Origin of the sequence: Chryseobacterium sp. 22543 (assembly GCF_052044565.1) — a bacterium.
Lineage (GTDB): Bacteria > Bacteroidota > Bacteroidia > Flavobacteriales > Weeksellaceae > Chryseobacterium.
Window position 1 is genome coordinate 113,497 of the sequence record NZ_JBQENH010000001.1, and the last position, 230,686, is coordinate 344,182.

Annotated in this window: 168 protein-coding genes and 1 tRNA gene (2 of these 169 running past the window's edge); 53 read left to right on the top strand and 116 right to left on the bottom strand. The window is 36.4% G+C overall.

Features of this window, described 5'->3' with window-relative positions; genetic code table 11:
• The 20 genes from ACTJIP_RS00600 to ACTJIP_RS00695 all read right to left on the bottom strand — a co-directional run.
• Nucleotides 1-536 carry the 5' portion of a hypothetical protein gene (locus tag ACTJIP_RS00600; protein WP_077416371.1) on the bottom strand. The gene continues 427 nt to the left of window position 1, outside the view, so only the first 536 of its 963 coding nucleotides appear in the window; the start codon lies at nucleotides 534-536; its stop codon lies beyond the left edge, outside the window.
• Nucleotides 537-628: 92 nt separating this feature from the next.
• The gene (locus ACTJIP_RS00605) at nucleotides 629-1,651 is read right to left on the bottom strand and encodes a glutaminyl-peptide cyclotransferase (RefSeq protein ID WP_180564024.1); all 1,023 of its coding nucleotides are present in this window, start codon (nucleotides 1,649-1,651) and stop codon (nucleotides 629-631) included.
• A 35-nt stretch (nucleotides 1,652-1,686) separates the two neighbouring features.
• The gene (locus tag ACTJIP_RS00610; RefSeq protein ID WP_077416367.1) at nucleotides 1,687-2,070 is read right to left on the bottom strand and encodes a VOC family protein; all 384 of its coding nucleotides are present in this window, start codon (nucleotides 2,068-2,070) and stop codon (nucleotides 1,687-1,689) included.
• The gene (locus ACTJIP_RS00615) at nucleotides 2,067-2,573 is read right to left on the bottom strand and encodes a GNAT family N-acetyltransferase (RefSeq protein WP_077416365.1); all 507 of its coding nucleotides are present in this window, start codon (nucleotides 2,571-2,573) and stop codon (nucleotides 2,067-2,069) included. Before ACTJIP_RS00615 ends, ACTJIP_RS00610 begins: the two co-directional genes overlap by 4 nt.
• A gap of 3 nt (nucleotides 2,574-2,576) precedes the next feature.
• Nucleotides 2,577-3,002: an SRPBCC family protein gene (locus ACTJIP_RS00620; RefSeq protein WP_180564026.1), complete on the bottom strand. Its 426-nt coding sequence runs from the start codon at nucleotides 3,000-3,002 to the stop codon at nucleotides 2,577-2,579.
• Between the two features lie 200 nt (nucleotides 3,003-3,202).
• Nucleotides 3,203-4,813 (bottom strand): Na+/H+ antiporter, encoded by a 1,611-nt coding sequence (locus ACTJIP_RS00625; protein WP_440703955.1) that lies wholly within the window; start codon nucleotides 4,811-4,813, stop codon nucleotides 3,203-3,205.
• A gap of 89 nt (nucleotides 4,814-4,902) precedes the next feature.
• Nucleotides 4,903-5,907 carry a bestrophin family protein gene (locus ACTJIP_RS00630; protein ID WP_426482422.1) on the bottom strand — a complete coding sequence of 335 codons (1,005 nt, stop codon included), beginning with the start codon at nucleotides 5,905-5,907 and terminating at the stop codon, nucleotides 4,903-4,905.
• Nucleotides 5,908-5,983: 76 nt separating this feature from the next.
• Complete coding sequence (locus ACTJIP_RS00635) at nucleotides 5,984-6,661, bottom strand: DUF2490 domain-containing protein (protein ID WP_077416357.1); 678 nt, start codon at nucleotides 6,659-6,661, stop codon at nucleotides 5,984-5,986.
• Nucleotides 6,662-6,790: 129 nt separating this feature from the next.
• Nucleotides 6,791-7,183, bottom strand: coding sequence for a DUF1398 domain-containing protein (locus ACTJIP_RS00640; protein ID WP_440703956.1), 393 nt, complete (start codon nucleotides 7,181-7,183; stop codon nucleotides 6,791-6,793).
• Nucleotides 7,184-7,352: 169 nt separating this feature from the next.
• Nucleotides 7,353-7,802, bottom strand: coding sequence for a VOC family protein (locus tag ACTJIP_RS00645; RefSeq protein ID WP_077416353.1), 450 nt, complete (start codon nucleotides 7,800-7,802; stop codon nucleotides 7,353-7,355).
• Nucleotides 7,803-7,844: 42 nt separating this feature from the next.
• Complete coding sequence (locus ACTJIP_RS00650; RefSeq protein WP_232538973.1) at nucleotides 7,845-8,390, bottom strand: SRPBCC family protein; 546 nt, start codon at nucleotides 8,388-8,390, stop codon at nucleotides 7,845-7,847.
• Nucleotides 8,391-8,405: 15 nt separating this feature from the next.
• Nucleotides 8,406-8,777, bottom strand: coding sequence for a VOC family protein (locus tag ACTJIP_RS00655; protein WP_077416349.1), 372 nt, complete (start codon nucleotides 8,775-8,777; stop codon nucleotides 8,406-8,408).
• Nucleotides 8,774-9,178: a hypothetical protein gene (locus tag ACTJIP_RS00660; RefSeq protein WP_077416347.1), complete on the bottom strand. Its 405-nt coding sequence runs from the start codon at nucleotides 9,176-9,178 to the stop codon at nucleotides 8,774-8,776. The genes ACTJIP_RS00655 and ACTJIP_RS00660 overlap by 4 nt, the downstream gene beginning before the upstream one ends.
• Nucleotides 9,179-9,180: 2 nt before the next feature.
• Complete coding sequence (locus tag ACTJIP_RS00665; protein ID WP_180564029.1) at nucleotides 9,181-9,651, bottom strand: hypothetical protein; 471 nt, start codon at nucleotides 9,649-9,651, stop codon at nucleotides 9,181-9,183.
• 10 nt (nucleotides 9,652-9,661) lie between these two features.
• Nucleotides 9,662-10,117 carry a DUF1569 domain-containing protein gene (locus ACTJIP_RS00670; RefSeq protein ID WP_047388398.1) on the bottom strand — a complete coding sequence of 152 codons (456 nt, stop codon included), beginning with the start codon at nucleotides 10,115-10,117 and terminating at the stop codon, nucleotides 9,662-9,664.
• Between the two features lie 449 nt (nucleotides 10,118-10,566).
• A complete protein-coding gene (locus ACTJIP_RS00675) occupies nucleotides 10,567-11,775 on the bottom strand; it encodes an ABC transporter permease (RefSeq protein WP_426482416.1) in 1,209 nt (402 codons plus the stop codon).
• 66 nt (nucleotides 11,776-11,841) lie between these two features.
• Nucleotides 11,842-12,798, bottom strand: coding sequence for an HlyD family secretion protein (locus tag ACTJIP_RS00680; protein WP_180564030.1), 957 nt, complete (start codon nucleotides 12,796-12,798; stop codon nucleotides 11,842-11,844).
• Between the two features lie 11 nt (nucleotides 12,799-12,809).
• A complete protein-coding gene (locus ACTJIP_RS00685; RefSeq protein WP_428168104.1) occupies nucleotides 12,810-14,228 on the bottom strand; it encodes a TolC family protein in 1,419 nt (472 codons plus the stop codon).
• A gap of 751 nt (nucleotides 14,229-14,979) precedes the next feature.
• Nucleotides 14,980-15,468 (bottom strand): serine protease inhibitor ecotin, encoded by a 489-nt coding sequence (eco, locus tag ACTJIP_RS00690; protein WP_077416337.1) that lies wholly within the window; start codon nucleotides 15,466-15,468, stop codon nucleotides 14,980-14,982.
• A gap of 147 nt (nucleotides 15,469-15,615) precedes the next feature.
• The gene (locus ACTJIP_RS00695) at nucleotides 15,616-21,522 is read right to left on the bottom strand and encodes an alpha-2-macroglobulin family protein (protein WP_440703957.1); all 5,907 of its coding nucleotides are present in this window, start codon (nucleotides 21,520-21,522) and stop codon (nucleotides 15,616-15,618) included.
• An 18-nt stretch (nucleotides 21,523-21,540) separates the two neighbouring features.
• Here ACTJIP_RS00695 and ACTJIP_RS00700 point away from each other — a divergent pair, with 18 nt between their 5' ends.
• The 3 genes from ACTJIP_RS00700 to ACTJIP_RS00710 all read left to right on the top strand — a co-directional run bounded on the left by ACTJIP_RS00700 (nucleotide 21,541) and on the right by ACTJIP_RS00710 (nucleotide 23,825).
• Nucleotides 21,541-22,296 carry a hypothetical protein gene (locus ACTJIP_RS00700; protein WP_440703958.1) on the top strand — a complete coding sequence of 252 codons (756 nt, stop codon included), beginning with the start codon at nucleotides 21,541-21,543 and terminating at the stop codon, nucleotides 22,294-22,296.
• Between the two features lie 3 nt (nucleotides 22,297-22,299).
• Entirely contained in the window at nucleotides 22,300-23,379 is a 1,080-nt protein-coding gene (recF, locus tag ACTJIP_RS00705) for a DNA replication/repair protein RecF (protein WP_077416331.1), read from the top strand.
• A gap of 149 nt (nucleotides 23,380-23,528) precedes the next feature.
• A complete protein-coding gene (locus ACTJIP_RS00710; RefSeq protein ID WP_077418007.1) occupies nucleotides 23,529-23,825 on the top strand; it encodes a hypothetical protein in 297 nt (98 codons plus the stop codon).
• A gap of 59 nt (nucleotides 23,826-23,884) precedes the next feature.
• On the opposite strand, the gene ACTJIP_RS00715 is transcribed toward ACTJIP_RS00710, so the two are convergent.
• From ACTJIP_RS00715 to ACTJIP_RS00725, 3 genes are read right to left on the bottom strand one after another with little or no spacing between them, the layout of a single operon-like run.
• The gene (locus ACTJIP_RS00715; RefSeq protein WP_077416329.1) at nucleotides 23,885-25,915 is read right to left on the bottom strand and encodes a recombinase; all 2,031 of its coding nucleotides are present in this window, start codon (nucleotides 25,913-25,915) and stop codon (nucleotides 23,885-23,887) included.
• A gap of 13 nt (nucleotides 25,916-25,928) precedes the next feature.
• Complete coding sequence (mtgA, locus tag ACTJIP_RS00720; RefSeq protein ID WP_440703959.1) at nucleotides 25,929-26,573, bottom strand: monofunctional biosynthetic peptidoglycan transglycosylase; 645 nt, start codon at nucleotides 26,571-26,573, stop codon at nucleotides 25,929-25,931.
• Between the two features lie 43 nt (nucleotides 26,574-26,616).
• Entirely contained in the window at nucleotides 26,617-27,663 is a 1,047-nt protein-coding gene (locus ACTJIP_RS00725; RefSeq protein WP_440703960.1) for an ABC transporter substrate-binding protein, read from the bottom strand.
• 60 nt (nucleotides 27,664-27,723) lie between these two features.
• Between ACTJIP_RS00725 and ACTJIP_RS00730 the strand changes: the two genes are divergently transcribed.
• Nucleotides 27,724-27,800: transfer RNA gene (locus tag ACTJIP_RS00730), tRNA-Arg, on the top strand.
• Between the two features lie 378 nt (nucleotides 27,801-28,178).
• Here the strand turns inward: ACTJIP_RS00730 and ACTJIP_RS00735 are convergent.
• Nucleotides 28,179-28,994 carry a hypothetical protein gene (locus ACTJIP_RS00735; RefSeq protein WP_077416325.1) on the bottom strand — a complete coding sequence of 272 codons (816 nt, stop codon included), beginning with the start codon at nucleotides 28,992-28,994 and terminating at the stop codon, nucleotides 28,179-28,181.
• Nucleotides 28,995-29,457: 463 nt separating this feature from the next.
• On the opposite strand from ACTJIP_RS00735, the gene ACTJIP_RS00740 reads away from it, so the two are divergent.
• The 3 genes from ACTJIP_RS00740 (at nucleotide 29,458) to ACTJIP_RS00750 (ending at nucleotide 31,794) form a co-directional block, all read left to right on the top strand.
• Nucleotides 29,458-30,210, top strand: a complete 753-nt coding sequence (locus tag ACTJIP_RS00740) for an SDR family oxidoreductase (protein ID WP_440703961.1) — start codon at nucleotides 29,458-29,460, stop codon at nucleotides 30,208-30,210.
• Nucleotides 30,211-30,312: 102 nt separating this feature from the next.
• Nucleotides 30,313-31,326 (top strand): bestrophin family protein, encoded by a 1,014-nt coding sequence (locus ACTJIP_RS00745; RefSeq protein WP_440703962.1) that lies wholly within the window; start codon nucleotides 30,313-30,315, stop codon nucleotides 31,324-31,326.
• A 12-nt stretch (nucleotides 31,327-31,338) separates the two neighbouring features.
• Nucleotides 31,339-31,794 (top strand): hypothetical protein, encoded by a 456-nt coding sequence (locus tag ACTJIP_RS00750; RefSeq protein WP_198424128.1) that lies wholly within the window; start codon nucleotides 31,339-31,341, stop codon nucleotides 31,792-31,794.
• A gap of 198 nt (nucleotides 31,795-31,992) precedes the next feature.
• Here ACTJIP_RS00750 and ACTJIP_RS00755 read toward each other — a convergent pair whose 3' ends face one another.
• Entirely contained in the window at nucleotides 31,993-32,343 is a 351-nt protein-coding gene (locus tag ACTJIP_RS00755; RefSeq protein WP_077418005.1) for a winged helix-turn-helix transcriptional regulator, read from the bottom strand.
• A 105-nt stretch (nucleotides 32,344-32,448) separates the two neighbouring features.
• On the opposite strand from ACTJIP_RS00755, the gene ACTJIP_RS00760 reads away from it, so the two are divergent.
• The 7 genes from ACTJIP_RS00760 to ACTJIP_RS00790 all read left to right on the top strand — a co-directional run bounded on the left by ACTJIP_RS00760 (nucleotide 32,449) and on the right by ACTJIP_RS00790 (nucleotide 44,271).
• The gene (locus ACTJIP_RS00760; RefSeq protein ID WP_440703963.1) at nucleotides 32,449-33,315 is read left to right on the top strand and encodes an SDR family NAD(P)-dependent oxidoreductase; all 867 of its coding nucleotides are present in this window, start codon (nucleotides 32,449-32,451) and stop codon (nucleotides 33,313-33,315) included.
• A gap of 765 nt (nucleotides 33,316-34,080) precedes the next feature.
• On the top strand, nucleotides 34,081-35,484 hold the full coding sequence (locus ACTJIP_RS00765; protein ID WP_440703964.1) for a glycoside hydrolase family 28 protein: 1,404 nt from the start codon (nucleotides 34,081-34,083) through the stop codon (nucleotides 35,482-35,484).
• A 1-nt stretch (nucleotide 35,485) separates the two neighbouring features.
• Entirely contained in the window at nucleotides 35,486-39,049 is a 3,564-nt protein-coding gene (locus ACTJIP_RS00770; protein ID WP_440703965.1) for a DUF4450 domain-containing protein, read from the top strand.
• Between the two features lie 6 nt (nucleotides 39,050-39,055).
• The gene (locus ACTJIP_RS00775; RefSeq protein ID WP_440703966.1) at nucleotides 39,056-41,194 is read left to right on the top strand and encodes a hypothetical protein; all 2,139 of its coding nucleotides are present in this window, start codon (nucleotides 39,056-39,058) and stop codon (nucleotides 41,192-41,194) included.
• Between the two features lie 185 nt (nucleotides 41,195-41,379).
• Nucleotides 41,380-42,468, top strand: coding sequence for a twin-arginine translocation signal domain-containing protein (locus ACTJIP_RS00780; RefSeq protein WP_440703967.1), 1,089 nt, complete (start codon nucleotides 41,380-41,382; stop codon nucleotides 42,466-42,468).
• A 224-nt stretch (nucleotides 42,469-42,692) separates the two neighbouring features.
• Nucleotides 42,693-43,739: a GntR family transcriptional regulator gene (locus ACTJIP_RS00785; protein ID WP_077416308.1), complete on the top strand. Its 1,047-nt coding sequence runs from the start codon at nucleotides 42,693-42,695 to the stop codon at nucleotides 43,737-43,739.
• Nucleotides 43,740-43,827: 88 nt separating this feature from the next.
• Complete coding sequence (locus ACTJIP_RS00790) at nucleotides 43,828-44,271, top strand: nuclear transport factor 2 family protein (RefSeq protein ID WP_077416306.1); 444 nt, start codon at nucleotides 43,828-43,830, stop codon at nucleotides 44,269-44,271.
• Nucleotides 44,272-44,356: 85 nt separating this feature from the next.
• On the opposite strand, the gene ACTJIP_RS00795 is transcribed toward ACTJIP_RS00790, so the two are convergent.
• The 12 genes from ACTJIP_RS00795 to ACTJIP_RS00850 all read right to left on the bottom strand — a co-directional run bounded on the left by ACTJIP_RS00795 (nucleotide 44,357) and on the right by ACTJIP_RS00850 (nucleotide 66,760).
• Complete coding sequence (locus ACTJIP_RS00795; RefSeq protein ID WP_077416305.1) at nucleotides 44,357-45,505, bottom strand: alpha-hydroxy acid oxidase; 1,149 nt, start codon at nucleotides 45,503-45,505, stop codon at nucleotides 44,357-44,359.
• Nucleotides 45,506-45,508: 3 nt separating this feature from the next.
• Entirely contained in the window at nucleotides 45,509-46,894 is a 1,386-nt protein-coding gene (locus tag ACTJIP_RS00800) for an FGGY-family carbohydrate kinase (RefSeq protein ID WP_428168098.1), read from the bottom strand.
• A 342-nt stretch (nucleotides 46,895-47,236) separates the two neighbouring features.
• Nucleotides 47,237-48,517: a sugar isomerase gene (locus ACTJIP_RS00805; protein WP_077416301.1), complete on the bottom strand. Its 1,281-nt coding sequence runs from the start codon at nucleotides 48,515-48,517 to the stop codon at nucleotides 47,237-47,239.
• A gap of 193 nt (nucleotides 48,518-48,710) precedes the next feature.
• Complete coding sequence (locus ACTJIP_RS00810) at nucleotides 48,711-50,813, bottom strand: bifunctional aldolase/short-chain dehydrogenase (protein WP_077416299.1); 2,103 nt, start codon at nucleotides 50,811-50,813, stop codon at nucleotides 48,711-48,713.
• Nucleotides 50,814-51,088: 275 nt separating this feature from the next.
• Entirely contained in the window at nucleotides 51,089-53,167 is a 2,079-nt protein-coding gene (locus ACTJIP_RS00815; RefSeq protein WP_440703968.1) for a RagB/SusD family nutrient uptake outer membrane protein, read from the bottom strand.
• A 19-nt stretch (nucleotides 53,168-53,186) separates the two neighbouring features.
• Nucleotides 53,187-56,225: a SusC/RagA family TonB-linked outer membrane protein gene (locus ACTJIP_RS00820; RefSeq protein WP_440703969.1), complete on the bottom strand. Its 3,039-nt coding sequence runs from the start codon at nucleotides 56,223-56,225 to the stop codon at nucleotides 53,187-53,189.
• A 326-nt stretch (nucleotides 56,226-56,551) separates the two neighbouring features.
• Nucleotides 56,552-57,640, bottom strand: coding sequence for an L-rhamnose/proton symporter RhaT (gene rhaT / locus ACTJIP_RS00825; RefSeq protein ID WP_428168096.1), 1,089 nt, complete (start codon nucleotides 57,638-57,640; stop codon nucleotides 56,552-56,554).
• Between the two features lie 327 nt (nucleotides 57,641-57,967).
• On the bottom strand, nucleotides 57,968-59,131 hold the full coding sequence (locus ACTJIP_RS00830) for a glycoside hydrolase family 88/105 protein (RefSeq protein ID WP_219072536.1): 1,164 nt from the start codon (nucleotides 59,129-59,131) through the stop codon (nucleotides 57,968-57,970).
• Nucleotides 59,132-59,159: 28 nt separating this feature from the next.
• Nucleotides 59,160-61,034 (bottom strand): rhamnogalacturonan lyase, encoded by a 1,875-nt coding sequence (locus ACTJIP_RS00835; RefSeq protein ID WP_428168095.1) that lies wholly within the window; start codon nucleotides 61,032-61,034, stop codon nucleotides 59,160-59,162.
• Nucleotides 61,035-61,109: 75 nt separating this feature from the next.
• On the bottom strand, nucleotides 61,110-63,887 hold the full coding sequence (locus tag ACTJIP_RS00840; RefSeq protein WP_440703970.1) for a glycosyl hydrolase: 2,778 nt from the start codon (nucleotides 63,885-63,887) through the stop codon (nucleotides 61,110-61,112).
• Between the two features lie 12 nt (nucleotides 63,888-63,899).
• Nucleotides 63,900-65,222, bottom strand: a complete 1,323-nt coding sequence (locus ACTJIP_RS00845; RefSeq protein WP_440703971.1) for a rhamnogalacturonan acetylesterase — start codon at nucleotides 65,220-65,222, stop codon at nucleotides 63,900-63,902.
• A gap of 158 nt (nucleotides 65,223-65,380) precedes the next feature.
• Complete coding sequence (locus ACTJIP_RS00850; RefSeq protein WP_440703972.1) at nucleotides 65,381-66,760, bottom strand: rhamnogalacturonidase; 1,380 nt, start codon at nucleotides 66,758-66,760, stop codon at nucleotides 65,381-65,383.
• Nucleotides 66,761-67,274: 514 nt separating this feature from the next.
• On the opposite strand from ACTJIP_RS00850, the gene ACTJIP_RS00855 reads away from it, so the two are divergent.
• From ACTJIP_RS00855 to ACTJIP_RS00880, 6 genes are all read left to right on the top strand, one after another.
• Nucleotides 67,275-68,762, top strand: coding sequence for a xylulokinase (locus ACTJIP_RS00855; protein WP_219072533.1), 1,488 nt, complete (start codon nucleotides 67,275-67,277; stop codon nucleotides 68,760-68,762).
• A 67-nt stretch (nucleotides 68,763-68,829) separates the two neighbouring features.
• Entirely contained in the window at nucleotides 68,830-70,158 is a 1,329-nt protein-coding gene (gene xylA, locus ACTJIP_RS00860; RefSeq protein ID WP_180564044.1) for a xylose isomerase, read from the top strand.
• Nucleotides 70,159-70,217: 59 nt separating this feature from the next.
• Nucleotides 70,218-71,639 carry a D-xylose transporter XylE gene (gene xylE / locus ACTJIP_RS00865; RefSeq protein WP_077416283.1) on the top strand — a complete coding sequence of 474 codons (1,422 nt, stop codon included), beginning with the start codon at nucleotides 70,218-70,220 and terminating at the stop codon, nucleotides 71,637-71,639.
• Nucleotides 71,640-71,969: 330 nt separating this feature from the next.
• Nucleotides 71,970-72,998 (top strand): LacI family DNA-binding transcriptional regulator, encoded by a 1,029-nt coding sequence (locus tag ACTJIP_RS00870; RefSeq protein ID WP_077417997.1) that lies wholly within the window; start codon nucleotides 71,970-71,972, stop codon nucleotides 72,996-72,998.
• Nucleotides 72,999-73,025: 27 nt separating this feature from the next.
• On the top strand, nucleotides 73,026-73,424 hold the full coding sequence (locus ACTJIP_RS00875) for a hypothetical protein (RefSeq protein WP_077416281.1): 399 nt from the start codon (nucleotides 73,026-73,028) through the stop codon (nucleotides 73,422-73,424).
• Between the two features lie 33 nt (nucleotides 73,425-73,457).
• A complete protein-coding gene (locus tag ACTJIP_RS00880; protein ID WP_440703973.1) occupies nucleotides 73,458-73,640 on the top strand; it encodes a hypothetical protein in 183 nt (60 codons plus the stop codon).
• A gap of 98 nt (nucleotides 73,641-73,738) precedes the next feature.
• Here ACTJIP_RS00880 and ACTJIP_RS00885 read toward each other — a convergent pair whose 3' ends face one another.
• From ACTJIP_RS00885 to kduI, 8 genes are all read right to left on the bottom strand, one after another.
• A complete protein-coding gene (locus ACTJIP_RS00885; RefSeq protein ID WP_440703974.1) occupies nucleotides 73,739-75,352 on the bottom strand; it encodes a UxaA family hydrolase in 1,614 nt (537 codons plus the stop codon).
• 5 nt (nucleotides 75,353-75,357) lie between these two features.
• Entirely contained in the window at nucleotides 75,358-76,821 is a 1,464-nt protein-coding gene (locus ACTJIP_RS00890) for a tagaturonate reductase (RefSeq protein ID WP_440703975.1), read from the bottom strand.
• A gap of 110 nt (nucleotides 76,822-76,931) precedes the next feature.
• Nucleotides 76,932-78,464 (bottom strand): MFS transporter, encoded by a 1,533-nt coding sequence (locus ACTJIP_RS00895; protein ID WP_440703976.1) that lies wholly within the window; start codon nucleotides 78,462-78,464, stop codon nucleotides 76,932-76,934.
• Nucleotides 78,465-78,570: 106 nt separating this feature from the next.
• Nucleotides 78,571-79,230 (bottom strand): bifunctional 4-hydroxy-2-oxoglutarate aldolase/2-dehydro-3-deoxy-phosphogluconate aldolase, encoded by a 660-nt coding sequence (locus tag ACTJIP_RS00900; protein WP_440703977.1) that lies wholly within the window; start codon nucleotides 79,228-79,230, stop codon nucleotides 78,571-78,573.
• A gap of 229 nt (nucleotides 79,231-79,459) precedes the next feature.
• Nucleotides 79,460-80,467, bottom strand: coding sequence for a sugar kinase (locus ACTJIP_RS00905; RefSeq protein WP_180564049.1), 1,008 nt, complete (start codon nucleotides 80,465-80,467; stop codon nucleotides 79,460-79,462).
• Nucleotides 80,468-80,701: 234 nt separating this feature from the next.
• Nucleotides 80,702-82,099 (bottom strand): glucuronate isomerase, encoded by a 1,398-nt coding sequence (gene uxaC, locus ACTJIP_RS00910; protein WP_440703978.1) that lies wholly within the window; start codon nucleotides 82,097-82,099, stop codon nucleotides 80,702-80,704.
• An 18-nt stretch (nucleotides 82,100-82,117) separates the two neighbouring features.
• Complete coding sequence (locus tag ACTJIP_RS00915; RefSeq protein WP_077416268.1) at nucleotides 82,118-82,900, bottom strand: gluconate 5-dehydrogenase; 783 nt, start codon at nucleotides 82,898-82,900, stop codon at nucleotides 82,118-82,120.
• An 8-nt stretch (nucleotides 82,901-82,908) separates the two neighbouring features.
• On the bottom strand, nucleotides 82,909-83,745 hold the full coding sequence (kduI, locus tag ACTJIP_RS00920) for a 5-dehydro-4-deoxy-D-glucuronate isomerase (RefSeq protein ID WP_077416267.1): 837 nt from the start codon (nucleotides 83,743-83,745) through the stop codon (nucleotides 82,909-82,911).
• Between the two features lie 877 nt (nucleotides 83,746-84,622).
• On the opposite strand from kduI, the gene ACTJIP_RS00925 reads away from it, so the two are divergent.
• From ACTJIP_RS00925 to ACTJIP_RS01000, 16 genes are all read left to right on the top strand, one after another.
• Nucleotides 84,623-87,643 carry a SusC/RagA family TonB-linked outer membrane protein gene (locus tag ACTJIP_RS00925; RefSeq protein WP_440703979.1) on the top strand — a complete coding sequence of 1,007 codons (3,021 nt, stop codon included), beginning with the start codon at nucleotides 84,623-84,625 and terminating at the stop codon, nucleotides 87,641-87,643.
• 12 nt (nucleotides 87,644-87,655) lie between these two features.
• The gene (locus ACTJIP_RS00930) at nucleotides 87,656-89,470 is read left to right on the top strand and encodes a RagB/SusD family nutrient uptake outer membrane protein (RefSeq protein ID WP_077416261.1); all 1,815 of its coding nucleotides are present in this window, start codon (nucleotides 87,656-87,658) and stop codon (nucleotides 89,468-89,470) included.
• An 83-nt stretch (nucleotides 89,471-89,553) separates the two neighbouring features.
• Nucleotides 89,554-90,576 (top strand): pectinesterase family protein, encoded by a 1,023-nt coding sequence (locus tag ACTJIP_RS00935; protein WP_440703980.1) that lies wholly within the window; start codon nucleotides 89,554-89,556, stop codon nucleotides 90,574-90,576.
• Nucleotides 90,577-90,615: 39 nt separating this feature from the next.
• Nucleotides 90,616-92,031: a pectate lyase family protein gene (locus ACTJIP_RS00940; RefSeq protein WP_440703981.1), complete on the top strand. Its 1,416-nt coding sequence runs from the start codon at nucleotides 90,616-90,618 to the stop codon at nucleotides 92,029-92,031.
• 50 nt (nucleotides 92,032-92,081) lie between these two features.
• Nucleotides 92,082-93,080, top strand: coding sequence for a DUF4861 family protein (locus ACTJIP_RS00945; RefSeq protein ID WP_077416255.1), 999 nt, complete (start codon nucleotides 92,082-92,084; stop codon nucleotides 93,078-93,080).
• Between the two features lie 9 nt (nucleotides 93,081-93,089).
• Nucleotides 93,090-94,349, top strand: a complete 1,260-nt coding sequence (locus tag ACTJIP_RS00950) for a glycoside hydrolase family 88/105 protein (RefSeq protein WP_180564056.1) — start codon at nucleotides 93,090-93,092, stop codon at nucleotides 94,347-94,349.
• Between the two features lie 50 nt (nucleotides 94,350-94,399).
• Entirely contained in the window at nucleotides 94,400-96,040 is a 1,641-nt protein-coding gene (locus ACTJIP_RS00955) for a glycoside hydrolase family 43 protein (RefSeq protein ID WP_180564057.1), read from the top strand.
• Nucleotides 96,041-96,224: 184 nt separating this feature from the next.
• A complete protein-coding gene (locus tag ACTJIP_RS00960) occupies nucleotides 96,225-97,067 on the top strand; it encodes a rhamnogalacturonan acetylesterase (protein WP_440703982.1) in 843 nt (280 codons plus the stop codon).
• 1 nt (nucleotide 97,068) lies between these two features.
• The gene (locus tag ACTJIP_RS00965) at nucleotides 97,069-98,736 is read left to right on the top strand and encodes a glycoside hydrolase family 28 protein (RefSeq protein ID WP_180564059.1); all 1,668 of its coding nucleotides are present in this window, start codon (nucleotides 97,069-97,071) and stop codon (nucleotides 98,734-98,736) included.
• A 162-nt stretch (nucleotides 98,737-98,898) separates the two neighbouring features.
• Complete coding sequence (locus tag ACTJIP_RS00970) at nucleotides 98,899-99,810, top strand: alpha/beta hydrolase (RefSeq protein ID WP_440703983.1); 912 nt, start codon at nucleotides 98,899-98,901, stop codon at nucleotides 99,808-99,810.
• Between the two features lie 179 nt (nucleotides 99,811-99,989).
• Nucleotides 99,990-100,967: a pectinesterase family protein gene (locus tag ACTJIP_RS00975; protein WP_440703984.1), complete on the top strand. Its 978-nt coding sequence runs from the start codon at nucleotides 99,990-99,992 to the stop codon at nucleotides 100,965-100,967.
• Nucleotides 100,968-101,236: 269 nt separating this feature from the next.
• Entirely contained in the window at nucleotides 101,237-101,974 is a 738-nt protein-coding gene (locus tag ACTJIP_RS00980) for a rhamnogalacturonan acetylesterase (RefSeq protein WP_077416242.1), read from the top strand.
• Nucleotides 101,975-102,134: 160 nt separating this feature from the next.
• Entirely contained in the window at nucleotides 102,135-102,476 is a 342-nt protein-coding gene (locus ACTJIP_RS00985) for a cupin domain-containing protein (protein WP_180564062.1), read from the top strand.
• Between the two features lie 55 nt (nucleotides 102,477-102,531).
• Nucleotides 102,532-103,434, top strand: a complete 903-nt coding sequence (locus ACTJIP_RS00990; RefSeq protein WP_077416238.1) for an alpha/beta hydrolase — start codon at nucleotides 102,532-102,534, stop codon at nucleotides 103,432-103,434.
• 48 nt (nucleotides 103,435-103,482) lie between these two features.
• Nucleotides 103,483-105,957, top strand: a complete 2,475-nt coding sequence (locus ACTJIP_RS00995; protein WP_440703985.1) for a glycoside hydrolase family 95 protein — start codon at nucleotides 103,483-103,485, stop codon at nucleotides 105,955-105,957.
• 262 nt (nucleotides 105,958-106,219) lie between these two features.
• Entirely contained in the window at nucleotides 106,220-107,332 is a 1,113-nt protein-coding gene (locus ACTJIP_RS01000; protein ID WP_077418732.1) for a pectate lyase family protein, read from the top strand.
• Between the two features lie 304 nt (nucleotides 107,333-107,636).
• On the opposite strand, the gene pelA is transcribed toward ACTJIP_RS01000, so the two are convergent.
• The 18 genes from pelA to ACTJIP_RS01090 all read right to left on the bottom strand — a co-directional run bounded on the left by pelA (nucleotide 107,637) and on the right by ACTJIP_RS01090 (nucleotide 134,999).
• A complete protein-coding gene (gene pelA / locus ACTJIP_RS01005; RefSeq protein WP_440703986.1) occupies nucleotides 107,637-108,656 on the bottom strand; it encodes a pectate lyase in 1,020 nt (339 codons plus the stop codon).
• 2 nt (nucleotides 108,657-108,658) lie between these two features.
• Nucleotides 108,659-109,840: a DUF4861 domain-containing protein gene (locus ACTJIP_RS01010; protein ID WP_440703987.1), complete on the bottom strand. Its 1,182-nt coding sequence runs from the start codon at nucleotides 109,838-109,840 to the stop codon at nucleotides 108,659-108,661.
• Nucleotides 109,841-110,067: 227 nt separating this feature from the next.
• Nucleotides 110,068-113,073 carry a LamG-like jellyroll fold domain-containing protein gene (locus ACTJIP_RS01015; RefSeq protein WP_440703988.1) on the bottom strand — a complete coding sequence of 1,002 codons (3,006 nt, stop codon included), beginning with the start codon at nucleotides 113,071-113,073 and terminating at the stop codon, nucleotides 110,068-110,070.
• Nucleotides 113,074-113,771: 698 nt separating this feature from the next.
• Complete coding sequence (locus ACTJIP_RS01020) at nucleotides 113,772-114,164, bottom strand: hypothetical protein (protein ID WP_077418727.1); 393 nt, start codon at nucleotides 114,162-114,164, stop codon at nucleotides 113,772-113,774.
• A gap of 557 nt (nucleotides 114,165-114,721) precedes the next feature.
• Nucleotides 114,722-115,402, bottom strand: a complete 681-nt coding sequence (locus ACTJIP_RS01025; protein ID WP_440703989.1) for an RHS repeat domain-containing protein — start codon at nucleotides 115,400-115,402, stop codon at nucleotides 114,722-114,724.
• A 14-nt stretch (nucleotides 115,403-115,416) separates the two neighbouring features.
• A complete protein-coding gene (locus ACTJIP_RS01030; RefSeq protein ID WP_440703990.1) occupies nucleotides 115,417-116,325 on the bottom strand; it encodes a carbohydrate kinase family protein in 909 nt (302 codons plus the stop codon).
• Between the two features lie 3 nt (nucleotides 116,326-116,328).
• On the bottom strand, nucleotides 116,329-117,870 hold the full coding sequence (locus ACTJIP_RS01035; protein WP_440703991.1) for a glycoside hydrolase domain-containing protein: 1,542 nt from the start codon (nucleotides 117,868-117,870) through the stop codon (nucleotides 116,329-116,331).
• 11 nt (nucleotides 117,871-117,881) lie between these two features.
• Nucleotides 117,882-119,276, bottom strand: a complete 1,395-nt coding sequence (locus tag ACTJIP_RS01040) for a DUF4960 domain-containing protein (protein ID WP_440703992.1) — start codon at nucleotides 119,274-119,276, stop codon at nucleotides 117,882-117,884.
• Nucleotides 119,277-119,288: 12 nt separating this feature from the next.
• Nucleotides 119,289-120,986, bottom strand: a complete 1,698-nt coding sequence (locus ACTJIP_RS01045; RefSeq protein WP_440703993.1) for a RagB/SusD family nutrient uptake outer membrane protein — start codon at nucleotides 120,984-120,986, stop codon at nucleotides 119,289-119,291.
• A gap of 17 nt (nucleotides 120,987-121,003) precedes the next feature.
• On the bottom strand, nucleotides 121,004-124,105 hold the full coding sequence (locus tag ACTJIP_RS01050) for a SusC/RagA family TonB-linked outer membrane protein (RefSeq protein ID WP_180564076.1): 3,102 nt from the start codon (nucleotides 124,103-124,105) through the stop codon (nucleotides 121,004-121,006).
• A gap of 10 nt (nucleotides 124,106-124,115) precedes the next feature.
• On the bottom strand, nucleotides 124,116-125,678 hold the full coding sequence (locus tag ACTJIP_RS01055; protein ID WP_077418720.1) for a glycoside hydrolase family 32 protein: 1,563 nt from the start codon (nucleotides 125,676-125,678) through the stop codon (nucleotides 124,116-124,118).
• An 81-nt stretch (nucleotides 125,679-125,759) separates the two neighbouring features.
• Nucleotides 125,760-127,070 carry a sugar porter family MFS transporter gene (locus tag ACTJIP_RS01060; RefSeq protein ID WP_077418719.1) on the bottom strand — a complete coding sequence of 437 codons (1,311 nt, stop codon included), beginning with the start codon at nucleotides 127,068-127,070 and terminating at the stop codon, nucleotides 125,760-125,762.
• Nucleotides 127,071-127,586: 516 nt separating this feature from the next.
• Entirely contained in the window at nucleotides 127,587-130,355 is a 2,769-nt protein-coding gene (locus tag ACTJIP_RS01065) for a substrate-binding domain-containing protein (RefSeq protein ID WP_180564079.1), read from the bottom strand.
• A gap of 385 nt (nucleotides 130,356-130,740) precedes the next feature.
• Nucleotides 130,741-131,805 (bottom strand): carboxymuconolactone decarboxylase family protein, encoded by a 1,065-nt coding sequence (locus ACTJIP_RS01070; protein ID WP_180564080.1) that lies wholly within the window; start codon nucleotides 131,803-131,805, stop codon nucleotides 130,741-130,743.
• Between the two features lie 6 nt (nucleotides 131,806-131,811).
• Entirely contained in the window at nucleotides 131,812-132,321 is a 510-nt protein-coding gene (locus tag ACTJIP_RS01075) for a cupin domain-containing protein (protein WP_180564081.1), read from the bottom strand.
• A gap of 15 nt (nucleotides 132,322-132,336) precedes the next feature.
• Nucleotides 132,337-132,900: a DapH/DapD/GlmU-related protein gene (locus tag ACTJIP_RS01080; protein ID WP_180564082.1), complete on the bottom strand. Its 564-nt coding sequence runs from the start codon at nucleotides 132,898-132,900 to the stop codon at nucleotides 132,337-132,339.
• Nucleotides 132,901-132,974: 74 nt separating this feature from the next.
• On the bottom strand, nucleotides 132,975-134,030 hold the full coding sequence (locus tag ACTJIP_RS01085; protein WP_219072919.1) for an alpha/beta hydrolase: 1,056 nt from the start codon (nucleotides 134,028-134,030) through the stop codon (nucleotides 132,975-132,977).
• A 90-nt stretch (nucleotides 134,031-134,120) separates the two neighbouring features.
• Nucleotides 134,121-134,999 (bottom strand): helix-turn-helix domain-containing protein, encoded by an 879-nt coding sequence (locus ACTJIP_RS01090; protein WP_077418713.1) that lies wholly within the window; start codon nucleotides 134,997-134,999, stop codon nucleotides 134,121-134,123.
• Between the two features lie 222 nt (nucleotides 135,000-135,221).
• Between ACTJIP_RS01090 and ACTJIP_RS01095 the strand changes: the two genes are divergently transcribed.
• Nucleotides 135,222-135,428 carry a hypothetical protein gene (locus tag ACTJIP_RS01095; RefSeq protein ID WP_077418712.1) on the top strand — a complete coding sequence of 69 codons (207 nt, stop codon included), beginning with the start codon at nucleotides 135,222-135,224 and terminating at the stop codon, nucleotides 135,426-135,428.
• A gap of 748 nt (nucleotides 135,429-136,176) precedes the next feature.
• On the opposite strand, the gene ACTJIP_RS01100 is transcribed toward ACTJIP_RS01095, so the two are convergent.
• From ACTJIP_RS01100 to ACTJIP_RS01115, 4 genes are read right to left on the bottom strand one after another with little or no spacing between them, the layout of a single operon-like run.
• Nucleotides 136,177-136,539, bottom strand: coding sequence for a hypothetical protein (locus ACTJIP_RS01100; protein ID WP_077418711.1), 363 nt, complete (start codon nucleotides 136,537-136,539; stop codon nucleotides 136,177-136,179).
• On the bottom strand, nucleotides 136,521-140,123 hold the full coding sequence (locus ACTJIP_RS01105; protein ID WP_440703994.1) for a DUF6443 domain-containing protein: 3,603 nt from the start codon (nucleotides 140,121-140,123) through the stop codon (nucleotides 136,521-136,523). The genes ACTJIP_RS01100 and ACTJIP_RS01105 overlap by 19 nt, the downstream gene beginning before the upstream one ends.
• A gap of 6 nt (nucleotides 140,124-140,129) precedes the next feature.
• Complete coding sequence (locus ACTJIP_RS01110; protein ID WP_440703995.1) at nucleotides 140,130-144,056, bottom strand: DUF5977 domain-containing protein; 3,927 nt, start codon at nucleotides 144,054-144,056, stop codon at nucleotides 140,130-140,132.
• Nucleotides 144,057-144,058: 2 nt separating this feature from the next.
• A complete protein-coding gene (locus ACTJIP_RS01115; protein WP_180564086.1) occupies nucleotides 144,059-145,681 on the bottom strand; it encodes a T9SS type A sorting domain-containing protein in 1,623 nt (540 codons plus the stop codon).
• Nucleotides 145,682-145,924: 243 nt separating this feature from the next.
• Here ACTJIP_RS01115 and ACTJIP_RS01120 point away from each other — a divergent pair, with 243 nt between their 5' ends.
• Both ACTJIP_RS01120 and ACTJIP_RS01125 read left to right on the top strand, forming a co-directional pair.
• A complete protein-coding gene (locus ACTJIP_RS01120; protein ID WP_440703996.1) occupies nucleotides 145,925-146,095 on the top strand; it encodes a hypothetical protein in 171 nt (56 codons plus the stop codon).
• 488 nt (nucleotides 146,096-146,583) lie between these two features.
• Entirely contained in the window at nucleotides 146,584-147,402 is an 819-nt protein-coding gene (locus ACTJIP_RS01125; protein WP_180564087.1) for a class I SAM-dependent methyltransferase, read from the top strand.
• Nucleotides 147,403-147,522: 120 nt separating this feature from the next.
• Here ACTJIP_RS01125 and ACTJIP_RS01130 read toward each other — a convergent pair whose 3' ends face one another.
• The 6 genes from ACTJIP_RS01130 to ACTJIP_RS01155 form a co-directional block, all read right to left on the bottom strand.
• On the bottom strand, nucleotides 147,523-148,554 hold the full coding sequence (locus ACTJIP_RS01130; protein WP_219072922.1) for a ligand-binding sensor domain-containing protein: 1,032 nt from the start codon (nucleotides 148,552-148,554) through the stop codon (nucleotides 147,523-147,525).
• A gap of 147 nt (nucleotides 148,555-148,701) precedes the next feature.
• On the bottom strand, nucleotides 148,702-150,000 hold the full coding sequence (locus ACTJIP_RS01135; protein ID WP_077418705.1) for a serine hydrolase domain-containing protein: 1,299 nt from the start codon (nucleotides 149,998-150,000) through the stop codon (nucleotides 148,702-148,704).
• 76 nt (nucleotides 150,001-150,076) lie between these two features.
• Nucleotides 150,077-150,901 carry a helix-turn-helix domain-containing protein gene (locus tag ACTJIP_RS01140; RefSeq protein ID WP_077418704.1) on the bottom strand — a complete coding sequence of 275 codons (825 nt, stop codon included), beginning with the start codon at nucleotides 150,899-150,901 and terminating at the stop codon, nucleotides 150,077-150,079.
• A gap of 460 nt (nucleotides 150,902-151,361) precedes the next feature.
• Entirely contained in the window at nucleotides 151,362-153,953 is a 2,592-nt protein-coding gene (locus ACTJIP_RS01145; protein WP_180564090.1) for a pyocin knob domain-containing protein, read from the bottom strand.
• Between the two features lies 1 nt (nucleotide 153,954).
• On the bottom strand, nucleotides 153,955-155,373 hold the full coding sequence (locus ACTJIP_RS01150; RefSeq protein ID WP_180564091.1) for a hypothetical protein: 1,419 nt from the start codon (nucleotides 155,371-155,373) through the stop codon (nucleotides 153,955-153,957).
• Between the two features lie 2 nt (nucleotides 155,374-155,375).
• Nucleotides 155,376-156,227 (bottom strand): hypothetical protein, encoded by an 852-nt coding sequence (locus ACTJIP_RS01155; protein ID WP_077418701.1) that lies wholly within the window; start codon nucleotides 156,225-156,227, stop codon nucleotides 155,376-155,378.
• Nucleotides 156,228-156,925: 698 nt separating this feature from the next.
• On the opposite strand from ACTJIP_RS01155, the gene ACTJIP_RS01160 reads away from it, so the two are divergent.
• Nucleotides 156,926-157,375, top strand: a complete 450-nt coding sequence (locus ACTJIP_RS01160) for a hypothetical protein (protein ID WP_077418700.1) — start codon at nucleotides 156,926-156,928, stop codon at nucleotides 157,373-157,375.
• A 161-nt stretch (nucleotides 157,376-157,536) separates the two neighbouring features.
• Here ACTJIP_RS01160 and ACTJIP_RS01165 read toward each other — a convergent pair whose 3' ends face one another.
• The 18 genes from ACTJIP_RS01165 to ACTJIP_RS01250 form a co-directional block, all read right to left on the bottom strand.
• Nucleotides 157,537-162,027 (bottom strand): hypothetical protein, encoded by a 4,491-nt coding sequence (locus tag ACTJIP_RS01165; RefSeq protein ID WP_219072925.1) that lies wholly within the window; start codon nucleotides 162,025-162,027, stop codon nucleotides 157,537-157,539.
• Nucleotides 162,027-163,046: a hypothetical protein gene (locus ACTJIP_RS01170; protein WP_440703997.1), complete on the bottom strand. Its 1,020-nt coding sequence runs from the start codon at nucleotides 163,044-163,046 to the stop codon at nucleotides 162,027-162,029. The genes ACTJIP_RS01165 and ACTJIP_RS01170 overlap by 1 nt, the downstream gene beginning before the upstream one ends.
• Nucleotides 163,047-163,059: 13 nt before the next feature.
• Nucleotides 163,060-163,902, bottom strand: coding sequence for a hypothetical protein (locus ACTJIP_RS01175; RefSeq protein WP_440703998.1), 843 nt, complete (start codon nucleotides 163,900-163,902; stop codon nucleotides 163,060-163,062).
• 251 nt (nucleotides 163,903-164,153) lie between these two features.
• The gene (locus tag ACTJIP_RS01180) at nucleotides 164,154-164,594 is read right to left on the bottom strand and encodes a lysozyme (protein ID WP_077418696.1); all 441 of its coding nucleotides are present in this window, start codon (nucleotides 164,592-164,594) and stop codon (nucleotides 164,154-164,156) included.
• A complete protein-coding gene (locus ACTJIP_RS01185) occupies nucleotides 164,591-165,154 on the bottom strand; it encodes a hypothetical protein (RefSeq protein WP_440703999.1) in 564 nt (187 codons plus the stop codon). The genes ACTJIP_RS01180 and ACTJIP_RS01185 overlap by 4 nt, the downstream gene beginning before the upstream one ends.
• 87 nt (nucleotides 165,155-165,241) lie before the next feature.
• Nucleotides 165,242-166,576 carry an ATP-binding protein gene (locus ACTJIP_RS01190; RefSeq protein ID WP_440704000.1) on the bottom strand — a complete coding sequence of 445 codons (1,335 nt, stop codon included), beginning with the start codon at nucleotides 166,574-166,576 and terminating at the stop codon, nucleotides 165,242-165,244.
• A gap of 158 nt (nucleotides 166,577-166,734) precedes the next feature.
• Nucleotides 166,735-166,857, bottom strand: coding sequence for a hypothetical protein (locus tag ACTJIP_RS01195; protein WP_440704001.1), 123 nt, complete (start codon nucleotides 166,855-166,857; stop codon nucleotides 166,735-166,737).
• A 365-nt stretch (nucleotides 166,858-167,222) separates the two neighbouring features.
• The gene (locus ACTJIP_RS01200) at nucleotides 167,223-167,960 is read right to left on the bottom strand and encodes a hypothetical protein (RefSeq protein ID WP_440704002.1); all 738 of its coding nucleotides are present in this window, start codon (nucleotides 167,958-167,960) and stop codon (nucleotides 167,223-167,225) included.
• 745 nt (nucleotides 167,961-168,705) lie between these two features.
• A complete protein-coding gene (locus ACTJIP_RS01205) occupies nucleotides 168,706-169,596 on the bottom strand; it encodes a hypothetical protein (protein WP_077418692.1) in 891 nt (296 codons plus the stop codon).
• Nucleotides 169,597-169,884: 288 nt separating this feature from the next.
• A complete protein-coding gene (locus ACTJIP_RS01210) occupies nucleotides 169,885-170,742 on the bottom strand; it encodes a hypothetical protein (protein WP_077418691.1) in 858 nt (285 codons plus the stop codon).
• Between the two features lie 404 nt (nucleotides 170,743-171,146).
• Entirely contained in the window at nucleotides 171,147-171,557 is a 411-nt protein-coding gene (locus ACTJIP_RS01215) for a 5-fold beta-flower protein (protein WP_077418690.1), read from the bottom strand.
• Nucleotides 171,558-171,912: 355 nt separating this feature from the next.
• A complete protein-coding gene (locus tag ACTJIP_RS01220) occupies nucleotides 171,913-172,548 on the bottom strand; it encodes a hypothetical protein (protein ID WP_440704003.1) in 636 nt (211 codons plus the stop codon).
• A 101-nt stretch (nucleotides 172,549-172,649) separates the two neighbouring features.
• The gene (locus ACTJIP_RS01225; protein WP_077418688.1) at nucleotides 172,650-173,105 is read right to left on the bottom strand and encodes a hypothetical protein; all 456 of its coding nucleotides are present in this window, start codon (nucleotides 173,103-173,105) and stop codon (nucleotides 172,650-172,652) included.
• Between the two features lie 157 nt (nucleotides 173,106-173,262).
• Nucleotides 173,263-173,892, bottom strand: a complete 630-nt coding sequence (locus ACTJIP_RS01230; RefSeq protein WP_077418687.1) for a hypothetical protein — start codon at nucleotides 173,890-173,892, stop codon at nucleotides 173,263-173,265.
• A 7-nt stretch (nucleotides 173,893-173,899) separates the two neighbouring features.
• Complete coding sequence (locus ACTJIP_RS01235; RefSeq protein ID WP_440704004.1) at nucleotides 173,900-178,096, bottom strand: hypothetical protein; 4,197 nt, start codon at nucleotides 178,094-178,096, stop codon at nucleotides 173,900-173,902.
• Between the two features lie 307 nt (nucleotides 178,097-178,403).
• Nucleotides 178,404-178,778, bottom strand: a complete 375-nt coding sequence (locus ACTJIP_RS01240; protein ID WP_139348578.1) for a hypothetical protein — start codon at nucleotides 178,776-178,778, stop codon at nucleotides 178,404-178,406.
• Between the two features lie 60 nt (nucleotides 178,779-178,838).
• Nucleotides 178,839-179,018 (bottom strand): hypothetical protein, encoded by a 180-nt coding sequence (locus tag ACTJIP_RS01245; RefSeq protein WP_077418684.1) that lies wholly within the window; start codon nucleotides 179,016-179,018, stop codon nucleotides 178,839-178,841.
• A 379-nt stretch (nucleotides 179,019-179,397) separates the two neighbouring features.
• Entirely contained in the window at nucleotides 179,398-179,556 is a 159-nt protein-coding gene (locus tag ACTJIP_RS01250; protein ID WP_156106583.1) for a hypothetical protein, read from the bottom strand.
• Between the two features lie 769 nt (nucleotides 179,557-180,325).
• Here ACTJIP_RS01250 and ACTJIP_RS01255 point away from each other — a divergent pair.
• Nucleotides 180,326-180,988, top strand: coding sequence for a S24 family peptidase (locus ACTJIP_RS01255; RefSeq protein ID WP_047421519.1), 663 nt, complete (start codon nucleotides 180,326-180,328; stop codon nucleotides 180,986-180,988).
• A 76-nt stretch (nucleotides 180,989-181,064) separates the two neighbouring features.
• Here ACTJIP_RS01255 and ACTJIP_RS01260 read toward each other — a convergent pair whose 3' ends face one another.
• The 17 genes from ACTJIP_RS01260 to ACTJIP_RS01340 form a co-directional block, all read right to left on the bottom strand.
• Nucleotides 181,065-181,979 carry a hypothetical protein gene (locus tag ACTJIP_RS01260; RefSeq protein WP_077418683.1) on the bottom strand — a complete coding sequence of 305 codons (915 nt, stop codon included), beginning with the start codon at nucleotides 181,977-181,979 and terminating at the stop codon, nucleotides 181,065-181,067.
• Nucleotides 181,980-182,093: 114 nt separating this feature from the next.
• Nucleotides 182,094-185,621 (bottom strand): PKD domain-containing protein, encoded by a 3,528-nt coding sequence (locus ACTJIP_RS01265; protein WP_440704005.1) that lies wholly within the window; start codon nucleotides 185,619-185,621, stop codon nucleotides 182,094-182,096.
• 85 nt (nucleotides 185,622-185,706) lie between these two features.
• Nucleotides 185,707-188,712: a PKD domain-containing protein gene (locus ACTJIP_RS01270; RefSeq protein WP_440704006.1), complete on the bottom strand. Its 3,006-nt coding sequence runs from the start codon at nucleotides 188,710-188,712 to the stop codon at nucleotides 185,707-185,709.
• Nucleotides 188,712-191,561 (bottom strand): hypothetical protein, encoded by a 2,850-nt coding sequence (locus tag ACTJIP_RS01275; protein ID WP_440704007.1) that lies wholly within the window; start codon nucleotides 191,559-191,561, stop codon nucleotides 188,712-188,714. The genes ACTJIP_RS01270 and ACTJIP_RS01275 overlap by 1 nt, the downstream gene beginning before the upstream one ends.
• Nucleotides 191,562-191,585: 24 nt before the next feature.
• Nucleotides 191,586-194,636, bottom strand: coding sequence for a baseplate J/gp47 family protein (locus ACTJIP_RS01280; RefSeq protein WP_440704008.1), 3,051 nt, complete (start codon nucleotides 194,634-194,636; stop codon nucleotides 191,586-191,588).
• Between the two features lie 89 nt (nucleotides 194,637-194,725).
• Complete coding sequence (locus ACTJIP_RS01285) at nucleotides 194,726-195,136, bottom strand: GPW/gp25 family protein (protein WP_077418678.1); 411 nt, start codon at nucleotides 195,134-195,136, stop codon at nucleotides 194,726-194,728.
• A 156-nt stretch (nucleotides 195,137-195,292) separates the two neighbouring features.
• Nucleotides 195,293-195,583, bottom strand: coding sequence for a PAAR domain-containing protein (locus ACTJIP_RS01290; RefSeq protein ID WP_077418677.1), 291 nt, complete (start codon nucleotides 195,581-195,583; stop codon nucleotides 195,293-195,295).
• A gap of 5 nt (nucleotides 195,584-195,588) precedes the next feature.
• The gene (gene vgrG, locus ACTJIP_RS01295; protein ID WP_077418676.1) at nucleotides 195,589-197,334 is read right to left on the bottom strand and encodes a type VI secretion system tip protein VgrG; all 1,746 of its coding nucleotides are present in this window, start codon (nucleotides 197,332-197,334) and stop codon (nucleotides 195,589-195,591) included.
• 1 nt (nucleotide 197,335) lies between these two features.
• Nucleotides 197,336-198,055 carry a CIS tube protein gene (locus ACTJIP_RS01300; protein ID WP_077418675.1) on the bottom strand — a complete coding sequence of 240 codons (720 nt, stop codon included), beginning with the start codon at nucleotides 198,053-198,055 and terminating at the stop codon, nucleotides 197,336-197,338.
• Nucleotides 198,055-198,216, bottom strand: a complete 162-nt coding sequence (locus ACTJIP_RS01305) for a DUF5908 family protein (protein ID WP_175627276.1) — start codon at nucleotides 198,214-198,216, stop codon at nucleotides 198,055-198,057. Before ACTJIP_RS01305 ends, ACTJIP_RS01300 begins: the two co-directional genes overlap by 1 nt.
• Nucleotides 198,217-198,418: 202 nt before the next feature.
• The gene (locus ACTJIP_RS01310) at nucleotides 198,419-198,886 is read right to left on the bottom strand and encodes a phage tail protein (protein ID WP_047388278.1); all 468 of its coding nucleotides are present in this window, start codon (nucleotides 198,884-198,886) and stop codon (nucleotides 198,419-198,421) included.
• A 2-nt stretch (nucleotides 198,887-198,888) separates the two neighbouring features.
• A complete protein-coding gene (locus tag ACTJIP_RS01315; protein WP_047378138.1) occupies nucleotides 198,889-199,320 on the bottom strand; it encodes a phage tail protein in 432 nt (143 codons plus the stop codon).
• A gap of 34 nt (nucleotides 199,321-199,354) precedes the next feature.
• Nucleotides 199,355-200,728 carry a phage tail sheath family protein gene (locus tag ACTJIP_RS01320; RefSeq protein ID WP_077418674.1) on the bottom strand — a complete coding sequence of 458 codons (1,374 nt, stop codon included), beginning with the start codon at nucleotides 200,726-200,728 and terminating at the stop codon, nucleotides 199,355-199,357.
• A 23-nt stretch (nucleotides 200,729-200,751) separates the two neighbouring features.
• Nucleotides 200,752-201,183: a phage tail protein gene (locus ACTJIP_RS01325; RefSeq protein ID WP_047378138.1), complete on the bottom strand. Its 432-nt coding sequence runs from the start codon at nucleotides 201,181-201,183 to the stop codon at nucleotides 200,752-200,754.
• 34 nt (nucleotides 201,184-201,217) lie between these two features.
• Nucleotides 201,218-202,939, bottom strand: a complete 1,722-nt coding sequence (locus tag ACTJIP_RS01330) for a phage tail sheath family protein (RefSeq protein WP_440704009.1) — start codon at nucleotides 202,937-202,939, stop codon at nucleotides 201,218-201,220.
• Nucleotides 202,940-203,024: 85 nt separating this feature from the next.
• A complete protein-coding gene (locus ACTJIP_RS01335; protein WP_440704010.1) occupies nucleotides 203,025-204,743 on the bottom strand; it encodes a phage tail sheath family protein in 1,719 nt (572 codons plus the stop codon).
• Nucleotides 204,744-204,789: 46 nt separating this feature from the next.
• On the bottom strand, nucleotides 204,790-205,374 hold the full coding sequence (locus ACTJIP_RS01340) for a DUF4255 domain-containing protein (protein WP_077418670.1): 585 nt from the start codon (nucleotides 205,372-205,374) through the stop codon (nucleotides 204,790-204,792).
• Between the two features lie 549 nt (nucleotides 205,375-205,923).
• Here ACTJIP_RS01340 and ACTJIP_RS01345 point away from each other — a divergent pair.
• The 7 genes from ACTJIP_RS01345 to ACTJIP_RS01375 all read left to right on the top strand — a co-directional run bounded on the left by ACTJIP_RS01345 (nucleotide 205,924) and on the right by ACTJIP_RS01375 (nucleotide 213,904).
• Nucleotides 205,924-206,244 carry a hypothetical protein gene (locus ACTJIP_RS01345; protein WP_077418669.1) on the top strand — a complete coding sequence of 107 codons (321 nt, stop codon included), beginning with the start codon at nucleotides 205,924-205,926 and terminating at the stop codon, nucleotides 206,242-206,244.
• A gap of 45 nt (nucleotides 206,245-206,289) precedes the next feature.
• The gene (locus ACTJIP_RS01350) at nucleotides 206,290-207,732 is read left to right on the top strand and encodes a contractile injection system tape measure protein (RefSeq protein WP_077418668.1); all 1,443 of its coding nucleotides are present in this window, start codon (nucleotides 206,290-206,292) and stop codon (nucleotides 207,730-207,732) included.
• A gap of 104 nt (nucleotides 207,733-207,836) precedes the next feature.
• Nucleotides 207,837-209,288, top strand: coding sequence for an ATP-binding protein (locus ACTJIP_RS01355; RefSeq protein ID WP_440704011.1), 1,452 nt, complete (start codon nucleotides 207,837-207,839; stop codon nucleotides 209,286-209,288).
• A gap of 36 nt (nucleotides 209,289-209,324) precedes the next feature.
• Nucleotides 209,325-212,477, top strand: coding sequence for a peptidoglycan-binding domain-containing protein (locus ACTJIP_RS01360; protein ID WP_440704012.1), 3,153 nt, complete (start codon nucleotides 209,325-209,327; stop codon nucleotides 212,475-212,477).
• 11 nt (nucleotides 212,478-212,488) lie between these two features.
• The gene (locus tag ACTJIP_RS01365; RefSeq protein ID WP_077418665.1) at nucleotides 212,489-212,941 is read left to right on the top strand and encodes a hypothetical protein; all 453 of its coding nucleotides are present in this window, start codon (nucleotides 212,489-212,491) and stop codon (nucleotides 212,939-212,941) included.
• A gap of 190 nt (nucleotides 212,942-213,131) precedes the next feature.
• Entirely contained in the window at nucleotides 213,132-213,389 is a 258-nt protein-coding gene (locus ACTJIP_RS01370; RefSeq protein ID WP_219072939.1) for a hypothetical protein, read from the top strand.
• Nucleotides 213,386-213,904: an HD domain-containing protein gene (locus ACTJIP_RS01375; RefSeq protein WP_180564111.1), complete on the top strand. Its 519-nt coding sequence runs from the start codon at nucleotides 213,386-213,388 to the stop codon at nucleotides 213,902-213,904. The genes ACTJIP_RS01370 and ACTJIP_RS01375 overlap by 4 nt, the downstream gene beginning before the upstream one ends.
• Before the next feature lie 200 nt (nucleotides 213,905-214,104).
• Here ACTJIP_RS01375 and ACTJIP_RS01380 read toward each other — a convergent pair whose 3' ends face one another.
• The 6 genes from ACTJIP_RS01380 to egtD all read right to left on the bottom strand — a co-directional run bounded on the left by ACTJIP_RS01380 (nucleotide 214,105) and on the right by egtD (nucleotide 222,366).
• A complete protein-coding gene (locus ACTJIP_RS01380) occupies nucleotides 214,105-216,012 on the bottom strand; it encodes an amidohydrolase (RefSeq protein WP_219072940.1) in 1,908 nt (635 codons plus the stop codon).
• A gap of 506 nt (nucleotides 216,013-216,518) precedes the next feature.
• Nucleotides 216,519-217,676: a MalY/PatB family protein gene (locus ACTJIP_RS01385; RefSeq protein WP_219072941.1), complete on the bottom strand. Its 1,158-nt coding sequence runs from the start codon at nucleotides 217,674-217,676 to the stop codon at nucleotides 216,519-216,521.
• 11 nt (nucleotides 217,677-217,687) lie between these two features.
• The gene (locus ACTJIP_RS01390) at nucleotides 217,688-219,253 is read right to left on the bottom strand and encodes an ABC transporter permease/substrate-binding protein (RefSeq protein ID WP_440704013.1); all 1,566 of its coding nucleotides are present in this window, start codon (nucleotides 219,251-219,253) and stop codon (nucleotides 217,688-217,690) included.
• The gene (locus ACTJIP_RS01395; RefSeq protein WP_180564115.1) at nucleotides 219,250-220,170 is read right to left on the bottom strand and encodes an ABC transporter ATP-binding protein; all 921 of its coding nucleotides are present in this window, start codon (nucleotides 220,168-220,170) and stop codon (nucleotides 219,250-219,252) included. Before ACTJIP_RS01395 ends, ACTJIP_RS01390 begins: the two co-directional genes overlap by 4 nt.
• A gap of 8 nt (nucleotides 220,171-220,178) precedes the next feature.
• The gene (gene egtB, locus ACTJIP_RS01400; RefSeq protein WP_440704014.1) at nucleotides 220,179-221,369 is read right to left on the bottom strand and encodes an ergothioneine biosynthesis protein EgtB; all 1,191 of its coding nucleotides are present in this window, start codon (nucleotides 221,367-221,369) and stop codon (nucleotides 220,179-220,181) included.
• 16 nt (nucleotides 221,370-221,385) lie between these two features.
• Complete coding sequence (egtD, locus tag ACTJIP_RS01405; protein WP_180564117.1) at nucleotides 221,386-222,366, bottom strand: L-histidine N(alpha)-methyltransferase; 981 nt, start codon at nucleotides 222,364-222,366, stop codon at nucleotides 221,386-221,388.
• Between the two features lie 354 nt (nucleotides 222,367-222,720).
• Between egtD and ACTJIP_RS01410 the strand changes: the two genes are divergently transcribed.
• On the top strand, nucleotides 222,721-225,114 hold the full coding sequence (locus tag ACTJIP_RS01410; RefSeq protein ID WP_440704015.1) for a hypothetical protein: 2,394 nt from the start codon (nucleotides 222,721-222,723) through the stop codon (nucleotides 225,112-225,114).
• Between the two features lie 516 nt (nucleotides 225,115-225,630).
• Entirely contained in the window at nucleotides 225,631-226,689 is a 1,059-nt protein-coding gene (locus ACTJIP_RS01415) for a serine hydrolase domain-containing protein (RefSeq protein ID WP_440704016.1), read from the top strand.
• A 67-nt stretch (nucleotides 226,690-226,756) separates the two neighbouring features.
• Here ACTJIP_RS01415 and ACTJIP_RS01420 read toward each other — a convergent pair whose 3' ends face one another.
• A complete protein-coding gene (locus ACTJIP_RS01420; protein ID WP_440704017.1) occupies nucleotides 226,757-227,899 on the bottom strand; it encodes a serine hydrolase domain-containing protein in 1,143 nt (380 codons plus the stop codon).
• A 235-nt stretch (nucleotides 227,900-228,134) separates the two neighbouring features.
• Nucleotides 228,135-228,656 carry a hypothetical protein gene (locus tag ACTJIP_RS01425; protein ID WP_440704018.1) on the bottom strand — a complete coding sequence of 174 codons (522 nt, stop codon included), beginning with the start codon at nucleotides 228,654-228,656 and terminating at the stop codon, nucleotides 228,135-228,137.
• 92 nt (nucleotides 228,657-228,748) lie between these two features.
• Between ACTJIP_RS01425 and ACTJIP_RS01430 the strand changes: the two genes are divergently transcribed.
• The 3 genes from ACTJIP_RS01430 to ACTJIP_RS01440 form a co-directional block, all read left to right on the top strand.
• Nucleotides 228,749-229,030, top strand: coding sequence for a helix-turn-helix domain-containing protein (locus tag ACTJIP_RS01430; RefSeq protein ID WP_105700717.1), 282 nt, complete (start codon nucleotides 228,749-228,751; stop codon nucleotides 229,028-229,030).
• Nucleotides 229,031-229,267: 237 nt separating this feature from the next.
• Nucleotides 229,268-230,491 (top strand): DNA cytosine methyltransferase, encoded by a 1,224-nt coding sequence (locus tag ACTJIP_RS01435; protein WP_440704019.1) that lies wholly within the window; start codon nucleotides 229,268-229,270, stop codon nucleotides 230,489-230,491.
• On the top strand, nucleotides 230,484-230,686 hold the 5' end (the start) of the coding sequence (locus tag ACTJIP_RS01440; protein ID WP_440704020.1) for an ATP-binding protein. Its footprint extends 2,341 nt past the window's final position; only the first 203 of its 2,544 coding nucleotides appear in the window; its start codon is at nucleotides 230,484-230,486; its stop codon lies beyond the right edge, outside the window. The genes ACTJIP_RS01435 and ACTJIP_RS01440 overlap by 8 nt, the downstream gene beginning before the upstream one ends.

A 230,686-nucleotide genomic window follows, 5' to 3' on the forward strand; every position in this document is an offset into this window, starting at 1 on the left:
TAAATTCTGATATGTTTTCTTGTTAAAATATAGACCTTATTTTCATAGACCAACATATCCGTCATATCTTCAAAACTGATATCAAACGGATAGGAATTGATCGTGGTATCGTTCCTGAAATTATACTGTATCAACCGTTTTGTGCTGTCATCCAAAAGCCACAGCTGCTGCAGATCTTCGGCATAAGCCATTCTGATGAAACCAAATTTCTGCTTAAAATCAAGCCTTTGAATTTCATTCATATTCTGATCTATAAACTTCATTTCCTGAGCATTTTCAGAAAATAAAGGCACATTCAGTGGATTTTGTACGTTCTGCACCTTATAAGGAACAGTAAGCATCATTTTCCCGATCTGTTTTCCTAAAGAATCATATTTAGTAAAACTAAAATCTTTATTTTTATAGATATACAGATTTCCGTAATCATCGGCAAGCATGTCTTTAGCTTCCTTCAATTTTAAAGTATCTAATGGGATAATATTCTGCGCAGAAAATGTGCAGAAAGCAAAAGTTAATATCAGATATAGTAATCTCAAAATTCTTTTTTACTAAAGATAGCGCTCCCTATGGAACGCTACCAATTTACATACTTTATTTTATTCAGATAGAAATTGTTATTAAACTTTTGTTATTTAATGACAACTTCATAAATCTTCGGCCAGTTCTTCCCTGTTACCAACATATTCTCACCTTTAAAAGCAATTCCGTTCAACACATCATCACTTCCTTTTGTGTTCTGTTTGGCAATTTCTGTGAAATCAAAAGTTCCCACTACTTCACCGTTGGCTGGGTTAATTTTTAAAATAATTGGTTTCTGCCATACATTGGCATAGATAAATCCGTTGTGGTATTCCAGCTCGTTCAGTTGATCATAAGCCTGAGCACTACCGGCAACAGCGATATATTTAATCAGTTTTGAAGGGTTATTGACATCAAGGAAATACAACAGTTTACTTCCGTCAGAAGCAATCAGACTTTTCCCGTCATACGTCAGTCCCCAGCCCTCACCCAATACATTTGGATAAGCAAATTCTGAAAGCAGCTTTAAAGAGCTTTTATCATAAATATATCCTTTTTTGCTCTGCCATGTCAGCTGATATACTTTATCTCCTACAATGGTACTTCCTTCAGAAAAATCTTCCTGAGCCTGTTTGGTAGAAGCAAGCGGAGTTGTAGTTCCCAATGTATATTTTAAAATCTGGGAAGCTCCGTTCTGTCCGTCACTTTCATAAATGGTATTTCCTTCCACCTGGAAACCTTGTACAAAGTTTTTAGGATCGTGAGGATATTCTGCTACAATCTGGTAAGGAATATTTTTTTCAGGATTTTTTGCAAATACATTAATGGTTGCATCCTGATTCAATACTTCTCCTCCTTTTGTTTTAACGTTGAATGTCACAGCATTATCACCTAATGTGAAAAACTTAGGATCAACGGTTAAATCTGTTGTTTCTTTATCTCCAAAGCTGATGGTTACACTTTCTGCATTTTCCGTCACCTCTTTCGGAAGCTCAAGCTTATCTCCGAAATGGTATCCTTTTGCCTCCATTGAATTATTATAAGTATTCAGTGTATCAAGAATTTCTTTATTCTTGTTACAAGATGCCAGTAATAAAATCGCTGCGAAACCCGCTATTATATTTTTTTTCATTGAATTTCTAAATATTTCCCCAAAAATAGCAAATTTTATTCCGTATTGCCAATATTATCTATGGGTTCACCAAATTGCAGTATATAACCATTGTTGTCATAGATCGCAAATTCTCTCATTCCCCACTCAAAAGATTCAATCTCATAGCAGACTTTGGCCTTTATTTTAAGGTCTTCCCAAAGCTCATCCACCTTATTTACATTGAAATAAAAAGAGCCGGAAAAACCAATTGAAGTATTTTTTTCATGCTGGTTAGGCTGAGAAAGCATGAGGTATATTTCATCTTTACGAAGGGAAGCCCATTGCCAATCATCATTTCTATCCATCAATGTAAAACCGAGAACACGCATATAAAATCCTATGGTCTCATCAATATTTTCTGTCCAGAGAATAGGACGAAGTGCTGTAAACTGTGTCATGATTCCTGTAATTCAAAGGTATTTTTATGGATTTTCATATTCAGGGAAACCCAGGTTTCTGTATCAATCTTCGCTTCGCTTTTTACTTCAGGGTCAAAGGCAAACCCTACTTTCCGGTAACATTCAATAGCTCCGGTATTCCAGTCGTAAACATTCAGTTCTGCCGTTTCTTTATCAAAATGACTAAACCCATATTTCAGAAGTTCCTGCATTACTTTTTTACCATAGCCTTTTCCTCTGTTGTTCTCGTCCCAGATCAGAATTCTGCCCAGCAGGAATGTCTTTTCCTTTAAAAAAATCTGAGCGTGACCAATGGTAGTTTCTGTGTGATCCGCAATGGTAAACAAGGTTCTGTTTTCATCAGACAAATCGGTTTCCAGCTGTTCTGTAGTAAGTGGGAAACGATATGCGGGTCCGGCAAACTGAAGAAGCATTCTTTCATCTTCTATCTTTGAAATCAGCAAAGGTGCATCTTGAATCGTAAAAGGTTTTAATGTAATCATGGTCTATTTTTCTACATATTCTTTTAAGCTTTGTCCCAAAATAGTTTTCCAGCCTTCTGTAAAGTTTTCTCTTGAAAAACCATCTCCTAAATCTTTGAAGTTTTCAATATCATCGTGAGTCAGCTTTACTAAAGTCTGTCCGTCCTCGGGTTGCAATTCCCAGGTTACAATGGTCTTCAGTTCTGAAAAATCAGGATATGACCATGTATGTTTCAATTTCTGATCAGGTATTATTTCTAAAACTTCACCGTGATGATGGTATTTATTGGCTCCTCCCGGCTCATAGAAATTAAATTCCGCACCTGATTCCAATACAAAATCCTGGATATCAAAATACCAGGATTTCATTTCATTTTTATCGGTCAATGCTTTCCAGACTTTTTCTGCCGGAGCATTTATTTTATACTGAACAGTGATGGGTGTGCTCATATTATAGATTTAATATGTCTAAAATTAAACATTTTGTCTAAAATATTTAACCACAAAAGTCATAAAAGTTTTAACCTGAATTTGTTTAAAATTAAATTTCAAATAAAGAAAAATACATTTAAGCTTTGAAAAATCTGAGATTCTTCATTTTGTGACTTTTTTATAACTCAAGCTTATCTTTTGTGGTTTCCTTTTAATGATCAATGTGAAAATCCGGTGATCTTTGCTTCATCAAAATCCAGCTGCATTTCAATGACTCTCATCACATGGTCATCAAATATCTTTTCTCTTTTCATTCTGTGCAGTTCGTTTCTCTGCGCCTGAATAACCTGCCGCAAGACGTCTTTATTTTCATTGATTGCCGATACATAGTCTCCTGTAGAAGCCATACATTGGGCTTTGTCAGCCATCAGCATCATTTCATTTTCCAGCTTGTGTTTTTGATGACGTACCAGACTGTTTGTGACTGCCAGTTCAGAAAAATCATTATCCAGTTTGTGCAGTGCTGTTTCTTTCAGCTTGCGCATCAGAATCACTTCCTGCTTTTCTTCAGGTAATTCACTTCCGGCATCCTGAATATTCAATAATTTCAGGATCGGGCTCAGCAATAATCCTTGTCCTACCAGTGTAATCAATATGATAACGAAGGTTACAAATAAAATAATGTTCCGGTGTGGAAATGCATCTCCGTTTGGTAAAAAGGCAGGAATCGACAAGGCTGCAGCCAGTGAAACCACACCCCTCATTGCTGCAAAACTGATAATGAAAGGTTCTCTCCAATCCGGTTTCGGAACTTTTAATCTTAATTCTTTGGAACAAACTCTTGGGAAATACATCAATGCATAGCTGTAAAGAATTCTTGTCCCGATGATAGCTCCCCCAATCACTACACTGTAGAAAATACCTTCAGAAATGGTATATTCTTTCATTCCTTCCACTACAATGGGAAGTTCAAGGCCAATCAGAATGAAAATAATTGTATTCATCAGGAATATCAATACACTCCACACGTTCCCGGACTGTATCCTTGAAGTGTGGCTCAGATAACAGTGTGAGTTATAAGACATCAGTAATCCCCCGGCCACTACTGCCAGTACTCCTGAAAAATGGAAATGCTCTGCTCCCACATACATAATGTACGGCACAATAAGGGTAATAATGGTATCTATATTGGAATTGGTAGGAATAATTCTGAGCAATGCTCCAAATAAAAAGCCGGTCGCCACTCCCACAGCAATTCCTCCAATAGCCATCGTAAAGAAATCCTGAACAGCATCTCTCCAGATAAACTGTCCTGAAATAACCGCTGCAAGGGCAAACTTAAATACAATTAAACTGGACGCATCATTGATAAGGCTCTCACCTTCCAGGATATTGGTGATTTTTTTAGGAATTTTCATATGCTTCAGTACCGAAGTGGCCGCTACCGCATCCGGTGGAGAATTTACACCTCCCAGCAAAAATCCCATTGCTAAAGTAAGTCCTGGAATAATGGAAGACGAAAGATAAGCCACAACGATGGATGTTAAAAATACCAATCCGAAAGCCATTGAAAATATTTGTTTTCTCCATTTATGAAAGTCCTGCCATGAAGTAAACCAAGCTGCTTCAAACAGAATAGGCGGCAGGAAAATAAGGAAAACAAGATCAGGTTCTATTTCTATACGCGGCATTCCCGGCACAAAGCTTATCAGCAATCCTGCAATCACAAGAAAAATCGGGTAAGCGACTTTTAATTTCTGGCCGATCATTACCAATATCATCACAGACAGCAGTACTGCAATGGATATTATAACATAGCTGTGAATCATTTTAAGTTGTTTTTTTAAGTGTTATTTTTTGTTTTGATCAATACACTTTCTGCTTTTTACAGAGAATATCTAATCTTTTAATTTTCAAATTAGAGTACAATATTGTTCTTTGGAGTGATGGCTGGCGGAAGGTCAGATTCATCCAGCATATCTCTCATATCAATCTCTATGGTACGGCTGATCTGAGTGATTGGAACGTCATTGGGACTTCCTTCAAATGGGTTTACAGAAGCTTCTCCAACACTGTCTAAGGTATGAAAACACCATGTCACTAATAAAGAAAACGGAATATTAAACCATACTGTCCAGCCTTCTACTACTGTTCCGTCTCCTAATTTATCAAGCTCTTTCAGTAATCCGAAAGGCACAAAAACAATGAACAACAATAAAAGATAAGTCGTGATTGAAGAGAAGTTTCTGGGATACGGAAAGTTTTTAATTCTTTCGGCTTTTCCCTGATCGTCCGTAAACTTCACCAATTGCTGATTGATCTGCGTCCATTGAAAATCGTTGAGTTCTCCTTTTTCATAGGCTTCAGACAAGGCTTTACTCTGTTTTGCCATCAATTGTGTTGCTCTGTTCTTTTTGCTTAAAATATACTGAAGCTCCGGTTCGGACAGGTATTTTTTCAATTCCTCGTCCAGTTTGGAAAGTCTCTCTGGAATGTCATATTTTTTAGAATATTCATCATACTGCTCTGTCCCCATGTTTTCCCATGCTCTTGGTTCACGAAGCTGAAACCTCAATGCGGTAAGCCATGCATAATGACGGAGAAACATTTCTTTTACCTTACCTGCATCTTTGGAAAGCAGTGCATCTCTAAGAATATATCCAAAGCTGCGGCTGTCATTGATAATGGCTCCATAGATCTGTCTTGCCTCCCAAAGTCTGCTGTAGCTGGCATTGTTTTTAAATCCGACGATAAAAGCAACTGCAGTTCCCATGATAGCAATGGGCTGCCACGGAAGTGAGAGAAATTTCAATCCTAGGAAGTACAGAACTGTAGGAATAGCTGATAATACGATCAGAGCATAAATACTCCGTCTGGTCCAGATAATGAACTCACGGGCTCCAAATCTTTTTCCTGAATGCATAGGTGTTTATTTTTTGTGTTTATTATTTTAATTTTTCAAATAATGGCTTTCATTAAGCATTCAGCAGCGGTGATGATCAGTTTTTGGTAAATGGAATATTATTATAAAAACCAATCTGAATCTGTCCGCGGTTTCTGTTCTCCTGAATCTGGTTCATATAACCGGCTTCAATCCTCATGTTTTTATTAATAACATATCCTAAAGCGCCATAGACTCTGTTTCTGTCAAAAACCGGACTATTGAAATGCAGGAAAATCTCATTGTATACTGATGCATAAAGGGTTTTCGGCAACATCTCTTTTTGAGTAATCGGAATATTCACTCCCAGCATATAACGGAACCTCATCCTGAAATCATCTTCCAGAAAACGTTCTTCCAAACGGTAACGGTGCTGAAGATAAAAACGTCCAAATTTCTGCTTGGTAATATACTGCTGGAAAATTCTGTGCTCTATATTTTCTTTTTTCTCGCCGTTTACATACGGCTGGCTCAGAATAAAACCGTATCCCAATAAAACATTGTTATTATTTTCTGTAAGATCATATCCAATCCCGGTACGGATAAGTAACTGTTCCAGATCTCCAACCGCATCAAAATTACGGTATTGAATTTCATTATGCCAGTTCAGCTTCTTGCTGATCTTGTTATTTCCAAAATACATATACCATGCTCCCAGCTCATTTTTTTGGGCAAATGTCAATATGGACCCAAAACCTAATACTGTGAATGCCAACTTCGTAAAAACCTTTCTCATGCTTACTAATTACTATTATCTATCGTTTTTAACAAAATTAATAATTTAAATCAATAACAGCAAATACTATTTCAAAACGATTTAAAGAAAGTTGGATACCATAATTTGCATACGGTTTTCTCTAAAAGACTATCCTGGAACCTGTTCTGTCAGCACATCAGTTTCATTTTTGTCAAAATAAGTACAGGTCATCGCATGAAGATCCATCTTCCAGCCTTTGACACCGTTTTCTGCACAGTCATTACAGAAAGTCATATAATCTGTTCCTCCCTGTTGGTGAAGTCTGAGTCTTAGTTTAAAGTTTTCAAGATTTAGGTTTCCTGAAACAGTAAGCGGATGATACTTGCTTCTGGTCTGAACAGATTGATTTTCCTGGTCAAAATATTCGGTATTTCCATCTGAGACATAGGTTGTATAATGAGAAACTCCTAACTTTTTTACAACCTGAATATAAGCCGGGAAATCGGCTCCGCTTTTCACTTTCTGATGCTCTGTTTTAATGTCTTCAATTGTAAATTTCATCTTTTCTATTTTTTGTGTTAAGTATAAAATATTCTATCATTTTATGAGTCTGATATACTCCTTCCATCAAATTTAAAAATTTTTGGGATGCAAATATAATATCAAATAAAAAACCGGCAATTGCATTGCCGGTATGTTCTAACTATATTTCAAATACAAAATATTAATGTTATGGATGCTGCTGCATTTTAGCAGGATCATCATAGTTTACCATCCAGTTGATCCCGAATTTATCACTAAACATTCCGAAATAAGCTCCCCAGAAAGTATCTGCCATTGGCATTGTTACCTGTCCTCCTGCAGAAAGACCGCCGAATAATTTGTCTGCTTCTTCTTTAGATTCTGCATTTATAGAAATGGAGAAATTGTTTCCTGCTTTGAAATTGGAAGACCACTCTCCTCCTGTATCGCTTCCCATCAATATTGTTTCTTTAGAAATCGGAAGTGAAACGTGCATGATCTTGTCTTTGTCTTCCTCAGAAGTTTCTTTTCCTTCCATTGGAGGCATTTCTCCAAATGTTCCGATATAAGGATATTCTCCTCCGAAAACAGATTTATAGAAATCGAATGCTTCTTTGCAATTTCCATTGAATGTAAGGTAGACGTTTACTGTTGCCATAATTGTTTTGTTTTTTTAAGTTTAGTTTTAATTTGTATTTTATTAAGGTTTTTCAGATAAAGCTTTTAATCCTGAAAGCCCTTTCTGATAGTCTTTTCCAATAGCATCCTCCATATTCATAAATAGTTTCATCAAAGTAAACGGATAAGGAATCTGTGATGTAAATCCCCATGTTGCCTTGCTTCCGTTTCCTTCCGGAGCTACTGTTACATAAGCGTTTGCTTCACTTTCATATGGAGTAAGAAATTTGATTTCAGTATCTATTCTTTTACCTGCCTCATCTACCTTTTTCAATTCCTGACAACCCTTTCCAGCATTTTCATTTTTACTGTCCCAGCACACTTTTTCTCCGGGCTGCCCCGTTGTGCCTGTCCAGTCTTTTCTCATAGCAGGATCAAGGTCATTCCATGGGCTCCATTGATCCATTGCTTTTAAAGTATTTGTATTTTGCCATACTTTATCTACAGGTGCATTGATAGAGATTGTTTTTTCATATTTGCAGTCTCCCGAGATAAAAGCTGCCACCACTAACAAAATGATTAGTAATGCGGCTAAAAATAAAATAATTCTCTTAAATATTCTCATCATGAATGTGTTTTATTGTTATCTGTGCTGATCTATAAGAATCATATTTCCATCGGGATCTTTAAGGTAAATATGCTCAGGTCCTGAGGTTGTTTCATCGGCTTCTTTACCGATCTCAACTCCACTTTCTTTTAATCTTTTCTGAATTTCACGCACATCTTCAAAAGATTCAAGATTCTGTGCATTTTCATCCCATCCCGGATTGAAAGTAAGCATATTTCCATCAAACATTGCCTGAAAAAGGCCTATCAAGGTAGAACCGTTTTTCATGATCAGGTAGTTACTTTCTGTAGCTCCTGCCATAGTTGTAAAGCCAAGTTTCTCATAAAAATCTTTGGATTTCTGAAGATCTTTTACACTTAAGCTGATTGAAAATGCTCCTAGTTTCATATTTTTTTTGTTTTTAAAGCAAGTTTATGTCCTGCGAAAACCAATCCCCAAACAAGGATTCCTACAATCCAGAACCAGATTGGAGTAGGTAAAGAGGTCATCATATAGATGGTTATCAGTAGAAAAATGATTCCACAGATTACAGCTGCTGTAGATTTTCCGTTATTTGAGATTTTTGAGGCTGTAAATCCGGAAACAACTGCTGCTAAGGCATATGCTAGAATGATAAAAAACAGAGCCATAAAAGGAGCATCATTAATATATACCTTCAGTGCCTCCATATCTCCGGCGGCCGCTTCTGCGGGAGGAGGATACAGATAATGTCCTATTTTTTCTATGACTGTAATACAAATGGAGCCTACAAGAAGCCCCACCACTACAGCTAATATTCTTCTCAGCATGGTTACTGGTTTTTTAAATGAGTTTTAAACGCTATAGTTCCATCATAGCTTTTCCAGTCTCCTATAAGCTCAATATATTGCCCTTCAATTTTTTCTGTTTTCTTATTCCACTTAAAATTGTAGACAAATCTTCCCTTAAAAAGTCCTGAATGTTTTCCTTTATTCTCTTCTGCCAGTTCATATTCCCCAAACACGGTTCCCTGCTTCCTGGAATCTTTATATTTTGAAATGGTAATCTTACCTTCAAATTTTGTGTAGTTGGTATCCACAAGGGAATATCCTGAAACAAAATACTCCTGGTCATTCTTTTTATTCTGTTCAGAAATATTGATCTTAAGTTTCAGTTCCTGGCCTTTGTTTCCAATAGTTCCAAGATAAGGTTTGCTGTTGTTCAGCCAGGTATTTGAAATATCCGGCATCTGCCCCCATACAAAATTGGCCGCCAGAAGGAAGAGTAATAAAAGTTTTTTCATGCTGTGTGTTTTAAACGCCAAATTGTGACAGATGGTGGTTCAGATGTTTAGCAAACATATTGTTCCACTCCTGAGCTTTTAATTTTCCGAAAGAAAAAGATTCTTTCCCATCAAAAGCGTCTGCCCCCAATTGCTGTGTCTTCTGAATAAAACCAATCAGTCTTGTTTTTTCTTCGTGAAAGTTTTTTCTGGTAGTCACCAAAAACTGTGGAGCCGTAGGAGAATCTCTTGGATATGCTTTCTCTCCTACGACTTTAGATTTCACGAAGGTTTTTAATATAAATTTTGCAATAGATCCCGGTTTTTTATGTTTTTCCGGCTCATAAATCATCTCATAGGTTATACAGCAGTGTGCCAACATCTGGTCTACCGTCATTTTTCCCCATAAACCATGGGTGTCTTCTACCAATTTGTTTATCCTATCAATATAATTTTGAGCATCTTTTGCATCAAATACATTTTCCATATAATTTCTATTTTACTATGGACAAATATATCAGTTTTTTTGTTTGATTTTATCGTTGGTTGAAAAAAGGAAAGAAGAAATTATTGCAATTACTCATTAGAGGACTTACACAGTACTGAGCATTTGAAATACAAGACAAGAAACTGCTTACCAAATGATTATTGGTTATTAATTAACCTGAATTCCAATGAAGAAAATAATCTGATTTTTTTAACGCAAGAGTCGCAAAATATTTTTTTAGTTTGAAAATAATTTTGTTCGCAATGGCATTACATTCAGCGGAAACTATAATCAAACCTTGTTAAACGGAGTGCCTTTGTGATCGGAAAATTAAAAGATATTCTTCAATATAACTTTGCAAACATTAAAGATAATATTGTATAAAATCATGACAAACAATCTTATTTCTAATTAAGGTTAATTGATATCGGCGATTAGTCCCTCTACGACTACTCAACATCCTCCGGAGAAGTGTTCTCAACTGCAATTTCCTGTGGTGCCGCTTTTCTGAAAATAAACCAAAGTTTGATCTTTAAAGCAATCCAGCCAATAATGGCGTATACCACTAAAAGGACACTTAAATGTTTCAGGTAAGGAAATGTAAGTTCTACGGATCCTTTTTGAATTAATAAGATTTTGAAAGCCTGCAAGAAAGGGGTTAATGGAATAATATTGGCGATGAACTGAACGAAAGCAGGCATCGCATTCAATGGCCATGTAAAACCACTGATAATGAAAGCCGGTGAGGCAATCACCATCAAAATCTGTGTTGCTTTCAATGCATCGGGAATCAGAATACTGATAAATACTCCCAAAAATGAAACTGATCCTACAAAGACCGCTGTCAGGAGAATAAAATTAAATATTCCTTCAGGCATCGGAACATGGAAAATCATGTGCATAAAGTAATAAATACCTACAATGAGAATAGAAAATACCCAGATAGGGATCACTTTTATCAGCATGGTTGGGAAGGCCCATTTTTTCATTTTCAGGTATTCTTTCACGAAAGAACCTCTTTCAAATTCGGCGGCAAAACTTACGGCCATAGCTAATAAGATCACCTGCTGCAATACTACTGCCAGCATTGCCGGCCACATGAAGATCAGGTAGTTTCCGGTAGTATTGAAAAGAGTAATGTAATTGGCTTTGAAAGGCTCATATTGTGTTGCTGCCTTTGCTGCAGGCATTCCTGCCTTTTGAAGTCCTTTGATGGATGCTCCGGCAGAGAATGTTCCTATGGTCAGCTGAAGAGCTTTGGAGGCAAAATTTGCCGTTAAAACATTTCCTGTATTGATATAAACATTCAGTTCGGGATATTTTTTCTGAAGCATGTCTCCTTCAAATCTTGAGGGAATAATCACTACAGCGGCAGCTTCATGTCTGATCACCTCATCTTTGATACTCAGAGGTTCCTGCAGATATCTGATAATCCTGATGCTTTTATTATCATCCAGCATTTCCGTCAACTGGTTAGACAGCGGAGTATTATCCCTGTCGACCACCAATACGGGAGTATTTTCAACTTTTCCGCTTTTGTAGACAAACCCCAGCAAGGTTGCATAAAAAACCGGTGCCAAAAAGAACACGGTTCTTAAGGTAGAATTGCCGATAAAAAGTTTGAACTCACGTTTTAAAAGACGGAAAAATTCTTTCATCTGTAGATTTTTATATGTTAAAGAACAACATGAAATTCAATAGAAGTTTCATCCGTTCTTTTCAATTTATTTCAGGATTACATTAGCATTGACTAAAATACTTTTAGCCTTATTCATGTCTTTAGGTTTTACTTTGATCTCATAGATCGCATCCTGCAACTGATAATCAGGGTAAGCCGTTGTAATATCCGCATACTTTGTAAGCTGTTTGATGTATACAATGTTTCCTGTAAGATTTTCTTTATTATAAACGATCTGCATCGTAACCTCCTGCCCTTTTTTATATTTTGAAATAGCACTTTCCGGGATCGTAAATCTGAAATAGGTACTTTCCGGAATATATCCGTTAAACAAGGCAAAACCAGCTGTTGCCAGCTCTCCTGTATTTAAACTGATGGTTTCTATTTCCATGTCGTTGGTGGCAATGATGTATCTTTCGGAATAGGCTACATTGGCTTCCTGCAAAGCTCCTTTGGCCTGTGATGCCTGTCCTGCTGCCATCTCTATTTTCTCAAAACGGGTTCCTCTGTTTACGTCATCCAGCTCTGCTACAACCGCATCATATTGTGCTTTTGCACCCTGCAGTTTTGCATAGATTTCGTCATGAGCCTGCGGAGACATTAAACTGTCACGGAACATATTGTTTGCTCTTTTGTAAGATTTCTGAGCAAATTCATATTGCTCTTTCAAACCTTTATATTTGGCCTGAAGCTGTCTCAACTGATCGGATGTCGCTCCATTTTTTGCCATTTGCTCCTGGGCTGAAGCAGCGTTTACTGCGCCCTGTGCCTGTGCTATTTTTGCAGACACTTCAGGTACGTCAAGCTGAGCCAAAGTATCTCCTTTTTTCACCGTCTGACCTTCGGAAACGTATATTTTTAAGATCCTTCCGGTAACTTTTGGGGCAAAAGAGATCACATCCTTCTTGGTTTTTCCTTCAGGTTCTTTGGTCTTTTCATTTTTTTTGTCACAGCTCCCCAACAAAAACAGAGCAGCGAAGAGTATAGATATATTTTTATGCATCATTTAAATTTTTAAGGGATTAAATAAAATTTGGTGATATCCAGTTCCTGGGTAGATCTCATCAGTTCTATTCCCGCTCTTCTCTGGTTGAAAATGGCATTCTGATATTCAAGTTCAACAGCTTCAAGATCGTTTTCTGCATCAATAAGCTGAGAAGATTTGCTCATTCCGTACCTGAATTCTTTTTCTGCCTGTACGAGTGCATTTTTTGCCAGTTCTTTTTCTTTGGCTTTTAAGGTAATCTGAGCGGAAGCTATATCATAATTGGTTTTATTATTAGCCAGATTCAATGTCAGTTTTTTCAGTGCATCTTCTTTCTGGTTCTGTAATACTTCTTTTCCTACCTTAGCTGTTTCTTCAGCGTGTTTTCCTTCTTTACCATCAAAAATTTCCCACTTAAACCCTACTCCTGCTGTAATTAATGGAAATACGTTGATATTATTGGGTCTCCAGTCCAGTTTTTTTCCTTCATAACCAAGTAGTGGAACTGCCGGGATTACATTTTCTGAAGATTTGATCCTGTTTCCGTACAAGCCGATATAATATGCGGAAGCCATCAGCTGTACTTTAGGAATCATCCATGTTCTTTCAGCCTTTATTTTATAGTCTGCTGCACTTATCCCATGTTCCAATGCACGGATTTCAGCTCTCTGCTCTATTCCTTTTTCTGCCGCAAGCAATTCTACAGGAGATAATACCGGATCAATCATTCTGAGCCTTTCTCTGCTGATTCCTGTTAAAATATAAAGCTGGGTAAGAAGCAGTTCTTTCTTCCCTTCATATTCTACCATTTTTGCATCTAAGGTGGCCTGAGCCAGTTCGATTTTCTTATGGTCATAAGGAGTAATCAAACCGTAGCCAAGCGCTTTATCGGCAGTTTTTCTGTTGATATCTAGTCTTTTTTTGCTTTCATCCAGCACTTTTTTAGACTGATGAATCAAGGCTAGCTGATCATATGCTCTGGAAATACCGGCAATCACTTCATCTTTTGTTTTCTCCAGCAGAATATCTTCAGATTTCTTCTTTTCTTCAACCGCTTTTTTCATGTACTTTACCTTCCCTCCGGAATACAACAGCATTTTGGCATCTGCCTTGGCAATACCCGAAAATCCTGATACATTGAAATTATTGTTAAAAGCTCCTTCCGGAATATTGATAAAGGGAGCGAGATTGATTTCCGGTGACGTAAGTCTTGCTGTTCCGTTAAGATAGCCGGCTTTACCACTCAATTCCAGGGTAGGAAGAAAGATGTCTTTCAGTTTGTGTTCGTCAAGATCGGTAAGTTTGTTTTGGGTAACCTGCATTTTGAGGTTCGAATCCCGAACCATAGCACTATCCAGAAGTTCTTTAAAATCCGGCGCAGACTGTGCCCAGCCAAAAGCGGGGAAAGCAAAAAAACTAAACGTAAAAATCAATAAATTGTTTTTCATGGTTTATGTTTATAACAAATATAATGCAAAAAAAGATAAAATCCTTTAAGATAATTCTACAATATGGTGAATTTAAAGTAAGTTTAAAATGTGTTTAAATTTAACACCTTATAAAATAAAGTTTTGGGCGAATCGTTTAAATGTTAATTAAAAACTAAAAAACTTTGAAAAAAAAATTTAACTCTACTTTTTTTACAATAATTCTAAAGTAATTTTATTAAGAAATAAAAGGATTTTAAAGTACTCGACCGGAAAAACAAGCTTTAGTATTTTATTCTGAATTTTGAGATTTAGATTCCTGCGGAATGACAAACTTGGATGGGGAGACATCGAAAATTAGAATCTTTTCAATTAGCAAAATTTGCGAGAAACAATATTCAATAGGAACGGACTATCATCCTGAGCGGAGACGAAGGGAGTCCGTTTGATAAAAGATCAAATTTCTATCGGCTTTAGCCAAAAAATATATTACAACGCCATGTCCGCAAATACATTATGCATCGGTTTAAGCTTGTTCGCAAAGGTGTTTCACTTGGCTAAGATAATGGAAGAATCAATTAATAGGAATTTGGTTTTACCAAAACTTATAGTTAATCATAACAATATAAATAAAAATTGATTCTGAATTTTGGAAGCTGGATTCTTGCGGAATGACAAACGAGACGTTGAATTATTCAATCTGATACTGTATAAAAACGAAAACTCCCCACATCGCTGTGAGGAGTTTTCTGTATAATTATAATAAGCTGATTTATCTTTGAACTGCTTTTTTCATGCCAGCATCCGGACGTAAAATTCTGTAACGAACTTCAATATCTTTCGGTACATAAAATACCAATGGAAGTTTACTGTTGTATCTTACAGTTTCAGGCTTTAGGGTAACAAACTTTTTAGTCTGTTTCTGCCCTGGACATCCCATAAGAGTTCCTGCTGTTTCTCCTTTAGACTCTACTTCATAATAATTGTAGCCCCATCCCTGAAGATCCTGAGTTTTCATTTCTCCCATCAGGAAATAATTGTTACAATCTAACATTTTTTCAGCACCTACAAAAAGTTCAACTTTTAAATCGTTTTCGTTTTTTGCTACGGGAAGCTGAATATATACTTGTTTATATCCTTCTTTAGCTTTGGGGAACATTTCAATCTGTAGTTTTTCAAACTTTTCTGCTTTCTTTTGCGCGAAAGCATTTACTCCAGCCATCAATACCAATCCAGTAATTAAAGTTTTAGAAAATTTCATCTTTATAATTTTTTTAATTTCTACTAACCTAACTCCAAAAACCATTCCAGAATTAAACAATTGTTTGATTTTTCGATTTAATTCTATTTTTTTTTGAAATCTTTAAACAAAAACTGCAGTAAAAAATTACTGCAGTTTTTTTATACATTATTCTGATATTGTCACATTACTTCCTTTTGTGTGAGCATTCATCTGTGGTGCATAGTAATTCTGCATGGTTGTAATTCCGTTGGAGAACTTCCCTGATGCATTGGAAACCACATCATATTCAAAAACATATTTTCCTTTTGGCATGTACTGAATATAGAAGTTGGTAGAAGCATCTTTGGTGGACTGGTAGTATCCAAGATTATTTTTCCACTGATATCCGGATAATACATCTACAGGTTCAAATCCTGCCGCACGCATATCTTTAATGTGGATAAACTCCATCGCTCTGTCTGTATTCAGAATCATTCTTACGGTTACTTTATCTCCTACTTTCAATGGGGTTTCTGCTGAGATTTTCTGAAGTTCTTCACCGTTTACGGTTTTCACTTTTTTATAGAGTTCTTTCGTTACGGAAATATAATTCTCAGAAGATTTGATTTTATCGAGATCTTCATAATACTGCCAGAACAATCCTCCCTGCACAATTCCTGGACCAGGTTTTGTAATAGTTACTGTCGCTAAGTTTTTATCTACGGCTTCTGGTTTTAAAGTTGACTTCACATAACCCGTGGCTTGTGTCTGAGGAGCTAATTCTTTTCCTCCCCAAACGACAGCAGCTTTATCACTTTCTGCTCCTGTCCATGATTTTCCTGAATTTAAAATAGTAAAAATCACTTCAGCTGTCCCTCTTGAGCTTCCCCATGAGTTCACTTCCTTCTGAGTTACCAGCCAGATTTTCATATCTTCAATAAAGCTTTGGTCATTAGATTTTAACTTGTTGAATGCTTCCAGTGCACCAGCATGGTTGACCACCTTTGAACCAAACCATCCCCAGTCATTAAGATTCTGCTTCCAGTAAACGCCTTGTGTTTTTGTATCCGTTGACGTTTCTTTAAGGTAAGTCATCAATTTATCAGATACATCTTTCAGACCATAATCATTCATTAACAATGCTGCACGGTGAAGTCCGAAGAATGTGAAATCTGTAATCTTAGCTGTTTTTGCTTTTTGTTTAACTAACGTTTTCAGAGTAGCACCTTTTCCTTTCAACGGATATTGTTTTTCCCAATAGTTTCTGGTATCAAGATAATCCATAGCCCAGTTATTCCAAACGTTTCCTTTTTTTACATCAAAATACTTGTTGACCTCATTGTCTACATACTGAACCAGTTTAGCTGTCATAGCATTCTGGTCGGCACTTTGATAGTCTTTTACATTTTCTTTTAACCAAGAGTTGATCTTTCCTAAGTTTTTAAGAATATACAATGAGGTACCGTAAGAACTTGGATAACCAGGATACCATGAGAATCCACCATCCGGATTTTGCAGTTTTTTGAACTCATCCCAATCCTGACTGATAGAATTTTTCATCGTATTGGCATCAAATAGTAATGCCAGTTTCTGCATCTGCTCCCCTTCATTTTTACTTTCCAGTACCCAAGGTGTTTCTTCCAGCAACAGTTGTTTCAGCTCCTGATTTTTTTCAAGATTTGAATTTAATAATCCTTTATTCTGATATTCTTCAAAAACCGTTTTCATTTTCGGATTAGCTTTGAATATTTCTGAAGCCAGCACATCTGCGAACCATTTATTGAAGATCACATCTGCTGAATTATTCTGATCATTTTTCAGACTTGGAAGGGCAAACATGATTTCCCAGATCGGATTGGTTGTCAGTTCTAACGTATTGGAAACATTAGAAGCTGTTGTGGATGCATTATTTTTAAGATTGTCCAACACAAATGTTTTGGTTTCTCCTTCTTTCACAAAAACCGGAACAGCATCCGTCACCAGCATTCTGTTGGGCAATACGGCAATGGCTTGCTGCTCACCGTCAGAATACTGACCAGCTTTAGCAACCACTTTAAAAATAACAGAGGAAACATTTTCCGGAACCTTTAATTTCCATGTTAATGCACTGCTTCCATTTTCATTTAAACTAAAGTTTTGTACTCCTGAATTTATTCCAAATTTTGAAGAAATATTTTCATTGGTAAAGGCATCCAGAATTTGTAACTCTGCAGAACCATCCAGTTTTTTATCTGTAAGGTTAGATAACTTCGACTGCAGATTCAGTTCATCTCCTTCTCTCAGGAATCTTGGATAATTTGGAGTTACTGAGAATTCTTTTTGTGTTACCACTTCTTTTTCCAATGTAGCAGCTCTTGCATCTTTTGTGTGGGCAAGGAACATCAGTTTCCATTTTGTCAATGCTTCCGGAGAAGTGAATTCAAAACTTACGTTTCCTTCGGCATCTGTTTTAAGATCCGGATAGAAGAATGCTGTTTCGTTCAGGTTTTGGCGAACGGCCACTTTATCCAGTGCTTTTTCTTGATCATCTTTATCTAAAACACCATCTGCATTAGATGCCATTGCGTCTACCGCTTCGTTCATTACAACTTCTTTTGCTACGGATGCTCTTGCAGTTTTAAATTTTGCGCCAGCAATTGGTGATGGTGGTGGTGCATAAGCCGGGGATTTAACTCCTTCCTGAATTACAACTCCTGCAACATTCCCCTGTAATGAATATAAAAAGTCACCATCAAACCAGTTAAACTGTGGAACCTGTACATATTTGTCTTCAAAATATCTCAGTCTTTTCTGATAGTTCTGCTGTTGCAGATAATTGTTGATTCCGTAAGAAGTAACAATCACAAATGGCGTGTACAATTTTCTCCAACTAAAGCTGTTTGCAGCAAACTGATCCAAAGACATATCGTACATATTGGCCAAGACCTCAGCATTAATCTTTTCTTTATCGTTTCCGGTTACTTTTACCGTCCATTTTTCCTTAGAGTTCGGTTCTAGTTTATCTCTGAAGGTTACTGTTTCAATTTTTAAAGGTTTTTCTGTGTCTTTTATGTTTAAAGCTACAGATTCTGTTCTCACATCATTAAATGCAACCAGCTGGAACTGCAGATTCAGTGTGGACACACTTTTGTCTTTAGGAATTTCAACGGTATATTCCAATATTCCTTTTTTGAGCTGATGAACTTCTGAAACTGTTTTCCCGGAACCATCCTGTACAAAAACATTCACTAATGCATCAGGAATTGCTGAGAATACATACACTTTAGCTTTTTCTCCTCTTGACAATTCTTCCTTCGGAGCAATCACCGTAAGGAAAGTTTTTTGAGCCGGTTTTAAAGATGCTTTATCCCAAACACTGAAATTCTGTGCTGTTTTTATAGTATCTTTCCCTTCGAAATTGAAAAGTTCCAGCTGGTAATCTCCTGCTTCAAGCTTTCCTAAATCAAGATTCGTTGAAAGCTGCGCATTGTCAGCAGATGGCTGCTGCTGTCTTTCTACCAGTACTTTTTCGGTTTTCCAATTCTTGATCTCATCATTTTTATCAAAAAGATCGTGTGGGAATTTGCTGATAAATTCTTCTTTTGAATATTTCGGCAGATTCTGAACATCAGACTTGAAATTATCTCTGAAAATCCTGTCCGGAGCGATCAGTTTTGATAACTTAACCTGATAGGGCTTCTTAAGATTCTGATCATTATAGTTCTTGGTTTCCACTTTTACTTTTACATTTTCATCTGCAAAAGTATTGTTGATATTTTCTGCCTGAATATAATGAGAGACCGAAGCTACTTTCAATTGCGTATTGGCGGTCTGTGTTTCCCCATTGATGTCTGTAACAGAAGCATTGATGGCATAGTTATCAATTTGTATCCCTTCCAGTTTTTCATCTTTTTTAAGTTCCAGACGAATCGTAAACTCACCTTTTTCATTGGTCTTTGCCTCACCCAGAATTGAGTTTTCATTATCATTTTCCTGTGGATACCAGCTGAAATATCTCCATCTGATATTCTGCTTTTTGATTTCATAATTTACTGTAGAATTATTCAGCGGAACACCGGAGAACATGACTGCTTTTCCTTTCAATTCTATGGTTTGTCCGTATTTGTATTCCTCTTTTACCGGATCAAAGGTGACTTCAAACTTCGGTCTTTTGTATTCTTCTACTCTGAAATTTTTATATCCCTGGCTTTCACCGTCTATTCTCAGATAAAAATTACCGTTCAGTTTTCCTTTAGGAAGAATGAAGCTTCCGTGGTAAGAACCAAACTCATTGGCAGTAAATTCCTGGGAAGAAACCTCTTCGCTATTGGTATTAAATAAAGTAATTTTTTGTTTTATTCCTGAAAGAACAGATTCAACTTCTTTATTGATTCTGGTATTAATCACCTTGAAATAAACAGTCTGTCCAGGACGGTAAATACCTCTGTCTATGAAAATCTGGGCAGTTGAACGGGTTTCTTTGTTAGGATTATAATCGTCAGCATTTCCTCTGTTTCCATAGACCTGCATGATCTGGAAATCATTGGTCTTAGGCTGTTGGATCAGGAAAGTTCTGTAATAGTCTTTGTTTTCAGAAGAAGGGAACTTAAATACTCCGCTTGCATTCGTTGTTCCATCAATTTTAGTTAACGTTTTATTGGAAACAAATTCATAAAATTTAAGACCTTCATATGTTAGAGGTTTCCCATTTTCACTGTTAACCAATTTCAATTCATCTGCAAGAGGTTTTCTGTCAGTTTTAGACTGGTAGATGATCTTGTTTCCGGACACCAGAAAGTAAAAATTCTGTCTGGAGTCTGAGTCTTTCATGTCGGCTCCGGCAACCGTGAATTCTGCGACATACACTCCTGAAGGAAGCGGTTTCACTTCCAGTGAAGTTCTATGATTCTGATAATCCTTAGGATCAGGAAGTTGGAATGTTTCTTTCCTTACCAGATTCTTCTTTAATTTTCCGAAAGTATCGGAATAAGAATTCTGAACGTATTGGAATAGTGATGTAAAATCATCTTTTACTTCATAAATATTCAGGGTAAATTCTGATACATTCTGATATTGTGCAACAAAATGAATCGGCAGATTATTCTGAGTCTGGGCTTCATATTTTAAAGTCAGATATGGATTTACAATCTGAGCTTCCTTACTTTTGATATTCTCAATGAATGGAGATTTCGGATATTCATTTTTAGCCTGGGCAGCCAACGCAATAGCTTCTTTAGGTTTCTTCTTGCCCACAAGTTCATCCATGATTTCTCCCATGATTACCACTTTATAATCTCCTTCTACATTAGATTTTAAAAGATTCTGAAGCTGTTCAAGTTTATCTTTGCAGTGATTGAAATTACAATTCTCTGTAATCTTTTCTTTCATGAAATACAGCTTTGCATTTCCTGTATTCTGAGCAATCAGCTCATCATAAATCGCATTGATCGTTGTACGGTTTGCTGTCAGTTCATTTTTTGTGAAAATATTGTTTTCAGATAAAAACTCTACTTTCTTTATTGCATACCAATCAGACAAGGTTGGAAAATAGGCTGTGTCACCCGTTCCGGAAAATATATTCTTATACTTTTCCAGAGAAATCTTTTTCATTTCAGGCTTTTCCTGATCAATTTCCTGAAAGCTTTTTGTCAAATAATTTTTAAAATCAAGCTTACTCCAGGTCTCAATTTGTGAAACATCCTGAGAATTGATATTGGTTCTTCCGTTTATTTTCCATGAGTTCTGGTTGTAATAATCCATGAAAAAACCATTCAGTAAAACTTTGTATACCAATTTACTTTCCCCGCTCATCTTGCCTTCTGCATCTTTAAGCTTTTTAAAAAATTGGGAAGCGGAATCGTTCTGGTCATCATCCACCGTTTGGTTTACAATACTGAACTCCGCTTTCAGAGAACGGATCAGTTCAAAGGCATTATTTTCTTTCATCGCTTGTTTTTGTATGTCTAAAATAATGGGAAGATTAGATTTATAAGCTCCTTTCGTACTGTTTTCAGCAATTTTTTTCCATTGGGTATCGTAATATTTCTGTGCGGATACCGTTGAAAAGCTTAGCATTACAAGCAAAAGCATAAAAATCTTGGAAAATCTTTTCATATATATTAATTTTGATAAATGAACATTTTAAAAATACTGAAAAAAACTGTCATAGACAGCCAACTTTATGTCTCTCTTATGGGAACTCTTTTTGCAGTATTTTTCATGAAAGAGCAAAACACATTCCGTTTCCCTACCTTTGCATTAATTTTCATCACTTATTTCAGTGGTTATCTGTATACTAAATACCAATACACCAAACATTTTTTTAAAATAGTAATTGTAAATGCAATAGCCGGAGTCACATGTGCTTTTTTGATCATTCACAATCACAATGAAATAAGGCTTTTGAAATGGTTCATTATTGTCGTATTGGGACTGCTGTACAACAGCTTTTTTCTTGATGTTTATATCCGGAAAATCCCCTTACTCAAAGTTTTTTATGTCGGATTAGTTTGGGCATTGGTCAACTGCTGGCTCACCCTACCAGAATTCAGTGTTCCTATCTTCCTGATCAGCTTTTCCTTTATCACTGCTCTTGTGCTTCCTTTTGATATCCGGGATATGAATAGTGACACCGTAAAGACCTTTCCTATGCTGATAGGGGTTCAGAATACCAAATACATTGCCTATGCACTTGTTTTCATCAGCAGCATACTCTCAATTTTCTACCTTGAATTAGCATATGCACTAGCTTTTTTTATGTCAAGCATCATAACTTATATTTTCATCTATTTCTCTGAAAACAAAAGAGATGACACTTATTATTCATTCGGGGTGGAAACTTGTTCGGCACTTCCTTTTTTATTTTTACTAATAATGGAGTATTTTTGACGAATGATTATCAAGAAGCTTTCCCTCTACAATTTCAAAAACCACTCTGAGAAAAAATTTGAATTTTCCCCGCAAATCAATTGTTTTGTAGGAAATAACGGTGTGGGAAAGACCAATATTCTGGATGCTTTGCATTATTTATCCGTAGGAAAAAGTTTCCTGGGAAATACAGATGCCAATAATATTAAAAGAGAGGAAGATTTCTTTACTCTTGATGCTGAAATTCAAAATGAAGACAGCGAAGATATCATCAGAATCACTCAGCCTAAGGAAGCTAAAAAGGTCATCAAAAAGAATGATAAGAGCTATGACAGGCTTGCGGACCATATCGGCTACCTTCCGAGTGTTATGATTTCACCTTATGATTCCAATCTTATTTCGGATTCCGGGGAAAGCAGGCGTAAGTTTCTGGATTCTATGATTTCTCAGACGGATTCAGAGTATCTTTTTGACCTTATCCAATATCAGAAGACCATTCAACAGCGAAATGCTTTGCTGAAATATTTCGCCAAAAACAGAACTTGGGACAAGGATTCGCTGGAAATTTATGATGACCCTATTACCCGATTCGGGACTAAAATTTTTAAGAAAAGAAAGGAATTTGTAGAACAGCTCAATCCAATTGTTCAGAATTTCTATCAGATTATTTCCGGTGGGAAAGAAACTGTATCTGTTATTTATGAATCTCATTTGCTGGAAAATTCTTTTGAAAATCTTTTAAAAGAAAGCATCGAAAGAGACCGTATGCTCACCTATACTTCAAAAGGAATTCATAAGGATGATCTTCTTTTTGAAATGGACCATGTTTTAATCAAAAAAATAGGATCTCAGGGCCAGCAAAAGTCATTTCTTATTTCTTTAAAACTGGCTCAGATGAGTCTTGTGAAAGAACTTACCAAAAAAACACCTATTCTTTTACTGGATGATATTTTTGATAAGCTTGATGATATGAGAGTTTCACAATTGATTGAACTGGTCAACAAAGAAAGCTTTGGACAGATATTCATTACGGATACTCATCGGGAAAGAACTGAAAATGTAGTTAAGAAAATTAATGAGGAAAGTATAATTTTTGAAGTTTAGTGCCTGACAATACAGAAATACCCGGTTATAATTTAAAAAACAAAATATTAAATTTATTTATCCATACTGTAGTATTTTTTATCTTAACTTATCATCCAAAACAAATTCCGAAACTCCAAAACACAAATCACGCACCCCGAAACCCGACTATGAAGAAGAAGAAAAAACGTGAATATCAATCCTCCGAACTGGTAAAATCTTTTGCCAGAATCTACGGTTTTGAACATAAACTTATTGCATTTGACATTAAAGATTTCCTTGAAGATTATCTTGATGAAAGCCTTTTTAATGAAATTAGAAGTGTCAATATAGAAAACAAATGTGTTATTATTAAAATTGATTCTCCTTTACTGAAACATGATTTTAAAATGCGTAAAAACTTTTATCTCAAAAAGTTCCAGGATAAATTTGGGACAGAAAAATTTAATGACCTTCAGATTTTATAAGGACAAAAGATATTCTATAGAAAAATGCTACCTGAAGATAGCATTTTTTATTTTAATTATTAATGTTCTTCTGATTTATTAGAAATAGTACTGCTCATCAGGTCATCTGCTTTTTTATCCAATCTTGAACTTAATGGCAGGAAGAATTTCAGCGGATGCTTTGTAAAATATCTGAAAATTTCTTTATAGATATCACTTACCTGTCCAAAATTCATTTTTCTCGATCTGAATGCCAGGAACATGGATAAACTGAAACTTACCAGGAAGTTGAAGAAACCAATAAGGAAAACTGTTACAAAAGACATCCAGAATGTATAGGAATCTACTGAAAAATCTTTCCCATACAATCCCAACGCAAAGTTACCCGCTGCAAAGGTGATGTGTCTGATATCCAGATCCAGCCCGAAAAACATTCCTACCGGAGCTGTTGCTCCAAGGAACACCCCGAACCAAAAGTTGGAAACAATCCCAGGCCAGTTTTTAGCGTAATATTTTGAAAGTCCTTTTGCGAATTTCTTTCCGAAAAAGCTTCTGATTGAAAGGTTTTTGGCAATTCTTTCCGGAATCTGGTAAAACACAGAATTGTTCCCGATATTTCCTGAAATAATTCCTGAAATAAAAAGATAAAACCCTGCAATACTTGCATGCAGAATCGCTTTTGATTTAAAAGGATCAAGGTCTTTTAATAGTTTATCAGATCTGTCTACTGCCAGATTTTGTGAGAAAAATACATCGAGTCCGTAAATAATGGCAAGCGCCACCGGAAAAGCGAGTAATACATTTCCTACAAAGGCAATAAACTGACTTCGGAACAGTTTGGATACCAAATGGGCAAATTCAGTATTGTTTCTTTGGGCCTTTCCTTCTTCAGACAATACTTTTGTCATGGTAGCAGCAGTCATAGCCGGCTGTTTTGTAGCAAGAGTAAAGCCCATCAGATAGATCATCACGAATCCCATTGCATAATTCATCGAATACAGAAAAGCGTGTGAAAAGTCACTCCCCGGAATATACCCGTACAGCATTTTCAAAACACAAAGTGCTCCTACAATGATTCCACCACCACTCGCCTTGTAGAACATCGTCATATATTCCTTTCGGGTAGAAGTGATGTAATGCGTTCCGGCTTCTGCGGTATGATTGGTAATAAGGTGGGAAATCAGCCTTGTACTATCGTTAATCAGATCAGAAATATTGTTTTTATGAGATTTATAGCTCAGAATATTAAAGACCAACTGTTTAGATTTTATCAGAGCATCTTCATCGGTATCAATGACCAATAACTGTACGATATCATAAATTCGTTCAGTCTGCTGGCGAATCTTAAGCAGGGATTGGTTAATCTTTCCGGAAATACCATATTTAGCGGAATTTTTAAAAGCAATATTTACAAATTCCTGACATTGCTCTGCGTAGATTTTTATCTGTTTATATCTGCTGTCTTTAGAGTGAAGCTGAAGTTCGGGTTCTTTTACCAGATCATCTGCTAATGTTTCCAGCTCATTCTGAAGGGCAAGAAAAGGATTGTCCAGATTTCTGTACTGTGGGGCCATTCTCACCACTTCCACCTCCATAGCCATCCCAGTAACCCTCCAGGAAAGAATATTCATAGAGAAAATGAGTTCTTTTTTCACATTGGGTTTCAGAATAAAATCTGATGCCCCCAGCATGTTTAAAAATTCATCAATCTCATTTTCGGGAAGGTTATGCAGGTATCTCAGATCTTTCTTAGGTCTCAGACTCACATTATCAATCATAAACCACACTGTCTTTTCGTTTTCAACGGGTGGTAAAACCTTGTTCAGGATTCTTTTTTTAAGCTCCGGAAAGAAGGCATTCTCTGAAAGAATATTAGCTTCCGTCAACGAAAGATTGAAAGGTCGTCCTTTAAAAATATTGTGGATGTAATATTTAAAGTTCTCAGCAAAATTAGGATTGCTTCTGAAAAAATTGAGCACATCTGTAAAGTCTACCTCTTTGATGGTCTCTAAAAACTCTGCAAAGGGTTCTAAAGAAAGGGTTTCATTCTTAAAAGAAAAATATTTTTTAAGAACTGACTCAAAGTTTGTGCTGGAATTAAAGAATTTCATTAGTACAAAGATACTATTTCAAACTCACATTCCTCATCTGTCTCATAATCCAATTATGTTTCTTTCTTAAATAGGGAGATGGATTTTTAGGGTCGTATTTTTTTGGATTAGGCAATACAGCGGCGATCCAGGCTGCATCTGAAGCACTTAGGTCTTTGGATGGTTTTCCAAAATAATATTGTGCAGCAGCTTCCACTCCAAATACACCCTGCCCCATTTCAATGGAATTCAGGTATCTTTCAAGGATAATATCTTTACTCCATACTTTTTCAATGATAAAAGTATAGACTGCTTCCAGCCCTTTTCTCACCCAGCTTCTGCCCTGCCAAAGAAATATATTTTTTGCGGTCTGCTGGGAAATGGTACTTCCTCCTCTTATTTTTTTGCCTTTCTCATTATATTTCATCGCTTTTTCGATTGCTGTATAATCGAAACCATCATGATCAAAGAATTTCTGGTCTTCAGAAGCAATTACGGCTTTTTTCACATTGCTTCCCATTTCGTCATAGGAAATATAATCTCTGTGTAGTTTTCCATATTCAAAAAGCCCTCCTATCTGGGTAAGGGTAATCGGGGGATTAAAAAATCTGCCCCAGATAATAAAAACTACATTCAGAACAAGAATGATGAAAATAAGCTGTTTAATTTTTTTCCACATAATTTTATAAAAAGGAAAGGCAAAAATAAGCAAATAGTACGAGTTACTGCAATTCTTTCATGTAAGTAAGCTGATAATCCGGTAAAAGTTCCGGATGAAAGATTTTAATATAATCTTTCAGGATCAAATCTGCTCTTACCACCCCACTTTCAAAGAAATCATTGGCTTTCAGTTTTTCTTTTCCTGCTATGGTGTAAATTTTTCCTTTATTGAATACATCCAGTTTTCCGTAGAAAGGATTCATCCCCAACATTTCTTTTTTTGAGGTATGACTTCCTGCATTCACCCAATACTGAACACCTCCAGCTTTGGCATATACTTCTTCAAAACTCATCGTCAATGCCTTTTCATCTTTATTGTCCTTCATGATATAATTGGCATTGGCATCCGAAATATAATGGGCAACAGAGGTATTTCCACCTGGAAGATACCATACATCCCCGTAAATTTCATTAGCCAGTACCACAGGTTTTTCTTTGGCCTTTGATGCAAGCTGTTTCAGATCGTTATAATTTTTTTCAACTTCCTGATATTTCGTTTCTGCTTCTTTTTCTTTTCCTAAAAACTCTCCGAAAAGTTTAATATAGGCCGTTTTTTCCAAAGGCTTCTGCTCCATGTATTCATCCAGAAATATCACCTGAATACCATTGTTTTTTAGCAGTTCGTAAGTATTGTCAAAGCTGGCAATATGATTGGTAAAAATAGCATCCGGCTTCATGGAGATAATCTTCTCTACATCATATTTCTGCTCGCTTCCTACGTTCTGGATTTTTCCTTCTTTAAGCATATTCTGAATTTTTTCTGAATAAATATATTCCGGGCTGGAAACTCCTATGATTAGATTTTCTGCTCCAAGCTCTGAAATATACCCTGCCATACTTGCATTCAGCAGAATTATTTTCTTAAATGGAGTTTGATTTTGTTTAAAATGATAAGTGAAATTCCCCGATTTTAGCTCGAGGGTACCTTCGTGTTCTTTAAATTGGGTACGGGCAGATATATTTGTCCAGTCTGAGGACGAAATTTTTGATTCTCTTTTACAAGCTGTTAGCGCAAAAACCGTAAATAAAAGTAAAATTCTTTGTTTCATCTTTCAAAGAACGGAAAAAAGTGCTATATTTGCAAACCTTTAAACAACAAGGTAACACAAGGCCTCGTGGCGCAACTGAATAGCGCATCTGATTACGGCTCAGAAGGTTACAGGTTTGAATCCTGTCGAGGTCACCAAAAGCCAAATGGCTCCATTTTAATCTAGATGGAGCCATTTTTTTTGTTTTTTATGGCACAATAAGCCAGAATAATATTTTTTAAACCTCTAACAAAATCTACTCAAACATTCATTCTTTATTGATCGTTTCATTAATTATTCTTCGCTTGTCCATAACTAGCTCAATTTGAGATTCCCGGGACAAATTATTAAAATCGTAATATGAAATAGACATATGATCAGTTGCGGCAAAACATCTGCCTGTCCGCAAAACTGTAGGTATAACTATTTTATAAAATCACAACTTTCCATTTCGAGATTAATTTTAGTTTTAAGATTTGAAAGCAGATCGTTTATTGGTTTTAAAGGGAAAATTTTTAAATCAGTTTGATAGATTATCAATCATTAGATGATGAGTTTAATGCTTCAACTAAATTATTTATAAATTGATTTCGTTTCTCTTCAGGCAACAATTCGATTGAAAGAAAAGGATTCAGGTCTTCAAGTTCAACTAACAAAAGTGTATCGTTTTTAAGACGGCAAGCATCGACCCTTGTAATTCCGCGTTCTATATTATTCCATTCTATAAATTTTTTCGCAAATTCCAAATCTTTTTCTGTTGGTTTATATTCTACCAATTCCCAGCGTTTGTTTTTGTCAGGAGCATAAAGGGCATATTGAAATTGGTCATTTAAATAATAGAATGAAACTTCGTATTCAAAATCAATTAATGGTTGAATTAATTTTCCTTGAGGATTTGAATTAAGCAATTTCTCATGGGTCAAAATTTCCATCCCTATCGAATCTGCTCCATTTTTTAATTTAACGATATATTTTTCGTGGATTCCGATTTTATCAAGTTCCCCTAAACTTTCGATAGTAGGAATTACCGGATACGACAGATTCGTCAAATCTATCAAATATTGTTTTCCTAAAATATCTGCTTTCCCGTCGAATGAATTAAATGTCAGACTGTTCTTTTCTTTAACTTCTGTCAAAAACTGCTGAAAATATTCTTGATAACCGAGTATTGAGCCTGTATTTCTAAAAACCACCAGATCAGCTTTTTCAAGATTTAAAATTGCTTGATGTGGATGTCCGATAAGAAGATTAAAGTGATTTTTTAATTTTGAAGTGATGTATAGATCTTCCTCATAATACTTTCTTCCTTTTGCCTTATAATAGAGATCTGTTAAATATAATAATGTCTTCATTTTAATTTTTTGATATATTACTAAAAATCAATGTTCCCGAAAAAATACAAAATTTGACTTCGGCAAAAAACGGCTTTTGCTAGCAAAAACGAATTTATGAAAATTCAACTTCCTAAAACCTCAATTTCATAATGATATATTTTATGATTGTTAAAATTAATTTAGCAGAATCAACTCCTTAAAACTAAAATACATCAACTTTAATAGATTTCTTTCGATCCTGAAATTGTTTTAACTTCCTTCTGGTACTGCATATTTTCTGATCATTATTTAATATAACAAGCCTTGCAACTTAATGTTGCAGGGCCTGTGCTTGAATTGATTTTCTACAGTTCGGTAGCCTCAATGGCTATTACAGTACAAAGATGAATATAGTGCCTTTGTAAAAACTTAAACCAGTTTAAGTTTTAATGTTTTTTTTATTTTCAATTTTGTTGCATTAACAATTATAAACAAAATCAGAATGAAAATTGTAATCATTGGAGGTACCGGACTTATTGGCAGCCAGGTAGTAAACATCCTAAAGAAGGAGCATGAAGTAATCGTTGCATCACCTAATACAGGTGTAAACACTATTACCGGAGAGGGCCTTGAAGACGTTCTTGAAAATGCAAGTGTAGTTATTGATGTTTCCAACTCACCATCATTTGATGATGAACCAGTAATGAATTTCTTCAAAACTTCAAATCAAAATTTACTTCCGGCGGAGAAGATAGCCGGTGTACAACATCACATTGCTTTGTCAGTTGTTGGAACTGATAAGTTACAGGAAAGTGGATATTTTCGTGCCAAGCAAGTTCAAGAGAACTTAATTAAAGAATCCAGCGTCCCTTTTACAATTGTACACGCTACTCAATTTTTTGAGTTTGCTGGTGGTATTGTAGCAACAAGTACATCAGAAGAAAAGGTAAAACTTTCGGATGCATTTATTCAACCTATTGCGAGTGCCGATGTTGCCACATTTCTTGCTAAAATAGCAACAGAAAAACCTGCCAATAAAATTCTTGAAATAGGCGGACCTGAACGATTCCAAATAGATGAGTGGATAAAACAATATATCCTGTCAACTCAAAAGTCTTTAGAAGTTGAGACAGATATTAATGCTCCCTATTCAGGCGCCATATTAAAAAAGACAACACTTACTCCTGAGAATCCCGTTTATTTGGGAACTACCGAGTATATGACATGGATTGCTAAACCTGAAAACAAACGTTGATATGGGCTATAAATAAAAATGTCTTTTGTATCAATTTAAAAAGTAACAATTAAAGTCGTAGGTTATTTAAACCTACGATTTTAGCAAATACTAATAGAAATAATGTATATAGGAAAATCCTACAACCTCTTTGAATTTGTGATATGGACTAAAGGAAGAATTTATACCCTGCTCCTGTTAGGTTTTATTCCAATATGTCTGTATCATATATTAGGAATAAAATGGGTCGCAATTCCCTGGTCTGTCATTGCAATGCTGGGAACTGCTACCGCGTTTATTTTAGGGTTCAAAAATAACCTAAGTTATAATCGGTCTATAGAAGCCCAGGATGTATGGACTTCTATTTTATCAAATAGCCGTTCCTGGGGTTTAGTAAGCAAAGATTATTTACAGAATAATAGTGAAACCTCAACAACCCTTATTTATAATCATATGGCTTGGGTCACTGCCTTACGTTATAGTATGAGAGAAACCAAAAGCTGGGAATCAACAAATAAAAAACATAATATAAAATATCGTAAACACTTTAAAATTCCTGAACAACAAACACCCCTTGAAGAAGAACTGGCTAAATACCTGGTTGCTGAGGAACTACAGAATATTTATAAAGTAAAAAATATTTCAACTTACATTTTAAGCCTGCAAAGTAAAACGCTGAAATATCTATACGAAAAACAGGAAATCAATGTGACACAATTTGTTGATATGGAAAAATCAATAAAAGAGTTTTACAATTTGCAGGGGAAAAGTGAACACATTAAACAGTCACCATTTCCACGCCAGTATAATATTATTAATAATCTTCTCATTCAATCGTTTTCATTTCTACTACCATATGGATTGCTGGCAGATTTTAACAGTCTAAATGAAAGTGTTTGCGGATTTATGAAAGGAAATATGATTTGGTTGATCCTTCCTTTCAGTTGCTTAATTTCTTGGTTATATTCTTCCATAGCGCAGGTAGGTGAAAATACTGAAAATCCTTTTGAAGGAGGTGCCAATGATGTTCCAATATCTCAAATTAGTTTTCAATTAGAAGCAGAATTGATGGATATGTTGGGAGAAGTAAATTTCAGGGACTTTGATATAGACCAAAACAATATTATCATATTATAAAAACTTATCACTATGTTTAAAAGCTCAATAAGCAGGAAAATCCTAATGGCATTAAGTGGCTTATTCCTAATCAGTTTTCTTATTGTACATGCTTCGGTAAATGCACTTATTTTCTATAATGACAAAGGTAAGACATTTACTATTGGGGCACATTTTATGGCTACAAATCCTATAATCCGATCTATTGAAATTATTCTAATTTTTGGCTTTATAATTCATATAATTCAAGGACTTGTTCTTTGGAGAAAGAACAGAAAAGCCCGGCCGATTCAATATTTTTATAAAGACAATACACCAGGTGTCACATGGTATAGCAAAAGCATGACTTTATTTGGTACTTTGATCCTGCTATTCTTAATTATCCATACACAAAATTTTTGGATTCCCAATCGAGTTCATCAGTTTCAATATGGGGAAGAACTTCCTTTATATGAAATGCTTATTGAAAAATTTCAAAAATCCGGTTGAGGTAGCGATTTATCTGATAGGATGCTTCTCCCTTGGTTGGCATTTGTTGCATGGCTTTCAAAGCGCATTCCGTTCTATAGGGAAATACGATACCCTGATTCTGAAATTATCATATGGTTTTGCAATAATAATACCTTCAACTCTAGCAATAATGCCGGTTTCTATTTATTCAGGATGGATAAAATAAAAGGCATAGGCTTAACCTCCTGTTATTTTTTTTCGGTGCAGTTTCCCCCATTTTGTCAAGGCAAACATCACTTCTTGTAAAGTGTCAGCGTGTTCGGTAATTTCATATTCAACAGTAGGCGGAAACGTATCATATACTGTTCGCTTAACCAATAAGTTGGTTTCCAAATCTTTCAGTTCTTTTGACAACATCTTATCACTAATACCATCTACCGCTCTGGCAATTTGCCGGAAACGTTTGGTACCGCCTTTCAATGCTAACAATATGGACAATTTCCAACTTCCGTTTAAAGTTTCCATTGCATCTCGAATAGCCCGGAGTGTGCTCGCATCACAAGGTAAATGTTCTTTATTCTTTGCCATATATATTGTTTTACTAACCCCAACGAAAGCACTAACCAAGAGTATAGTACTTACCAATAGTTAGCAAATATACATAATTTTGTAATCTAATTAATAAAAGGAAAAATGAAACAACAAAAAACAGCATTTATAACGGGGGTAACAGGCGGAATAGGAAAAACTACGGCACTTGCTCTCGCCAAACAAAACTATCGAGTGATAATACACGGAAGAAATAAAGTAAAAACCGAAACGGTGTGTGAGGAGATTAAAAACTTAACAGGCAATGACAAAATTGACTTCATAATAGGAGATTTATTTTTAATGAACGAAGTAAAGAAAGTTGCCCAAACGTTTATTGAACGATACGACCGGTTAGACATTTTAATCAACAATGCCGGGGGAATTATGAGCAAAGGGAGACAAGAAACGAAAGAGGGTTTGGAAACAACCATCGCTGTAAATTTATTTGCTCCGTTTTTACTTACTGAGTTGCTATTAGGTTTACTGAAAAAGAGCGAAGACGGCAGAATTATCAATGTTTCTTCCAATTCACATAAGCTCAATGCAAATCCCGATTTTGATGATTTGGAACTAAAGAATAATTACAATCCGCTTGTTGCTTACGGTAATGCAAAACTTTTTCTAATTTGGATTAGTCAGCATCTTTCTGGTAAACTTATTGACGGTGGTTTAAAAAATATTACCGTAAACAGTTTGCATCCCGGTGCTGTTGCCACCAATTTTGGGGTAAACAGTAATTTGGGAAGTTTGCTAAATTTCGTCGTAAAACTGATAAGACCATTTTTTAAAACACCGGAACAAGGAGCTGAAACCATTTTATACTTGGCAACTTCAGAAGATGTAAAGTCAATAAGCGGAAAATATTTTGAGAAGAGAAAAATAAAAACTGCTTCTCAAAAATTTTACAGTGAGCAAAATGAACAACTTGTCTGGGATTATTGTAATAAACGAACAAGCAATAGTAAATAACAAATTGTCTGGACGAAAGAAAGTCATTTACAGCTTTAATGGAACAAGTTTTTAATAGTGTTGAACATTATAATGATTATGATAAGTTTGAAACGTTTTATAACTCACTTGAACCCTATGTAAGGGAAATATTATTATAGAACACTACATGGATCTCATCCCAATTCTTTAAATTCCAATGGAGCTTGGCTGCCAACCAATCCTATTTCATTTATGAACATGCCGATTTTAAGCTATGTAAAAGAAATTTCGCCCAAACCAATATCATTAATTGCCGGAGAAAACGCACATTCAAAATATTTCATGAAGATATTTTTAAAGAGGCTGTAGAACCAAAAGAGCTGATGACAATTCCAAATGCAGTTCACGTGGATTTGTATGATAAAATTGATATAATTGCTTTTGATAAATTAGAATCATTCTTTGAAACTAATTTAAAATAGGTTTCAATTATTAATCAATTATAACAAAAATGGGAGCATTCTGGCTCCCATTTTCTATAAGATTACGTTACTATGTTTAATATCTCCGGAAAATGCAGGAAATCAGATAAAATCTGCTGATGCAAGATATATTGCACCTCAGACCGGTACCTTTCCGTCCATTTTACTACAACATCCAAGGATGCCCCAGGTTGCTTATGCAATTAATGAATTTTATACCGACAGTGCAGGATAATTTTTAATCATAATTATTTTAGATTGCGATATAGAAAGAGATTTTTAATATTGATGTTCTTTCTTAAACTAATATTTCTCTAACATTATGAAAAAATTCGCTTTACTACTTTTCGCATTAATTACGTCAATTCCTGTTTGGGGGCAATATAAACCCTGGACTTCCTCGGAACAACCTTTACAGGAAATCCAGACCTTAAAAAAACAAATTGTAAAGCCCAATTTCAGAAAAAAAGACTATCTCATTACTGATTTTGGTGCTGTGGGTGATGGAAAGACAAAAAATACGGAAGCTTTTAAAAAAGCCGTCGAAAGATGTAATGCAGAAGGCGGAGGAAGAGTTGTCGTTCCAAAAGGTATCTTTTTGACAGGAGCTATTTATTTAAAAAGTAATGTGAATTTACATGTTAACGAAGGTGCAACAATCCTGTTCAGTCAGGACAGTAACGACTACCCTATTGTTTTCACAAGATGGGAAGGAATGGAATGTATGAATTATTCGTCCCTGATCTATGCTTACGAGGAAGAAAATATCGCTGTAACCGGAAAAGGAACACTGGACGGAAACTCTGATAACGACCATTGGTGGTTTTGGTGTGGTGCAAAAAAATATGGTTGGAACGAATCCCGTCCGGGAAGACAAAATCCTGCCCGTGCAAAACTGCATGAATACATGGCCCAAAAGAAAGACCCGAGAGAAAGAATATTTGGTGACGGATATTATTTGAGACCTAATTTCGTTCAGCCTTATAAGAGTAAAAATTTCTATATGGCAGATGTTTTGGTAAAAAATTCTCCAATGTGGAATCTTAATCCTGTATTGTGTGAAAATGTTTTGATTGAAAGAGTAAAAGTAATCAGCCACGGTCCCAATAATGATGGCTTTGATCCTGAAGCCTGTAAAAACGTGTGGATCAAAGATTCATATTTTGATACGGGAGATGATTGTATTGCCATAAAATCCGGAAGAGATGAAGACGGAAGGGGTATCGGCAAACCGGCGGAAAACCACATCATCGAAAACTGTGAAATGAAAGACGGACACGGCGGCGTAGTGATTGGAAGCGAAATTGCGGGCGGAGCAAAAAATATTTATGCCATAGGAAATGTGATGGACAGTAAAAATCTTGACAGGGCACTTCGTATTAAAACCAGTTCAAGCCGGGGCGGAATTATCGAAAATGTATTCTTTTACAATACAAAAGTAGGCGCTTATAAAGAAGCTGCGGTGCGTTTCAATATGCATTACGAAAAACCGGGTAACTTCATCCCTACGATCAGAAACGTCTGGGTAGAAAATATGGTCGTGGAAAAAGGCGGAAAATATACCATCCTTTCTGATGCCTACGAATCTTCTCCTGTAACAGATTTTACAATGATCAATGCTAAAATTAACGGTGTTGAAATTCCATATAAAGTTGATTTCCTAAGAAATGTTACCCTGAAAAACGTGACTGTTAACGGACAGCCATTAACTGATTTAAAAAAATAAAATGCGAAAAACATCCATTTTAGCGGGCTTTATTGTTTTATCTGCATGCTCACATTCTTTTTCTCAATCCAGACACTGGCAAAACAATGAAAGAGAACTGCATTACAAAGAAGACAAAGGTGATTTTTTGTTGGTTAACGGAAGATACCGCTTTAACCGAGCTTTGTATGGCAACAACCGCGCCTCAAGAGTGGAAGCCGGGGATTTGCCGGAGTTTGCGCTGTATCTTCCCGGAATGGGTGGTAATCTTCAGTTTGTTATTCAGAAAGGAAATTCGATTAAAAAATTAATTCAGGCTGATACCATTGAAACCCGTTATCGTCCGGGCCTGATGTTGTATGCCATTAAAGATCAGATTCTTGGAAATGGAAATTTAAAACTGACGGTTTTAGCACAATCTGAAGAAGAAGGTTTGATTTTAAAAATGGAAACAGAAAATGTAGATCCTTCAACAAAGATCTATGCAGTTTATGGCGGAGCAAGCGGAAAAACATTCAGCAGAAACGGCGACATCGGTGCAGACCCGGAATCAGGTTTTTATTTGCTACCGGAATATTGTGAAGACAACCAGTTTCAACTCAATAAAAACCAATTTGAGCTTACTTATTTAAACAAGAAAAAAGAAAACCAATTGATCAGCGGAAGTTTTTCAAACACCCATTCATTACAATTAACCGATGTGAAAACGTTGGAAAAATTATCTGATTTTACACAAAATAAAGCAGAAAAATCTCCGATCATTTACGCAACATATTCAACACAAAAAAATCCTGTTTTTATTCAAATTAAAAAAGGAAAATCAGATCAAAACTTTTCAGACAAACATCTTGCGGATATTTTCAATGAAGCCGAACAATCACGATTATCATTAATCAACTGGATTCAGTTGAAAACTCCGGATTCGGATTTAAATAACTTCGGAGCTACCCTTTCGGTCGCCGCAGATGCCATTTGGGAAAGTCCGACGTTTCTTCATGGCGCAGTTGCCTGGAGAATGAGGCTAAATGCCTGGCGAGGAGCTTATGCAGCCGATGTTCTCAGTTGGCACGATCGTGCAAAAGAACACTTTGAAAGCTATTCCAATTCTCAGGTTTTAAGCCCGGATTCCGCACCCGTTGAGATGGATACGCTTTTGCATCTGGCAAGACACAAAGAAGAAATGGGAACTTCAGTATTCTCAAGTGGATATATTTCCAGAAACCCCAATGACAATTCAAAACCTCATCATTATGATATGAATCTGGTTTTCTTTGATCAGCTGTTTTCTCATTTCAACTACACAGGAGATGTAGATTTTCTAAAGAAAATGTGGCCTGCAATGGTTCGTCACATGGATTGGGAAAAACGAAATTTCAAACGGGGTGACCTTTATGATGCTTATGCTGCAATCTGGGCGAGTGATGCTTTGCAGTATTCGGGGGGAAAAGTAACCCACACTTCTGCCTATCATTACAGAGCCAACCGTGAAATGGCAAAACTGGCGAAAATTATTGGTAAAGATTCCACTCCTTACGAAAAAGAAGCTGAATCTATTTTAAAAGCTATGAAAAACGAGCTTTGGATTAAAAATAAAGGGTATTTTGCTGAATATAAAGACGCCCTGGGCAATCAGATTCTTCACGACAAGCCTGGAATATGGTCGATTTATCATGTTTCGGATGCTTATATTTTAAATGAATTTGAAGACTATCAAAATACGCAGTACGTCAACAATCATATTCCGAAGATCCCCATAATAGTAAAGGGGGGAATTAATAAAGATCACTACACACTTTCCACCACCAACTGGCAGCCTTATGATTGGTCGATCAATAATGTGGCGCTGGCAGAGAATTTACAAACCGCTTTAGCGTATTGGCAGGCAGGAAGAAATGATGAGGCCTATCGACTTTGGAAAGGCAATCTGGCCGAAAGTATGTACTACGGAATCAGTCCGGGAAATTTTGAACAATTATCTCACTATGATGCTTTCCGTGGGGAATTGTACCGTGATTTTGCCGACCCGATTGGTGTGGCTGCAAGAACTTTAACAGAAGGACTTTTCGGAATTTATCCCAAATTATTAGAAAATAAAATCAATATAAAACCCGGGTTTCCCAAAGACTGGAATTTTGCAGAGCTGAAACTTCAGGATTGGGAATTTAAGTTTAACCGAAATTTTAAAAAAACAAATTATTGGTTTAAATCAAACTATGCAAGTGCAGTTTCGCTTGATGTATTGATTCCTGTGAATCATACCAAAATAAGATCGGTAACCGTAAACGGTAAAAAAGTACAATTTGCGATACATCCAAATTCTATTTCACGGCCTTTTGTAAAGTTAGAAACAGAAAAAGGAAAAGAATTTACCATTGAAATTACGTATTCGGGAGATGAATTAAAAACTGAAAAAACAGATTACATCAATTACATCTCTGAAAATCTTCAACTCAATTTAGATCCAAAAAAGAAGATTCAACAGGTTTATGACCCGCAGAAACTGATAAAAATCCGAAACGGGAATCAGTTTGATCTGGTGAAAGAAGAAAGAAAAGGAACCTTTTTCGTTCAATTGGAACAAAATGGAACGAAATGGTGGCAACCTGTAAATGTTGATATTCAATATCCTTTAGAAATAAAATGGGTGAATAAAAAACTGCAAATTCACTCTAAATCATCCAATATAATCAATGGAAAATTGAATATTAATCATTTAAATATAACTTTTTCAGTTCAGAAAAACCAAAATATATCAGTTGAAATTCCAACGAATGATCTAAGCAAGGGAACCAACTTTATTCAGCTTGAATACAACGGAATCAAACAAAATGTAGAAATAACAGATTGGGAAGTCGAAAATAAAGGCGAGTTCACCCCTGTTTCGTTAGCCTCAAAATATAATGAGAGAGTAACCGGAATTTTCAATCAAAAATATCTTTCCCCAAGATTAAATGTCCCTACTCTACAGCTTCCGTGGCAAGGAATCGGGAACTGGTGCTATCCGCTGACCACTACTCAAATTGATGACAGCGGACTGATGAAAAAACAAAAAGATGGGAAACTTGAGTTCTTAGGAATTCCTTTTTTAATTAATAACGAAGAAAAAAATATTGTCTTTACAAGCCAGTGGGATAATTTTCCGGAATCGGTTGAAATTCCTGTTACGGGAAAAGGAAGAAAAATCTATTTTCTAATGGCAGGTTCTACCAATCCGATGCAGTCACAAATTACCAACGGAACGGTTACGGTTCAGTATTCAGACGGTTCGGATACAGCATTAGAACTAAAAAATCCTGTGAACTGGTGGCCTATCGAGCAGGATTTGTTTGATGATAATTTTGCTTTTGAAATTTCGGATGATAAAATTCCGTACCGGGTTCAGCTGAAAACCGGGGAATTGTACAAAGGAGGAAGTTTAACGAAATATTCAGAAATTAAAGGAGTAAGCAGCCGGGCTGTTGAAGGCGGTGCCGCAACCATTCTGGATCTGCCGATTGACCCAAACAGAGAATTAAAATCCATAAAATTAACAGCAGTGAGCAACGATGTCGTTATCGGACTGATGAGTGCCACTATTCTTAAATAAAAAAATATGAGTAAAAAATTAGCAGTATATCTTGGAATTTTTCTGATAGCCTTTTCTTCATTAACTGCTCAGAAAATAGACCGGAAAAAAGTAGTCCAGCGTCATAATGTGGTGAATACAAAAGCGGATACCCTATCTACTTTAACGGTTGGAAACGGAAAATTTGCTTACACGGTCGACATCACCGGAATGCAGTCGTTTCCTGAATATTACAAAAATGGAGTTTCATTGGGAACCCAGTCGGAATGGGGATGGAACAGCTTTCCAAATACTAAAGATTATACATTTGAGGAAACATTAAAAGCATACGATTTCAACAATGAAGGACGTAAAGCACTGTACAGTGTACAACTCAAAGAGCCTGAACGAAATAAAGGGGCCGTTGAGTATTTCAGAGTCAACAAACACCGTCTGCAATTAGGAAATATCGGTATTGAACTGCTTAAAAAAGATGGTCAGAAAGCAAACATTTCAGACCTGACAAACATTAATCAGAAAATTGATCTTTGGACAGGAATTATAACAAGTGAATTCTCATTGGACGGAACCCCTGTAAAAGTCTGGACGGCTTCTTTTCAGAATTCTGATAAAATAGGAGTTAAAATTGAGTCTGATTTAATTGCTCAAAACAGGTTAAAAGTTTTCGCGCGCTACCCTTCTCCTACCGGACAGTTTCTGGATGATGCTGCTTTTTATGGCAATGAAAACGATCATACGACAAGAATTGTTTCTTCACAATCAACGCAAGGTATCATTCATCATCAGTTGCAGAGTGCAGATTATTATACTCAGTTTTATTTTACGGAAGGAAAATTACGGGAAGCGGGAAAACATTATTTTGTGTTTGAACCGTCTTCAAAAAACAAAAAAATAGAATTAAGCGTTGAATTTTCAGCTAAAAACCCGAAAAGCGGAAAAACGCTATTTGCTGATGCAGAAAAAGAAAGTGTTTCAGCATGGGAGTCTTTCTGGAAAAGCGGTGCAGCAGTTGATTTTGAAGGAAGTACAGACCCAAGGGCGAATGAACTGGAACGCAGGATTGTTCTGTCAGAATATTTAACCAAAGTACAGTGCGGAGGAAGCAATCCGCCACAGGAAACAGGGTTGACCTTCAACAGCTGGTACGGAAAACCGCACACAGAAATGCATTGGTGGCACGGGGTTCACTACGCTTTATGGGGAAGACCTGAGATTTTAGAAAAACAATTGGATTATTATTTCAGGACTTTTGAAAAAGCAAAAAAATTAGCAGAAAGACAAGGCTATAAAGGTGTAAGATGGATTAAAATGTCTGATAATGATGGAAATGAAAGTCCGTCTTCTGTAGCTGCATTCCTGATCTGGGAACAACCGCATATCATCTATATGACCGAACTTCTGTACCGCGACAAACAGGACAAAAAAGTTTTGGAAAAATATAAAGACCTCATTTTTGCAACCGCCGAATTTATGGCAGATTATGCTCATTATGATAAAGAGAAAAACCGTTATAATCTCGGAAAAGGGGTCATTCCGGCACAGGAAGTTTTCCCTGCAAAAGATACATACAACCCAACTTATGAAGTGGCTTATTGGGATTGGGCACTGAAAGTTGCTCAACAATGGAAGGAAAGATTGGGCCAGCCGAGAGATAAAAAATGGGATGAGGTTATTACAAAATTAGCCCCGCTTCCGGTTCAGGATGGCGTTTATTTGTCAACCGAATCTGCAAAAGATTCTTTCACTTTTCCAAAATGGATGACTGATCATCCTGCCGTTCTGGGAGCGTTAGGAATGGTTCCGGAATCTCCGAAACTGGATAAAAAAATCATGAAAAACACACTGGCTATTGTTTGGGAAAGATGGAACTGGGAACATACCTGGGGTTGGGATTTCCCGATGACGGCCATGAATGCCGCAAGACTGGGGCTTCCGGATAAAGCTCTGGATGCGCTTTTCATGAATATTCAGACGAATACCTATCTTAAAAACGGTCATAATTTCCAGGATAAACGTCTCCGTATTTATCTTCCCGGAAACGGAGGAGTTTTAACGACTGTTGCCATGATGCTCGAAGGCTGGGACAGTTCCAAAGGTGAATTTCCAGGTTTTCCAAAAGACGGTTCATGGAAAATAAAAGCGGAAGGTTTTAAAAAGATGCCTTAAATTTCATATTCATATAGTAGTAGTTAGAGTCTGCCTTAAGGCAGGCTTTTTTTATATCCTGATTTCAAATTTTCAAATCCAAAACCCAATAATAAAGGCAGATAAATTCAGATTAAAACAGTTCACCGAAAGTACAGGACAGTCTGTTTATATGTTTATATTAAATTAGCCGTAAATCAGATGAGATGGATAAGCCCAGACACTTTACACGGAGAGACTTTTTACAGACCTCAGCCCTTGGGATTACAGCAGGGGTTCTGGGGCTTGCATTTACAAGTTCATCTTCCGGCAAACCTTATTTCAGCTTAAAACCAATCGGGCGGACCTTTTCATTGGAGAACTATTATATTTGGTGTAATTCTCCGATTTGGGGCGAAGACGGTAAGGTTCATCTTTTTTATTCCAGGTGGAGAAAAGAAAAAGGAATGGGCGGCTGGCTCAACGGTTCTGAAATTTGCCGTGCAGAAGCAGATTCTCCCTATGATGAATTCAGGCATAAACAAGTTATTCTTGCTCCCAGAGGCGGCGAATTCTGGGATGCCACAACTTGTCATAATCCTTTAATTACCAAAGTGGAAAATGAGTATTATCTTTTCTACATGGGCAACCACAACGGAAAAACAAATACCAAAAAAATAGGACTTGCCACTTCAAAAAGTCTTGACGGAGATTGGGTAAGACCGGAATCTCCTCTGCTTCTTCCCGGAGAACAAGGCGCATGGGATGACCATTGCACTACCAACCCGGCTTTTATAAAAGGAAATGACGGCAAATTCTGGCTTTTTTATAAATCCTGGAATACTGAGGAATACGAAAATCAGAAAGGTCCGGTAAGAGGAAATCGGAAATATGGATTGGCCAAGGCTGATCATCCTTCAGGTCCTTATGAAAAAATAAAGGAGAATCCTGTCATCGATTTTTCATTGCAGCCTGACAATGCCCAGCTGGAAGATGCTTTTATCTGGAAACAACATGGAAAATTCCATATAGTGGCCCGTGATATGGGATTCTTTAACCATGAATACGGTTTACATTTAACTTCCAGGGACGGCCTTAACTGGTCCAAACCGAAAATCGCTTACCTTGATATGAAAAGTTATGTTAAGGAGCCTGCTCCACCCAGTCATTTAAAACGATTCGGGAGATTGGAACGTCCCATGATTTTAATGGATAAGGACGGTAAGACTCCTAAATTCCTGTTCGGGGCAACACAGGGAGGAAAGTTTGAAACTTCTACATCTTTTGTTTTTGAAATAGCAGACACTACAATTTAAATTCTATTCCTTTTTGTTTTTTTACTCCCACACTAAAGTATACTATTATTTTTTTTACATGTTATGCCTAACTTTGTATACTAAAATTGTATTTTTCCGTTATAATTTATAGCAGAACCATTGCAATTACAATTAATATTATAAATATTTGTAACTTGCCTTGCACCGTTCGTTAACCTTTGAATTATTCTTTAAACTGAAATAAACATCTCCTATCCAACATCATGGCAGAAACATTTGAAATAATAATCAATGAGCATTCCAGAGTTCCCAAATACAAACAGATTGTGGATTCTATTCTTAATGGAATTGATAGCGGAGAGATTAAGATTGGTGAAAAAATCCCTTCCATAAACGAACTCAGCGAGTCTTGCTTTCTTTCAAGAGATACTGTAGAAAAAGCGTATAAAGAACTCCGAAAAAGACAAATCATCGAATCTGTAAAGGGAAAAGGATATTATATCTCACGGATTAATAAAAACGACGTGATCAACATTTTCTTCCTGATCAACAAACCGAGTACTTATAAAATGATGATTTATAATTATTTCGTCAATGCAATCGGTACCAAAGGCAATGTTGAAATGTATATTTACCATTGTGACGAAACACTTTTCATTAATTCCTTAAAAAAGAACCTGGGCGGATTTGATTATTACGTGATCATGCCTCATTTCCGTGATGAGCAGTCTAAACATACCAGCTCAACACAGCAGGTTTTAGATATGATTGAACAAATCCCGAAAAACAAATTATTGTTGTTAGATAATACAAAGCCCAATATTTCAGGAGAATATGGCTCTATATTTCAGGATTTTGAACATGATATTTACAATGCTTTAGAGGAAGGTTTAGACAAAATAAAAAAATACGAAAAGATCATTTTGGTGTATCCCGACAAATCCATTCATCCCTATCCCTTCCGTATTGTCCGCGGTTTTGAAAAATTCTGTAAGGATTTTAAACTCGATTATGAAATTCTTGATGAAATTTATCCCGATATGGAATTGCAGGAAAAAGATATTTTCATTACGATCCGGGAACGGGATCTGGTGAACCTTGTTAAGCAAATCAGACAGAAAAATCTTGAGTTGGGCAAAGACATCGGAATTATTTCCTATAACGAAACGCCTCTTAAAGAACTGCTGGGAATTACGGTAATTACTACAGATTTTAAAGCTATGGGAGAATCTGCAGCCTATATGATTCTGAAAAATAAAAAAGAATCTGTGAATAACGTCTTTAAATTTATTCAAAGAGATTCTTTATAAACAATCATGCAATCGATTACATAAATCATATTTTCGAATTTAGAACAAAAACACTTTTAAATACTATCAAGAAATATATTATTCAATTATGATTAAAAAATTAATTTTTGCCATTGGTTTTATGATGGCAGTAAGTGTTTCAGCGCAGAAAACAAGTGATAAGGAGGCCGTAAATGCTGTTGCCGAAAAGTTCAGATTAGCAATGATAAGCGGAGAAAAACCTGATTTAGAATCTTTGATCCTGCCGGAATTAACTTATGGACATTCAGGAGGTCATATTGATGACGCCAAGGAATTTGTAGAAAAATTAGTCAGCAAAAAGTCTGATTTTGTAACGATTGATATTACAAATCAAACTCTAAATATTGTAGGAAATACAGCCATTGTCCGTCATCATTTTTATGCAACGACCGCTGATGCCGGAAAAGCACCAGGAGATGTGACGTTGGATATCTTATTGGTTTGGGTAAAAGTGAAAAATGACTGGAAGCTATTGGCCAGACAGGCGGTGAAGGCTGAAAAGAAGAAATAAATTTTCAAATTATAATAAACAAAATTCGCAAGATTGTCTTGCGAATTTTTATTTTGAAATTGTTTATGTTTTTAACGCAAAGATTTTATTTCACTCTGAAGTTTTGCAAATCTTCCGGTTTTTCACAGCAAACCTGCTCCATCACCTGTCTGAACTGCATTTTAAGCATTTCAATAATATGATCGCCGCCTTTGTCCCCTAAAGCTCCTACTGCATACATGAAAGTTCTTCCCATAAAGGTAAATTCAGCACCACAACTTAAAGCACGGGCAACATCCGGACCGGTTCTTACACCGCTGTCCATCATGATTTTAATCTGACCTTTATATTTTTCACTGATTTCTTTCACTACGGCAATCGTAGATTCACCCGCATCAAGCTGCCTTCCTCCATGATTGGAAATAATCATTCCGTCAAAACCTAAACGAACTGCTTCTGCCGCATCTTCGTCTGAAGCAACACCTTTAATGACTAATTTTCCTTTCCATTTGTCGCGGATCGCCTTGATTCGGTCTGAATTCAATCTGCCGGAAAATGTAGCATTCATGAACTGGCCCAGCTGTTTCACATTCATGTTTTTATCCATATACTTATTCATCGTGGCAAAACTCGGAACGCCGTGTTTCAGCATCTCTAAACACCATTGTGGCTTGACCAAAGCTTGCGAAACATTCCGAAAATTAATTTGAGGTGGCATTGATAAGCCATTTCTAATTTCTTTTGCTCTGTATCCAAAAGTCGGAACATCAGCTAAAATAACGAGTACGTCGTATCCGGAAGCTTCACAACGGTCGAGAATATCGTCGCGCAACCATTCTTCTCTCGGATGGTATAACTGATACCAGGCTTTTCCCTCTGTTAATTCGGAAATTCTTTCAAGACTGCTTGTTGTCACTGTACTTAATATGAAGGGAATATTATGCTTAAAAGCTGCTTTTGCTAAAATTTCGGGTGCATTGGGCCACATTAATCCCTGTAACCCAACAGGAGAAACCCCGAAAGGCGCGGAATATTTTACTCCGAATAATTCAGTCTCCATGTTGGTTTCGCTGTAATTATTCAGGTAACGCGGGCGAAGAAGAACTTCTCTTAGTTCGCTCGTATTTCTGTCCCGGTTTATGTTTTCATTACAACCGCCATCCAGATATTCGAAAGCGAAACGGGGCATTCTTTTTTTTGCCTTTTCGATTAAAAGTTCAAGCGAAGCGTAACGGGTGTCAAATGGAAATGCCATGTTTTATAAATTAAGAATTAACGGTTGAAGCACTTTCATCTGATAATGCTGCTGTAAAAAAGTTTCGTCTATTTTTTTGTTCGAAATCACCATGGAAGCTCCCAATGCAGAACCCAGCGGAGAATGGGTAGACATCACATTGTAATGCTGAAAATGGTGAGACATGAGCTTCATAAATACATCATTATCAGTGAATCCGCCATCGATATAAATGTTTTCGATATCCGAATTCCCGATCGCATTTTTGATGGTATGAATCTGTAAATCCATCAGTTCTATCATTAATTGATGATATGCTTCTTCAAAAGTAGCAAATGATTTTAAATCTGTTTCACTGATCATTTTTCGTTTCAAAATAATACCTTCAAAGCGAAAATAGATGTTTTTATTTTTCATTAAGCGCAAATACAGATCCTGATCAAACTGTACTTCTCTGTGGAAACCATATTCTTTTCCATAATAAGCGCATAATTTTTCAACCTGAATTTTATATTCATTTCCCATGAAAAAACGGGATGCTTTTACACGTTTCCCATCAATCCGCATATAATTCAGGCAATTATTTTCTATATCTTCATCAGTAAGACTTTCATCATTAAAAGGGTTTAACGAAATACTCCAGGTTCCTGTTGAAAGCAGTAAAAATGGCTCTTTTTTGCTTAAAATATAAGGTAATAATGCTGAAGAACTGTCGTGAATCCCAACACCTATTTTAATTTTTTTATTTCTGTAAGAAGTATTGATACTCGCAGAAGTCGGCACAATTGGAGGTAATAAAGCATCTATTTCTTCTTCATATACCCAGTCGTGATAATCCGCTTTGTCGTAATCCCACAAATTGGTGTGACAGCCTATCGAAGTAAACTCCGACACACAAATTCCGGTAAATAAATATGATAAATACTGAGGTAAATGAAGACTGTAACGGATTTTTCTGAATATTTCCGGATGCTTATATTTCAACCAGAATAACTGCAGGCCTGAATTAAGCATTCCTGCCTGAGGTGATGCTGTTTCGCAGGCAATTTTCAGTTTGCTGCCATGTTTTTCATAAAATAAATCAAGAATTTCCTGATCCATTGGTTTGGTGTAATTGTATAGTGGAGTCAGAACATTTCCTTTCTGATCCAGATGCACAAAACTCGCTCCATAGGTGGAAAAATTGATGGCTTTTACTTCATATTCTTCATTATCAAGAATGGCATTAAAATTATCTTTTATCCAATTTTGTAAGGCTGCAAAGTCTTCCGAAGGATAATCATCCTCATCAGTAGTGAGCGGTAATTCTGTATATTCCCGAACAACTTCTTTATAATTCTTATCGAATAAAAAGAACTTTTTATTGGTTTTTCCAATATCAAATACAATGGTTACCTTTTTTTTAGACATTCCTGGGATGAATTTTTATTTTTTGTCATTGCGAGGAGCGAAGCAGCAAAGCAATCTATTTTTTAAACGCAGAGTTCACAATGTTTTATTTGACTACTAAACGTTTTTAAGTTTGCAAAGGCTTTTTACTCAACAAAGTATACTAATTTGTTTTAAACACCATTAAGGAGTGTTCAGATATTAAGATTATCAGAAAAAATCCACTAATTTCTTTAAGCAATATTACTTAAAAACCCAATAATCTAAACACTTTCAACCTTAATGATAAAAATATAAGGATACATATAATAATAACTTTCGATTGCACTCAAAAGTTGAAATTATCAGTTTTAAAACAGGGTTTTATAATCCCGTTGCTTTGGTTTCTAAACCTCTTTCAGCAATTAAATTTTCTCTTACCTTTAAACTTCTGTAAGCTGCAATCGGATCTAAAGCGGCTCCTGCCTGCAGTCTTGCAGCCCTTAATAAAGGACGAACATCTGTTCTGTAGGCATTTTGCAAAATATCCTGCGCACCAACGACATCGTTGTTTAACTGTGCTGTTTTTAATGCTTTCTGATCAACCAGAAGTGCCTGTGCGTAAGCAATTAAAATAGCTTCCAGAGACTGTAATAAATCTTCCAGCGGATCTTTAATGTTATGACTTGCATCAATCATCCAGGCCGGATAAGGGTTTTGAGGATTGTTTTCCATACCGTACACCAATTCATTGAAAATCAAGAACAAGGCATAAGGTTTAATGGAACCTACCGTTAAATCATCATCACCATATTTGCTGTCGTTGAAATGAAAACCTCCTAATTTTCCTTTGTACATAAGGGTTGCAACAATCTGTTCAATATTAGTATTCGGTAAATGATGACCTAAATCTACCAGTGTATAAGCTCTTTCACCACAAGCATTGGCCAACATAAACGAAGTTCCCCAATCCTGAATTGTGGTTGAATAAAAATTCGGTTCGTAAGGTTTATATTCAATGAAAAGTTTCCAGTCTTCAGGCATTCCTGCGTAAATTTCTTTTAAACTTTTTTCAGTGTTTGACAATGCGGTCTGAAAATTCAATTGTCCCGGAAAACTTGCTCCGTCCGCCAGCCAAACCGTTAAACTTTTTGAATCTAATTCTTTTCCGATCCTGATCACTTCTTTGTTGTGTTCCACGGCATAGGCTCTTGAATCTTCATTCGCAGCATTCAGAGAACCGAATTTATAAGAGTGCTCAGCTCCTGCCTGATCCTGGAATGTGTTGGAATTCATGGCATCAAAAACAAGTCCGTGAGAGGCAGCTATTTCTTTAATGGCTTTCACATCAGTTGGAATATCCCAAGGAATATGTAATGAAACAGCTCCTGCAGAATGCGTTAAAGCATGAATTAAACCTACATCATCCAATTTTTGCTCTAAAGAAGAAGGTTCGCCGCCATAGGAAAATCTTCCAAAACGGGTTCCTCCCGCTCCTAAAGCCCAGCTCGGAATAGCCACCTGGAAATCAGCAATTTTGTTGACAATCTCAGCAACATTGGCTCCTGATCTTGTTAATTTATTTTGTAGAAAATCGAAATCTGTCGTAAAGTTTTCAATTTCTGGTTTATTATATTGTTCAATGATATCTTTTCCTATAATCATGATTTGATTTTTTTGAATTGATTTTTAACCACAAGAGACACAAAAGCTTTTTATTTTTAAACGCTTTAGAACACTTAAGCTTTAAAAAGTTTAAATCAATGGAAAGAAAAAGTCCACATAAGAAGAAAATCAAAGATTTTCAAAAAAACTTAAGTGTCAAAAAAAGCCTTTTGTGATGAATTTTTTTAATCTATTATCTTGGGAAAGCATTTGCCATTCCTCCGTCTACATTGATGATGTTTCCTGTGGTTTTATCTAAGATGGCAACGCACGCAAAAACTCCGTTTGCAATGTCTTCAGGAAGGATAATTTCGTTTAATAAATTTCTTTTTGCATAAAATGCCGGCAGTTCTTCAACAGAAATTCCGTTGGCTTTTGCACGGCCTTCTGCCCAGGCTCCTTCCCAGATTTTACTTCCTACAATTACCCCGTCAGGATTTACAACATTTACTCGGATTTTATCTGTTGCCAATTCTGCTGCCAGTAATCTTGTCATATGCTGTTGAGCGGCTTTTGCAGTTCCGTATGCCACGTTATTAGGGCCGGCAACCAATCCGTTTTTACTTGCGATGTTAACAATATCTCCTCCTAAGCCTTGCTTTTTCATGATTTCCACCCCATTTTTCACCATCAAAAACTGACCTTTTACCAAAACATCTTCCAGTAAATCCCAGTCTTTTGTAGTGGTATCTTCCAATGATTTGGAAATCGCTAAGCCAGCAGAATGAACAATGATATCTACTCCACCGAACGCTAAAACTGTGTCTTTAAAAGCATTAGCAATAGCCTCTTCATTAGTCACATCACAAGTAACCGCTACAGCCTGATCTTTGCTGTATTTTTCTGTAACAGAATCTAAAGTTTCCTGATTCAGGTCTGTAAAAACAACGACTGCACCTTCCTGAACCATTTTGTCTGCAATAGCCTGTCCGATTCCGCCTCCGGCTCCTGTAACAACAGCAATTTTTCTTGACAATGGCTTTTCTTTAGGCATTCTTTGAAGCTTAGCTTCTTCAAGCAACCAATATTCAATATCAAAAGCTTCCTGTCTTGGTAATGAAGTGTATTCTGAAATAGCTTCTGCTCCGCGCATTACGTTGATTGCATTGACGTAAAATTCGCTTGCCACACGGGTTGTCTGCTTATCTTTTGAGAAACTGAACATTCCTACTCCCGGATAAATGATGATCACCGGATTCGGATCACGCATTGCAGGGCTGTTCGGGTGTTTACAGGTTTCATAATATTCTGTGTACTCCTGTCTGTACTGTTCGAAAAGAGGAGTTAGTTTTTCTAAAACAGCTTTAGCATCGCTTACATCTTCATTTTTATCTAAAGTTAAAACTAACGGCTGAATCTTAGTTCTTAAGAAGTGATCTGGACAAGAAGTTCCTAGTGGTGCCAAACGCTCCAAATCATTACTGTTGATGTATTCCAAAACCACATCGCTGTCTGTGAAGTGACCCACCATTCTGCTTTCGGAAGAAGCCAGGCCACGTAATAACGGCATCAGCTGAGCTGCTTTATTCTTACGCTCATCAGCAGGAAGAGATTCAACTTTCTGTCCACCGAAAACATGTCCTTTTTCTCTAATTTTTTCAGCAATATATTCAGAAGCCTTTTCAATAACTTCCAAACTGTTGATGTAGCATTCGTAAGAAGTATCTCCCCAGGTAAATAATCCGTGGCTTCCTAAAACAATTCCTCTGATCCCAGGGTTATCATTTAAACATTTTTCCAATTGTAATCCTAAGTCGAAACCCGGGCGCTGCCATGGAACCCAGCCCATTGTATCACCCCAGATTTCCTTTGTGATTTTTTCACTGTCTTTTGCGGCCGCTACTGCAATTAAAGCATCCGGATGAAGGTGATCAATATGTTTGAATGGAAGTAAACCATGTAAAGGTGTATCAATAGAAGGAGCTTTGCTTTCCAGGTCAAAAATACAGTGATTGAATAAGCCCACCATTCTGTCTTCATCTGCTAAGCCCTGGTACACATTTTTCAGGTTTCTCAATCTTTCTGTGTATAATCCGGCAATTCCTTTTCTTGTTAGTGTTCCGATGTCACCACCCGAGCCTTTTACCCACATCACCTCAACTTCTTCGTTAGTTAACGGGTCTTTTTCAGTGGTTTTGCAGCTTGTGTTACCACCTCCGTAATTGGTAATTCTTAAATCTGCCCCTAATATATTTGAGCGGTATAAAAATAAAGCTACCTGATCATTTCCGAAAGATGCAGCTTTGTTTTCGTCCCATAAATAGTCTACGTATTTGAATGTTTTTACTTTTTCCATTGGTTTACTTATATTTCTGAATTTCTATCCAAAATTAGACTGTAATATTTTTTACAGCATCCCGTACTATACTGGTAAATACTGTATTTAAAGATAAATTAACATTTGAATCTTTGCCAGTCAATTCATCTTTATAAAACAATCCGGCTGAGGATATTTATAATTAATATTTTGTGATTAAAAATGTTGGTTTAAAAATTTAACCATTAATAAAATGTCAGCAGTCAGAAATTCATTTAGTTACTAGTTAAAATATACTTTAAGTGTTAATCTGATTAGTATCCGGGAAGCTGAGACAGATTTGGATTATCAACCAACGGATGACCTGCCGACTGTGCGGCAAAAGGCAACAATTCTGTTTTATTGGGTACAAATCCGTAGAAAAGACCATCTCCTCCACCTTCAATCCAGTTCGGATATACTCCTCCGTTTTCGGCTGAACCGGTTGGTTTGGTATAGATGATATTACCGATCTGAAGCTGGCCTGCAGCAGCTCCTATGAATCCGGCTGTTCTTTTTGCATTGCTGTTAAATGTACTGTTATAAGCCTGGAACATATTCGCAGGATACCATTTGTCATCTATTGTAGTGGTTTGTCCGTGTGTTACTGCAATACCTCTTAATGCTGTCTGGTAATTCGCGAAACCTGTAGAACTCGTCGGAACATTAGTGATTACTGCAATTTCTGCAGGGTCTGTAATATCAATATATTTCAATGCTAAAAACGGATCACCATAAATCTGCGCATTTTTTTCTAGTTTATAAAGTCTGTAAACAGGTGTATTGGCATAGGCTCCTGTTTTGTTTGACAAGTTTTTCATCGCCTGTTTTGTCGCTTCAATTTCACTTGCCAAACGATTCATACGGATCAGATCTGTACGAAGATTAAACTCTCCTGCAAATTCCCATTTACGCTCCTGAACAATAGCGGCTTCAAATGCCTGCTGACCAGACGGAGCCGGCACAGCACCTATTCCTGCACGGTTTCTTACCTGCATTAAAGCAGAAATTCCTGCAGCAGTAGGTCCTCCGTTTAGATAGTTTTGAGTTTCTGCATACATTAATAAAACATCTGCATATCTTAACACAGGAATATTTAAATTACGTGCATCAGCCGCCTGCGGAGCCACACACCATCCCATTCTGAATTTACCTGACAGAATGCAGGAAAATGTAGTTCCGGCATTCACCCAGGTGTCACTTGCATTACCATTGTTTAAGAAATATACACTGTAAGAAGTACAAGAAACATCTCTGCGCGTATCTCCCTGATTAAAAGACAAATAATAGCTAGGAAGAATAAATTGTAATGCCTTTCTTGATCCGTACGTTCCCCCACGAGAACCTTCATTGGCATAGACTCCGAAAGCCGAATTTGTATTTGCCCCGTATTCTGCAACCTGCCAAAGAATTTCTGAGTTGGTCACTGAAAATTTTCTTTGACAGAAATTGAACCACAAGGCTTCAAAACCACTTTTGCCCCCCTGAGCCTGAACCAGAGAATTGGCGCCTCCGTTAATAACAGCAGCACAGGCATTATCCGCAATCTGATATAGTTGTTGAATCCTACTGTTATCATTGCGACGCGACATCATGGCTCCGCTTCCTGTATTCAGGTCCCAACGAAGAGAGTATCCTGCTGCATACAGAGCAATTCTTGCCAATAGGGCATTGACTCCATGTTTTGTTAAACGTTCTGTTGTTGCATATCCGCTTTGTCCAAAACTTGGAATGTTTGCTACAGATTCCTGAAGATCAGCAATGATATGATCATAAATTTCGTCTCTTGAAGTACGTTTTGGATATAATGTATTCGGATCATTCGGATCCATCTCATCCAAAGGTTTAAAAACTGAAGGAACGTCTCCGTAAACACGAATTAAATTATAGTAACAAAATGCACGAATGGCCTTAACTTCAGCCAATAAAGCATCACGTTTTGGGCTTGCTTCCATTTTGCTTAATCCGCTGACTGCAATATTTGTTCTTTCAATAACTGCATACATGGCAGAGTAAATCCCCGTTACCGTATTAGGAGTATACGCATCATATTGATAGTTGGCAATATTATATTTGGAATTATTGGTAGAGCCATCTTCTGAAGAGTGGGTTACTGTATCTCCGGCTCCTAACTGATAATACATTTCAGTTGGAACAATACCTCTGTAACAGCCCAGAACAAACATTTCTGCAGTATCTATATTTTTAAATACGGATTCTGTATCCAATGAATTGTAAGCGGGTTGATCCAGAAAATCGTCACTGCATGAATTCATCGCTAAAACAGCAACGAAAATTGAGGGAAGAATGACTAATTTTCTTAAAAACACGGGAGTATTATATATATTTTTCATGATTTTAAATATTACATCATTAGAAAGTTAAATTAAGACCAAGAACATAGCTTCTTGAACGGGGATACGTAGAACTGTCGTACCCAGGTGTGACAGTCACCCCGCTTGCCGCAGAAACTTCAGGGTCATAACCTGAATAACCTGTAATCGTCGCCAAATTATTAACGGTAAAATAGATACGGGCATGGGACAACATCACTTTATTCAAAAATTCTTTAGGAAAAGAATATCCTAGTGTTACCTGGGCAATTCTCAGATAAGAACCGTTTTCTACATAGTATGATGATGGATAGGCAATATTTGAAGTGTTTGTATTGCTTAAGCTCCAAAGGCTTGAATCTTCGTTTGGATTCAGTTCTTTTAATCTTACTAAATTGGTTGTTGCCTGCCCCGTATTAGGATCAATCAAATGGTAATAATTGTTTCCGAATTCTGAAGGAACATTCTGGAACATTGCATATGGGCTTAAACTTTGTTTAGTCGCATTATAAATATCATTCCCGACGCTAAATTTCATAAATACAGCCAGGTCAAAACCTTTGTAAGAGAAATTATTACTGATTCCCCCGATAAAGTCCGGAGTACCGTTACCGATCTTCTGCATTTTTCTTGTAAACTGATCTCCTGCTTCATTATCAGCAGCAAATTTCATATCGCCCGGTTTAGGGGTTCCGGTTGCAGGTTTTACAACACCCGGCTTTAAGGTTAAAGATCCGTCCGGGTTTTGGGTAAAATCGTCCGTAGTATAAACTCCCTGATAAACATACCCGTACATATCGCCCAGCTCTTCTCCTACCGTTGCATAGTAGGTCACCATTCCTGTTCTGCTGCCTCCAACACTAAACTGTCTGTCCTGTCTTCCGTCTTCAAGGGAAAGAACTTTAGATTTATTGAAAGAAATATTAAAATCTGTAGTCCATCTGAAGTTTTCTGATTTTAAATTCACCGTATTTAATGTGAATTCCATCCCTCTGTTTCTCATAGAACCGATATTCTGATATTGTCTTGAATATCCTGAAGAAACGGGAAGTACACTTTCAAGCAGCATTTTGCTTACATTATTATTGTACCATTCGGAAGTCAGTTTAATTCTGTTATTAAAAAAAGCGAGATCTACCCCAATATTGGTCGTTCTCAGTTCTTCCCACTGAAGATCTCTGTTTCCCCAGTTTGTACTGGTAACGTATGCCGGATATCCCTGAGTATTATTTATTGGATAATCTGTAAGTAAGACATTGGTTCTCCACAGGTTATTAGCGACCCCATTATTACCGGTTACCCCATATTCAATTCTTAATTTAAAATCATTAACAATTTTATCGATCTTATGATCCTGCCAGAAATTTTCCTGGGAAACACGCCATGCACCCGCTACAGATGGAAAATATCCCCAGCGGGAACCTTCTGCAAATTTTGAAGAACCATCCGCACGTATTGTTCCTGTAATTAAATAACGATTATCATAATTATAATTCACACGGGCAAAATAGGAAAGTAAGCTCATGCTCGATCTGTCGGTATTTTTATCTGCCACCGTTGCATTGGCAATATCATCCAGTCCGAAATTAGGATATGGAAATTTGGTAAGCTTCATGCTGCTTCCTTCGGATTCTTCATACCAGATTTCGTTCCCGATTAAAGCATTTACTTTGTGTTTTTCACCAAAAGTTTTATTATAATTTAAAGTATTGGTGATCTGATAACGGAGTGTTTCTGCATTGGCGATACTTCCGTTGATTCCTGTATTGATAGGATCTGTAAGAAACGCACGGGAATTCCGGTCTGAAAATGATGTTGATTTGCTGTTTGTCCAGCTATATTGTCCGGCAGTTCTCCATGTGAAGTTTTTCAGGAAGTCAAATTCTACACCTGCGTTGGCTAGAAATGTTCTGGTACGCTTGTTTGAAGTTGAAGCCTGGGTTTCTATGTACGGATTTTCTGTATCAAAACCAGAATCCAAAGCTGAAAAATCCGGGAAAGTCTGAGTGTTGAACAAATGATCCTGAGTAAATAATGTACCTCCGGTAATAGGCTGGAGAAGAATTTTTTTCATTCCTGAATAAGCACCTCCACCGTTTACAGAATTGTTTGTAAACATGGTATTGAAATCTACTCTTACCCCTTTATACAATTCTGAATTGATATTGGCACGTAACGAATTTCTTGTCTCGCTGTAGTTTTGAAGCAATCCATCCTGTTTATTGTAATTATAACTGATGAATGCCTGTGTTTTATCATTTCCTACAGAAACATTTACATTGTGGTTTTGAGTTAACCCTGTTCCTCCCAGCATTTTTTCCTGCCAGTCTAATGCGGAAGCCGATCCGTAGCGATTGGCAATTCTCTGATAGGCTTCAGAATAAAATCCCGGTGAATCAGTCCCCAGATTATTGTCAAAAACATTACTCCACGCTGATGGTTTGGACTGAAGAACTCCCAATTCGTACTGATACTTTACATATTGTTCCACATTGGAGAGCATATCCAATTTCTTTGAAAGCATATCAAATGACATAAAAGTATTGTAGGTGATAATCGTTTTTCCTTTTTTTCCGCTTTTAGTTTTAATAACAATAATACCGTTAGAACCACGGGCTCCGTAAATGGCAATAGCGGAAGCTCCTTTCAGTACATCAATACTTTCAATATCATTAGGATTTATCACATTCAAAGCATTATCCAATTGGAAACCGTCTACAATATACAGCGGATCGGAACTTTGAGTTATGGAAGAACCACCCCTGATCGTAACGTTTGCATTGGCTCCCGGAGCACCACCTGCTGTCACAATATTCAGACCTGATGCTCTTCCCTGCAGCGCCTGTAAAGCATTCATTGCCGGTGTAGCTGCCAAATCTTTTGCGGAAACTGAAGAAACAGATCCTGTTAAGTCTGACTTCTTAACTTTACCATAACCGATAACAACTACTTCCTCAATATCTTTTGTGTTTTTCACAGAATCATTTACCCCCTTTTGCCCCCAGACAAAACTTGTTGAAAGCATAAATGCCGGAAAGACGATTCGCTTTATATTTTTATGTTTAACTATTAAAGACATATCTTAATTTTTATGTTACCAAAATACACCGTTACAAAAACCCGGGCATCCTGCAATATCCTGTATTGAAATATTCATAATTCACCATTATCAACCATAATATTTAAGTTATATTGTAAAATAAACAACAAAACAATTGTAAATCATCAACTATTTGACAAAATACTTAACTAAACCGTGAATTAAAAACTCCTTTTTTAATGAACACTTCCTTTTACAGTTAAATTACTTTTAATAAAAAGACACTGATTTTTTTCAGTGCCTTTAAAAGAGCTAAAATTATAACTCTGAAACTATATGAATGAATGTAAAATCGTACATGAAGTTTATCGTAAAGAATTTCCGTATCCTACAATCAAAATAGAGATAAACATTACGATCATTCCGACAGAAATGGTTATAATCGTTTTTTTGGAAACTCCTTTCCATTCTTTGATAATAATACCCCATAAATTAGCAATGAAAATGATAAAGGCCATGTGCAAAATCCATGAGCTGGCACCATTTCCCATTTTACTTTCGCCCATACCGTAAAAGAAGAACTGTAAAAACCACATGGTTCCGGCAAGTGCACAGAAAATCAGGTTGCGTACAACCGGTACGTTTCTTTTAGTATAATCGATATAGGATTTATTTTTAACGGCTAAATACAAACACCCAATCAGATTGACTGCCATACCGCCCCAAAGTACAACAACGTAGGTTACATTATTTTGAAATAGGAATTCTCCCTGATCCGGATGAGCTATTTTCCAGGCTTCATTGGCTGCAATTGCCATTGGTTTTCCGGCTTCAAGCCCGAAGTTGAAGCATGCGCTTAAAATCCCGGATATGATAGAAACAATTAATCCCAGTCCGAATTTATATTCCGTTTTTACTCCTACTTCGTGAGGATCTATTGAATCGGTTTGTAATTCTTTTTCTTTCATCATTCCTGCTTTTCCGCTGATGATGATTCCGATAACACAGACCAGAAGCCCTAATAAAACAAACTGTCCCCATCGGCTGGAAAACAGCAAACCGATATTGTCTTTTCCTATTTGTGGAGAAAATTCATAATAAATAGAAGGAACGAGCGAGCCAAATACCATACAAAGCCCCAAAATAATGCTGCTTCCGAGCGCTACGCCCAGATATCTGACGCCCAAACCATAAGTAAAACCACCAATTCCCCACAAAGCACCAAACAAAAATGTCAGTCCCAATATGGAAGACCTTTCATTCTGAATGATTTCCCAAAAACCAGGAATAGTAAGAAATGCCGCAAGCGGCGGAACAATGATCCAGGAAAAAACTCCTCCTATTAACCAGTAGGTTTCCCAGGACCAGCCTTTTACTTTTTTGTAGGGCAAATAAAAGCTCCCTGAAGAAAAACCTCCTAAGAAGTGAAAAAAAACTCCTAATAATGCATTCATAATTTATCTTATGGATTGAATTTGAAAATTAATACTATGAAATCGATTGCGCATCTTGTAGTGTCATGTTGTAATATTAATTCTAATTCTTTTGTCTTAAAACAAAAGAATCAAAAATTCAAGACCTGGAATCATCTCTAAAAATTAATTCTATTCTCTAAAAATTCTAAAACTTGCGCGATTTCAATATGAGTTCTTCGATTAAGTATTTGTCTCGCGCTTCAAACAGTAGAATTTTCTTAACGTTCACAGAATTAATTTTCTTAACGCTCCTGCTTCCTAAGTCAATATATTAATTCAATGAATGTTAACAATTTTGAATATTGGTTATTTTAATTGATACACTTCACTGGCAGCAAGTAACAGACAGCCTAAACCATAATCTTCAAAATCAGGCTGTTTGTCAATAGCAAGCGGCTGACCGTCTTTAGGTTCTTTTCCTGTTCCCTGAACCCAGCCCAAAAATCCATTCGGCTGAACAGAATCTTTTACAATCGCACTCCAGGCTTTTACAACAACGGGTAAATATGTCTTTTTATCAATCAATCCTTTATTAATTCCATATGCCATTCCATACACAAACAGAGCTGTGCCCGTCATTTCTTTACCTCCGAAATTGCCAGGATCATGCAGGCTTGCATTCCAAAAGCCATCTTCCCTCTGAATAGATAACAAAGCTGATAACAGGTCTTTGTAATCCTGTAAATATTCCTGATAATGCGGGTCAGATTCCGGGGTATCATCCAGCGTCCGGGCCAGAGCTGCAACTACCCAGCCGTTTCCGCGGCTCCAGTAGCAATCTTCACCGTTGGGTTCTGTGTAAGGGGGAACGAAGCTTTTATCCCGCCACCAAAGTTTGTCTTTTGGGTTGTATAAACCATTTCCTCCATGCTTATATTTCGTAAAGGCATACATCTCATAATTTTTATCAAAATATTTTTGTTCGCCTGTAATTCTGCCCAGCTTTGTAAAAATCGGCATTCCCATTTGAAGCGCATCAATCCACCACCAGTCATCTGATTTTTTAGAGGCAATCATACTGTCCATAGAGGCTTTCACAAATTTTATTCTCTCCGGATTTTTTTTGCCATCCATTTCATAAAGATCCAGATACGTTTGTCCGCAAGCCTGATTATCCGCATTACGGGTGTAGGTATCACGCATCATATCCCAGTTGTGTTTTTGAGACCAATCGACAGCGTAATCGTAATACTCTTTTTTAGGGTCTATTTTATACAGAGCCATCAGTCCTTCATAGTAAACGGCCCTCGTCCACAGATTGCTTGGCCAGACTTTTTTTCCGACAATTTCCTTTCCCGCATCCGGCCATTTGTTCATGAAATATTGATTTGCCCTTCGTGAAACTTCCAAAACTTCTTTTTTATCCGGAAGATTAATGTTCTTTTCCGCCGTTTGTTTCTGAACTGAGCAGGAATATAAAACTCCGAACATCAACGCAGAAAAAGTGACTCTCATTAGTACTTTCTTCATAATTATATTATTTTTTATTTTAGAAAATTTAAGGTTTAACCGTATAAATATTTGGCGAAGGAACTTTTGAAACAGATTCATCCAAATAATAATCAGTATGGGGAGGCTGGTTGTAGCCTACATTTTGCCAAACAATGCTCAACCGATATTGCGGATTATGCATCATCGTATACAAACGGTGCTTCGTAGGAATGGTAGAGCTGAAAATCCGGAGCTCCTGGTTATCTGAAGTTCTGTAAATCAATTCTTCCCGCCAGTCTCCAAATAAATCAGCAACCAGAGAAGGATTTTTCTTGGTCCCGTTGTTGGATTCGCACTGAAAATCTTTAGCATCAAAAATTAGATTGGACTTTTCTTTCTTCCAGTCCCATTTTGACACAGAAGTTCCGTCTAAAATTTCGCTTAAAAAATCTCCATCCCAATAAATTCCCATATTACAGGCAGGATTTTTATCACTTATTTTTCTTCCTTTAGTATCGTAAATGCCTTTTACACCAGCTCCCGCCGCCCAAGATTCTGAACCTTGATAACGGGGATCAATATTTAAAGACAGTCCTCTTCCCGGTCCCTGAAATTTGCCCTGTTTACTATAAATCAAAGAAGGTAATTTCCATAAAACTTTACCTGTTGCGCCGGTTCTGAAATGGGCGCCCGCATCATCAAATCTTTCCTGAATATCGAAAATTTCCAATCCGGGAGAAGAAGGATCCAGATCACCCACGTGCAACGCATCACCGTGGCCAAAGCCCGTGCTGTTCAAGACTTTTCCATTATCATCAACCGTCATTGCACCAAAGATAATTTCATCTTTTCCATCATTATCAACGTCGGCAATGCTCAGGTTATGATTTCCCTGACCCCGGTATTTTTTATTTTCTTCCGAACTTTCCGTATCGAACAGCCATCTCAAACTGAGCTTTTTATCTTTATAATCCCAGGCTGCGATCGTCGTTCGGGTATAATAACCTCTCGACATAATGATGCTGGGCCTTTTGCCGTCCAGATAAGCAACTGCACCCAAAAACCGGTCAATACGGTTTCCTTTTGCATCGCCCCAAGTCTCGGTCATTTGTTCAGGAGTTGGATTTAAACTGCCTGCAAATCTGGGAACTTCATAATGAACTGTATTAATCTCCTCACCTGTTTCACCATTAAAAACAGTCAAATATTCAGGCCCGGAAAGAATAAATCCGTTCTCATTGCGATAATCTTTGGCAGGGTCTCCGATGAATCTTCCTTTACCATCCCTGCTTCCATCTGCTGTCTTCATGACGGCTTCTGCTTTGCCGTCCTGGTCTAAATCGTACACTAAAAACTGGGTGTAATGCGCCCCTTCCCTGATATTTTTTCCCAAGTTAATTTCCCACAACAACTTTCCGTTCAATTTATAAGCCTGAATAATGGGCTCATCCGTAAAACCTTTCTGACTGTTGTCTCTGGATTGCCCTGTCTGATGAAGGATAATTTCATACTCACCATCTCCGTCCAGATCGGCCACAGAAGCATCGTTTGGCGTATATCCGGCCGGAGTTTTTAAAGGAATTGAAAAATAGGGTTTTTGATTAGCAGCATATTTCGCAGAATCCTGATCAATCTCCTGATTCTGGGTATTGGATCTTACGAAATAAGTGTAATTCTTTGTTTTATCCACCGTTGTATCTAAAAAACTGGTTTCATTAAGCAATGGTTTTTCGTTCAGTTTTTTGCTTTTGCTCTTTTCAATACGATATAAATCAAACTGAATATTCTGAGGTTCTGTACCCAGTAAACGCCAACTTACAAAAACCCCCGATTCTGAAGGTACTGCAACAATTCCTCTTTTTAAATACTCCATTTGCCTTTGCGCTGAAAAGAGATGTGAAAAAAGAATGATCACTACAATAAAGTTATATTTTATATTCATAATTCTGAACTATTAAATTAACATAATTCAATCGATTGCGCAATTTATTTTGATATATTTTACCTTATTTTAATTCTATTTCGAATAATATAATGGAAATAGCTGAATTTGCCCTTCCAATCCGGAAGGCTGAACTTTCCAACCGGATGCATCAAAAGCTTTATAATTAATATTTACAAAGTTGATTTCGTGATAATTACGCCATTGAATTTTATTCTGATCCATATAACGTATTCTATTCGCCATCAAATTGCAAACTTCAATCTGAATGGTGTTTTTCCCTTTTTTCAGATATTTCCCGATGTTGATTTCAAAAGGAATACTCCAGACAATCCCCGCTTCCTGACCGTTAACAATTATTTTTGCACTTTCATACAGCTGATCGAATTTTAAAAGATAATCGTCTGCTTTTTTATTCTTCAAATTTAATGTGGTTGTATAAACGCCGGTTCCTGAAAAACTCTGTGTTGCAGGATCTTCTGAAAAGTTTGTCCAGGGTTCCAGATTTTTTAGAGTCCTTGATTTTGGAAGTTCCGGGCCACCTTCTTTGAAAGTCAGCTTCCATGCTTGATTTAAACTGATAGGAGAACCTGTCTTTTCAGTATCATTCCATTTTGCAATGGAATGATCGACAGTTTCACTGTTTTTTAAAATTAAAGACTGTCCTGATTTAAGTTGAATTCTCACGGAATTGTTATGGGTTTCCGCAACTCCGAAACCTCCGTTTTCAGGATTCATGATGACGGCTTGTTTTCCTGTATAGTTAAAAGGAAGAAACTGATCAATATCCTTTGCAGTATGGTTAACAATGAAATAGTATTTTCCTCCGTCAAACTGCCTTCTCACAAACTTCAATCCTGTTTCCGTTAATTTTTCTCTTTGTATTTTTAAATATTCCAGGCCTTTTTCAATATCAGAACTTAGAACAATTTTTCCTTTTCCGAAGCTTGCAATGTTTATATTTTCACCCTGATTCTGAAACTGGATCTGAGCCCACAATGATTTTAGTTCTGCTCTTCTTTTTTCAACTTCCAAATTTCCGGGAATATCTTTTGGCTTATTTTGAAAAATAACCGAGGCGCCATTTTGAGCTAATTTGAGAATATTATGTAACGTAGTTTCCGGTAAATAAGTTGATTCAGGAATGATTAAAACCTGGTAAGAAGATCCTTCTTTTGCAGTCTGAATTTTCTGGTTTTCCGATTTAGCTTCGCCAATCATCTTGTCAGAAACCATATCAAGAGCATAGCCCATTTTACTTAGTTTCGTTAGATTTTCATACATCGGAGTTGGCTGCAGCCATTTTTCCACGTTATGAACTTTAAATGCTATATCCTTCCCTTTCGGATTGGCCCATTGGTCATAAATTGGCCAGTACATCAACAATTCATTATCAGGTTTCCCGCTCTGCAAAACACTTTGAGTACGTGCTACATAAGAATTTAATCCCATTAAATGGGGCCACAAGCTATTTTCCGGAACAAAATTAACCGAAGCATAAAACAGCCATCCCGGAAAAGGAACATCGGCCGGTGTATACGTTGTGCCGTGATAAAAGACGTGATTGATTCCCGATAAAAAAACCTGCTCCACTTCGGGTTTTGCCTGCGACCAGGAGGTTTTAAAATGCTCTGTAAGCCAGGTAAAAGTTTCATTTGAAATTAACTGTTTACCCGTAACATTAGCAGCCGATGAAGCAAATTTCAGCATATTAATATCTGGTTTATCAGATTTTTGCACATCTGCACTGTCTCTCCTCAGCCCCGGAATATCAAAAGCTGTACTTCCGAAATTTTCAGACTCCGGAATATCGACTGCAGCATACAAATCCAGTAAATTTCCAGGTGAGCCATGAGCCTGATTGGTATTTTTTGAGTTTTTGGAACGAGCCCAGTTCGTAAAATCCTTAGTAAAATTGCTCAAAATCAATTCGCTCAGGGTTTCCCTATAATCAGATTTAATTCTGCCTGTTATCTCATTTTCTTCGTTACTGAAAAGATATTTGATGTATGGACTCAGGTCATATCCTCTCTTATTTTTAAATTCATTTTTAAAATAAGGGGTCCAGTCGGCATTATAAACCTCATAACTGTCATTGAAAAAAGAACGGATTCCGTAGTTTGAGTTTCCAAAAGCTTTATCGAAAGTTTTAAGATAATCTTTTGTTGCCTCAGGTGAGAAATGGTCTAAGGTATAACCTTCACCACCCGGAGCTGCACGTTTTACTTTTTGTAAGGTTTTACCTGTAAAAACAGCATACATTATCCACTTCCCGGAATCCGGTTTCCAATTGAGAGAACCGTCGTTTGTTATTTTATCGGTTAAAACAACTGCTTCATTTTTTTCATTGTAAGCCGTTACAATATCTAACTTTATTGTTTTTAAATCCTTTTGTTTTTGATCTTTCAGAATGATTTTCTCAGAAAACTTTTCACCTGATGAAATCGTATATGTCTGGACAATCATTTTTGTGGCAGTATCTTCTTCACCAACCTGCGGCCCGCCGATTGGCCAGCCTGTTCCAACGGACATATCAACTCCCATGTTCAAACTTTTTGCCTTGTCTGTAGTGAATTGAAGCATTTTCATCCACTCCGGAGAAAGATAATTGATGTATTGATTTTCAAAGCCTTTTGCACCATAAATGGGAACGATTTCTACACCTCCGAAACCTGCTTTATGAAGCATTATCAGTTCTTTATCCAATCCTTTTTCATTGACAGCATTTCCCATCCACCACCATCGTGTCCACGGCTTTGCCATTTCAGTGGTTTTTGGCCATGGATTTTGTGCGGGAAGATTCCCGAACGCAAAACAAAATAGGCTCGCCTTTACTATAGATTGAATATTCATTTTGTTATTTTTTTAGTTTCCATCCGGTTTTAAAGATTCCATAAAGACACTTTCCGGCCAATGGAAATTTTCGAAAGTATCAGGCTTATTTAAATCAAAACCTTTATATTTTTTAGAAATAAACTTAGCCAAAGGCAGCTTCTGACCGACAATACTTTTTATCACACATTTTGCCAGTTCATAAGCACCATAGGTATTAAAGTGAGTGTCATCCGCCAAAGCATCCGGCTGATTGGGATAAGAATTTGCAGGATAATAGACAAATGCTTTTTTAGAATTTTCCGGTCCCAACGCTTCAAACAGCGTTTTACTCATTGCATTCAGGTCGATTAAATATATATTTTCTTCTTTCGCAATTTCCCGCATGGCATCAGGAAAATCATCCAGGGTATTGACAATCTTATTATTTTTATCAAAAACTCTTCGATTCATTGATGTAACTAAAACCGGAATCGCTCCCAATTGTTTTGCTTTATTAATCCATTCCTGTAATCTTTTTTTATAACCAGATTTTGTGCTGTTCCCATACTTCTGGTCATTATGCCCAAACTGGATGAATAGATAATCCCCGGGTTGAATCTTGTTCCATATTTTATCAATTCGGTGGCGGTCTTCAAAGGCTTTCAAAGTTTCCCCGCTTTCGGCGTAATTGGCAATAACAACTTCTTCGGGAACAAAAAAACAGGGCAACATTTGCCCCCAGGAGGCCCAAGGTTCATACTGTGCATCTACAACCGTGGAATCCCCTGTCAGGTAAATTGTTTTCGCCGTTTTGTTGGGCTGAATGGTTATTGCACAAACTTTTGGAGCTTTATCGTTAAATTCAATCGTCAGTACATTGTCCCAATGTAAGTATCTTCTTTCTCTTGGCTTTAATTTTACAACCCCAATTTCAACTCCATCCTGATTACGGAGAATGCTATCTTTAATATGAACGGTAATCAGTTTTTCAACCATTTCACCTTCTTTTGTTTTTACATCATCCAACATCAGACGGCGATTTTCTACACGAACTGTTGTTTGGGAAGTTCCTTTAGAATCGCCTAAATTTAACTTAATATCATAATTTCCTTCCGGAATTATCACCGAAAAATAGAAAGGTTTATCGCTGGTAATATAATCTCCTGTCAAAGCATTTCCTCCTCTGTCGATTGATTTTAAGCCGGAAATATCCATGAATCCGTAGCCCACTTTCCTGTTGAATTCAGAGTATTCTGTGATGGAAATAAAACCATCCTGAGTTCTGCTTCCACCAAAATCAAATTTGAAATTGGTTTGTTGGGAAAACATTGATGAACAAATAAAAATGACTATAATTCCAATCCAATTTTTCATAATCAATCCATTAAAATATTGACTCCCGGCATTTATCCAAAAATCCCATTCTTTTGTATGCTCAGAATCCGTCCCACTCAGGAACTGAATTTCCTTAGATTGAGAATGCAATAATTGGGAGCATAAATATACCGGAACGAATATTTTAGAAAAACAACTCATTTTGCGGCAATGTCGGAATCGTCTTTTTTGTCGTAAGATTGACCTAAAGAAGCAACCCGGGAAACATGTACTTTATTTTTTTTCAAATTTTTAATAGCATCCAAATTTTCCTCTTTAGGTTTTAACGCTTTTATTTTTAGGTTTTCCAACGTGAAATCTGTCAAATCATACAAGTCTGATTTTTCAACATCGAACGCCGTTTCACAACTGATGTCAATATTTTTGATCAAAATATGATTCGCTAAAGATTTTTTAGGCCTTTCCTCTCCTTTCAAATCGAAAAACTGGTTCCAGCCTTTTACATACAAGAAAGTTTTAACATTGCCCGTGATATTTTCAACTGTAATGTATTCATAATGCTGAGGAGTATCTGGTCTCATTTTAAGGTGCAGCAGCCTCGAAGCACCTTTCACTTTTGAGTTGCGCAGAATCACATTATAATTATGGATAGATTCGCTGCCGCATGTGAGAACACTGTGACAAAACCCAAAGCTGTTATCTTCTATGATGATATTTCTGTTTTCACCATTTTCAGGAGTTTTATCTGCTTTCGGGCCTTTTCCGCCTTTTAATGCGATGGCGTCGTCGTTCACCGACATATAGCAGTTTTTAATCAGGAAATTCGTGCAGGCATCAATATCAACAGCATCTGTACTTGGGGCTTTTACCGGCTCTTTTGGTGCAAGAATTGTCAGGTTTAACAATTTTACAAATTCACTTTTATAATAATGAGTACTCCAGAAAGGGGAATTTTTTACGGTAATTCCTTCAACCTGAACGTTTTTAGAATTTGAAATATAGATGATTCTTGGTCTCATTTCATCCATATTGGTACACTTAGGGTTCCACTGGCGTCTTTTCCAGAATGCTTTCCAAAAGCGCAATCCGTTTCCGTCAAGCGTTCCTTTTCCCGAAATGGTAAAACCATTCAATCCATCTGCGTTGATTAATGCAGGAAAATATTTTACAGTCTGTCCTTCCATTCTTGTTTCCACAACAGGAAAATCACTGATATCATCGCTTCCTTTTAATTTCGCACCGTTCTCCAGATGCAAATGTGTTCCCTGTTTGAAGAATACAGAACTGATCAGGAATGTTCCTTTGGGTACAATAATTACACCGCCGCCATTTTTAGCTGCAAGATCAATGACCGCCTGAACCTGTTTTGTCTGAAGAACCGTACTGTCGTTTTTCACTCCATGATTGGTAAGAATATATTTTTCACCTAATTTATTGATGTCTGTAGGCTTATTTTCTTTAAACCATTTTGGAATTATACTGCCGTCGGGAAATTTATCCTGGCTCTTTATGCCCGATGAAAACAATAAGAATATCAACAGAGATAGTAAAAAGCTTGATGTATTTTGAGATTTCATAATTTATTTTTTATTGTAGAATCTGATTTTTAATTAATAAAATTCATCACTCAAAAGAATGGCAAAATAAAGGAATATCATTTAAATACAATTTATTCAGTTTGCTTTTGCAAAAAATCAGCAAATAATTTCCAACTGTATAACGAAAATTATTCTTTCATTTCATTTTCATAAAAGTATACATTTTAGGATTTGGCGGTATCCTGCTCTTTCATGTTGATTATTTTGCGATGATTTATCCCCCATTAACATCTATCAAAATCTAAATTAATCTTCACTTTGCGCAATCGATTGCTCAATATTGGATCCTTAAAGCTGTTTTTAGTTAAAATTAAATTCTCAATTTGTTTCATTTAATTAGAATTAAAGTATCTAAAAATTAATTAATTAAAATTAAGACACTGAATAACAATAGCTTAACACTTGATAATATTGAAAATTCACAGATTTACAAAAACCCTCGGTATAATACATAAAATTATTACATTTAAAGCATTACAATTATTAATAATTAATGAAATTTATAGGTTATGATGTAGGAAGCTCATCGATAAAGGCTTCCATCGTAGATGATCAGGGCAAATTAATCGCCCATGCCAAATACCCGGAACATGAGATGTTGATTGATTCCCCGAAAGCAGGCTGGGCAGAACAAAACCCCGATGAATGGTGGCAAAACCTCCGTATTCTCACTCAAAAAATAATTGCAGAGAGCAAAATCCACAAAAATGAGATTAAAGGAATCGGCATATCTTATCAGATGCATGGATTAGTATTGATTGGAAAAGACAAACAGGTCCTTTGTCCGTCAATTATATGGTGTGACAGCCGGGCTGTTGAAATTGGCGACCGGATTTTTGATGAGATCGGAGAAGAAAAATGCATGAAAGAGCTGCTTAATTCTCCGGGCAACTTCACTGCATCCAAGCTGAAATGGGTACAGGAAAATGCTCCTGAAATCTATGACAAGATCTGGAAATTTATGCTTCCGGGAGATTTCATTGCATTTAAGCTCAGCGGTGAAGCAACAACTTCTGTTACAGGGCTTTCAGAGGGTATACTTTGGGACTTTGAAAAACATGAGGTTTCAAAAACAATGCTGCAACACCTGAAAATTGATGAATCTTTTGTTTCTGATATTGTGGAAAATTTCACTGAACAATGCTATGTTTCAAAACAGGGAGCAGAGGAAAGTGGCCTTCCCGAAGGAATTCCTATTTATTACCGCGCTGGAGATCAACCCAATAACGCATTTTCTCTCAATGTAATGAATCTCGGAGAAATTGCAGCCACAGGCGGAACTTCCGGAGTTGTTTATGGTGTGACTGATAATATTAAATCTAAGGAGTCTGTAAGGATTAACAATTTTGCACACATTAACCACACAAAGGAACGACCGAGAATCGGCAAAATGCTTTGCCTGAATGGTGCTGGAATTCAATACAGCTGGCTTCGACATCAGGTTGACCAAAAAAGACACAGCTATCACGAAATTAATGATTTAGCTTCAAAAATACCAATCGGTTCCGATGGAGTTATTGTCCTGCCCTTCGGAAACGGAGCAGAGAGAGTTCTGCATAATAAAGATATCGGATCGTCTGTTTTTAACCTGAACTTTAACCGTCACAAAAGCGAACATCTTTTCCGGGCAGGATTGGAAGGTATTGCCTATTCTTTTGTGTATGGAACTGATATTTTAATGTCCGACGGGCTTCAGAAAGGTATTATAAAAGCAGGTGGTGACAATTTATTCCGCTCTTCTTTATTCACACAGACCATCACTACTATTTTGGATACCGAAATAAGGATTATAAATTCCACAGGTTCTACAGGCGCCGCAAGAGCTGCAGCCATGGGGGCCGGAGCATTCGAATCGCAAAACGAAATCCTGACTGACAAAGACATTTTAAAAAGCTATTATCCTGATACTAAGAACTATAACCAGTACAAGGATAGTTATGAGAAATGGAAATTAAAATTATTACAAAATCTAAATAATTAAGAAATTTTTTAACACATCAATGCAATCGATTGCATTGATTCATTCATCTATTTAAAACTAAAATATAATGGCAATTACAATGGGTAACAAAGAGTATTTCAAAGGAATTGGAAAAATTCAATTTGAAGGAAAAGAATCTGACAATCCTCTGGCTTTCAAATTTTATAACGAAAACAAAGTCGTTCGCGGGAAAACGATGAAAGAATATTTCAAATTTGCGACGGCTTACTGGCATACATTCTGTGCAACGGGTGGAGATCCTTTTGGAGTGGGAACACAGCATTTTGAATGGTTAAAAGCAACAGATGTTAAACAAAGAGCAACAGAAAAAATGGATGCGGCTTTCGAATTTTTCACAAAACTGGGTATGCCTTACTACTGTTTCCACGATTATGATTTAATTGATGAAGCGGATAATTTCAGAGAATCAACCAAAAGAATAGAATTCATAACCGATTATGCTAAAGAAAAACAGGCGGCTTCCGGAGTAAAGTTACTTTGGGGAACGTCAAACTGTTTCTCCAATCCACGATTTATGAATGGTGCAGCTACAAATCCATCTTTTGATGTGTTGGCTTATGCAGGAGGGCAGGTTAAAAATGCATTAGATGCAACAATAAAGTTAAGCGGAGAAAATTATGTTTTCTGGGGCGGTCGTGAAGGATATATGTCTTTACTGAACACCAACATGAAACGTGAGCTTGAACATATGGCAAAATTTTTACACGTGGCAAAAGATTATGCACGTTCACAAGGCTTCAAAGGGACCTTCTTTATTGAACCAAAACCAATGGAGCCTACAAAACATCAATATGATTTTGATGCGGCAACCTGCTTAAACTTTCTTCGTCAATATGATTTAATGGATGATTTTAAGCTTAACCTTGAGGTCAACCACGCAACTTTAGCCCAGCATACTTTTGAACATGAATTACAAGTTGCGGCTGACAATAACGTTTTAGGAAGTATTGATGCCAACCGCGGAGACTATCAAAATGGTTGGGATACAGACCAATTCCCGGTTGATTTATATGAAATGACTCAAGCAATGCTGGTGATTATTCAGGCAGGAGGCTTCCAGGGCGGAGGTGTAAATTTTGATGCTAAAATCAGAAGAAACTCAACGGATCTGGAGGATATTTTCATCGCTCATATCAGCGGAATGGACAATTTTGCAAGAGCTTTCCTGGCTGCAGATGCTATTTTAGAAAAATCAAAATATTCTGAAATCAGAGCTAACAGATATTCTTCTTTCAATAATGGAAAAGGTAAAGATTTTGAAGAGGGGAAATTATCTCTTACTGACCTGGCTGCCCATGCGGAAGGACTTGGAGAAGTAGGCCAAGAAAGCGGTAAGCAGGAATATATGGAAAGCCTGATTAATCAGTATTTATAACACAAATGCTGATTAACTAACAAGAACCTAATCTTTAACAACTAAAACTATATGAGACTATGCAAATAATAGATTCAGGGCCGAAATATTCTTCAGGAACAAAGGCGGAAATCAACATGGTATATGTCACTCTGATTACATTGGTTGCCACTTTGGGCGGGCTTTTGTTTGGATATGATACAGCCGTCATTTCGGGTGCAGAAAAATCCATTCAGGAATATTTAATTATCCCATTGGGGCTGAGCTCATTGGCTCATGGAGCAACTATTTCCAGTGCATTGATAGGGTGCGTGATTGGAGGAGCTGTTTCCGGATATTTTTCCACCAGGTTAGGAAGGAAAAAATCACTGATGGCAGCTGCATTTTTATTTTTCATCAGTGCTTTGGGAGCTGCTTATCCTGAATTTTTATTTTTTAAGCAGGGCGAACAATCAATGGGAGTTTTGCTGGCTTTTAACTTTTATAGAATTATTGGAGGAATTGGTGTTGGTCTTGCTTCTGCAGTTTGCCCGATGTATATTGGAGAAATAGCTCCTGCTGAAGTTCGCGGAAGATTGGTTTCTTTAAACCAGTTTGCCATAATTTTCGGGATGCTGGTAGTGTATTTTGTCAATTGGGGCATTGCTGACGGAAAATCAGTAGAATGGATCAACGATATCGGTTGGCGTTATATGTTTTTATCACTGACCATTCCGGCTGCTTTATTCGGGATTTTACTGTTTTTTGTTCCAGAAACTCCACGATATTTAACCTTGATTAAAAAAGATGATGAAGCGCTTAAAATTTTAACCAAAATTAATGGTCAACTTCGAGGCCATGAGATTTTTCAGGAAATCAAAGGTACTGCTACCCAGCATAAAAGTATGATTTTTGCATTCGGAAAAACAGTAATCATTATTGGGATTTTACTTTCTGTTTTTCAGCAGTTTGTAGGAATTAATGTAGCTTTATACTACGCTCCGAGGATTTTTGAGAGCATGGGTGTTCATAAGGATGCTTCCATGCTGCAGACCGTGGTTATGGGATTGGTTAACGTCATCTTTACGGTTGTAGCCATTTTCACGGTTGACAAGTGGGGAAGAAAACCTTTACTGATCGTAGGTTCCATAGGAATGGCAATTGGAATGTTTGCCATTGCCATCTTCTCTTATTTGCATATCATCGGGATTGCAACTTTGGTTTTCATCATCATCTATACGGCATCTTTTATGATGTCTTGGGGACCGATATGTTGGGTTTTAATTTCAGAACTTTTTCCTAACAAAATCCGGGGTGCAGCGATTGCTGTTGCCGTTGCTGCCCAATGGGCTGCTAATTACCTGATCTCCTCCACCTATCCTTTTATGATGGAATTTAGTGGAGCTTTTACTTATGGTTTTTATGGAGCGATGAGTGTTTTATCACTATTTTTTGTATGGAAAATGGTTCCGGAAACTAAAGGAAAATCTTTGGAGGAAATTGAAAAACTTTGGAAAAAATAGTTATTTCTTCATATCAACAGTTAGTAATGAGGGCATCGGTTTCCGGTGCCCTTTTTGGTTAAATTAATCGATGTTTTTTATTATTAAATAAAATTTTCTTTATTAATGAGCCTTATTTCCAGTGAATACGGTTTTTCTCTTAATTAAAAATTGAGCCCAACCTCAAGAAAAATTAAGCAATTCAATATTTTTTAGGTTTAATCTGATTTTAATCACTCTTAATCTTGTATAAAATCTCAATATTTCCTGTTTGATAGACATAATTTGATTAAATTTACGACTATAATGTATGTCATCCCGGACATACCCAAAACTTCAGAAAAAGCATGTATGAATAAGAAAAATGCCACAATATATGACATCTCGAAAAAGCTTAACGTAAGTGTGGCAACTGTTTCCAGAGCATTGAACGACCATCCGAGAATAAGCCAGGCAACGAAAGATTTGGTAAAGAAAACTGCCAAAGAAATGAACTACAAGCAAAATAACCTTGCCAAAGCTCTGAAAAGCGGGGAAACAAAAAACGTAGGAATTATCGTGCCTTACATTAATACCAATTTCTTTTCATCTGTGATCCGCGGAATTGAAGAAGAGCTTTCCCCACATGGTTATCATGTCATTATCTGCCAGAGCCATGAAGATGTAACTATTGAAAAAAGGCACCTAAACACTTTGCTTAATGCTCAGGTTGACGGTATTTTCATGTCTGTTTCCAAGACGACCATTGATACCGAACATATTCTGAATATTCTGAATACCACCAATACTCCTATTATATTTTTTGACCGTAAAAAAGACATTTCAGGAATCAGCACAGTAACTATCGACGATTATCGCGGCGGTTATATGGCGACTGAACATTTGATTAATGAAGGCTACAGAAATATTTGTCATTTCTCCGGGGACTTAAATCTGGAAATTTATGAGAACCGTCTGAACGGGTACAAACAGGCTTTACTGGACCATAATTTAAGCATTAAGGAAGAAAATATTATCACAACCGGAAGTTCGATCGATGAAGGAATTGATGCAGTTAAAAAACTTTGGGATAAAAAATCTGTTCCTGATGCCATCTTTTCATCCAGTGATTTTGCTGCGTTAGGTGCTTGTCAGGAACTGAAAAAACGTAAAATCAAAATCCCGCAGGAGGTTGCTGTTATTGGCTTTTCTAATGAACCTTTTACTCAATTTATGGAGCTTCCGATAAGTTCTGTAGATCAGACTCCCCTGACGATGGGGAAAATGGCAGGACAGGTTTTTATTGATAGTGTGAAAGAAAATGGTTCCGGGGTTTCTATTGAGAAGAAGGTGGTTTTGGCGCCGCAGCTTTATATCAGGAAGTCTTCGAAAAGAAGGTAGCTATAGTTAATTTAAAGACAAACATAGATGGATCTGGATAATCAATCTCTTTATATCATGCTTGGTGGTATTGGTCAATTTATTTTATGGATGTCTTATAAAGTATTGAAAAATAGAACAACCTACCTTATCATATTAATATTCGCAATTTTGATTGCTTTACTTGGATATCTTAATATTAATCGTGAATCATTAAAAATGACAAACGGTAGTGCTGCTACATGGGCATTCTTGCCCTTATTTTTTATGATTTATTATTGGATATTAAGAAATTTATTTATAATAATCTTTGGAAATGAACCTTTAATGACAGGTTATATGCAATCAAGTTGGGAACAAGGTGAGTATAGAAAATTACACATGGGAGATGCTATTTTCACTGTACTGACATTAATTTCACCTTTTTTGACTACTTTACTCTTTTAATAAAAAGTACCAATATTTATTTAATTTGAAAATATGGAAAAGAAACATTTAACTGATGAAGAATTTAAAAAGCTTGTAATAGAAATAGCTATAAAAATTTCGCCAATCTTAGTAAAGAAAAAACCTGATTCGTGGTCTGCAGCAGAGAATATAGCAATTTATTCAAGAGATATTGCTGAAGCAGTAAGAAGTATTTTGAGTGATAAAAGTTTATAAGCACGAATTACAAATCCGCGTTATCAATTCAAAAGAAAATACTTTCCACATCATGTGGAAAGCATTTTCAAATCTAATTATTTATATAAAAACGATAACTATAAACTTACGCCCCGTCTCCAAGGAATAAAATCGTTCTGATTGAGAATTGCTGCTTTGGTTTTTACCTCTCCGCTGGCAACTTCTATGATAAATTCTAACAATTCTTCTGCTTTTTCGTCTATTGATTTTTCCCCTGTAATCACGTCTCCGGTATTGAAATCGATGATATCGGGCATTCTTTCTGATAATGATGTATTTGAGGAAATTTTCACTACGGGAACCACAGGATTCCCTGTCGGAGTTCCAAGACCAGTTGTGAATAAAACAACATTGGAACCTGAACCCACCAAAGCGGTAGTACATTCCACGTCATTGCCTGGTGTACACAATAAATTTAAGCCCGGTTCTTTGATGTATTCTGTAAAATCAAGTACATCATTTATTGGCGATGAACCGCCTTTTTTAGCCGCTCCTGCAGATTTCATAGCATCGGTTATTAGGCCATCTTTAATATTCCCCGGCGACGGATTCATATCAAAGCCAGATCCTGCAGCAACGACTGAATTTTCAAAATCTTTCATTAATTGTAAAAACCTTTCTGCATCTTCTTCTTTCACACAACGGTTGACCAGCTCCTGCTCTACTCCGCATAGTTCCGGAAATTCTGAAAGAATAGTTGAACCTCCGATTCCTGCCATTAAATCTGACAGCTGTCCTAAAACCGGGTTTGCAGAAATCCCTGAGAAACCGTCTGAACCCCCACATTCCAACCCTAAAACAAGTTTAGAAATCGGAGCAGGTTTTCTTTCTGTTTCATTAGCCTGTTTGATGGCTTCGTAAGAATCTTTAATAATTCCGCTTAACATTTCATCTACAGTTCCGGACTTTTGCTGTTCGTAAACGATGATGGGCTTTTTATTATCCGGACTGATTTTTTCCAGGGCATCTTTAAAAATCTGAACCTGTAGATTCTGGCAGCCCAAGCTTAAAACTGTTGCTCCGGCTACGTTCGGATTGTTAACATATCCTGCCAGCAATCTTCCCAATGCCTCGGCATCCTGACGAATTCCGCCACAACCGCCCTGGTGCGTAATGAATTTAACTTCAATATTTTTAAATACTCTTGAATCCTGCTCTTCTTCAACAACAGTTTCCGTTTCGGAATTATTGATTAATGATCTTAATAATAACTGGTGTTTTGTCACTTTTTCAAACAACAGTTCTTTTTCAAAAACATCCTTTAAAATCTCAACATTCCTGTTTTCACAAAAAACCAACGGGAAAAATAACCATACATTTTCCGTTCCTACCTGCCCGTCTTCGCGGTGATAGCCCATGAACGTTTTATCTTTCCATTTATCAACATTCGGAGCTGTCCAGGAAGTGGTTTCTGTTTTTCGTTCTACTTTTGCGCTTTGATGTTTTACGTTTTCAGTCGTAATCACCTCTCCTTTCCGGATCGGCAGGCTGGCTTTTCCCACCAAAACTCCGTACATGATAATAGCATCACCTACAGCAAGATCTTCAGTCACGAATTTGTGTTTCGCTTTCGTGTCTTTTATAATTTCATAAGTAAGTTCACCCAAAGTAACAGTTTCCCCCTGCGCAAGATCTACCAGCGCAACCGCTACATTATCCTTGGGATTTACTTTTAGTACTTTCTTTTGCATTTTTTCTAAGAATATAATTGTATAAAGTTGTAATACGCAGTTTCTACGCCGTTGTGGTCTATTTCCCACAAAGCTTTTGCGACTGCATTTTTCAGTCCGTCAACCTGAGTAAGGTCTGTATCCCAGAAAGCGGTTTCACTTAATGATAATTCTGCTACTTTCCCGTAATCTTCGTTTGTCCAGATTTCTTTGAATTTAGCAACAATAGATTCTTCATCATTGATAGGCAAAGATTTTTCACCAAAATTCCCCTGATAGAATCTGATTAAGCTTGCCAAAGAGAATACCAGATTTAGTGGTAATTTTTTGTTGATTTCAACGTAACCCAGCAAACTAGGAAGGATTCTTACTTTAAATTTAGAAACAAAATATAACGCGATACTCGCCTGATAATGTTTAATAAAAGGATTTCTGAACCTGTCGAAAACTTCTTCCGCAAAATCTTTCAGTTCCGTTTCATCCAGACCCAAAGTCGGATTTACTTCATTAAAAATGGTTTCACTTAAAAACTTTCCGATAAATGCATCGTCAATAGATTCTTTTACCGTTTCCTTACCTGATAAAACTGCAGGAGCCAGCATTAAGGTATGACCGCCATTCAGGATTCTCACTTTTCTCAAACGGTACGGTTGAATATCATCGACCACCAAAATCTGTTCGTTAATCTGAGCAAAAGGAATTCTCTCTTTTAAATTTCCGGCATCCTGAATTACCCAAAGTAAGAATGTTTCAGAAACAACCATCATCTGATCTTCATAATCCAACTGATCTTCGTATGATTCTGCGTCATCTTTCGGATACCCTGGAACAATCCTGTCAACCAAAGTATTATGGAAATAATTATTTTGATTAATCCATTGCGCAAAATCAGCATCTAAATTCCAAAGTCGGGCATACTTCAGCATCATATCTCTCAACGCAAATGCATTGTCTTCAATCAATTCACAAGGAATAATTCTTACTCCTTTATCTGTAGCTCCATTGAAATGTTTAAATCTTTCGTACAATAAAACGGTTAATTTCGCAGGGAAATTCTTGTGCGGACCAATGTAATCATTTTCTGATTCGTCATAAGCAATTCCCGTTTCTGTTGTGTTTGAGAAGATAAATTCTAATTCTTGTTCTTTCGCCAACGCTAAGAATTCATTGTAATTTGTATAAGGATTAATTGACTTCTGAATCGCAGAAATCACTTGTTTTGTATCAACGATCTCCCCTTTTTTAATTCCCCTTGAGAAAAGCGTGTACAGATTATCCTGTTCTTCCAGTTTATGAACCGAACCGCCCGCCGTTGGTTGAACATTTACAATTCCGGCATTGAAACCCGCTTCTTTATTTAATTTATCAATGACATAATCTGTGAATCCTCTCATAAAATTTCCACCTCCAAACTGTATAATTTTGATGGGAAGTTTTTCCTGAGAACCGATTAATTCACGATTTAATTTTTGTTTTATCTGATTTTCCATCTTTTTAACTCGATGATTTTATTTTTTTTTAACGCAGAGCCCAAGTTTTTTTGACTACTACCTGTTTTTAATTTTGCAAAGGCGTTTCGCTTAACAAAGCTCATAAAGTTTTATTTTATCACCTTATATTTTGGAACCAATGTTTTCATTACGGTCCAAGCGATAAGATATGCTACGGCACATGCTGAAAATATAATCATGTAGCCTTTATCGATTCCATCTACAACTACTGATCCTGATTTTTCCAGCTGCTCAAAAAATCCGTCGGGTAATCTTTCGTTGATGTATTGAGGATATTTTTCCAATAAAGGAATTCCGTCAACCGTTGACCAGGCTTTATGCGCATGATCGAACAATACGCCTGAAGATTTATTAATAATGAATGAACCGATTCCACCCGCCATTCCGCCAATTCCGGTAATGGTTGCAATGGCTTTTTTCGGGAACATATCGCCAACTGTCGAGAAAATATTTGCCGACCAGGCCTGATGTGCTGCTCCTGCAATTCCGATAATTAAAACCGGAATCCAATAGGTTACTGAACCTAAAGGCTGTGCTAACAGTGCCAATAAGGGAAAAAATGCGAAAATCAACATGGCTTTCATTCTTCCTGAATAGGCATTCATTCCTTTCTTTTCCACAAAATATTTTGGAAGCCACCCTCCGATGATTGACAATAAAGTAATCATATAAAGAACAAACAATGGCAATGCACTTTGTGTAGAATCCATTTTGTAAACGGAACTTAAATAAGCCGGAGTCCAGAATAAAAAGAACCACCAAACACCGTCTGTCATAAATTTCCCAAAGGCAAAAGCCCAGGTCTGTCTGTGACTGAAACATTCTTTGAAAGTGAATTTTCTTTCTTCTGCCTGCACGGTATTTTCTTCAACAGCAAAGTCTTCCTGATCCTGCTGAATATAGGTTAATTCATGTTCGTTAACTTTATGATGTTCGTGAGGTTTTTTGTAGTAGAAAATCCACAATCCCATCCATACAAATCCCAACGCACCAATGATGATAAATGCCCATTCCCACCCCATCGCCTTTGCTATAAAAGGAATGGTAACCGGTGCTGCCAAAGCACCAACCGTTGCTCCTGCATTGAAAATACTTGTTGCTAAAGCTCTGTCTTTTTTAGGGAAATATTCCGCCGTAGTTTTAATTGCTGCCGGGAAATTTCCTGCTTCACCAATAGCCAATACGAAACGTGCAAAAATGAACAGTGTTACACTCGTACTGATGATGGCTGAGGTATTGGAAACTGTAGAAATCAATTCTTTAGATCCGTGAAAACCAGCCAGCCAGTTTCCGGTAAGAATTCCTGAGGTTGCAATTCCGCAAAATGCATGTAAAACTGCACCGACAGACCAGATTCCGATTGCCCAAAGGAAACCTTTTTTGGTATCCATCCAATCGACAAATTTTCCAGCAAAAAGCATTCCTACTGCATAGAAAATAGAGAATAATGCCGTGATATTTCCATAATCATTATTGTTCCAGTGAAATTCCGGTGCGATAAAATCTTTCCACGTCAAAGATAAAACCTGACGATCAAGATAATTGATTGTGGTTGCAATGAACAGCAAAAAGCATATCGTCCATCTGAAAGTACTCGGTTTAGGAGATTTAACTGAACTCATATTAGTTTTAGGATTAGTTCGTTTTTTATTTTTTAATAATGATGTTTGTTTTTAAGTTCTCAAAGGCGTTTCACTTACCAAGACCACAAAGTATTTTATTTAATCATTATGATAAAGACTGAATGATTTCCAGTACTTTCTTCGTTTCGTTTTCAATCGTTGTATAATCTTTAGCAAGCATTAATTCTTTGCTTACCAGTTTGCTTCCCATTCCTACTGCTGAAACACCGGCTTTGAACCAGCTTTCGATGCTTTCTTTAGTGGTATCTACTCCACCTGTCGGCATAAATTTCAGATTTGGGAAAACATCTTTGATTGCACTCATAAATCCAGTTCCTAAGGCGTTCCCGGGGAATAGTTTAATGAAAGTAACTCCTGCGGCTTCAGCGGTAATAATTTCAGTCGGCGTCATACAACCCGGACTGTACAACAAATCTTTAGGAATCAAAAATTCTGCAACCTCAGCTACAAAACCCGGACTGATAAAGAAATCTGCTCCTACTTTATAATATTCTTCAGCTTGTCGCACATTTTTTATTGTTCCAATTCCCAGAAGCATTTCCGGCATTTCTGCATTACGTATTTCTACCATTTTTGTAAAATTACTTAGCGCAGCTTCACCGCGGCTTGTATATTCCACTGCACGAATTCCGGCTTTGTAAAGCGATCTCAGTATTTCCAGAGTTACCGTTTCATCAGCATTATAATACAGAGGTAAAACTCCCTGATTGATGATGGCCTCAGTAACCGATTGAATTTTTGTCATTTTGTTTAATTATTCTGTTTGAAAATAATCTTTGATGGAATTTAATCCATCCTTTAGTATGCTGCCTATTCAAGACTTTTATCTAAATCTTTTGTTTTTAGCGCAAAGATTTTCTTTTTAAAACTTGATGTGTATTTTTAAGTTCGCAAAGGCGTTTGACTGCGTCGAATCTTCGATTTCACTCAGCTAAGTCTACATTTTTTTATTTTATCGATAAGCCAATTGCCAACTATCTTTTTATTCTTCCTCCTGAATCTCCATTCATGACTTCCAGAATATCTTCTGCGCTGCTGTAATTGATATCCCCTAAAATGGTGTGCTTTATCGCACACGCTGCATTAGCGAATTTTAATGCTTTTTCGTCATCGAAATTGATTAACCCATAGATCAAACCTGCTGCAAAAGCATCGCCTGTCCCGATTCGATCGACTACAGGATTAACTTCCAACAATTCAGTTTCAAAATAGTTATCACCAACTAAAGCTCTTCCCTGTGTCTGCTGAGAACTTGCTGTAACGCCAATTCTTATTTTGTCGAAAATTTTATGAATAGAAGGACATTGCTGTTTTAATTCTTTACAAGCTTCAGTGAACCCTTCTTTATCTGATGAAAACTGAGTTCCTAGAATTTCATTAATTTCATTCACTCCCCCTATAAAAATCGTTGAATAAGAAACCAGCTCTTTCAAAACTTCGTTTCCTTTTTTGCCGTATTTCCAAAGGTTTGAGCGGTATGCAGGATCGGTTGTAACCTCTATTCCCAATTCACGGGCTGTTTGTAAACCTTCTTTAAGGCTTTCATAAGCTGCTTCGGAAATTCCGGGGCTGATACCTGTCCAGTGGAAATATTGGCAGCCTTCAAGGGCTTTTTTCCAGTCAATATTTTCAGGCTTAATATTGGCAAAAGAGCCGTTCAATCTGTTATAGGCAATTCTACTGGCGCGAACTGATGACCCTACTTCTAAAAAGTACAAACCTAAAGGATAATCATTTTTGCTGATGAAGGAGGTATCTATTCCAAAACTCTTAATGAAGGAAACCGCCGATTCTCCTACAAAATCATCAGAAACGCTGCTGACATGCCTGACGTCACAACCCATTGTTGCCAATGAAGATGCTACATTAAGCTCTGTTCCACCGAAAAAAAATTCCATTTCGTGACTTTGCTTCATGGTTCTGTTTCCGGGTGGCGAAAGTCGCATGATGACTTCTCCGAATGTGACTATTTTGCTGCTCATAGTTTTAATTAACCTTTAAGGTAAATTTTCTTTTATTTTTTTAACCATTAAGATTTATTGAAGGAGTTTAGAAAAGTTAAGTTTGGCTTTGCCTTAAGATTATTTCAATCAATTTGATTTTTCTTAATTCAACTTAACCTCTTAAATTTCCTTAATGGTTTAAAACTTTATTTTTATCTCTCGCAGATTTCGCATCAGCTCAATCTGCTAGAGTTTTTTTATTTAATTTGAAATTTAAAAATCAAAATAATTTTTAGCATTATGATAACAAATATCTGAAATGGTCTTCCCTATCAGATCGATATCATCAGGTAATTCACCATTTTTCATTTCTTCTCCGAAAAGGTTGCACAGTACTCTTCTGAAATATTCGTGTCTAGGGAAAGAAAGGAAACTTCTGGAATCCGTCAGCATTCCAACGAAACAGCTGATCAGTCCCATGTTTGAAAGGGCATTCATCTGCTTGATCATTCCGTCTTTTTGGTCCAGGAACCACCATCCTGATCCGAACTGTACTTTTCCTTTGATGCTTCCATCATTGAAATTTCCAATCATTGTTGCGAAAATTTCGTTGTCGGCAGGATTTAAATTATATAAAATGGTTTTTGTTAACTTATCTTTTCCGTCTAATGTATTCAGTAATTTAGACAGGGTTTCAGCCTGGACGAAGTCACCTATAGAGTCCCAGCCTGTATCTGGGCCAAGAATTCTGTGCATTCTTTCATTATTATTTCTCAATGCTCCAAGATGGAACTGCTGAACCCAGCCGTATTTGTGGTACGCTTCTCCTAAAAATAATAAAATGGCAGTTTTGAATTGATTCACCTGTCTTTCAGCAATTACTTTTCCTGAAATTTTATCATTAAAAATTTCGCTTACTTCCGCTTCTGTGAATTCTTCGAAAGAAATATTATTCAATCCGTGGTCGCATAATCTGCAGCCATTTTCGTGGAAATATTCAATTCTTTTGATTAAAGCATCGCACAATGTTTGATAGGAATTAATTTCAATTCCTGCAGATTCGCCTAATTTTGAAATATAATCCGCAAAGTTGTGATTTTCGATTAAAATTGCTTTATCAGGACGGAAAGCTGTGCTTACTTTAATGTTAAAATCGCTTTTTGCCAGATCCTGGTGATAATTCAATACATCTGTAGGATCTTCCGTGGTGCACAGAGATTCTACATTCATCATTTTTAATAAGCCTCTTGTTGTTTTTTCAGGAGTATGAAGCTGGGATGAGATATTATCGTAAATGTCAGATGCGTTGTCTGCATTTAATAATTCATCAATTCCGAAATATCTTTTTAATTCCAGATGTGTCCAGTGATACAAAGGATTTCTCAATGTATAAGGAACTGTTTTGGCCCAGGCCTCAAATTTTTCTTTATCTGAAGCGTCTCCCGTGATGAATTTTTCATTCACACCCATGGTACGCATGGCTCTCCATTTGTAATGGTCACCAGCAATCCAAACCTTTGAGATATTTTCGAAAACAGTGTCTTCTGCAATATCTTTAGGAATCAAATGATTATGGTAATCAATGATAGGTTGTTTTTCCGCGTATTTGAAGTATAATTCTTCAGCGTATTTATTTTGTAATAAAAAGTTATCTGTAATAAAAGGTTTCATTCTAGTCTGATTCTGTTGTTACTCATTAGCAGGTTTCCCGATGGTTGCCAAAATCCCTCCATCCACATAAATAATCTGTCCGTTGATGAATCTGCTTGCGTCAGAAGCTAAGAAAATAGCTGTTCCTGCAAGATCTTCCGGATTTCCCCATCTTCCTTCCGGCGTTCTGCTGATGATAAAGTCGTTAAAAGGATGTCCGTCCACCCGGATGGGTTCTGTCTGAGAAGTGGCAAAATATCCGGGTCCGATTCCGTTTACCTGAATATTGTGTTTTGCCCATTCTGTCGCCAGATTTTTGGTAAGCATTTTCAGACCGCCTTTTGCAGAAGCATAGGCTACTACATTGTCTCGTCCCAGCTCACTCATCATCGAGCAGATGTTGATGATTTTTCCGGATTTTCTTTTGATCATATATTTGCCTACTAATTTCGACATGATAAAAGGTCCTGTAAGGTCTACATCAATTACTTTTCTAAAGTCTTCCACTTCCATATCAATTGCCGGAATACGTTTGATGATTCCCGCGTTGTTGACAAGGATGTCTATTTTTCCATGAGTAGCTTCCATTAAAGCTACTTTCTGAGCGGCTTCCAGCTCGTCCGTAACATCAAAAAGATAACCGGTTGCTTTGTATCCTTTTGAATGATAATAGTTTAAAGCTTCCTCTAATTTTGACGGTGTCGTACTTGTGATCGCCAGTTCAGCACCTGCAGCGGCAAGACCTTCTGCCATTGCCATTCCTAATCCGTGAGTACCGCCTGTAACGACTGCTACTTTACCGGATAAATCAAATAAATTCATTGGAAAAATTACTTTAGTTCGTTAGTTTTGATACCGTCCATATCACTGTAGTCCATATTTTCTCCGGCCATACCCCAGATAAAAGTATAATTGGAAGTTCCGACTCCTGAGTGGATAGACCATTCCGGAGACAATACCGCCTGTCTATTGGTCATAAAAATATGACGCGTTTCATCAGGCTGTCCCATGAAGTGGCTTACTGTTTGTCCTTCTTCCAGATCAAAATAGAAATAAGCTTCCATTCTTCTGGTGTGAGTATGTGCAGGCATTGTATTCCATACGCTTCCCGGATGAAGTTCCGTCATTCCCATTTGAAGTTGACAGGTTTCCAGTACAGAATTTACAATCAGCTTATTGATCGTACGCTTGTTGGCGTATTTCTTATCACCCAATTTTACAATTTCGGCTTCATTTTTCGTGATTTTTTTAGTTGGATACGTGTGATGTGCAGGAGCTGAGTTGATGTAAAAATAAGGTTGTGTATCACCTGACTTTTCAAAAACTACTTCTTTAGCCCCTTTTCCGATGTATAAAGCTTCTTTGTTTCCAAGCTCATATACTTCTCCGTCTACCGTTACTTTTCCGGCACCACCAACGTTAATGATTCCCAACTCTCTTCTGTCAAGAAAATGCTGAGCTTTCAAATCGTCTGTAGGTTCCAGCTTCAAAGCTTGTGCGGAAGGCATGATACCACCTACAATCAGCCTGTCATACATAGAATAGACTAATTTTATCTTATCTTCATTAAATAAATCATTGATTAGAAACTCCCTCCTAAGATCTTCAGTGGTATACTTCTTTACATCTTCGGGATGATGGGCGTAACGAAATTCTGATTGTGACATACTACTATACTTTTCTTTTTGCGGTTTTATCAAAACCTGTTAAACATTGTGTAATCGATTGCATAAAATTACACTAAAATATGATAGAAATACTTGTGGGATAAATATATAATTATTCTTTAATTAGTTAACAAAAAATTAATTTAAATATATAAATATCTAATTTACAGTTAATTAATTTTGATAACAATAATAAAAACAAGAAAATTTCCAAGGAATTACATCAATACTATTACCCAAAATTAATGCTTAAATAGGGTTTAAATATAAAATCATGCCAAAACAAAATGATAAAATTAAGATGTTAATTTGATAATAATAAATAAAAAGTACTATATATATTGTATACAATAAGAATAATTAATATGGAGTATAGAATCTAACTAAAAATATTGATCTGAAAAGATGACAAAAGTCAGAAATATTGCAAAAAAAATAATCTTGACTGTCATTTTGGGAAATTTTTAAGGGCAAAAACAGATAAATTTTAAGCAAAATTTAAGTTTTAAATTAATAAAGAATAAAGAAATTTGATTTCTTTTACATAAATATTCAAACTAAACTAAAATTTACAAATTATTAATTTACAACTATTTACAATATTATAACTATCTATCATTTTACAAATCCCTTCATCTTTCAACAATTAAATTAATGAAAAAATAATATTTTTTTCTTTGCGTATTGAAAAATAATATTAGTTTAGAAGCCAGGATATTTATTATGAAAATTTACGCAATCGATTGCACTCTAAAACGTGTAAAATCTTTCAGAAAATATTTGCCGCTAAAAATCAGTAGAATACTTTACAAATCCACACAAAACAAAACGATTGAAAAAAACTTTCAACCAAAAATTAAAACTATAAGGATACAAAATGGATAAAAGAGTACATTCAATAAAGTGGTTATATTTAACTGTCTTTCTACTTCCTGTCCTTGCTATGGCTCAAGAAAAAGAAACTAAAAAGGAAACCGAAAAAAACATTGATGAAGTGGTTTTGGTAGGTTATTCTAAAGTTTCAAAAAAAGATGTCACCAATGCCGTTGGTTCCGTAAAGGCTGACGAAGTAAAAGATATGCCTGTAAATAGTGCAGCAGAAGCAATTCAGGGAAGAGTTGCCGGTGTTCAGATCACGGCCAGTGAAGGTTCACCCGGCGCTGAAGTTGAAATTAAGGTAAGAGGGGGTACTTCTATTACACAAAGTAATGCTCCTCTCTATATCGTAGACGGAATCCAGATGGATAACGCTCTCTCGATTATTTCTCCTAAAGAAATTGAATCTATTGAAGTATTAAAAGATGCTGCTTCTACCTCTATCTATGGATCGCGAGGTGCCAACGGTGTTGTTTTGATCACCACAAAAGGCGGACGCAAAAAAGCTGCTGCTCAAGTCAATTACAGCGGTTATACTGGGGTAAGAAAAATCACAAACACCATCCCTGTTCTTGACCCTTATGAATTTGTAATGTATCAGTACGAGCTTTACAATAAGAACGGTATAGCTGACGACATTACAACCTTTACAACCCGATATGGTAATTTCAATGAACTTGCTGATAAATACGGAAATATAAAGAAGAGAGACTGGCAGAATGAGCTTTTCGGAAAAGAAGCTTTCAACTTCACTCACAATTTAAGCTTAACAGGCGGTTCCGATAAATCTACTTTTTCCTTGACGTTAAATCATGTGGAAGAAGATGGGATTATGCTCAAGTCCGGCTTCAGGAGAAGCATGGCCAATTTCAAGTATGATTATGATATTTCAAAAAAGCTGAAGGTTGGATTTAATGCACGATACAGCCGACAGCTGATTTCCGGGGCCGGAACTTCGGCAAGCGGATCTCAGGGTACCAACAGATTAAGAAACGCTGTAAGATACCAGCCTTTTGAAGGAGGAAGCAATGTTCCTATTGATGATTTTGATCCTAACTACGCCACATTAACCAATCTTGTAAATCCTCTGATTTTAAATGATAATGAAGTAAAGGATGCAAAAACAAATGATTTATTGTTAAATGCGTATTTGAATTATAACATTACAAAAAATTTAACTTTCAGAAGTGTTGTCGGATATGTTCAGAAAGATAGTTTCGTTAATCAGTTCTGGGGTACTGTTACCAATGATGCAAGATCCAATAACAATCAGCCGATTGTACAGTTAACGAGAAACCAGACCAGAAGGATTACCAATACCAACACTTTAAATTATACCCAAAAATTCGGAAATCATAAAGTAGATTTATTATTGGGAGAAGAAACCGTACAAACTGACGGAGAAACTTCAAGTACATATACCAAATGGCTCCCAGTTTCTATCTCACCTAATGAGGCTTTTGCTAATATCCAATCTGCAACTCCACCTTCAGGGATGATTCAGGATGCTCCTAAAACCGGTGCATTGCCTCCGGACAGACTTCTTTCCTTTTTTGGTAGAGCAAACTATATTTTTAATAATAAATATATCGTAACAGCCTCCATAAGAGCCGATGCATCCAATGTATTCGGAGCAGGAAACAGATGGGGAACTTTTCCTGCAGTTTCTGTAGCTTGGAAACTTAAAGAAGAAAATTTCCTTAAAAATAAAGAATGGCTGGAGGAGCTTAAATTACGTTTCGGATACGGTCTTGCAGGAAACAACAGAATTCCGGCCTACCTGTATGATACTTTTTTCACGACTTCCACTGACTATGGATATACCTTCGGAAGCGGTGTAACTCCAGGAGCTACTACAGGAAATACTTTGGCAAACAAGAACGTAACATGGGAAGCCACCGTATCTAAAAACTTAGGGATCGACTTCGGTTTTTTTAACGGAAGATTATATGGTAGTATCGACGGATATATTACTGATACAAAAGATTTGTTGGTCTTAGCAAAAATTCCCCAGACCTCAGGATATGAGTATCAATATCAAAATTCAGGAAAAACGCAGAACAAAGGTCTGGAATTTACCATGGGAGGACTTATTGTCAATAAAGAAAATTTCACATGGAAAACAGACTTCAATATTTCTGCCAATAAAAATATTATTAAAAGCCTGGGGGCAAATGTTTCGGGAGGAAATGATTATTATCTGGTGGCTTCAGGATGGGTAAACAGTTTGTACGACTTCACTGCCAAAGTTGGAAATCCGGTAGGTATGTATTATGGATATGTAACTGAGGGACGATATGAGATCAGTGATTTTGATTACAATGCGACCTCTCAGGCCTATACTTTGAAAACCGGAGTTCCAAGCAGCAGTGCTGTGGCTAACGGTTCTAAACCAATTCAGCCGGGAGATCTTAAATTGAAAGATCTGAATGGTGACGGACAAATCACAGCAGCTGACCAGACCGAGCTGGGAAGCGCACAGCCAAAATTCTTCGGAGGTTTCAGCCAGACTTTCAGATACAGAAACTGGGATATGAGCTTATTCTTTAACTTCTCTATCGGAAACAAAGTATATAATGCCAATAAAATAGAGTTTACCACTCAGTATCTATACAGAGACAACAACATGTCGGCAGAAGTTGCAGACAGATGGAGATGGTTCAACGATCAGGGGATAAAAGTTACCGATCCTACAGCTCTGGCTGCATTAAACGCAAATACTACCATGTGGACTCCTCCGCAAGGAAATTACATCCTCCATTCTTACGCCATCGAAGATGGATCTTTCTTAAGGTTGAATAATGTTACCATAGGATATAGCCTGCCAAAAGGCTCTCTGGAGATGCTTGGTATCAAAAATTTCAGGTTGTATGCAACAGTGAATAATTTATTTACCATCACAGGTTACAAAGGATATGATCCTGAAGCCAGTACAAGAAAAAATCCTTTAACTCCGGGAGTTGATTATGCTGCATATCCTAGAAGCAGATTTATTTTAACAGGTATTGATTTAACCTTTTAATTGAAAATTAACATGAAAAAAACAATAATTATATTAAGTTGTATCCTATCTCTTACTACCATACATTCATGTAGCGATTATCTTGAACCTGAAAACTATTCAAGTGTGGCAGAAGCTCAGCAATTCGATAGTGTATCTGACACATTTACCGCTTTAGTGGGAGTTTACAGCCAGCTTGCAGGTGATGATGGATATGGACAGCGATTAGCATTAATATATCCACATTCAAGTGATGATTTCAGAACTTCGGGAGATTACAACTGTAATGACAGAAGAGGTCTCGCAACATTTGGTGCCTGCCCTACCAATACAGAATTAAATAAGCCTTTCTTAAAATTATATTCAGGAATTGAAAGAGCCAATCTTTGCATTAAAAATATTCCGCTGTCTCCTGTTTACAAGACAGGTTCTGACGCTGATAAAAAATTAATGGACAGATACCTTGGAGAAGCTTTGACATTGAGAGCTCAGTTTTATTATGAACTGATCAGAAACTGGGGTGATGTCCCTTTTCAGGACAAACCATCTGCAGATTATGACAATCTTTATTTACCTAAGACAGACAGAGACGTTATTTACGAAAAAATGATTGCTGATCTTGCCCAGGCTGCCACTTTAGTTCCATGGAGATCCGAAGGAAGCACGACCAATGCAAGAATTTCCAAAGGTTTTGTAAAAGGACTGAGAGCAAGAATCGCATTAGCAAGAGCAGGATATTCTTTAAGAAGAAATCCACAGCAGATGGCGAAGGGAACAAATCCTCAAACCTATTATCAAATTGCCCTTGATGAATGTAAAGACATCATGAATCATACCGGTGAACATAGCTTAAATCCCAGCTACGAGCAGGTTTTCAAAGCTTTACATTCAAACACACAAGACACCACCAACGAAATCATCTTCTGTGTAGGAGCGTTCGGAGGAAACGCAAGAACAGATAGTAAAATCGGATATTATAATGGCTTAAAGCATGACGACAACTCCAACTGGAAAGGCGGCGGCGGGATCAATGCCCTTCCGACTTATTTCTACGAGTTCAGTAAATATGACTTGAGAAGAGATATGAACGTTGGAATTTTCAAAGTGAATAATTCTAATCAGGCAGAAATCGTAAATGCCATTTCTTTCACAGATTCTAAATACAGAAAATCGTGGACGAATGTAACAGGACCTTCTCAAAACCTGGCTGTTGACTGGCCTTTACTGCGTTTTTCAGATGTATTATTAATGTTTGCAGAAGCAGATAATGAGCTTCATGGAGCACCTTCTTCAGATGCAATCAATGCGGTAAAAGCGGTAAGAAACAGAGCTTACGCTGGAAATTTAGGCCAAGTTGGAACAATTCCTACCGATAAAATTGGGTTCTTCAACTATCTTGTTCAGGAAAGATTATTGGAACTGGGTTGTGAAGGGATCAGAAAATATGACTTGATCCGCTGGAATTTATTAGATGCTAAAATTACGGAAACAAGACAAAAATTAACTGCTTTTGCCAACGGAACAGGTCAGTATGCTAACGTACCATTGAATCTTTATTATAAGAAATCAGTTTACGATCCTACAAAAACAGCTCAGCAAAATATTAATGATATCGATATTTTCTTTACCGGAGGAGACAAATCCCAGGTATTTTATCTGCCTTCTCAGGATGCAACCCCCGTGGGATATACCAAAATAGCGTGGAGAGCCGCAGTGTTACCAACGTATATCAGCGATCCTGTAAAAGGTTTTGCGCAATATTTCCAGCCCAACAAAAGAGAATTATTGCCTATTTACAGTGATATCATTATGTCAAATTATAACCTTACACAAGATTACGGCTACTAGAAATTAAAAGTACATTCATATCAAGTTAAGAATACAGGCTTAGCCTTAGGTTAAGTCTGTATTTTAAAACAAATTAAAACTTTATGAAAACTCCTCTGATTAATAAAAATTTTAACCTTATTTCAATATTTTCGATACTATTGTTAAGTCTTCTTTCTTTTAAAACTGCCGATAAAACGATCGTGGTTTCAAAAGACGGAAAAGGCAACTTTACCACAGTACAACAAGCGATTGATGCTATTGAAAACGGTTCTTCAACAAGAACAAAAATTTTAATTAAACCTGGGATTTATAAAGAAAAAATTATCATTCCTGAAACAAAAGGAGCGATTGTCTTAGAAGGAGAAAATCCTCAAAACACCATCATTACATATGATGATTTTGCATCAAAAAAGAATGCAGAAGGAAAAGATATCGGAACCACAGGTTCTTCTACAGTTTTTATTTATTCAAATGATTTTACAGCGAAAAATATTTCGTTTGAAAACAGCTCAGGAAGAGTCGGACAGGCTGTTGCCATATTGACCTCAGGTGACAGAATCGCTTTTGAAAACTGCAGATTCTTAGGAAATCAGGATACATTATACTTAAAAGGAGCCCAGGATTTGATAGATAAGACAAAACCATCAAGAAACTACTTTAAAAACTGCTATATCGAAGGCACAACCGATTATATTTTCGGAGCAGGAACCGCCGTTTTTGAAAATTGTACGATTTATTCCAAAGAAACGGCAAGCTACGTAACAGCCGCTTCTACTCCACAGGAAAACGAGTTCGGATTTGTTTTTACCAATTCAAAAATCATCGGAAATGCTAAAGAAAACTCAGTTTATCTGGGAAGACCCTGGAGACCTTTTGCAAAAACCGTTTACATCGATTGTGAAATCAATTCCACCATAAAGCCTGAAGGATGGCACAACTGGAGCAAACCTGATGCAGAAAAGACCACTTTTTACGCAGAATTCAACTCAAAAGGAAGCGGAGCCCATATTTCCAAAAGAGTTTCGTGGTCACATCAATTAACAAAAGAAGAAAGAAAAAAATACACTCCAGAAAATATTCTCAAAGGAAACGACAACTGGAACACGAAAAAAAGTTTAAAATAAATTAAACCCAACCATCACAAACACCAAAGATTTTCAATCATGAAAAAACACTTCACCCAACTCTTCACGATAGGAATTTTATGCGGTATCTCCTCGTGGGCCAATGCTCAGGAAATATTTAGTTTTCCGGGAGCAGAAGGTTTCGGAAGATACACTACAGGGGGTCGTGGCGGAAAGGTTTGCTTCGTGACAAAGCTTACAGACGATGGCTCAGAAGGTACCTTAAGATATGCTTTAGACCAAAAAGGTCCGAGATATATTGTGTTTAAAACCGGCGGAACCATTTATCTGGAATCCCCTTTAAAGATAAAAGAAGGCGATGTTACCATTGCCGGGCAAACTGCTCCCGGAGACGGAATTACCGTTGCCAACTACGAAACTTTTGTAGGCGCAGACAATGTGGTTATCCGTTACATGCGATTCAGAATGGGTGATCAGAAAAATTATGAAGGCGATGCGTTAGGGGCAAGATTTATCAAAAATCTGATCGTTGATCATTGTTCTATGAGCTGGTCAACGGATGAAACAGTATCTATTTATGTGAATGAAAATACAACCCTTCAATGGTGCGTGATCGCAGAAAGTTTAAGAAATTCTGCCCACCGGAAAGGAGCTCACGGATATGGTGGAATTGCAGGAGGAAGATTGGCAAGTTTCCACCATAATATCTATGCTCATCACGACAGCAGAAATCCGAGATTGGGAGAATATGCGGGAAGTAAATTTGCACTGACTGATCTTACCGATTTCAGAAATAATGTGATCTACAACTGGGGACACAACAACGTCTACGGTGGTGAAGGAATGAACGTAAATATTATCAATAATTACTACAAACCGGGACCCGCAACAATGACCAGACAGAGAATTGTTGCCATCGATAAAAATGAAAAAACCGAAACAGAAGTTTACAACATCTGGGGGAAATATTACATTAACGGAAATTTGATGGAAGGAAATTCAGAAATAACAAAAGATAACTGGACGCAAGGTGTTTTTGCCCAGATGAAACCTTCTTATAATTTGACGGACAAAGATAAAAATGAGATAAAAATCAATCAGCCTCACGATATTCAGAATAATGTAAAAACGCAGTCTGCAAAAGAAGCTTACGAGAAAATTTTACAGATCGGAGGTGCGAGTTTGGTAAGAGATTCAGTGGATTTACATGTTTTAAAAGATGTAAAAAACGGAAGTTTCACTTATAAAGGCTCAAAAGGAAGTTCCAGCGGAATCATAGATTCACAAAAAGATGTCGGTGGATTTCCGGATTTAAAAACAGGAAAGCCCCTACCCGATTCAGATAGCGACGGGATGCCTGATGAATGGGAAATTAAGAATAAATTAAATCCAAAAGTTGCCAATTCCAACGAACGGGATTTGGATAAAAACTACGATAATATTGAAGTATATTTTAACGATCTGGTTAAAAAAATAACCGAAAGACAATACTAATAACCATGAAAACTTTTAGTTAAAAAACCAGTTATCTAATAAAGAATATTATGAAATTCAATTTGTTTAGAATAGTAATGGCAGGAGTATTTTTGAGCTCAACATTTTCTCTGGCTCAGACTTCTGTAATTGAAGAAATTAAGAAAAACCCAAAAACTCCCTTTTCCTATGCAGAACTTTCCGTAAAAGAAGGCGGAAAATGGGAAGATAATCAGTACGTTGGAGGAACGTTTAAAAATATTAACCAGCTTGTCCTTCCTGGTGAACATACAGACCATTCTTACTATATCAGGTATGAAGGTATTGGACTGGAAAATAACCAGATCGGCTACAGATTGTATTTAGATTGGAGAAATGCAACAGATATTTTTGGTAAAAAAGTAAACACTTTGGTTTTACCTGAAGTCGGGCAAGACGGTTTTGAATCCTATCATCATGATGCGCCGTGGGGACAGGATATTCTGAAGTCCGGCCGTACGATTGGTATCGGTTCTTACGGAAGATATGATGAACAAAATGATTTTGTTGAAACTTTTAAAATTGTAAAAAATACAGCCGTAAAAGTTGTTAATGAAAAAGATCAGTCTTACGCAGCCATTGATTATAAAGGCTGGAAAACCTGGGGCAATGCCATCGATTTACAGTCAAAACTGACGATTTTCAACAGAGATCGGTTTGTAAAAGTAGATTTAAACTTAAGCAATACCATTTCAGGATTATGCACCGGAATTGTTGCTTTTAAAAATATTCCGTTAAAACAGGGAATCAGTAAAAATAAAAAATGGGGCTACATTGCTACTTACGGCAATCAAACCGAAACGAAAAAAGAGGACAATCTAGGAATGGCTATCTTCTATCCTCTCGAAAGTTTTGATAAATATGTAAAAATAAAATCAACTCATACCGTAGTTTTCAAGAAAACAAAAAATGTTTCTTACTACTTTTTGGGAGCCTGGTCATTGGAGCCAAATGGTTTGATAACAGAGGAAGCATTTTATCAGGATTTGGATAAAAAACTGGAAATTTTAGATAAAAATAATCAACTTTAAGTTAGGATCATGAATTTCATTAATAATACAATAAAAGCATACGCTGTGGCCATTCTAGGTTCAGGAATGTTCCTGGCCTGTGCTCAGACCAAAAATATAACCACAGCAAAACCTTCAACAGAAACTTCAAAATCAGGAAAAGTAGTTCCTGCCAATTTGAAATGGTCAGAAAGAATGCTGCTTTCCGAAATGCAGAGATTCCCACAAGCCTGGATGCTTGATTTCAGTAAAAGCCCCAAATGGACCTACCCCTCAGCGATTGTTTTGGACGGAGCAGAAAAAGTATATGCAAAAACAGGCAAAAAAGAATATTACGACTATATCAGCGGTTTCGGTGAAGACCTTATTAAAGAAGACGGTACAATTCTTACCTACGACCTTTCCAAGTATAATATTGATATGCTTAACAGCGGAAATGTTCTTCTTTACCTTTATGAAAAAGAGAAAAAAGAGAAATACCTGAAGGCACTTCAAACTTTACGTTTACAAATCGACGGGCAGCCAAGAACCAATGAAGGATCTTTCTGGCATAAAAAAATCTATCCTTACCAGGTTTGGCTGGATGGACTTTATATGGGAATGCCTTTCTACACCCATTATACAAAAGATTTCACTAAAGGAGCAGATGCTCAGAAAGCGTATGATGATATTGTTTTCCAATTTGATTCTGTTCAGAAAAATCTTTTAGACAAAAAAACAGGACTTCTTTATCACGCCTGGGATGAAAGTAAAAAAGAAGCCTGGGCAAATAAAGAAACCGGGCTTTCGCAAAATTTCTGGGGAAGAGCAATGGGCTGGTACGGAATGGCCATGGTAGATGTGTTGGATTATTTACCTAAAGACCATCCGGGAAGAGCAAAATTAATTTCTTATATACAATCTTATACAGATGCTGTCATTAAAGTTCAGGATAAAAAATCCGGCCTTTGGTACCAGGTCTTAGACAAGCCTTTGGAAAAAGGGAATTATGAAGAAGCAACAGCATCAGCAATGTTCGTTTATACGATCATTAAATCGGTTAACGAAGGTTATCTTCCAAAATCATACAAAGCTGCTGCAAAAAAAGGGTACGACGGAATTATCAAAAATTTAATCACAGTTGATGAAAACGGAGTGGTCAATTTAAATAAATGCTGTGCAGTTGCCGGATTAGGAGGGAAACCATACAGAGACGGCTCTTACGAATATTATGTAAACGAAGAAGTTCGTTCAAACGATGGAAAAGGAACAGGACCATTCATTTTGGCAAGTTTAGAGTTTGAAAAATAAACTAAGACCCGCACCCTAATTCCTATTACCTAGATAATGAATCTGATTTTATGAAGACAAAAATTTTAAATATAGCAGCAATCACATTATTTTCAGTTGCTTCAACATACCTCAACGCACAGGAAAAACACTATGTTTCCGAAGTCTGGACTGCCGATCAGGGAAAAAATTACAGAAATCCTGTCTTATACGCAGATTATTCTGATCCGGACGCTATTCGTGTGGGTGAAGATTATTATATGACCGCTTCGAGTTTCAATGAAGCTCCGGGGCTGCCCATTCTTCATTCAAAAGATATGGTGAACTGGAAACTGGTGAATTATGCACTTCCTGATGTTCTTCCAAACGACCATTTTTCCACACCAAAAAGAGGCGACGGAGTTTGGGCACCAAGCATCAGATTCCATAAAGGAGAGTTCTACATTTATTGGGGCGATCCCGATTTCGGAATTTATATGGTGAAAACTAAAGATCCGCTGGGAACTTGGGAGAAGCCTGTTTTGGTAATGGAAGGAAAAGGGTTAATCGACTCTTGTCCGTTTTGGGATGAGGATGGAAACGCTTATTTAGTCCATGGTTGGGCGGGAAGCCGAGCCGGAGTAAAAAGTATTCTGACGCTTAACAAAATGAATCCGGAAGGAACAAAAGTCCTGGATAAAGGTATTCATGTTTTCGATGGCCACGATGCACATCCAACCGTGGAAGGTCCGAAAATGTATAAAAGAAACGGATATTATTACATTTTTGCTCCCGCAGGCGGTGTTGCAACCGGTTGGCAATTGGTATTAAGATCAAAAAATATTTATGGTCCTTACGAAGAAAAAATAGTGCTGGAACAAGGATCCACAAAAATCAACGGACCTCATCAGGGAGCCTGGGTAGATACCCCTTCAGGGGAAGACTGGTTCTACCATTTCCAGGATGTGGATGCGGGCGGAAGAGTTGTTCATTTACAACCAATGAAATGGGAAAAAGACTGGCCATTTATTGGAACTGATAATAATAAAAACGGAATCGGAGAACCGGTTTTAACGTATAAAAAACCAAACGTGGGGCAATCCTACCCTGTCGCTACACCTCCTGAAACAGATGAATTTGATAGTGAAAAATTAGGAATTCAATGGCAGTGGAGTGCCAACGAAAATATCGTCTGGTCATCCAAACTCCCGGGACAAAAATTTTTAAGATTATTTTCTATAAAAGTTCCTGAAGGTGAAAAAAATCTATGGAACGTTCCGAATCTGTTAACTCAAAAATTCCCGGCTCCGAATTTTGCAGCTTCTACCAAAGTTAAATTGACTCCCGAAGATGCTAAAGAAGGAAAAACTGCAGGTTTATTAGTGATGGGGTTAGATCATGAATCAATTGTAATCACCAACAAACCTGATGGGTTTTATCTTCAGTTAAGAAGAGCCGAAAAAGCAGATAAAGGAGGTGAAGAAAAAGTCTTGTTTGAAACAAAATTAAAAGGAAACGAAGCCTATTTAAAAGTAAATGTAAGTGAACCGAACGGCTTATGCCAGTTCAGTTACAGTGAAAACGGAAAAAAATTCACAAAAGCAGGTGACATCTTTCAGGCAAAACCCGGAAAATGGATTGGCGCTAAAGTCGGTTTATATAGCGTTAGCACAACCAAAGCACCTCGCGGAGGATATGCAGATTTTGACTGGTTTAGAATTACTAAAAATTAGAGTTGGTAAATCGCAAAGACCCAAAGAAAATTTAAAGGTATATGCATTAAGGCGCAAGGATTTTATCTTCGATAAAATTTAATACTGAATATTTTGTTAAAAATCTTTGATTTTCTTGCGCCTTAAAACATAATTAAGATTAAAAACTTTGCGTCTTTGCGATTGGCAACAAGATATATTAGTCATGAAAAGAAAATTTAAGATAGTTTCATTTTTATTCGTCGTTTTGCTGTTGTCTTCATGTCAATCACAAAACAACGCCCAAAAGACAACGGCAAAACACAATAAAAAAGTCACCCATATTTATCTTATCGGAGATTCCACAATGGCAGATTATACCGGAGATTACGAACCTGGAAAAGATTATATGAAAGTTCGTTATCCGATTACCGGTTGGGGACAGGTTTTTCAGCCCTATTTTACAAAAGACAGTCTGACATCTCTGAAACCCGCGATGACAACAGATTCTGTTGTTGTTATCGACAGAGCTCATGGCGGAAGAAGTACCAGAACATTTTTTCAGGAAGGAAGATGGAGATATGTATATGAACATTTGCAGCCGAACGATTATGTGATCATGCAGTTTGGTCATAATGACGGTTCTGAAAAGCATACAGAACGGTATGTAAATATTGAAGGATATAAAGAATTTTTAAGATTATTTGTAGCACAGACAAAACAAAAAGGGGCAAATCCTATAATCTTAACACCCGTTGCCAGAAATTATCCATGGAAAGACGGCAAACTGGAAAATGTACACGGAGAATATGCACAGGCACCGATTGATATTGCTAAAGAAATGAATGTTCCTTACATAGATTTAAACAGATTATCCATGGAATATTTCACCAAAAAGGGACAGGATTTTACAACGAATCACTATTTCATGAATCTCCCTGAGAATGTGTATGAAGCCTATCCAAAAGGTCAAAAAGACAATACCCATTTTCAGCCGGAAGGTGCAAAAGCAGTAGCGTCCATTGTTTATCAGGAATTTAAAAAAGTAATTAAAACTCAAAAAAAATAAAATGAAGAAGTCTCTTACAATTATCGGTTTAGTAGCAGTCATGATGTTTTCAGGGCAAACGTATGCTCAGACCCCGGATATTTATAAAAACATTGAGTTTAAAATGCCTCAGGTTGCAGAAACTTCATTTGCAGCCAACACCGTTTCCATCACACAGTATGGTGGCATTGCAGGCGGAAATGTAAAAAATACGGAAGCTTTCAAAAAAGCAATCGAAGACCTTAGCAAAAAAGGCGGCGGAAAATTGGTTGTTCCCCGCGGAATGTGGCTAACAGGTCCTATTGAACTAAAAAGCAACATCAATCTTCACGTGGAAGAAGGCGCTTTCATCATTTTCAGTAAAGATAAAGCAGATTACCCTTTGGTTGACGTAAGTTTTGAAGGGTTAAATACCATTCGTTGCCAATCTCCTATTTCTGCGAAAAATGCAACCAATATTGCCATCACAGGAAAAGGGGTAATCGACGGAAGCGGTGATGCGTGGAGAGCCATCAAAAAAAGTAAAGTTTCAGAATCTGAATGGAAAAACATTGTGAAATCAGGTGGATTATTATCTTCAGACGGAAAAACATGGTTCCCTTCAGAAAGTTATAAAAAAGGATTTGAAAGCAGCTCAAGCTTCAATGTTCCTGATAAAATTTCTAAAGATGAATTGACAACAGTTAAAGATTTTCTCCGTCCGGTAATGGTAAGTTTAGTCGGTTGTGATAAAGTGCTGTTAGACGGACCAACTTTCCAGAATTCTCCGGCATGGAATCTTCACCCGTTAATGTGTACCAACATTATTTTAAGAAATCTTACAGTAAGAAATCCATGGTTTTCACAAAATGGAGACGGTGTAGATCTCGAATCATGTAAAAATGTTTTGATTTACGATAATACTTTTGACGTGGGTGATGATGCCATCTGTATAAAATCAGGGAAAGACCAGGATGGCAGAAAAAGAGGAATGCCGACTGAAAATGTAATTATTAAAAACAATGTTGTATACCACGGTCACGGAGGTTTTGTTATCGGAAGTGAAATGTCCGGCGGAGCAAGAAATATCCACGTTTCCGACTGTACCTTCATCGGAACAGACATCGGTCTTCGTTTTAAAACAACCCGTGGAAGAGGTGGAATTGTTGAAAATATTTACATTAAAAATATTGACATGATCAATATTCCGACACAGACAATTGGTTTTAATATGTTCTACGAAGGAGCTTCTCCGGTATTGGAGGACGGACAAAAACAGGAAGGTAACAAGGCCCCTGAAAAAGTATATCCGGTAACAGAAGAAACACCGGTTTTCAGAAATATTTTCTTTAAAAACATCAATGCCGTTAATTCTGATGAAGCCATTACATTATTCGGGTTAGCAGAAATGAATCTTAAAAATATTGTCATTGAAGATTCGCAGTTTGATACGAGAAAAGCATTAACAATTGTAGACGCAGACGGCATTCAATTGAAAAATGTAAAACTGAAATATACAGAAGGAACGGGAGCAACCATTTACAACAGTAAAAACATCAATCTTTCAACGGTGAAGTTTGAATCTGCCAATAAACCTGTTGTGAAAGTCTTAGGAAGCAAAACGGGAGCTGTATTGGTTCCTAAAGAAGTGATATCCGATAAAAATTCACTTTCCATCGGAAAAGATGTAGCGAAAAACGCAGTTAAATAAAATGCATCAAGAATAAGATTAAACCATTAAGATTGATTAAGTTTTTAAGAATATTAAGTTGAGCTTTGCTTTGAATAATACTTTTAAAATCAGAATGATTTTCTTAATTAAACTTAACTCCTTCAATATTCATAATGGTTCAAAATTTTAAAATTTGACAACATGAATTTTAACAGAAAACATACTTATATTTCTATTTTTTTTGTAGGGACAATGGCATTTGGGCAGGTAAACAGACCGAATGCTACTCCTTACACCAATGAAGCGACATATGAAAAATTAAAGAAAAAATATCCTTTTATCACACCTATCGACCGGCCTGTTCCACAAAACATTGGAGTTGATAAAGATGTAAAATATACCAATATCAACGGACTTTCGTTAAAAGCTGACATCTACTATCCTCTCGATACATCAAAAAAACATCCGGGAATTGCAATGGTTCACGGGGGTGGCTGGGTCTCGGGAAGTAAGGAGAATGAAAAATTTATGGCAATGGAGCTGGCTTCAAAAGGTTATATAGTAATTGCTATCGGATACCGGTTGGCTGATGTTGCAAAATATCCTGCCGGGGTTGAAGATATTGAAACGGGCATTCAATGGTTGAAGAAAAATCATTCAACATATTCTTTAGACAAAAAGAAAATGGTGGTTTTGGGTGAATCTGCCGGAGCACAGATCGCCACTTTAGTCGGTGTCAGGAAAAAGATTAAAGTACAGGCTATCGTCAATGTAGACGGCGTTGTTTCATTTGTTCATGAAGAATCCGGAAAAGAAGGAACCTACGATGCTTATTGGCTGGGTTATCAGCAAAAAGACAATCCTAAAATCTGGAAAGAAGCCTCACCCTTGGAGTATGTGGATAAAAATACACCTCCTACCCTTTTCATTAACAGTTCGCAGCCACGTTTTCATGCAGGAAGAGACAATATGATGAAAAAACTGAAGAGCTATAATATACCGACTGAGTTTCATGAAATCAAAGATACCCCGCATTCTTTCTGGTCGGCAGAACCCTGGTTTACAGAAACATTGAATTTAACGGTTGACTTTTTAAACAAAGTTTTGAATTAATATTAATTATGATTTTAAACGCAAAGATTTAATTTAATAAATGAATATTTTAGTGAGCAAAGATGAATCAACAAGTTGATTTGATGAAGTTATCGTCACAGCTTCGCGAAGCCAATTACTTTCTAAAAATGATGAGGTTTCATAAAATCTTTGCGTCAAAAAAATAATAAAATCAATTTATGAAAAAATTATTTTTAACCCTATTCATATCGATGGCAAATTTTCTCTTTGCAGGAAATGATCCTTACATAAAAATTATCGTAGCCAAAGACGGAAGCGGAGATTTCACATCCATTCAAAAAGCGATCAATTCTATCAGAGATTTAGGTCCGGCAGAAGCTTTAGTTTTTATTAAATCCGGAACGTATAATGAAAAAGTTGTTATTCCCTCTTCAAAACATAAAATCACATTAGAAGGCGAAAATAAAGACAACACAATCATCACTAACAATGATTTTTCAGGAAAATTGAATTCTTTTAATGAAAAGATGACAACCTTCAATTCTTACACTTTATCAGTGATGGGTGATGAAATTAAAATCAGTAACCTGACGATTCAAAATTCTTCGTGTAATGAAGGACAGGCAGTTTCTCTCCATGTGGAAGGTGACCGTTTTATGATTAAAAACTCAAATATTCTGGGCTGTCAGGATACCATTTATTCCGCAACCAACCACAGCAGGCAATATTTCGAAAACTGCTATATCGAAGGAACAACAGATTTTATTTTCGGACAGGCAACGGTTGTTTTTAAAAATTGTACGATTAAAAGCTTAGCCGATTCTTACATCACCGCAGCTGCAACAGAAGCCGACAGAAAGTATGGCTTTGTCTTTTTCGACTGTAAATTAATCGCCAAAGAAGGCATTACAAAAGTTTATTTGGGAAGACCCTGGAGACCTTACGCCAAAACCGTTTTCATTAACACCGAAATGGGAAAACACATCCTTCCCGAAGGCTGGAATCCCTGGAAAGGCGACAAAATGTTTCCTGATAAAGAAAAGACCACTTATTATGCAGAATCTGGCAGCAAAGGGGAAGGAGGAAATATCTCCAAACGGGTAAGCTGGTCACATCAGCTGACGAAAAAAGATTTGAAAAATTATACTTTAGAAAAAATTTTTGATGGTTGGAAACCAACCATGAGTAATAAGTAATGGGCAATGAGTAATTATTACCACAATTAAACTGACATAGGAAAATGGAGCGTTAAGAAAATTAATTCTGCGAGTGTTAAGAAAATTCTACTGTTTGAGCACGACACTAAAATTGTATTGAAAAGCAAATATTAAATTCGTGCGAGTTTTAGAATTTTTAGAGAACAGAAATAATTTTTAGCGCAAGTTTCCAAGTCTTGAACTTTTGGTTCTTTTGTTTGACTACGTCAATTTTAAGACAAAAGAAAACGAATTAAAAATTATTTAAAATGAAAAAACTACTTTTAATAGTATACATTTGCTTAGCAACATTCGTATTTGCTCAACAAAAGCCAACCCTATTCCTCATCGGCGATTCTACTATGGCCAACAAAGAAAATCCGGATAAAAATCCAGAACACGGTTGGGGACAGGTTCTGCCACAGTTTTTAACAACAGGAATTGAAATTCAGAATCATGCGATGAACGGCAGAAGTTCAAAAAGCTTCCGGACTGAAGGCAGATGGGATAAAGTTGAAAAACAGTTAAAAAAAGGTGATTTTGTTATTATTCAGTTTGGTCATAACGACCAGAAATTAAAAGATTCCACGAAATTCACCAATCCTTATACGCAATACAGAGCCAATCTGGAAAGATATGTGAACGAAGCCAGAGCAAAAGGAGCCAACCCCATTCTGATGACTTCTATTGTAAGAAGAAATTTCAATGAAAACGGAGTTTTGATTGATACCCATAAAGAATACCCTTTAGTGGTAAGAATGGTGGCCAATGATCTGAAAGTTCCGTTTGTAGATATGCAGTTACTGACAGAACAACTGGAAGTTTCTTACGGTCCTGAAAATTCAAAAAAACTACATCTGCATTACAAAGAAGGAGAAGATCCTTACTATCCGAAAGGAAAAGACGATGATACTCATTTATCAACATTAGGCGCAGAATCAGTTGCAAAACTGGCGTTGAAGAATTTGAAGAGTTTAAAAATCGGCTTGGAGAAATATATTAAATAGTTCTTTAACGTAAGTAATTAAACAGCTTATTTATCATTCAGAGCTGAACGAAGTGTAGCGTGGAATCTAAATAATTCATTGATAATACGAAGTTTATATTCTACGGAATGACAAATTGGACTTAAAATTTTAATTAAATAATAATTCAAAAACATAAAAAATGAAATTCAAAAAAGAACCCTTCTTCGATGGTAATTCAGAATGGGAAGATTTAGGAGCCGGAGTTTCCAGACAATTTGTGGGTTACAATTCTCAGGTGATGATGGTGATTGTAAAGTTTGAAAAAGATGCAATCGGAGCTTTGCACCAGCATTTTCATTCGCAGATTACCTATGTTGCTTCAGGAAAGTTTGAAGTAACAGTTAATGGTGAAACAAAAATTTTACAGCAAGGTGACGGATTTTTCGCGCAGCCCAATATTTTTCATGGAGTGAAATGTCTGGAAGCGGGACAGCTAATTGATGCTTTTACACCGTTTAGAGAGGATTTTCTTAAAGATTAATTTCTAAAATTCAAACCTTATAAGGTTAAACAAGCTTTACCCAAATGATCTAGTTATGAAAAAAATTGCATTCTTGCTATTAATTTTCTTCACGCTTCATTTATCCGCACAGGAAAAAATCATGGTCTGGCCAAAAGGTCAGATGCCAAATTCTAAAGGGTTGCCCTTAAAAACAGAAGAAAAAGACGGAAGAATCATACAGATAAAAGAAACCGAGCTTTTTGCTTTTTTACCTCCAAAAGAAGAAAGAAAACAGATGGCTGTGATCGTCATTCCCGGCGGTGGATATTACAAACTCACTTATGATTTGGGCGGTTATCAGATCGCAAAATGGTTCAATACCCAAGGAATTTCGGCCTTTGTTTTAAATTATCGGCTGCCGACTTCTCCAGACCTGAAACAAAAAGAAATTGCTCCGTTACAGGATATCCAGGCAGCCATAAAATATCTCAGAAAAAATGCTGAGCAGTACGGCATTTCGCCGGAACAGATCGGGGTCATCGGAACTTCTGCAGGTGGACATTTGGCAGCATCTGTGAGCAATATTTCTACAGATTATACCGAATTAAAAGAAGATTGGACTTCAATTCCTACGATTCCCAATTTTGCGATTCTGGTCTCTCCGGTTATTGATTTAGGGGAATTTGCTCATGTTGGAAGCAGAAATAGTTTACTTGGTGAAAATGCTTCTCCTGAAAAAATCAAAGAATATTCAATGCAAAACCGGGTAACGGAAAAAACTCCGCCCACCATTTTATTTCATGCCCAAAATGATAAAACCGTTCCTGTGATGAACAGTATTTTATACTATCAGGAAATGATAAAAAATAAAGTGAAGGGAGCAATGTTTATTTTTCCTGAAGGTGAACATAAAATCGGAATTACGAATAAATCTGAACTGACGGATAACTGGAAAAAATTATGTTCAGACTGGCTTAAAACCATTAACAATAAGTAATGGGTAATTAAAAATATCAGAAAACGAAACTATTTTAACAAATAAAAGATGCTGAAAATCAAGCAACATAAAATCTTTTTACTGGCTTTTGGAATGGTGATTTCAGTTTCAGTTCAGGCGCAACAAAACTTAAAACTGATTTATAACAAGCCTGCAGAAAACTGGAACGAAGCTTTACCGATTGGAAACGGAAAATTAGGGGCTATGGTTTTTGGTGGAGTTTCGCAGGAACATCTTCAACTTAATGAAGAAACAATCTGGGCAGGAGAACCGGGAAATAATGTTCCGAAAAATACATTCGACAGCATCCAAAAAATCAGAAAACTGTTGAATGAAGGCCAGTTTGAACAAGCTCAAAAATTATCAAATACAACGTATCCAAGAGCTACCCCAAAAGATTTGAATTATGGAATGCCTTATCAGACGATGGGCGATCTGTTTCTGGATTTTAAAGGTCATGAACATTTTAAAAATTACACCCGGACGTTAGATATTGAAAAGGCAATCAGTACCGTTTCCTACGAAGTAAATGGAGTGTCTTTCAAGCGTGAAATTTTCTCATCTTTTGTGCACAACGTGATTATGATTAAATTATCTTCCAGTAAAAAAGGAAATCTTAATTTTTCTATTTATGCTTCTACTCCACACCTGAAGAAATCAATTTTTACAGAGAAAAATCAATTGGTGATTACCGGAACAAGCGGTTCTTCCGATAATAAAACTGGAAAAATTAATTTTGAAACAGTGGCTTTTCCTGTTTTAAAAGGCGGAAAACTAACCTCAACAACCGATCAACTTGAAATTTCCGGAGCAGATGAAGTGGTCATTTATGTTTCGATTGCTACGAATTTTAAAAAGTATAATGATATTTCCGGAAATCCAGATGCGAGAGTTTCGGAATATTTACAATCAGCTTTACATAAAAAATATAATGTTGAATTAAAAGCTCACATTCAAAAATATCAGAAATATTTCAAACGTGTCAGTCTTGATTTAGGAACAACAGAACAGGCGAAAAAAACAACTGACCTTCGAATTAAAGAATTTGGAAGTTCAGAAGATCCGGATCTGGTGGCTTTATACTTCCAATTCGGACGCTATCTTTTAATATCTTCTTCACAACCGGGAACTCAGCCTGCCAATCTTCAGGGAATCTGGAACGATCAGCTGAATCCTGCCTGGGACAGTAAATTTACCGTGAACATCAATACAGAAATGAACTACTGGCCAGCTGAAAATACAAACCTCAGCGAAATGCACGAACCCTTATTTGAGATGATTCAGGATTTATCGGTGACCGGACAGGAATCTGCCAAAGAAATGTATCACGCCAGAGGCTGGAATATGCATCACAATACAGATTTGTGGAGGATCACAGGAATTGTAGACGGCGGGTTTTACGGAATGTGGCCGATGGGCGGAGCATGGCTGACTCAGCACATCTGGAATCATTATCTGTACACCGGAGATCAGCAATTTTTGAAAAAACATTATGCTGCTCTGAAAGGTTGTGCCTTGTTTTATCTCGATGTCCTGCAGCAGGATCCTTCGAAAAAATTTCTGGTGGTTTCGCCTTCCATGTCGCCTGAAAACACCTACATGAAAAGTGTGGGAATTACGGCCGGAACAACGATGGATAATCAGTTGGTCTTTGATGTTTTTAATAATTTCATTCATGCTTCAAAAATTCTAAATGAAGATACAAACCTCTCGGATGAAGTAAAATCGGCTTTAAATAAACTTCCGCCCATGCAGATCGGGCAACACACCCAATTGCAGGAATGGCTTCAAGATATGGACAGAACCGATGATAAACACAGACATATTTCGCATCTGTACGGACTTTTTCCGTCGGGGCAAATCTCTCCTTTCAGAAATCCTGATTTAACAGAAGCTGCAAAAAATTCCATGACGTACCGCGGCGACAAATCCACAGGCTGGTCAATGGGCTGGAAAGTAAACTGGTGGGCAAGACTATTGGACGGAAACAAAGCTTTTAAATTAATTTTAGATCAGCTAACACCCGCTCCAATGGAAACAAAAGGTCAATCAGGAGGAACGTATCCTAATCTTCTGGATGCACATCCGCCATTTCAGATTGATGGAAATTTTGGATGTACTTCAGGAATTGCAGAACTATTACTGCAAAGCTATGATGGCTATATTTATATTCTGCCGGCCCTTCCTGATGCTTTACCCAATGGTTCTGTGAAAGGGTTAAGAGCAAGAGGTGGTTTTGAAATCGATATCGAATGGAAAAATTCTAAACTGATGAAACTGGTTGTGAAATCTTCTCTGGGAGGAAATGCCAGAATCAGAATTGCGAAAGATATTCAGCTAAAATCTAAAACAAGTTTTACTTCCGCAACAGAAGAAAATTCAAATCCATATTATCAGGTGAATGCTATTAAAACGCCATTAGTTTCAGACAGAGCTGAATTAAAAGGTTACCCTATTCCTGAAACGCAGGTTTTTGATTTTGATACTGAAAAAGGACAAACGTATATTTTTGAATCAAAATAATAGGTAATAAATAATAAGCAGAAAATCTCCCGCAGATTTCAGAATTCACAGTAAATAACCTATGTAATTCTGAAATCTGCGGGAATTTTATTTGTAAAAACCAATTTATTAAATAATTTCAATTAATAATAAAGTGCAACCGATTGAATAAATATATTTAATAACATTATAATTATATAAATATTAATATATTAAAATATAAAACATTTAAATATAAAATATATAATTTTACAACCTAATCCAATAACAACAAATTATTACTATGAAAACAACATTTAAAGCTGCCCTTCTTACGGTAGCTCTAAGCTTTGCCTTGACTGGCTGCGGGCAGGAAGACATCAAAACAGATTTAACGGAAAATCCAAACCAACTTACTCTTGCAAACAAACTCGTTGCCAATGCCGTAGTTCCTTTAGCAAACTGTGTAGCCCCGGGATGGGCTTCTCAAAATGGTGGAACAACCGGTGGTGGAACAGCTGCTGAAACTACTGTGACTACCTATGCTCAGTTAAAAGCTGCGATCGAAAACACAGCGGTAAAAGTCATTAAAGTGACAGGAACCATCACCATTACGACTCGTCTTTCACTTCAGGATCAAACGGGAAAAACACTTTACGGGGCAAGCGGTGCAAAATTGGTTTCTACAGACCAGACGGCAAGTGGTTCAGGAATTATCAATATTAAAAGATGCAACAATATCGTTATCAGAAATCTGATTTTCGAAGGTCCGGGAGCTTATGATACAGACGGCTGGGACAATGCTATTTTGGATGACTGCAGAAATGTATGGATCGACCATTGCGAATTCAGAGACGGTGTAGACGGGAATTTTGATATTAAAAACAAATCTGACTTCGTTACGGTTTCTTATACGAAATTCCATTACCTGAAAGCTCCGAAACCTGGTGGTTCAGGAGGAACAGATGACCACAGATTCTCCAATCTTATCGGATCGAGTGACGGTGCAACAGCCGATGCGGGAAAACTGAATGTAACATTTGTTCGCTGCTGGTGGGCTCCGGGATGCAGAGAGCGTATGCCGAGAGTGAGATTTGGTAAAATACATATTGTTAACAGCTATTTCAACAGTTCTGTAAGCAACAAATGTATTGCAGCAGGAGTCCAGGCGAATATCCGTGTCGATGGAAACGTATTTGAGAATGTAAAAGAGCCCATTAACCTGATGAGCGGTTACACAGCGGTTACCGTTACTTCCAACAATACATTTACCAACGTTACCGGAAACACAGCAGGAAGCGGTACGGCATTTACTCCGCCTTATACGATCCCAATGCTTTCTTTATCTTCTGTAAAGTCTGATGTAACGACCAATGCAGGCGCAACTTTAGGAGGCAATATTTGCAATACGTTATAAATAAAAATTAGAATTAGAAACGAAAATGACTGAGTGTAGCGCTCAGTCATTTTCTATTTATAGTATTTTTTATTTAGGAGCTTTTTCCCGCTTTCCGTTGCAATCTTTTTTTTCAAAAAAGGATTTTCACTGCAATCGGGGCTAGGGCTGTAATCGCCTTTTCAATATGAGTAGTAATTAGCCAAAAAGGTTGTTTTAAAAGAGATTGCTTCGTCGTTTTGCTCCTCGCAATGACACCAAAAACACCACAACTCCACTTCTCACTCTCACTCTCACTCTCACTCTCACTCTCCAACCCTTAAAACTAAGGCATCACATTATTCTTCTGTGTCCATTTCGGAAACTCTTTATTGATCAGCTTATCAGCAAAATCACCGAACCAGCTGTAGCCGTTTCTTCTTTCCTCAGAAACCTCGTTGTAGTTATATTTTACGCTTCCATCGCGGTCACCAAAAAGAGGTTTATTATTATTAATATCATAAAATCTTGCCCAGATCACAGAATTTTTGTCCTCAGCCAAAGTCCGGACAGCTTTTCCGTTTACTTTTGAAACATTGTAGCTGTAGCCTTCAATTTTATTTTGCTTAAACCAGTTGACAGCAGATTTTATCGATTTTTCAACTTCGGGAGTGACAGGCTGCAGCATTAAAAACCTTACAATTCCTACGGATTCTCCGGTTGCCAGAGAAATAGGCTCAAACGCCCTTGCTTTATCGGGCTGAAGCCTAATTTCGTTGTACTGGTCGCCCCAGATTGTTGGAATTCCTTTTTGTAAAACCTGAGTTTTCAAGATGCATTCAATTCCTTTTTGTACAGCTATTTTTGATTTTTCCTTTAATTTAGAATCAACAACATTAAAATCATTTTTCCCTTCCACCACATTATACAAAACCGTCAAAGCGTTAATCATCGCATTGTCATTATAGGTCACCTGCTTTCTGTACAATCCGGAATTCGGATAATATTGTGGAAAACCTCCGTTTTTATACTGCATTAAAAGAAGATAGCTGATTCCTTTCTCTGCAGATTTCAGATATTCAGGATTTTTTGTGATGGAATATGCTTTTATTAAGGCATTAATTTCCTTTGACGTTGCGTTGTTATCAATCGTTGCGTGATCGTCACCCGTGGCCTTTATCCTTTTCAAAAGATCTTTATCGAGCGGCAAATTATAATTCACCACAGATTTATCCTCAAGCTGTTTGCCCCAACCGCCAATTGGAAGTTGGTATACCAGCATTTTTTCGGCTAAAGTATCTTTAACCTGAGCAGAAAAAACAGCTGTTATTAAAGAAAAGGCAACTATTGAAAGTTTTAATTTCATGATTATTTAATTTGGATAATTAATGGATTTGCAATCATCTGAGATTGTTTTTGCAATAAAGTTTCCCAATCTTTTTGTGTCTGAATCTGTCTGCTTTTCTGCCATGCAAATCCGGCGTAATAAGTCAGTTTATTTTGAGGTTTTGTCACGACTAACAGGTTGCTCTGATCCGGAGTTTCAGATTTAAAAGCAACAGATTTTTCAACAATTTTAGGATCTACAACCACTCCTTCTCCTACAAAAGCATCGTCAATTTTTTCCCAGTGGAAATAATATCCGTTTTTGTCGTTCAGTTTTGCTTCCCCTTCATTTTTATGCAAAGTAATTCCGATCGTGTAATTGGGAACCTGCTTTTCAACCTGAAAATTGGATTCAAACTTTGAAAAATTGGAGCCCAGATCAAGGGAAATCCGTTTTGTTTCTTTCACTCCGAATTCACTCCATGGATTGTAGGTTAATTCAAAAACTGTTCTTAAAGGACCTTCCGCAATGGTTTTGGAACTCACAAAATTTTGTGACACCTGAAGCTTTTCATTCACCCAAATTCCAATTCCACCTGTTCCCCGGCTGTCTCCAACCTGGTAAGGATCGTAGCCCTCACCTCTCGTGTCTTTGTGATAGTACATCGGATCGGTCAGATAGCCCTTATACCATTTATTGATAATGGGTTGATCGGTTCTTTTCAGCCAGATATCAACACCGCTGGAAAGTGTACTTCCTTTAACGCCCTGCAAAGCTTCCTGCTGACCTTTTGGACCATACACTCTGAAAGCAATTTTGTCATTTTCCCAAGTATAATCGTCTGCGCGCTCCGGAACCAGTCTTGAATATGTCGAAACTTTGGTTTCAGGAATCAGAGTTTTCTCATCAGCTACAATTGTATAAGAATTTGTTTTTTTAGCGTTAATATTTGCCTGAAAAAGGAGTTCATCATTTTTCCCATCTCCATCATAATCGATCCACTGAATAGGAAGATATTTATTGTTGCTGTCTTTTATTCTAAGATCAGACTCTTTGTTTTTATTTAAAAATGATTTTAATTGATCTACAGAAATTGAAACGACTTCATTTCTTGAAAAATTCAATGTATTTTTTATCTGGATAGAATTTTGTGCTTTCAGAAAAGAACTCGTGCAAACGATTGCACAAATACATCCGGAAATTAAAAATTTTGATCTAAACATAATTATTCAATTGAGTTGTAAAAATCAAAAATAATGATAAGTTTCTTATGAACGTCAAAAAATAATCAAATTTTAAATCTAACAGGCTGATTTAGAAAAATATTTGAAATAATCTATTCTGCTTGACTCTTGCAGAAGTAAAAATTTACAATTAAAGAAAAATCCTTTCAAAATGATTTGAAAGGACTTCTTTTAAGTATGAATGAAATTAACGTTGGTAATACCTTTTATTTAATAATAATTTTAAAATTACTATTCAGATTTTCTCCTGAAACATTGAGTATATAATTTCCTGAGGCTTTTTTGTCTGCAATATTTAATGTAAAGATCCCTTTTCCATCAGTATTAATCTTTTCTTTGGCAACGATATTTCCTGTCAGATCAATAATTGTTGCCGTTAAACTGGATTTTCTATATTCGGGAAGCTTGATGAAAATCTGGTCTTTTGCAGGATTCGGATATACTGTTCCTACATTTTTGCTAATACTGAATTCATTATTACTCAACACGGCCTGATTGTACAAAGTATAAATTTCTGTTGGAGATAAAGCATAATTGTACAACTTAAGTTCGTCGAACGCACCTTTATAAGGAGCCGGAGTATTGGCAGTTGATAAAAACTCAAGCTCACCAATATTCCCGATGATCAGATCACTTGCTTCACCAATCCCTGTAACCGCAGTTTCGTCTCCTTCAGTCATTAAAGTGCCATTGGCATAAATTCTCATTTTATGCGCAGCAATATCTCTCTGAATCACAACATGCACCCAGTTATCAGTAAAATAATTGGCAATAGGTGATGTGATTTCTTTTTTCGTAACGTCATCATCAATAGCATATCGCAGCTGACCTCCTTTGATTTCTATATTAAAACGTTTACCGGTGGCTCCCGTTGCCGTATTTTTAGTGAAAGAACCTTTACACAATACATACAGACTTGTAGACGAAGACGATGGTATCATGCTTGTTAGAGCTTTCATCCAAAAAGAAACAGTAAACGAATGATTATCAAATAAAATATGATTCTGATGAGGAATACTGGCGATGTACATATTACCAGGTGAAGTTGCCAGATCAAGGGCGTTGTTTTCTTTTCCCGGCACTCTTACATTGGCATTATCATAAGCTGTATTTAGTACTCCATGATTGGCAAAAGACGTTATATCTGCAATTTGTGCACCAGCGGAAGGAGCCTCTGCAAACGGCCAGTTGCCAACAAGACCTTGAGCCAATGCACGAAAATTCCACACATCTCCCACAGCAGTACCAAGAACACTGGAAGCATCAATTCTCCAATAGTAATTTACTGCCGGATTTAAATTATTAAGCTGATATGATGGCGCAGCAGAATAAGATAAAGTTGCAATAGTGCTTAAATTTAAAGGATCTGTTCCAAAATAAACGGTATACGTTGTTGTGTTTGGACTGCCATTCCATTTTAAAAGCAGGTTTCCACCGTTCAACTCAACGTTATTATTGCCAGTTGCGGGAATCGGGTTATTTGCTTTTGTGGGAGCTGATGGGATTGGCGGTGTGGTTACTGATGTATTTGATGTATAAACTGAAGATTGTGATGTATTTGTTGCTTTAACTCTATAATAATATTGAGTATCAGGCGTTAAACTGGCTTCATTATAACTTGTTGCATTCGCCCCCAATGTTGCAATGACGGTAAAATTAGTACCATCAGTAGAACGTTCTACAATATAATTAGTTTCATTTGCAGCATTATCGTTCCAATTAACGGTTAAAAAACTTGAAGGTGAAGCTCCTGTAGTTGTGATTGCATTGGTGAAATTCACATTTGTTGGCGGAATAATGAAATCCGGAGGAGTTGTATTGGGCAGACTGTTAATATAAACCTCAATATTCAGATACGGAGCATGTGTTGTGCTTACTGCCAAAGCATCGAAGACAGTTGGATTCAGTCCATTGACTGTTTCCCATGCATCAGGCATTCCGTCATTGTCAGTATCCAAAGGAGCCGGCGCACCATAAACATGCCCCGCACCGCCATTGGTAAACCCAAATTGGGTCGTCAAATCAGTTTGTACATAAACATAAGTAGCTGTTGTCCCTTTCGACATTAAATCTGAAATCATTAAGCCATCTACCTGATCGCGTCTTGGATAGGATGCTCCTACACTTGTAACAATTTTATTATATGCCTCCTGAGCGGTTAATGTAGGGGTTTTCATCGGATAATCATACGGAGTAGCCATTATGGCTGCCGGATCTCCTACAGGGTAACCCACTAAGCTTTGAGGAACTGCAGCTCCATCTAATGCTCCATTTTTATTATTATCAAAATAATTCCCGGAACCATATAAATTGAAATTGGCATTTCCAACACTGAAAGGCGTGGTAACAGTATTGCTTGTATTGGGACCTCCGATAAAATAATTGTTGATGATATTGGCAAAAGAGCTTCCCGCTGAATCTCCTCCCATGATGTATGCCTCCCCGGATTGGGTGTGACCGTAGGTGTTTCCATAATTACCCCAGTTATAAACTACATTATTGACAAACTCATTGATTCCTTTTATTTTATTATTACGGGTTTTATTACAGATATATAAATTTCCGATTAAACTGATCTTTCCCCCTGGCGGAGGCTGCATTAATCCTCCCGCAGAATGATTATGACGGTGCATTCCCTGCCCTATAATAGAATTCTGAATCGTTATATTATCGGGACTTGTGCCGTTGTTATCCCAGTTAACTGAGAATACTTCGTCTGTACCCCAGGTAAAAGTCATATGATCTAAGATGATGTTTGCCCCGTTGGCTATTCCTGATGCATCCTGATTTTGAGATGTCCCACCATAACGGATGCGAAGATATCTGGCAATTGTGTTATTGGCTCCTGTAAATGATACTCTGGGCCCCAAAAATACAATTCCTTCTCCGGGAGCAGTTTGCCCGGCAATTGTGGTATTAGCCGCCACAGCAACAACCGATTGTAAGTTAACAATACCTCCCACTTTAAATATAACAAACCGGCCCGGCTGACTCACCGCATCACGGAATGAACCCGGGCCGCTGTCATTTAAATTGGTAACCAGATAAATCTGAGGATTTGCCGCACCTCTTGCTCCCGTAGTATATCTTCCAAAACCGGTTGCTTCCGGAAATGCCAATGTCTGAGCACTAAAATCAATAGTGGATAATGCTAATCCACAAAACAATAAAGATTTAAGAGTGGGTTTAAACAGTAAAGATTTATTTTTCATAAATATTAATTTTGTGTTAACTAATCTATCCACAAAACCAATACTGAGCATCCTGCTCCGTCCTGCTGACCTATATATCAAGCAATTACAAAAAAATAATATGTAAAGTAATAAGTCCAATACAAAAATGACTTAAATGTATGGGTAAAGTTGAAAAGTTCTTACCTATGAATATGGACTGTTAAATGTTCTGAGTGTCATCATAACTGATCCGCCACCTAAAAGCGGAGGTCAATGGATATTTAGAGTTGAAAATCTTTTCAAGACATAAAATTATCACTAAGCAACAGTGTAAATATCCCATCCGTTACTCAATTGCCCCTCTAATAATAATAATAATAATAATAATAATAATAATAATAATAACTCTAAGCTTTATTGTCATTTTTTTTATTAAATACATTTAAAATTCGATCAATATCTGCGAGAAATTGGTTCGAAGATAATACTGTAAAGTTCACCAAAAGCCAAAAGGCATCAACTGAAGTTGGCGCCTTTTATTTTGTTTTTAGAATACCAAACAATAGTTTCTTTGAGGATTAGATCTTACACTAAAATATAATCATTATAAATTCATTTTCATTACATTCAGTTCAAAATCCATAAAAAAATGTAGATCATTATTGTTTATAAAATTACATCATTAATAATACTATTATCATCAAAACTTCTTTTAAAATTATTAAATACATCTATTTCTACTGATGAAATTTTTTATCGTTTAATTCAAAATCGTCATTGATATAATTTCGAGCCTTAATTAATTCATACCATTTTCGAGGTAAAGCGAAATTGTCATAATAGATATATTCCTGGAATAAATTAGTGAAAATAAAATCTCCATCTGTAAAATACGTTAAAGAAAATATCGGTTCAAGAGTGTAAGCATTTAGTCGTCTGTAAGAAGTTGAAACAATTGCTGGACAACTCGTTAAATAATTACACAATTTATTTCTAATTTCTGATGTATAGATTCCATTTTGTTGAAAGTCTTTTATTGATGGAAATTCCTTATTATCCTCACCATTAAAGTGAATAATATCTTCTTTAAAAAAGGAAATTCCTCTATAATTCCATGATGCATAATTCATATTATATTTTTAGGTGATAGTGAAACGAGAATTTACAAAAAATAATTTTCATTTTGTAAATAAGTAAAATCAACTGTTTTCATTTCAAAAATATCAAATCAATACATCTGATACGTTACTGAAATCAATTTCACCCTTAAAAATCCTTTTTATAAATGTTAATTCCCTGATCGCCCATAATTAAAAAACATTTCTGTGTTTTTGAAAATCCACAATACATATATCCTTCGTTTTTAGAGTTATATACTTAAGTTCTACATTGATTTTGTAATATTTTTAATTTATACCAGTTGATAGTAATATTTTGTAGGTAGCTTTATTTTGAAGATTTCTCCTTTTTCAACCAGTTGATAAATATAAAAATAGCCTTTAATTGATCAAAAACTCTTTAGCATATAGCCATGGGCTGGTTTCAAAAGATCCTTATTACATTCCTAATCATAATACTTTCATAAATACTATATCTTGACACAGCATTATCTGTTTCAATCAGGTAAAAGGCTGCCTTTAGGACAGCCTCTTTTATCTTATAAAGGTCTTCACTCATCAATTGATCCTTAAGTACTAAGGTTTCCTCTAGACTCACCTATCCTTTCCCCCATCATCCCTGTTGGATCCGTATAGTTGACAGGATCATTCCATGTATAAGCATATGGAGACATTGTGATTTCTACCAATGGATCTACCGATAGCCAGAAGCTTCTTTGCGGATCATAATATCGAGCGCCATAATAATACCACCCTGTTTGAGAATCAAATTCTTTGCCGTTGTATTTATAAGGATTATTATACTCATTATTGGATAATTCCATCAATGGTTCACCGAATGGCATGTATTCATACCAGTTTGTGATTTTAGATATGCTATTTGTTAGTACTGAAGAGCTTCCTAAGTGATCCGGATGTATCCAGTACATTTCTGAACTCAGGATTTCTGGAATCGTCTGTCCTGTTAAACACCCATCAGGATTGCTGTTGATGATTTCATCCAGAAATGCACAGAAACTTCCACCGCTGTTCAGTACATCACTATATTTGTTCAACAAGCTCTTATAACAAGATTCTTTCTCAGGATCCTGGGAAAAATCATTAATCAGCTGCTCAACGACATAGGCACAATCCGGATCGTTCACTAAGATATTAGACGGAGAGGTATATGTCCCCTGTGTATCTGCGTTGGGAACCCAGACAATCTGCGGATACTGAGCCTGAATAGCAATACCTTTTTCGTTCTTCAAAAACTAAACTTCTATCAAACCCGCTCTTTCATAAATTCCACAATTTCATCATTTTGAAGCTTCGGATTAGCTCCCGAATAACTCGCCACCAAAGCACCAACCGCACTTGCAAAATTTAGTGCTGTTTCGGGGTTTTTATCTGATAGCAACTGGGTGATTAAACTCGCCAGAAACGAATCCCCTGCTCCAACCGTGTCGACCACTTTCACAGGGTAGCCACCATGTTTGTAAAATTTATTGTTCCAAAGTAATATTGAGCCATGTTTTCCCAACGTGACACAAACAGAACTTGTATTTGTTTTTTCTGAAATGAAACGGATGTTTTCTTCAATATCATCTGATTTAAAACCCAACTCACAGGCAATTTCAAGGATTTCTTCATCGTTAAATTTAATGAAATCAGATTTGTTCATTAATTGTTCCAGAAGCTCAATATGGTAGAAAGGCTTTCTCAGATTCACATCAAAAACCTTAAACATTTCAGGGTTGGAATCCAGTAGCCTGAAAAGCGTGTTTCTTGAAGCATCATTCCTGCAGACAAGGCTTCCGTAAAAAAAGACATCGGCATTTTTAACGACATTCAAAGTATCATTATTGATTTCAATAAAATCCCAGGCAGACGGAAATTTGATTTCATAAGTTGCGGAACCACGTTCATTCAATGTTACCTGGACAATACCTGTATCATAATTCTGGGTTGTCATAATTCCACTGGTATCAAGTTGATTTTCTCTAACGTAGTCACAAATTACTTTTCCATCCTCATCATTACCAACAGCACTTATCATCGCTACCGGAAATCCGAAAGACGCCGTTCTGAGTGCCAGATTGAGCGGAGCACCGCCGATTTTCTTTTCTCCACCAAAGACATCGAAGAGAACTTCTCCGTAGCTTACTGCATTTATTTTTTTATTAAGAAACATTAATTAAGGATTTTTAACATTAATATTGTTGAATGAACTGTCCGAAGTACCAAAAATACTCCATTTTTTGTTTACAACATTGTACACACGATTGCTGAACGCTAATTTATCATTCACATACACTACACAAACATCATTGCTGATGAAAACCGTTACGTTATAATTGGTTCCTGAAATTCCAGACAAAGGATAAGCATTGGCAAAATCCTCACTCCCGCCATTCATTACATAACTTGCCATTCTGTTGGAAGAAGGTTCAAATGAAATTTTAAAACTATTCTTCCCATCATTATCCTGCGCTAAAATCAATCCTGATTTTCCGTTAACAGAAGCGTTCAACGTAAAGCTGATCTGATTGGCTTTCTGGAGCTTCCCGAACATTACCTGGGAATTCGCGGAAAGATTAAAACTATTCCCGTTCTGAGAAGCATTACCTGTAATCTTATCTACTGATAATACAGCATTTTGACCAAATACAGACTGTAATCCTAAAACAGGTTTCACAGCCAGTGTTCCGTCCGAATTCTGAACCAGTCTGTGAGCAACAATATTTCCTGCCCAATCTTTTCCACCGGTATTATTTTCAGGAGTTTTTCTTGCGGTCCATCCTACCAGATAACGGTTTGTATTATCCGAAACCGTTTTAGCCGCATAGAGATAAGAGCCGTCGAGACGGTCATTCTGAGGTGTGGTCCAGGGTCCGTTTGGCGATGTGGAAATTCGGTAATGCGTTCCGGTATTGCTGCTCCAGTTTTCAGAAAAAACAAGATACCAATAATTGCCCATTTTGAAAAGGTCCGGACATTCCAGCATAATATAATTTTCGGAAGAACTGGTCGTATAAATCGGATTTTCTACAGTCCAGTTTCCGGTTGCCGGATTGGTGGTGGTAAATTTCAGCACAACTGCTTTCTTGTCAGAGGTCTGAGCAGAAACCAGCATCCAATATTTTCCGTCTTCAAAATTAAAGAAAACGTGTGGGTCACGGAATTCATAATCATAATACCCTGCCGGAGCAGTGATTTTAAAATTCTTGATCTTCGTCCAGTTTTTCATATCCGTACTTGTTGCCAACAGAACACTCTCCCGTGGATTACCTGAAAGAAATGAAGCTACTTCATTATGACCCGTATAATAGTAATAATAAGTATTTCCAACCTTTACAAGGCTTCCCGTTCCCACTCCGAAATCGGCTTCTGATGAAGTTCCGTAAGGAATCTGTCTTCCCTGATAAGTAAAATCTGTAAAATTACTGGTCTCGAAGCTGTGAATATCGTGAAATCCTTCTCCTGCAGGTTTTGTTTTTGCATCGTGAAGAAAGAAAAGATGGAACTTCCCGTTTTCATAATAAGGCATTACGTCTCCTGCATAACCTTCTGTATAATAAGGATTATTCTCTCCCATCCATCGGTTGGGTGGCTGAGGAAAGATATTGGTTTTGCTGTAAATATCTTCCGAATTAACCTCCGTATCCGAATCGTGATTCTGACAGGAGAATGTTGCCAGCGAAAGTACAGCTGCTACATATATATTTTTAATTGACATTAGTTCTGATATTAATGGGTTACAAGATAATTAAGGCTGTTCTCCGTCATCTTTTTGATGTTATCCTGAAACGAGTTGGGCTGGCTTGGGTTTCCGTTCACTGTTTCATTGTACCAGTCGTAGGCACCCGTACAGATGACCATACATTTTTTATTGGCAGTTCCGCCGGGAAATTCAGCAATAGCGACACGTCCGTCTAAAGTATTGTCCCAAGCCTCGCTGGCAAGATTATTACCACCTGTCTGGTTTCTCCATCCAGCACCATTTACATATCCACCCCAATCCGGAAGGAACCACCAGGCTGTATGATTCAGACGGAATGTACCTTTCTCAAGCAGATTGGCTTTCCCGGATTCGTAAGTCTGAAGACCATCGAAAACAGGATGATTCTCATTTCCTTTGAAAGAGATTCCCCAATCACTTCCTGTATCTATAAATCCGTTCGGAAGAAAATCTCCGAAAACATTATTCGGTCCTTTTCCTGCGGGAACTATTTCCAACGCGTCAACATATTGTGCAGCAAAGCTTGTGAGCAAAATATTTCCTCCGCCATTAAGATAGGTTTTGATTTTGGAAGTTACATTCGTATTCAGCGCATCGCCCGGCAGAGCGGTAGCCGAGTCAAAATGCCACCAGATCACATTAATTCCCGTAAGATTGGCTGCACCACTTGCGACATCAGCAATCGAAACATATACTGCCCCTGAATATTTTCCGAAAAGCCAGTCAGAAGCTGCAATCTCATCCGGATTTGTCAATCCAGTTCTTGTAGCAGCCGTTCCAAGGAATGCAACGGACGGTCCTGAAACAGGCGTTGTTACTTTAGCAGTATACACTTCTGTAATACTGCCATTAGAAACAGTAAACGAAACAGGACTGGTAAAGTTAAGAGTCGTTCCCGATGCAGGATTGATGCTGACGCTGTTTCCTGTTTCTATTACCGGCTGCAATGCGGTAAGATTTGTTCCCTCCGGCATTGTAAGAGAAATGGTTTTGCCCGAATTATTGATAGTAGCAGATAATCCATTGATCTTAAAGCTGATAACAGGATCCTGAGCTTTTACAATTACCTGATAATCTTTGTAGATATTGCCATTTTTCACTTTGAATTTAACCGGCTGTGAAAAATCAAGCGTTGCTCCTGATGCAGGAGAAACTACCGCTCCCTTCGGAATTTCAATAACCGGAACCAATGTCTTAACGCTTGTCCCGTAAGGAAGTATGATTGTGATTTTATCATTCTTATGATCAATTTCCCCTGAAACACCATTCACCCTGAAAGAAGAAATATTGACCGAAACATCCGTAACAAGTCCATCTTCATTACTGTTATCACAAGACATTATAATTACTGCTGAAAGTAATACCATTATAACCAACTGCAAATTTTTAAATATACTTTTCATATTTTAATATTTTTAGTAGCCGTTATTTTGTTTATAAACCCCTTGGCTGAAATTGATCTGAGCCAAAGGAATCGGGCAATATTCTTCAATTCCGTGGTCAAATCCTGCCTGAGAATAGTAAGATCTTTTTGTTTTTTCACCGGAATAATAGGTATTCATCGTTCCTGCTGTAATACCCCATCTCACAAGGTCGAAGAAACGGCTTCCTTCCATTGCAAATTCCATTCTTCTCTCCCATCGCAATGCTTTCCTTGCAAAATCCTGGTTCCAGGTACAGTTCACGCCCGGCTCATACTTGCTGATCAGATTGTTCGTGGTATAACTTCCGGTCAAAACCGTACTGTTCGCCGCACGCTGTCTCACCTGATTGATTAATGGCAATGCTTCGTTGATTTGTCCAAGTTCAATTAAGGCTTCGGCCTTCATCAGCAAAACATCAGAATATCTTATGATGATTCTATTTTTGGAATTACCGTAGAAAGGGTCTACATTCACGGTACAGCCACATCCTACAGGTACATTTTCCTTCAATGAAGAATAATAACCATAAGTTCCAGGGCTTCTGCTCCAGCTTTCCTGAAAAATTTTATTTTCTTCATATTTCCAGGGCAGTCCAGGCAAGGCAACCGTATGGTAAAGCCTAGGATCCACTTTATAATTGTTGAGCTGATTGTAATTCAAATCTGTATCATTAAAAGTATCAAACATCGGTAATCCCTGAGGCGTCGTTTTGAATGCGTTCACCAGATTCTGGCTTGGTTTATGAAAATCACAGCATCCCAAACCTTGTGGCAGAGAAAGAACATCACCGTAATTGAGCCTTCCGAAAAGCGTTCCGTCATTGTCAGAATATTGAATGGAAAAAACTGCCTCCGGGCCGTTCTCATGTGTTCCCGGTAGGAAATTGTACCCGAAATCAGGTTCCAGCGTGTAATTTCCGATCACTTGATTGGCAGCATCAATAGATTTCTGAAGCGTAACCGGATTTACCTGCGTTACCGTATAGTTATCATCCTGCTCATACGCCTGATACAGTCTTACTTTAGCAAGATAAGCATAAGCTGCACTTTTCTTGGGTCTTCCCACTTCAGACTGTGTTGCAGGCAGATTAGCCGCTGCAAATTCAAAATTAGAAGCAATAGCTTCCCAAAGTTGCTGGTCGGTTTTTGCTCTGTTGGAGATTTTCGGATAATCATCAATGGATGTATTTTCATCGACATAAGGCACGTATTTAAATAACGTTTTCAGTAAAAAGTAGTAATGTCCTCTTACGAAACTCATCTCGGCAATCCGCTTTTGCTTGTTTGGGTATTCGGAGTCTGAAAGCTGCTTAAGTGCGGCAATCGCTTTATTACATCTGGAAATCCCTACATAATTGAGATACCATAATCTGTCTAACTCACCAAAATCTGAACGGATATTATTTGAAATTTCAAAAAAGTGAAAAGTCTGGATATCATTGGTTCCGCTTCCTCCTTTGTACGCATCATCAGAACGGACGTTTCCATAAGGCCAAAGACTGAAAGGGGTATCATAGTGGTCATTTCCGAGAGATGCATAGGCCGCAACCACAAAACCATCCACATTCTGAGGTGTTACCACATCAGCTTCCGACAAAACACCTCTTGGTTCATTGTCCAGAAAATCGTTGCAGGAAGTAGTTCCAAGCAAAAAGGCAAAAGCTATTGTAAAAAGTATATTCTTTTTCATTTTTTATTATTTAAAAATTATAAGGAAAAATTAACTCCAAAATTAAACGTCAGCGGTAACGGATAACCGAATGCCGGCGTTTCAGGATCTATTCCTGTAAAGCTTTTGGATTTTATCGTCCAAAGATTCTGAACACTTGCATACATTCTGAAATTAACAATGTTATAATGCTCCATCAGAGATTTAGGGAATGTGTAGCCCAACTGCAGAACCCTCAGCTTCAGATAACTTCCGCTTTCCACATAGTATGATGAGAATCTGGATTCTGCATTGCCATCCACTGTCGTAAGCGCAGGAATATCCGAATTCGGATTCTGAGGTGACCATGCATTCAGAAGTCTTGTTCCTTTATTGGAACCTACATCATCCACGCTCCAGAAATCGGTCTGGTATTTTTTTGAATTGATTACATCTACATCGCTGATGCCTTGCCAGAATGTTGAAAGATCAAAGTTTTTATATGAAAAGTTGAGATTGACACCATACATAAATCCCGGATTCGGATTGCCAATCCACGTTCTGTCTTTGTCGTCAATCATTCCATCACCGTTTAAATCTGCGTAGCGGATTCTTCCCAAGCCTTTACCTGACTGACTTGCAGAATTATCCACCTCTGCCTGAGTCCTGAAAAGTCCGTCGGCAACATAACCGTACATTGAGTTTACCGGACGCCCAAGAATATTATCCGTTGTTCCGTTTCCGCCATAATTGTTGATAACGGATTGCGGAAGTTCAGTAATTTTGTTGCGGTTCATCGAGATATTCCCTGAAACTTCGTAACGGAAACCACCTGCGGTTTCATTCTGATAAGACAATGTAACTTCAATCCCTTTGTTTTCCATAGAAGCACCATTGATCCATCGATCTCCTCCTTCTCCGATCACACCAAGATAAGGTGGCAATACAAGAATGTCTTTTGTTGCTTTTTTATACACATCGACACTCCCCGTCAGTTTTTGATTAAAAAATCCGAAATCCAGACCGAGATTGGTCTGCGTGGTGGTTTCCCATCTCAGGTCATCATTTTTTGTCTGAGTTGCGATAAATCCTGATGGCAGTAATCCGCTTCCGACACCGGAAATATCGTAAGCCGTACCGTAAGATGTTGCCCAAGTTGGATTTCCTCCCGCATAATTTGCTATATAAAGCGAATACACCGCGGAATTACTGATTTCCTGATTCCCGGTCTGCCCCCAACCCGCTCTTAATCGCAAATCTGAGAAAAACGGAATCAAATTTTCTGCAAAATGTTCCTTATTGATTCTCCATCCTGCCGAGAATGCAGGGAAAGTCCCGAAACGGTTATTTTTACCGAATCTTGAAGAGCCGTCATAACGCATTGTTGCAGAGAAAAGATAACGGTTGTCATAATCATAAGAGAATTTTCCGAAGTAGGACAACAGGCTGTAATAGGTGGAACTTCCTCCATTGAAAGCATCCCCTGTTCCTGCATCGGGATACATATAATCCGGTGTTTCTATCAGGAATCCTTCTTTTCTCAACCAGGTATTTTTATACGTATCCTTGTACATTTCCATTCCACCCAAAACATCAAAATGATGTTTTCCTGCTTTTGCGGTGTATTGTGCGGTATTGGACCACGTCCATTTTTCGGTGTCTGACTGGTCGATGTTTACTGCATTGGTTTTGTTTTGCAGGTAACCTGAAACATAGCTTCTTTGCAACATTCTTTTGTAATAATTGGAAAGATCTATTCCAAAGCTGGATTTTAAAGTCAGATTTTTTATAGGCTGTAATTCTGCATAAACATTTCCGAAGAATCTTTGGTATTGGTAGCCGTTGTCTTTATTATATTCTAAAAGTCTGACAGGGTTTTGCCTGTCATTCATTCCGCCAACCGGTCCTCCCCACCCGATTCCGTCCACAGTATGAACCGGAATAATGGGCAAAGCACGTAAAGCAGGATCCAAAACGCCCGGATCCATCAGTTCATTGGTTTTATTGAAGGTGAAATTCTCCCCGATTTTCAACTTTCCGTCGAAAAAGTTATAAGAGGTATTAACCCGGGCAGACAATCTTTTGAAATTGGTAAGTTTCACGATTCCATCATTGTCATAATACCCCATAGAGAAAAAGTAAGAACCTTTATCCGAAGCGCTTGAAGCAGAAACATCCAGCGAATTGGCAACCCCGGTCTGCGAAACCTCATCATACCAGTTGGTATTGGCTGATTTAATCGTTTTTCCGGCATCCAGGTATTCCGGAACATAGCTGTTGTATAAAGTCGGAATACCGTTCTGTACCCCCCAGTCAAAACTGTAGCTTAGATTGTTGCTATTCGGGTTCAGTCCGTCATTGATGTTGGCCTGCCAAAGCACCTGTCCGAATTGTTTTGCATTCAGAACTTCTGTTTTCTTTGCATATTGTGAATATGCTGTATAATAATTGAGATCGATTCTCATCTTCCCTTTTTTTCCTTTTTTGGTCGTGATGATGATCACACCATTAGCCGCTCTGGAACCGTATATACTTGCTGAAGAAGCATCTTTCAGTACCTGCATCGATTCGATGTCACTTGGATTAAGCTCGTGCATTCCGGCTTTTGTGGGAACACCGTCTATTACGTACAGAGGATCTGTATTGTTCAGCGTTCCAACCCCGCGAATCAGCACTTTTGTGTTACTGCCGGAAGGAGATCCGTCAGCTGCAATGTTAACACCCGCTACCCTTCCCTGTAAAGATTTGATCGGATTGGGTTCGGTTTGCTTGTTCAGGTCTTTCATATCTACCACAGAAACCGCACCGGTAATGTCTGCTTTTTTCTGTTTGGTATACCCGGTTACGATCACCTCATCTATACCTTTTATTTTCTCTGCAGCTAAAACAATGTTAAGGACTGTTTTTCCATCCACCACGACTTCACGGGTGGAATAATCCGGATACGTGAAAACTAAAGTGTTTCCTTTTTGCAGGTCGTTGATCTGAAATGCACCACTATTGTCTGTGGTGGTATTGGCTCCGGTTTCCGAAACGGTTACGATAACCCCACTTAACGGTTTCTGATTTGAGGAAACTACTTTACCTTTAATGACTTCCTGCGCAAACACATACGAAAAAGGCAGAAGGCAAAAGGCGATGGCTATTTTATATTTCTTCATACTATAGTTTTTATTTGATATTAATCTGATGAGCATTGAAGTTCACCGTACTTCCTTTGGTATCTGTAAATAAGCTCAGTTCCGAGAAGCTTTCATTCGGGAAAAAGATTTCGGTCATTACCTTTTCGCCTTTATTGAAGAAAATTTCGATGGAAGTTTTATCCAATACAATTTTGAACGTTGCGTTTTGATAGTTTTCTGCTAATGGAGCTTTTGAGATCCTGTCTGCAAAATTGTTCTTAAAATCGGTTTTGCCGGATTGGGTACGGTCAATAAACAATTCCTGCTTGTTATTATCAATTCCGAAAATTACACGTTCTCCCAATGAATTTTTCAAAGCAAAAGTGTAAATCCCTTTGGTCATTTTTTTGAGATCAACATCTAAAACTGCTTTGGAAAGGTCTATTTCTCCTTTGCTGATAAGTTTTTTATCCGAAACAAGGTTAATTTCTTTTTTAACTGTCTTTCCTTCGTAATTTTTAAGTTGGGAAACAGGAATATTTTTCAGAGTGTAACCTTCTTTGGTCCTTTCCAATGTTACTTCACGAGGAATAGTGGAACTTCCTCTCCATTTTTCTGTAGGCACATTCGGTGAATAGTCCCAGTTTGACATCCAACCTATTATTACTCTTTTGTTATCCGGAACGTTATCAAACGAGACACTCGCATAATTATCGCGTCCCCAATCCAGCCAGACTACTTTTTCTTTTTCAAGCTGCTTTGTAAAAGCATCATCCATTTTGAAAGTTTTTCCGTCAAAATCACCTACAAAATACTGGGCTGCAGAACCTCCGTTTGGCCCACCCGGATTGATGTTAACGATAAGCACCCATTTTTCTTCATTGGTTCCTTCTACCTTTACCGGGAAAAGATCTGGACATTCCCAAACACCACCGTGTCCGCCGAAATCTTTACCAAATTCTGAAAGGAATGTCCAGTCTTTCAGGTTTTTTGAGGCATAAAAATGCTGTCTATCCTGTACCGCCAATCCCATTACCCATTGTTTTCTTTTCGCATCCCAAAAAACTTTCGGATCCCTGAAATCTTTTATTCCGGGATTTTTCAATACCGGATTGTTACTGTATTTGGTCCAGGTTTTTCCATTATCCAAAGAATAAGCGATTGCCTGAGACTGCGTATCAATTTCTCCGGCTTTCTCTTTCTTCATATCATGGTAGGTAAAAATTGCTACCAACGGAACATTTTTTCCATCTCCAAAACCTGATGTATTATCCTTATCTACAACTGCACTTCCTGAGAATATTGCACCCTTCTCGTCATAGGCAATTGCAGGAGCCAATTCTTCCCATTTTATAAGATCTTTACTGATGGCGTGCCCCCAATGCATCTTACCAAAATCCGGCACGCTCTGAAACGGTGTATGCTGGAAAAATAAATGATAAGTTCCGTTAAGATAAAAGAGACCGTTCGGATCATTCATCCAGCCTTTTTGAGGAGTGAAGTGATAATTGAGCCTGTAAAGTTGCTCTTCAGACGTTTTCGAGTCCGACTGTGCGTTGAGCCCGGAACAAAACGTGGAAGCCATTATTAAAGTCGATATGATTTTCTTCATTATGATTATTTAATAGGAAATTTTCGAATTATTTAAAAATTTTAGAGGTGTTCTTCGCCATGATTATATTGGTTTGTAAATCTACTTCGTCAGTGTTTTGCTTAATTTTTCCAGTGATATTCCTTTGGTTTCCGGCATCATAAACATTACGAATAATAATTGGAATACCATTGCAACGGTAAAGACCAAAAATACGGTCCCGGCTCCGATGGTAGAAAATAATGTAGGAATTAGTGATGGAATGATTGCTGCCAGAAGCCAGTGTGTGGAACTACCGAAAGCCTGTCCCGATGCCCGCAGATGGTTTGGAAAAATCTCTGAAATAAACACCCAAATTACCGTTCCCTGACCAATAGCGTGAGAAGCAATGAAGAGGAACAAGAAAATAGGAATCGCCAATCCTGACCAATGAAAATAAAACGCCATAGAAACCAATCCTAAAGAAATGATGTAACCTACGGAACCCAAATACATCAATGTTCTTCTTCCTACTTTATCAATAAGGTTGACTCCAACCAAAGTAAAAACCATATTAACAACACCAATTCCTATACTGCTGAGAAGTGCTGTTTTCTCACCCAATCCTGCTTCGCCAAAAATTCTTGGTGCATAATACAGGAACGCGTTGATCCCCGACATCTGATTAAAAAAAGCTACTAGAAAAGCCAACATCAGCGGAAAACGGTATTTTTTCATAAAGATATTTTCCTTTGGCGATTCTGCGTGGTCATCTTTCATCTGGGTGATCAAGGTGTCAGAATCCTGATCGGGACTTAGGATTTTCATCACTTTTTTCGCTTCTTCTATTCTAGATTGCGAAACCAGCCATCTCGGACTTTCCGGAATAGTAAACACACATAATGTATAGATTGCTGCGGGAATTGCCTGCACACCAAGCATCCATCTCCAGTCATTATCGCCGATACCGCTTAGTAAATAATTTGATAAAAATGCAATCAGAATTCCCAGAACAATATTGAACTGATAAAGGGAAACCATTCTGCCACGATCTTTTGCAGGGGCAATCTCTGAAATATAGGCCGGTGCAGCAATCGTAGAAGCACCAACGCCCAAACCACCTATAAACCTGAAAAATGCAAACAGATAAGGATCATTGGAAAGCGCCGTTCCTATAGCAGAAAACGCATATAAGACACCAATGATCAAGAGCGTTTTTTTCCGTCCTAATGTATTGGTCGGGATTCCGCCGAAAATAGCGCCTATCACTGTACCCCACAATGCCATACCCATTACGACTGCTCCGTGAAATGCATCTGAGCTATTCCAGAGCGTCTGCAACTTTTTGTCTGCGCCAGAAATCACGACCACATCAAACCCGAAAAGAAATCCTGCCAAAGCTGCCGTGATAGACCACATAAGAATTTTATTCATCTGTTAAAATATTTATTTGTTTGTGGCTAATATATCCCCGGGCGGCAATCCGAAGGTCTAATTATGTAACTAAATATTTCGTCAAGGTTAACTATTTGTTAATTAATTGCAATTAACTGAAAATCAATAATTTATTTAAAAATAATTTTATTAAAGTTTCATCAGGTTACAAAAATGTAACATTGTTTTATAAAAATGTTACGTATGTTTTGGTGTTTTTATGATTTAAGAACAACTAATGTCATGAAAATTTTAACCAAAAAACGAATCAAGCTATATGGTTTTTAGCTCAGGAACTTTTAGGAATTATAAATCGTTCAGAAAGCTGTTTATTAGTTTAGATGAAGGTATGTTGTTGAGAAAGTATAATAAAAAAAGCAGCAGTTTGATTTACTGCTGCTCAATATTGTAAAAAATATTAGATGTGAGGATTGATTTTAAATATAAATTGAAGCTCCATATTTTATCACTTTAATGTTATATTCAAATATTTAATCATTTGATTTCGTAGTATTATCACTCCTTCCCCGCAGACTTTCTAAAGGCATTCGGGGATATACCAAACTTATTCTTGAAAACAGTAGAGAAATAATTCGGGGAAGAAAAACCGGTTTTGTATGCAATTTCCGAAATTGTCAGTTCAGGATTTTGAAGCATAGATTTGGCCTGTTCAAGACGGAAATTGTTGATATAATCGCTAACGTTTACATCAAACATTGCTTTAATCTTTCTATACAACTGAATTCTGGAAATATTGAGCAGGTCTGCAAGATTCTCTACTGAAAAATCGGCATTATCGATATTGGTTTTGATGAGATTGTTCAGATTGTTCACAAATTTCTGTTCTATATTTCCAAACGATTTGCTATCCAAAATTCTGCCAATATTATTTGTATAATAATAACGTAGCTTTTCACGGTTGTAAAGCAGCGTATGTAGTGATTGTATCAGAATCGGGTAACTGAAAGGTTTCGTGAGATAAAGGTCAACGCCGGATTTCAAGCCTTGAAGATAAGATTCTTTATTATCAAGAGCTGTCAGAAGAATGACCGGAATATGTGATGTACGAAGATCATTTTTAAGAATTTCACAGATTTCAAAACCATTTTTGTCTGGAAGATTAACGTCACAGACGATAATATCAGGAATTTCATTCAGTGCCCTATCAATTGCATCATTCCCATCAGAAACCGTCACCTTAAACTCATTCTGAAGCTTTTTGCTTAAAAAGAAGGACAAATCCAAATTATCCTCCACCAAAAGAAGCGAGTAGCGTTCGCCCTGAGATTCCTCATGTTGGATATTAATCTCGTCTTCCAATCCATTTAAAATAGCATCGTTTGTCAGGCTTTCGGCATCTGCGAGACTAGGTTCTTTTACCATTTGGTCTTCGTTGAAATGCTTGTTTCCCTTATAAAGACTGATGATAAACTCCGTTCCCTGAAAAGAGTTCACTTCTATCTTCCCAAGATGGAGCTCAATGAACTGTCTGCTAAGATGAAGCCCAATTCCTGAACTGTTTTTTCTATTGTTGGAGCCTTTGAAATACGCTTCAAAAACATTGCTGATTTCTTTTTCAGGGATTCCGATTCCATTATCTTTGAAGCTGATCACCGCCTGATTTCCTTTTTCCTGAATCGTGATTTCAATCTTTCCATTATCTGGTGTAAATTTGAAAGCATTGGACAAAAGATTGAAATAGACTTTATCCATCAGGTTTCTGTCGATGTAAAGCTCAAGATTTTTATTCTGTGAATGAATTTCGAATTTGATATTTCTTTTCTTAGCTTCATTTTCAAAATCACGAAAAATTGAGTAAGTAAAATCATAAATATTCGTCTTGGAAACTCTTAGGTTAAAAGTTTGATTTTCTATTTTTCTAAAATCCAACAAGTTATCCACCAATCGTAATAATCTGTTGGAATTTTTATTGATCAGCTCCAGCTCATAGGATGGTTTTGTACCTTTGGTTTTGCCAAAATCCATTAAAGACTCCAATGAACTGAGAATAAGCGTAATGGGTGTTTTAAATTCGTGAGATATTCCCGTAAAGAAATTAACCCTCGCTTCATTGCTGTCTTTCAACTCATTGGCAATGGTTTCAATCTGATTTCTTTGAATAGTAATTCTCTCGTTGGTAAGTGTAAGCTGCTTATTTTTTATCTTTATTGCATAAATAAGGTAAATCGAATAGGCAACCAGGCAAAACATCAACACTAACAATATAATAGACCATCGGAATAATTCTTTTTGCGAAGAATATAGCTCGACTTGTTTTTTAACCGCCTGTACCTGATTTTCTATAACGCCTTGCTGCTCAATAATTTTATCAAACTGATTGCGCATAATTTCCGCATTCATCCGGTCAATGATCGTTGTGCTGAGTTTAATGCGTTTCGGAACAGCAACACCATTATAAATCTTAATCGCCGTCTCGATCGCTTCTGCTCCACCAGTCGGATACAATAAAGTGGCATTCAGTTTTCCATCCAAAACCATCTGGATTCCGCCGTCTTTTGTATTCAGGCCGTCAACGCCGATAAATTTGATTTGATTTTCCAAACCTGTATTTCGTGCAACCTGCCATGCATTGGTGGCAAGCTCATCATTAAAGGCAAAAACATACAGACTTTGATTTCCTAAGGAATCCAATGATTTCCTGAAAGCATCAGCCGGAAGACCTTTAAATGTTTTTATCAGATCTGTGTTGGGGCTATTTCTGATGATTTCCTGAAAGCCAAGACTTCTTTCTATGGTTGGGGAAGATTGGTCATCACCTCTTATTTCGATTACTTTTTTATAATTTTTGGAATCTGAAAGAATGTAATTGGCCGCTTCTTTCCCAATCTCCACGTTGTCTGCACCGATATAAGTCGTATATTTTTCTGAATTGATCTTTCTGTCGAGCAAAATAACCGGAATATTTTTAGTAGCTGCTTTTTCCACTACCGAAACCAGGGATTGCGGATCAATGGGTGAAATGATAATCACATCCACCTTACCATCAATCATTTTTTGGATATCCTGAACCTGCTTGCTGACAGAACTTTCTGCTTTCTGTATATTCAACTCTACTTCGGAATGAAGCGATGCCTGTATCTCCATAGAGTGGTTCATTGCCAATCTCCAGGGATGATTGCCCAATCCCTGCGAAAACCCGATAGTAATTTTATCTGAAGCTTTCTGCGGTTTTTTACAAGAAAAAAAAACAAGGAAAAACAGAAGGAATAATATCCTGTAGGCTTTAAGAAAACTGAAAAATTTTAATAATTTTATTGGTAACATATTAACACAATATTAATGAAGATGTTGCAGACAGGCAATTTTTAATGATAGTATTTTGTATTAAATCTGCTCTATTCATTATATGTAATAAAAGACTAATAAGATCAATTGAAGACTGGCTATACCAAGATTGCCTTTGTAAAATGCTTAAAGTTAAATTGTACTAAAATTAGTCTACAAAAAAAATTACTTGATAAAAATGAGCTTTACAATTTTTGTTTTAGTTGGCTTAAATGAAGCACGTATTTGAAGATACAGTTATCTTCCTCATAAATAATTTTTTATTGAATTTCTTTTAGACTAATTTCTCTAAAGTCTTTAAAAAAAATTTCAAAATTAAACGTGTAAATAAAATGACTTTATATTACAATTTACTGGTCTAATACTACTTTATCTTTTTAAAGATATCAGACATCGCTTCTTTGTCAATACTTTCCATATCTATTAATTTCAGGGATTTTACCATTTTCAAGGTTGATGATTTATACTTCAAAAAATGTGGCGTTTGCAAATGAAACTGATATGCTTCTTTGTCCGCATAGATTTCTACAATTCTTATCTGAGTTGGATTTTCCTTTTGATACATCGGAAAAATTGCAATCACACCTTTCTCCAGCTTTACTGATGCTGAAGCTTCTTCTTTCAGAATAGAATTATATTCTTCTAAAAATTCAGGGATAATTTCAATTTCGGAAATCCGAATCATCATGTCGTTTTCAATAATCGGAACAAGCGGTTTTCCAATGATTTTTCGAGCTGTATTTGCCTGAGTTTTATTAACGGTTTCTTGAACCAAATCAGCCAATTGAGCTAATTGATTTTCAGTAATTCCTGTGTTTTTTCCCATATTGATATGCGATTGCAACTGTCCTTCTACTCCATCCAAAGAAGCAAGAGCAGAAATCGTCACGATTTCTCTTTGCTTATAAGTCAGCACATCGCTCACAAAAATATCGGCAAAAAGATGTTCTTTTAAAAAAGCGTCAACCCGTGGAGCAAACTCACCAAAACCTGGTGCTGGTTTGGTTTGTGGCATTTTTGTGAGTTCTTCAAGGGTTTTTCTGCCTTGTTCATATTTGTCTTCAACATTATTTTCGACAATGATTTTCTTTCCTTCGATATCATTAATACCTTTTGATTTTCTTTCGTCTAAAACTGATTTAAAAGTATTAATAGCATTCAGACTTCTCGGAAAACCACAGTACGCATACAATTGAACCAAGACTTCTTTAATTTCATTAATCGTCAAACCAGAATCCAATCCGGCATTCAACTGAAGTTTTAGACTTCCTAGATTTCCAGTTGTCGTGAGTGAAGAAATCTTTACCAAACTTTGTTCTTTAGCATTCAAATTTTGATTGGTTTTATTTTCTTGTGCATTCATTTTTGTTATACTTAATGTGAGAATAAAAAGAATTATCCATTGTAGAAACTTGTTTTTGCTCATCATTGAAAATTATTTTTTGTTGGCTTCAGCAAATTCTTCATCGGAAACAGCTTCCAGCCAAACATTTTGATTGGTCTGCGGATTTCCATTCGTTGCTAAATGCGAAAACCAGTTGTCAGCATTGGCACCGTGCCAATGCTCAACATTCGGAGCAATTTCTACGATATCTCCGGGTTTTAAACGACGTGCGGGTTTTCCTCTTTCCTGATATAAACCTTCGCCACCTACAACAATCAAAAGCTGTCCGCCTGTGTGGCTGTGCCAATTGTTACGACAACCCGGTTCAAATGTGACATTAGAAAGAGGAACATTTAAATCTTTATTGCTTGTAAGTGGCGCCAAATAGGACTTGCCAATAAAATACTGCGCATAAGCCGTGTTTTCTTCACCTGTCGGAAAATCACTTATTTTAGGAATATCTGTACTCATTTCGTTTGATTTTATTTTGTTTGAATTTACTTTATTTTGTGCGATTACAGTTGGACTAAACGCTAAAAGAATGATGATTAAATATTTCATTGTTTTACATTTAATTTATGCAATTGTTTTGATGATTTTTGCAGGAACTCCTCCCACCACAACATTGTCCGGAACATCTTTAGAAACGACCGCTCCGGCTGCAACTACAGCATTTTCTCCAATCGTAACTCCCGGTAAAATGGTTGCATTGGCTCCAATCCAAGCATTTTTCTTGATTAAAATGGATTTTCCAATTAATCCTTTTCTATGTTGAGGTTCTAAAGGATGATTTTCCGTTATCAGGTTTACTTTCGGGCCGATTAAAACATCGTCTTCAATGGTAAGTCCTCCTAGAGTCAGAAAAGTACAGTCGAAATTGATGAATACATTTTTACCAATATTGAGATTCTTTCCATAATTGATGTAAATAGGTGTAAACACCACTACATTCTCCAATTCTTTGCCGATAATTTGACTTAATATTTTTAAAATCTCATCCGGTTCTGTAGAATTATTTAATTCAATCAATTGTTTCTTAACCTTATAAGAAGCTTCCAGCAATTTGTGAATTTCCGGATCGCCGGGCATTATTGTTTCACCATTTTTTAGTCTGGTAAAGATATCTTCGTTAAAACTCATTATTAAATATTTAAAGAAATAAAAAGGATGAATCCGCTTTTTAAAAAAGCAGATTCAGCTATTGCAATGTTCAATTATTTTAAATTGGTTCTGAAGAAATTATCCAGTTTTTCAAAAGGAATCACATCTACCTTGTCGTATAAGTCAACGTGAACCGCATTCGGAATAATCACCAATTCTTTCGGTTCCGCAGCCATTTTGTAAATGTCTTCTGAAAAATACCTTGAATGTGCATTTTCACCAGCAATTAAAAGAATAGGTCTCGGTGAAATTTCTTTGATGTAACTTAAAATGGGCATATTCATAAATGAAAGTGCGCTGGTCAATCTCCAACCTTTTGTTGAATTTACTGAACGCTCGTGAAAACCTCTTGGAGTTTTGTAATAATTAAAATAATCTTTTACAAATTGAGGCTCACTGCCAGTTAATTTTTCCGGAAGATGAGAAGATGGATATGCTTGTTCCCCGGTTTCTACATCTTTCCATCTTTGCAGATTCAGGTCTACGAGTTTTTTTGTTCGTTTCTCAAGTGTAACTACATCATTATATCCTTTAGAAATCACTCTTGTCATATCATACATACTCGTGGTCGCAACGGCTTTTATTCGCTTATCGATTGCAGTAGCATTCAGTGCCATTCCTCCAAATCCGCAAATTCCGATGATCCCGATCTTATTTCTGTCTACATTTTTCTGAAGTCCCAGGAAATCAACAGCTGCACTGAAATCTTCGGTATTGATGTCGGGTGAAGCTATATTTCTTGGTTCGCCACCACTTTCGCCTGTGTAAGAAGGGTCAAAAGCGATAACAGCAAAACCTCTTTCCGCCATTTGATTGGCATACAAACCTGAAGACTGCTCCTTCACCGCACCAAACGGTCCACTGATTGCCAACGCCGCCAGTTTTTCGTTTTCTGCATTTTTTGGAAGATATAAATCTCCGGAAAGTATGATTCCGTAACGGTTTTTAAAGGTAACTGCTTTTCGGGTAACTTTATCACTGAGTTGGAAAGTATAATGTTCGTTTTGTTCTGTTGCATTCATTTTTCCTGGATTTGATTTTTTATTCTGCGCAAATGCCTGTCCCATGAAAAGAAAGGACAGAGCCATCACTGTTGTTATTATTTTCATATCTGAATTTTGTTTTAAAAATTACTGATACAAAATTAGAAACAGCGTAGTTCTGACAGTTAATGATAATCAAACCAAAAATTAAGAAAATCAAACCTCAGTCAAACGAAATGCTTTTGGATTGGTTCCGGTTTGTTTTTTAAAGAAATTATTAAAATATGTCGGATAATCGAATCCCAATGCGAAAGCTATTTCTGAGATATTCCAGTCGGTGTGCTGCAGCAATGCTTTAGCTTCTGTGAGAATTCGTTCCGTAATATGAGTCGTTGTGGATTTTCCTGTAACTTCTTTCACAGCTCGATTGAGATAATTAACGTGAACATTCAAATTTTTTGCAAAATCCTGAGCTGATTTCAATTGCAGAGATTGGTCTGTAGTTTCGATGGGAAATTGTCTTTCCAACAGTTCCAGAAAAACGGACGATAATCTTGATGCTGCATTTTTGTTCTGGTCAAAATCTTCTGCAGGTTCTAATTTCAAAGATTCGTGGATAATTAAACTGATGTAATTGCGAATCAGCTCATCCTTGTAGACATAATCGCTTTTCTGCTCAGCAATCATTTTTTGAAAAATCGTATTGAGAAAGAGTCTCTGTTCTTCGGTAATTTTCAGAACGGGAGTTCCGCCAATTTTAAAGAAAGAAGATTGCTGGAGGCTTTCGGAACGTTCAGAATTCTTGAAAAATTCCTCAGAAAAAAGAATGGTATAGCCTTTATAAGTTGTTGAAATGGTTTCCCAGGAATACGGAATATGCGGATTTCCAAAAAAAAGCACCGTTCCTTCCTGCTCGAAACTTTTATCAGAATAATGAATTTTACTTTTCCCTGTCGTAAGGCAGATTTTATAAAATTCTTTTCTGCTGTAGACACGGGTTTCACTTCCATCCTGTTCAATCTGGAATGCACGGAAGCCTTTTAGTTTTAATTCAGTATTAAACTCCGAAACAACTCTTTTTAGCTTTTCTTTCATTTTTCAAAGTTAAGAAAATCAAACTAATCAGCTCTAAAATCATTACAGAAGTAAAACGTCAATAGAATTCTCTGTCGAAACAAAAAATTCTATCGCTTAAAAAAATCTTGAAAAGACTTAATACTTTACAATTTTGTATTATGAAATTGTTCTCAATTCAATCATTACGAAATACCCGATTCTTTCTTTAATCAGCCATTTCCCATTTTGGAAATTTTACAAATGTTTCACGCAGGAAATAAAACAATTCCTAGTCTAATTGCCAATGGCGAAGTGGTATGTGCAAGTGCTGTTTCAAGTGGACCTCTATTACTTTCCGAAAAAGAAAATCTTCCGAAAGAATTAACTGAAAACGAAATTTTTGAAATTATCAAAGCATTTGGTGATACCAGTAAGAAATTTTTCCCACGCGATCCGGAGACAAAATAAATGGTATCAATACCATTCATACTTTCTGCAAGCGTATCAGCATTGCTGAGCAGATCAATATAAACGTGCTCAATATGGATCTGTATTATTTGCTGAATTTGGATCTCTTGAGCCTGCTAAAACTGATGCTGACGAGCTAATTTATTAACCAAGAGAGATCCTACTCGATCATTTGCGCCAATGACCAATACTTTCATAAGTTTAATTTTTAAATAATCTGTTAACGGGATGTGCTCGGTGCCTGCCCATGAAATTGTTTATATACAAATTTATGTATTCTGTAAAGAGCACACTATCCTTTTTAGTTCAAATAAATTTACTAATTAGTCCACATCATATAATATATTGGAGAAAAGTGAATCACAATATTCCAGCTCTTTTCTCAGCTAATATTTTGGTCACCAACCAATATGTTATCAATCGTTAAGATATAAAATAATTATTCTAGCAAATCAAACTGATTTATAAGAGCCAATCTTCCGGAAGTGTGTTTGAATAGCATCTTTTAAGTTTATACGTAAAGATAATATTTATATACTCCTTATTTTCAACCATATAATTCTAAGACATTTTCTATATCAGTAAAAAAAGAGTTTGGATAGCCCCAAATTTTATTTTGAACGACAGCTGTTCCATTCTTCACGATAATATTGAGTTCAATTTCAATTCTTAAAAACTTACAAATACCCTCTCAAAAATGAGAGGATATTGGCATTCTATTAGAGCATGATTTTAGTTCGGCTTGGAACTATGATTGTATATCAGTATCATTGATAATTAATCCCCATTTATTTTTCATATAATCATTTAGCGGTGTACTCCAAAAATAAGGAGGCGAGCAATACTCACTTATTTCTGGAAAGATCGTCTGAATCCGTTCTTCATAAATAGGATTTTCTTCAAATTTTTCTGATATCCCAAAATATTTTTCATTGATAAAACGTGTAAGCTCATCATCATTATGCAACCCTTTGTTCTTTAATTGATCCAGCTTTTTAAAAAATTCAATTACAACCTCTTTATATTGCTCATCATCAATAGTTGAAAGGGATTCAAAATTCAAATAGGTATCTATAATATGATTTACTTCTGTTATCTTACTGGTTTCCATAATGGTGCTGTAGCTTGTATTTGGGTTCTAAATTGTTGTAACATTATTCTTCCGACTGGTGTTATATTTGCATGATTGATCTTATCTACATTGATACCTAAGCCGGATCTGTACACATCTGTGGCTTTTATTCTAAATAGAGTTGTTTTAGGAGTAGCAAATTCTACAACCGGAACAACATTGCCATATCCTGGTGTTACTGACATTCCCATTCCTGAACTGCCATAAACATAATCCGTATCAGCTTTTATTTCACCAAAGATATTATTAGACATATCCTTATTTCTTATTCCTAAAGTGTTAAGAGAGTTACCCAATTCAGGAAGTCCTCCAACACTTCTCATATTTCTGTACAAATATAAGTTATTTAAGTCTTCAGGTTCGTCTGCCGGAGTATCAACCGCAGCATCTCCATGCAGTGTCCAGATTGCTACAGCTGAAGCAAGGATCGTTAATAATGAAAGTCCTGCTCCGGTTCCGGCTATAGTACCCGTACCTGTTCCGACTCCCGTATTTCCCCAGCCTACAGTAAGTGGAATTGCTGTTCCTAAAGATGAGCCCTGCGTAACGTATTTTGCCTCTCCATTAAAACCCAGATAGGTATGTCCCGTATTCTGCTCAGAACTGTTGGTAATGACAACATTATCTACAACGCTTCCGTCAGGGCGGAAATCTGTGAAACCTCGTTTTGTATATTCTTCATCTCCCTGCTGCATTCCAGGCAAAAAGACCCATGCTCCATTTCTATAGCCCCAGCCAGCCCCTTCTCTTCCGTCCGGATCAATAAAATTTACCGGATTATCAAAGGCATAATTGTAAGGGTTCAGCCTTGTCATTTTTTCAGCCAACGGATCCAGGACTCCCCATCTTCCAATCTCTGGCATGTACATTCTTGCTCCGTAGTCGTACATTCCGGATTCTTCCTGAAGTTCCTTGCCGTTATATTTGTATTGATATGAAGGATTTCCAACACCATCATTGTAACCACGGTGCTTTAATCCAAAAGGATAATAGTTGTTTTCTTCAATAACCTCTACTCCGCCTGTCCCATTGCTTGTATAGCTAAGCCTTACATTTCCTAAATGATCTGAATAATTGTAAACATATTTATTATTTTCGAAATTATAATATCCTTCAGCGGTAGGAATGAATTTTAAAACCGGAGGGAATATTTGTGTTGTATTCCCCTGCACTTCATACTGAAAACCATCCAGATAATCCGTCACTGTAGAGGACTCCGTAGTATTTTTACCTACTCCGTAAATATATTTTTTATTCAGCTTTACACCATCCGATCTATAAAGATACTGAGTTGTAACATTTTTTATAAGGTCTCCCAAAAACAAATCCTTTACAACGTAGGTCTGATCGAAAGTAAACTTATCTGCCAGATCGAGATGGTTGTAATTGATATCCACAATCCCTCTATCTTTCTGATCTGTCATATTTCCATTGAGATCGTATCCAATAGTATTTCCGGAACTGTCAGGATATCCGCTGTAATTACCAGAATTATCTTTGACAGAAATCAGCCTATTGCCCGTATAAGTGTACGTTAAATTATCTATAAGAAGCGGTTGATTATTGTATGATTTCTGATATCTGCCTAAACTTCTGATATTACCTCCAATATCATAGTCTGCCCATTCATTATAAAAATTATTTTCAATGACTGTAGCACCCGGAGTTGTAAAACGGCCAAATGCGAATCTGTTTAAAGTATCATAAGAAAAATCATATCTTCTTAAAACATTGTCACTTTGTGTTTTCCAGTCGATCTCAGAAATATTTCCGTTAAAGATTGCGTATGCTTCAGTATTTTCAGGATTCTGATATTTAATGGAATAACCAAATAATTTCCCATTTACAAGATTATCTGGGTCATTTATTTTTGTCATCCAGCCCCTGATATTATATTGATAATCTATTGTCTGAAGGGGATTAGAAAAACCTGCCCCTCCAACTTTTTTGCCTGACAGCTGGGAAATTTCGTTGTATGTATTTTGAGTCAGTATCTCTTCTGTATTATTATCTACCTTATGTTTATGTACAAGTAATCTGTTTTGCGAATCATATTCAAATGTTTCTTTTATAATCCTCTCCGTATCAGTATTCAGCCTTTTGTGTTTCACAATAGTTTGTTTTACTGCTCCTGAAAAGTCAAGTACAGATTCTGTAGAAGTATAGCCTCCTAAATGGTTGATAGAATAGGTTCCGATTTCCCTGCCTTTCACATCATAATAAGAATAATTCCTAGTCCAGTTATCGTTCTCAATATTTTTTATCAGTGTTAATAAACCAAGCCCTTTGGTATTATTAACATCAGTAATATTATCCGTAACCGCATTTGCTGGATGTGCCGGATTAAAACTATACGGCGGATAAGTATCGTAATAATTTACGCTGAGCAATTTAAAATTAACAGTTGGATAGGTAGTATTACCCGGATAATAGACCTCCATTCCTGCACTATTAAATCCTATAGAAGCCTGTCTTAATGTATTGTTGTTGGTGAAGGTATTGATTGTACTTTGTTCAAAAATTCTGCCCTGGCTTCCATAAGCCTGTGAACTTGTATAAATTCCTTTATAAACTATTCTGCTGAATTGGTCATATTTTGTAAACATCCATTGTTTAGCAGCTCCAAGATTCGCATCCTGAGCCAATACTAATCTGTTTTGTTTATCATACACCATATACTGCCACCCTTTTCCGGGGAGCTTTTTTTCCACAAGCCTGTTTAGTCCATCATAATGGTATTGATAGCAAAGATCATTTAGAATAAATTCCGGAACTTCGACGTTGCTTCCCGTTCCATATGCATTAAAAAAATCCATAACCGCTTTGGGCGGAATAATATAAGCCAACTGATTAAATTCGTTATAAACGTAATAAGTATCTGCATTTTCATCATCCTGTGATATCTTACGAAGCAGTATTATGTTTCCGTATCCATTTGTAAATTGTACCGCTTTGTTTCCGTCCTCATCAGTTACTATACTTTTATATAACTGATTTACCGCATACTCATTTTCCCAGACAACCTTTGAGTAGGTGGTATTGTCTGTTACGGTTGTGGTTGTAACGAATCTGGCCACATGATCGTCCAGAATATTAGCCTGATATTTAAAATTAACAGGATGGTTTTGCCAGGCCAGCCCCGGCTGCACATTTGATAAGACCCTTTCTATTGGAGAAGCTTCAATATTTTTATGAGTAAATGGAAAATTATCTCCATAATAATTTGTAGCATTCGAGTTAACGCCTGACTGAATAGCTCCATTAAGAGTATTCATTGGTGAAGGGAGCCATGAATCTACTTGTCTGCCAAATTCATCATAGCTAATTGGTGTCACCAAATCTTTACCTTGTGGAGTTGCTTTTACATTAATCAGCTGCTTGGGTCTTCCAAATTTATCAAAGTATTGAACTGTTTCAGAAACTTTAGGATCACCAGACGCAGGATAATCAAGATAGTTTTTAGTATAAATATAATTTTCGTTGCTGCTGGGTACAGTTTGTATTTGTGCATACAATGTACTTACCAAAAACAGCATACATAATAAAATCAGAGTTTTTTTCATGGTTAATTAGTTTACGGGAAAGTATAGCTCATAATTATAGGAAGTATTGTTGGGGGTAGAAACTCCCAAATGTCTTCTTATTATAATCTCCCCATTGGTTTTAATTGTATAATACACCTGTCCGTTGTAAGATGAATAATCTGATGTTGGCCTGCAGTTTCCTACAATGTCAGCCACTTTTACACCTGTTGTCGTCCAAGGTAAATTGACTGAGTTTGATCCGGAGGAAAACCCAAAACTTACTTTATACATTGCATTAGTAGTAACAGAAGCGCTTCCTCCTCCCGAAATCCCTATAGATGTATTGAATGAAAGACTGCAAGATATTGTAGAGTTACATAAACCATTGGCATTGGCATAATACTGACCATTAGCAGCAATATCATTAAGGGCTGTCTGATCTGCCAGTGTCTGACTTATAGTGGAGGAGTACTTTCCTGCAGGCACAGTATAAACAATAGGTGCGGGAGTTGCTCCTGACTGGCTACAATTATTTTTTGTAAATGACTGACTTTTGGAAGTATTATAATAGTAAACCGTAGGTACATATCCATATTTATACTCTTTTACAGTTTTTCCTGCTCTGTCTGTTATTTTCTGAAGCCTCAATGCATTATCATAAATATAACTCTCTCTTGTACCAGCCGGCATTGTAATACTTCTAAGCCCTATCAGTGGATCATAAGTATAGGTTGTTACCTGATATGCTGCAAAAGCAGAATTACCCCTGAAATTATCTAAAGTACTTAATAATGCAGTCTCATCATTGTTTGGCAAAGCCGCTGCATCGTTATTTGAAGCATTCACAATACTGCTAATAAGGGAGGAATCAATATCTGAGAATTTAGCTCCATCTATCTTAGCGATGGGTTTTGTCTGATTATACCCCCAGATAACAGTGGTCGGCACACCTTCCCTGTTTGTAAATTGCTGTAAATTTCCTTTGCTGTCAAACTTATCGTATGTCATTTGTACAACTGGTGAATTAATCAGGATATTGGTAGAAAGATCGGCATAAGGCAAGGGGAATCCAGCTGTTTTCAAATCAGCATCAGCCTGGCTTGATGGAAAATTTTTATATACTGTTGATATGACCTTTCCCTGGTCCGTATCATTTTTTTTCTTGATTGAACTTTGAAGTTGTGAATTGGCAACAATATTTAAATTAATCAAGTATTGCATTCCCTGTGTCAAAGGATAGGCAAAAGAGTTTTCTGTAATGCTTCCATCAAAATGAGTTATCTTCTCTTTTGTTGGGAGAAAAAAGGGTTCCTGATAATTGTACGATATTGGTACACCATTATTTAAAACCGGGTTGGCTCCAAAATATTCCTTTGTGACCTGTTCTTCATTAAAGTTACTGATACTTAAATAATTATTCCGGTTAATCTTTTTATATAATACAAGATTTTCTGGAGTATTATCAATAATCAGACTCCAGGAAGGTTTAAAAATATATGAGTTAGAAAAGTATACATTAAAATCTGTACTAACATCCTTCCCGATTTTGTAAATATAGGTTTCTGTTTGCATTGGAAAAGCTGCTCCTTCACCGTAAACTTCTTTGCTAATCAACTTTGCTCTTAAATGGCTGCGGTTTTTGAAATAATTTTCATTCGCCACAAGCCTACTTCCATAAACACCACCCGTATGATCTTCTGTGTGAGGATAAATATTAGGATAATTACTAAATCCCGTAAAAGAAAACACCTGCTTTCCTTTTCCGGTTTCTTCTTCGGTCACTTTTTCATATATCACAAAACTTCCGTCATCAGTTTCAGGCATATTCTGCTGTGACAAATACACCGCCGGATAAGAAGCAACACCGGAATCGCTGACACTGTTGTACCATCCCCCAATTCTGTTAGTAGTCATAGAAGGCATACTTCCTATAGTCCCCGAAGAAGCGCCACTATCGTTCAGATATTTATACTTAATCGTTCTGGCCGTATAGTCATCAAGTATCTTTTGTTCTTTGACTCTGACTCCACCACCCAGTTGTTCCTGGCCATTCAAAAGAAATCTATTTAGCTCATATGCAAATTGGAAATACCCTCCTGTAGGAGTTGTAATCTGGTTCAGCATTCCTATAGACGCTTGATTATCCGGAGTCATGTCTATATCACCATATAAAAAAGTGGTTCCATTAAGTGGAAGATTATCAAATTTGAACTTCTGATTTATGATTTGATAATATGTTTTAGGAAAATTTCCGGCCGATTGCTGTTTAAAATTACCGAAAAGATCTCTATAATTTTTGGTAGCTTCCGAAGTTCCTTTTGAAGGCATTGGAAGGGGATTATAATCAAGTTTATAATTGTAGAGAAAAGTATCATCTTTATCATAAAATACAACATCGTCTAATCTTAATCTTAAATCCAGGTCACTTGAAACTTGCGTATTTTTGAAATAACCATAGTTTAGTTTCACCTTTTTAACAATCTGCCCGTTAACATCATAAACAATAATCTGGGAAAGTGCCCGTTTAGGATTTACGTTATTATTATCATCAAAAGCATCGGATCTGGTAAAATCATAGAAAAATTTCACCTTACCTTCACTCCAGTTAATTTCTTCTACATAATGATATACAGTATTTTGAGCATATTTATTGCTGGTATAATCTACGGGTGAAATACCACCTCCCGGATAATTGATAATACTGCCCCCATTTCCATAATTAATAATATATGAACTTAAAATTACTTTACCTTTATCAAGATCCTTAAGCTTAGTCTGAGATTGCTGGAACTCTTTATAGGTAAAAGTTACTTTTTTATTGGAAGTAACATCCAGTATAGAATCGAGATTCCACGTATTAATATCAATATTATAGTTATTTTTTAAGATAAGCTTGCATATTGACATTTCACTTTTGGGATATTCAGGTGATGAATCTGTAAAACTACTGAAAGGAAACTCAGTTGTGGAACTGATATTGACATCGTTTGTTTTAAATGAATATACATTTCCATATGCATTGATTACCTGAAACTGATCATAATCTTTAGCATTGTTTCTTAACAATGAATAATTATTCTGTATAGCATAATTATCAAGATTGCCCAATTTCATACTACACTCCGTAGGAAAAACAGTATTCCATCCCATCCATCCTTTATTGGGAACATTACTAATGTCAAATTTATCATACTTGTTGACATAAATTTTGTTGCCAAACCCATCTAATTCATGGCCTCTGTAACCGTACGTACTAAATCTTGTATCCCAATTGCCGTCCTGATTTGTTTTTTTATTTAAATAAAATTTGGAATTTAATCCAGGTGCGACTGCAAAAAAAGTGTCTGCCGCCATATCTGTATATTGCTCGTAATTTGAAGATGCGGCAGTAATTTTGGAGTCCGGCATAAATTCAACATCACTATCATTAACCAGTCGTCCTTTTTTACTTACATACTGCCCCCAATCTGAGGATGCATCATACACTGTTATCCATGTTAGCGAAGATTCATCCCATTCTGCACGGGGATAATTACTTGAATTCTGGTTGACTCTATATTTATTATCATCAATATCATTAACAAACTTTGTCACATTACCTCCGGCTATTAAAACCCAATCTAATCCAACATTCGTGCTTTCCTGAGTTACTTTTACCCCGTTTGATGAGTATTTTAACATTACCGGAACGCTAATATTTCCTTCTTTAACTTCAAAAATAGGAATTGAATATTCTGCCCTGCCGGTTGCATAATTAATCGGAATGAGTTCAGATTTAATTAATTGTGAAACTTCAGGAGTTGTAACAGTAAAAGCTTTAGCTAAGTAATCATCTTTATTGGTTGAATTATTCGTAGTAGTGGTTGTTTTCGCCAGAACTTTAATGGTATCTGATTCTTTTTTTGTCTTCTCCTTTTGTCCATAAGTAAAACAGAAAGATAGAATTAAAAATATAAAAAAGTGTTTTTTCATGGTTATTTCTTAATCAGTTTTGAATTCGCTGTTTTATTCGTATCTGTTTTTATCGTCACCAGATATGCTCCCTGGACCAGAGCCTGTGTATTGATTTTAGTTACTCTGCTTTTAGTTTTTACGCTCTGAAGCTGTCTTCCACTCATATCATACAACAGAATATCGGCATCTTTAAAATCAAAACCGATTTCTACGTAAGCATAATCTGAAACAGGGTTGGGATAGATTTTGATGTCATATTTCTCAATCAGCTGATCAACTTGCTTGTCTCCCAGCTTCACGATCTTCCAATTCTCTTTCCCCAACTCTTCTGCACTGGTTCCGGCAAGAATAAAGGATCCGTCTCTGTTGAGTTTCAAATCGAAAAGTCTCTCTTCTTTCTTTCTGGATTCTCCTTTGACATGTTTTCTCCACTGCTCATTGCCATTATGATCCAAGTATAGCATCCAGAAGGTTTCATCATCAGTCTGTATTCTTCCTTCTGTCTGAGTATATCCGCCTAATAGAATTCCTTTAGAAGACTTGTCATCTGCCGAGTGAAGTACACTCATACTCATTAGGATATCTCTGTTCTTAAAATTGTAGGATTTCTGCCACTGTTCATCACCTCTTTCATTTAAAGAAACCAGCCAAAGGTCTGTTCCTTCTTCAATACCTACGGTTTTGTTTCCTGACCTTTCTGATCTGGATTCACCACCGATGATAAAGCCATTTGAAGCCAAAGCTAAAGTTCTGATATGATCATCTCCTTTGCCTCCAAAGTTTTTCTCCCATTCTACTTTTCCGTTCTTGTCTAGCTTGACAATCCAGTAGTCGCCTTCACCGAAGTTGTCGCTTTGTTTTGAGGTTGCAGATAGCGGGCTCTGAGTTGCAGGTTTATCAGTCGAAGTAATAGTGTTGATCGTTGGTTGCTGATTATTCGTTTTAACGGATGAACTTCTTGAGTAGATTCCCAGTAAAGCTCCTCCATCTTTCGTTGGAATCATCTTTTCCACTTCATCTAAGCCTTTCCCGCCTAAGATTAATTGGGATAATTCTTTTCCATTTTTATCGATTCTGGTAACCCATACATCTTTGGAACCATAACCTTTTGAAGAATTCTGTACATTTCCGGCAATAACGAATCCCAAATCTGTAGTTTGAATAACCGCTCTTGCTTCTTCGTCTGAAGAACTACCCAGGGTTTTTTGCCATAATTCATCACCGAATTCATTGATTCTGATCAGCCAGATATCTGATCCTCCTTTAGAATTGTCTTTTTTATCGAACCCTTTTCCTGAAAAAGAGGTTCCAGCTACTAGAAATCCGCCATCTTGTGTGGTAACTGTTGCAGACAGATAATCATGGTTGGATCCTGAGAAGTATTTTTCCCAGACTTCCTCTCCTTGCTGATTCAGTTTCACCAGGTGAAAATCGTAACCATTGTTTTGTTTATTTCCGGATGTTTTCTGCTTATTGCTTTGAATAGAGCTTCCGGTAACCAAATATTGCTGATCAATTGTTGTGGTGACCTGACTCAGGAAATCCTGGGTAGAGGATTTGATGTCTTTCTGCCATACCACTTCCTGAGCAGATATACTTAAGCCTGTGTACAATACACATACATTCATGAAGAGTTTCCGCATTAGTTTTTTTTTGTACTCGAAAAGTATTACAATATCGAAACTAGTAGGGAAACAAAGTGTTATTTATTCTTTAAGAAAACATTAACACTAAAATCACTGTATTAACTATCCTTCTAGAAAAGCAAAATACTGGAATGTAAAATACTACATTTATGTTTTTTTTAATTGAATTTTTTATTTTGTAATCAAGTATTTTCGGGGAGAAAAATGTATTAGGTTCCACCCGCCGAGAACAAAAACAAAATGGAAACTTACCTGACAAAGGCAGGCGTGAAACACAAGATCATTACCACAAAAGATTGCGGGCACGACATGATTACACAAGGTAAGATGAATGGTGCAGAAGAAAACGGGCTCCTATACCTATTGGCAATGGCAGAAATAGCCGGAGGAATTTGTCAATTCAATTTTTGAATTCATAAACAAATAAAAATTGCAGCAGGAAAACTGTTTAATCAGATCAGAAATTTCGAAGTAAAATACAGCATCTCAAATATAGATAATACAACCTAATCTCATAACAGTTTACGGTTGTTGCACTATAATGTACCGGAAGCTTCACTGACTTTTAGTTCTATAAAATCTAAAAACTCAAATCCTGATTTGTAAAACCTTTAAAATTTAGAATTTGATTTCGTTAGAATCAAAAATATAATTATCTTTAATACAGTTTATTACAGCTAAATTCATCATATAACCTATTTGTCCACGAAAATTTCAATAAACGGATAAACAATAGCTTAAAATGAGTTCTAAGTTTTGTATCATTACACATACAAAATATGAGAAAAGTGAATTATAAACTAAGAGAATTTCTAAAAACTCTTAGAGATGCTTGCCATGCTTACATAGTTGCTTTTCACCATCGCTGTTTTTCAACTCGCAATTAAAACCTATATTTTATGAGTGATATACCAACTTCTTCTTCTTTTAATTGTGCCGATGACGAAGCGCATCATTACGATCATTTCCTTGGCCCTCTTTTCTTTGAACCCTGGGGCATAGAGGTTGCAGGACGCATTGATTCAGCGACAGTTTCTGTTGCATTAGAGATAGCTGCGGGAACAGGTAGAGTTACGCGGCATATCAGAAAGAAAATCATGCCCTCGGCAAAGCTCATCGCCTCGGATATTAACGCTGATATGTTAGCCGAAGCAAAAAGAAAATTGGCCCATCTTGATATTGGATGGCAAGTGATAGATGCACAAGATCTTCCATTCGACGATAATAGTATTGACTTAGTGGTATGTTGCTTTGGATATATGTTTGTTCCGGATAAGCACAAAGCATTTAGTGAAGCCTATCGTGTTTTAAAGCCAGGCGGGACCTTCATCTTTACTACGTGGGATAAACTGGAATATAATATGGTATCTTATGTCTCAAGATTGGTAGCAGAAAAATACCTGAAAGATCCTTTGCCTGAATCATACAATCTTGCTGTGTCTATGAGTGATAAAGCCGTCATAAGATGCCAGTTAGAAAATGTGGGATTTTCAAAAATACTCAATGAAACTATAGAGCAGTTTTCGATTTGCACAACCGCAAAAGAAACTGCGGCAGGCCTCGTTGAAGGAGGGTTTGTTTTTAAAGAGATCAGACAGCATTATCCAGAATGGATGGATGAGATAAAAATAGAGCTTGAAAAAAAACTTTCAGAAAAATACGGCGCCGAACCAATGATTGCACCCATGAGCGCAGTAATCAACCAGGCATGGAAATAATAAGCAGCAGCCTTAGGTTATTCATTCTGATTTGGATATCTTATCTTTATATGCGTTGGAATTGAGATGTTTTATAGAATAAAGAGAATGAATATTGCCGATTTAACATCTATTTTCCACTTATTTCTGACCTTCTTTATTTTTAAAATCTGTGACAGTCTTTCCATCGTAACGACTCACACCACTTCCAGAGCCCAACCAAATACTTCCATCGTTAGCTTCCACTATCCCCAAAAAAGCCATTCTTCCTCCTGACTTAATTTCTGTTAAGGTGGGGACTTTATTGTACAAGGACTTTGCATCGTAACGTGAAAGTGCCCAGGTTTGTGGATTTACTTCACCCGTAGTCCAGATATTTCCTTTTTTATCTTCGATTATAGCATAAGCGCCTCTCTGCGAAACATTGGTAAAGGTACTGCCATCATAACGCCAGAGACCATGAACGTCACCGAACCAAATATTTCCTTTTTTATCTTCGATTATTGACCAAATGTTGCTGAAGGCTTTACCCTCTTTATTTTTGAAAACAGTAAATGTTTTTCCATCATAAAAACACGCCTCACCTCTTGTCCCAATCCACAATTTTCCGGTTTTGTCTTCCATGAATGTGTTAATAACATTATTGGGCAGTCCGTCTTTCATTGTGAAATTCCGAAAAGATTTTCCATCGTAACGGCTTGCTCCACCTCCTGTGCCAAACCAAATATTACCGGCTTTATCTTCATATATATGAAGTGCTGAATTACTGCCCAGACCATCCTTTGTTGTAAAATGCCGGAAGGATTCACCATTGTAATAATAGACTCCTGAATCCTTGGTACCCAACCAAAGATTTCCTTTTCTATCTTCCAGAACATCCCAGAAGCTGGAGAAACAGGGCGAGCTTATTTTACCTGTTAGATTAGTAAAAGATGTTCCATCGTATCGAAACACGCCAAAATAAGAAGCAATCAAAATGTTTCCGTTCCTATCTTGTTTTACATTCCGGACCATACTCATAGGCACCTTGGAGGTTTCCGCCTCTTTAAGCTGAGACTCGGAATAGTTAGCTCTGCCAGACTTGATATTTTCCTGTGATACTTTTGTTTGGTTTTGTCCACATGAGATGTAAAAAACAAATATTAACAAAACATATAAGTGTAGGTGTTTCATGTTTTTTTTATTTTTAAAATCCTAGCAAAGTTGATCCGGTTAAATTACTTTAATATATTTCATTGTGAGGAATTTGCATTGTAAATAAAATGTAAACTTTGAAAATATTGAATAGTTACAGATGAATAAACCTCCTGATCATCATAGTTATTTACTCCTTCTTATAACTTCTTTTACTCCGCCTTTGGTCAGAATTATAGAATTGTAAAGCCCCATACTGTCCGGAATAAATTCAATTGTTCTGTCATTATTATCTTTTCTAAAAAATTTGGTTTTAGATTCTGGGATAAGTTCCATCTCTGTACTATTAAAATAAAGCTTACCGTCAATTTTCAATATGGCAATTTTATCATACTTACCGACATATTGATCGTATAAACTTGTGTCTATTTCAATTCGGTGGTGTTTGTAAGGAAGGTCAACCTTTTTTCCCAATGCAATAGCGGAAAGTCCATACGCTATAATATGGGAAAATGATTCGTTATTAGAAAGTACAGTCACAAAAAGTTTGTCATCCGTAAATCGGTTAAAGGAAGTCATTGTACCAAAAAATCCTCCGTCATGGGCAATTAATTGATGTCCGTGATTATAAAACGGATTGATTATAAAGCCATATCCCCAATTTTCAGTGCTATAGGACTTAAACATTAATTTTTTCATCTGTGCGGAAAGAATATCTGTTCCATACAGAGCTTTATCCCATAAGGCCAGATCTTCAACAGTAGAATAAACGCCATCATGTCCTAAATTAATCTCCCAGTTGATATAGGGATTGTGAATAAGCCCGCTTTCTGTAAGACAATAAACCTTTGCTTTTTTTTCAACTATCGATTTATTATTACTGACGCCCGTATTATTCATCCCTGCTTTTTCAAATATATTCTTCTTTAAGAAAACGGCATACTTTTCACCTGACACTTTTTCAATGATCTTAGCCAATAAATAATAGCCAATATTACTGTAACTACCTCTAATTCCAGGAGAGAATTCATACGGTATTTTTTTTATTTCGGTATAGGCAGAATCTTTGTCCACAGAGCTTAAAGCTATGTCTTTAAAACCCATAGCCAACCCTGAAGTATGCGATAATAACATATGGATCGTAACACTATCGGACTTGGGATAATCTGGCAGAAATTTACTCAGTTTATCATCAAGGGACAGTTTCCCTTTTTCAATCAATAGAAGTATAGCTGTGGCGGTAAATTGTTTTGTGACTGAGGCCAACTGAAATTTAGTATCTATGGTGTTTTTAATATTCCACTCATAATCTGCCAAACCATACGCTTTTTTTAGTAAAACATGGCCGTCTTTCGAAACAAGAACAGTTCCACTAAAATTATTTATTTCAACCTGAGCCTGCATATATTCCGCAAGAGTAGCTGACGCATTTTTCTGTCCAAAAATAAGAATTGGGAATAACAGTATTATTAGGATTAGCTTCATAAATTATTTAATGACATTATTAAGCTGCAATGTTACTATTTAATAAACCAGCATCATTGTATTTTTGTAAACCCCACTAAATAAACATCCATTTTATGAGATCTTTTTCAACTGTTGTTATTTTTGAAAAAAAAACTTTTGGGGTAAAACCTGTTAATTTTTTAAAATCCCTGATCATATGTGACTGGTCAAAATAATCCATACTATAAGACAATCCTGCTCTATCTTTATTTTCAAGCTGGCTTTGAACAGCTGCCCTGAATCTGATGATTTTCTTGAACTGAGAAGGTGTTTTACAAATATACTGATCAAAATGCTTGTTTATCGTTGTTCGTGACCGACCTGTTGTATAAGACAATTTCGTCATAGATTGATTGATATTATCTGTATCGAACATTTCAGTCAGCACCTCCGCCAACAAGACATTCTCAAACGGATGAAATTTTGAAAGCCAATACAATTCTATTGCTCTGATTTTTTCATCCGGAACTTTTAAGGAAAGAATGGCTGCCATGGTTTCTTTATAATCCGCGTATGGACTAAAATCAGGAAAGCTTCCCTCTGAATAATCTCTTAAATTATTCGGTATAAAAGCATTTATCCCCAATGGTTTAAAGTAAGTAGTAATTTCATTGATTATACCTTCATAGCTGATCAATACAGGTTCATTAAAATTGCTTACCAGGTTGGTTTCAATTGGATTGGACTGGCAATGCCTAGTTGTTATTTTATTTTTGGTGACCAAAGTTTCTGTTTTCTCACTAATAGTGACAATTGTATAAATGCTTGGAAAGGTAAAATAAGTTGCAGAAGATTCTTCAGAGGTCTGCTCCAGAATATAAAAGCATTCAATATACTTTTTTAATATAGGATTTTCAGGTCTATAGATTTTTATTGTCATCCTTTTAGCTTTTAAATTAATGTAAATCCAGCTCGATTAACCAATATCTTTTTTCTAAATCAGAAAAGGAAAGATACAAATCAAAACATTAACAGGATTCAAACCTAAGTAAATAATTTACAAAATATTAATTACCAAATACATACGCTTAAAACACATTCAATATATTTTAAAAATTGGTTAGATGTTCTTACCAGTAGGTTCACAAAAAAATATCGCCACTTTAAACAAGTGGCGATATTTTTTTATCCGTTAATAACTCATTAGGTGTTTCAATTTGAGAGACAAAAAATGTTATTCAGGCAATTTTTACCAGATTTGATATTTGCAGCTCTCACGGTAATACAACACAAATCCCACAATCAGAAGACTTTCATCCTCTGACTGTCGGTTTGGCTTTATCTTACATTATAGTAAGAAGTTTTTAATCTATATTCCGTAGAATAACTATTATATTTTTTTACCAGATAAACTTACAGTTCTGTTCTTGTTCTGCAATTATTCTTCCTGATTTTGTCACATACAACCTAAGGAAACAATTTGGGCTGATATTATATATTCTTTTGCCATATACATCAACTCCCATGGTACCTCCATTGTCAAAGTTATAAATAACGATCTGCTGTTTCGGATAGATTTCTTTGAAATTGACCACCATTTTAATCTGTTCTCCAATAACATGGATAAGCCTGTTTCTATCATCTATGCTAAGATTGCTGGAAGAGAATTCATATTCATGCGGATCTAATCTAACGGCATAATTCTTAGGATCAGATTGATCATTAACAATTTCATCTCTGAGACTCGATGTTCTGCCATTAGGAATAAACATTGTATCCGGGTTTTCATCCTCAGATTTAAAATTTTCACTGGCTTTTATGGAGCCTTTTACAGCTAACTTATCACTATCATTGGCTCCTCTTCCCATTCCGAAGCGAGTGGACTCTATATGAAAATTTAAACCTCCCAACCCATCATACTCGGAACCATAAGAATAATATTCTTTTCGTTTCGTTGCTAAAAATCTTTTCTGATGAATATCTACAATACCTGACTCATCACTATTGAGATGATTATCTGAAATCACTAAACCTGATCCTGTATTTACTGTAAAATCCTGGTTGAGCTGTAGCCCGTACTGAGTCATATAATTCCATTGCTGAATATTTGTTTCAGTAAAATCTGCCTCTGTCCAGAATTTATACCATGACGTCGTCCAGCTTCCATCAATTCCTTTTCTGATTTTCAACATCGGAATGCCGGAACCATTAATTCCAGTCTGATTGGCAAATGCTAACTGATAGGAAGAATCCCCTGTAGAGGCAGTGTTACCATCCCAGGGAGCATAGGTCATGATTCCTGCATAATTTCCGGATGCTCCCAAGCCTGCACTGTTAGATTTGGCAAAATCAAACCTTACTCTTTTAGACGTAGAATTGGGTGCAATATCATCTGCATTTCTTGAGCCGTCTCTTGATGTTACAAAATAATTTGTAAGACTGACAGAATTGTTACCGCTAATCGTTAATTGCTGCCCGTTTTCACTTTCAGGAGTAGCACTTAATGCAATTTGGTTCCTGTTTACAGCATGAGTTCCTAACGTTCCGTTTGGAATCACAGGACTGTTGGTAAATGTCTTTGTATCGCTTATTGTTTCAACTCCATTTTTTCCAACAAATAAATTTAAAGATTCATTTTTTGTGTAATAATTAGATAATGGAGCGTTCGTAAGATATCCTGCATTAGCATGATTTCCCCAATTAAATGCGGTATTCCAGTTGTTTATATTTACTGCAGAAAAATCATTTGAATCCCAATCTTTTGTCCAGGGATACCAGGTTCCACTGAAATAGTACCTCCTGTAAACATCATTGTTATTAGCATAGGTAGTATATTCCTGAACTATATGTGTTGAAGTATAGTAAACTCTTAATTGACCTGCTAAGCCTGCAGGATAATTATTTGCAGAAGTTGCATTTGCATTTCCTGTCTGAACCCACCATCCTGTAGAAGTAATACTATTTAAATCTACTGTAGGACCTAAAATACCCTTGTAAAGAAAGCCTGTATTGTATGCTGATATCCAATCAGAAGAAGTTCCATCATTTAGTGTTGTAATTCTACCTGTATTATTAATTTTTACAACCTCAGTTAATGCCGGAATTTCCCCATTTGTACCCGTAGCACTCCCATAATTAAATGAGAAGTTTTTATGGTTATTCACTGTAAGTCCCCATGAACTCAATGATCCTCTTGGCTGAATAAAATCAGTGCCATTAAATTGTAAATTTTGGCCTAACCACACCCCATAACCCTGTGTCGTATTAGCGAGGTTAGTATGGAAAATAGCTGATCCTGCCGCCGTTTGACTGCCAAATAACAAATTATAAGCATCTACAAACTGAGTGTTATTAGCATTGATAACTACCTGACCCGCACTTACTGAATCTCCCTGAGGTCTCAAATAAACAATTCCTGAAGTTCCATCTCCTGAAATTAATGTAAATGCAGAGCCTGTTCTAATTCTGTTTACTCCCTGTCTTTGAACCTGAAGTTCACCCGCTGTACTGTTAATAGTTCCTGCAACTCCTATGTTACCTGATGTATAGCTATTCCCGGAAACATGAAGCCTATACCCATCCAGCGGTAATGAGGATCCATTTAATCCAATTCCTACCCTCTGATCTGATGTCCAGAGTAGTGCCTTAGTAGCATTGTAAGTTGTTGCACCGAAATATCCATACGACATTTTTACTGTCCCATCTGCCTCTACAGCTCCAAACCACGCAACAGTATCCACTACCCCATTAGAGCCTGCCAGCTGTAAAATATCTCTTGAAAATCCAGTTGCTGCCGTTACCGTAGATAAATCTTTTCTTATTGTACTACCAATAGAATGATTAAATGTAAGGGCACCAGTCATCAGATCTCCTGATTTATTCACATAAGCATTGTTATCCAGGGAACCATCCGCTTTTAAAAACTGAGCAGCTGTGCCGCCCGTTACTTTATAGCCTTTAGAAGTGTTATAATATGCGTATTTTACATCCATGTTAAATATCTTTACGCGTTACTGTTATGGATACAGCATTAGGTAAAGCAGAATCAAATTCAACATCTATTTTATTCGGATCGGTTAATCTTATTCTGCCTTCTATTTTGTAAAAGGTTACCGTGTCATACATGGCTACATCTACATTTCTGGTCCCTAAATTGTGTACCACACCACCTGTTCCGGAAATAGAGGTCGTGTACGACTTTACATTATTACTACCGGCAGTTACTCTACCTTTAGCATCAACGGTCACCTCATCATAAGTCCCGGCAGTTACTCCTGTTGCAGCTAATGTCAAACCTGAGGTAACATTGGCTGAACCGTCAAAAGTTGCTGTCCACGTAGCGTCACCTGAAGCAGAAATTGTTCTCGGTGTTGTCAGTTTTGCAGCTGATCCGGTTGTATTGACTGCTGCAGTTCCCGTTAATAATGTCGCAGGAACAGCAGTAATAGGAACTGTTACGTTTCCAGAACCGTCAATATTTTGTGCCGTTGCGGTAACTCCGGAAAGTGTAATAGTTCGTACTGTAGTCCACTTTGTAGCGGAAAGAACATTTTTTGCTGCATCTGCCGTGTTATCAGCATTCCCTAGGCCAACATGAGATTTGTTTAAGACTACAACACCGGTTAATCCATTTACAGAATCTACAGCCCCTGAGGTGATATAAACGAACGTTGTTCCCGTCCATCGGTAAGTTTTGTTGGTATCAAGGGATACATAAATTTTACCTGTTTCACCAGTGATAAGCGTAGTATAACCCGCTTCTTTGTAAAATTTTCCGTCAGCAGTTTTATAATATCCCTCCAAAACATCATCCACATAAGATGGCAATTGAGATGCAGGCACCAGTCCTGATGCATCCAGTGCAGCAACTCCATTCGCAGCTCCTTTTTGTGATAACGGAATATAGTTAGCTAAATCCGATGTAGTGGGCATAGAGCCCAAAGACACCGTTATTCCATTGGTTGTCTGGGTAATTCCCGTAACCACATTTCCTGTACCTGAAGTAGTGACCGGTAAAGAAAATGAAGTGCCTGTCAATGTCAAACCGCTACCTGCGCTGTAGGTTGTATCGGTAGAAACTAACGTAATTGTATTTCCGGTCTGGTTAACCGCCATATTGGCACCTGCTGCAAGGGTAACATCTCCGGAAACCAAAGAACCGGATGCACCTCCTTTCAGACGGGTAATGGTATCTGGCGTTGTAAATGATCTGTTTGCTGACAAATCATAAGCTGTACCATTAATTGTTAAAGTACGTGTTTTAGGCACATAATCTAATGGATTTAAATTTCCATCATGCCAAAAAGAATTGATTCCCCTTGTACCGCCGCCGGCAGTTAAAATATCATTGTCTGTTTTCCCTTCTATTTTATATCCAACAGAACTTCGGTAATAAGCGTATTTAATGTCCATAATTATATTTTTTTAATTGTTAACTGAATTATATTGGGTGGTACTGAGTCAAATAGCACTTCAAGATTGTTGGTGTCTATTCTTCTCACCTTAATGGGTATTGTAAACATTGTAACTGTGTCATAAGCATCAATCACAAAACTTAGTGTATCAAGATCATGTTTTATCCTGGAGTCACCCCTAACTCTCTCTTCATGCTTTATTTTTTCGGCATTGGCCGCGTCTTCGATGTTTTTAATTTTATCATATACCAAATCATTAAACTGATTTTGATAAGTAATTGCGCCCCAGTTTGAATAAATGCCGGCAAGGTTGATTTTATCATCTGAAATGTTTCTAATAACAACCTCTTTAAGCAATTCTATCTGTTCCCTGTTTTCTTTGATATAGTCTACGATTTCCTGAAGCTCATCAAGATTGGCGTCATTAGAGCGCAGTATTTCGTTAATTTTTGCAATATGCTCAAGCATTTCATTATCCTTTGCCTGAATTACATTTACAATTTCACTGATCTGCTCTTTTGTGTAGACATTTCCAATCTCTTCCCCTCCATCTATGGTAGCGGCTAATTTGATTTTTAATTTTTCTTTCCACTCTTCTACATTGGCATCAGTAAGATTGGCCGCATTAAGTTTTGCCAGGGCTGAAATATGTGCATTTTCATCTTCCAGATGATTTGTAAAAATTGTGGTGGATAGTGTTTGTTGAAAAGCTTCATGTAAGCCCATCACCTCGTCCATTTTGATTTTTTCATCTAAATGACGGAATGAAGAAAAGGTCTGCTTAAATTGATACTCTGTTGGAATATCACCTTTTTCAAACCAACTGAAAATTATATTTAATGGTGTACTCATCTTGATTATTGAAAATTAGTTTTGATAAAATCGGCCATCCGGGAAACCTTTATTATTGATAGGCTGATTGCCTTGAATGGAATTTTACTTTTTTTGAGCGATTTTAGATTCATCACTCTTTATCATCGTGTCAATTATTGAATTATTGATATGCTATCATCAGCAGAACTATGCATTTTGTGAATGTTTATATCTTTATTTGAGGGTCTACAGTATCACTACATTTTTTCCTACAATATATCCTGCCTGCTCACTTAGTATATTTCTGAATTCAATGACTCTTCACATTTTTCAGAGCTCAAATTTCATTTTTCTTATGCTCTTATAAAAGTTTTTTGACCGTTCTATTCTGTAGCTGCAGTAGACTTTTTTTTCTGTAATGGAATGATATTGCTTTGCATTTACAGTGTTCAAAATTCATTTTTTTTTAGTTCCTGTGAAAGTTTTTTGGTCTCTCCATTCTGTAGTTGCAGTAAACTTACAGTTCAGCAAACTCAAACGAACAGAATCATGTATAAAAGTGTTTAAAAACAGGATAATGTCACCTCATCCAATAGAATTATTGATTACAGATAAAACCCGTTATCTGTAAACCAATCCATAAGAACTGACGCTACATTTACAGACATCATTTTTATAAAAAAGGGATCTTTTAAAAGAAAATGCTAAATATTCCGTTTAATTCTTAAATTTGGCTAATGCAAAAGTATCTTTACCTCATCATAACATTATTATCTCTTACCAGCTGCTATACTTATCAGGTAAAAAAGCAGCCGGATCCTGCAACCGACAATAAGCAGGGGCCAAAAAAGACGGCTGAATTAGCGAATAATACTTCTACCCAAATACAAAATACAGCTACTCAACCGACTGCTGTTCCAATTAATATTCAGGAGACGCTTGCCCCTAACAAAAATGTTAAAATTGATGTTGCTGGAAAGAGCTATAAAATAATAGTTGACAGATGGGAAAGCGACAGTCTGGTTGCACACGCTGTTTATAATCCTAAAAAAATTCTGAAATTTCATAAGAACCAGATTAACAGCGAAAAAATTGCAGAAAAACGCTTTTCACAACCCATAGCTGATATCATTACGGTTACTGTGTATGCCGGAATCGGTGTTTTAATATGGGCGCTTGTACACTAATTTCAAAGTCACATTTATCTGAAAAATAACGGTAATTGCCTCTGATTCAAGCGAACTTTATATAAAAGTGTCTGAAGATAGCCAAGCCTGATCACGAATGGGCAAATGACGCCACTTTAAGACAAGTGACGTCATTTTATATTAGTGATTACTCATCATTTTTAATACATTTTATTTTCTGCATATTTATAAACGGTCTTTTCATCCCAGACAAATAACTGGATAGAGCTATAAGGTGGTATTTTATATGAATATCCTGCACTTTCTATGTCAAATCCTTGCCAATTATCACTAGCATTTAACACTAATATTCTTTGACCTCGGAAACATTTTCCTAACACAAAATGCTCACCATATACACATCTGATTACCAGCATTCTATTGTCAGAATCATAATATTGAGTTCCCGGCTGCTGCTCAATCATGCCATGAGATAATCTCATTCTGGATTTTTCATTGGTAATCTCATCATCAAGATAAGAAAGACTTCCGTCCGGAATAAATAAAGTATTAGGCTTCTCATCTTTTGATTTAAAGTTTTCGGTAGCTTTTACCGAGCCTGAAACAGTTACTTTATCGGCATCATTAGCATCTGTACCTATACCAATGTTATAGCTCTTTCTATTGAAATTAATACCTTCCCAGCCATTATATCTGCTTGAATATTTATAATACTCACCTTCCAATACAGCTAAATAGAATCCATCCTGTTCATTATATATACCAGATTCTCCGCCATTATATTCATCAGCAACCATTAATCCATTACCTGTATTATTAGTAAATTGCTGGTTTACAATAATACCATTACTAGACATAAAATTCCAGTTATTAATATGACCTTGTGAGAAATCTGCGTCACTCCATAATTTATACCATGTCTTAGACCACTTATCATCAATGCCTTTTCTTATTTTAAGCATTGGTATTCCTTCTCCATTTATACCAGTTTGATTGGCAAAAGCTAATTGATATGAAGAATCCCCAGTTGATGCAGACGTACCATCCCATGGAGCGTAAGTCATTACACCCGCATAATTTCCAGAACCTCCAACAGATCCAGCGTTAATAAAATCAAATCTAACTCTACGGGAATTACCATTTGGTGTAACAACTGTATTCGGGTCTCTTGAACCATCTCTGGATGTAATAAAATAATTGGAAGCTAAAACTCCGTTTGAATTGGTCAGATTTATCCATTGACCATCTTCCCCTTCAGGTTGAATTGACAGAGTTTGACTCGTAAAATTAGATGATACCCAGGATTGAGTAGCTAAGAATACATAGCCATCTGTTCTGTGATATATGTAAGGTGCACCTGCTGATAAACCACTTGAAAACCCTAATGTTTGTGCATTTTCAGCAGAATTAACTTTAGCATCAGGATTAAAATTATTGTTAGTCCAAAGTGTTTCTCCATCTGACAATAAAGGAATATTACCTTTTTTCGTCATGGTTGTGGTATTGATAGCCTGCCAATACTCTAAGTGATTGCTGAATAAAGGAAAATCTATTCTATGATACCATGTATTATTTCCTGCAATGTGTAAAGAGTTACCATAAGTAGACGGGAACCCGGTACCTGAAGCCCAATCTGTAATGCTTAAAGGATAATCTGTTTTTACTGCAGTTGCATCCTGATGATTACCTCTTTTCGCTAAGTATTCTGCGGGATTAAAATTGTTAGTAGTCCAAGGAATTCCACCTTGAATTTTAACAACACCATTGTCGGAATTCAATAATAAATCACCGTCATTTACCGCTCTAACTACAAAACTATCACCTGTCCCACCCCATGTGGCAGAACCTCCATCAGCTCCAATATAAGCTATATCTTTAGCCCCATCATACTTTTGCCATGTCAAATAATTCCCTGTCTGTGCAGTACTTTTCCACTTACCTAACATAGCTGGAGTCTCTATATTAAAAGCACCTGTCATAGTACCTCCATCTTTTCTAAGATAGTTTCCTAACTCTGAAGATGACACAAAATCTGCTGCTAATCTATGGCCTCCGCCCGCAGTTAAAAGATAGTTATCATTATAGCCAATTTTATTAAAACCTTTTGAAGAAACCTGGCCAGCATCAGTGAATTCTATACCATTATTTAAATCCCAATCTTCCGCATTATTTGAAGCAGAAGGTGCCAATATTAAATTGTTATTTGTAGGTTTCTGAATGGACCAGGATTTATAGGAACTATTTTTTAGTTTGAAAGGTATTCTGTTGTAATAGGATTTTGCTGCCGAGATAATTTCATCCGTATTTCTTGTCTGATAATCACCTGGTTTGAAATTTACATTGTCCCAGGCTCTTCTCCATAGAGTCCAGTTGCCATTATGCCCGCTTCTATAAACTAATTCTCCTGCATCTGCACTCGTATCATTATATTTTACCTGTAATTGTGCTGTGGTATCCTGAGCACCCATGTGCAACATAGGACTGTATAAATGCTGAACTCCTCCCGCATTATTGTTGGCTCTATAAACTCCAGAACTGGAATAGCCTCCAAGACTGTTGAAGTTATCATTAAACTGAACTGCTTTAGGGATATAGCTGCTGTCTGCAAAATTAGTTAACCAACTTCTTGTAGCGACTACATCAGAAGGCAAAACAATGATATTGGCAGGATATAAATCAAAGTTAGGTTCTATTGCATGAGACCATCCTACATTCCAATCTTGATTATAGTTCCCATATTTAACTTCCACTTTAGCTACTTCAAATGATAAGTAGGCATTCCAAAATGTATCCGCCTCTCCTAATAAAATACTGACATATCCGTCAGTTCCTATCCCAATTCTTGCGGTAGTTGTAGGAAAATTATCTGTTACTTCCCATATCGCTTTTGAACCATTAGGGACCATAGCCCCTGATACATATTTGTAAAAAGCTACATTAACTTTTCCCAGGTATTGACTTTCATATCCATAAATATTAATATCAATACTAAACATAGCATGATCTGGTGAAGCCTGTGGCATTTTAATAGCTAAAATACCTGTATGTCCCCCATCATCATAATAGCCCTGATAAACTTTATTAAATATTCTTACCTTATTCTGGTGCTTATTTATAGATCCCCCTCCTTCAAATTCCAAATCCTTTGCCCCAAGATTAACATCATGTGTTGCGCCATTATAGGGAACATAATTATTTAAAGCTGAAGCATTGACAAAAGTAGACGGATCTAAATTATGAGCATCCCAAACCACTCCATTTACTCCATTTTTATAGTGTATTATATCATTGCCATTAGACTCTATAATAGTATTAATAGTAGGATTTCCTATATATAATGTAGATGGATTACCATAATTTAAAACCTGGTTATTACCTGTCGTAAATGAAGTAGAATAAATACCCTGTTTAGAATAAATCTGACCTGACCGCCCCAGAAAATGGGTAGGATTATTGGCATCTCCAAAATGGAAACCTATACCTTCATTCAGGCTATTGGCACTTCCCTGATAATAAGAAAGTCCATACGTATCGGCATTAGCAAATGACCAGATTCTATTTCTTTCATCTACTTTGTAAAATCTGTTTTGAAAACCTTCATCTGTCTGCACAAAACCTCTTGAATGTATTCCGTAAGGAGGAATAAACTGGGAATCAGTATAAGCAGAAGAAGCCAGTAAACCACCAGATAAAATAACCTGAGAACTATTCCCATTTAAACCCGCTATAGGTCTGTCTGAATCTAATACCCAATAGCCACCTGTATCTTTTTTCTCCCAAAATGTATTATCAGAAACTAACTCTTCTTTGGTTAGTAAATGTTTAAGCTTGATCTGAACTCTTTTTGTACCTCCCGGGTCCGGATGATCCGAAACTGAAATAACCCGGTTTCTACCTTGGTCTAAACCTCCATACCCAACAGTTACTTTTACATCAAACCCCTGCCAATAAGACAATTGAGTAAACCAAAAACAAAGTTTACCGTTTAAGTTTAAGGCCGTAATCCCATCCCAGTAATATAATGTAGAATAGCCGCTATGAGAAATAATAGTACCGTTATAGATATAGCCCTGGATCTTACAATCCAAAGGTTGATCACTTCCGTACATATTACCTTTGATCTCTAAAAGAAACTGATCTCCATAGTCTACAGAATAGTCTACATCAGTTTCAATCAATGTTCCCTGCGGAAAGTCTCTTCCTGAATGAAACCAGGAGTCTTCTTTTTTTCGGGAATCATAATCTCCACCGCCTCCTGTAAGAAACTTTTCATTATCTGAACCGTCTTTATAATACCCGGCAGAATTTACGTAATCAAAAGCATTCCCATTGATATTCATAAAGTGATAACCGTTTGACCTGTACTGCAATGTAGCGCCATAAAGGCCCGGCTGATGAAAAGAAATGGCGGGGTAAACTGTATCAGATGTACCATTACCTCTTAATTCCAAAGCCACTGAATTATAAGCATTCCCGGTACCCCCTGAGAATGTTTTTCTTGCCGATATAACTTGCTCGGTATTAGTTGTCACTAAATTTAAATCAGACACAATTTCCGCATGGGTTCTTGTGCTGATTTTTTTCGTTACAGAATTCCAAACCATTACAGAACCTGCATCGTTTGGAACACTTTTCACAATTATTTCGCCTTCTACAGCGATGTGATTGTTAAAATATTCAGGAGCAATCATTAGTCTAATCTTGCAGTTAAAGTAATTCTATATTCACTCGGGGTAAGAGGTGCTAAAACATCTATCTGTACATCATTTGCCGATGTAGCCACACAGCTTACATTTATTTTTCTATTATCAGCATTACGATAACAGATATAATCAACATTCAGGGTATTCCAGCCATGATTAATGGAAAAAGTAACGGATGAGCCATCTCCGATTTGCACTGTTTTGGATTTAATTTTTTCATCCAGAACAGCTTTCGTAGATTTTGGAGTCATTGCTTTAATAGGATTGACTCCCTCAATAGCTTCATCATCTGTAGCAATTTGAATAAGTCCTTTCACCGTATCTGTAGCATCTACAATGTCAGGAATGCCTTTTTCTATAATCTGATAATTTTTAGGAGCATTTGAAGCATCATCAGTATTAGCAATAAGATGATCACCAACAGAAACGGGCTCATTGCCCACCCAGCCATTTGCTGTAATCACCCACACCATCCCTGTTTTAATGGCAGCAGATGTAACCGGTGTCGGAGCAGCCATTGAACCTTTAACAGCAGAAGGAGTATAGCCTCCCGGCTGATAAATCAATGCTCCAGTAAGGCTTTGCCCTATTAAATTTTCAATATAAGTTTTAATCTTATTGGATGACCAGGTAAATGTACCTGACTGAATAGCATCATTCAAAAAGATGGAAACAATATCTGCATTGGTAAGATTGCGGCCTGCTATTTTAATAACGTGTCCTGAACTATTGGTCAGTATCTGACTTAGCAATAGAAGTCCGCTTGTTTGATCTGTTTGAAATGGATTATTAGTCAGTGGATAATCGGGATGTACGTAATTTTGAGCCAAGTTAATCCATTGGGTACCGTTCCACTGATGCAACTCATTTTTATAATCAATGATCCAACCCGGGATAGCTTTATCCGTACTGGGAAGTGTATCAAAATACTGAAAGCGGGTGTGCTGTAATTCTCCAAAAAAATTATCCTGATGTGCGTTATTACTTATTACTGCGTTATTATTCATTGTTTTTTATTTTTTATGGTTTAACTTTTAAAATGAGAATATTGATTGGATTAACGATGTCGCCAAACATGTTAATCTTTATGGTTTGGTTGGTAGCGTAATCGTCAATATTTATTTTTTTTCCCGTAACACTGTCCCGGGCCTGAATGATTACATTTTCCGTTTCAAGGGTATTAGGAAACTCTGTACTTCCTGTGACCTGTACCACTGCACTTGTAGCTGTTTGTGAAATCAGCAAAACCTTATCATAGACTTGCTTATTAAATTCCTGTTGATTTTTCGGGCTGCCTAGCCCATCGTAGTCAAGTAACAGCTTTACTTTATCTTCCCTTGATTCTCCTATTGGAATAGCTTTTAAAGCTTCAATATCGTCACGGTTTTTTTTAATGAAGTTTACTATTTCCTGAAGTTCATCTAAAGACAAATCATTGGATAATAATACATTCCTAATATTTTCTATCTTCAGGGCTAAGTCTTTATCAGCATCTTTCAATGCATCAACAAAACCATCTACCTGTATTTTAGTATATGCATTACCCAATTGATCAGAACTGTCAATGGTAGCAGCATTGCTAATTCCAAGTTTACCTTTCCAACTGTCAACATGAGCTGAAGTCAGGTTGCCTGCATTCAGTAAAGCCAAATATTCTGAATGAGCATTTGGGTCTTTTAAATGTGCTTGAAATGCTTCCGCACTGGCAAATAATTGAAAAATTTCTTCAAACCCTTCAATGCCTTGCATAGGGATTAAGTCATCTTTGTGATAAAAAGATAAAAATGTGTCTTTAAACTGGGTTTCTGTTGGAAAATCTCCAGTTTCAAACCAACTGAAAATTGTATGTAATGGTGTACTCATTTGATAATTGATAATTAGTTTTGATAAAATTGATAATTGGGGAAAGGCCTAAAGATTATTTCTATTGCGCGGCATTTTAAGGGGAGCGAAGAAAACCATATCGTTGCAGATGAAGCTATATGGTATGCATTTACTTAGAAAGAATCAATGAAGCTGATTCCACTTTTGCTATCTCTGAAATCACCTGACTTTGAGATTTATTTCCAATGATAATATAGGGTTTAAAGTCCCCACTATTAGGTGGGAATTGCTTATTTAGAAAAGAACAGATCAGCCTCAGCCTTTCTTCTGCGGATGAGTCCGTTTAACGTTTTTCCGGCAGCAGTAATGTATTTCTCGGTAAACCAATTTCTGATTGTTTTCTCATCTGCCTTTTTATTAATCAAAGAAAACAGAGTGTCAGATCCTCCTGTATTGTACGTGTGAGAGACAAGAGCATCAAATTGATTTTGAGTAAGAATCAATTTAATTTTACTGTTGACGATTTTTTCATACGTTGGTAAAACAGATGAAAATAGCTCTATTCCTTTTTCTTTGCTGATTGCAGGATCTTTCATGGTTACTTTCTTTCCTCCCGGATAGTACGTGTTACCATACCCAATTGTCGGAATTCCTGCAGAATCCAGATAAGACTTAGCACTGAAACCTTCAAATGATACAATCAGGTTTATTCCTTTTTGTGATGTTTTCATTTCTTAAAATATTTATAGGTGAAAAAGATGAGTATTAAAGTGATTCCAATAATCGTAATGAAAATCCAGGCCAGGATTTCAAATCCATTTGATTGGATTTTCTTTGTTTCTTCAGAGACTTTTGAAGCTACTTCTTTGACCGTTTCTTTTGAACTCGTTTTCTGAGTTAAATCCTGAATAACATAGGTGATTTCTTCTTTTTTAACCTCTGATTTTTCATGGCTGGCCTTTGCATAATGGTTGCTGATGGAATATTCTGCATTTCCCACAATGGAAATACGCTGAATGGTATCCCTCCCTACTATGTTATGGAAAATAAGGGGATTGGATACATCAGATTTTCCTTTTATCAATAGATCTCCTGAGATTTCATTTCTCTCTTCCTTCAATGACACATCATCTGATATACTTTGAATTGATTGTGAGCTTTGTAAGCTTAAAGAATCAGCTGTTTCTGTTTCTTTTGTATTTTCTTTATAAGTGGTTGTAATTTTGTGTTTACTCCGGCAGCCCAACATGAGGCTGCTCAATATGATCAATAACAGAATTTTTGCTTTCATTGATTTTAGTTTTAAAAATTGAACAGGCCTATAGCTCTGATTTCTTGAATTCTTCAATTCCGGAAAACCTGATTGGAATTCAAATTCTTACATAAATATTTTATCTTCTTTTACGTACTCTTTTTTAATGCTGTCCAGTAACATGTCTACACTTACTTTGTAGCCGGGTTCTTTTAATGCTATTGTTTTTAAACTCACATCCTGTATGATATTCATAATATTAGAACCGGTTAATTCATATCGTTTGGCAATTTGTTCCAGATCAATATCTTCAAGCTGTAATTGTTCCGGTACGTTTTGCTGCCAGATACGCAGACGCTCTTCATGCTTTGGATTATTGAATTGTATGCAGCTATGAAAGCGTCGCGTAAAGGCTTTATCCATATTATTTTTAAAGTTGGATGCCAGAATAATAAGTCCTGAAAATGTTTCTATGCGTTGCAGCAAATAAGAAACTTCCTGATTGGCATATTTGTCATGGGCATCTTTTACAGAGGTTCTTTTTCCGAAAATAGCATCTGCTTCATCAAAAAATAAAATCCAGTTTTTATTTTCTGCTTTGTCGAACAGTTTAGCTAATTGCTTTTCTGTTTCTCCGATATATTTTGAGACCAGCATAGAGACATCTACTCTGAAAACAGGACGTTTGGTGTATTTCCCTAAAAGACTGGCTGCAAGAGTTTTTCCGGTTCCCGGTTCTCCATAAAACAGCACTCTGAACCCTGGTTTAAGTTTTGTCTGCATGTCCCAATCTTCCATAAGAATCCTGCTGCTATGGTACCAGGCTTCAATACTTTTAAGCTCCTGCAGCGTAGTTTGAGGAAGTATTAAATCGGTCCATGATCGACGGGTATGTATTTGTTCTGCAGGAAAATCATTGCTCATTTTCGGCAATAAATCCAAGCCAAAAATGATTTTATTAAAAGCTTCTTCATGAATTCTTATCTGGCTGTTCTCATGAGCTGAACCTGAAAAAGCAATGAGTTCTTCTTTACTCAAAACCGAATTCGGGCCGAAATAATCCAGTACTTTCAATCGTTCTGAGATACTATCCCCTCCTAAAATATATTGAGCGGTCTGAATTGTAGGATAAAAGAGCCTGCCACTATCATTGGTTGCACAGAAGTCAAACATCGCACTCCCTGGAAACTCCAAATAAATGCGTTTCAACAATGATGGATCCAATCGTGGTAATAAAGCCATTAAAAGAATCACAACTTCCTGATGGGCAAGCTCTTTCCCTGAAATATAATCTCCTAATTGAAAATTTTCATGGTTACTGGTATTAAATTCAGGGGCTCCTACATTAAAATCCTCTGATGGATTGTTTATACGCCATGTAATAACCTTTTCTAAATGAGTAAATAATTTTTGTAATTGTTCTGACTCCATTGGTTTTATGCTTTTAAAGATCTGGTGCATTGCTTCTTTTTTATTTTAAGATGCTTCCATCTGTCCTGTGGTTGATTTCAAGAAACCTCAGCCGGAAAGTAGCTCACATTCGAGTGTCTCTCCACACCTGCCGAAGCAGCTGCTTTTGGAAAGTCGCTCCGTCATTGGAGTCCTGCTTTTTTAAAGAATCAATCTACGCCTGAAAGAGAACTGCAGATCCGAAGACCTGTCATTCCGCTTCCGGGAAGAGATTCTAATGCTTTTACATCAGAAAATTCCGGGATTCCAGACGCTAAGAGGTGTCCTGTCAATGAGAATCTCTCCGATTGAGGTATGTTTTATATTTTATATGATTTTAAATATCATGCAACACATCTCAAGGATGGTTACGTTGTATTTCGTAGTTTGCTTAAGAAAACCTCAACCGGAAAGTAGCTCACATTCGAGTGTCTCTCCACAACTGCCGAAGCAGCTGCTTTTGGAAAGTCGCTCCGTCATTGGAGTCCTGCTTTTTTAAAGAATCAATCTACGCCTGAAAGAGAACTGCAGATCCGAAGACCCGTCATTCTGCTTCCGGGAAGAGATTCTAATGCTTTTACATTAGAAAATTCCGGGATTCCAAGCGCTAAGAGGTGTCCTGTCAATGAGAATCTCTCCGATTGAGGTATGTTTGTGATTAGTCAATAATGTAATTAACCAAATCGTTAAAGTCACGCCCTAAAATAATTTTTATATTAACGGGGTACGATGTATATTTTGTTCCGTTTATCTCAATTTCCAAAAACATCTGAATAAGAGAAAATGGTTTTCTATGATGAACTGTATGTCTGAATGAGCCCAGTCTGGTAAGTGTTCCCGATGGATAAAATTCATTAACCTCTGATCCAGGTCTGAAATAATTAACAGGATTGATGTCCAGAATCATTTCTTTAGATGTTACCGGATATTCGGACATTCTGCCCCAGGATATTGCGTCTAACAGCTGTTCCTTGTAAAAGCCTCCATCTTTCACTCCATCCTTAATCTTTTTTTTCTGTTTGTACCGTTTTATGATAATCTTAGGCTTGTATTTATCAATATCTAATTCGTTTGATAATTTTACCTTTAAATACTTATAACTTATACTTCTACTGAAAGCATGTGCATAATTATCTATTGGCTGTGGCTGGCTTCCATTTTCAGCTTCAAGGTTGATATGTCCTCGTCCTGATTTTTCAATATTTCCGGCTCTATAGAAATGATAGTATTTGGAGGTCCAGTCTGCTGATGCCTTTACATCCAGGCCGAAATTAAGCTCATTTAAATGAAGATAATTGTCTATGAATCGGCCAAACTGGCTTTCTGTAGGATATTTACCGGTTTCAAAGTAGGTTTTCAGCTCCTCTCTTGGGGTTAATATATTGTTTTCTTCCATGATATTTTAGTTTTCTTTATTTGCTTATATTCTTAGTATGCCTGCTTTCCGGAGCTGATTATCCGTTGTGATGTACAGTTCAAAATTGATTCTTTTTTTGTTCTTATAAAAGTTTTTAGTCCTCTCTATCCTGTAGTTGCAGCAACTTCCATATCACTCATAAACAAATAATTACACCTATACTCTACGGTTCTCGTTTCTTCATCTTTTGCAATACATTTCCACCTTCCGTTTTCACAGAATTTATTATTTGTTTTCAAAAAAACAGATGTGACAACCCTTCATTTCGCTTTCCGGATAAAATTCCAGTGGAAAAAGATTCCCGCTGCAGAACATCCTACCCAATTGAGGTTGTATTTTCAGTAATGAGAATGTAATGGGTTACTTCTCTGCCGTCTTGTAGATCTCAAGATCTTTTATATTCATAGGATACGGCTTGTTTTGTTACACAACAGTACTATTTATGTTGTGATGTACAGTTCAAAATTAATCACTTTTTTGTTCTTATAAAAGTTTTTTGCCCTATCTGTACTGTAGTTGCAGTAACTGTGTCTTTAGATCATTTCACAGGTGACATTTCTGTTTATTTCATCAGAAAACAGCTCATGAACAGCTCAACTGGTTTTCTTTTTATTTTAAAAAATAGTCTGCTTTATTTTTTCTGATCAGAACATTTTCTTTATGTCTTAATTATGCTCTTAACATCAATGATCTGATAGTTAAAAGTCAGTACCTAGTCCCTTTTTTATTCCTGTAACTCTTTTTCAGCCTGGTTATTATTTTCAACAACAGAATAATTACATTCGATCCTAACATTTCTGACTTTTTCTACCTGGCCACCCCACCAACTCTCTTGACTTTGCCCGGCATACAAATACCCTGTCGCTACAAGAGTGTTAGTATCTGCATCATACAAATCACACCGTATGTTCTGGCTGCTTGTTTGAAGGTCCGCATTATAAGAAATGTACAGAAAGTCCCATGCATCATAATGATCGGTAACAGTATCTTCAGATCTTTCTTCATTACCCCAATATTGCGAGTATGCTTTATATTGAATAGGCACTTCAGTTTTGTTAAGAAACTTAATACTTGTATTTACAATATTTATTCTTGCTTTATTATCCATTTTGGAAATTTCGATGGGTAGTCTGGTATTCTTCAATTTTCCAAAGTCAAAACCATCAGGAAGTGTATGCAGATTGTTTCCAAATAATCTACGAATATAATAGCTTTCACTTAACTGATAACCAAAACTATAATACTCAGTTTCCCCTAAATTACCTTCTGATATATTTTTTATTTTAATCGTATAAGGAGCACTTCCAAATAAGTATTGTCTCACTACACCTACTTTTGTAGAATCTTTTATTGTGATCACCTGATCTTCTTCATCCGGTGAGGCCACAACAATCTGGATTTCCAAATTTCCCACGTTATTTGCAAAATAGTAAATAAACGCACTATCAATAGATGCCAAACTGTTAGCAAAGAGTAACATTTCTTTTTTGTTTAGAACATCTTCCCTGTGTCTTAAAGAATCAATCAGATCCGAAAATTGGTTTTGTGTAGGATGTTTACCTGTTTCAAAATAGGTTTTTAACTGGTCTCTTGTAGTTGGTTTATTTTCTTCCATAATACTTTACAATTCTTAGCGGCTTATGCTTAGAGCATAATTACCTTTGGTTTTCAATGATTATTAATGTTATGTTTTTAAAGTTTGGGACTCATCCTTTTCTTTATTCCTGTAATTTTTTTTGGACTGTTCTGCTCTGTAGTGGCAGTAAACTTAGTTTTTAAAGTCGAATGATGGGTACATGATTTCAAAACTCACACCCTTATTCTTAGATCCTTTTTGGCGAATTTGATTATGCCAATATAAATATTTCGTAATATTGATTACTCCTCAGATATTCCTGTCTGATTATTTTTCATTGATAGAATAATTACATTCGATTCTTACATTTCTGATTCCACTTATGTCACCACCATACCAGGCGTCCTGATTTTGTCCGGCATATAAGTAGCCTGTAGCTAGAAGACTATTTGTATCTTCATCAACAATAGTGCATTGTATAGATTGATTCAATTCTGTAAGGTCTGCCTTATAATTAAAGCTTAAATTATCAGCTATATCATAATGATCAGTAACAGAGTCTTCAGCTCTGAATCTCGAACTCCAGTTACTTCCACTTACCCTGTATTGTATAGGTACTTCAGTTTTATTAACAAACTTAATATTTGTATTTATAACATTTACCTTTCTTCCATAATCTTGTTTATAAATTTGTATGGGTAACCTTTTACCCTCCAGCAACCCTAAATCAAAACCTTCAGGAATTGTATTCAGGCCATTTCCAAACATTCTAAAAATTGTATAGCTTGGGCTTATTTCATATCTCAAAAGATAATATTCAGTTCCTTTTAATGTTTCTTCTGATATTTCCTTTACTTTAAAGGTATAAGGTGCGCTGCCTAATAAGAATTGCTTTTCCACAATGTTGTCAGTTTGTCTTACGGTTACCACCTGGTCTTCTTCATCCTGCGAGCTAATAGCAATCCGGAATTTTAAATTTCCAACAATGTTTGTAGAATAGTAAATGAATGCATTATCAATAAGTGCCAGACTATTGGCAAGGATCGCCTTTTCTTTATTGGTCAGGGCATCTTCTCTGTGTCTTAAAGAATCTATCAGTTCCGAAAATTGGCCCTGCGTTGGATGTTTACCGGTTTCAAAATAGGTTTTTAATTCTTTCCTTGGAGTTAATTCATTTTTTTCCATAATTTCACTATTCTTTGCTATTTATATTATTTATATGATTGTTTTTGAGATACTAGTTCGTATCATTGATTTTAAGTCCAAAATTCATCTTTTTTTGATTCCTGTAAAAGTTTTGGGACCTTCCGATTCTGTAGTTGCAGTACCTGTTATTTTGTAAAACTGAATGGCTTGCTTCTTAAATTTCAAAGCTCAAAATTCATTCTTTTTTTATTCCTGTGAAAGTTTTTTGGCCTTCCGGTTCTGTAGTTGCAGTATCCTTTTTTCCGAATAATTAAATAACAGTTTCTGCATTTCTGTTTAGTAAACCTGTTCTGTATCTATAATAAAAAAGGCTCGGATCTTATGATCCGAGCTTTTTTTCAACTTATATGGTAACGCTAGTTTCTTTTTCGCAGAGCTGATAATTAATCCAGCCTAAAGAAGAAATACACTACAGCTGCCCACTCTTTTTTGACTCCTTTTGCATATCCTATAGTGCCGTGGCTGCTGTTTTCTACCGTTCCATCATCTTTGATGTAACCAATAGTGGAATGACTGCTGTTTTCTACAGTACCGTTACTTTTTACATAGCCAACGGTAGAATGACTTTTGTTTTCAATAGTTCCATCACTTTTGATATAACCAATTGTGCCGTGGCTTTTATTTTCAATCGTACCATCGTTTTTAATATATCCCACAGTGGAATGACTGCTGTTTTCTATGGTTCCATCGCTTTTGATATATCCAGTGGTACTGTGGCTTCCGGATTCTATAGTCTGGGCACTTACAGCGGAAAGACTGAACAGAAGGGAGCAAAAGAATAGTATTTTTTTCATATTCAATATTTTAATGAGTTATTAACTTTGGTTTATTTGATGTATTCAAAAGTATTGATTATTCTTTTATGTTGGATGTTATCCCATTAAATCTGAACTTATTTTTTGAGAATATCCAGTTTTATTGAAAGAAAAAACGAAGCTTTTAAATTTTGTCTTTAAAAAGATTATAAAATTGTAATTAATCAATTAATCCTCAATAATTTATGTCCCTCTTGCTGCCACATACAATCACACGAAAAGACTCATGCAGCAGCAAGAGAAATATCTTATTTTCACTATAACAAGAAAGCCGTTTTATTAGATCATAAAACGGCTTTCTTTAAAATTTATGTCAAATTGTATAATATGTATATTAAATGCTTTTTTCTGCTTCTTCTATATTATATACAATTCTATTATCCTCACTTATTAGAGGACTAAAAATCTCTTTGTATTTATCAAAGTTATCTTTATCATAATGAACAAGTACCGGAAACAGCTGACTTGCCTGATAATATCTTTTATTTTCTAATGCAGCATGTATTGCCTGTTCTGTTTCTTTTAAAAGTGGTCTGCAATTCCTCTTTAAAAGAAAATCTTTTAGATTGGATTCAAAAAATTTATCCCCATAAATGCTCAAAAAATGTTTAATATATGGATAAAGCTCCTGCTCGGTCTTTCCATTTAATGCAGCAATATATAAGGCATTTGTAATTACATCATATACATTGTCTTCATTGTGGAGTCTATGAGGTTCAAAATTTTCCTTTTCATCCCATTTTTCGGAAATGAACTGATCAAGTTGTTTAAACCCTTCCGGTATTGCCCACGCAAGTAAAATAAGCATGGCTTGATAAGCAATATATTGATTGTCATTATGAAGAAGCAATTTTAATTGTTCAACTCTGTCCGGATCTATTTTTTCAAGGAGTTGTACTTCGTTTAAATCATATCCTTCGTTTCCTTCTTCGTTATAGTGATAAAGGAGTTCGTTTATTTGGTTATTCATTTTATTATTAATTATTTTTAAATACTAACGTGGGAACTGTTGACTCATTAATTATTTTTTTGATTGATGATAGTTTAATGTTATCTATAGTTATAGCAAAATTATTTATGTCGCTCACGAGAATAATTTTTAGCTTCCTGTTGATAAATTTCATATTCTTCTTCAGTAATAAAAAAGACAATACTTTTATCCGTAAATTCTGATTCTGAATCAGATTGAACTATTGCATTTTTAACTTCTGGTTCTATTATTCTCACTGTTCCCGCCCATTCATTATAAGGCAACACAATATATGATTCTCCATAAAGTAATCCTATGCATATATCTTTTGCTGATTGCATTGAGCGATAATCAAAATGAGGAGGCCATGATTCATATATATTTTCAATTTTTGGTAAAAATAAAATTTCTGGAAAATGAAGGCCTAAAGTTAGCTTGAAAATACCTTGCATTTTTTCTTGCCCAAGATCTTCTGCATAGAAGTCTAAATCATCTTGTTCATTTGTACTATCTGAATAATATAAGATATAATTAAACTCTTTTTTATAATTTTTCATATTGCAAAAAATTTAGTTCACCATAAAAAACATTACCATTCATTATCAACTACTAAATATTCGGGGCATCATTCATCATTCATCATTCATCATTCATCATTCATCATTCATTCCTCTAAGAAATTAATGTTAAAATTACACTTTGGCATTAAATGTATTAAAATCTAGCAAAGATAATGTCATCTTTTTCATCTCTTATTCTTTCTATAGAATGAAGATCATGCTTATCAAAATAAGGAATAATCTTCTCTTTTATGAATACAGGAATTTTCATACGTTTTTCTAGATCTTCAGTTCGAGTATGGCTTATAATTAAATACTCTTTTTCTTCTTCTAAAGTATTTAGTTCTTGTATTTCTTTTGCTTCTTGTTTATAAATTTCATATTCCTGTTCACTAATAAAAAAGATAAAACTTTTATATTTAAATATCATTTCTTCTTTAGACTGAATTAAAGAATTCTTAATATCAGGTTCTAAAATTTTCACCTGCCCCGCCCACTCATTAGAAGGTATAACAATGTAAGATTCTCCATACAGTATTGCTTTATATATATCTTCTGCTTGTTGATTAAGATCATGATTTGATATAGGGGGCAAAAAATTTTCTATATTTTCTATTTTCGGTAAAAAGACTATTTCTACTCCTCCCCACCCTAAGCTTATTCCAAAAGCATCTTTTATTTTCTCATAACCAAAATCTTTTGCATAATTGAATAGAATACCTGAATCTTCATATGTAGAATCAAAGTAGCACATAGAGTAATTAAATTCTCTTTTTATATTCATAATGTTATTATTTTAATTTATTTTCTAATTGTTTAATTTCATCGTAAATAGAACCTATATATTCTTTAATAGTTGACATTCCACTAGTGCTATAGTTACTCTTTTGCAATATTTTGTCAAATTCAGCTCTATATTCATTTACTCCATGTTGGGCTTGTTTTAAAGAAGTATCAGAAACTTTTATTCCTGCTCTTTTCATCTCTTTTAATCGTGATAAATCTTTTAATCGATTATGATATTCTAAGACTTTAATAGCATTACTGTTTCCCTTAAATGTTGTTGCAAAATTTCCATTTTCTCTCAAAAACCCTTTTGGTGTAGGTAAATTAAGTCCTTCTTTAATTATTTTTTCAATCTGAATTACATGTCCATGTTCATGTAGAATTGTATTATAATCCATTTCTTTTATCAATATAACTTCTTTTTCGTATCGAATAATTTCATCTCCTTGAGTGATGGTTCTAATCTTTACTTCAGGATCAATTTTTATATTGCCAAAGTCCTGTTCTATAATAGTTACTTTGTATCCCAACTCTTCCATTTCACCTACTAAATTCTTAAAGTTAGGATGTAACTCCATTTGGACCGTACCGGTAGCTATGGTTTGTTCTGTTGCAGCTAATCCTGGTTTTGGCCCATAATTAGTATCTCTCCAATGACCACTTTCATTTATCCATTGTGCTTCTTGATTAGCTAGTGGTCCTAAACTCTCATCAAATGTACGGTTTTGTGTTGAGCTAATTTTATTATTTTGTTCCTTACTTTTTAGTCCATATGTTTTTTTATTCCCTAATGTGTGAGGATCTTCTTTTGGCAAAATATTTTTAGAGATATTATTTTTAGTCGATTTCACATTAAAATACTCAGCAGGAATTTCACCTTTAATTAAAATCTCTTTGTCTCTGACACTATTGTTAAGATCTCTTACCGCATCATCTACTCTTTTTTGATTTTTAGGCGTTGGACTTTCTTCAAATCTTTTCACCGCCTGATCTATTTTAGCCTGTAGTTCCGCTTGTACCTTTTCAGGTCTCAATACCTCTACCTCACTTATTTTACCTGCGGCGATATCAGCTTCCAGCCTTTTGATATCAACTTCAATCACATTGTCTCCGTAGGTTTTGCCTATACCAGGACCTTCATCTGAGAAAGAAGTATAAGGACTCTTACTTTTCATAGGTTCGCTTCCTCTTACGTGATCAGAAACAGTAGCACTTCCGTTTTTGTCTGCAGGAGTTAAGTTTCCTTCTTCATTAATGTGAGATTTTATCCTTCCTTCTTTTGAACCTGCAGGAGAATAAGGTCTGTTATCTTGTCTGAATATGCTTTCTTCATATACATTTTCCTGCACTGGAGCAGGTTTTACATCTTCTTCCTTAATATTGGATTTTGCATTACTTCTTTCATTTCTTACAGGCTGTTCATGCATTCTGTCAGGAACAGTCTGTTCTTCAAAAGGAAGTTGATTCAGGTTACGGTTTGGCGTTGTCGTAGTCTTTTTCTTGAAAGGTTCAGTAACCCAATCTTTTGCTTTTTTATACGCTGCTTTAAAATTTTGGCCCGCTTTAATCCATGTATCTTTTTTGAAAACAGAGGTTATTCTTCTAGGTATAGAAACAATACTTGCTTTTATTCCATTTCTTGCGGTAATGAACATTCGTTTACCAAAAGTTTTCGGGTTTCTTTTTGCCAGATCTTTTATGGAAGCTCCTCCTTTTTTCGAGGCTTTCCCACCTATCATCGCCAAAATGGCCATACCAGAATTAGCAATGTCGCTTTTTAACTCGCCAGAGTTTTTAAATAAAACTTCAGCCGTCTTTGCCGTATGTACGTCATAAATATTTTTAATTCCGTTGAGTATATTCAACCCTAATGCTATGGCACCAATCCAGAATGTGATGGTTCCCATTGTTATTGTAGCTCCTCCCAACCAGGCAGCTAATGGTGCTAAACCGCCCAGAGTGAAAATTGATCCTACGGCAGCAGCAAGTGTTAATATACCCAATATCCCTGTAATTACACCGGCTATGACAAGTACTTTATTGGCTATTCCGGTTGCTTTTTGAAGAATCATTCCTACCGGGTCTTCTGAGAATCCTTTCCAACTTGTCAAATCGTCCCAGATACCTCTTATAGATCCTGAAATAGCCTCCACCCATGCTTTTGGACTAAAGATCGATTCAATAAATTTACCTACATCAGTCCAGGTAATGGAGGTGACGTCATTCCAAATATCTGAAAAGGCAATAGAGATAGACATCCATAATCTTTTTAAACCGGTAATTCTATTCAGATTTTTGGTTACTAAGTTTAATGGTTTCTGTAAAGCATCTTTACGTTTGTTATTAAAGACCTCTATTTGAGAATTTCTGATGCTTTCAACATTTTGGTCGATTAAGCTTTGATGCTCAGACTGATCACTGTCATAATTAGCATTTACTTCTTCAAATTTATCTCTTAGTAAATTTTGTTTATCCGGGCTTAGTTGTCTTAGGAAAGCTACTTGTTCATCTTGTGTTTTCAATTGTGTAAAATCAACTAATAAACGCTCTGCCTCATTAAGTTCTTTTGGTGTTTGTTGAATTTTATCTTTTTCTTTTTGTATCAAACTATTTCGTCCCTCAACTTTAGACATATTGGCATAATAAGCATTTTGAGTTTTAATCACTTCATGCTCAATAATGTAAGAATCCAATAACAATGCATTTGCTTCCTGATTTAATTTCTTACTTTGCGATTCTACCTGTTTTAGTCTTGGGTTAAGTTGTCCTAACTCTCTTTTTGCTTCTTTATTCTTTTTAGTATCTGCTGCAAGTTTAGCTTTTGACTTTAGTATCGACGCTCTGGAAGACATTATTTCGCTCTGTATCCTTGTATTCTTACCTTTGGCTTGCTGAGCTTCCTGAGATAATTTCTGAGTTGTATTTCCTGCCTGAGATACTGCTTGATTGATCGTACCAGCGTTAGTACTTAATTCATTTAATTTTCTGGTAAGGTTTCCGGAATCAGCATTTTTAGGATCTTGATGTTTTTGAGATCCACCGAGTAAACTTTTTGCTTCGTTATTGAAATCACTTGCTTTGGTCTTATTTTTATTATATTCCTGCTGATATATTCCTACCTCCTGTTCTACCTTTTGTTGTCTTTTTACTGAGGTCTCTAATCCTTTCTCTAATTTATGGATGAGAGCTTCTTTACTTTCTATGCTATCTTCTGATTTTTGTAAATCATCGTCTGATTTCTGAATTTCTTTTTCAACCTCTTTAATTTTATTTTTTAGTGTTTTAGCTGCTTCATTTTGAGATTTTACCTGATCCCTAGCTTCTACTCCCTGATCCCTAAACTCCTGTGCAGCCGCAACAAGCCCCACAATGTTGATTGTCGCCTGTGCATCTGGAGCTATTTCAGCTTGCTCACTATCAAAAGCTTTATCCATTCTTGGAGTAACAACGGATTGAATATCATCAGGAATGACGACTTTTGTTTCTTTTTCTCCTTTAGTTTTTGAATTTAATTTTTTATTATTAGATTTTTTGTCATCTATAGCCTTTTCTGGGCGAGGCACTTCATTTTTATCAGCACCCTTTTTTGAGCTATTGCTATTAACTTCGGATGAAATTGGTTTAATTGGAGGTATTTTAATCTCAACTGCTTTCTCTTTTGGTTTCTGATCTATAACAGGTTTTGATGCTTCAGATTGGCTGCTAATTTTTTTTAATGTTTCATTTTCTCCTTCTCCTGGCGTTTTTACAGAAGTTTCCGGATTTTTAACTATCTGACGAACTGCTGTCTGCTCCCCTGACGTCTTTGGTACATAATTTTCCGATTTAATATTATTATAATCTTGTACTTGATTGACATTCAAGGTTGCCATATATCCTTTCTTCATCTTTTGAGTATCAGGATGGTTGATATCGCCGGTTTTGATTAAACTCTCCTGAAATCTTTTATGCATTATTTCTGCACCTTGGTCGTAAACAGTTTGTGAGCCGGGAACGGCTGCAATAGTACCATCTAAACCGAGTCTGTTACTATCAGGATTTGCTGATCCAATTTTAGTGGATGAGTCTCCAGATTTTTGTGTCTGTATATTTGCCACTTGCACCTCAGACAGAGGTACAGCCACCCGATCTTTCTGCTTTTGCTTTTTGCTCTGGTTTTTATTGGCCTTATTGTCTTTTTCTACAGGTTTTGCTGCTTTCATTGACTTAGTTTTTTTAATTTCATATTGTTTTAAAAGACCTATAGGCACAACCAAAATATTGTGCCTTATAGGGTGCCTGCCGGGTTGGAAAAATCGTCCCAATTAGGGTAGATTCTTTAAGAATTTAAGTAAATAGAAATGGTATTTGACTTTGAGAAACAGGCAACACTGAACCATTTCCTGGTTTGTTCTCTTGTTTTTGAATTTTCAGGTTTTTTAAAATTTAAATACACTCTTTTTCAGGATAACACCTTCTTTTGAGTGACTGATTCTGTCATTATGGTAAAGACTGTTTCAGAATCTTTTTTTATTTCATATCATCTTTTTTTTCTTCTTCATCAGATGATCTGTCTGTATTCGCACCATATCGGTTTTCAATAAGAAGATTCACTGCTTTATCAATCCAGTTAGGCAGATTATTAGTGATCATTTTCAGGAATTTATCATAACCGTATCCCAGTACAAATAATACTCCTGTTGAATACCATTTGTCATGCAATTCAGCTCTGTTCATTAAATAACTCATTGTAAAACCCACAATCACCACGATTACCAATGTGATAAAGTGTTCCCATGGCTGTTTTTTCTCTTTATTTTGTATGGAGACCAGTACCCTTAATAATCCTCCAGAAAATGCTATTGCAGTTCCGATCAAAAGGGCTTTTATACTATCCAAATTCATTCGTTTCCTATTATATTATTTATTATTTTTTTTATTTTCCAACAACTTTCAGATGCTTATTCATTCCTGAGACAGGATATACATATCATCTAAAAATTTTCTGATTTTCCGGATATTATCACTCTCATCTGCATACGCTAGCTCGTCAATAAGATCACTGATATCTCTGCTTGGTTTCTTCAGTTTTTCATTGTCTTTTTCCTTATCTTTTTTCTTTTTTTTCTTTTCTTTTTTTTTCATGGTTTCCAGAATTTATTAAATGAATAATTTCTTTTTAGTTTTTTAAGTTGATTTCTCTTCCAATACACTAAGGTCAAACGGTTTCTTTTTAAAATTCATGTTTCATTTAAAACAATAGAACTAAAGGCAAAACCGTTTTTCACCCTAATATTTTACTTATAATTTAAATTTGAGAAAGATGTCAGGACAGCCCTTCAATCTGATGCACGGATCTATTGAGGGTACAGCAATAATTTTGAATCCTTTTTACCTTTTTAGAATGAATAATTTCAAGATATGAATCATGAGTACACACTATCCACAAACATTATCTTACTGATATCCAAATAATAACATTATATTAAATGCTAAGAACTGAGCTTTCTTTCACAAACCATAACTATGGCTGAAGAATGATATTATATATTGTTCTCTCGGACAAAAACAACATTTCCATCAGCTCGTTGACAATCACTTTCATCTGTTTATCCTGATTACGTTTTACATAATCAATGACAAAATCTTTTCTTTTTTCGACTAATTCTTTACTACGTTTCATATTCTATGGTTAAAAGTTTTTTTGGTTAAAAAGTTTTTTTCGAATCAGACAGGCTTTCCTTTTCTTACCTATTGACCGTTTCATTGAGTCATAAGAAACCCTAAAGACGAATATTCCGTCTTTTAAAAGATGTCTAATTCAATTATTTAATTTTGTTTTTTTAGAAGCCGGTACCAGGTATTTCCCAATAAAAATTTTACCCTGACTTCTTTATTTAAATTTCATTTGCCCTTTTGTATGTATTAGCAATTTTACTGACAACTATAATTAATCGATATTTTATATGTTGAACAGTAATGATATTCTACATTTTGGGCCTGCTTTTTATTTTCAGGAAAAACAAAGAGCAAAATGATTGCTTTATTCAGATATCAATCAAAAAATAAACGCATTTTTATCATCAATAAAACGACATACAAACGAACAAAAATCAAATTATCTAATATTCAAAACGCACTTTTTACATTTTATAGATTGTTTAAAATTTTCCCTGTTTCTATTAGCACCGGATAAAATAAAAAAGGAAAATATCTGTATTTTAAATACACTATACATAAAATTATTTTTTAACTTTTTTAATTACAGATAATTACAAACAAAAAAACAACATTTTAAAATATTAAAAAAACATTAAATTTCAAATATAATTTTGTACATTTGTACCGTTCCATCTTAATGACGAAACAAATATACGAACATTGTTCGTTTTTCAAAATAAAAACGAACATTTTGTTCATTTTTTTTTGCAAATAACTATAAACATATCAAAATGAACTATTTAGAATTCAAAGAAATCAGAAAGAAACTAAACATGAAGCAGGCTGATATAGCAAAATCCATAGGAGTGGGCACAAGAGCCGTACAATATTGGGAAAAAGGCGAACGAAAGATACCGGAAACAACTGCTTATTTTGTAACCAATTTACTCTTAAAGCAACAGGAACTCAATGATGACAGCGCGTCTCCGGTTGTTTTTTCAGATTTAAAGATTATGCACGTTCCGCTGGCGAATCAATATGCACAAGCCGGTTATCTGAGTAATTTTGCTGATGAAGAATACATAGAAAGCTTACCCACTATTCCTTTTACGGACGATGTAGAGCACCGGGGTGAATACATGTGTTTTGAAGTGAAAGGAGACAGCATGGATAACGGATCATATGAAAGCTACCTGGAAGGTGACATTATCTTATGCCGAAATATCAGACAGGATTACTGGATGAGTAAACTGCATTATGATAAGTGGGATTTTGTAATCGTTCACAAAGAGAAAGGGATTTTAGTAAAGCGAATCGTCAACCACGATGTTGAGAAAGGTCTTATCACTCTTCATTCTCTGAATGAGTATTATGAGGATTTCGAAATCCATCTGAAGGATGTTGCGAAACTTTTCAATATTATAAGTACAAGACGTAAAAACAACAGAAGATAATTGCCTGAGTGAATAAAATCCTCAATTTCTTGAGGATTTTATTGGGGCATTTTGGATCATCATCGTGTGAGATATTCTAATAACACTTCACGTCGCCTTCAAGAACCTCTATTTCACCTGTTTCTGGCTTTACCCGATAAATTAAACTTGGGTTAAAATCTGAATTGGATCTTAGGAATCTTATCCATCTTATTCCACTTTTTTTGAGGTTTTCGGGTGCATTTTGCTCAAAATCTCTTATATTTTCCGGTATTGCAGGCTTACCATTAGTAAGACAAATCAAGCTCCCTACATCTGGCCGAAAAGGCTGTAAAGTTACTTTCATCTTCCAGGCAGGATCTGTTCCATAACAAAGAGCATCTTTGTTCCGATCATCTACACCAGACAAGCAGTAAGCTTCTACTCCCCATATTCCAGAGTCAAATTCAACGAAATCCGACCAATCCGAAACTCCATCTCTCCCGCAATATTTTCTTATTCTTATGTATAAACGAGTTTTATCAGGAATATTTCCATTTCTCATGTCAATATTTTCAAATTGGGTATAATTTACATCACTAAAGCCCACCTTTGAATAAATAATATCTTCATCTTTAAAGCCGGGATCTTTTGCGATCTGATATTCCAATGCTGCAAGATTGGTGGTAGTATCCACCCAGTAGTTCATTACAATCTGCCCATCATCCAACACTTTTATTTCATAGATCTTCGGTACATAACAAGAAGATGAGGTACATCTCCCAACGTTCAAAGAAAACCTCTTCGTAGTAACAACATCATCTACAGCCAGTTTCACTTCCAGGTCGTATGTGTCTGGAGCCTGAATATCATTCTGAATATCATTAAGCTTTATTGTATTATTAATTGTAAGCAATTGCTTTATATCATGTGTGGGGCCTGGCGGATTCAGATAAGTTACAGTCGCCTCCGTTATTGGTGAAGAAGATTCATATTCTATTTTGAATGAAGCATCACATTTTGCTGCTGCCATTGTATTATGTTTTTATTGTTATTATTTATTTTTCCTAGTACAAGGGGTGTTATCATTATTCTAAAGACAAAAAAACACCCCTTTATATTAGATTTAGCATCAAGAATGCGTTCTTTACTCCACTATTATCTCTGCTACATCTATTTCAAATGCATCACTATTAGCATCTTTAACCAAAAGCTGGAATTTATATTTTCCAACGACTAACTCTTTGATTGTCAAAGTTGCTTCGTTAACATTCTCAAGTATTACATCCGGACCTTCTAGTTTGCTCCAAAAATACAGAAGCTCATTCGCTCCGCTCCCCCATCCTTTTAATCCCAATTGCCTAATAGGTAAATTAGATAAACGAATGTTTTGATTTCCACCGGCACCAGCTGTAATCGTAGGTAACTCAACATTACAGCAATTTTTATCAGGAAAGCTAATGTTATCTATCACAACCGTTGGACGGTATTCATTTTTATAGGAAAGAATATTTGAAGTTACTGTATTGTTTTCCCCATCTACTACAACTGCTTTATATAAATTTGTACCCACCGCATTTATAGAGTCTGTAAATGTCGTCCCTGTAAAATTGCCAATAAATAAATTCCATACAGCCCCATTATCAGTGCTTTTATGAATATGAACGTTGGCAATATCACCATCAGGATCGCTAGCCAAAACGTTAACTGTATAATTACAAACAGGCTGTGTACATACCCTATCCTCAATTCCGAAGGTATCATTCCATCTGATTGATACCGCTGGTGGATGATTTTCTTTTTTGTAAGACAGAGTATTTGAAGTTGTCTTATTGTTTTTTTGATCAGTAACAATTGCTCTATACAACTGTGTACCAGCTCCATTGATAGCATCTGTAAATGTTGTCCCCGTAAGATTGCCAATAAACAAACTCCATGTAGCCCCATTATCCGTACTTTTAAAAATCTGAATAGTTGCAATATCTCCATCCGGATCAGTTGCATAAACATCAATTGTAAAATTACAAACCAACTGTCTACACAGCCTGTCCTCAATTCCTGAATTATCCTTCCATCTGATCAATGCTGTGGGTGGGTGATTATTCTGATCTTTTATAATTCCAATATCATCAAATCCCGGAAGATTCAGCGTATTTTCTGCTTCCCTACATGAACCCACTAAACCGAATCTAATAGAGTATTTGCCTAAAGGCAGTGTAATTGATCTTCGCGGACGGAATGATCCGGGTTCATAATGCCATCCATTTCCGAGGTCATTTGAATCATAAATATTCAAGCCTGTTATTCCGGAAAGATCTGAAGGCAAATCCCAATCAAATGTGAATGTCTGGGTATCATCACCATTATCAACAACTGTATATTTAACATTTGAAATCACCGGACACTCTTTATCCAGAGGTAAATTTACAGTCACCGTGTCAGTACAGCCATTGCCGATCACTTTTACTTTTACTACCGGAATCATTGATGGATCCAGATTGTAATACTTATAACTTAAATATCCATTTTCATCAGGATTCATAGGAAGCCAGACATCAGTACCCAGGAAATCCCAGCTGTACGTATAGTCGGCAAAGTTTGCTCCGGAAACTCTAAAGTTTACTACTGTTGCCTTTGAATCTCCTCCAGGATAAATGATAGGTTGAACGACTTCTACTTTTATATCCGGTTCTGAAATCACCTTAATGCTGCAATCAGTAGGTTTCCCATTTACAGTAAAGGTAATTACCTGGCCATGGAACTGATCTTCCACAGACTTCGGATCGAAGAAATATTGTCCTTTGATAAATTTCACACCGTCACCAACACTTGCTTTTACCACTCCACTCATAGGGGATACTGTAAAAGGTATAGGACTGGCCTCAGCACAGATAACAGAAGTTGGCAAGCTTAATTTAATGATCGATTTCGGAGTACAGCATATGTATGGAAGTGAAAAGTCTGCAATAACTTTCGGGTCTTTTATGGAACCATACACCATGATAAAAGTTCCTCCCGTTTTAACTCCCCGCTTATGTTCCAATCCGGAATTTTTTTCTACATATTCATTGAAATATGCTTTCGACAGATCTTTATTTCCTTTTAATTCTTCTAAAGATAAAAGCATAATATCAAATCCCAGCTGCTGCTTATCCTTGATTTCCTTTATCTGTTCAAAAGCGATTCGGTGATCCATCCCCTGATGACCTTCTATATTATAAAACGAATTGTTATCTATATTGAGATTTAAAGGACTTACCTGTTCGGATTCCCCTATTAACACCCACTCGGTATCAAAGGTTAAATTACTGCCAGATGACCGGTTGCTTGTCTTGTCAAAATTCCATGTTTTTAAAAATTCTTCTGTAGCCCGGTAGTAAAAAGGAACCGCCTTATTGCCCAAAGGATTTAATATTTGTGATGGAGTAATTTTAACGCGTTCCTTACCTTTAATAATACTATCAGGATCAAAAAGTCCCACTTGCTGATTAAATCGATTGATTAAGGTTTTAACTTTTTGGGTTGCTTTTTCACTGTCTAAGACAGGCGAATTATAAAACTGATGTCTTGAGGAATCCAATTGGGTATCCGAGATTAATTTTCCAAGCATGATGTGTTTGGGAAAAGAAACAAAATCCGGAAGACATTTGGTAAATGCTTTAGGAAGTAACTCTATAATTTCAGCATAGGTATCCATCAAATCCTTTACTACATCATAAGCATACTGAAAACCAAAATCCTGGTTAAAAATCTTTGTAAATGATGCTTTGAATACTTCATGGCTAGAACCTGAAACCTTTAATATTTTAGCGATCGCCTGGATTTTATCAAAGACGATTTTACCGTAATCATCCTTGTCCAAAGCCTTAATATACTGTCTTTTTAAATCGGAAGCACTTACAATTTCGTCTGCAACAAACTTCTCTAAAATAATCCGGTTTTGTTTTACAGGCTCCATAATCCCTTCTATAAACAAAGGATGAGGCTGAAGATTATCTTTTCTTTTGGGTTTAACCTCACCTGTTATGGGATCAGGCAGAGAAAAACCATCTTCTCCAAGAATATGAGTGATACCACTTGCTGTAATAACTAATACTTTGAGGTTTCTAATCTGCTGTATACCATGATTATCACAGTCAACTCCTCTACAGGGTTTAACCTCTTTTTCATAATCCTCCAGATACAGCAGCAGGTATTTGTCTTCTAAATTCGATAGGGTATTAATGGGTTGAAAATCCGATCTTGCTTCCTGAGCTGTTGCCAGTTCCCAGAGTTCAATCTGCTCGGTTCCCTCATAAAATGCCGGATATTTTACTTTAAAATTATCGTATGCTTTACAATGCGTATAGTCTTTATATTCTAAGTTGATGGTTTTTAAATCACTCACATACAAATCCTTACTTACCTCACTTGTATTACTTAAGGTGAGCAAATCTCCGTCAGTTGTTACAGCCGCCCCCTGAGAGAGCTGTATTTTGTCTAAAAGTCTGTTTTTATAAATAAGTTTGGGTTTGAAACCACATACAACACCAACCCCCTTAAGCAGCATTCTGGACAAACGGTCCTGATCTTCGAAAGAGTCCAGAAACTCATTGAACTGATCGGGATCTTCCAGATACTGTCCTTTACTGAACTTTCGATATTGAACGGTTATATTACTTAATTGATTATTCATTATTGTTCATTTTTAATGATTTATTAAGGTCTTTTAATAAACTTCATAGACAATTCAGACTGTCTATGAAGTTATTATTTGACTATTATTTTGTCACTCCTGTACAAGGGTTTATTTTTAGGAAATTCCCATTTGGATACCCTTTATAAATAGGAATAGTAGCGTTTGCTAAGAAGATTTCTGTATAAGCAACATCCTGGTGACAACCTGTTGGTGGTCTGTTACTAGGAGGTAATGCACATTCAAGTGAAAACTCTACAAAGCCATCCAATGATTGTGATGCCATTTGTTTCGCTTCAGCCTGAGTGATCGTAATTTCATTATATCTGCTCAACGGAGGAGTACCTGCTTTATGATTACCTCTATCCTGATTACCTCCTGTATTACTTAAATGTATATTTCCAACAAAACCAGGGTATGGATTGATCCCTCCTATTACAATATCATTTCCTTTTAAGTTGAAAGTAGCATCATTACAAACGTGACCTTGGTCTACATCATCTCTGTACTGAATAACCACTCTCATACCACTTAAACATGCAATAGTGGATTGACCTTTTAATTTAAGCGGAGCTAATTTGTACACCGTACTACAACCATTAGTATTGGTTACTGTAAGTATTGGATTGAAAGTTTTTTCTTGTCCTGCAACCAGTTTGTACACGTGGATCTTTTTGTTAGCAGGCGCCTCATTATGCTGTATTGGAGTACCATCATCAAAATTCCAGGTAAATGTAAGACCTGTAAAGTCCCCGGCAACATTAAATTCAACTGTAGCATCCGGATTGTTGGCATTCTCGTCCATCGTAGGAGCATCATAGCTCACGGTACCTGTAGTAACAGATACATTCGGTTGTGCATATACGACCATCTGTGCTTCTACCGGATCATCATCCACAGTAAATGTAATGGTTTGTCCAAAGTAAATTGCATTCACCAACCCTGGATCGAAGAAGCTCTGACCTCCGGATTGTGTAACCGCAGGAACCTGAGTACCATTTACAAATGCTTTTACCTGTCCGTCTGTCGGAACAATTGTCATAGCAATCGGAGCATCTTTCTGACATAGCTTGCTGCTCGGTAATGACAGGAATGCAGGATCTTTTTTAGAACAACATAAGTAAGGTAACGAAAAGTCTGCAAGCACCTGATTATCAGCCTCAGAATAATAAACCAAAGCAATAGTTCCGCCCGGTTCTACTCCGCCCTTGTGCTCCAGTCCTGATTTTCGCTCCAGAAACTCACTTAAAAGCTCACTTACAACATCATCTTTTTTAGGATCTTGTTTTACAACGGTAATTCCTTCAGGTGATCCTTCTTTTGAGAATTCGGCCTGGTTCAGCAGTCTTAACTGTTCATCCAGTTTAGAGATATTCAGTAAAGTATTTTGTGAATTGAATGTTCTGTTGCTAACATCACTGGAAATGGACACCAGCTGCTTTCTGAGCTCGTCTATCGACACTGTTTTTTCTCTGACTGGCGGCTTGCCGCCAGGTTTTTCGCCTTTATCCAGAACCAATGCAATGACATCAAAAGCTAATCCGTATTGTGTTTTAAGGTCATTGATGTTTTGCAATGCTGTTTTATAAGGCATTCCTAGGTGACCTTCAATTCTATAGAAATCATTATTGTCAATGTTATAATTCAGCGGATTCTGAATAAAATCTTCTCCTGCCAGATTGGTTGTATGATAACTTAGATTGTAAGCGGCTCTATCGGTTTTTGCTTTTTCAAAGTTCCACTGAGCCAATAAAGGCTGATCCACATTATAGTAATATGGTATTGCCTTATTACCCAGCCTTACATTAAGATTGGAAGGTGTAATTTTAATGCGTCCGATATAGGTTTGAAATCCATTGATTTTCTGCACAAAACGGTTGGCAAGCATTACAACTCTTTCATAATTCTCATCATCATTTGTTGTTACAGGTGAATTGTAAAATCCATGACGTAAAGGGGTGTACTGCCCTAATTCCTGTTTTGCTCCCACAGGACCTAACATCAGGTGTTTTGGGAATGAAGTAATATCCGGGCAACACTCAGCGTTCAGATGCAGGATCAGATCTTTTATTTCATTGTAGGTATCAATCAAATCCTTCAGTAAATCATATCGGTATTGATAATCCTCCAAACCTGTTGTCGTCATAGACAATAAGGAATTCAATTTATCGATAAGCGTTTGCCCTCCCAGGTTGACACTCACGTTAAAAGTATCTGCAATAGAGTCAAAGCCCTGGCTTAAATCTGCAACAGCAGTGATTGATTCTTTGAATTTTGTTTTTAATTGTAAAGCTGTTTTAACTTCGATATCCAAAATAACTCTTTTAGCCTGTATGTTCGGTAAACTGTCAAAAAGCTTTTCATAAGTATTGTGTTGTTTATAGATAGCATCTTTTGCATCACCTTTCGCAATAAGCTCTGAAACAGATGCTGAATCTGCCAGAAGTACTTTAAGATTAGAAACCTGCTCAGCCCCGTTATTGTCACAATCTGCATCCTGACATGGATTTTCATCATTAGAATAACTTTCTAAATACAGAATTACAATTTTATCATTTAACGAACTACGAATATCTATTACCTGTTTAAAATCCCCGGCGTTAGCTCCTTCGTTCACTAACTTTGTATACTCTTGTGTTGTAAACAATTCTAAAAGAGGGATTTGCTGCCCTCCGATACGAAAATGCTCATATCCTACGACATCAATATAATTTCTATAGTATCTATAATTTTTAGCCTGGAAATCAATGGTAACCTCTGAGTTTTTGCTTCCTGCCTTACGCAGTGTTATTAAGTCTCCATCCGTAGTCACCCCAGCTCCTTGTGTAATAGCAATCGTATCAAAAGGAATCTCCTCAAGATCTCTATCTCCGGGTCTGGATGTTTTTTCTGCTAAAGAAGGTGAGATTTCAAGCTCTACATATTCCGATTGAAAACCACACACTATCCCCACGCCGCTCAGACGGGTTCTTGATAGTCTGTCCTGATCTTCAAAATAATCTATAAATTCGTTTAATTGCCCTTCAGTTAACGCCTGATTGTCGTTGAACTTTCTATATTGGGTTGTTACATTGTCTAATTTGGTATTCATTATTTTTCAATTTTTTTTGATAAGTTCGATTGTCCTAATATGATTTTTCCATCCAGAATGTCACTATCACTGGCGTCGCAGTCCAACAGTCTTCCCGGTCTATAGATATTATTCAAATGGCTAAGAGCAGTCAATAAATCTGTAATGCTGTTTCCGAGATTCGCAATATTGTTTCTTGACTTATCTGAAAGGTATTTTTTAAAGGCTACTTCAAATTCAGCCAAATCATTCTGAGCAGTTTGTTTTTCACTCAAACGATCTCCCACCCAGCAAATTTTTGCTAAAACATGAGCCGGAATTTCCTGTCTGATCACTGTTTCTGCATAACGTCTGAAATCAGGATCCTGAAAACGATAGGCAAAGCCAGGAAGAACAACACTCACCCTGTAAGAATAAGGGTCAAAAACGTCTGTTTCGCAGTCTTCTTCGCAAGAAGACATAAAGGCTTCCGAATATTCTATCGGATCTGTTGCAGGATTTTCTTCTTCCAGGTCATACATGATTCTGAAAGTACCTCCGACAGACATGCAGCCAATACCGCCCATGAGCTTATAATCTTTAGTGGTTGGCTTTAATAATAAATGCTCAACAAGGAAAATACCCTCTTCTGTAAATTCATATTTGAAATAATTAATCGTCTCTTCAATTCCTTTTTTCAGGTCTTTCAATTCTGAATAAGGATTGGTCTTTTTGTGAACAGCAATAACATTTTGTTGACCACTGTCATCCAGAATTTCAAAATAATAGTTCCCTCCCAATGAAACACGGATTTTTATATTTCCAATTAAACAGTAATCCTTTTCACAGTTTTTCAGTTTTTCTAATGTATCTGCAGGATTCTTCTCATCCAGTGTAGCTAATGCATTTTCAAGATCTTCCTGATCGATCTGAATGGTCTGATAAATGGCTTCATTCAGGTTTTTGATTGCAATATGCTCAGTCGTATAACTATTTACAGATGATAAGATAATATTGTTACCAGCATCTTTTATTTTCCATGTATACGTTTTTTTACCGGCATTATCTATTGTTTCAATAATGGAAACCGGCGACTGCGATAAGTTTCTATGGGTATAATCTTTAATTCCCAACAAACGGGCGATTCTTTTCTGAACACCGGAAATATTACTGGTATTCCAAAGATCTGAATCTCCGATTAAGGTGTAATTATAACCTAACCCTCTGTCTTTACTTAATGATGAATATTCTTTTAAGAAATTTTCTTTATTACCTAAGACAATTTCATCGGTAGATTTCCCATACAGGGATTTCATTAAGAAAGTATAGTCACTGAATGTTTCGGCAAAACGGGAGATCAAATGATCCAAAACTTCATTTCTACGTTCCACACTGTTATCCAACTCTTTATACAATGAATCTGTAAGCTGATCATCATTTTCGGTATCGTATTCAGAAACCAGTTCATCAAACCCTTTAATATTCTTAAGAGCCTGTGTAAAAAAGGTTCTTTTTAGCTTACCATTGATGCTTAATACTTCTTTTACTTTTTCAAGATGTTTGAAATAGCCGGCAAGGATCTGATCAAAAAATAACAAATACCCTTTCATCTGTTTGGCCAAAGCTTCTCTCTCCGGGGATTGATTCCCTATAATTCCTGATTCTCCTACTCCATAGGTATCCGGAAATTCATTCAGAATAGTAGCATAGTTTGCAATATCATATGAAGTTCCTTGCGGCAAAGTCAATTCTTTATTTTGTCTTGCATCCTCTCTGAGCACTTCTTCTTCCCTTTTAAGAGTTTCTAAGTATTCCTGAACTTTTTTGTCGTTGATATTTAACGGAAGAGATCCTTTACTGTAGCTGAATGAGCTCAGTTCACACAGTTCCGGTTTTCTGCCTTTTTCAATACAGATCAGCCAGTCGTTATTTTGTTTGATCACACTGTCACAACCTGCAATAGAAACGTCATGAATTTCTTTAACCCCTTCAATCTTCATGATTTCACTGATGATATCGGAAAGACGAACTTCTGTTCTTAACTGGCTGTTTCTAAGCTCTTCAGTATCGATAAAACCGTTATCCAAAAGAGGTCCTTCAAAGATCTGATCTGTAGTCAGGCCTTTGTCCAGCATTTGCTTCAATGAATAAAAATGAACCTCAGGAGAAAGATAATTATTGATCGTTCTGATTACTTTAGCATGCACCAGTTCCTCATCTGCTTTGTTGACAAGTCCGATACGGGCACATACTGCAACTTTCTGGATTTCAACTTCTTTAATCTCCGCCAGATCTTCGCAAAGTCCTCTGTTGGCATGGTAACTGTCTAAAATTTTGATATTGACATTAGATTTTTCACATCCGATACCATCCGTATCAATCTCTTCAGCATAGTCTACATACAGGTCATACAGTCCTTTTACGTCAAAGCTTTGTGTTTTTTCTCCAATGGGTTTAAAGTCTAAATCTCCTGTTTTGCAATCAACGTATAATTTTTCATTTTTAGGGACTAACCAACAGTTACGGATCGGTCTTGTAAGACTTCCTGCCATGTTAATATCTATAAACAACTTTCTGTAGTCCAGTTCGTTTAAAGGTCTTGAAGGCAAAATCTCTGCAGCCTTTAAAAACTGGGTATGAATGTCTTTTTTTACATCATCAGATGCTAAGATATCTTCCATGTTCAGGTTCATCCTCATCCCAAGATCCGTTATGGCATAGCTTAAAACTTCCAACGTGGTGATACCGGGGTCATGAGAGTTATAATCGGTCCATAGTTTTCCTCCTAACTTCTCTATGTATTCAACCCCGGTTTTGCGTAGAAAATGAAAATCTGTCTGATCCCCGGTTTCTATATTTTTTGATATACTAATATGTTTATTTTCTGACATGATTATGTTTCTTCTTATTTATTATTAAATACATACCTGCTCTGTAATAGTGACATTGTGCTGTTTGGCAGATACCAGAATTGATTTTGGATCTACTTCGATTAAAGACTGCCTTTGCGGAACATTGTTCACCAATATTTTAATATCATCAATGTAGTCTACATAATACAGCTGCTCCAGATAGTTAACCAACTGATTAACATTCAACTCTACATTAAAATCAATATTTTCAGAGTCTGTAAAAGCCCAGGGCGATATGTATTTTTTAATATCTTCGTCCAGCTGTTTGGTGTAAAATGTTTCATCGTACTGCTCAAAGAACTTGACCTTTGTTTCTACTTTCGCTTCTTTGTAATTGGGATTGATCACCTGAGCTTTCACATGCATTGTATTTAATTCATTTACATAATTCTGAATCTTATTTAGCGAAGCTCGGCTTACTCTCGGCTGATAGACATCAAAAGCATTTTTATTTTTAATATTCGGAACCACCATCAGGGTTACATGGCCCGGAGCCATATAGGAAGTTTCGGAAGTATGATTTAAACATTTTACCTTAAAGACTTCCGGGAACTCCTGTAATACCAAATGTTCGTAATCCCATTGGGTAATAGCTCTGTGCTTATGTCTCAATCGTTCACTTACCCGTCTGTAAAACTCAGTATCGGTTTCTTTGTATTTACCGTCAAACGAGTTATAAGGCTGGCTAACCGATTTTACCTGAGGAACTCTTGTGATAAGTTTAGCAATAGTTTTTGCTTCCAGTCCGTTATTAAGGTGAGACAGGTCATTGTCCTGATTCTGGAATGTCGCTAAAACAGCCTGCGTATAGATTCCCTGAATTTTACATACTGCATCATAACTTCTTTGTGATTTGGCTCTGATCCAGACTAATCCGTCGGCAAATCTTGTGTAGCTTTTATCAACGTCCTTAGGCACTTTAAACTTGACAATCCCTGATTCCAGGAACTTTCTGGTCTCGTTCTGCAGCATATAATTCGACAGACTCATCCATGTATTGTTTAAAAGGATATGCCATTCTATATATTCTTTTTCCAGGAAGGTCTCTACCAAAGGATTTTCACTTCCTTCCAGCATTTGAATCAATAGTGAAACTGTCGTCTGAGGCATTGCTTCCAAACCGATGTATAATTCGCCTCCATTTTGATGTACAGGTACAATGCTGTTGGTTTCGACTTCTTTTTCATACTGTCCGAATACATCCTCATGATACAGCTGTACTTCTTTATTTTTTGAAGCTTCTCCGGCAGATTTTCTTTCTAAGTACGAATATGCATTTTCTTTTGCGCTGTAATTCAGCTCTATATCTTCAGCAAAAGGAATATACGGTTCGTTGGGAATAAGTTTTTTTAAACTCGGATTACTTGATAATGCCAATGTATACAGTTTAGGATATACATCCTGTAATGATGACTGATTAAGTGTCAACCTGATCGTCTCACTTGTCCCGGCCTCATTGCTTGTATTATTTACAGAAAATTGGACTTTATAAGCGTCTCTTACTTTACTGAATACATCAATATCATTGGCTTTTTCATACCAGATTTCCTTATCCAGCAAGGCGACATCTGCTTTAAAGTAACCATCAGAACCTACAATTGAGGAGTTTTTTAAAGATTCAAAATCGTTTAAACTGATGTTTTGATTAGGCTGAATGACGTATCCGCTATATAAATCTTTTATAGAATCCGGAGCATTTTTCCAGTTGATCGTAATGTCCGCGTTCTGCCATTTTTTGGAAAACATTTCAGGACATTTGATATAAAAATTAGATCCTTTAACAGGTTGTGCGGTAAAAGGATAATAAGGCTTTTCTGAATTTAATGTTCCGTTGTCATTTTCTATCTGAATTGATTTTACGCCTTTTACATCAACTGCTATTTCAATATTTTTTATTAATTTTTCTGAAAGAGCTTCGTACATATCGTAATATTTTTCTCCTTCAATCATCAATCTTATAACAGGAAAGCTGGTTTGAAATGTTTCTGCCAGCACTTCTTTATTATATTTTACAACTGCCGGGAAATCTTTAGATAATGTAAAAGAAAGTTCTAATCTTGCTTCTTCGTTTTTAATACATTTTAAAACAACACCTGATAACCATTCTTTTTCCCCGCTGCAAAGCACTTTGATATTATTTTCAATATCTGTTTTTGAAAGATTTTGTAATTTCTGGGTTGAATTTTTATTAAAATCGATCTTAAGAGTGACTGTACGTTCCCCTTCTTTTAAATCTAATAATGAAGAGGCTATTGAAAAACCCAGTTTAGCTTTTGGAAGTTCTTTATAAATAGATTTATTTGAAACGGTTTCATCAGAATTATATCCAAACGGCCACCAGTAGTTGCTGTCTTCCGGTAATTTATCTCCCATACCATCAGCAGAGTTCGCTACCGGAGCCATTTTCAGTTCTCTTTTTTCAACATCATTTAAGAAACTTTTAATCTCTACTACTTTTGCCTGATTGGCAATAAGTTCATCACCTGTAGTGTAGATTCGTTTTTTTCCATCAGCGTCTTTACCTCCATCCAGCAATGTACCGACTGGAATTTTTTCCTGAATCGCTTTTTTGGCGAGTTCAAAAATCACATAGACCTTGTCTGATTTGGCGTCGTTTTTCTCAATTTGAAGAATTTCGTTATAATAGAAATCCAGGTGCCTTTTAGTCAGATTATTGAAGGCATTTTTTGAGAAATCTAATAATTTTAAAAAGCAGACAAATAATGTCAGGTGAGGGGTCAGGCTGCTATCCTGTTCAAACTGGGACATAAGATCTGTAACCTGTTTTTTCATACTTTTATACTCAACGCTCTCTCTGCGTGGGATCGCATTGGCATCATCACCCAGGAAGAAGTTTCCCCAGTTTCCTTTTGGTGTTGTATTATTACCTTTGTCAAAATAGTTTACACGTTGAGCAAAATTGTTGGCGAATAATAGCCAGTCAAACAAATCGAAATCGTGTAACTCAAGATTCCCAGGATCTAATTCTGCTAAAAAGCGCTGCATTTGTGATTTTCCTTCACGATAATGTGAAAATGTATCTGTTTTTTTCATTTGTTTATATTTATCTTTCTATGGTCAGATGCAATACTTATTGTAGTGTTTGGTAGTATTCAAAATGGCTACAGACATCCCGTAATTCATTATATTTCGGTAGCTTCTCCTTTGTAAAAAGGGAAAACCATATTGCTTCTTGTATTAGTATTTCTTACTTCGTAGTCAACCTGTATCAAAACTTCTCCCTGAAGCTCTTCCTGAGCATCTATTTCAATACTTAGAATGTTTATTCTGGGTTCATGATATAAAATAGCACGCTCAACGATTCCTTTCATTTGGGTAATCAGCGTTAAGTCCAGCGGTTTAAAGAGCATTTCCTGCAAGTCACACCCGTAGTTTGGGAACATTACACGTTCACCTGGGCGTGTTGACAATAAAATCTTAAGGCTGTTATTGATGTCTTCTACATCTGTGGTCATGGCCAGTTTTCCTTCAGTTTCGTTAAACTCAGGCGGAAAACTCCAGCCTGTTCCTAAAAAATCTGTATTTATTTTCATACGTTATTTGTTATATTTAATGTTCACATCTTGCATCTGTAGCATAGAGTTTTTTGGTTATTCTAACCGTTTTGTTATTGATGTTTTACATTTTTATTTTAGTTCAGATGTTATTTCTAAGAGAGCTTATGATTGTATTAAAAGCTGCCCTCCATATTATCCGCCTATTAAAACAGTAGCATCACCCGCGGTTATTACCCCTCCATGAGCGGTAGAATCTCCCATTCTTGCGGCAGGTTTCCCGCCTATTAAAACACTTGAAGATCCTGAAGCAATGGTGTCCGGTGGCCCGGTACATAATGCTTTGTCTCCTTGTCTTGCTGCGGGCATTCCGCCGATAAGCACTGTGGGTTCTCCTGCCGGAATTATAGGACCTCCTACATGGGGAACAGTTCCCGTTACCATAGGGCAGGTATGCATATCTGTAATTCTTGCTGCCGGTTTCATGATTATTAATTAATTTTAACTTGAGATCCTTTTACTACTGTTACTGCTCCTGATTTAAGCTCTGAACCGGAACTTCCTTCTGCTTTGAATTGAGCACTTGCTTTTACATTGATATTGGTTCCTTCCATATTAATGTCGCCTTTTGCTTTGATCTTAATGTCTTTTCCGCTTTCCATACTGATACCGTCTTTATTAAGGGTAAGAGTATTAGAATGCTCATCTTTTATTGTAATGACATCGGCATCTTCATCTACAATCACTTTTTTACCTTTTGGGGTTTCCAGTGTGTACGAAATTTTGTCGTCATTAAAGATCATTTTCATTTCGCTTCGGGTAACAAATCCTTTTTCATGATTATCGTCAGAAGCTACAAGAGGAGCCGGTTTTGCACTGCTGTTTAGCATTCCGAGTACCACGGCATCATTGGGATCATCATTAATAAATCCGATGATGACTTCGTCTCCGATTTCCGGTCTGAAGAATGATCCTCTGTTTTCTCCGGCATCAAGAGTAGCAATACGTGCCCAAATTCCTTCTTCTTCGTTATTGATGATGGGGATCTGCACTAAAATTCTGTCTTCTCCGTCCGGATCTGATTCCAATTGAGACACTACTCCTACATGTAATCCGCTTATGGCAGGGATAATTCCTGAACCCGGCATTTCACTTACATCATAGGTTTCTGAAAACCATGTTGGAGAAAGTCCGAATTGAGCATCCACCAGCCAATTTCCTTCAGCAATTTCATGGCGGACACCGGTTACGTATATTTTCCCGTTGAAACGGTTCCCTACTCCCTGCAGTGTTAATGAAGCTCCTGGTATCACAGATGGGATTCCCTGGAGTTTTACTCTTCCTCTTGTTTTGGCTAATTGCTGGAAAGTTGCTTTGGCATCACCCCATTCCTGCAGTTCTCCCTGAGTAAGATTTCCACCATGCTTAAGCTGCAGGTCTTCAATTCCGAAAACATCTGCCAAATCACCTGATGAAAGATTTCCGTTGAGATTAATCGCCGGATCCTGAGCTTCAACTTCTGTAAGTTCCTGATCAGTATAGCTCCATGTTTTGGCTGTAATTTTACTGAATTGGTCTCTGGCATCAATTTCTCCATCAAATTCATGTATGGATGATCCGTAAACCACCGTTTCTACGGCTTCAGCACTAAAATCAGGCTTAGCAATTTTGATGGTTCCATCTTCAACGAAACAAAGTTTACCGTTTGCCTGCGCTCTGGTAAGCATGAAATCCCAATCGGAAGCCTGGTACTGAACCAATTCCTTATGTGAATTTGAAGTAGCTTCAACATCGGCAGTAAGCCCGTTATTACTAATGAGTTCTTCCATGACATCACTGTCTGTGCTTTCGTAGAAGTACTTGCTTTTTCTTCCTAAGGTCATTTTTACGGCCTTATCTCTGCATTCTACAATCAGGTAAGAAGAACCGTTTCTGATTTTTATGTTGTGTTTTACAACAACTCCTTTAAAAATGGTTTCTTCTTCAGAATGGTATCCAGCGGTAATCTCAATTTCTTTTCCGGGAATCAACAGCTCTTCATTACTGAGCTTGAAATCCTGCTCCGGTACACTTCCGTCTAAAATAACAATGCGGGCATAAGGAATTCTGTTGACTTCTTTTTCCACGACAATGCTTTTCACCCCGTACTTCCCCGGCAGTTCTGTGCCTCCAGACATGACCTTATGGGTGACTAAATCTGGATTTTTTGCTGTTTGTATGTATCCGCTATTATTCATATCATGAAACTTTTTCTAATGGCGGAAAGAATAATTCCTGCCCTGGTTTTAGCTGTCTGAAATTGACAAGATTGTTTACTTTAGCGACCTCCAGATAATATTTGGAATCTCCGTAAATTCTTTCAGTCATTAATGGCAGTGTATCGCCAGCTTGTACTGTTCTTTTGTGGGTAAGATCCGGAGATTGTTTATCTTCAATTTTACCGGCAAGTTTAGGACTTGTTGATTCACTGAATGTTGCCTTTCCTATAGCTCTCAGAGGCTGGCCTTCGTTATCAAATAATTTATATTCTATCGTTAATTCAGAAAGCACTCCTTTAAATTCAAAACTTCCCCAATTAAGGATAACATTATAAGGTTTATGGATAGAACCTTCCAGCTCGCTTGTTGCCTTATAAAAATCTTCAATCTGTTTTGTTACAGCTGTTTTTGCAAACGATTTCCCTTTAATTTTATTGATCAGTTTAAGCCCTGAATTCGCTTCTGTAACTCCTGTCCCATCAAATAGAAATTCTAATTGTAAATCAGGTGATGCTGATGAGGTGTATCCTAAATTAGGTTTAGAATTACCATCTGCCTGATCTTTATTATATTTCGTTTTATAGGTCATAGAAAAACCTGTCGGATTGATAAAAGCTTTAAAAGCACCGCTCTGAACTCTTTTTTCATAATCAGAGTTTTCGTATGTTCCGATTGTCAGTTTTTGAATTGCTCCTCTCATTATCTTTCTTTTTTACGGTTTTCTATCTTTGCTGCCTGTTCTACACTTTCGCTGATTGCGCGCATGAGCTGTGCTTCATCTACCGATGTGCCAGTCGTCGTTGCTTCTGCTTTTTCGTCCACATTTATTTTAATGTGAAGCTCTTTTATTTCTATTGGCATTTTGTTTGTTTTTTAATCGATCATTAATATTCAAAACACTAATAACCAATGATTTAACATGTTTATTTTTAAAAATCTAAGCACATGAAGGGTGTGTTCAGTCTCTGTTATAGACCAATCTGTTGTTTTTTATGAAAAAAGATTTGGGTAAATATTATCTTTAAACTAACACACGTTCGGGTGCTTAGATTTGATTTAGAAATTACAAGCCTAAGCTTGCTAACGATGAGGGTATTGTGAAATATCTATATTTCAGTTCTATTGTTTCAATAGCAAGTTTGCTTTCTTCTGCGTTGAATTCTGATACTTCCCATCTTACAGGATATGCTCCAACTACATTCCAAACCATTAGGGGTGCTGTAGACTGAATCCCGCCTGAAAGAGTAATGATCAGGTCTCTGGGTTCAAACTGGAAGTTTTCCATCGCATTTCTACACCAGCTTATCAATCCGGAACTTACGATTAACCCACGCTTAAGAACCAGATTAGGATATTTGGGTCTCAAAGGAAGCTGGTGCGTAAACCTGTTTTCGCCTCCTTCGGCATATTCTTCAGTTCCAATTTCTGTTGATAAACCAGATATAGATTGAAATCTGGAGTCAATACCCTCTGTTGTTGAAATCCCATTAACAATAAAAGAGAAACTGGTTGGAGGATATAAAACTGCCATGATTAGTTATTTTCAATAGTTAATCCTTCGTGTGCAATTTCCAGCGTTTCAATAGCAACCTCGTTACCTTCAGCTTTCAGATCTGTTGACTGTAACTTAAGCGGGAATGCATTTTTCACTTTCCATGTAACTGCAGGCGCTCCTGTCTCATCTAAAAGAGAAATCGTAATAGATCTGCGCTCTACGGTGCTTAGCTGAATACTTTGGAACCAGTCGAAATATTCGTTATCAGTTTTGAAAGTTCCTCTCTTTAAAGTGATATTACTGAAACTTTTCATTCCAGGCATTTTAATCTTACTGAAATCAGGACTTGCGCCATGTCTGTATTCAATTAAAGCTGCTTCAACATTTAAACCGCTGACTTCCTGAAAACCTACTTTTGTTCCGCCCCAATCTACTTCAAAGGCAAACTTTACTAATGGATATGTACTCATAATGTATTTATTTTTATTTGTTATTTAATTTAGCTTATGCTTCCTGTAATTTGTGTGAAAAACGTAACACAATAAATTCAGCCGGACGTACTGCTGCCATTCCGATTTCAATGATCATTCTTCCTTCTAAAATATCCTGCGCAGACATTGTTTTGTGTAAACCAACGCTTACGTAAAAAGCTTCTTCCGGCTTGCTTCCTGCCAATGCACCGTCTCTCCACTGCTGGTCAAGGAAATTTTCGATCATAGCCTGTACACGAACCCATGTATTGGCCGTATTCGGTTCAAAGACGAAACGTTCTGTAGCTTTCTTCACAGACTCTTCTACCATGTTGAAGAAACGACGTACAGGTACATACCTCCATTCGTTACTGTTACCGTCTAATGTTCTTGCTCCCCAAACCATCGTTCCTTTTCCTGTAAAAGTTCTGATCGCGTTGATTGATTTTCCTGCTACCGCATCTACGTTAAGGCCGTCCTGCGTTTCATTAGAAATTTTTACAACAGGTGCCAGTACATTGCTGATTGCTAAGTTGGCTGGTGCTTTCCATACTCCGGAAGTACTGTCTACTTTAGCATAAATTCCGGCAATTGATGAAGATGGAGTCAATACCAATCTTTTAGATTCAATTTCTTTTTTAGCCTGGTTATACAATGCTGAACTTCTTGATTTCAACCATGCTAAGGTATTTCCATTTTGAGGCATTGTAACGTCCACAAGAACTCCAGCAGCATTTACTTCTTTATAGCTATCGATTTTAACGTCTTTATCATCAAAGCTATAGCTTAAAACAGTCTCCAATTTTGGATAATAGGCAGCTCCATATTTTAATCCTGCAGCATCTACTCCAGCTCTAAAAGCAGCAGCATCTTCAAAAACATCCATAATAACGAACCTGTCTTTCAAGTCTTCTGCCTGATCTAAAGCTTTATTGTATAATTTATAAGCATCTGCTCCTAAAACTTCAGCATCCGGGAAAACAATAAGCGTTGGCTCATCTTCTTTTTCCAGTGATTTCAATCCGAACCACAGACCTCCAGCAACTGTTTCCGTTCCTAATGCAGGAGTTTTTTCATAGTCAGCTACTGAAACAATATAACATGGTCCACCACCATTAGCAAAATACATTTGCATAGCATAATGCATTTTGTAAGGGCTTACCTTGGTATTATCTATATTTGCAGTAACAACTGTATCTTCAATCTTAATAGAGATTGCTGTTTTTTCATTTTTTGCTCCTCCAAAAATCGTTTCGTATTCCAACATAGAAGAAATTCTTGTGGGTTCATTTCTTGGTCCTTTATCCGTATGTCCGATAAAAGCCGGGATAGCTGTTTCTACTTGTGCTACAGATGGTGGGAATTTCGCAATTTCTTCTACGTAAACTCCAGGTGTTTTGTAATTCATTTGTTAAAAATTTAAAGTTAATATTAATTGTTTTCAATAGTTAATCCTTCGTGTGCAATTTCCAGCGTTTCAATAGCAACCTCGTTACCTTCAGCTTTCAGATCTGTTGACTGTAACTTAAGCGGGAATGCATTTTTCACTTTCCATGTAACTGCAGGCGCTCCTGTCTCATCTAAAAGAGAAATCGTAATAGATCTGCGCTCTACGGTGCTTAGCTGAATACTTTGGAACCAGTCGAAATATTCGTTATCAGTTTTGAAAGTTCCTCTCTTTAAAGTGATATTACTGAAACTTTTCATTCCAGGCATTTTAATCTTACTGAAATCAGGACTTGCGCCATGTCTGTATTCAATTAAAGCTGCTTCAACATTTAAACCGCTGACTTCCTGAAAACCTACTTTTGTTCCGCCCCAATCTACTTCAAAGGCAAACTTTACTAATGGATATGTACTCATAATGTATTTATTTTTATTTGTTATTTAATTTAGCTTATGCTTCCTGTAATTTGTGTGAAAAACGTAACACAATAAATTCAGCCGGACGTACTGCTGCCATTCCGATTTCAATGATCATTCTTCCTTCTAAAATATCCTGCGCAGACATTGTTTTGTGTAAACCAACGCTTACGTAAAAAGCTTCTTCCGGCTTGCTTCCTGCCAATGCACCGTCTCTCCACTGCTGGTCAAGGAAATTTTCGATCATAGCCTGTACACGAACCCATGTATTGGCCGTATTCGGTTCAAAGACGAAACGTTCTGTAGCTTTCTTCACAGACTCTTCTACCATGTTGAAGAAACGACGTACAGGTACATACCTCCATTCGTTACTGTTACCGTCTAATGTTCTTGCTCCCCAAACCATCGTTCCTTTTCCTGTAAAAGTTCTGATCGCGTTAATTGATTTTCCTGATTCAGCATCTACATTAAGCAGATCTTGTTCTTTATTGGAGATTTTTACTGCTGGTGCTTCTACTAAACTAAGCCCTAAATTGGCAGGCGATTTCCATACTCCGGAAGTACTGTCTACTTTTACATAAACTCCGGCCATTGCTGATGACGGTGCCAATACTACTGATGTAGACTCGATTGCTTTTTTAGCCTGGTTATACATTTCAGAATTAACAGTCTTCAAATCCGCTAAAGTTGTGATACCAGATGCACCGGTAACTAAGATATCAGCATCTTTGAAATCATAGCTTAGAACAGTCTTCAATTTTGGATAATAAGCTGCTCCGTATTTCAGACCTGTAGAAGATACTTTATCTCTAAAATCAGCAGCATCTTCAAGAACATCCATAATGACGAACCTGTCTTTTAACAATTCTGCCTGATCTAAAGCCTTGCTGTACAAAGCATAGATTTTGCCAATCGCAACAGAATTACCTGCTCTGGCAGTAACAATGCTGCTGGCAGCAAGAGCATCAGTCTCCATAGCCGAAGCCGTAGTAAAATCTGTCTCAAAATCAGCCGCAACCTCATCAGCTGCTGCCTTAACAGTAGCAACAGTAGCATTATCTACAGCAGCAGCAATCTTAACCGCCACTACAACAGCCTGACCAGCCTTAGCTCCCACAATCTGTAAATCGTTAGGATTAGGAACATTAAATTCCGCCGCCTTAGCAACTGCAGCATCAACAGCCGCTTCTACATTAGCACCTGCAACAGCACCTGCAACAACACCTGCAATACCTTTAGCTGCGGAAGCAACATTTTTAGCATTTAAAGCTGTAGTAACAACAGCCTGAGCAGCAGTAACATCAGCATCAGAAGGCACTAAACTTTGAAGATCCGGAAAAACAATCAGTGTAGGTTCATCTTCTTTTTTTAATAATTCAAGACCTGATAAAAAAGCTTCTGCAGGTGTAGGAGCATCTACAGCCTCCGGACTTTTATAATCTCCTACAGAAACAATATAGCAAGGGCCACCACCATTGGCAAAATACATCTGCATGGCATAATACATTTTAAAGTCGCTTACCTTGGTTGGCATTGCTGTTGCAACACCATCTTTGAAAGCTACAGCGAAGATTTCAGAGTTTGCTTTTCCAAAAAGTTCTTCATACTCCAACATCGAAACAATTCTCGTTGGTTTATTTTTCGGTCCATCCGCTGTATATCCAATAAAAGCAGGGATAGCCGTTTCAACTTGCGCTACGGAAGGGGGAAATTTTCCTTGCTCCTCCACGTAAACTCCAGGGGTTTTGTAATTCATTTTTAAAAATTTTACGTTAATATTAATTATTCCTCGAAGTAAAACTTCGAATATTTATTCGTGATTGATTTATTGTTTTTATTTTTTAGAACTGTTGTAATTTGTGCGAGAAACTGAGTACAATAAACTCTGCCGGACGTACTAATGCTATTTTAAGGTCAACATTCATAATAGTAGTGCCTTCTACTCCCTTAACTGTTACTTCGTAGGCTTCTTTCGGAGTGCTGCCTGCTAATGCACCCTCCATCCATTGCTGGTTAAGAAAATTTTCCAGCATTGTTTTTGCCCGTAACCATGTATGAGGGATATTAGGCTCATTAATAAACTTATTGAGTGCTTCGTTGATCGCTTGTCTGATCATATTATAATAACGGCGTACATGTACATATTTCCATTCGTTATCTTTCCCTTCATTATTTTTATCTTTCCCTTCAAGTGTTCTTGCTCCCCAGATTAATGTACCTTTTCCTGTAAAAGTTCTGATTGCATTGATTGATTTTCCGAAATCATCTATGTTTAAAGTAGATTGTTCCTGATCTGAAATTTTTTCTGTCGGAGTAATGACATGGCTAATATTGATATTTGCCGGAGCTTTCCACACTCCTCTTGTGCTGTCTATTCTGCCGTATGCTCCTGCAATTGCTGATGATGGTGGTAAAACAACTTTTAACGACAGTATTTCTTTTTTCACCTGATTGTAAAGTGCCGAATTGGATAATTCTAAATTTTTAAGCGTTATACCGTTTGCATCTCCTTTTTCGTCTTTTACTTCAAGAATTGCAGCTTTTAATGCATCAAACTCTCCACTGAAAACAGGTGCATCTTCGTCAAAACCATCAGGGATCACAAAATCATCTATTATTCCGTCATATATGGCTTCTAAAACAACTTTTGCTTCATCAATTGCTTCTGTTAAAGCATTTTTTTTATCACCTGCATCCGCTGCTTCATTCACTTCTTCTGCTATCGCAATAGCCTGATCTAATAAATCAGCAAGCACGTAAGCATCGGCAGATCCCGTTGAGATTTCGGCACTTGCCAACCTTTTCAATTCATCTAAAGCAGAAATCTCACCCGCATAAAAAAGAGCACTTCCTTGCCCTGTTTTTTGTAAACCGGCATGGGTGATAGGGGTTTTAGTTTCATCAAAAGTATAATTCAAAATGGTTTTTAAGTGAGGGAAGTAAGCCGCCGCATGATTAGTTGGGTTTATATTACTTCTAAAAGATTCAATCGTGGTAAGATTGTTTGATTTGATGATAGAATTTCCGTAATAGGTATCCAGGATAACAAACCTGTTCTTACTCTCATCCTTAGCTTTATCAATTGCCTGATTATAGATACTATAAAACTCAGATTCATTGGTTAACGAAATAGCATCAGGGAAAATAATAAGAATCGGTTCTTTAATATTTTTATGATCTATCTTACCCAGTCCTGTTTCCAATGAGGATAATTGTACTTCTGCTGATGTATAATCCCCTACAGAAATGATATAACACGGTCCGCCGCCATTAGCAAAATACATTTGCAGCGAATAGTACATTAAAAACTGTACCTGAGGGGCTACAATAGTTGCTCCCTGGCCTTCTACATCTTTTAGTTGGATATTTTCTTTTTTTGCTTTTCCAAAATATTGTTCATATTCTAAAAGAGAATTGATTCTGAAGGGTTCATTATACCCGGCAGGGAGTAGGTCGGTATACCCAATAAACGCTGGCATAGCTGTTTCTATATAGGCAACTGAGTATGGAAGTTTTGTAATTTCTTCAACAGAAACACCTGGTGTTGCTGAATTTAACATGTTTAAAAATTTAAAGGGTTATTAGTTTTAGTTTTTGCTTTTATGATTAATCAATTTTAATACTTTGGATATTAACGTCATTAATTAATTTAACAGGGATTACATCCTTAGCCGCAATTTTTATCACACTTATTTTATATAAGGCAGATGGCATTATTTTTCCGCCTAATAGTCCCCAGACGTAACTTAGCTGTTCAAAGGGAATTGAATGCAGTTCAATTCTGAAACTGAAGTTGTTTTCGGGCTCAAGATCCACATACTCCAGAACATTTTTTGCCTGAAATACCTCAATCACTTTTGAAATACTTAGTAATGATTTGCTATAGGTACTTCTGTTGGCAGCAATCATTACATATAGGTTTAAGTAAGCTGGTGTACTTTCTTTATCGTATCGAATTGGATTGTTCTCAACAACAACCTGCTGATACCTTGACCTGTTTTTCAATGTTGATTCTTCCTCAATGTTGAGCAGACTGATTACTACTTTGTTATTAAGTCCCTCAGTATTGTCATCATGTTTTGCAATGTCATCAACAACAGCGATTTCAATTTCGTTAGGAACGTTAGGATCCCATAAACCATCCGGAGCATTTAGCTGATTTTTTAAAACTGTTAATACTTTATTAATCATAATTTCTGTTCTTAATTATTATGGTGCAAACATACAATCCCCCCCCCTCAAAAGACAAATATTTTGAGGCCTCAATACAGTCTTTGCAGTAAATAGGATTTTAACACTTTTAAAAAAAAACGAAAAAACACACAATTAAAACACTGAAAATAAACATATTAAAATCAATATTGAAAAATTAAATCTAAGACCAGAGATTTTATTTGACTAATTATACTAAATTTTCAGCCTGGTGATTGAGGCTCATTCTGCTTTTAAAAAGCATCATTTTTCAACATAAGATTATCCATTAACTAAATGGTCATTTTTAGTGGTCCTGCATTTCTGAATTTTGATTACAAGAAGTATTAATTCTACAAAAAAGCACATGCATTCCTGATTAGGAGTACCACATTTTTTACCCAACAAGTTCTAAAAATTGTAAACCCGCATCACCACGAAATGATTTTTGTGTTTTACTGCAAAGACAGAATAGAACGGTCTTATAATTCGCAAAATGGCTTTTCTTCTTTCTAATTTTGACCCAATAATTTTAAAAACTTTAATCATATGAATATTAAAAATCTTTTCAGCAAGCGCAATGAAATCATTGAAGGCCACTTTAACGAACTACGCTCAAAACTGGGGGCAGCAAATCAAAATGAAGAAGCTATTTTCTCTTTAAGGGAAGAAATTTGTAATGCATGTCCTTTAAAAAACGGCAACAATTGCAACGCAATGAAATGGCTCAATCCAGAGACACTGGAAGTGGTAGATGGTCCAAAAGATGGGTTTATCAGAGGCTGTGGATGCAGATTGAGTGCTAAACAGAGATCAAGATTCAGTCTTTGTCCTGCAGGTTTTTGGGGTGGAGAGTTCAACCAAAAGTAAAACCATTTGACTACTCCCGATATTTTATAATGTAAACCTATTAATGTGAAGCAAAATCATATCATTCAGAAAGTTTTTCTTGAAATTACCGTCAACAATAAAGAAAAAGCATTGCATATAAAAGATGATATTAACAGCTTTTTGTCTATTGATGTTTTTCCGGAAATAGAAAAGCATATCAAAGCTTTAGAATATAAATTAGCTGGTCAGACCCTGCAGATTCCCCGTTTAGAATTAAATGTGGATGTAAAAAGCAGCGCATTAAATACAGAGTTAAAAGATCAGATAGTTGAACTTTTTAAAGAAGAACTGTCAGAAATTACCAGTCCCATTGAAACTTCCCATCAGGAAACAGAAAGGGACACTAAGGCATACCTGATAGACAATCAGGAAAAGATGCTCAGGGCTTTTATCTATTTTTTAGAAAAAGGAGCTATGCCCTGGTGGAATTCGGAGAGTAATAATATGGCTATTTTGGAATCAACGGCTTTTGACCGGCTTATTTCGGCCGATAATTTTCAAAGGAGCATTCTATCTGTTTTGTCAAAAGAAAATGTTAAAAATCGGATTATTAATCAGTTTTCCAATGAACAAATTGCACAATTATGTTTGGCAATTCTGAAAAATAAGGAATTAAATATTAACCTGGACACCGATACAATACATTATATATCAAAACTGAATCATACGGATAGAATTGCAATATGGCGTTTGATCTTCAATGTAATATCGGAGTATTTGAATACATCCAATACCCATCCACGGGAGTATCTTTTACAGGAAATTTCAACAATAGAACAGATTGGCTTATCACAAACAAAAAGCAATCATCAGAACAGGAAAAAAGTAGTTAAGATATTCCCTTTTATTACAGAAAATGAAATTTCTGAAAGCATCAAAACGAATGCTGCAGAGCTACCTGAGAATGTAACAGTTTTAATAGAAACCATTCAGGAAAAAGATACAGAAACTCAGGCAGAGGTAAACCAGAACGAGGGACAATACATTCAAAATGCAGGGCTTATTTTGATCCACCCATTCATCAAAACCCTGTTTGAACATTGTGAGCTCATTGATCCAAAAACCCAGCAACTCACTGATCCGGAATTGTGTGCCCATCTATTGCATTATATCGCTGCCGGAAAAACAAATGCTCCGGAATACGACATGATTTTTGAAAAATTTCTGTGTAATATTCCGATGCACCAAACAATTAATAGGCATATTAAACTTTCACGTAAGCATAAAACACAGGCCAAAAATGTAATAGAAAGTGTACAGCACAACTGGGCTCCTATGAAAAAATCATCTGCTGCACTATTACAAAACGAGTTTTTCCAGCGACCGGGGAAATTAACCATTACCGACTCTGATTACACCCTTATCGTAGAACGAAAAACACAGGATATTCTTCTTGAAAAGCTTTCCTGGGGAATTGGTCTCGTAAAATTCCCCTGGCAGAAAAAATTCATATTTGTAAACTGGTAACAGGTTACATTTTCTAAATACTCTGAAACTTTCCAAATACTCTAAAGTTGCTGATTTTACATCAGCAATACCTCACTGCAACACTATTAATTCAAAATAAGATTATGAAATCTCCTATTAACCATGAAGACCCGTCATTAATAAAAACAAAAATTAATGAAAAAACGGAAACAATCAATCCCCTATTCCAAGCTAATACTGTAAATCATAACTCTTTAAATGAAGAAATGAAATGGCTGCAATTCCTTATTGAAAAGCGATGCAAAGAGTTGTTTCTGGAAGATGAGACAGAATTGAATGTTGGTTATGAAATACCTGAACCTCCAAAATCAGACGATAAATCTCCTTATTCGGTTACGGTAAACACCCATCAGCTTACCGTTGTGGACAGAATAATTTTAGCGCTGGGCATTGCTTCAGCTCATTATCCGTCCGTTCTGAAAACATTTGTACAGATAGAAGAAAGCAGTAATGCATTTGCTATTGAAGCAGGTGGTGAGTATGATAAAATCAGCCGCAGCTTTAAGCCAACTTTTCAAACCGCACTTTTTTTGCTGGCAGGTAAGGATTTATCACTGTGGTCGCAGTATGGTGCACAACTCATCAATGGCAGTGTGTTGTTAAAAAATGATATTATTTACAATCGTTCTTCAGCAGAATTTATTCATGGAAAGATTGAACTGGATACCGCTTATCTCAATTATTTTTTATCAGGTCAGAAACCACAGCTGGACCATGGTTCTTACTTTCCCGGCAGGCTTTACAAATCTGATCTCACCATGGAAGATATTATTTTGGAAGATAATGTACAAGATCAGATAAAACCCATTGGCCACTATATAAAAGCATTGGAAAACGGCTTTTTCAAAACCAATGAGCATAGCTTTAAACCAGGCTTTATTACTTTATTCTACGGTGCACCGGGAACGGGAAAAACGATGCTGGCCGGTATTCTTGCTACTACATTTGGTATTGATATGTATCATGTAGATCTCTCACAGGTAGTGAGCAAATACATTGGTGAAACTGAGAAAAATCTTGAAGTATTATTCAACAGGCTGCAGGGTAAAAACTGTATGCTGTTTTTTGATGAAGCCGACGCTTTGTTTGGGAAACGTTCTGATGTAAAAGATGCTCATGACCGCTACGCCAACCAGGAAGTTTCGTATTTGTTGCAGCGAATAGAAAAATTTGACGGATTAACAATTCTGGCTTCCAATTTTGAAAACAATATGGATGATGCTTTCAAACGCCGTATCGATGTTTCTATCAATGTAATACGACCGACAGAAATTACCAGAAAAGCCCTTTGGGAGCATTATTTGCCTAAAAATATGACTTTTGAAAGTGAAGACCTTTTAAAACATTTAACCAAAGAGTATACTTATACAGGTGCTAATATCCGAAACATTATGAAAAATGTTGCTATGGCATTACATGACCGTAATGAAACCATTATTACTTATTCTCTAATCAGTACTTATTTAATGATAGAAAACGAAAAAGCTTTCGGAAAAAATCAATCCCGTCTCAGCCCATTTGTACAAAACCCTTAGCACAGCATAATAAACACTCATCTAATAACCAATACCATGAGCAGACACAAAAAAACATTTGCGCCCAGGGCCGGCAGGTCCGATAAGCAAAAAACCAATAATAAAGAGGATAAAGAAAAGTCTGAGCAGATCACCGATCAGGACAGCAAAATATCTCTCGCAAAAACAGAAGTTACCCAAATAACGTATGTCCCTTTCAGGAACAGGGCATTTAAAAAAATCGAAAAAGGTTCATCCAGCATACAGTTTTCCAACAGCGGATTACATGTATTGGCTCTGAATAACGCACTCAACGCATTAGGCCACAATGTACCCGAAAACGAAGTTTCTTTTGGAGATAAGACTAAAATTGCACTGATCAATTTCCAACAACAAAATGGGATTACAGGCTCTGGAATCTTTGATAAGGAAACTTTGTTGAAAATGAATGAGGTAACAAAAAATTTAGATGAAGGGGAAACTATCAGAAAAGCCACATTACCAAATAAAAAAGCAGAATCGGACAAAAGAAATAAAGGTACATCTGAACCTGCATCTCTTTTAGAATCTAAGCTTGAAAGTCATGAACTTTTTCAATCATCTTTCCAAACAGGCAAAGATCCTATAAAATTAAAAAAATGTAACCCTGAACATGCACTTGATTATTGTTTAATTGTTAGCTTCATTCCCACTACAAACATCCCAAAAGGAAATACAATTGAAGGATACGTTATTTATTATCAGGCAGTATATGGTGGCAGTAAAGAGAATGCGATAAAAGTAGCTGAACGCTGGGGCGAAGACGGTAGAATAAACTTTGCAGGAGAGATCAAAGCAGGCGCACCAACAAATGTAAATGTACCTCTTGAGAAATATCTGGATAATCTTTTCTTTGGAGCACCGAAAAACGAATCTGCCAGAGAAGCTTTAAAGCAAAAATTATTAGGAATTGTAGACAATGATAAAGATAAAAAAAATGAAAAGGAAATTAACAGAGAAGAACTTAACAAATTTTTAACCAACGAATACAGTAAAATTACAGAGGATAGTGAATATATAGCACTAAAAAACAAATTAAAATCATTAAAAGCACCCGAACTATCTCCAAAGGGTAAAAAAGCTGCTGCGCTTTTAGAGAAAACTCCTAAAAATAGCGAAGCACAAGACATATTAATTGAAGAGTTTGAAAAATTCGGAAAAGAAATGGCTCTTTATATGCTTCAAATTAACAGGAAATTAATTCTTACTGAGGCAGAGAGACATGGTATTTGGTTGCCATATGGAGAACATAAAAATAAATTACAGGAACTTAAAACCGGTATAGAAGCTTATAAAAAACAAATGACTGCCATACAAGCTAGTCTGCCTAGTTTTAAAGAGCAGCAAAAGCTATATCAAGAAGCATACGATGCTGTTGGCAGGGATCCTTATGCAACAGACATTCATGATCAAAAAATAAATAAAGCATCAGGAATTGAAAGAAAATACTCTGCCAGAAATGAAATCTACAGATCTATTCCTATTTTATCAATAGGTGATGATTTCAACAATAAAGGACTGAAAGCCGAAAAGCAAGAATGGGCCCCTGATTGGGAAAATTTTGATTTCAAAACCGACGAACAAATTATAACTGATTTAAAAAACAGTATTATAACACAGTTGGAAAAAATAAATGAAGCTGAAGAAAATATAATAGATGAGGATTTAGATTTCATTTGGGATTTAGGAGAACTTATTCCTATTTCTATACAACAAGCGGGTATTTCCAGCAATAAAAATGCTGTAAAAGTTATACAAGATAAAGTCCGGCAGGAAGCTAAATATGAACTTATAAAAAATATTATTCTTATAGCCGGAGGTATCATTCTTTCCATTGTATCTTTAGGACAGGCCACTCCATTTTTATTAGCTATTTTAGCCAGCGGAGGTACTTTAGCGATTAGTACATATTATGTAAAACAGGAGATTCATGACTATAACTTAAACCAAAGTCTATATGATGCCTCAATACAAGTCGGACAGGTACTGCAAGGTGACGATCCAAGTCTGGCTTGGCTGGTGCTCGCCATTGCGGGTGCTGCGTTAGATGCAGGATCATTAGCAAAAATACTAAGATCAGCTAAACCTATTTCTGTGGCAGCCAAAGCATTTAATGATGCCGACGATGCTACTAAAGCATTAGCCACATTAGAAAGTGATCTACTTAAAATCGAGGGTCTTGAAATAAAAGTAAGGGAAAATATTATTAAACAGGCTAAAATACAAGCCCAACAGCAAAAAATACTGGCTGGCTTTGTAAAAGCAAGGCAACTTACTTACGTAACAATACCAGGTTTAGCACAAACAGGCGAATTATTAGCCAGAGCAGTATTTGCTATTCGGAAAGGAATTGTTACATTTGATAGTTTTGTAGCCGAACTCAAACTAGCCAAACTCATAAGTGATACAGGATTAACCCCTGAACAATTGCTTTTGGTTAAAAATACCTTTGAAAAAGCAAAAACTTTAGCTAAAGATGACAAGCTGGCTATTGAACTTGAAAAAGCAATAGCAGATAATGACCTTGTAAAGGTGAAAAGTTTGCTAGAAGAAACTGAGAAAATTAAAGGTGAAAAACCGGTCAAAAATACTAATTTAGATGAATCAAAATCACCTAAAGAAAAGGAAACAAATTCCAGAGAGAGCAAGATTGAAGAAGAAGATATTTCTATTCCCTCTTCAATTAAAACAACAGAACAAATAATTACTGAAGCATCAGATAAATTATCTCAAATAATACCTGGTCTCTCAAAAGATCAAGCAACATTTATCTTAAAACAGGCATTTTCTAGAAACTCTTCTGTTATATTTGGTGGTAGTAGAATAAGAGGTAATTATACTCTAACAAGTGATTTAGATGTTGGATTTGGTCAATTGACAAGCTCTCAAGCAGGAAAAATAATAAAATCAAATAATGCTATTTTTGATGCCGGAAAAATTGAAGGATGGTTAAAAATGGAAACGACTAAAATAATTCCAGGTAATGAAACAAAAAGTATTGAAAGAATTACAACTCCTGAAGATTTTTTTCAGAGATCTGGTGTCAGATCAGCAGAAGATGCAAAAGCAGGTGAAGCATATGGTCCATCAGGATCTATTACAGTTGAACCAGACGGAAATATTTTTAAAATAGATATAAATGGAAACCAAACAAATATTAAATTAAATTAAAGATAAATAAGATGCAAGTATACATTAATAATCAAGAAACGAATTCTCAACATTTATTCTATGATGAACATTACTATGAAAAATATATTGAAAACAAAGAAATATATCAATTTGATATAAATATTGAGCTAGATATTTTCAATAAAATAATGCAACCCAAGTATGAAGAATTGTTGAATGAATTAATAGAAGATGATAAACAAACCGGTGAAAACTATGCCTTAGAATTATTTGAAAATCTTACTGAATATCCTTCTTATGAAGATATTTTGAATGACTCAAAAATTGGAATGAAAGAAAAAATGAGCTATCTTAATACTTTTTTTATATCACAAATTTTGAATGTGTATTTTAGTCAGAAAAGTAACTTTGATAATAAACGTTGGGTAATAAGGGAAGTTTTGTATCTAAATCAAAAAGAAAATAATGTTATAATCAAGGGTAATGCCCAAAAAATAGATTAATTATAGTAGTACAAACAAATTATTCTATTCTTAATATTATCAATAAATTGTATCAAGGTTAGCTCAAAAATGAGCTAACCAGCTCTCCGAAGTCTCCCGACTTCGGAGAGTTTTATTTCAAACAAATCGCTAAACAGGCTGCAGAATATAAAAAAATAAAAACACCAAAAAAATATAAATTTACTTGAAAATGAATAAAAAAGATACAATAGAAAAAATTTTATATTATCACTTTGAAATAGAAAAAATCAATAATAAGGAACACTATTCACTACTAAGAGCGGTAATGTATAAAGACACAGGATTGCAGGGAGAAGAATACTATAATGGAGAATGGCATAGCGAAAAAGCAGCATTAAGTTATTATCCGGATCCAACACCGGGAGAATTTGTAGATGAAATCAGAGCAAAAGAGATCATGAAAATAATAGATAAAGAAGTAAGATGAATTATAAAGACCAGCTGTATAATGCTAGAAAATTTGCAATAGAAAAACACAATCGTCAGCACTATGGAATATACCCCTATGAAATTCATTTAGGCAATGTAGTAAGTGTATTAATGAGATTTTCTATTCTCCCGACAAATCAAGAAAACACTGATATCCTGATAAGTGCATGGCTTCACGATATATTGGAAGATACTACAGTTTCAATTGAAGAATTAGAAAAAAGATTTGGAAAAAAAATTACTGAAATTGTGTATTCTTTAACTGATGGAGATGGTAAAAACAGAGAAGAAAGAAAAGACAATATGTATAATAAACTTATTCATAATCAAATTAGTATCATTGTAAAATTAGCTGACAGAATAGCTAATGTAGAGTTTTGTTTGATACAAAATAATAAGAAACTATATGATATGTATCAAAAAGAACAACCCAAACTTCAACAAATAGTATCGTCTAAAATGAATACAGAAATAGCAAATTCTCTATTAATCTACTTAAAAACATTACTGTAAAAAATCTCTATCCGAAATTGACTGCCTGATATATTTTTTTGTTACTGCTGCTAGTCAAAGCCACTATACTTTAGCTAAGAGGTATTATAAAGAGTTAAAAGCAAAGTATAAAATTATATTGGGTTAATGAATCAGAGCAGAAATCATCTGCTCTGATTGATATTTAGTTAGCAACTATTTAATTTTTTCAGAACTTATTATTATTTGCCTGAAAAAATCATGTCTTTTTCGGTCTCTGTCTTTCTATTCTGATCATAGGTATATACACATATACCGCCTACCCAGGTTTCCAATACCGGAATATCCCTCATTTTCATATATTGCAATGAAGGGGTATTTAACGAAAGCGGGTTCTGTTCCAATATAACAAAATCAGCAAAATACCCATTATCTAACGATCCCACCCATTTGTCTGCATAACATTGCCATGCAGCATCATAAGTAACCGCAATCAAAGCCTGTTCAGGAGTAAGACGTTCCGCACCATTTAAAACTTCAATATCCTTTGGATTCTTTTCCATGATTCTGGTAATTGATTGTTCCATCATTCTCAAAGGACCTAACGGACTCACCTCATTATCACTGTGAAGGGTAATTCTCATTCCGGCAGCAAGCGTTGAACCACAAAGATCGAGCATTTGCGCCTTTGCACCGAATATTACTTCCTTAAAAGCATATCCCCAATACCCTACGTGTCCGATTAGGAAACTTGGTGAAACTCCCATTTGGAGCATATTGGTAATCTGATCTGCAGTAAGAAGTGAACAATGTTCTATACGGTTACGAAGTTCAGGCCCTTTATATTGAGCCAGAGTACGCTGATACGCATTGATGGCAAATGTTACTGCCTGATCACCATTGGCATGAACCATTAATGGCCAGCCTTTTACCGCTACTACAGAATTGATCAATGTATTATAGCTTGGCGGAATTGTATGGGCAGGAATACCAGTCTGCGGGAAATTAAATACCCCTGTATTATTGGCAGGATCACACAGGTATGGAGCACTCTGATATCCGGTTAATCCCTGGTTTGAGCCATCTGAAACCACTTTAATATGTCCATAATATACAGGTTTATAGTGTTCCGGCTCTTTATAAGGTTCCAGTTTATCTACATCCTCCTGATTGGAACAAAGATGTGCCCCACCCGTTCTTACCACCTCAGGATGCGTCTCAAAATATTTGGTTAAAAGTGTTACCGAGCCCTTATTAAGCCCGGCATCATACATAAAAGTAACTCCTCTTGAATTGGCCGTGTTAAAAAGCTCCGTAAGATAACGGTTGATCTCTATGCTCATTGCAATGATCTGCAGCTTTATGGTCTTCAATGCCGGAGTCATCTGTAAACCTTCCTGCAGCTGGCCTTTCGTTTCGCTGATATATTTGTCAACAGTTTTATACTCACTTTTTATATCAGGATTATGATCAAACACATACTCTAATGCCTTAGTATTCAGATAAAGGGTATGCATTGAGGCGCTTAACAGCATCATAGGAGTATCATGATTAATCGTATCAAGGATGACATTATCAATCGTTATTAACTCTTTTTTGCCTTCTTTTTCCGTAAATGGCATTAAAGAAGGATCCAATCCTCTTCCTAAAATAACAGCTCCGGGAATTTTTGGAATGTGCCCGTTGATAATGGCCCCAACAGAAGTCAAATCGTATATTGCTTTTAAATTCTGTCCGTCAAAAGGACTCAGATCCAGCCAGCCGGTCATCATTGCCGTAGGAATCATATGAACATGGGGTTCTATCAGTCCGGGAAGTAAAGTTTGAGTGCCTGTCAATTCTTTTCTTTGAAATCCTGAATGTTTGTCATTCATATAGGTTTCTACCTGATCTGCTGTACCGGTTACAACAACTTTTCCATCAGCAAATCCAATGGCTTCAATGGTATCCGTTGATCCACCGATCATAGGCAGAATAGTACCTCCACTTACCATCAGTGTTTGTGGTTTTTCGTGGGTTGCTTTTCCGGAACCGGGATTAATTTTCGTCAGATTTTCTGCACTGAAAAGTTCTTCTTTAAGAACATCTAAAACAGGATTGTGGCATGAGCAATGGGTGCAGCCATGCGTGTGATTGTGTTGTTTTTCCATAAGAATAATTTGGTTTTAAGTGTATGGTTTAAGCTTATTTTCTGCGTATCTATTTTTAATAAAACATTGTCTTTAGCACACAGAAAGACAACCTTGTATCGGACAAGATCTATTGTATTATTAAAATAAAAAAAGGATTATTTTTAAGATATTATATTTAAATAAATATTTATGTATGAATAATTTTCATTTATTTACATGTATTAGTTTATTTTATAAAAATAACAAAAATATTCTTTCAACACACTTTTTTCACTCAATATTGATTATTTTTTTCTGTCTAAATTTTTAATTTACAGTACATTTTTATTTAATTCACACTTACAGCATGTAATTTTCAACATATCACAATGCATTGCCACTCAAAACCGTCATGTTCTAACAACTTGTAAACACAATTAAACCAATAGTCAGGTTGTCTAAATAAAGTAAGCGCCAATTTGTGAAAATTGGCGCTTACTTTTTATCTCATTAATTCCGGTTATCATTTTTCCTGGTTTCCCGCTTTATTCCTTCAAAGATTTTTTTAACCGCTCCAGACCTTCCGTCAGGAGCTGCCTTGGACAACCGATATTGATTCTCAGGAAACCTTCTCCATTTTTCCCGTACATTGTTCCGGAATTAAGCCAGACTTTACCCTCCATCAGAAGAATTTTTGACAATTCATCAGAAGTTTTACCAAATGAGCGGCAATCCAGCCAAACCAGATAGGTTGCTTCCAAAGAAATTACTTTGATGGCAGGCAGATGTTCACCGCAAAAATCTCTAAGAAATATAAAATTCTGATATAGATAGTCTTTAAGCTCACCCATCCATTCATTTCCTTTTGTATAGGCTGAAATCAAGGCTTCTATTGCAATTGGGTTTGGATAGCTGTTTTCCTGAAGCTCTAAAGTCTTACGGGTCTGTTCCAATATATTTTTGTCCCGGGAAATCAGGTACGATATTGGTAAACCTGAAAAATTAAAAGTCTTACATGGTGAACCGCAAGTCACCGATTGCAGCTCATCATTCTGAGCTACCGAAACAAACGGAATATGCCGCAGATTATTAAAAATCAAATCAGAATGAATTTCATCAGAAACCACCATCACATTATTCCGTGAACAAATCTCCGCTATTTTTTCCAAATCTTCTCTTGTCCAGACTTTTCCCACCGGATTATGCGGATTGCAGAACAACAAAAGTTTAGTTTTCGGATCAGAAGCTTTCTTTTCCAGATCATCAAAATCAATGGTGTAATCTCCTCCTTCATATTTCAAATCATTGCAGACTATATGACATCCATAATTTTCTAAAATGGTGAAAAAGTGATTGTAAACAGGAGTCTGCAAAATAATATTTTCATCAGGCTTCACAAACGTACGAACGATGGCTGAAAGCGATGGAAGGATCCCCGTTGCAGGCAAAAGCCAGTCTTTTTCTATGGTAAAATGATGATTTGTTTCCCACCAATCAATCACTGACTGATGAAAGTCTTTAGGAATTGTACCATATCCGAAAATACCATGAGAAACCTTCTCAGCGATAGCCTCAATCACTTCCGGAGCGGTTTTAAAGTCCATATCAGCAACCCACATCGGTAAAATATCTTCTCTTGCCCAATCCCATTTTACAGAATCGGTTCCTCTTCTTTCTATAATTTCGTCGAAATTGTATTTCATGTTTAGGGTCATTATTTTGGATCCAGATAATTTTTCAGGTCTGAAATATTTTTAATTTTAAGTTCATCAGCCTGTTTTTTCCGCATCATCAAAGCATAAGCATTATTAAAACCAAGTGGCTGCAGCCATTCAATCCCGTACTGTTTCTGGAATTCCAGATTGACATAGTCGAACATTTTTTCCGGGCTTTTAGAAACTTCTTCTATCGTTTTTGCCGAAGGTTTCAGCAAAACCAAAAGTCCGGTTCCTGTATATTCGGGATAAAAATCAATCGCATCATTCACCAAAGCATCAAAGCAGATTTTCGTTCCGCCAAGCCCCGTTTTCGTTTCCACTTTATAATCCGTGTAGCCTTCAATGAGCATTTTGTAAATTTCGGTAAGAATATATTGCTCACCAAAAATTTTTGAGCCGATTTTTATGGTTTGGGAATTTCCTTTGCGTGGATTTTTATACAAATGTGTTTTTAATAAAAAATCTTTGGCGATTTTCTCAGGAGTCTGTTTGAGATAATCCGCTTTATAATTCAGATCTGTCATGATTGAATCATTGAATTTCCCAGCTAAAAGATTCAATGTTTTTTCCAGTTCAGGAAACTTTTTCAGAGTTTTTGTTTTGATTACCGGAGCTGCAAAATAAGGCGGGAAAATCTTCTTGTCATCCTCCAGAACATACAAATCAAAAGCTTTGATTCTGCCATCTGTGGAATATCCGCTGATGAGGTCCAGTTCTTTTTCGTAGGCTGCTTTGTACATAATGGCATCACTTACAACCAGCGGATGCGCATCAAGCCCATACACCGAACGAAGTCCCAGATCCCCATCCTGCCGTCCCATAAACTCAGGCGTAAAGCCTGCTTTAAGCTTATGATCCGACACGGAAGTCAAAAGATAAATAATACCGATAATCACCAATACTACAGGAACAATATATTTTAATTTCTTTACGGACTGATAGCTTAATTTCTGCAAAACCGCAATGGTCTGATCTAAAAGAACAGCCAGTAACGCTGCAGGAATTGCTCCGGCCAGAATCATATTGGTATTATTGAGGGAAATTCCGCCAAAAATAAATTCACCCAAACCTCCCGCCGCCACAAATGAAGCTAAAGTTGCCACCCCAACATTGATGACTGCCGCAGTTCTGATGCCCGCAATAATGACAGGCATTGCCAAAGGAAGCTGAACTTTGAAAAGCAATTGTTTTCTATTCATCCCCATTGCTTTTGCGGCTTCAGTGACCGCCGGATCTACTTCCATGATTCCGGTATACGTATTTCTGATAATGGGTAAAAGCGCGTAGATCAGCAGAGCAACAATAGCCGGAGTTGCCCCGATCCCGAAAGCAGGAATCATAAATCCCAGCAAAGCAATGCTCGGAATAGTCTGTAAAATTCCTGCAATTCCCAAAACAGAACCTGATAATTTTCTTTTTCTAGCAATTAAGATTCCTAAAGGCACACCAATAATAATGGCCAGAAACAGAGACAAAAAAGTGAGTCCCAGGTGCTGTAAAATCTGAGTAAGCAGTTTTTCATGCTGCTCTGTGATAAACTGCCAAAAACTTTGTTCACTCATACAGTCTGGAATTTTCGGTATTCATTAAAAGCTTTAATCAGATTTTCATAATCTCCGGAAAGCGAAGTATCTGCACTCAACTGCTGTAATGCATCCCATAAACCTATATTGTCTGAAAACTGAAGCTCTTCATAGAAACGATGACCATCAATCAGAGAAGTCATATCCTTCAATGTAGCCACTTTGTATTCCAGTAAAAGCCGGTTTTTGGCAAAGAAGTTTTTAACAAAATCATTTTGGGGCTGGTACAGCATTTCTTTTGGAGTTCCAGTCTGAATAATCTTTCCTTTATCCATCAGACAAATTTTATGACCTAAATCGAATGCCTCCTGAACATCGTGAGTAACCAGAATAATTGTTTTATTTTTAAGCTCTTCCAGTGATTTGAATTCTGTATGAATATCGCTTTTGGTAATATTATCCAATGCTCCGAACGGTTCATCCATCAACAAAACAGGCGAATCGGCAATCAAAGCACGGGCAATTCCCACTCTTTGCTGCTGGCCGCCGCTTAATTCGTTAGGAAAACGTGTAAGGATCTCTTCTGAAAGATGAAGCTTATGCAATAATTCACGGATTTTACCATCCGTCTTTTTTTTGTCCCATTTCAGTAAATCGGGAATGATTGCTATATTCTGTTGTATAGTATAATGGGGAAATAACCCGGAATGCTGCATGACAAAGCCAATTCCCATCCGTATCTCTTCCACTTTTTGGGACTGAATATTTTTACCGTCAATCAGAATAGTCCCGGAATCCACTTCGATAAGACGATTTATCATTTTCAGCATGGTTGTTTTTCCGCAGCCGCTTGTTCCTAAAAGCACCAAAATTTCCTTATCATTGGCCTGAAAAGAAATAGCATCCACTGCTTTTTTTCCGTTAAAACTTTTTGAAACCGATTCAACTGTAATCATAGGTAAAATTATTGTGCAAGTCTGATTCCGGTAAACTGCCACTGTAAATGAGTCTGGAAAAAGTTCCGATAGGTATTTCTGCTGTGCCCGTGCGGAGTTGCTGCTGAAGCACCACGAAGCACCATTTGATTCACCATAAATTTCCCGTTATATTCTCCTACAGCTCCTGCTTCTTTTTTATATCCCGGATACGGAAGATAAGCAGAATTGGTCCACTCCCAGCGTTTTCCCCATTCCAAATGCGCTGATGCCACTTCCCATTCAGCTTCAGTTGGCAAGCGTTTTTCTTTCCATGAAGCGAAAGCAGAAGCTTCGAAAAAACTGATATGGCAGACGGCTTCCTCCAGGTCGATTTCCTGTAAGCCGTTTAACGTATAATTCATCCATTTTCCATCAATACAATGCCAGTATAAAGGGGATTTTGCATTATTCTGTTTTACCCAATCCCAGCCTTCGGCATGCCAGTGTCTGAAATCTTCGTAACCGCCAGCTTCAATAAATTCTAAATATTCTTTATTAGTCACTAATTGGCTGCAAATCTTAAAATCATTCAGATATACTTTGTGTCTTCCGAGCTCATTATCAAAACAAAAACCTTCACCCTTAAACCCAATTTCATAAATTCCTTCTGGAAAACTTATCATTTCAAAATTTCCAGCAGTTTCTTTTTTTGAAGTATTTTCCTTTTTGTAAGCAGGAAATAAAGGATTGTGACCTAAAATATATTTGATGTCTGTCAGTAACAGTTCCTGGTGCTGCTGTTCGTGGTTTAAGCCCAATTCCAGTAAAGATTCCAGTGATTCAGTAAGATATCCGTTCTGAAGAAATTCATCCATCTTCTGATCTACATATTCACGGTATTTAAAAACATCTGAAACAGAAGGACGGCTCAGATTTCCCCTGTCGGTACGGATTACACGGGCACCGATGGTTTCGTAATAACTGTTGAACACAAAATTATACTGAGGATCAAAAACCTCATATCCCGGAAAATTGGGCTGCAAAATAAAGGTTTCAAAAAACCAGGTTGTGTGGCCTAAATGCCATTTCGGAGGACTCACATCCACGATAGGCTGAACTACGTAATCTTCAATTTCCAGAGGACTGCAGATCTCAACGGAATGATTCCGGATTTCGGAATATTTTTTTATCCAGTTTTTATGAGGATTTGCCTGTACAAGTAATGCATCTTTTTTCATAAAAAATCATTTTAAATTATACCATCCAGATAGAATCTACAAACCAGTTTTTAGTATCTCTAATTTCAACAAGAATATGAAACCCTGAGTCTCCAGCCAGTTTTTTGATATCCTGTTCCGAAAATTTCTGAGAAACCTCCATATCAATCAGCTCATCTTTTTTAAAATGAAACAAATGATTTCCCACATGTACTTCCTGATTATAAAGGCTCACCAAAAAACTTCTGCAGGCTCCTGAAATGGGGTCATAGTTTTGATAGTGCTGAAAATTTTCCACCTTGAAATCAGCTTTCAGTTCCCGGTTGATTCTGGTAAGAAGATTAAGATTGAACGAAGCGGTAATTCCCGCAGGATCGTTATAAGCGGCAAGAATGGTGTTTGGATTTTTCTTGAGGTCAAAACCTACGAGAAACAAATCTCCGGCATTCAGTTTTCTTTTCACTTCATTGCAGAAATGTCTGGCTTCCTCACTTTCCATGTTTCCGATATTCCCGCCTAAGAAAAGGACCACTTTTTTCCTTTTCGAAATACCGGTGGCTTTATCAAGCATATCAAAATACTCTCCTTCCAGGGGTAAGATTTCCAGTTCAGGAAGTTTTTTCTTCAGGTTTTCCTGCAAAACAGAAAGAATATTTCCCGAAATATCAATAGGCATATAGGTGAAATCTGTTCCTTTTTCTACTAAATTTTTGAGAAGGTAAGATGATTTCATCGCATCGCCTGCTCCCAATTCTATCAGATCAAAAGATTCATTGATATTGGAAATCGCTTTTGCTAGTTCTTCTGTTTTATTTTGAAATATGTCCAGCTCACAATTGGTAAGATAATATTCAGGCATGACCATAATCTGCTGGAAGAGGTGGTCTCCTGTTTTGTCATAAAAATATTTTGAAGATAATTTTTTCGGATGAGCAGACAGACCTTTTAAGACATCCGCGCCGAAGTTATCGGAATAATCATTCTTAAGACGATAATTCTGTTTTACCCGCATATTCATAGTTTATATTTTGGTTTGGTTCTTCATTGAATACAACTATCTTGCCGACACCGGAATTACTTCCCGTCCTCTATAAGCTTCTCCAATTCATGTAATTAAAGATAGGTTTTATTTGCGGTTTTTATCCTACCACATCTTATGTTATTGATAAAATACTGAACAGTTGTAAAAGGGTTGTTATCATCAAACCGCTTTATCAGTACCGTTTTTCCGAAAAAATTCTTCTACAGATTTTACTGTTAAAAACCTATCCATTAAAATCTGAAAGAAATACGCCTGAAATTGGGTCAATATCAATTTCCGAATCCTTTAAATGATTACTTTAGCATAGAATTAAAATGCGCTGAGATTTTTATGAAAAATATATTCTGTGTATTGCTTATCTCAATGGTAACGCCTGTACTGGCACAAACCAAATTAGAAAAAGCAATTACCAATCTTGAGAATAATTACGAGCAGGAGAAAGTATACTTACTTACCGACAAATCCCAATATGCCGCTGGTGACAAAATCTGGTTCAAAAGTTTCGTATTTGATGGCTATAACCGTTCTGCATTATCTACTACCCTGTTTGTAGAATTGTACAATTCTGATAAAAAATTAATAGACTGGAAAACGGTACTTCTTACTAATGGGGAAGGCAGCGGAGATTTTCAACTAAAAGAAGACCTTCCTGAACAGGTTTATTTTGTAAGAGCTTATACGCCTTACATGACTAATTTTAACGAAGATTTTCAGATTGTTAAAACACTTCCGGTTTACAACCCAAATTCCACAGAATCATTAGTGATTGCTAAAAGTTCTGATTGGTCTGCAAAAGTGTTTCCGGAAGGAGGAACTTTAATTAACGGGATGCCTACCAAATTTGCAGTAAGATTATCTGCCAGTTCTTTACCGGAAAACTGGACCGGAAAAATAATTGATGTACAAAATCCAAAAACTCCCGTCACTACATTTAAATCTTTTGATAAAAATGTGGCTTCCTTTACAATAACTCCGGCATCCGGAAAAAAATACCAGGCTGTTATCCAGGATAATGCAGGGAAAAGCCAGACCATAGATCTGCCACAAGCTGCAGACAGCGGCCTGAATGTAGAAGTTCACAGCTCTAAAGAAGGGATTAAATATACTTTAAAAGGCGTTAATCTGAAACAACAGCTGCAGGGTTATAAAATTGTAGGACTTATCAATAACCATCTTGCTTACAGAGCAAATATCAACCATTTAACTAATGAGGCATCAAGTCTTATTCCCACAAAAATCAGCAACGGAGCCAACGGTGTTTTGCAATTGGCCATTTTTGATGAGCAGGACAATCTTGTGGCCCAAAGACTTTGCTTTATAAAACCTGGTGATTTAAAGATTGAAAAAGCAGAAATCATAGCTCAGAGCTTAAAACAAACCCCAAGATCTTTCAACAGCATTGATCTTTCTCCGGAGTCTTATTTTAAAAATTATACGGTTGTAGTGAGTGAAGATGACGGCACCTCTACTCCGGAAGAAGAAAATATCCTTAGCGGACTTTGGCTAACGGGAGATTTTACTTCAAAAATAGACAGCCCGGCACAATATTTTTCCAAAAATGCCAATAGTGAAGCTTTGGACGCACTGCTTATTTCCGAAAACTGGAAGAGATTCGACTGGAATTCCGTACTCAGCGGAACTGCCCCTGTCATTAAAACCCAATCTCAGCAATATCTTTCTTACAGAGTAAAACCTATTAAAAACAATGCTCTGCTCATCAACTCTGATGTAAATTTAGTATTGCAATTAGGGAAAAATCAACCGGCTTTTAATCAATTTAAAACAGATCAAAACGGATATGTTTATTTAAATAACCTCAACAATGATGAACCTGTAAATGTTTCATTATTCGTCAATTCTGAAAATAAAGAATCAGGTACTGATAATTTATTCGTCACTGTAGAACCGCTGGTGAATCCTTCAGAATTTAAAGGTAATTTCCCGGGTACAAAATATACACTGGTAAAAGCTGCTAAAAACAAAACCCTTCCTCCGGCAATTTCCAGAGCCATTAATACTCAAAAAAATTATAAAAAAACAGAGGGTAACGATATCCAGATTCAGGAAGTAGCATTGGTAGGAAAAAAGAAAGACCCAAAAGAAGAATTAGATAAGCAGCTCTCCACCGGAATGTTCAGTTCTGTAAATTCTACGGTCTTCGACTTCGTGAATGAAGACCAGCATGCTTCAGGATATACCAACATATTAGACTGGCTGCAGGGAAAAGCTGCCGGATTAACGTTTCAAAGAAATAATTCAGGTGTAAATGTACCCTATATCCGGGGCCAGCAGGCTAAGCTGTATTTAGATGAGGTACTTACTGATCCTACCATGATTTCAAACATGCCTGTTAATAATATTGCGATGGTAAAAATTATTAAAGGCTCAGGATTAATAGGTGATGCCGTAGCCATCTACACCATGAAAGGAAATATGAAGTCCAAAAGTAATGAAAAGGAAGCACCAAAGAACAACTCAGCCATCATCAAAGGATATGACAAACCTTCAGAGTTTCCTATTGAAATGATAAATGATGACGCTCCGGAAAAAATTGAAAATGACACCAGAGAAACTCTTTACTGGAATCCGAATTTATTTGACAGCGATTATGTTCCACCAAGAATTAAATTCTTCAACAACGACAGTGCAAAACAATATAAAGTATTGATCATAAGTTTTGATGAAGATGACCATCTTCTTTATGATCAACAGATTTTGAAATGATAAAAAGAGGCTTTTTCAGCCTCTTTTTAATTTTGAAGCGGGAAGTTGGAGGAAGGAAGTTATGATAGTTATAGAAGTAGCTGTTTGTATTTTTTAAAGAATGATAACTTTCGTCTTTGTCATTACTACGTGAAGTGGATTCCGTTTTTGCTCCCTTAAAATATGATATTGAAATTATAAAATATTGCGTTACATTATTTCATTCTTTCTTATATTTTACAGATTCCTTTTTTTTATCTGTATGTGCTGTCTGTTGCTGGAAATCCTATATAAAGTAGTTTTCAATTCAAAATCTTCTTTCAATACTGCTTTTAAAAAGCATACAGGAAACACACTTATACAATATCGTAACCTACTACAAAACAACACCTCGTAATTACTCGTACTTGCATCTTACATTACCCGAACGCATTTTTCCAGGCCAATGAGGCCGAATACTTTTATTCGGTCGCGTAGAGGTAAGCACTTCCACATCTTTGTATCGAAATCATTTTTAACCATTAAAATAACGATACAATGAAAACTTCATTTACCTTTTTAGCAGTACTATTACTGATGAGTACTTTTACTTTTGGACAGAACATTTTCAAAAAAATAGACTCAATCATCAAAGACAATTATCAGAAAAATCCTAATGTAGCAATCAGTGTGGGGTTTATCAGCAATGATGAAGAATATTATACGGCTTATGGAAAACTGAGCAAAGAAAGTCCTGTTGATATTAATAAGAATTCCATATTTGAAATTGCTTCTATTACTAAAATTCTGACGTCCAATTTAATAGCCCAGGCCGTTATTGAGAACAAGCTAAAACCAGAGGATTATATTGACAATTATCTGCCTAAAGGTTATATTCTACAGAAAAACCTCAAAAACAAAATCAAAATTTCAGATCTGGCTTCTCATCAATCCGGCCTGCCAGATATAGATTTTGCTAAATTAATAGAATTAAATCCGCAGCAGCCTGTAAGCAATGTCACAGAAAAAACCCTGACTTCCATTGTCAACAACTGCAGTGAACTTATTGATTATGGCAAATACCGCTATTCTACGATTGGTTATACGCTGCTGGGACAGATACTGGAAAAGGTATACGGTAAAAGCTATGATGAAGTAATTCGTGAAAAAATAATCACTCCTCTGCAGATGACCAACACTTTGACAAAGGATTTCAATGTAAGGAATATCACAGCAGGTTATAATCCCAATGGCGGTGTTCAGGAATTTTTCAAGTGGAACATTACCGCATCGGCAGGATTGGTAAAATCAAATGCTTCGGATATGCTCACGTATCTGAAAGCGGTTCTTACCAGCGGAAATCCAGTATCTGAAGCCGCACTACTCACTGAAAAGCTTTACTATAAGGATGAAAAAAGAGAAATGGGACTCGGCCTTACCATTAATACTGATGATCAGAATACCATTTACCTGAAGTCCGGCGATTCTATGGGCCAATCTTCTATCATCTGCTACAACAGAGCAAAAAAATGGGGTATAATTATCCTTTTAAATCAAAGAAATTCTAAAATGAGACAAAACCTGCTGAATGAGATCTACGAGAAAGTCCTGAAATAAACCTCCTAAGCCATCATACAAAAATCCAGAAAAGTGTTTTCTGGATTTTTCATTGTACTATTCTGCTTCAGTTTGCTTTTATTCTTTTTGCCCAGCTCTGATAGACAGGATACCAAACCCGATCTCCGTTGGAACCATTACAGAGAATTACAATACTGCTCTTTGTGGGCAAATGCATAAATACGGCAGCACTCCAGCCTTCATTCTCTCCGGTATGTCCTACTGTTTCAAGCCCCTCATAATACATAAACCGATATCCAAGGCCACTTTTTCCCTGGTCAGAAAACGGCAAAATAAATTTCTCCATCAATTGTATGGTTGCCGGTCTCAACACTTTATGCAGTTGGTTGGGCTCATAGTTTAATGACAGTTCTGCGAAATGTGCCAGGTCCAACACTGTTGTCTGCAGCCCTGCAGCAGCCTGTTCTGTAAATATTCTGTTCTTTATAGGCTTACCCGAAGCATCATAAGCTGTTGCAGAATTTTTCATCATTTCTTCCGTCCATTCATAGGTAGTATGATTCAATCCTAAAGGTTTGAATACGTTCTTCTTCATATAATCTGCAAATTTCTCCTTCGTTCTTTCTTCGAGCATAAGCTGTGCCAGTGTATAGCCGCCACCCGAATACTCCCATTTTGTTCCCGGCTCACTGATCAAACGCACGCTTTCCCCATTTCTTTTGGTCTTTCCGGAAAGGGATTCTTCCAAACTCAACAATTTTGTTCCTTGTTCAGAACCTCCATACCCATGTACCGAAAGGCCTGCTGTATGACTGAGAATACGCCTCAGGGTAACTTTTGATATATCATATTGGGAAACAGGCAATTTCCAGCGGTTGAGGTATTGGTCCACAGGGTCATCCAGGTTTACAAGCCCTTTTTCTGTGAGCTGCATGAATCCCCATGCAGATACCATTTTGGAAACAGAACCCACATTAAAAATAGTTTCTGTGGTTACCGGCTTCTGATTTTCTTTATCAGCAAACCCTATACATTGTGTCCACACTATTTTTCCATTCTGAATAACAGCTATAGCTACTCCGGGAACATTGTTATTTCTGGCTGCTTCCAAACCAATCTGCTGAATTTCTGTATAGAGTGAATCCCTTTTTACCTTCTCAACCTCAACAGCGTATTTTGTTCCCGAACAGGAAAGAAGAAATAAAGTAAAAGAAAACCCCAAGATGGATTGTATTATTTTGCCGTTCATTTTCTATTTGTTTACCATATTGACAACTTCAGGAATAATAACATTTGATTTTTACAAAGCCAGTTTTGATGTTTCCTTCACCTTTGTTGCGGTACTAAAAATACAAAGAATATCATCAGTATTATGCTCTGCTTCAGGAGTTTTCTCTTTTTCAGTTAAAAAACATCATTGTATGCTGGTGACCAATACCTGCAAACATAGCAGCTTCACTCTTCCAGCCTCCCGCTTCCCACTCCTACCTCCCTCTCCTTTCAAGAATAAGGTGTGCAGCATCCAACATTTTCAGCAGGTGGATATATGGGTTAACGAGATTTGTTTCCGGAAGCTTATCGTAGGCTCCCATTGAGAAATAAACAATCCCAGACATAAAATAATCAAACTCTTTGACGCTGTATTCTTTGAAAGCTTTTTTAAAGACCAGCAGAGGATTATGGTATTCTTTCTCCGAAAGCAGGCCGAGAAATAATGGAGAAGGATTTTCTACCGCAGTATCAGCCACCCATTTCTTTCCTTCCAAATGGATGAGGTAGCCCGCACGTACAAACGATCGAACCGCCTGATGAAACTGAAAGACTACCGACGGATCTTCATTAATCCAGCTGTTTCGCTTTACGGCGTAACTCATAATGCTGTTTAACTTCTCTTTGGAGACTGCCAGATCATTGAACCGGAAAAAGTTCTCCATCAGTTGTAACCCGGAGCGCTTCTTACCGCCTTTCCAAAGCTGAGGTTCAAAATGTGTGCTTGTCTTTTTCATGTTTGTATTTTTTTATAAATGTAATAAAAAAAACAAAAAGGATACTTATAAGTATCCTAAATTTTAAACCTAATCTTAGAATTTTACAGTTAATGAATGATATCGAACTTAATAACTGTAAAAAAGCTCTTGGTTATAGAATTTCTGAATTAAGAAAGAAAGTTATAAACCCGGAGACCAATAAGCCTATCTCACAAGAAGAACTGGGGTTAAGAACCGGGCATGCAAAAAAGACAATAGGAGAATTGGAACGAGGGAATACTAATCCGCGATATGATACTCTACTCATAATAAGCAAAGAACTTAATGTTACCATACAAGAACTCTTTGATTTCGATATGAAAAAATATATTAAACTATCAAATAAATCCTGACGAGAGTTGGGATTTTTTTGTGTCGAAAATTTAAAAATTTCCGTGAAAATACTGAATCAGGATTTTAAAGTGTTTTTTATTTTTGCTGTTTACGGAAAGCCGTAATGTATAAAAACAAATGTTTTATATTTTTGGCTAGTATTAAATAAAAACATTAATTAATATTTTTATTCTTTCAAAAATTCTTTAGATTATAAAGTTATTAAATACTTTTGTATATTAAACGATTTTTTCAAAATGAAAACTGACAACCTATATATCGACTTATTTGCTGGATGTGGTGGCCTTTCTTTAGGACTACATAATGCAGGTTGGAATGGTTTATTTGCTATAGAGAAAAGTCCAGATGCTTTTAAAACATTAGAATACAACTTAATAAATAAGAAAAAGCATTTTGATTGGCCAGATTGGCTTCCTCAGAAAAATCATGAAATTAATTCTGTCATAGAAACCTATGAGAAAGAATTATTATCTCTAAGAGGTAAGGTTTCACTTATTGCTGGTGGACCTCCATGTCAAGGATTTTCTATGGCAGGAAGAAGAAATGAAACAGATGAGAGAAATGATTTAATTAATTCTTATATTAAATTCGTTGAATATGTTGAACCTAAAATTATTTTCTTTGAAAATGTCAAAGGTTTTACAATGGAGTTTAAAAAAAATAAAGAGAAAGGAATTGCATACTCTTCAGTTGTGACTCAAAAATTAGAAAGTCTTGGATACTATGTCAAAGGTAAATTAGTGAATTTTGGAGAATATGGTGTTCCACAGAAGCGTACAAGATTTATTTTAATTGGAATTAGAAATGATATTGAAAATACTTCTCAAGAAGTAGTTGATAATTTCTTTTTATCTCTCGAGGCGGCATCCTTTAGCTTTTTGAAAAAGAAAGGGCTATCAAAGAATGTTAATTTACAAGATGCCATTTCTGACCTTCTAAAATCAAATGGAACAGTACAATCACCAGATACAAATAGCTTTCATGCTGGTATTTATGGTCACCAGCAGTCATCATACCAGAAATATATGCGAAAATCTATACGTTATCAAATAGCGGATAGCCACAGATTTCCAAAACACTTACAATTAACAACTGATAGATTTAAAGCAATTCTAGAATTGTCTTCTGATAGAAGAAATTTAGATTTATCAAAAGATATTCGAAATCGATATAATTTAAAAAAACACACAATAATACCTTTATGTGCCAATAGTAAAAGTCCCACAATTACAACCCTCCCTGATGATTACATTCATTATTCTGAACCTCGTATATTAACAGTACGAGAATATGCGCGCATTCAATCTTTTCCAGATTGGTATGAGTTTAAGGGAAAATATACCACGGGTGGAAAAAAAAGAACTCAAGAGGTACCAAGATATACTCAAATTGGTAATGCAATCCCCCCATTATTTGCAGAACAAGCAGGAATTATTTTAAGAAATCTATTAAATGAATAAAGAAAAAATAGATAAAGGGTTTTTAAAGTTTGATGTAAAAACTGGAATGAAAAACATCATTGGTAGAGATTTAATTACTGATGATTTTATTGCTATATATGAATTGGTAAAAAACTCATATGATGCTCATGCTAGCCGCGTAAAAATTACTTTTAAAAATGACGAAATTATCATTGCTGATAACGGTAAAGGAAT

Bases quoted from the DNA above. Each gene is read 5' to 3' on its own strand.
- ACTJIP_RS01360 (WP_440704012.1), top strand. From the start codon at position 209,325: ATGAGCAGACACAAAAAAACATTTGCGCCCAGGGCCGGCAGGTCCGAT.
- ACTJIP_RS01115 (WP_180564086.1), bottom strand. From the start codon at position 145,681: ATGCGGAAACTCTTCATGAATGTATGTGTATTGTACACAGGCTTAAGT.
- ACTJIP_RS01250 (WP_156106583.1), bottom strand. From the start codon at position 179,556: ATGAAACGTAGTAAAGAATTAGTCGAAAAAAGAAAAGATTTTGTCATT.
- ACTJIP_RS01380 (WP_219072940.1), bottom strand. From the start codon at position 216,012: ATGGAAAAACAACACAATCACACGCATGGCTGCACCCATTGCTCATGC.
- ACTJIP_RS00880 (WP_440703973.1), top strand. From the start codon at position 73,458: ATGGAAAAGAAACATTTAACTGATGAAGAATTTAAAAAGCTTGTAATA.
- ACTJIP_RS00625 (WP_440703955.1), bottom strand. From the start codon at position 4,813: ATGATTCACAGCTATGTTATAATATCCATTGCAGTACTGCTGTCTGTG.
- ACTJIP_RS01320 (WP_077418674.1), bottom strand. From the start codon at position 200,728: ATGAATTACAAAACACCTGGAGTTTACGTAGAAGAAATTGCGAAATTC.
- ACTJIP_RS01175 (WP_440703998.1), bottom strand. From the start codon at position 163,902: ATGAGTACACCATTACATACAATTTTCAGTTGGTTTGAAACTGGAGAT.
- ACTJIP_RS01055 (WP_077418720.1), bottom strand. From the start codon at position 125,678: ATGAAGAAAATCATATCGACTTTAATAATGGCTTCCACGTTTTGTTCC.
- ACTJIP_RS00915 (WP_077416268.1), bottom strand. From the start codon at position 82,900: ATGAATTTATTTGATTTATCCGGTAAAGTAGCAGTCGTTACAGGCGGT.
- ACTJIP_RS00700 (WP_440703958.1), top strand. From the start codon at position 21,541: ATGAACATTTTAAAAATACTGAAAAAAACTGTCATAGACAGCCAACTT.
- ACTJIP_RS01135 (WP_077418705.1), bottom strand. From the start codon at position 150,000: ATGAAGCTAATCCTAATAATACTGTTATTCCCAATTCTTATTTTTGGA.
- ACTJIP_RS01160 (WP_077418700.1), top strand. From the start codon at position 156,926: ATGCAAAAGTATCTTTACCTCATCATAACATTATTATCTCTTACCAGC.
- ACTJIP_RS01205 (WP_077418692.1), bottom strand. From the start codon at position 169,596: ATGGAAGAAAATAAACCAACTACAAGAGACCAGTTAAAAACCTATTTT.
- pelA (WP_440703986.1), bottom strand. From the start codon at position 108,656: ATGAAATTAAAACTTTCAATAGTTGCCTTTTCTTTAATAACAGCTGTT.
- ACTJIP_RS01300 (WP_077418675.1), bottom strand. From the start codon at position 198,055: ATGAGAGGAGCAATTCAAAAACTGACAATCGGAACATACGAAAACTCT.
- ACTJIP_RS01125 (WP_180564087.1), top strand. From the start codon at position 146,584: ATGAGTGATATACCAACTTCTTCTTCTTTTAATTGTGCCGATGACGAA.
- ACTJIP_RS01260 (WP_077418683.1), bottom strand. From the start codon at position 181,979: ATGGCAGCAGCAAAATGTGATGCTTCATTCAAAATAGAATATGAATCT.
- ACTJIP_RS00640 (WP_440703956.1), bottom strand. From the start codon at position 7,183: ATGAAATTTACAATTGAAGACATTAAAACAGAGCATCAGAAAGTGAAA.
- ACTJIP_RS00840 (WP_440703970.1), bottom strand. From the start codon at position 63,887: ATGAATATTCAATCTATAGTAAAGGCGAGCCTATTTTGTTTTGCGTTC.
- ACTJIP_RS01410 (WP_440704015.1), top strand. From the start codon at position 222,721: ATGAAAAATATATTCTGTGTATTGCTTATCTCAATGGTAACGCCTGTA.
- ACTJIP_RS00845 (WP_440703971.1), bottom strand. From the start codon at position 65,222: ATGAAAAATTGGATTGGAATTATAGTCATTTTTATTTGTTCATCAATG.
- ACTJIP_RS00995 (WP_440703985.1), top strand. From the start codon at position 103,483: ATGCTGAAAATCAAGCAACATAAAATCTTTTTACTGGCTTTTGGAATG.
- ACTJIP_RS00875 (WP_077416281.1), top strand. From the start codon at position 73,026: ATGGATCTGGATAATCAATCTCTTTATATCATGCTTGGTGGTATTGGT.
- ACTJIP_RS00725 (WP_440703960.1), bottom strand. From the start codon at position 27,663: ATGAAACAAAGAATTTTACTTTTATTTACGGTTTTTGCGCTAACAGCT.
- ACTJIP_RS01140 (WP_077418704.1), bottom strand. From the start codon at position 150,901: ATGACAATAAAAATCTATAGACCTGAAAATCCTATATTAAAAAAGTAT.
- ACTJIP_RS01085 (WP_219072919.1), bottom strand. From the start codon at position 134,030: ATGAAAATAATAACAACAGTGATGGCTCTGTCCTTTCTTTTCATGGGA.
- ACTJIP_RS01285 (WP_077418678.1), bottom strand. From the start codon at position 195,136: ATGAAAATAAATACAGATTTTTTAGGAACAGGCTGGAGTTTTCCGCCT.
- ACTJIP_RS01105 (WP_440703994.1), bottom strand. From the start codon at position 140,123: ATGAAAAAAACTCTGATTTTATTATGTATGCTGTTTTTGGTAAGTACA.
- ACTJIP_RS00850 (WP_440703972.1), bottom strand. From the start codon at position 66,760: ATGAAATCTCAAAATACATCAAGCTTTTTACTATCTCTGTTGATATTC.
- ACTJIP_RS00785 (WP_077416308.1), top strand. From the start codon at position 42,693: ATGGCAGAAACATTTGAAATAATAATCAATGAGCATTCCAGAGTTCCC.
- ACTJIP_RS01365 (WP_077418665.1), top strand. From the start codon at position 212,489: ATGCAAGTATACATTAATAATCAAGAAACGAATTCTCAACATTTATTC.
- ACTJIP_RS01430 (WP_105700717.1), top strand. From the start codon at position 228,749: ATGAATGATATCGAACTTAATAACTGTAAAAAAGCTCTTGGTTATAGA.
- ACTJIP_RS00740 (WP_440703961.1), top strand. From the start codon at position 29,458: ATGAAAATTGTAATCATTGGAGGTACCGGACTTATTGGCAGCCAGGTA.
- ACTJIP_RS00710 (WP_077418007.1), top strand. From the start codon at position 23,529: ATGAAGAAGAAGAAAAAACGTGAATATCAATCCTCCGAACTGGTAAAA.
- ACTJIP_RS01420 (WP_440704017.1), bottom strand. From the start codon at position 227,899: ATGAACGGCAAAATAATACAATCCATCTTGGGGTTTTCTTTTACTTTA.
- ACTJIP_RS00655 (WP_077416349.1), bottom strand. From the start codon at position 8,777: ATGAAACTAGGAGCATTTTCAATCAGCTTAAGTGTAAAAGATCTTCAG.
- vgrG (WP_077418676.1), bottom strand. From the start codon at position 197,334: ATGAATAATAGCGGATACATACAAACAGCAAAAAATCCAGATTTAGTC.
- ACTJIP_RS01100 (WP_077418711.1), bottom strand. From the start codon at position 136,539: ATGGAAACCAGTAAGATAACAGAAGTAAATCATATTATAGATACCTAT.
- ACTJIP_RS01200 (WP_440704002.1), bottom strand. From the start codon at position 167,960: ATGGAAGAAAACAATATATTAACCCCAAGAGAGGAGCTGAAAACCTAC.
- ACTJIP_RS01070 (WP_180564080.1), bottom strand. From the start codon at position 131,805: ATGATGAGCAAAAACAAGTTTCTACAATGGATAATTCTTTTTATTCTC.
- ACTJIP_RS01385 (WP_219072941.1), bottom strand. From the start codon at position 217,676: ATGAAATACAATTTCGACGAAATTATAGAAAGAAGAGGAACCGATTCT.
- ACTJIP_RS01155 (WP_077418701.1), bottom strand. From the start codon at position 156,227: ATGAGTACACCATTAAATATAATTTTCAGTTGGTTTGAAAAAGGTGAT.
- ACTJIP_RS01045 (WP_440703993.1), bottom strand. From the start codon at position 120,986: ATGAAAAAGAATATACTTTTTACAATAGCTTTTGCCTTTTTGCTTGGA.
- ACTJIP_RS00780 (WP_440703967.1), top strand. From the start codon at position 41,380: ATGGATAAGCCCAGACACTTTACACGGAGAGACTTTTTACAGACCTCA.
- uxaC (WP_440703978.1), bottom strand. From the start codon at position 82,099: ATGAAACCTTTTATTACAGATAACTTTTTATTACAAAATAAATACGCT.
- ACTJIP_RS01185 (WP_440703999.1), bottom strand. From the start codon at position 165,154: ATGAAAGCAAAAATTCTGTTATTGATCATATTGAGCAGCCTCATGTTG.
- recF (WP_077416331.1), top strand. From the start codon at position 22,300: ATGATTATCAAGAAGCTTTCCCTCTACAATTTCAAAAACCACTCTGAG.
- ACTJIP_RS01180 (WP_077418696.1), bottom strand. From the start codon at position 164,594: ATGAAAACATCACAAAAAGGAATAAACCTGATTGTATCATTTGAAGGT.
- ACTJIP_RS01190 (WP_440704000.1), bottom strand. From the start codon at position 166,576: ATGCACCAGATCTTTAAAAGCATAAAACCAATGGAGTCAGAACAATTA.
- ACTJIP_RS00605 (WP_180564024.1), bottom strand. From the start codon at position 1,651: ATGAAAAAAAATATAATAGCGGGTTTCGCAGCGATTTTATTACTGGCA.
- ACTJIP_RS01220 (WP_440704003.1), bottom strand. From the start codon at position 172,548: ATGAATAACCAAATAAACGAACTCCTTTATCACTATAACGAAGAAGGA.
- ACTJIP_RS01255 (WP_047421519.1), top strand. From the start codon at position 180,326: ATGAACTATTTAGAATTCAAAGAAATCAGAAAGAAACTAAACATGAAG.
- ACTJIP_RS01130 (WP_219072922.1), bottom strand. From the start codon at position 148,554: ATGAAACACCTACACTTATATGTTTTGTTAATATTTGTTTTTTACATC.
- ACTJIP_RS01030 (WP_440703990.1), bottom strand. From the start codon at position 116,325: ATGTTTCTTAATAAAAAAATAAATGCAGTAAGCTACGGAGAAGTTCTC.
- ACTJIP_RS00950 (WP_180564056.1), top strand. From the start codon at position 93,090: ATGAATTTCATTAATAATACAATAAAAGCATACGCTGTGGCCATTCTA.
- ACTJIP_RS00900 (WP_440703977.1), bottom strand. From the start codon at position 79,230: ATGACAAAAATTCAATCGGTTACTGAGGCCATCATCAATCAGGGAGTT.
- ACTJIP_RS01050 (WP_180564076.1), bottom strand. From the start codon at position 124,105: ATGAAGAAATATAAAATAGCCATCGCCTTTTGCCTTCTGCCTTTTTCG.
- ACTJIP_RS01275 (WP_440704007.1), bottom strand. From the start codon at position 191,561: ATGTCAGAAAATAAACATATTAGTATATCAAAAAATATAGAAACCGGG.
- ACTJIP_RS01335 (WP_440704010.1), bottom strand. From the start codon at position 204,743: ATGTTAAATTCAGCAACACCAGGTGTTTCTGTTGAAGAAATTACAAAA.
- ACTJIP_RS00940 (WP_440703981.1), top strand. From the start codon at position 90,616: ATGAAAAAACACTTCACCCAACTCTTCACGATAGGAATTTTATGCGGT.
- ACTJIP_RS00945 (WP_077416255.1), top strand. From the start codon at position 92,082: ATGAAATTCAATTTGTTTAGAATAGTAATGGCAGGAGTATTTTTGAGC.
- ACTJIP_RS01065 (WP_180564079.1), bottom strand. From the start codon at position 130,355: ATGTTACCAATAAAATTATTAAAATTTTTCAGTTTTCTTAAAGCCTAC.
- ACTJIP_RS00830 (WP_219072536.1), bottom strand. From the start codon at position 59,131: ATGAAGAAAGTACTAATGAGAGTCACTTTTTCTGCGTTGATGTTCGGA.
- ACTJIP_RS01210 (WP_077418691.1), bottom strand. From the start codon at position 170,742: ATGGAAAAAAATGAATTAACTCCAAGGAAAGAATTAAAAACCTATTTT.
- ACTJIP_RS00610 (WP_077416367.1), bottom strand. From the start codon at position 2,070: ATGACACAGTTTACAGCACTTCGTCCTATTCTCTGGACAGAAAATATT.
- ACTJIP_RS01415 (WP_440704016.1), top strand. From the start codon at position 225,631: ATGAAAACTTCATTTACCTTTTTAGCAGTACTATTACTGATGAGTACT.
- ACTJIP_RS00790 (WP_077416306.1), top strand. From the start codon at position 43,828: ATGATTAAAAAATTAATTTTTGCCATTGGTTTTATGATGGCAGTAAGT.
- ACTJIP_RS00665 (WP_180564029.1), bottom strand. From the start codon at position 9,651: ATGAAAAAACTTTTATTACTCTTCCTTCTGGCGGCCAATTTTGTATGG.
- ACTJIP_RS00755 (WP_077418005.1), bottom strand. From the start codon at position 32,343: ATGGCAAAGAATAAAGAACATTTACCTTGTGATGCGAGCACACTCCGG.
- ACTJIP_RS01290 (WP_077418677.1), bottom strand. From the start codon at position 195,583: ATGAAACCGGCAGCAAGAATTACAGATATGCATACCTGCCCTATGGTA.
- ACTJIP_RS00670 (WP_047388398.1), bottom strand. From the start codon at position 10,117: ATGGAAAATGTATTTGATGCAAAAGATGCTCAAAATTATATTGATAGG.
- ACTJIP_RS01095 (WP_077418712.1), top strand. From the start codon at position 135,222: ATGTTTCACGCAGGAAATAAAACAATTCCTAGTCTAATTGCCAATGGC.
- ACTJIP_RS01215 (WP_077418690.1), bottom strand. From the start codon at position 171,557: ATGAAAAAAATACTATTCTTTTGCTCCCTTCTGTTCAGTCTTTCCGCT.
- ACTJIP_RS00620 (WP_180564026.1), bottom strand. From the start codon at position 3,002: ATGAGCACACCCATCACTGTTCAGTATAAAATAAATGCTCCGGCAGAA.
- ACTJIP_RS01240 (WP_139348578.1), bottom strand. From the start codon at position 178,778: ATGAATTTGGATAGTATAAAAGCCCTTTTGATCGGAACTGCAATAGCA.
- ACTJIP_RS00795 (WP_077416305.1), bottom strand. From the start codon at position 45,505: ATGGCATTTCCATTTGACACCCGTTACGCTTCGCTTGAACTTTTAATC.
- ACTJIP_RS01265 (WP_440704005.1), bottom strand. From the start codon at position 185,621: ATGAATAATCAATTAAGTAATATAACCGTTCAATATCGAAAGTTCAGT.
- ACTJIP_RS01020 (WP_077418727.1), bottom strand. From the start codon at position 114,164: ATGAATTATGCATCATGGAATTATAGAGGAATTTCCTTTTTTAAAGAA.
- ACTJIP_RS00820 (WP_440703969.1), bottom strand. From the start codon at position 56,225: ATGTCTTTAATAGTTAAACATAAAAATATAAAGCGAATCGTCTTTCCG.
- ACTJIP_RS01245 (WP_077418684.1), bottom strand. From the start codon at position 179,018: ATGAAAAAAAAAGAAAAGAAAAAAAAGAAAAAAGATAAGGAAAAAGAC.
- ACTJIP_RS00695 (WP_440703957.1), bottom strand. From the start codon at position 21,522: ATGAAAAGATTTTCCAAGATTTTTATGCTTTTGCTTGTAATGCTAAGC.
- ACTJIP_RS01305 (WP_175627276.1), bottom strand. From the start codon at position 198,216: ATGCCAATAGAAATAAAAGAGCTTCACATTAAAATAAATGTGGACGAA.
- ACTJIP_RS00765 (WP_440703964.1), top strand. From the start codon at position 34,081: ATGAAAAAATTCGCTTTACTACTTTTCGCATTAATTACGTCAATTCCT.
- ACTJIP_RS00895 (WP_440703976.1), bottom strand. From the start codon at position 78,464: ATGAGTTCAGTTAAATCTCCTAAACCGAGTACTTTCAGATGGACGATA.
- ACTJIP_RS00870 (WP_077417997.1), top strand. From the start codon at position 71,970: ATGAATAAGAAAAATGCCACAATATATGACATCTCGAAAAAGCTTAAC.
- xylE (WP_077416283.1), top strand. From the start codon at position 70,218: ATGCAAATAATAGATTCAGGGCCGAAATATTCTTCAGGAACAAAGGCG.
- ACTJIP_RS00630 (WP_426482422.1), bottom strand. From the start codon at position 5,907: ATGCATTCAGGAAAAAGATTTGGAGCCCGTGAGTTCATTATCTGGACC.
- ACTJIP_RS01010 (WP_440703987.1), bottom strand. From the start codon at position 109,840: ATGTTTAGATCAAAATTTTTAATTTCCGGATGTATTTGTGCAATCGTT.
- ACTJIP_RS01120 (WP_440703996.1), top strand. From the start codon at position 145,925: ATGGAAACTTACCTGACAAAGGCAGGCGTGAAACACAAGATCATTACC.
- ACTJIP_RS00855 (WP_219072533.1), top strand. From the start codon at position 67,275: ATGAAATTTATAGGTTATGATGTAGGAAGCTCATCGATAAAGGCTTCC.
- ACTJIP_RS01395 (WP_180564115.1), bottom strand. From the start codon at position 220,170: ATGATTACAGTTGAATCGGTTTCAAAAAGTTTTAACGGAAAAAAAGCA.
- ACTJIP_RS00975 (WP_440703984.1), top strand. From the start codon at position 99,990: ATGAAAAAATTATTTTTAACCCTATTCATATCGATGGCAAATTTTCTC.
- ACTJIP_RS01325 (WP_047378138.1), bottom strand. From the start codon at position 201,183: ATGAGTACATATCCATTAGTAAAGTTTGCCTTTGAAGTAGATTGGGGC.
- ACTJIP_RS01340 (WP_077418670.1), bottom strand. From the start codon at position 205,374: ATGATTAATAAAGTATTAACAGTTTTAAAAAATCAGCTAAATGCTCCG.
- ACTJIP_RS01000 (WP_077418732.1), top strand. From the start codon at position 106,220: ATGAAAACAACATTTAAAGCTGCCCTTCTTACGGTAGCTCTAAGCTTT.
- ACTJIP_RS01355 (WP_440704011.1), top strand. From the start codon at position 207,837: ATGAAATCTCCTATTAACCATGAAGACCCGTCATTAATAAAAACAAAA.
- ACTJIP_RS00750 (WP_198424128.1), top strand. From the start codon at position 31,339: ATGTTTAAAAGCTCAATAAGCAGGAAAATCCTAATGGCATTAAGTGGC.
- xylA (WP_180564044.1), top strand. From the start codon at position 68,830: ATGGCAATTACAATGGGTAACAAAGAGTATTTCAAAGGAATTGGAAAA.
- ACTJIP_RS01345 (WP_077418669.1), top strand. From the start codon at position 205,924: ATGAATATTAAAAATCTTTTCAGCAAGCGCAATGAAATCATTGAAGGC.
- ACTJIP_RS01235 (WP_440704004.1), bottom strand. From the start codon at position 178,096: ATGAAAGCAGCAAAACCTGTAGAAAAAGACAATAAGGCCAATAAAAAC.
- ACTJIP_RS01225 (WP_077418688.1), bottom strand. From the start codon at position 173,105: ATGAAAAATTATAAAAAAGAGTTTAATTATATCTTATATTATTCAGAT.
- ACTJIP_RS01230 (WP_077418687.1), bottom strand. From the start codon at position 173,892: ATGAATATAAAAAGAGAATTTAATTACTCTATGTGCTACTTTGATTCT.
- ACTJIP_RS01170 (WP_440703997.1), bottom strand. From the start codon at position 163,046: ATGAATAATAACGCAGTAATAAGTAATAACGCACATCAGGATAATTTT.
- ACTJIP_RS01060 (WP_077418719.1), bottom strand. From the start codon at position 127,070: ATGAATAAAATTCTTATGTGGTCTATCACGGCAGCTTTGGCAGGATTT.
- ACTJIP_RS01150 (WP_180564091.1), bottom strand. From the start codon at position 155,373: ATGGACATTAAATACGCTTATTACCGAAGTTCTGTTGGATATAAAATA.
- ACTJIP_RS00815 (WP_440703968.1), bottom strand. From the start codon at position 53,167: ATGAAAAATATATATAATACTCCCGTGTTTTTAAGAAAATTAGTCATT.
- ACTJIP_RS00770 (WP_440703965.1), top strand. From the start codon at position 35,486: ATGCGAAAAACATCCATTTTAGCGGGCTTTATTGTTTTATCTGCATGC.
- ACTJIP_RS01080 (WP_180564082.1), bottom strand. From the start codon at position 132,900: ATGAGTTTTAACGAAGATATCTTTACCAGACTAAAAAATGGTGAAACA.
- rhaT (WP_428168096.1), bottom strand. From the start codon at position 57,640: ATGAATGCATTATTAGGAGTTTTTTTTCACTTCTTAGGAGGTTTTTCT.
- egtD (WP_180564117.1), bottom strand. From the start codon at position 222,366: ATGAATATGCGGGTAAAACAGAATTATCGTCTTAAGAATGATTATTCC.
- ACTJIP_RS01165 (WP_219072925.1), bottom strand. From the start codon at position 162,027: ATGATTGCTCCTGAATATTTTAACAATCACATCGCTGTAGAAGGCGAA.
- ACTJIP_RS01390 (WP_440704013.1), bottom strand. From the start codon at position 219,253: ATGAGTGAACAAAGTTTTTGGCAGTTTATCACAGAGCAGCATGAAAAA.
- ACTJIP_RS00960 (WP_440703982.1), top strand. From the start codon at position 96,225: ATGAAAAGAAAATTTAAGATAGTTTCATTTTTATTCGTCGTTTTGCTG.
- ACTJIP_RS00970 (WP_440703983.1), top strand. From the start codon at position 98,899: ATGAATTTTAACAGAAAACATACTTATATTTCTATTTTTTTTGTAGGG.
- ACTJIP_RS00965 (WP_180564059.1), top strand. From the start codon at position 97,069: ATGAAGAAGTCTCTTACAATTATCGGTTTAGTAGCAGTCATGATGTTT.
- ACTJIP_RS00955 (WP_180564057.1), top strand. From the start codon at position 94,400: ATGAAGACAAAAATTTTAAATATAGCAGCAATCACATTATTTTCAGTT.
- ACTJIP_RS00735 (WP_077416325.1), bottom strand. From the start codon at position 28,994: ATGAAGACATTATTATATTTAACAGATCTCTATTATAAGGCAAAAGGA.
- ACTJIP_RS00885 (WP_440703974.1), bottom strand. From the start codon at position 75,352: ATGCAAAAGAAAGTACTAAAAGTAAATCCCAAGGATAATGTAGCGGTT.
- ACTJIP_RS00835 (WP_428168095.1), bottom strand. From the start codon at position 61,034: ATGAATATAAAATATAACTTTATTGTAGTGATCATTCTTTTTTCACAT.
- mtgA (WP_440703959.1), bottom strand. From the start codon at position 26,573: ATGTGGAAAAAAATTAAACAGCTTATTTTCATCATTCTTGTTCTGAAT.
- egtB (WP_440704014.1), bottom strand. From the start codon at position 221,369: ATGAAAAAAGATGCATTACTTGTACAGGCAAATCCTCATAAAAACTGG.
- ACTJIP_RS00905 (WP_180564049.1), bottom strand. From the start codon at position 80,467: ATGAGCAGCAAAATAGTCACATTCGGAGAAGTCATCATGCGACTTTCG.
- ACTJIP_RS00800 (WP_428168098.1), bottom strand. From the start codon at position 46,894: ATGTCTAAAAAAAAGGTAACCATTGTATTTGATATTGGAAAAACCAAT.
- ACTJIP_RS01075 (WP_180564081.1), bottom strand. From the start codon at position 132,321: ATGAAATATTTAATCATCATTCTTTTAGCGTTTAGTCCAACTGTAATC.
- ACTJIP_RS01280 (WP_440704008.1), bottom strand. From the start codon at position 194,636: ATGAAAAAAACAGATACATTTTCACATTATCGTGAAGGAAAATCACAA.
- ACTJIP_RS00810 (WP_077416299.1), bottom strand. From the start codon at position 50,813: ATGGAAAAAGTAAAAACATTCAAATACGTAGACTATTTATGGGACGAA.
- ACTJIP_RS00930 (WP_077416261.1), top strand. From the start codon at position 87,656: ATGAAAAAAACAATAATTATATTAAGTTGTATCCTATCTCTTACTACC.
- ACTJIP_RS01435 (WP_440704019.1), top strand. From the start codon at position 229,268: ATGAAAACTGACAACCTATATATCGACTTATTTGCTGGATGTGGTGGC.
- eco (WP_077416337.1), bottom strand. From the start codon at position 15,468: ATGAAATTTTCTAAAACTTTAATTACTGGATTGGTATTGATGGCTGGA.
- ACTJIP_RS00890 (WP_440703975.1), bottom strand. From the start codon at position 76,821: ATGGAAAATCAGATAAAACAAAAATTAAATCGTGAATTAATCGGTTCT.
- ACTJIP_RS00760 (WP_440703963.1), top strand. From the start codon at position 32,449: ATGAAACAACAAAAAACAGCATTTATAACGGGGGTAACAGGCGGAATA.
- ACTJIP_RS00775 (WP_440703966.1), top strand. From the start codon at position 39,056: ATGAGTAAAAAATTAGCAGTATATCTTGGAATTTTTCTGATAGCCTTT.
- ACTJIP_RS01425 (WP_440704018.1), bottom strand. From the start codon at position 228,656: ATGAAAAAGACAAGCACACATTTTGAACCTCAGCTTTGGAAAGGCGGT.
- ACTJIP_RS00675 (WP_426482416.1), bottom strand. From the start codon at position 11,775: ATGAAAGAATTTTTCCGTCTTTTAAAACGTGAGTTCAAACTTTTTATC.
- ACTJIP_RS00645 (WP_077416353.1), bottom strand. From the start codon at position 7,802: ATGGCAACAGTAAACGTCTACCTTACATTCAATGGAAATTGCAAAGAA.
- ACTJIP_RS01090 (WP_077418713.1), bottom strand. From the start codon at position 134,999: ATGAAAGAAAAGCTAAAAAGAGTTGTTTCGGAGTTTAATACTGAATTA.
- ACTJIP_RS00715 (WP_077416329.1), bottom strand. From the start codon at position 25,915: ATGAAATTCTTTAATTCCAGCACAAACTTTGAGTCAGTTCTTAAAAAA.
- ACTJIP_RS00805 (WP_077416301.1), bottom strand. From the start codon at position 48,517: ATGATTATAGGAAAAGATATCATTGAACAATATAATAAACCAGAAATT.
- ACTJIP_RS00635 (WP_077416357.1), bottom strand. From the start codon at position 6,661: ATGAGAAAGGTTTTTACGAAGTTGGCATTCACAGTATTAGGTTTTGGG.
- ACTJIP_RS00680 (WP_180564030.1), bottom strand. From the start codon at position 12,798: ATGCATAAAAATATATCTATACTCTTCGCTGCTCTGTTTTTGTTGGGG.
- ACTJIP_RS01315 (WP_047378138.1), bottom strand. From the start codon at position 199,320: ATGAGTACATATCCATTAGTAAAGTTTGCCTTTGAAGTAGATTGGGGC.
- ACTJIP_RS01330 (WP_440704009.1), bottom strand. From the start codon at position 202,939: ATGAATTACAAAACCCCTGGAGTTTACGTGGAGGAGCAAGGAAAATTT.
- ACTJIP_RS01310 (WP_047388278.1), bottom strand. From the start codon at position 198,886: ATGGCAGTTTTATATCCTCCAACCAGTTTCTCTTTTATTGTTAATGGG.
- ACTJIP_RS00685 (WP_428168104.1), bottom strand. From the start codon at position 14,228: ATGAAAAACAATTTATTGATTTTTACGTTTAGTTTTTTTGCTTTCCCC.
- ACTJIP_RS01375 (WP_180564111.1), top strand. From the start codon at position 213,386: ATGAATTATAAAGACCAGCTGTATAATGCTAGAAAATTTGCAATAGAA.
- ACTJIP_RS00660 (WP_077416347.1), bottom strand. From the start codon at position 9,178: ATGCTGAGAAGAATATTAGCTGTAGTGGTGGGGCTTCTTGTAGGCTCC.
- ACTJIP_RS01370 (WP_219072939.1), top strand. From the start codon at position 213,132: ATGAATAAAAAAGATACAATAGAAAAAATTTTATATTATCACTTTGAA.
- ACTJIP_RS01145 (WP_180564090.1), bottom strand. From the start codon at position 153,953: ATGGATGTAAAATACGCATATTATAACACTTCTAAAGGCTATAAAGTA.
- ACTJIP_RS00650 (WP_232538973.1), bottom strand. From the start codon at position 8,390: ATGATGAGAATATTTAAGAGAATTATTTTATTTTTAGCCGCATTACTA.
- ACTJIP_RS01015 (WP_440703988.1), bottom strand. From the start codon at position 113,073: ATGAAAAATAAATCTTTACTGTTTAAACCCACTCTTAAATCTTTATTG.
- ACTJIP_RS00990 (WP_077416238.1), top strand. From the start codon at position 102,532: ATGAAAAAAATTGCATTCTTGCTATTAATTTTCTTCACGCTTCATTTA.
- ACTJIP_RS00745 (WP_440703962.1), top strand. From the start codon at position 30,313: ATGTATATAGGAAAATCCTACAACCTCTTTGAATTTGTGATATGGACT.
- kduI (WP_077416267.1), bottom strand. From the start codon at position 83,745: ATGTCACAATCAGAATTTCGTTACGCCCATCATCCCGAAGATGTAAAG.
- ACTJIP_RS00985 (WP_180564062.1), top strand. From the start codon at position 102,135: ATGAAATTCAAAAAAGAACCCTTCTTCGATGGTAATTCAGAATGGGAA.
- ACTJIP_RS00980 (WP_077416242.1), top strand. From the start codon at position 101,237: ATGAAAAAACTACTTTTAATAGTATACATTTGCTTAGCAACATTCGTA.
- ACTJIP_RS00925 (WP_440703979.1), top strand. From the start codon at position 84,623: ATGGATAAAAGAGTACATTCAATAAAGTGGTTATATTTAACTGTCTTT.
- ACTJIP_RS00935 (WP_440703980.1), top strand. From the start codon at position 89,554: ATGAAAACTCCTCTGATTAATAAAAATTTTAACCTTATTTCAATATTT.
- ACTJIP_RS01110 (WP_440703995.1), bottom strand. From the start codon at position 144,056: ATGAAAAAACACTTTTTTATATTTTTAATTCTATCTTTCTGTTTTACT.
- ACTJIP_RS01270 (WP_440704006.1), bottom strand. From the start codon at position 188,712: ATGAATACCAAATTAGACAATGTAACAACCCAATATAGAAAGTTCAAC.
- ACTJIP_RS00615 (WP_077416365.1), bottom strand. From the start codon at position 2,573: ATGATTACATTAAAACCTTTTACGATTCAAGATGCACCTTTGCTGATT.
- ACTJIP_RS01035 (WP_440703991.1), bottom strand. From the start codon at position 117,870: ATGTCAATTAAAAATATATATGTAGCAGCTGTACTTTCGCTGGCAACA.
- ACTJIP_RS01040 (WP_440703992.1), bottom strand. From the start codon at position 119,276: ATGAAAAGTATATTTAAAAATTTGCAGTTGGTTATAATGGTATTACTT.